The organism is Bacillus sp. FJAT-42376 (assembly GCF_003816055.1).
Taxonomy (GTDB): Bacteria; Bacillota; Bacilli; order Bacillales; family Bacillaceae; genus Metabacillus_B.
On sequence record NZ_CP033906.1, the window covers coordinates 2003765 to 2234450 of the forward strand.

Consider the following 230686-nt stretch of genomic DNA (forward strand, 5'->3'; position numbering starts at 1 on the left):
GTTCTCGGGGGAAGAAGTGCTGAAAAAATCCAGCGTCCTATCCGGAGGGGAAAAAGTCCGCTGCATGCTCTCTAAAATGATGCTGAGCGGTGCGAATGTTCTGATCATGGATGAACCGACGAACCACTTGGATCTTGAATCCATTACCGCTCTAAACAACGGGATGATCAATTTTAAAGGGTCTATGCTATTCGCATCCCATGACCACCAGTTCGTGCAGACCATCGCGAACCGGATTATTGAGCTTACGCCTAACGGTATGATCGATAAACAAATGACGTATGATGAATTCCTGGAAAACACCGAAGTGCAAAAACAGCTGCAGGAAATGTACGCATCTTAATCTGTATGTAAAAGAAGGAAGGGCTCAGTGCCCTTCCTTCTTTTTGTGTTTCTCATATAAATCCCGGCCGGTTTTTCCAAAATAGGACACCAGCACCGAAAGCACGGTGTAAACGGAAATCCAAATGGTAAATGTGTCATTGAAAACCGTTATTGTTAACACGAGAAGTCCCGCCAGGCAAATGACCGGCATCAGCCAAATCTTTCTGAAAAACCATGAACCGGCGAGGGACAGAATCATGACCGCAAACGGGAGGATGAATAAAACGAGCCCATATTCCATATGTACCGCTCCTTTCCAGCTCTTATGATTATAAGAGATAAGAGCCGGTGCTGAAAAGTTTTTTTCTCCAGAACATGGGGAACATACAAATTAGAAGGAGTGAGAACATTGGCAGAAAAAATGAAAGCAGTTGGACTTCATCAGTATTTACCAATCAGCCATCAAGAAAGTCTTGTTGATGAAGAGGTGAAAAAACCGTCACCAGGGAAAAGAGATCTGCTTGTCGAAATTAAGGCCGTTTCTGTTAATCCCGTCGATACGAAGGTGAGAGCTCCAAAAGAAGGCGGGGAGCAGGAACTGAAAATTTTAGGCTGGGACGCGGCAGGTATTGTGAAAGAAATCGGAACAGACGTGACGATGTTCAAACCTGGAGATGAAGTTTATTATGCCGGTACAATCGCCCGGCAAGGGACAAACAGTGAGTATCACGCGGTAGATGAGAGAATTGCAGCGCACAAACCGGAAAACTTTTCATTCGAAGAAGCTGCAGCCATGCCATTAACCGCCTTGACCGCATGGGAAGGACTATTCGAACGGCTGGGAGTCAGTGAAAATCCCGCCGATAATCAATCAAAGTCCATTTTGATTATCGGAGCGGCAGGCGGAGTAGGGTCGATTGCCCTCCAGCTTGCAAAATGGGCAGGACTGCACGTCATCGGGACTGCTTCAAGGCCTGAAACAGTCAAATGGGCGAAAGAACACGGAGCTGATGATACAATCAGTCATTATGAACCATTCAAACCGCAGCTGGAGAGCAGGGGAATCAAGTCCGTTGATTATATCTTTTGCTTAAATAGTACCGACGAGCATTGGGAACCGATGATGGATGCAATTGCTCCCCAAGGCAAAATCTGTTCCATCGTTGAAACAAGTACACCTGTTAATATCAGCCTTATGCAGGAAAAAAGCGTAACCTTTGTGATGGAGTTTATGTTTACCAAATCGCTGTTTGAAACGGAAGACATGATCAGCCAGCACGATATACTTACGAAAATGGGGCATCTGTTTGAACAAGGTATCTTAAAAACCACTTTGACAGAGACCCTAAAGCCTTTCAGTGCCGCGTCAGTAAGAAAAGCACATGAAAAATTAGAATCCGGAAAGACGATCGGCAAAGTGGTGGTCTCCGGATTTAATCAGGAATAGGGAAGAGTGATCGATTTGATAAATCGCTTCTTTTTAATGGTTGATCAGGCCGATTCATTCTGACCTGTTTATACCAACATAAAGAAGGGGCTGTCCGAGAAGTCTCATACCTAAAACAGGGAGACGCATTCCAAGCGTTTCCCTGTTTTCATTTTCGTCTGCAGAAGTGGAAGGTCGATATCCTGCTTAGAGCAGCAAAACAAACGAGAACCCATAGTCTTCGAACACTCAGCCTTAACTATTCTTAAGAAACTAGCTAGCGTACATTTCAGCAGATTACCGGCATGTTTCATATTAACTCCTTACGATTCAAATAGTTCAGCATAAATTTTTAAAATTCATTATAAATGCTCCAAAATTCATCATAAATCCTAAAAATTCATCATAAGCACCCTAAAATTCATCATAAAACCAGAAAAATTCATCATAAAAGGTGTTCATTATGGCTTTTAATCAATAGTGGATGATCTCACCCACTTTTATTTGGCTGCTTTCCTTATATAATAAACAATCCGGTCACTTTATCGTGTCCTCTTCCCAAAAGGAGCTGTCTATAAAATCACTTTAAACTGATTTTGCGGCAGTCCCTTTCAATCAAAAAAATCGTTCTTTCCAGCAATATGGAGTTACCATAAAACAATTACTAGAGGTGCCGATTTTTTATGAGCAATCAATTGATTACGATTAAAGATTACTCAACTCAAATGACCCGTCTTCTAAGCGTGTTCGTCACACCAAATTCTCTGCGGGCGCTCGAAAATCTGCGTAAAATTTTTAAATTGTGTCATTGGCCCACAATATCCATAGAGTAGCTTGCATCCACCAGCTACTCTAAGAGAAAAAGGAATCAACTAAAAACAGGTGGGGAAAAACGGATTGTTTTTCCCCACCTGTTTGTTTTAGGGACTTATCGGATAGTCCCTACTCTCATAAATTTATTTAACGCAGAATCTCTCCGTTCTATTTCTCTTCAAACCAGCTGTCTGTGAGCTCCCGGTTTTTTTCTACCCATTTCTTTGCTCCCCGCTCAGGATAATAGCCTTCATCCGACTCGGCGGCATCATTCACATATTTAATCAATTCGGACATTTGGTCATCCGTCAGCTCCCAGTTATCCATCCATTTAATGATATCCGGATGTTCTTTGGCAAACCCTTTTCTTGTCATGTACTGAATGTTATCCGGCTTGCCGTATGATCCTTTTGTGTCCTCTAAATACTTTAAATCCAAATCTGAGAAGATCCAGTGGGGGCTCCAAAGAGTAACGGCAATCGGTTTTTTATTCTTATACGCTTTTTTAAGCTCGACAAGCATCGCTGCTTCAGAGGATTCAACAATCGTGTAATCAAGATCATAATCCTTTTTCATTTTATCGGTCAGCTGCATTAAACTCGAACCGGGATCGATGCCGAACACTTTTCCTGCCAGCTGATCTTTGTTTTGATTCAGGTCATCAATCGTATTGATATCTTTCATATAGGATGGAACAGCAATTCCGAGCTTTGTTCCTTTATACCATTGATCATGGAGATCGACGTCCCCTTTGTATTTATCATAAAACGGCTTATCTGTGACCGGCAGCCACACGTTTCCCTGAATGTCGATATCTCCGCGGGCTACACCTGTCCAGTTGGCTGCTTTATCAAGCTCCATCATTTCCACATCATATCCTTTTTCCTCAAGAAGGACTTTCCAGAGGTACGCAGTCGAAATATTATCAATCCAGTTGATCATCCCGATTTTAATTTTCTTTTTATTGTCTCCAAGCGGGCTGCTGCAGGAGGCAAGAACAAGGGTAAATACAATAGCGGTCATGATGGCTGCATTCCATTTTTTCATTATGTATGTCTCCTTTCTTCCTTTGTTGGCTATACTTGATTTCCCTAAATCAAAAGCAGTAAAACTCTTTTTTAGAAAAATAAAATGTGAATATGTTTACATAGTCGTCAAAAGGGTAAAAGTATATTGCTCCTGATCATAAACTCATTTCTATTTTTTCCTGAAAACATGAATCTTAGCAGTCCTTCGCACAAAGAATAGCACTAGAAAGAGGTGGGATTATGGAAAATGTGAAAATTAAAGCCGAGAACGTAAGCAAAATCTTCGGTAAAAACCCTCAAAAAGGAATTGAACTCCTCAAAAAAGGAAAAACAAAATCAGAAATATTAAAAGAGGCAGGATTAACCGTAGGGGTTAAAGAAGCGAGCTTCGAAGTACATAGCGGGGAAATCTTTGTCATTATGGGTTTATCGGGAAGCGGTAAATCGACCCTTGTCCGTATGTTTAACAGGCTCATTGATCCGACGTCAGGTTCGCTCCTCATTGATGGAGTCGATCTTGTAAAGATGAAGAGTGAGGAATTAAGGGAAGTCAGACGGAAAAAAATGAGTATGGTATTCCAAAAATTTGCGTTGTTCCCGCACCGCAATGTCCTGGAAAACGCAGCATACGGACTGGAAGTGCAGGGAGTATCGAAGCAGGACCGTGAAGCAAAAGCCCAGCATTCACTGGAGCTTGTCGGCCTGAAAGGCTATGAGAAAAGCTATCCTGGCGAATTAAGCGGCGGGATGCAGCAGCGTGTAGGTTTGGCGAGGGCGCTTGCCAATGATCCGGATGTTCTTTTAATGGATGAAGCATTCAGTGCGCTTGATCCGCTCATACGAAAAGATATGCAGGATGAATTGATTGAGCTTCAGGAAAAAATGCAGAAGACGATTATTTTTATTACGCATGATTTGGATGAGGCACTAAGGATTGGAGATCGCATCGCCTTAATGAAGGATGGAGAAATCGTTCAGATCGGCACCCCGGAGGATATTATGACGAATCCCGCCAACGAATATGTAGAGCGGTTTGTTGAGGATGTGAACCTGGCGAAAGTTCTGACGGCTGAATCTGTCATGTCCCGTGCAGAAACCATCCAAGTCGACCGGGGACCTCGTGTTGCCCTCAAAATCATGCGGGACGCAGGGATGTCCAGTATCTACGCGGTGGACAAAAGAAAGTCCTATATGGGTCTTGTCACAGCAGATGATGTTTCTCAGGCAGTTAAGCTTGATCAGCCGATCGCCTCCTATCTGCATACGAATGTACCTGTCGTAAGGCTTGAGACAACGATAGAAGAAATGTATGAGAAAATGGCGGATACCCGCTATCCGCTTCCTGTACTGGATGATGATAACCGGATTCGCGGTGTGGTAAAACGTGAACGTGTGATTCAGGCTTTGGCCGGGAGAGAGGTGAACACCATTGAACATTCCTAAACTCCCGATTGGAAAATATGTAGATTTGTTCGTGGAATTTTTAAACGATAAACTGCTTGGCTTCTTTAATTGGATTGGAAATATCATTGAGACTTTTAATGATTTGCTGGTTAATGTCATGCTGCTGATTCCAGCCGTCCTATTGGCTGTTCTTGTTGCGGGTCTCGCTTATTGGGTAAGCAGAAAATGGGGATTGACCATTTTCACCCTTGTCGGTTTGCTGCTCATCATTAACCTGGGCTACTGGGAGCAAACGATCGATTCGGTAGCGCTTGTGCTGACGGCTGTCATTATATCGATTATTATAGGTATACCGCTTGGTGTCTGGTCTTCCCAAAGTGACAGGGCGTCAGGGATCATTTCTCCCATTTTGGACTTTATGCAAACGATGCCGGCATTCGTCTATTTGATTCCATCCATTCTCTTTTTTGGAATCGGTGTCGTTCCGGGAATTATCGCATCGGTCATTTTTGCGATGCCTCCTACCATCCGTTTGACCAATCTTGGCATCAGGCAGGTACCCGAGGATTTAGTAGAAGCGGCTGATGCATTTGGTTCAACAACTTTCCAAAAGCTTTTTAAAGTCCAGCTTCCTCTCGCCATGGGAACGATTATGGCCGGTATTAACCAGAGTATTATGCTGGCGCTTTCTATGGTTGTCATCGCTTCTCTCGTTGGTGCTCCCGGACTCGGGGTTGAAGTTTACAGAGCTGTACAGCGAATTGAAGTAGGACTTGGTTTTGAATCAGGACTTGCCATTGTTATTCTTGCTATTATACTGGACCGGATTACGCAGAACTTAAAACCGGGAAAAAGAAAATAATCGGAAAAACAAAGCCGGCTGTGCATGATGCAAGCCGGCTTTTCTTTATGAAATGGTGATTTGATCCATTTGTTTTCGAATCCATCCGTGGTCCAGATTTTCTCCAATGAAGACGAGCAAAGACTTCATTTTAATGGGTTCCTTCATATAAAGCGGCATCCCGTATGAATATTGAACCGAAAAAGAGCCATCAGAATCGGAAAAGGACAGATACCCTTTAATCCGGTAGATGGATTCCGGCATGTCACGCAAAAACTGCTCAAATCCTTCAAGTTCCACTTTGCCCGGGAACTTATGGACATATGTTTTCATGTGAAGCTGTTCATTTATAGCCGCTTTTTGAATGGGGCCTTTCTGTGAAGAAGTCAGCTTCTTCAGGTCCTCGAGTCTGATTCTGGCATGAGTTGTCATGATCAGTTTTCCATTTGTCTGGATGGCCTGCAGCTGCTGGACAGTCTTCGCCTGAAGGCTTTCACTCATCAAGTCCGTTTTATTTAAAAGAACAAGGTCTGCGTGCTTAATCTGTTCGATCAGCAGGCGGCGGGCCGGAATGCTTAAACGGTCCTGATCCTGCCATCCTGACCCATCCACAAGGGATACAATTCCTTTTACGAAGAGCTTGTCAGCAAAAAGAGGGGAGAGACAGGAGTCCAGGACTTCCACAGGATGGGCTGCCCCGGTTGTTTCAATATAGATGACGTCCAATTCATTTTCTGTTAATAAATCATACAGCTGTGCTTCAAATTGCCCCTGCATTGTGCAGCATACACAGCCATTTAATAGCTCTTTCAATGGAATATCCTCAGATACGGCATCGCTGTCTATGGATTCTTTGCCAAGCTCATTCATGACAACAGCCACTTTTCTGCCGGCTTCTTTTTCTTCGAGAAGGAGATTTTTAAGCAGCGTCGTTTTGCCTGCGCCTAAAAATCCGCCAAGTATGTACACTTCCGCTGGATTCATTTTGTTCTCCATTTCTTTCTGTTTTTCCTCATCTTACTTAATAGAATGGTGTACCGTCAATGGAAAAAAGGCTTTAGAACCAATAGAACAGCCGGTTCAAAATTCTGCATTTTGGCTTATAGTAGTAGTAGAATGAAATAGATGAGAGAGGAATGTGTGTGAAAATTGACTTCCATGTACATGCGAAAATAGGTAAAAAAGTGCCGTTCTCATTAAAAGATTTTGTAAAGATGATGGAAGAAGCGAAATGGAACGGACTCGATGCAATCGCGCTGACTGAGCATTTTAATGCAAAGGATTACGTGCAAATCTATCAAACCCTCGACCGCCATTATTCCTATCAGAGTACGTATTACGACGTGTCAGGCATTAAAGTCTTCCCGGGGATGGAGGTGGATATTGCAGAAGGAGGACATATTCTGCTAATCGGTTCAAGATCGGATATCATCCGGATGACAAAGCGTCTTGAAAGGTATAAACATAAGGATCACTTTATCCCTTTCGACCAGCTGATGTCGTTCCATGGGATGGAAAATATGCTGAAGATCGGGGCACACCCGTTCAGAGAAAAAAATCCGCTCACCGCTCTGACTGAAAACCAGCTATCGCAGCTTGATGCATTTGAATGGAATGCTAAGGATGCTTTAAAGCAGGGAATGGGGCTCAGACCGAAGCTTGAAAAAATGGCATCCTTTCATGAAAAAGCCGTGACTGCAGGAAGCGATACCCATCATTACAGCCAAATAGGAGCTGTTTACAACCATTTTGAAGGATCTTTTCAGACCGTTAAACAACTTAAAGAAAAGATATCCAAACATGAATTTGATATCCGGAAAAGTCCGTTTCTTCCAATAAAAATACAGGCAGCTAAAGTTTTGAAAAAGAAGCATCGGGACGGCAGAAAAGGATAAGAGTCTGAATGAACACCGGCTCTTTTCCTATCTGCTAAATTTAATTGAAAAGAGAGGGTACATAGATGAACGGGATGTCTTACCGCCAATTGGGAAACTCAAATATACGGATTTCACCGCTCGGCCTTGGATGCTGGCAATTCAGCAAAGGGAATGGACTTGTGGGGAGATACTGGTCGGTCATGGAGCAAAAGGATATCAATGAAATTATCCGTGTCAGCTTAAAAGGGGGAATCAACTGGTTTGATACAGCTGAAGCCTATGGAAAGGGCAAATCGGAAGAGGCCCTGGCTGAAGCTCTTATCGAACTTGGTGAAGCAGGAGATGAGGCGCTGATCGCAACAAAATGGTGGCCCCTTTTCCGGACGGCCTCTTCCCTGCCCCGGACGATTGATCAGAGGCTGAAGCATTTGAAAGGAAAACCCATTGATCTGTATCAGATTCATCAGCCATTATCCTTTTCCGGGATTGATCAGCAAATGGAAAAGATGGCCAAGCTTCTGGATGACGGAAAAATCAGAACAGCTGGAGTCAGCAATTTTAACGCGGCGCAAATGTCAAAAGCGGCAGCTGCCATTCAAGAGAGGGGACATTCCATCGTATCCAACCAAGTGAAATACAGTCTGCTGGACCGCCGGATCGAGCGGAATGGGATTATGGATGCGGCAAAAAATCTTGGTATAACCATTATTGCGTATTCCCCCCTTGAACAGGGCATATTGAGCGGGAAATTTCACAAAGACCCTGAAAAACTAAAGCAGCTTAGCGGGCCGAGAAAGCATTTTTCCTCTTTTAAAAAGAAGAGCCTTTTACGTACAAAACCGCTAATTGATTTGCTGGAAACGTACGCATTGGAATATGAAGTGAAGCCAAGCCAGATTGCCCTGAACTGGCTGATCCACTTTCACGGCGATACAGTTGCAGCCATTCCCGGTGCTTCAAAAGTCAGGCATGCAGAGGAAAACATCGGCGCGATGAGTTTTACATTAACCGCTAACCATATGAAAGAAATTGACAGGGTGTCTAAAGAAGTGTCCGGATAAGAGGATGGAGGACTTTCCCGGCAGCTGATGCGCTGAACACAGGGTACGCCGCATTACAGGGCGAAAGCTTTTAAAAAAAGGCTCTGTTAAAGTCTGATGTTGATTTTTAACACCAGTTGATTGACGTGGAAAGCGCGAGACTCAAAGCTTGAGAGCTGCGGGACAGGTGAGACTCCGGAGGCGCAATCAGCAGCCTAGTTAAACAGAGCCAAAAAAACAGAAAAACCCGGGTATGCTGATTTTGCGTTCCCGGGTTTTAAGCGTATTTTCAAAGCTTCATGGTGATTCTGATTAAAATGCCCAGTCTCCGCTGCGGAAGACCGGTTCGCGGGTTCCATCTTCTAAAATACCGTCAATATCCATATCCTGAGAGCCAACCATAAAGTCAACGTGTGTCATACTGCTGTTCACACCGTGCTTGGCAAGTTCATCCCGGTCCATTTTCTTTCCGCCTTCGATATTGAACGCATATCCGCTGCCGATTGCGAGGTGATTGGATGCATTTTCATCAAAAAGGGTGTTGTAAAATAAGACACCGGACTTTGAAATCGGGGAGTCATAAGGAACAAGAGCGACCTCTCCGAGATAGTGGGAACCTTCATCCGTATCAATCAGCGTATTTAGAATCTCTTCACCGGTCTTAGCCTCTGCTTTCACGATTTTCCCGTTTTCAAACGTAATCTGGAATTCGTCAATCAGATTTCCGGCATAGCTCAGCGGTTTTGTGCTGGATACGACTCCGTTTACTCCCGTTTTAACCGGTACGGTGAAAACTTCTTCTGTCGGCATGTTGGCCATGAATTCTGCACCCTGCTCGTTCACGCTTCCGGCACCTACCCACTGGTGCTTCTCATGAAGCTCAATCGTTAAGTCCGTTCCTTTTGCTTTGTAATGAAGAGCTTTATATTTTTTGCTGTTCAGATAATCTACTTTCTTATGCAGCGAAGCATTATGCTCGATCCATGCCTGAACCGGATCTTCTTCGTACACCCGGACCGCCTTGAAAATAGCGTCCCACAGTTTTTCAACCGCTTCTGTTTCACTCGAATCAGGGAATACTTTTAATGCCCAGTCTGCTGATGGGGCAGCAATGACGCACCAGCTCATTTTATCGGACTGGACATACTGGCGGTAGCGGTCCAGTGCTTGTCCTGCTGCTTTATTGGCGGCGGAAATTCTTTTCGAATCCACACCTTTAAGCAAATCCGGATTAGCAGAGACGATACTGATAAAGGCTGCATTTTTTTCGGCGAGTTCAATTCGTTCTTTTGCCCTGTGCATAGGATATTCCTCGAACACTTCATCTGGCGCCAAGTCGTATTTAAGCCTTGAAACGGTATCATCCATCCAGTCCACAATGACGTTTTTAGCGCCTGTTTCATACGCTTTCTTGACAATCAATCTTGTGAACGCTGCTGTATCAATGGCAGCATGTACAACAAGGGTTTGTCCTTTTTGGATATTTACGCCGACTTTAACAACCAAATCAGCATATTTTTCTAAGTTCTTCTGAAAGTCAGACATCACTATGCCCCCTCTTATTTTCTATCCTCACTATTTTAGCAGACTTATGAGAATCTTCAAAAGAAATCAACAGAAAATGTTATCCAATCGGATTACTTTATGCAGGGTGACTGTAAGATGTACAATAGAAAAAGACTAACAGCAGAGGTGAATACGTTGACATTTCTTGAAACTCAATTCATACGGACAGAAAAGGAAAAACAGCTTTTCAAAAAAGCGAAAGACCTTTCCGCCGTTTTTTTTGAACGGGCCGATTTACATGACCGCCATGCGACCTTTCCATTTGATAATTTTGAAGACTTGAAAAAAGAAGGGTTTTTATCGCTGACCATACCGGAAACACATGGAGGAGAAGGGATTTCCTTATACACATTCCTCCTTCTTCAGGAGAAGCTTGCAGAAGGCGATCCGGCAACGGCCCTGTCTCTTGGCTGGCATCTTGGCCTTTTCCTGAGCCTCAGGGAAACCGGTAAATGGAAGCCTGAGTTATTCAATCGGATTACAGCTGAAGTCGTTCAGTCCGGAAAGCTTGTCAACAGTGCAGCGAGTGAAGCGAAAACAGGGAGTCCTGCCAGGGGGGGCAAGCCGGAAACCACGGCTGTAAAGCAAGGGGATCACTGGGTGATTAACGGAAAGAAAATTTTTGCTTCACTCGCTCCCATCCTCGATTACTTCATTGTAACAGCGACGATCGAGGGTACCGGGGATATTGGAGAATTTCTCGTTCCAAGAGAAGCAGACGGTGTAAGGATTGAAGAAACATGGGATACAATGGGCATGCGCGGTACGAGGAGCGATGATTTAATTCTTGATCAGGTAAGGCTTGAATCGTCTGCCTGGATCGGGAACCGCAGCAAGCAGGCTAAACCAATGTCCCAAGGCTGGCTTCTGCATATTCCTGCCTGTTATTTGGGCATTGCCATTGCAGCAAGGAATGAAGCCGTCCGATTTGCGCGCGTTTATCATCCAAACAGCCTCCCGCATCCGATCATGGAGGTTCCGGAAGTAAGACGAAAGGTGGCAGAGATGGATATCAAGCTCCTTTCAGCAAGACAGCTGATGTATGCAATGGCAGAAAAATGGGATGAGAATCCCGGAATCCGCACGGACCTTCAGACCGAACTCGCCGCAGCTAAATACGTAGCGACGAATGCAGCAGTGGAAGTGGTCGATCTCGCTATGAGAATTGAAGGGGGACAAAGCTTGTTCCGGAATAAGCCGCTTGAACGGTTTTACAGGGATGTCCGGGCAGGCCTTCATAACCCGCCATCAGATGATATAACCATTAAAATCATGGCGGACAGGGCGTTTTCGGAAACAGAATAGAGTATCGGGATTTGCTGATTTCATGTAACCTATAGCTAGAAAGAGTTTTCTGGAGGTTTTGATGATGACCTATATGATGGGTGTGGATATTGGAACAACTAGCACAAAAGCGGTGCTGTTTGATGAAAATGGAACGGTTATTTCCAAGTGCAATACGGGATATCCGCTATATACGGAAGCTCCTGGTGAAGCGGAACAGGATCCGGAAGAAATTTTTCAGGCCGCTGTCCGCTCGATCCGGGAGGCGGTTAAAGATGCAGGTGTATCCAAAGAGGAGATACGCTTTGTCAGCTTCAGCTCTGCTATGCACAGTCTGATTGTCATGGACAGCAGCAATAAACCGATAACCCGCAGTATCACGTGGGCGGACCAGCGCAGTGAGGCATGGACGAAAAAGCTGAAAAAAGAATGGAATGGGCACGAAATCTACTTGCGGACGGGAACTCCCATTCACCCGATGTCGCCGCTGTCAAAAATAATCTGGCTCAGGGAAGATAAGCCTGAACTATTCATGCGGGCTTCGAAATTCATTTCCATCAAAGAATACGTCTTTTTCCGTTTATTCGGCAAATACATAATCGATCATTCCATTGCGTCTGCAACAGGTCTTTTTAATTTGGCAAACCGGAATTGGGATACAGAAGCACTGGAGATAGCGGGAATTTCAAGTGATCAGCTGCCTGAGCTTGTCCCGACAACCTTTCAATTGAAGGGGCTCAATCCCGAATTTGCTTCTGAACTGGGCCTGCAAGCGGATACCCCGTTTATCGCCGGAGCGAGTGACGGAGTATTATCCAATCTTGGTGTAAACGCGATTGATCCGGGTGTCGCAGCCCTTACAATTGGGACAAGCGGGGCGATCCGAGCTGTTACCGACCGGCCGGTTACCGATCCTAAAGGACGCATTTTCTGCTATGCGCTGACTGAGGAGCATTGGGTCATTGGCGGGGCTGTCAACAATGGAGGGATGATCTTTCAATGGCTGAAAGACGAACTCTGCCAGTCAGAAGCGGAAGCAGCTGAAAAACTCGGCCAGGATCCGTATACGTACTTAACCGGTATTGCCGCTAAAGTCCGCCCGGGGTCAGAAGGCTTGATCTTCCATCCTTACTTGGCAGGGGAAAGAGCTCCTATATGGAATGCCCATGCGAGAGGGGCTTTTTTCGGGCTCGGGCTTCATCACAAGAAAGACCATATGATCCGTGCTGTTTTGGAAGGAATCAATTATAACCTGTATACGGTTCTCCTTGCATTGAAGGAATTGATAGGCATTCCCAAGAAGGTTCATGCTACAGGAGGGTTCGCCCAATCTGAGTTTTGGCGTCAGCTGCTGACTGATATTCTTAACCAGGAGGTACTGATTCCGGAGAGCTATGAAAGTTCTTGTCTCGGCGCTGTTATTTTAGGAATGTACGCACTTGGGGAAATAGACTCGCTTTCTGAGGCAAAACGCTTTGTCAGTTCCAATATTCGCCTTCTTCCGGATAAGGAATCCGCTCAGGTGTATCAGGAATTGATCCCGATTTATATCCGCCTCGCCCGTATGTACGAAACAGAATTTGAAGAAATCGCCGCCTTTCAAACGAAATACGGCAAAGAAGAACTTCCTGAAAGTGCAAAATAGGAAACGGATTGAAATGCCGGGTTATGTACCGTGCAGATAAAAAGCCAGCCTGCTGAAATTTATGCAGGCTGGCTTTTAGCTTATCTTTAACTTTTTGGTCCCGCTGCAGGTTCTATGACAGGCGGTGAGCCTCTAAAGCCTGCCTGCCAATCAGCAATAGCCTCATGCCTGAACAGAGCTTTGGCTGGTGATTGAGCGGACTTGTTCCCATTCTTCCTTTAAAATTGCCATTTCGTATAAACTCCAGTATTCGTTTTTTATTTTTCGGCAGTCTTTTAAATGGCCTTCAATGGAAAAACCGGCTTTTTTATAGCAGGAAATGGCATTTTTATTGAAATCAAACACACCAAGTGTGACCCGGTGCATGTTCAGTTCCAGAAAGGCAAAGTTCAGTGCCTGCTGAACGAGCGCGAGCCCGTATCCTTTTCCTCTCATATCCGGAGCGGCCATTACTTTGCTGATCCGGCACGATTCATTTTTTAAATCGATATTGGAAAGACATATATGGCCCGCATTCTTTCCGGTAATCTCCTCTATCCCTTTAAATACCCTCTGATTCGGCACGTGGACATACGATTCAATCTGTTCGAAATTGATCGGGTACAAAAATCCCGGACCGCCCCATTGCATTAGAAATTCCTCAGAAGGAATCCAGCTGACCAATTCAGCTGCATCCCCCATAGTAAACGGTTCTAAGCGAATCATATAGAAACCTCCCAGTATCTTTTTCATTGTAATTCGCTTTTTTAAGCCAAAATCCTTTTATCTTTGAAGGAAATCGAATATTCGTATAGAATCAAGTAAGGAATTGAGGTGACCATGATGATTGATATTCAGGCATATTATGATATCGACTTTTTTAAGAAAGCGGCTCTATCCTTTCTTGAAACACAGGAAATAGAAAACAACGTGGCTCTCGGCATCCTGCTGGACAAAAATTCTTCCAGTCTGCAGCCGATACATATGAGCATGATCCGCAAAGATGGAGAACCGATTGCGGTCCTTCTTCAAACCCATCCAAAGCAAGTGCTAGTTTCAGCAAAAGCGGGCTTAGAGGAAGAGGATTTGCTGCTTGCCGGAAAAAGGATCGCCCAGGTATACAGGTCCGTACCTGGACTGCTTGGGGAAAAAACAGTGACGGAAACACTGGCAAAAAGAATTGCCTCCCTTACTGGTAAAAGGGCATATACGGCAATCGAACAGCGATTGCATAAATTGACGGAAATCGAAAAAACCGGGAATCCGGGGACAGGTAAAAAGGTGCTGCTCACATCCGAGCACCGCCCTTTAATCAGCCAATGGGTGTTCGATTTCTGCCAGGAAGTAAATGAACAGGCAACGATGTTTGAGGCCGATGAAAAAGCAGATGAAATGATCCGCAAAAAAAGTCTGTACGGATGGGCCGATGAAGGTGAAATTGTCTCCATGGCCAATTGGTCACGCCCGACGAAAACGAATGTGAACATTAACTACGTTTATACACCGCCAGCACACCGTAAAAAGGGCTATGCCACAGAATGTGTCATGGAGCTGACGGAACAAATGCTTGCAAGCGGATTCGAAACAGTCAGCCTGTTTACAGATCAGGCGAATCCGACCGCCAATAAAATTTATGCCGAGATTGGATACAAACCTGTCCAGGATTTTGCCAAAATTTTATTTGAAGAAAAACCGAAAAAACCAGCCGGATCATGATCCGGCTGGTTTCTTTTTGGGCAGAGCAGGGGGTGCCGGGCGGCAGAGAAGCATTGAGGCAGGAAAAGAACTGCGATGCCAGGCGAAATCTCTTTCAGAAATCCCGTTCTCAGTGTTATATTTCCGATTCCCTGCCTTTCCGCGGCCAGAGCGTGTAGCTGAAACTGTATAGAAAATCAGCAGCGAGTATGAGAGACCAGTAATTTACAGCTGTCTGCAGTTCTGCCGTTCTTGAAGAATCCCCAATAAGTGCAATCATACCAAAAAGAAGAGCGCAGCCTATTGCCCAGGCTAGAAAATGCCGGTACCAGCCGGCCCGTTCTCTCTTGGCATGTGATTTTCCGAGCTTATGCGGTTTTTCAGGTGCAGGGCCTCCTGCATAGCGATGGGCGAAGCGGATGTCAGCCCAGTGGATCATTTTATGGCCGAAAGCGATGGTTGAACCAATATAAATGGCCGCAACGGCATGGACAAATTCAGCATCTTTCCCGGATTGTAAATCAATGATGGTCGCTCCAAGCAGAATCAGATCAATAACCGGTGTACATAAGAGCAGGACCGCTCCTGTTTTTTTCATTCGAAGCAGATAGCGTGCTGCCAATCCGGCGAGGACAAAAACCCAGAATCCTATTTCGCACGCGATAATAAGCCAGCCAATCATTCAGCATTCTCCTTTTTAGCACATCTGTGTTAAAAACAAAATAACACAACTGTATTAAAAAAACAAGATGTGTTAAACTACAAACATGCCTAAATTTGTAGATCACGAAAAACAAAAAGAAAAAATAGCCGAAGCAGTATGGAGAATTGTTGCAAGGGATGGAATGGAGCAAGTGTCTGTCCGGAATGTGGCAGAAGAAGCCGGTTTTTCACCTGGATCGATGCGCCATTATTTTTCCACTCAATCAGAATTGATCCTGTTTACGATGAAATCTATATCTGAAAAAATAAGGAAAAGAGCGGAAGGCGCTGTATTTACAGGTAACCATCTGGAAGATATGGCCATGCTTCTCGAAGAAGCACTTCCGCTTAACGGTGAAAGGAGAACGGAAACGGAGGTATGGTTTGCTTTTATCGTAAAAGCTTTTACTGACAAGGTTCTGGCTCCGCTCAGCTCTGAAATTTACGATGAATTAAAGAAAGGAGTTACATTAATCATAACAGGGCTCATTCAATTAGGAATGGCAAAAGATGACCTGGATGAAGAAATGGAAATCGAGCGACTGTTTGCTTTAATCGACGGCATCGCCATTCATGGAGTGATCAGACCGGAGGATTGCGATCCTGAAAAGATGAGCAGAATCGTCCGCCATCATCTGAAATCTCTTTGTAAATGAAGGTTGACAGATAAAGGAAGGTCTGAATATACTATAGGTACTATTTGCAGAAGGGAATGAATCTGGGCCAATGAAGCTGTAATCTTATTTTCTGACGTTTCTTTAATAAAAAGGAACCAAAAGAGAGTAGGATTCGTGCGCCCATTTTTCATTCTAAAGCCGTCAAAGTATTTTTTGGCAAAGGCTTTTTTGAATATGGCATTCGTTTTCCTCTCCAGGTTCCTGAGAGGTTTTTTTGTATTCAAAAAAGGATTGGGATGTGAAGCGTATGCTTTTGATGAAAATAAGAAATATAAAAAAAAGCTTTGGTGACCGGGATATTCTAACGGGATTGGATTTGGATATAGGGTTAGGTGACAGAATTGGTCTTGCGGGATACAACGGTACCGGAAAGACGACATTCGCGAAGATTCTTGCGGGTATCCTCCCGTTTGATGACGGGTTTATAGATGCTTTCGGGAAAAAAGTAAAAATCGGTTATCTGCAGCAGTCGGTTGATTATACGGATGAGATCCTGAACGTTCAGCATCATTCTAAAGAATGGCTGAAATCTGCAAAAATGCTTGGAATCGGTTCACTGGAAGAGAACCGTGAAAGAAAGCATTTAAGCGGCGGTGAAAAATTAAAGGTTGCATTGACCAACGTGATGCAGGGAAATCCGGATTTGCTTATCCTGGATGAACCGACGAATCATTTGGATTTGCTCGGTATCAAATGGCTGACGTCAGAATTGCAGCGTTTCAGCGGGACGGTCCTGATTATTTCTCATGATCGTTATTTTCTTGATCAAACCGCAACGAGAATTGAAGAGCTCGACGATGGAAAGCTCATTTCCTATGACGGAAACTACTCAGCTTACAGGAAAGAGAAGCAGCGAAGGTTTGAAATTCAGGAGAAGGATTATGAGCAGCAGCAGCGGTATAAAAAACGGATTGTCGGCCAGATGGAAAATTTGAAGAAATGGTCGGAGAAAGCTCACAGGGAATCCACCAAAAGCAAGACGAATGAGAAGCTTCCGATGGGCTATAAAGAAACCCAGAGAGTGAAGGCCAAGAAAATGGATATCCAAATCCGGTCCAAAATGAAGCGGCTGAATGCCGAATTGGAAAAGAATAAAGTCGAAAAGCCGAAAGAAGATACGAGCGTGTATTTTGACTTTACCGCTTCGCAAAAACGGGGGAAACGGATTCTTGAAGCGGCCGGCGCTGCAAAAGCATTTGGGTCAAGAACGCTGTTCCATCCCAGCCACTTTTATATGAAACACGGAGAAAAAGCAGCACTTCTCGGACCGAATGGAAGCGGAAAAACAACCTTTTTAAATATTTTATTAGGAAAAGAGGAGCTTTCAGACGGAGAAATCTGGTTCAGCGATTCTCTTAAGATCGGCTACTTGAGCCAGGAGGTTGAAGACTTAAACGAAAACCAGACTCCATTTGAGGCTTTGGGATTAACAGACCGTGATACAAAAAGCAGGGCGATGGACATCAGTGCGCATCTGGGATTATCGGAAATGATGGACCGCAGGATTAGTGAGCTCAGCCTCGGTCAGAGGACGCGGGTAAAACTGATCGGGCTGCTTTTGCAGGAACTTGATATGCTCATTCTGGATGAGCCGACCAATCATCTGGATCTTCCATCAAGAGAGCAGCTGGAGGAAACGCTCAGCCTGTTCGAAGGCACGCTGCTGATCGTTTCTCACGATTACTATTTTTTGGAGAAGCTGGCGGATTGTCTTTTGGTAATAGAAGAGGATCAAGTAATCCGCAGATATGGAATGACTCTGAAAGAGTGGGAGATAAAAGATTCAGGCGTCGGCCGGCAGGATGAGGATGAGAGACTTCTCATTCTTGAAACGGAGCTTTCAGCCGTCCTTGGAAAGCTCAGTCTTCTGCAGCCGGGGGATTCAGGGTATGCAGAACTGGATGAAAAATTTACACAGCTGATGAAGCAAAAAAGGGAAATAGTCAATTGAAGAAATAAGACATTCGAGGAACGGAATGGTACAATCGATTCAATAAGCATGTCCGAAATAAGCGGGGGCTGAAAATGGAAACTATTGTTGAACAAGTCATGCAGATCCTGCCAAATCAGAAGCCGGTCATAATTGGCATCAGCGGAATCAGTGGATCAGGGTATGAGGAACAGGCGCGGTATTTGCAGGGGGAACTCGTGAAACAGGGGCTGCTTGTTCATTTTGAGCAATTACTAGAGGAAGAAGTGGAGATGGACCCTGAAAATCCAGCCAAAAGCTGGTATGAACAAGCCATGCCCGTACAGAAGGCGAAAGCGGCGATTGAAAAAGCAAAGCAGCACCGGGAATGGGACATCGTTCTTGCAAGCGGTCCATTTCTCCTGAAAAATACGGTTAATGAATTATTCCACACATCCATTTGGGTGGACTGTTCCAGACAAACGGCAAAAGAAAGAGAAAAAGCCGCGCAGCAAAAAAATATCGAGTGGAGAATGGGAGCCCATCACATTCATACAATCATTGATGAACCTAAGCAAAAAGCAGATCTGGTGATGATTAACGATCCCCGTCTGCAAGAAGGCCCACAGACGATTCAGCAGGGATTTATTGGCGGAAAATGGATGCATGAGCCTTCAAGCTGGAACATCAAAAATGAAAGAATGACCGTCAGCGCAGAAGGGGTCACAGACTTCTGGCAAAAAACCCATTACGGCTTCCAGAATGATAATGGCCATTTTTATTACATGGAAACAGACTTGGATTTTGTCATGACTGTAACGGTAGAAGGCAATCCGCAGCATCAGTTTGATCAAGCGGGTTTGATGGTTCGCCTTGATGAAAACAATTGGCTGAAAACATCGCTGGAGCATGAACTGCACCATCTTCCAAAACTTGGAGCGGTTGTGACTAATTTTGGATTCAGCGATTGGTCGACCCAGGAATTAATGGACGCTCCATCGGAATTGCAGTACAAAATTACCCGGACAGGCCAGGATTATCTTGTGGAAGTATGGCTAAAAGACAGGTGGCAGCAGCTTCGGGTAGCAAGGCTTCAGAAACCTCATGAAAAGGTCATGTGCGGCATATACTGCTGCAGCCCTATTAAAAATGGCTTCATAGCAGAATTCAGCGGTTTCAGGATTGAAGAAAACGTATAATTATGTAGGCGGCAGTTCGGGCAGTGATCCGGCTGCTCTTTTTTTATTTCCTAAGGTCTCACGGCGATATTCTTCTCCTGTTGTCGCTCAGCCGGCAAATTTGCGAATGAGACACTCATTCCTCCAAGTATGATACCGGCAAGCGCTAAACTGATGACAATTCTTCTTCCTATATCTCTCATCATTCCAAACCTCCACATGCACATTTGAAAAATCCTTTCCAAATATAAGGCAGGGACAAGCTGTTTGAAAAGGTGTTTTTTTATTTTTTTTAAAACTTTGTTAAACTTGGCAATTGACTGCAGCTAGCAGGCACTCGCTTATCCCTGGGGGACGCCCTGCCGCTTTGCAACTGCGGGGTCTCACCTGTCCCGCCACTCTCAAGCTTTGAGTCTCGCACCTTCCGCTCCAATCAACATCAGACGTTAACAGATCCTTATAAAAAGAGAAAATACGCCTGCCCGGTCTGGATGCATGGCAAAATAGGATAGGAGATTGAAGTTTCATAGCACGAAACTCTCAATTCGCCGTGTCTATGCAACTCATTCTTTCATACGATACAATAGAAAGAGTGTGCCGGATAAAAGGAGGAACATGATGGAGCCGAAATGGTTAACGTGGGCAAAGGAGATTCAGTCATTGTCGCAGGCAGGACTTGCTTATTCAAAGGATCCGTTTGATCTGGAAAGGTTTGAGCGGCTGCGCGAACTGAGTCAGGAAATAGTCTCAGAGTATACGGATGTGCCGATGAACAAGCTTCCGGGACTGTTTGCAAATGAGACGGGCTATCAGACTCCGAAAGTTGACTCGAGAGCCGTTGTGTTTCAGGATAATAAACTATTGCTTGTACGGGAAAGGATGGACGGCCTCTGGTCTCTTCCGGGCGGCTGGGCAGATATAGGGTTAACTCCGTCGGAGAATGCAGCGAAGGAAGCGTTCGAGGAGTCTGGTTTAAAGGTAAAGCCGAAGCGTCTGATTGCGGTAATGGATAAGAAGTGCCATCCTCATCCGCCCGGAGCCTATCATATCTATAAAATGTTTTTCCTGTGCGAGAAGACGGGAGGCAGGCTTGAAACAGGCCTGGAAACGCTTGATGCAGGATTCTTCCCTCTGGATGGACTCCCGCCGCTGTCTCTAGGAAGAATTACAGAAAGTCAGATTCAGATTTTATTTGAGTACTGCTGGGATGGACGAAAAGAAGTTTATTTTGACTGATGCGGGAAGCCGGATTAACTTCCGGGCCCGGACATATTAAGCGGAAATGGACAGAATCAGCCGTGCGATTAATAGAAACAGACTGACAATCGTTACAAGGTTGTGTATAATACGTTTGTACAAATTTTTATATCGATAAGATGTAGGTGCTGATTTTTATCAGCTTAAAAGGGAAGCCGGTTTAATTCCGGCGCGGTCCCGCCACTGTAAATGGGAGTGACCTGCTTGATTCCACTGTGCAGATTTGCATGGGAAGGAAAGCGGGGAGCGATGATCATGAGCCAGGAGACCTGCCTTGCATCTCGTCACCGCATACCTACGAGGATAGGATGGTGTTACCGTTGACCGGAAAGTCTTTTATTGACTTGTGCAGTCTCCATAACATAAACCGTCATCTCCTTTTGCCAGGGAGGTGTTTTTTGTTTTCGCCCCGTTAAATTTGGCTGTTGATCATGGCGTTCTGAGGCGCGGTCCGGACTGGCTCTATGCGCCTGCGGTGCTGCAGGGAAGGAGTCTCCCGCCTTCCGCTCCGATAACCGGGTATCAGCACCCTGCTTTAACACAGCTTTTGTTTTACAGCCGGCAGTAAGATGGCCAAAGATGGCAAAAAATTGAGGATGAAAAATCATGGAGGCTAAAAAATGAATAGGTTGTTTTCCATATTTACAGTGCTGCTTCTGACAGCGGGAATCATTTCAGGCTGCGGTCAGGATTCTGCTGCACCGGAACAAATGAATGAAAAGCAAACGGCTCAAAGTGAAAAAGCGGAGTTTCCAGTAAAAATCAAGGATGCATCCGGAAAAGAAGTAACGATTGAAAAGGAACCCGGGAAAATCGTGTCTCTTATTCCGAGCAACACGGAAATTCTATTTGCAATGGGTCTTGGCGATAAGGTTATCGGTGTAACGGATAACGACAACTATCCGGAAGAGGCTGTAAAAAAAGAAAAAGTCGGCGGAATGGATTTTAATGTTGAAAAGATTATCGGCTTGCAGCCCGACTTAGTCCTGGCGCATGAGTCAGGTGCCCACAACTCAGCGGACGGCCTGAAGCAGCTGGAAGATGCCGGGATTAAAGTCATCCTTATTAAGGATGCTCAGAGCTTTGATAAAGTATATGAATCGATCGACATGATTGGACAGGCTACCGGAGAACGGGAAGAATCAGGAAAAATAGTTGAAGGCATGAAAAAAAAGCTGGCAGAGATTAAAGAGAAAGCTTCCGCTATCCCAGAAGATCAAAGGAAAAGCGTATTTGCAGAGGTGTCTCCTTCACCAGAGATTTATACAGCCGGTAAAGATACATTTTTAAATGATATTCTGACGACGGTTGGGGCGAAGAATGCTGCTGCAGGGCAGTCCGGCTGGCCTAAAATGTCAGAAGAAGCGATTGTGAAGTTGAATCCGGATGTCATTGTGACTACATACGGCTACTATAGTCCGAACCCTGTAGAGCAGGTCATGAGCAGAAAAGGCTGGGAAAGTGTGACCGCAATCAAAGAAAAAGCAGTTTTCGACGTGCACTCGGATAAAGTGACAAGACCGGGCCCGCGTTTAATTGAAGGAGTAGAAGAGCTTGCGAACGCAATCTATCCGGACGTATTTACAAAATAACCGCATCATTCCCTATGCTTTCGCACTACTGTTTTTGGGGATTTCTTTTATAGCCGCTGTTTCGATTGGAACAGCGGCTATTTCTCCTAAGGAGATTGTGTCTGCTTTATTTGGAGGACACGCTGCTTCTGATGCGAATCAGAATATCCTCATGTCAATCCGGTTTCCCCGTGTGATCCTGGCAGGACTCGTAGGGGCATCCTTGTCGCTTGCCGGTGCAGCCTTTCAGGGACTGCTTCGGAATCCTCTTGCAGATCCTTATACCCTCGGGGTTTCATCCGGAGCATCCCTTGGAGCCGTGTGTGTGATTTATTTTGGAATCCATGTTTTTGGAAACTTTACACTTCCTGTGATCAGCATTGCTTCAGGCTTTGCGACCATGCTTGGCGTACTCGGTTTTGCTTATATTGCTCAAAGGCGAACATCCATGGAAACGATGATTTTGGCAGGGGTCATTTTTAATTCTTTTCTCGGTTCCTTTATCTCTTTAATCATTGCACTAAGCGGAGAGGAACTTCGCCAGGTGATGAACTGGCTTCTCGGGAGCGTATCAATGAGAGGCTGGCCCTATGTTCAGATGATCCTTCCGTTTACCATTCTGGGTGCCATCGTTCTTCTCATGCATACAAGGGAGCTGAATGCTTTTTCTTTCGGAGAGGACCGGGCGCGGCATATCGGGGTCAATGTGAAGCGGAAGCAGCTCATGATTGTGATTTCAGCTTCTATGCTTACAGGTTCCGCGGTAGCCGTTTCCGGCACCATCGGATTTGCAGGTCTTGTCATTCCCCACATGACAAGGTTTTTATTCGGCAGTGATCACCGCCATCTTCTTCCCTTATCGATGATCATCGGAGGGGGGTTCTTAATTTTGGCGGATTTACTTGCCAGGACACTGATAACACCGGTTGAGCTCCCAATCGGAATTATTACGGCGATTGCCGGTGCGCCGGTATTTGCTTTTATTTTAGCAGCGAAGAAAAGACGGTCTTAGGAAAGGAGGTCCCAGAAATGATTGAAGTTCAGCTTGTATCCGGGGGATATGAGAAAAAAAATGTATTGAACGGAGTCAGTTTTTCTGTCAGCAAGGGAGAGTTCTTTGGTATTCTCGGCCCTAACGGGAGCGGCAAAACGACGCTGATGAAAATACTGTCCGGTATTCATCCGGCTTCAAAGGGAGAAGTCCGGATTAAAGATCGTCCGGTCGGCTCCTATCAAACAAAGGAGCTGGCGAAGGTGATGGCGGTTCTTCCCCAGCTTACCCATACAGCCTTTGATATGACGGTGAAGGAGGCGGTAAGTATTGGCCGCTATCCTCATCAGGCCCGGATTTTGCCAAGATGGACGACTGAAGATGAACAGCTCGTGCATCTTGCCATGGAAGATACAGGAGTGGCGGAATTCGCACACAGGTCCATTCAGGATTTGAGCGGGGGAGAACAGCAGAGAGTCTTTCTCGCTCAGGCTCTTGCCCAGGATCCGGATATCCTGCTGCTGGATGAGCCGACCAACCATTTGGATCTTGCGTTTCAGCAGAGCCTCCTTTCGAGGCTGAAGGGGTGGACAAAGAACCGGAACTTGACGATCGTTTCCATTTTTCATGATTTAAATATGGCAAGTCTGTATTGTGACCGTGTGCTCCTTTTGGACAAAGGAAACGTATCAGGGATCGGAACGCCTTATGATGCTCTGCAGGAGCCCTCTTTAAAAGAAGTGTACAAAGCGGGGATTAAACGCCATTATCACCCTTCCCACGAAAGTCCACAGGTTATTCTGGATTCCCCGGCCGAACAGGGGAGAGAGCTGGAGATTACTGAATCCATGCTTGCAATCCGGCCTGAATACATAACATTAAAAGCCCCATTCCCACTAAAGACCATTTCTTCGGCAGTTGTTCATGCAGGAATAGGCTGGTATACAACCTTTTTGAACCGGCATGTCGGCGTGAATGATCCATGCGGTGATCCGCAGCTAGACTTAATCCGGTTTATCCAGTCAAAAGGATTTGATCCGAATGAAACGGTCGGTATGATGACGGCCGTCATGCTTGAGGATGCAAGCGTGAAAATGACAGAGGGGGATGGATTTTCGATTTTAACCGTCGTTACTGCGGGAACCGGAAACGCGGCGGATGCTTCCTGCGGATCAGCGGGACTGAGTGTTTCACCCGGAACCATTAACACTTGGGTGTTTGTGAACGGAATTTGTTCAGATGAAGCGTTCTTACAGGCCGTCATCACCGCTACAGAGGCAAAAACACGGGCGCTGGCTGATTGTCTCATCCAGGATCCTGTAACGAAGACCATTGCAACCGGAACGACAACGGACAGTGTTCTCATTGCCGCTACACAACAAGGCAGAAAGCTTGCTTATGCAGGGACGGCCACTGACCTGGGAAGAGCTATTGGAAAAAGCGTTTATGAATGCACCTCGGAGTCCATCAAGCTATACCTGAAGAGGAAAAGCCGTGCTTAATCATCTTGCGGCTTTAACGATAGCCGTCCTGCTGGACCGTATACTCGGAGATCCCCCATCGATGCCCCATCCTGTCAGGTGGTTCGGCCGGGCGATTTCTTTTCTCGAAAAAAGGATGAATAAGGGGAGCTGCAAAAAAATGAAAGGCGTCCTTATGGTTCTCGTTCTTCTTGTGGCTGTTCTTATAGTGGTCATACCCCTTCAGCATATATGTTACGGGTTTCATCCCGCAGCGGGGATCCTGTTTGAAGCTGCTGTTATCTTCACTAGCATTGCTCAGCGGAGTTTAAAAGAGGCGGCGCTGGATGTGGAGGCTCCTCTTAGAACGGGAGACATTAAAAAGGCGAGAATCAAGCTTTCCTATATAGTAGGGAGAGAGACGGATGACCTTCAGGAAAGCGAAATCGTGAGAGGGACGGTTGAAACGGTTGCGGAAAACACGAGTGACGGAGTAACGGCCCCCCTTTTTTGGGCCGCCATTGGCGGTGCTCCGGCTGCTCTTTTATACAGACTGGTCAACACGCTTGATTCAATGGCTGGATACAAAAGTGAACGGTTTTTTAAATTCGGCTGGGCTTCCGCAAGGCTGGATGATGTCTTGAACTGGATTCCGGCAAGGATAACGGCTGCGCTGATGCTGGTTTCCTGTAAAGGGATTGGACATTGGAGCAACGTATCCGCTGATGCCAAAAAGCATCCAAGTCCGAACAGCGGATGGGGAGAAGCGGCGGCCGCTTATTTGCTCGGGATTGAGCTTGGCGGGATGAATACGTATGAAGGCATTCAATCTGAAAGGGCACGGATGGGAAGGCCTGATCATCCGCTTACACGGATTCATATCCTGCAAACCGTTCAAATCATGAACCGGACGGTTATTGCTTTTATTGTTTTGTTATGGATAGGAGGATTGTTTCTTGAATTTACCGCATCATGGATCTAACCCGAAGCATGTATATAACAGCCTTCAGCTGAAGGCTCCACAAAACATTCTTGATTTCAGCGTCAATACAAATCCATATGGACCTCCGAAGTTCATTCATGAAAACTGGGAAGGATATAGTGCCTGTATTCAAGATTATCCGGATCCTGATGCGGCAGAGCTTTTAAAGGCTCTCTCAGTGAAAGAAAAGGTGCCGGAATCCTTTATTCTGGCAGGAAACGGTGCAGCGGAGCTTATTTTTCTTCTTGGACAAATGCTCAAGGGACAGGATGTATTAATCATTGAACCGTCTTTTTCCGAATACCGCCAGGCACTTGAAGTGCAAGGAGCTTCGATTGATTCTCTCGTGCTGCTCGAAGAAAACAACTGGGACCTGGATTCAAGAATTTTCACGATGATGGAAGGGAAAAAAGCTGTATTTCTCTGCAGCCCCAATAATCCGACGGGGAAAGTATATAGCCGTTCTATTCTTTTGGATGTTATTGAGCAGGCGGAAAAGGCCGGAACCCTCGTTATTTGTGATGAAGCGTTTTACGATTTTGCCGAAAATGAACCGTCCGTAGTTTCTGAGCTTCACCGTTATCCCAATCTGATCATTTTAAGGTCAGTCACGAAAATGTATGCACTCGCAGGCCTGAGACTTGGCTATATCCTTGCGGAGCCTTCGATCATCGGGGATTTGAAAAAGAGGCAGCCCCATTGGAGTGTCAACGCGCTCGCACAGGTGATTGGAAGGGTGTGTGCAGCAGACGCAGAGCACGCACAAAAAACAAGACTGCTGATTGAACTGGAACGCAAAAGAGTCATGAGGGAACTGTCTTTGATTGGAATCCGGGTATACCCAAGCAGCACCAATTTTTATTTAATCGCTGCTCCTAAAGAGGAAGGGCTTTTCCGTTTTCTTTTGGAAAAGGGGATAACCGTGAGGCATACTGAAAATTTTGCCGGTCTGAATGGAAACTACCTGCGGATTGCGGTGAAGCTTCCGGAAGAAAACGATCAGCTTATCCAAGCGCTTAAGGAGTGGAAATATTGCTGATTTTCGTATCCGGGGGCGTCAGAAGCGGGAAGACCTCTTTTGCGGAACGTCTCGCAAAGGAGGCAGCAGGGAAAAAAGGAAAACTGAACTACATTGCAGCAGGACGAGCGGCCGATCAGGAAATGGTAGAAAGGATTGCGAAGCATCAGCAGGAACGTTTTTCATCCGCTTTACCCTGGCATACATATGAACAGCCCCGGGATCTGCATCTCCTTTCAAGCCAGTTTACAAAAAACGATATCGTCGTCGTCGACTGTCTGACGACGTGGCTCAACAATGAAATGTTCTCAGCCAATCCGCCTGAAGAGGTATCCAAACACTTGCTCATGGGCATTCAGTCTCTTGAGAGAGCATGCAGTGTGCTGATCCTTGTGTCCAATGAGCTGTTTTATGACGCACAGCCATACAGCAAAACGGTTCTGGCTTATCAGGCTGCGCTGGGGGAAATTCATCAGGATGCCGTAAGAAAGGCGCAATCCGCCTTTCTTGTTGAGAACGGAATTCCGGTTTTAATGAAGGGGGCAAGGCAGTGAAAGGACTCATGCTTCAAGGGACTTCTTCAGATGTGGGGAAAAGCCTGCTCGTGACCGCTTTATGCAGAATATTTGCGGATAAAGGTCTGAATGCCGCTCCTTTCAAATCCCAAAATATGTCCAATAATTCCTATGTAACACTTGATGGACTTGAGATCGGAAGGGCACAGGGCATTCAGGCTGAAGCAGCAGGCCAGGAAGCGAATGTGTATATGAATCCGATTCTTTTGAAGCCTTCAAGTGACATGGCTTCTGAAGTGGTGCTTTTCGGAAAACGGGATCAAGTCTTGTCCGGCATGGACTATAGAAGCAGCTATTACGAGAGAGGGCTTCAGGCAATTGAACAATCCATCTATGAACTCGGCAAAAGGTATTCCTATATCATTGCGGAGGGAGCAGGATCTCCGGCGGAAGTGAATTTAAATGACCGGGAGCTGGTCAATATGAAGGTTGCCGAGCTCGCCGATTTGCCGGTTATTCTTGTTGCCGATATCGAACGGGGAGGCGTATTTGCAAGCATTTTTGGTACGCTTGCCCTTTTGTCCCCGAAGGACCGAAAAAGGGTAAAGGGATTGATAATCAATAAGTTTAGAGGGGATATCGAGCTGTTTAGGGAGGGAAGAGAGTGGCTGGAGGCAGAAACAGGCGTACCTGTTCTCGGAATCGTTCCATTTCTTCACGGTCATATGATTGAAGGAGAGGACTCGCTTTCCATCACCTCTCTGTTTCCGGTGAAAAGAAAATTTGCTATTGACCTCGCAGTCATTAAATTGCCTTACCTTTCAAATTACACCGATTTTGAACCTTTTCTTTTTGAGGAGGATGTCAGAATCAGGTTTATAGACAGGCCGGAAGATCTGGGAGAACCTGATGCAATCATTCTACCGGGAACGAAAAGTACAATCTCAGATTTGGAGACCATTAATAAAAGCGGGCTGGCCCAGGCTATCCTCGAACATGCCCGGGCAGGAAAAGAAGTGCTTGGAATCTGCGGCGGGTATCAGATGCTTGGAGAGAGGCTCATTGACCGTTTTGGCATGGATACGGGAGTGGAAGGATATGAAACAGCTGGCCTTGGACTGCTGCCTGTTTATACTGAATTCCTGAAGGAAAAAGAAACGATTCGCAGATCAGGCCGAACCGCAAAAACATGCCCTCTCGGACAATGGACGGTAAAAGGCTATGAAATTCATATGGGGAAAACGTACGGCAGCGGATTCGAGCCGTTCCTTGAATTTCCCGGCGGCAGCGGGGATGAAGGAGCTACAGCGGGATTTGTGACAGGAACCTACATGCACCACCTGTTTTACAATGATGGCTTTCGTACGGCCTGGCTGAATCACCTTCGGGAGAAAAAAGGGGCCGGAGCGCTCCGCTCAATCAATCTTGAAGCATTGAAGGATGAGCGCTACAGCCTCCTGGCAGAACAAATCGAGCCGCATCTCGATATGGAGAGAATCATGGAAATGGCTGAAGGGGGCGCTTAAACGTGAAGACTCGAGTCGAAGGATTTCTGATTGCTGTTCAATTCTTTACAGCGATCCCTGTAAAGAAGTCTTTTGATATGGATCCTAAAAGGGTTTCGTATGCCGTAAGGAGTCTCCCGCTAACAGGGATAATCCTCGGTCTTATGATGATGGCTGCTTTATGGGGGATGAAGACCTTTTCCCCTTTCTCTGACCTTGCGTCCGCCTTTTTTGTTTGGATTTTGGCTATCATTCTGACGGGAGGTCTTCATCTGGACGGCTGGATGGATGCAAGTGATGCTTATTTTTCGTACAGAGATAAAGAAAAGCGCCTTGAAATCATGAAGGATCCAAGGACCGGCGCGTTTGGCGTTCTGTCTGTCCTTGTTTTGCTCTCTGCCAGGTTTCTATTTATCTACGAAATCACCGTCCGGCTGGAATGGATGGACTACTTTCTTGCGGCGGTCATTCCGCTGCTGTCAAGGATCGGAATGGGAATCCTGCTTGCCTGTGTTCCCCCGGCAAAAAAAGAGGGCCTGGCTTCTTTTTTTCATAGAGGCTTGGATAAGCGGAAGGTACTACTCGTTTTTTCTGGCTGGATTGTGGGTGCTGCCGTTCTTTTTTATGCAGCAGAACCGATGCTCGGCACTTTTTTTTTAAGTCTGGTGCTGCTGCTTTTCTGTTTTACAGCAGTGGCTGGATTCTTTATAGTGAAACAGTTTAACGGAGTTACCGGCGATTTGCTTGGGGCATCTGCGGAAGGAGGGGAAACGGTTTTATGGATGGGACTGTGGCTATTGCATTATTTCGCCATGGCATGACGGAAAAAAACAGCCGGCATGTGTACAGCGGCTGGACGGATGATCCGCTGTCGGATGAAGGAAAAGCCTTGCTTTCTCCAGTTAAAGGCTTTGATCCTGTCCTTTTATTTACGAGCGGTATGCTCCGCACGGATCAGACAGCAGATCTTTTATTTCCGGATGTTCCAAAAACCGCTGTTCCGGCTTTGAAAGAAATCCATTTTGGGAGATGGGAAGGACTTTCTTACAGGGATTTAAAAGAGGATAGGGATTATGCTCTCTGGCTTTCCGACATGGATCAGCATGCCCCTCCGGATGGTGAGAGCTTAACGGCTTTTAAAGAAAGGGTCATGGATGGCTGGGGAATGATCCGGGACCGGATACTAAGGAGCCATGCACCCTCTGCCGCTGTTATTTGCCATGGCGGAACCATCCGCCAGCTCATGACGGAATGGTCTGGTGATGCCAGAGGTTTTTGGGAGTGGAAGGCAGAGCCGGGAGCCGGGTTCATCATGATCTTTACACTTGAAGCACTTAGGAGGGGAGAGCCATGCATTTCGTTTCAGGAGGTGCCTTTAACGGCAAAGCCAAATGGGTAAGAAAACAGAGCTGGTGGAGTGAAGAAGCACTTTGGATCAGTGCATACAGGAATGATGAACTGCACCAGCCTTTCCGGACCCTGACAGTCATAGAGGGACTCGAGGAGTTCATCAGAAGAGATCTTATGGAAGCGGGGCAGCAAACCGCGGATACGTGGAGGTGTTTAATCCGGTATTGGCAGGAATGGGAAGAAGCGGCGGAGGAAAATAACCTAGTGCTCATAGGCACAGATATCTCAAAAGGAATTGTTCCGGCAGAAGCTGAAAACAGGCTTTGGCGGGATGTAACCGGCTGGGTTTATCAGGATATTGTCCAGCATGCCAAACGGGCCGATTTCATATGGTATGGCATTCAGACTCCGCTGAAGGGAGCAGGAAAATGAGGGATATCCAAACGTTTGAGCTCAATGAGAAAGAGTGGCTCGTTGCTGCAGCCGATAACGCAGGGGCGATCGGGGAAAGGGAGCTTGATCAGGTGAAGGCACCAATTGAAGTGACGGCTTCGCTGACCTTAAGAGTAGCACTGATGGAGTGCATGTCCGTTAAAGCCGTTCCCTTTTCAGTCCTGATTCATAATTTTATGGGAGATGAAGCATGGGGAAGGATAGAGAAAGCCTGCCTTCATCTATTGAAGGAAGCCCGGGCAGAGGGGGCGGCAATAGCCGGGAGCACGGAGAGCAACATGGAGATGGTGCAGTCTGCGCTCGGCATCACTGTGCTCGGAAAAGTGCGGAAAAAGGACTATCAGGCCGGCTGCACACCTCCCGATGCGGCGATCGCGGTGATTGGAGAGCCTTTAGTCGGGTCTGAAGTACTCGAAAAGAAAGACCGGATGATCCCTCTGTCCCTTTTTATGAAGCTTGTCAGCCACCCCGGAGTATATGAGATGATTCCCGCCGGTTCAAAGGGGATTGCCCATGAGGCCCTTATCCTGAATCCGCAGGCGAGACTCATAAACGGCGGCCTTGATCTCTATAAATCTTGCGGACCTGCAAGCTGTGCCGTCATTTCCTATAAAAAAAAGGATGAACAAGAATTGAAAAATCTTGCAAAGGACCTGTTTTATTCTGTTTCAGCGGCAGAATAATCAGGCTTTTTTCAAATTCTTCAGCATTTTTAAAAGCTTCTGGTTTTCTTCCGATACTTTGTAGCCCAAGTCTGCGGTTGTAAATTTTTTCGGTTTTTTTAAATTGTTTTTTTTATTTTTATGTTCCATGGCCAGGCTCTCTCCCTTGCAGCACATCATGCTATATTTATATGTTATGAATCTTGAAAAATATCCGGTATTTTGCCTATTTGGCCGGAACAGAATCCGGCGGAACAGCTATTTGAATGGAAGCGCTGCCGGTAACTTAAATATTTTGAAAAATAAAGATTGTTTTTCGAAAAAAAATCAGATAGTATGTAAGTGGAGTTAACCGGTTAACTAGGAGGAATCATGAAAAAGAAAGTAACGATAAAGGATGTTGCCAGGCATGCAGGAGTATCAAGTGCGGCCGTTTCCTATGTCCTGAACGGGAAAAACAAAGTCTCGGAAGAAACAAAAGAAAAGATTAAGAGATCCATAGAAGAACTGAATTACCTCCCTGATTTAACAGCGATCAGCCTCTCTAAGAAGCAGTCAAAGCTGATCGGACTGCTCAAAATTCTGAGCCGGGACTCCTTATTGCCTGTATTTCAGACGAATCTGTATTACAATGAATTTATTAGCGGAGTCGAAAGCGTGGCGAGGGGTTATGGCTATGATATTCTTCTGGCAGGAATCAGTGCGGCCGATGAATGCAGCCAATGGGTCCAGAGAAGGAATCTGGACGGCCTGATTGTTATGAATGCTTCCGGAGCGATTGTGGAGGAGCTGGCCCGCAATATCTCGATCCCCATTGTTCTTGTCGATGCCTATGATGTACCGGAAGGCAGCTACCACAGGATGAATATTGATGATGAAGAAGGAGGCTACCTGGCAGCTGAACACTTGCTCTCTCTTGGTCACACCTCCATTGCGATGGCTGTTGCAGCAGCGGAAAACAGTCCGGTTGATGAGCAGAGGATAGCCGGCTACAAAAGAGCTCTCAAAAAGTACAGCATCCCGTTCAAGCCCTCGCTTATTTTTGAAAGCGGTGACAGTACGCTCGAGTCTTCATTAGAGACGGGAAGACAAATCATGAACAGCGAGGAACCCGTCACAGCTGTTTTTGCCACATCGGATATTCTTTGTCTCGGCATTATGAGGCAATATGCTTCAGCAGGGAAAAAGATCCCCGATGATCTTTCGATAGTCGGGTTTGACGATTTAAATGTCAGTCAATATTTGTCTCCAAGTCTGACAACCGTCAGACAGGACATTTTAGCGAAGGGAATTCAGTCATCAGAGATGATTTTCTCCGCTCTTTTTCAAAATAGCCCCGGGACTTTCAAGAAGGTGCTGCCGGTTGAACTGGCGGTCAGGGAATCAACAGTCGCCTATACGTAAACGATTAACCATACTGGTTGATTAATAGATAGAAATTACATAAGGATGGTGCAGGAAATGAATGTAACAGTGTGGAATGAAAATCGTCATGAACAGCAAAATCCGGAGGTGCGCTCCATTTATCCCGAGGGGATTCACGGCACGATTGCAGGATTCCTTGAGGAAATGGGCCATCGTGTCCAAACGGCAACACTTGACGAGCCGGAGCATGGTCTGACGGACGAAGTCCTTCAGAACACAGACGTGATGATTTGGTGGGGGCATCTTGCCCATGAAGAAGTAGACGATGCCATTGTAGAAAAAGTGAAAAACAGAGTGCTTGACGGTATGGGGCTGATTGTTCTTCATTCCGGACATTTTTCAAAAATCTTTAAATCTCTTATGGGGACCGGCTGTGACTTGAAATGGAGAGAAGCAGACGAGAAGGAGAGGCTGTGGGTCATTGAACCAAGCCACCCTATTGTGGAAGGAATTGGAGAATACATTGAGCTTGAAAAAGAAGAAATGTATGGAGAGCATTTTGACATTCCGGCACCGGATGAGCTCATATTTATGAGCTGGTTTGAAGGCGGAGAAGTATTCAGAAGCGGATGCACATACAAGCGGGGCAGCGGAAAAGTGTTTTATTTCCGTCCGGGTCATGAAACGTACCCGACTTACCACAACAAAGACATTCAAAAAGTAATTGGAAATGCCGTTCAATGGGCGGAACCGGCAAAACGCGAAAAACCTGTATACGGAAATGCCCAGCCGCTTGAAAAAATTTCAGCAAAATAAATGAAGAGACTTTGAGGAGGAACTAGACATGAACAAAATCAGAATTGGCGTTATCGGCTGCGGAAGCATTGCAAGACACCGTCACCTTCCAGAATATGCAGCATTAGAGACCGTGGAAATTACAGCAGTATGTGACATTTTGGAAGAACGTGCAGAAGAAATCGCTTCTCTTTACGGAGCGGCTGCCTATACGGATTATCAGGATTTGATCTCGAGCGGGAAAGTCGATGCGGTGAGTGTCTGTACACCGAATTACCTTCACGCTCCTGTATCCATTGCTGCCCTGAAAGCGGGATTGAACGTCCTGTGCGAAAAGCCGATGGCCACTTCTAAAGAGGATGCGGAAGCGATGATTGCGGCTGAAAAGGAATCAGGGAAAAAATTGATGATTGCCCACAATCAGCGATTTACCGCTGCCCATCAGAAAGCACGCAAGCTGATTGAGTCCGGTGAAATGGGGAAAATCTACAGCTTCCGCACCGCATTCGGTCATCCCGGACCGGAAGCATGGAGCGTCGATGGAAAAGACAGCTGGTTCTTCCGCAAAGAAGAGGCGTTCATCGGAGCGATGGGAGACCTTGGTGTCCACAAAACCGATTTGATGCGCTATTTGCTTGGAGAGGAATTTACAGAAGTGGGAGCTTTTGTTCAAACAAGTGCGAAAACATTCGGGAACGTTGATGATAATGCGGTTTGCATTCTGAAAACAGGTTCAGGAATTGTCGGTACTCTTGCAGCGAGCTGGTCTTACACAGGGAAAGAAGACAATTCAACGATTCTTTATTGCGAGAACGGAATCATCCGCCTTGAAGATGATCCGGTTCACAGCATGGTGATTCAATATTCAAACGGCGATAAAGCTAAATTCGAGCTCGGCAAAATTCAGTCCAACGAAGAAGGCGGGCAAGTCTCGTCAAAAGTCATCGATCACTTCATTGCCTGCATTCTGGAGGATAAGCAGCCGCTTGTCACTGGAGAAGAAGGAAAGAAATCCCTTCAGGTCATTCTCGCTGCCCTTGAAGCGAATGAAACGAAAAAGATCGTTTCCATCAGTCAGGGTGTTATTGCATGAAAAAGCTGAAAATCGGCATAATCGGGGCAGGAGGAATCGCAACAGGACGACACATCCCTTCCTTTCAGCATTTTTCCGATCAGGCAGAAATCACCGCAGTCAGTGATATCAATGTCCATCGCGCCGAGGAAGTAGCAAAGGAATTCGGAATCCCGAATTTCTTTGCAGACTATCGGGAAATGCTGCCGGATGTGGACGCTGTCGCAGTATGCACTCCGAATAAATTCCATTCGGAAATTTCCATTCATGCCCTCGAAGCAGGCGTACATGTTCTTTGTGAAAAGCCAATGGCCCTTTCAGCAGCCGAGTGCAAAAAGATGATCGAAACAGCTAATGCCAATCAGAGAAAACTTGCGATAGCGTATCACTACCGGTATATGAAAGAATCACAGGCAGCGAAAAAAGTAATGATTACAGAAGAAATCGGGACCCCGCTTGTTGTCCGGATCAAAGCGCTTCGCCGCCGGAAAGTTCCGGGATGGGGAGTGTTTACGAACAAAGAATTGCAGGGGGGCGGAAGTCTGATTGACTATGGCTGCCATCTGCTTGATCTCGCCCTGTGGCTGATCGGCAATCCGAAAATTGTGGATGTAACAGGAAGTACGTATAATGCGCTAAGCAAAATTCCGAACCAGGTCAATTTATGGGGACACTATGACCATCAAACGTTCAACGTCGATGACCACGTGACGGCCTATATCCGGTTTGAAAACGGAACATCCCTGCTATTTGAAACATCATGGGCAACGAACATACGGGATGATGAAGAGCATCTCAGTATTTCAGGTGTAAACGGAGGAATCAGCGTATTCCCGATGGAACTGTACACGACGAAATATAACATGCTTTTTAACAGCCAGCCGGCTTGGATTCCGGGGGAGGATGATCCGGGAATCCTTCAGGCGAAAAATTTCATTGCTGCGTGCTTTAACGAAGAGGAGCTCATCGTAAAACCTGAAGAAGCCATGCAGGTTTCGGAAGTGATTGATGCGATTTACGAAAGCGGAAAATTCACGATAAAAGAATAAATCATAAGGGAGATGGCGAAATGAAATTAGGAGTCTTCACGGTTTTATTTTCCGATATGGAGTTTGAACAGATGCTCGATACAGTACAGGCAGCGGGCCTTCACGCGGTTGAAATCGGTACGGGCGGCTATCCCGGGAATGCCCATTGCAATTTGGACGAGCTTTTGGAAAGCGAAGAAGCAAGAAAACAATACAAAGAAAAAGTGGAGAGCCGGGGACTCACAATCAGCGCATTCAGCTGCCACGGAAACCCGATCTCGCCGGACAAAGCGTTTGCTGCTGATTCGGATGAAACACTTCGGAAAACAATCAAGCTCGCGTCTCTGCTGAATGTTCCCGTGGTGAACTGCTTCTCCGGAACAGCAGGGGAATCCGATGACGCAAAGTATCCAAACTGGCCTGTTACACCATGGCCGAACGAATACGGTGATGTGCTGACATGGCAGTGGGAGAATAAACTCGTTCCTTATTGGAAGGAAGTAGGGGAGCTTGCGAAAGAACATGGAGTAAAAATCGGTCTTGAGCTTCATGGCGGATTCCTTGTTCACACTCCCTACACATTGCTTAAGCTCCGGGAAAAAACATGTGATGCCATTGGGGCGAATCTGGATCCAAGCCATCTCTGGTGGCAGGGAATTGATCCGGTAGCCGCGATTAAAATTCTGGCCAAAGAAAATGCCATCCATCATTTCCATGCAAAAGACACCTACATTGACCCTGAAAACGTGAATATGTACGGCTTGACTGATATGCAGCCATACGGTGAAGTGCGCTCAAGGGCATGGTCTTTCCGGTCTGTCGGCTGCGGCCACAGCAACGATGAGTGGGGCCGCATGATCAGTACGCTGATCACGTATGGCTATGATTACGTTGTAAGCATTGAGCACGAAGATCCAATCATGAGCATCCAAGAAGGCTTTAAACGTGCGGTAACGAATCTCCAATCCGTTTTAATTGAAGAAAAACCTGCGGATATGTGGTGGGTGTAATTGGAAAAAGGGCCGTCCTGTCATTCAGGACTGTCCTTTTTTTATGGCTTTATTCTTTCCGGAGAAACCGAATGGTGGTAAAAGGCCGGTTCCCCCATCCACGATCCAAACCGTCCGGACCGGACAAAGAAAAGTTAAAGAGCCGGGGGCGGAACGGGATTGTCTGCTCGATTCTGCCCATCCGGAACGGTGCCTTCTCTCCATTCTGCCCGCCACTCAAATAAATGAACGAGATTGATGACATGAAGGGTATCAATTTCCATGATCGGATTTTCTCTCGCAGATAAGACAAGCAAATAGGAGTATCTTCCATAAATCGGGATGACTGCGACCGAATCCTCTTCAAAACTGTGAACCCGTGCCTGTTTCAGCTGCTCGGATACATCCTGCTTGTCATGAATAGACAGATTGAAAATCGTTTCCAGCCGGTTCAATATTTGAAGAATGCTTTGGCTGAAATGATAGTCGTCCTCTCCACTCAGTGCATACACTTTTACATTAAAATCAAATTGATCTGTGTACACTTCAACATAACCGGTTACGAAGCGGGAGTACTCCTCAAAGCTTTGAAAGAAAGATTCTTTTGGCATCAAATCCTCTTCCTCCTGTATAATGAGCGAAAACGCAGTTGATTTTTTCCGCATATATTCAAGAGTCCGTTCGTTTTGCTGAATGGTTTGCTCAATCCACTCGCTATGCTTGAATTCAGCGGATCCTATTCTTTGGATATTCGGAGTCTGGAAGATGGCAAGGTCAATAAAAATGGCGGCACTTGCCAGCTGAAGAAGGAGCGGCCAGTCCTGTATGGACAAAATCCGGTAAAAGAGGCAAACCGCAGCAAATAGCAAAAACATGGCATACAGCCATTTTCTCAGTGCAGGCAGCAGTGAAGCATAAAGAGACCGGTTTGTCATATACAGAATGATGGCGGCGGCAGAATACATGACCATAATGAAAAAGAGCCATTGAACGTACAAAGTTATCCCTCCTCCTTATTATCTTTATTGGAGGATGGACAGAAAGATGATAGAGAAAGGGCGAATGGAATCCATGCATTTTATTGAACGGCATGAAAAAATCATTCAAAGTCTTGAGAGAGAGAAAATGGTGAAAGTGACAGAACTGAGCCAGGAGCTTGAAGTAACCGAAAAAACAATTCGGCAGGATCTGATTTTACTGGAAAACAAGGGGCTGCTTAAACGGATTTACGGAGGTGCGATATTAAAAGAAACAGCGGGAATGCTTCCTGTGGAGAAGAGACAGGCAAGCTTTTTACATGAAAAGCAGCTTGCCGCAAAAGCCGCCGCTGCCCTCGTTGAAGACGAGGACATTCTTTTTCTTGACGGAGGGAGTACGATTCTTGAACTGGCGAAGCTCCTGCTTGCCTTTAACCTAACCGTTGTAACAAATGATATTAAAGTGGCCCATGTCCTCCTCGGCGGCGAAAGAATCCAGCTGATTATGCCTGGAGGAGGAAGGATTCCATCATCCGCCGGGTTATATGGACCCATAGCAAAAGAGGCTCTGCAAAAAATCAGAGTGAAAAAGCTCTTCCTCGGGACGACAGGCGCTGATATACATACCGGTCTGACAGTGTTCAGCCTTTTTCAGGCAGAATACAAAAAAGATCTGATCGCCCTTGCTGATCATGTCATTCTTGTAACGGACCATACGAAATTTGGACAAACAGCTCTAATCCAATATGCTGATTTTCATGACATTGATGAGGTGGCCACTAACTCGGGTCTGTCAGAGCAATGGAAAAACACATTTGAGGGATTTGGGATTTCGGTTCATACTGCGGGATAATGGCCCGGAAACCTGTATTCAATCCCGCAGCAGCGGGTCTGCTTGTTTCCCTTCTGCTTTTTTTTGCCCGACAAAGCTGGCGGGACGGTCTGGCCTTGGCTCCTCCTATGATTCTTTTCCTATTGGCAGGCGGTTTTTAAATAGCAAACATGGTAAATAAGTGTCCTCTCGTCTTTTCATTTTTTGGCATGTATTTTCTATCATTTGCTCTATACGCCATTTTTGGGGATCAAAACATCCAGGAAGTTTTCTTGGCGCCGTTTATCCATTCTGTGCTGTTTCCTAGGGTTTTTATGCTGGCCGATCATCCTGCATCTCCTGCAAAATATAGAGAGCAGGCGGTATTTGGAATCCTGGCCGGAGCCAACAGCTCTGTTATTTATGTTATGGATGGCGGATTAACCTATCTGCTGATCGGTTTGCTTGCGGCAGGAGATTTGCACATGCCGTCTACAAACCAGGGGGCAAACGATAAAAAACCTCTGAAACGGGAGGCTGGGAAGGCAACTCTTGGATAATGGCCAAAAATAAAGTCTGCAGGAAGTGAAGACCACTGCAGACTTTTTTGTCATTTTCATTTGCTGAATTCCTCTCAAAAACTTCCAAAAGACTCTACCCCTCTTTTTGCCAGTGTGCTAAACTGGTAAAAACGAACATAAAGATACAAATATGAACCTGAATGGGAAGTGGAGGAGATGGTTTTGTCTCAGTTTTCACTGCAAGGGAAAACCGCGCTTGTGACCGGTGCAAGCAGGGGGCTCGGAAGGGGTATGGCGCTTGGACTCGCAGAAGCAGGGGCAGATATTATCGGGGCTGGCATCAGCGGCATGGCTGATGTGAAAGAAGAGATTGAGAGTTTAGGAAGAGCTTTCTATGGTTTGAAAGCGGATCTGACAGATGAAAACGAACGGATGAATCTTATTCCGCAGGCACTCGAAAAAGCTGGAAAAATTGATATTCTTGTCAATAATTCAGGGATGATCAGGCGTGCAACGGCGGCGGAATATACGATGGAAGATTGGAGATCTGTACTCAACTTGAATACCGATGCTGTCTTTCAGCTCTGTTCGGAAGCCGGAAAACACATGCTCGAACGCGGATCAGGGAAAATCATCAATATTGCATCCATGCTCTCTTTTCAGGGAGGGATAAGGGTGCCCGCCTATACAGCGAGCAAGCATGCTGTTGCAGGATTAACGAAAGCGCTGTCCAATGAGTGGGCGGGAAAAGGAATTTGTGTCAATGCCATCGCACCGGGGTATATGGAAACGGATAATACGGAGGCTCTCAGACAGGATGAAGAGCGCTGTTCATTTATTCAGTCGAGAATCCCAGCGGGAAGATGGGGGCTGCCGGATGATCTGAAGGGACCGGCGGTGTTTCTTGCATCGGATGCATCCAATTATGTAAGCGGTCACATTTTGGCGGTGGACGGAGGATGGCTGAACTATTAGCCAGAGCGAATAGGACCGGTCAAAGGCGGCGGAGCCGTAAATATTATGAACCAGGGGTGAAATGATGGAGACGAGACATTGCGCAAGTAAAGAAGAAACGAAACGGTATACGACAGATGAGCTGAGACATGCCTTTTTAATTGAAACCCTGTTTGAACCGGATGAGCTTAAGATGACCTATACCCATGAGGACAGGATGCTGATTGGAGGAGCTGTGCCAAAATCAGAGCCTATTACCCTTGAGGAGCCGGATATCAAAACACAGGCTTTTTTCGAAAGAAGGGAAGCAGGAATCATCAATATCGGAGGACCCGGCAGCATCAAGGTGGACGGTGAACTTTTTTATCTGGAGCAGAAGGACTGTCTCTATATAGGACTCGGCAAAAAGGAAGTGCTGCTGTCGAGTGAGGATCAGGAAAATCCAGCCCGTTTTTATATTTTATCTACGTTATCCCATAAAGAATACCCTACCGTAAAAGTTGGAATTGAAGAAGCGACTCCTGTGCATTTAGGCGAGGAAAAGAATTCAAACAAACGGACGATTTACAAGTACATTCATGCAGAAGGCGTTCAAAGCTCCCAGCTTATGATGGGAATGACCCTTTTAGCCCCGAACTGCATGTGGAATACGATGCCGGCCCATATCCACGACCGCCGTTCAGAGGTATATTTGTATTTTGATATGGATGAAGAAACTAGGGTTTTTCATTTCATGGGGGAGCCATCCGAAACAAGGCATCTTGTTGTGAAAAATGAGCAGTCTGTGATTTCTCCAAGCTGGTCCATCCATTCCGGAATCGGCACAAGCAATTATACGTTCATTTGGGCGATGGCCGGTGAAAATTATACGTTTGATGATATGGATCAAGTCTCTATGAAAGATTTGCGGTAAGGAGGGGATATCGTGGATGTAGTAAATGAAGGGATCAAAATTGACCGGTATAAGACTTCACCCCGCAAGCCGGATTTTGCGGACCGTGCACTTGACGATGCGCTTGAAAAAATCAGTGCCAATCTGGAATTGTTTACCGATATATTCCCGGATGACACAACCATAGAAAATCGTTATTATCCCCGGAAGCCAGAGAAAGCAGGGCAGGTGAGAGGAGGGAATTTTGGCTGGACGACGAGCTTTTGGACTGGAATGATCTGGCTTGCTTACGAAGTAACCGGTGAAGAGAAATACAAGAAGGCAGCAGACATTCACGTTAATAGTTTTTATGACCGGATCGTCAAAAAAATCGACTGCGAGCATCATGATCTTGGTTTTCTCTATACCCTGTCGTGCGTGAGCGGGTATAAGCTGACCGGAAATCAAAAAGCGAAGGAAGCAGCGCTGATGGCAGCCGATCATCTTATGACCAGATACTTTGAAAAAGCAGGTATTATTCAGGCCTGGGGGGATTTAAGCGATCCAAATCAAAGAGGGCGGATTATCATTGATTGTCTCATGAACCTGCCCTTGCTTTACTGGGCATCCGAGGAGACGGGCAACCCCCGCTATAAAGAAGCGGCGGAAAAACATGCAAAGAATGCGTATCAATGGATTGTCCGGGAGGATGCGTCCACATACCACACTTATTTCTTTGATACGGAAACCGGAGAGGCGAAGTTTGGAAAAACGCATCAGGGATACCGGGATGATTCCTGCTGGGCGAGAGGCCAGGCCTGGGGCATTTACGGGTTTCCGCTAAGCTATAAATACACGTCAGAAAAGGCATTTATTGCAATGACCGAAAAGCTTGCCCATTACTTCCTGAACCGGACCCCTGCAGATGGAGTGGTCTACTGGGACCTTGCGTTCACGGATGGAAGCGGAGAGGAAAAAGACAGCTCTTCCACAGCGATTGCCGCCTGCGGATTGCATGAACTGGCAAAATATACGGAAGATCCCGGATTAAAGAACTATTACGGACAGGCGGCCGCTTGCATGCTGAGAGATTTATATGAGGGCTATTCCACAAAGGATCTTCCCGAATCGAACGCCCTGCTTCTTCACGGGGTCTATGCCAAGCCAGAGGGATTAGGAGTCGATGAAGCCTGCCTTTGGGGAGATTATTATTATATGGAAGGGCTGGTCAGGCTGAAAAAGGACTGGGATTTATACTGGTAATGAAGCGGCCCGGAGTTTGCTGCAGACCACTACAGAAGGGGTGCTTTTTTTCTGAGCTCCCTTCCTCATCTATCAGGCTGATGACAGCCTCCCTAAACCAACTTCAGCATCAATGATATAAGTCATTTATCTTTCAGAAAAGAGTCCAATTTTGGAAGCGTTTTTAAAAACGGACCGGCTCATTTTCACAGGGATAAAGTCACTTGCTTTCTACCAGCAATAAAGCATGTGAGCGGGCTAACTTTGGGGGAAATGGATGATCATTAAAAGGGGAATACTGATTTTGCTGTCCTGGATGCTGTTATGGCCGCATTTTCCTGAACAAGCAAGAGCGGAAGAGCCGCCAGTTAAAGAGAACGGGGAAGAAGGAAGTCTCGTCATTCAGGATTTTGAGAACATAGCAGAATGGAAGGGGCTTGAGCAAGAAACAGACATGATCCATGATGGAAGCTTTGCCGGAAAGTGGAAGACAGACCCTGCCACAGGGAAGATAATCAAGGCTGTTGAAACCAGTGCCATTCCAAAAGACTGGTCATCCTACGATACGCTGAATTTATGGGTTTACTCAGAAAAAGCAACAAACGACCGAATCTACGCAATCCTCTACTCTGACAATCCTGCCACTTCACAATTAGACTACTATATTGCCTCTATTTCCATCACCTGGGAGGGCTGGCGCAATATTTCGCTGCCCTACTATTCTTTCCGCGCAGGATATACTCCTGCAGGTTTCAGCAAAATTGATCAGATCAGGCTGCATACATCATGGTATGGGGAGGTTCCAAACTCCGATACCCGCTTAATCCTGGACCAAATGACTCTGGACTATACGAAGGAATCTGATATTCTGCCTATAGACGGATTTGAAGATGCAAAAAAATGGACCTCCATCACGGAAAACAGCGTTCATGTGAAGGAGGGGCTTTTCAGCGGCAAATGGGACCAGATGCAAGTAAAAAAAGCGGTACAGTCCACAGCGATTCCAAAAGACTGGTCGCGTTATGACAAGCTTGAGTTTTGGATGTACTCAGAAAAAGCTACAGGCACGACAATCTATCCCATTTTGGATTCTGATGATCCCGCAACAGAAGGATTCGATTATTTTCTGACCGGCCTGAAAATAGACTGGACCGGATGGAAGCAAGTCTCTATTCCATTAAAAGATTTTACGCCTTCGAGACAGCCTCTCGGGCTGACTACAGTAAAAAAACTTACGTTTCATTCTTTCTGGTATTCTGACCAGCCCCCAAATCCGGAGACCGCCGTTTATTTCGATGATATGAAGCTTGTAAGAGAGTCCTTCCAGGTTTCCCCGAAAGTCATCGAAAAAGAGGGAGTCCCCGGTACAGAACAAATTTATTATGTGACGATATTAAATAAAGCAGCTGAACCGGATCATTTTGAGGTCACGATTCCTGAACCCTATTCGGAAGCCGTAACGGTCAGCGAGTGGTCGGGCGACCTTTCGGCGGGAGAGTCGAAGATTCTGAAAGTCAAATGGAAATGGCCCGCTGATCCGCCGGCAGGAGAGGAACAAACGATGACGATATCTGTTTTATCAAGATTAAAGCTTGGAGCTGATTTTCGGGTGAAGCTGAAATGGAAGCCGGTAAAATGGGAAGCGGCCACTCACTTGAGGCCAAAGTCTTTTATTCATTTATCAGAACTTGAACGGGCTAAAAAGAGAATTTCTGATGAACCATGGGCAGCGGACTATGCGAAAAAATTGACGGCAGAGGCTGATCAGCTTCTCGTCCGGAATTTAGATGTGCTGGATCAGGCAGGCGGCCACGGGATGTGGTTTTTATGTGATGACAGCTCAAAGCTTGAATATGACCCGTCGAGTCCCCATAAACACTATTGTCCGTCCGAGAACAAATACTATGAAGGGGATTCTTTTGATGCAGGCTGGCGATATTACCGGCACAATGAAGTGATAAAAGCTGCAAGGACCCTTGCTTTAGCGTACAGGTTAAGCGGTGATGAAAGATATGGGGAAAAAGCTGCCTCCGTCTTAAGGGAATACGCCAACACTTATCCGAACTATTCAAAGCAGGCCAGGGGTGGAAGGCTTTATTGGCAGACACTGGATGAATCCGTAAGCATGGTCGACCTTGCGATTGTCTATGATTTGCTTTATGACGGACCATTACTCACGAACGGCGACAAATCCAATATTGAGCTGAATATGCTCCGTCCGTCTGCTGCCGCAATCAGCGAATATGACATGGGAAGGTCGAATTGGCAGGCTTGGCATATTGCGGCGGTCGGCATGATTGGTTTTGTTCTTGGGGACGCCGAATATATGGATTTTGCGATAAATGGAGAACATGGCTTCTATTATTTAATGAGAGAGAGCGTCCAGTCAGATGGGTTTTGGTGGGAGGGGTCCATTGCCTATCATCTATATGCCTTGAGGGCGCTCCAATACTTGGCTGATGGTGCTGAAAGCTGGGGCTATGATTTATACAGCAGTCCTGAACTGAAGAAAATGTTTGAGCTCCCGCTCGACTATGCCTACCCGGATTACGGGCTTCCGTTCAATAATGACGGAGGCGTTTATGGAAGCTCACTGATCGACCCTGTAACGGTAAAAGGGAGTTTTGATTACGAAGGGGCACTTGCAGCCTATGGCTCGCCCGGTTTTGCCTGGCTGCTTGCGCATAAATACCAAACAACGCCTCGCGAAGGGGAACACGCTCTGTTCAAAGGAGTGGACAGCATCCCCGCTGACGGAAGCTATACATGGAAAAGCCGGAATTTTGAAGGGGCTGGGCAGAGTGTATTACGAAACGGCAGCCTGTATATCTTAATGGATTACGGCCCATATGGCGGATCCCATGGACATCCTGATAAACTTCACATGGATTTATTTGCGGAAGGGGAAGCGTTTGCTCCTGATTTCGGTACCCCAAGTTACGGGCATGTCCTTTATACAGGGTGGTATAAGCAAACAGTAAGCCACAATACGCTCACGGTAGATGGAACGTCGCAAAAGGCGGTCGAAGGAAAATTGGAGGAATTTGCTTTTGGCAAAAATCTTCATGTGATGAAAGCCTCTGCAGGAGATGCCTATCCCGGTGTAAAAGCGGAGAGGACGATTCTGCTGCACGGACGATATGCAATTGATTGGATGGAAGCATCCAGCCCCGGAGAGATCCGGCAATATGATTGGTTATTTCACGGACTTGGAGAGCTATCAGTCAATCTTTCATTATCGGACCGGCATAGCCCCCTGGGATTTCAAAATGGCTATCAATTTTTAAAGAATCCGAAAAGCGCTTTTGTGCAGCAGTCATTTAAAGGGAAATGGACCTTGGATGATAAAGAACTCACGATGATCTCGCTTGATACAGGATTGAGAGAAGCCGCTGTTGCAATGGGGCCGGGACCTTCCACGAAGCCAGATCAGAACGCTCCGGTGCTTATTCAGCGGCAAAACGGAGAATCAGCAGCATTCGTGAATGTTTTCGGAGCAGGGGCACAGGATTTTCAAGCAGAATGGATTGATGGAAAGAGCATTCAGATTACCGACGGGGAAGGGATGACCTGTTTCCTGACCGATCCAGCTCCCGAAAAAGGATGGATTCTTGCAGCAAGTATAAGTGCATATAAAGGAAAAGCCAGCAGCTGTAAGGAGCTGCCTATAAAAGTCATACCCGCAGAAAAAACCCTGAACATTTCTTTGCCTGATAAACTCATCATGAAAAACGCAACACTCATGGTCAAAGGGACCGGATATAAAGAAATAAAAGTAAACGGAAAGATCACTCAGGGAAATGAAATGAACGGATTGACGATTATTGAACAATAGAAATCAACAAGCCGTTTACCTCTTTAAAAGCAGAGAAATCCAATAGAGTGCAAAGCTGCTGCAGCAGAAATTAAAAAGTCCTGCGGCGGCAGGACTTTTTAACTTGGCGGAAGAGCCCGCTTTTTATTCAAATGAGTCAATCGCCTGCTTTACAGTCATAAAGGTTCGAATGCCTGACAGTTGCCCGATGAGCTCCGGGCTTGTCTCTAACAGCAGGAATGGGGTAATCCCGGTCAAAATCATTTCAGTCCCCATCATCTTCAGTACGCTATAAAGATTAAGCAGGCCCAGGACTTCATTTTTCTCTACTTTAACGAGTCCTGAAACATCTACAATGATTGCAAAATCAGCAGAATCGGATGCGTAGGAGGAGACGGTATTCAAGATCTCCTCTGATCGCTTTGCTGTCAGTTCGCCGATTAGCGGAAGCACGGAAAGGCGATCATGAATGGGAACAACCGGTGCAGACAGTTCAATGATTCTGTCCATGTATTCTTTTTGCTTTGTCACATTTTTCTGGATTCCGATGAAATAAGTTTTCTGTTCACTCTCAACATATACGGGTTCGATATGAAGCTCATTCCAGAAGGCAGATCCGTTTTTGCGGTAATTGAAAATTTCCACCAGGACCGATTGGTTTCGATAAATGGCATCTTTTATTTTTAAGACCGTTTCAGGATCCGTTTTTTTACCTTGAAGAAAGCGGCAATTTTTTCCGATTATGTCCTCTATAGAATAACCGGTCATTTCAAGAAAACCGTGATTGGCATAAACAATCGGATTATCATGTAAGGACGGGTCCGTCACTGTTACCCCGACATGTGCAGAATCCAGGGTTTTTTTCAATAATTCATCATTCAAAATCATGTTCACCGGCCATCGTTCCTCCCGAAAAGTATGTATCACATGTATTCCCTCTTTTCCTTCTTGTTCAAACAAGGAAGGGAGCATAGGATATCCTAACCACCCTGTTAAAAGGGGTTTTCCCGCAGAGTGCCGGGAGGGAGCCTTCCTTTGCCGGGAGGCATAGGTTCACCCGCCGCGCTGCTCTAAGCCGGAGTGGAGCACTATACAGATTAGCTCCATCCATTCTATCACTCTGTATAAAAAATGGAACCCCCCTGAATGCTTGAAACAACGCGTTCAGAGGGGTTCCGTTTTGGTATTTTCTTTTTAGGACTTGTACCAGGATTTTTTATTTGGCAGCTTTTTGAAGTTTATGAATGACAGAAAGTGACCGCCCTGTTCCGATTGCAACAGATTCGAGCGGATTGGGTGCAAGGTGGACAGGAACGACAATTTCCTTGCTAAGCCAATCCTGCATACCGTTCAGCAGTGCCCCTCCGCCTGTCAGGATGACTCCGCGGTCCACGATATCACCGCTCAGTTCAGGAGGGCAATCCTCGAGAGTCGCGCGAATGGCTTCAAGGATATGGGAAAGGGATTCTTTCATGGCATGCTGGATTTCATTCGAGCGCAGCTCAATGGTTTTCGGAAGACCGGTCACCAAATCGCGTCCGCGCACATCCATCGTCAATTCTTCATGTTCGACCAATGCATAGCCGATTTCGATTTTAATCTGTTCAGCCGTCCGTTCCCCGACAAGCAGATTATATTTTTTACGGACATATGTAACTATATCCTCATCAAGCTGGTCTCCTCCTATGCGGATAGAATGACAGGAAACAACACCGCCGAATGAAATGATCGCTACTTCGGTTGTTCCTCCGCCGATATCCACCACTACGTTTGCCACTGGCTCTGCCACAGGCAAGTCAGCGCCAATCGCAGCTGCGACAGGCTCTTCAATCAAATGAACGTGTTTGGCGCCACAGTTTTTGACTGCATCATGAATGGCGCGGCGTTCAACAGAAGTGGAGCCGGATGGGGTGCAGACAACGACACTTGGTTTACGGATCGAGAATCCAAGCTGTTTGCTTGCTTTTTTCATAATTTGTTTCAGCATTTCGGTCGTTACATCATAATCGGCGATGACACCATCTTTTAGAGGGCGGATTGCAACGATTTTTCCAGGGGTTTTTCCGATCATGCTTTTGGCTTCCGCACCGACAGCCAGTACGTTTTTCGTTTCTGTATCAATGGCCACCACAGATGGTTCATTTAAAACAATTCCTTTGTTTTTTGTGTAAACCAATATATTGGCGGTTCCAAGATCAATTCCAATTTCAGTGTTAGAAAACATAATTTCACCCATTCTTTATAGAATTCGAGACTTATATATGGCTTCTACTTATTATGTCGATTTATGGGGGTCGGTTTCAATGGAATGTTGTGGAAGCCGGATTCCTCCCCAAAAATCAACTGAATCAGTCAGCCGGTTTTTGCAGCAAGAGCCAAGACTATCAGAAAAGTATGTGAAAAGAATGGGAATATCGGGAATCGCAGCAAATAAATCTTTTTTCCGCTCTTTTTACCTGTTCATTCAGGATGGAATTTGATAGAGTAGGTCTGAAATAGTGAATTTTTTAGAATAAAAGACAGAGAAGTAAAAGAAAAGTTATCCAGATGAAAGATGGAATGCTAATGGTAAAAAAGCAGCTGAAAACAGTTGCAGCGGGAATCCTGATTGTTTATTTGGCCTTTCTGCTGAAACTCGTATTGTTTAAACAAATATCACTTGCCAATTCTCCTGAACATTTTGCAGGATTGAGCCAGGATTTAATCCGGCAAAATTTAGTTTACAGCAATGTCGTTCCCCTTTCGACAGTCAAACGTTACCTTATGGTTGCCCAAAGCAGACCGGGATTGAGCGTACCTAATCTTCTTGGCAACCTTGCCGGGTTTATTCCTTTTGGCTTGCTCATCCCTGTTTTATTTAAAAAAATGAGAAAGTTCTGGTACATGCTTTTATTCTCGCTGCTATTCAGTCTGACCCTAGAGTTTATACAGCTTTCGCTTGCTCTGGGAGTGTTCGATGTCGATGATCTTCTATTAAATACGCTAGGCGGAGGAATTGGATTCATTCTATTCCGGTTCATGATGAAAATGGGGCGGTCCAGATAAGGACGGCCCCGTTTTGTTATGGTTTCAACACAACTTTTACGCACTCATCTTCGTGTTCATTAAATATATTATAAGCATGTGCCGCATCATCAAGTGAAATTTTGTGGGATACAATTTCGGATGGTGTAAGCTGGTTGGACTGAATCATGTCAAACAATCTGGGCATATAATGGATGACAGGTGCCTGTCCGGTTTTAATGGTAATATTTCTTGAAAAAATATCGCCAAGAGGAAATTCGTTATACGAGTCGCCATATACTCCTGTAAGCTGAATCGTTCCAAATTTTCTTACGGCTTCTGATGCGATGCGGATAGGGCCGAGGCTTCCTCCATGGAGATTCAGCTTTTGTCCCACTTTTTCCATCGCTGACATTTTGCCATCCATCCCGACACAATCAATCACAACATCTGCTCCGCCTTTCGTAAATTCATGCAGATAGGATCCGGCATCTTTTGTGCTTGTAAAATCAAAGGTTTCAACGCCGTTCATTTTTTTCGCTTTATTCAGTCTGTAATCAAGATGATCGACAGCGATGACCCGTTCAGCCCCGGCCATTGCTGCAAATTTCTGTGCCATAAGACCGACCGGCCCGCAGCCCAGGACAATTACTGTATCGCCTGCTTTAACTCCCGCGTTTTCTACACTCCAGTAGGCAGTGGGGAGGACATCTGACATAAAGAGAAGATCCTCATCCTCCCGTTCGCAAGATTCCGGAACGACGAATGACGTAAAATCGGCAAACGGTACGCGGAGGTACTCGGCCTGTCCGCCTGGATGACCGCCGAACATTTCAGTGAAACCGAATAAACCTCCCTGATCTCCGTGCGGATTGGAATTATCGCACTGGCTTTCCATATGGTTGCTGCAGTAAAAGCATGTTCCGCAGCCGATGTTGAACGGGATTACTACCCGGTCTCCTTTTTTTACGCTGCTAACACCCGAACCGACTTCCTCCACAATTCCCATAGGTTCATGTCCGATCACGTAATCCTTATTAATAGGCATATTCCCCTGATAGAGATGAAGATCGGATCCGCAAATGGCGGTTGACGTAATTTTAACAATCATATCGCTTTTTTCCTGAATCACGGGATCATTTACTTGTTTAACCTCAATCTTTTCACTGCCTTGGTAGGTCACGGCCCTCATTATCCACACTCCTCATCATTTTTCTGACGGTTGTTCTATTCCCTAATAAATGTCTTCTAATCCTTCAAGTGAAGAAATATGCCAAAAGATGGCCGGCAGGATGCTTTACAACATGAAGCAATAAGATTATGCTCAATTTAAGATGAATTGGGAGAAACAGAAAGGGGATTCGATGGACGCTGTCAAGAAGTTATTCGGTCACGTAAATGACCGGGAAGTATATGCCTATACACTGAAAAATGATCATGGGATGGAAATAACGTGCATCGAGTACGGATGTGCAATCTTAAGCATCAAGGTCCCGGACCGTAGCGGGCAGATCGAAAATGTCGTAATGGGCTGCAGCAGCCTTGAAGATTATTTACATAAGGTTCCCTATTTTGGTGCCGTTGTCGGAAGAGTGGGGGGGAGAATTGCAAAAGGAGACCTGCCGGTTGGCGGCCAGCATTTCCGCATTGCCGCTAATCAGGAAGGGAACCATCTTCATGGCGGCAAAAAGGGTTTTTCCCATCGGATATGGTCATCTGAAGCATTTAAATCAGAGCATGAAGCAAGGATTGAATTTACTTATTTCAGCCCGGATGGGGAAGAAGGATACCCGGGAAACCTGACGGTAAAGGTTACATACGTTCTGACAAATGATAATGAGCTTGTCCTATCATACGAAGGCGAGGCAGATCAGGATACGGTGCTCAACATGACAAACCATACGTATTTTAATCTGAGCGGAGGAATGAAAGATTCCGTACGGGAACATACACTGGTGCTTCCAAGCAGCCGTTTCCTGGAACTCGATCAGGAGTCGCTGCCGACTGGCGAAGCTTTAAAGACGGAAGGAACAGTATTCGATTTCAGGCATGGCAGAATGCTGCAGGAAGGCCTTGATTCAACGCATGAACAGATTGCCATTGCAGGCGGAGGCTATGATCATCCCTTTCTTCTTGATGAAGGAAATGTCATGACTCTTTATGATGAAAAAAGCGGCCGTTTTCTTGAAGCGGAGACAAATCAGCCTGCTGTCATTGTTTATACGGGCAATTCAATGGACAGTGATATTATCCTTCAGGAGGGAATCAGCGCAGGAAAACATATGGCTGTCTGCCTGGAAACCCAGTTTCCCCCGGACGCGGTCCATCACCCCTCCTTTCCTTCTATCGAACTCGCAAAAGGAGAAAAATATCACCATTATACGAAATGGTCGTTTTCCGTAAAATAGAGCTCCCTATAGGGGGCTTTTTTTATTTTAACAAGGCTGATAACTGGCTGGTGAGCGTTCGCTTATACTTGGCTTGCTATGCTTCCCACTTGATTTTTAACAGCTGTTGATTGGAGTGGAAGGTGCGAGACTCCTGCGGGAGCAGCGGGACAGGTGAGACCCCGCAGTCGCAGAGGAGGCTCACCGCCCGCCCCGCTGGTCGCTGACCGCCTGCAACGGAAATCAACCGCCAAGTTTAAAGGAGCATTTAAAAAAACTAAATATAAGAAACAAATTAAAATGGCTGATTGGAAGCATCTCCACGTACAGAGTTGAAACAGGAAGAACATCAGTGGGTTTGGTCTTCTGAATACGGGGTAAAACCCACTAGATGAGCTTAATTTACGGACAACAGAGGGGAATGGATTCTTCCATTCAAATATGAGGAGGAAAATCATGCTGCTTCAAAATGATCAGAAACAATTGCTCCAGCGGTTTAAAGAAGTGCGCTATTTATCAGAACAACTGACTGAACCTCTTGAAGCGGAAGACTTTGTTATCCAGGGGATGCCGGATGCAAGTCCTCCAAAATGGCATTTGGCCCACACAACGTGGTTCTTTGAACGGTTCATTCTTAAGGACCACATGCCGGACTATAAAGAATTGAATCCTCAGTTTGATTACCTGTTTAACTCCTACTATGAAACAATCGGACCCTTTCACCCCCGCAACCAGAGAGGCCTTCTTACAAGGCCGACTGCGAGCGAAGTCTTTTCCTACCGTCATTATGTAAATGAGCATATAGAAAAACTTCTGGGGGATTTGCCAGCGGACAAGACGGAATGGGTGCAGGATCTTCTGGAAATAGGACTTCAGCATGAACAGCAGCACCAGGAATTGCTTTTAACTGATATAAAGTTTAATTTTGCACAAAATCCTTTACTGCCGGTTTATTCAGAAGCAACTGAAAGCTCGGAAGGAAGCAGCACCAATCCTGAGATGATTTATATTGAAGGGGGATTAGCGGAAATCGGGCACAGCGGGCAGGATTTCTGTTTTGACAATGAATCTCCGAGGCACAAAGTCTATCTCGAATCATTCAGGCTTTCTTCCCATCCTGTCACGAACGCGGAATTTTTAGCTTTTATGGAAGATGGCGGCTATGAGAAGCCGGAATACTGGCTGTCTGACGGATGGGCGAGGGTAAAGAAAGAAGAATGGCATTCACCGATGTACTGGTTTAAAGCGGAGGACGGATGGAATACATTCACTCTCGGAGGGCAAAAGAAAGTAAACGGAAATGAGCCGGTCTGCCATGTGAGTTTTTACGAAGCAGATGCGTATGCAAGATGGGCAGGAAAACGTCTCCCTACAGAAGCGGAATGGGAGCATGCTCTCGAACATACTGCCTGCGAAGGGAACTTTGTGGAAAACCGCAATTTTCATCCGAGACCGTCAAAAGCTGGTAAGGACGGCTTTCAGCAGGCTTACGGAGATGTATGGGAATGGACAGCCAGTCCTTATTCTCCGTATCCGGGAAGCAAGCCGCTTGAAGGGGCTCTTGGCGAATACAATGCAAAATTCATGTGCAACCAAATGGTGCTCCGGGGCGGGTCATGTGCAACCTCTTCGTCGCATATCCGTTCTTCGTACCGGAATTTCTTCCAGCCTGAAAAACGCTGGCAGTTCAGTGGATTTCGCCTTGCGGAGGATGCAAAATGAAAACAGCAAGCCAGATTATCCAATTTACGGATTGTGGAATCGGAGAGTCCAGATTTCTTGAAGAAGCATTAGAGGGATTAAAGCAGCAGAAAAAGACCCTTCCTGCTAAATTTCTTTATGATGAAAGAGGATCGGAATTATTTGAAGAAATTACGGGTTTGCAAGAATACTATCCAACCAGAACCGAAATCGCGATTTTGGAACGCATAAAAAAAGAATTGGCCGATCTGGTCGGTCCGGAGGCCGCTCTTATTGAATTTGGAAGCGGGAGCAGCCGTAAAATCAATATTCTTCTGCAAGCATTTGAGAATTTATCGGTTTATGTCCCCATAGACATCTCAAAAGAATTTTTGTATGAGTCCTGTCTAAATCTCAGTAAGAATCATCCGTCCCTTTTCATTCATGCAATTGCAGGAGACTATACGGTTCCGATTACTCTGCCGCCTCTCCGCTGCAGGAAAAAAACGGCCTTCTTCCCAGGATCGACAATTGGAAATTTTAATCCTGAAGAAGCAAGCCGTTTTCTTGATACAGCAGCCGGAATGCTCGATAAAGGGGATGGCTTCCTTGTAGGGGTAGATTTAAAGAAAGATACGAATATTTTGAACGACGCCTATAATGATTCGCGGGGAATTACAGCGGAATTTAATTTAAATCTTTTGAAAAGAATGAACCGCGAACTGGGTGCCGATTTTCATATTGATGCATTCAGGCATCATGCATTTTACAACGAAGAAAAAGGATGCATAGAAATGCATATTGTAAGCAAGGAAGACCAAACGGTCACGATCTCCTCTGAAAGCATTGTGTTTAAAAAAGAAGAAAGCATTCATACGGAAAGTTCATATAAGTATGAAGCAGCTGAGTTTCAATCGCTTGCGTTAAAGAGCGGTTTTGCGGCAAAAAAATACTGGACAGATGAAAATCAGCTTTTTAGTATCCATTACCTGGAATTAATAGAATGAAAAAAGCCCAGCCGGAATCCGGCTGGGCTTTTAGGCGTTTTGGACTTCCTCTGCATGCATTCCGTGCTCATTCAGAGCCTTCATAATCAGTTCAGGAGCCATTTTCATTTCATTATAGGAAATCCAAATGCTCCCTGAATCGACATCGACCAGCGCACGTTCAATGCCCTCCGTCTGAGCTAACCGTGATTCAATCATTTGAATTCTTTCATCATTTAACGGTTCTTTCACCTTAATCGTCGTTTCTCTCATTTTTCAGCTCTCCTCGCAATATTTTGCTTATGCGAATCAATACCCTGAAAGGAGAAAAAATATGTAACAAGAAACCGTTTTATTTTCCTATTGCACATCGTAAGTAGAATGCTTATAATTACTTATAAATCATTAACTTTACTTATAAAGGCGGACATGAATGTACCAAGAAGAGCGTCTCGATTCAATAATGGATTACTTAAAAGCAGAAAAAAGAATATCAGTTGAACAAATCTGTACCCTGTTTCACGTTTCCAGAGATACAGCCAGAAGGGATTTAGTCAAGCTTGAAGAAATGAAAGCCATTATCCGAACAAGGGGAGGAGCGATCCTGCCGACTGTTCATCAGGAAATTAAAGACTACAGCAATCGCCTGACTATCGTTTCCGCTGAAAAAAAGCGGATTGGCGGCAAGGCAGCGTCTCTTATTCAGCCGGGCGACCGCGTAATCCTGGATGCATCCACAACGGTACAGTCGTGTGCAGAGGCAATGGAAGAAAAAGAATTTACCGTCATCACAAACTCCATCCATCAGGCCGGCATCCTCGCAGGAAAGAGAGGTGTCCGAATCCATCTGTTGGGAGGAGAACTCCAGAAAGAACATGGATTTCTCTATGGGGCTGGAGTTCTTGAAAAATTGGCAAATTACCATGCAGATAAGGCATTTATAGGGCTCGTTGGCCTCTCGGAAGCGGGGCTGACCATTGCTCATGAAGAAGACGGAATGGTGAAGAGGAAAATGCTGCTCCAGGCTGAACAGGTCATTGTCCTTGCCGATCATTCGAAACTGGGGAGGACGGATTTCTTTAAATTTGCCGATTTAAATGAAATGGATATCCTTATTACGGATAAAGAGCCGGAAAGCCGCATGCTGGAATTACTTGAAAAAAACCATGTTGAAATATTGATTGCAGATTCGGAGGAAACAACATGATAAGACTTGCAGCCATAGATTTGGATGGAACGCTATTAAATAGTAAAAATGAAATCAGTGAGGAGAAACTGACGGCGATGAGGCAAGCTGCCGGGCGGGGTATAGAAGTGGTGATCGCCACCGGACGCGCTCATTTTGATGTTCAGAAAATTTTTGATTCGACCGGATTTAACCCTTGGATTATAGCTGCCAACGGTGCGACCATCCATACGCCGGATGGAGAGCTTTTTCATTCTGTTCCTATAAAAAGAGAAGAGGCCTTGCCGATCCTTTCTTGACTTGAAGAGAAAGAATTTTATTATGAAGTTTTCAGCCAGCATGCCATTTATACTCCTCAGAGGGGAAGGGAACGACTGCAAATCGAAATGGACCGAATCGTTAGTGCCAACCCAAAGGCGGCAATGGATGCGCTTCAGTCTGCTGCATCCAAGCAATTCAGCCAGACAGGGTTTTCATTCATTGAATCGCATACACGTATTCCTGAAACAGCCAAATTTTACAATATTCTTGCCTTCTCTTTCGATGAAGAAAAGCGTCTTGAAGGTTGGAATCAGTTTAAAGATCACAGAGGATTAACCATCGTTACCTCTGCTGATCATAATTTTGAGCTGGAGCACGAGGATGCTTCTAAAGGAATCGCCCTCACAAAACTTGCCCAGCACCTTTCCCTGTCCCTTGAGGAAACGGCTGCAGTCGGGGACAGTATGAATGATGAATCCATGCTTCAGGCTGCCGGAAAAGGGTTTGCTATGGGAAATGCCCGGCAGGAAATAAAAAACATAAGCGGAACCGTTTGTCCGTCCAATGACGAGAACGGAGTAGCTTTCATGCTAAACAGCCTGTAATACGATCTGCTGCCGGCGTAACCTGATTTTTCGGGGCGTGACGGGGCAGATTTTTTTATTTTAACAGACTGATATCAATCAATTCCAAATGGAGAATCTCCCGGTAAAAGGAGCTGCGGGATTTGTTTCAGGACTCCGTTCTTACCGTTTATTTCCCATATGACGTCATACCTGTTATCCGGCCAGTTCCCGGGTACAGGATTCCCGTTTAGTTCCCTCGCAAGGGATGGCAGTTCGCTGTGGGCCCAGCATACGATGACCGTTTTATTCACATAAAGACTTCTTTTCAGGATCTCTTTTGCCGTTCCCTTTGTTTCAGATGCAGTCCGGACTGTATTGATTGCACCTTCTCCTTTGTTTGCGATTAGCATATGCGTGATTAAAGGGAGGACGGTTTGAATTTTTCTTCTGCTTTTCTCAATGGTGCCGATTCCTGCTGCATAAATTCCTTCAATATCCGGGTACAACATCAGCAATTTCCGGCAAAGCAGTCGGGATCTGAGCCATCCTTCCGGAGATAAGTCTGTAATATGAGACTCGGTGTATTTTTCTGCATGACGGAAAAGAACAATTCTGGATGGGGGCATAAGGGGACCACCTTTCACCGGTTTTATTCAATATATGACTGGTATTGCTATAAACAGTATGATAAAATCAGTCTCTATCTGAAAATTCAGGCGTAAAGTCTCTAGGAGGAGGTAACTGACATATGAATGAAAAAGATCAAAGTGCCTTTCAGTACGAGTCGCAGCAGCTCAAAAAATTTGCTGCCGAGATTGACCGCCAGCTGATCAGTCTTCGATCGGTACCGATATACAGAGGGGAAGATCTGACAGAACAGGCATTAGAGGATTCAAGAGAACGGAACCGAAAAAATTTGGACATCGCAGCAAAAGAACCCTATTTTGGCCGCATGGATTTTAAAGAGGCGGGCCAGGGAGAAGCGGAACCCCTGTACATCGGCAAAGCCGGTGTCTCAGAAGGGGAAAGCGGTAAAGCGATGATTATTGACTGGCGTGCTCCTGTCGCAAGTCTTTTCTATTCATTTTCCGGCGGGGAAGAGGAAGTCTATTACATGGCTCCTGAAGGACTCATTGAAGGGGACATCTACTTGAAGAGGAACCTCGTGATCCGTGAAGGAAATCTTCAGCGTGTCGTTGATACATATGAGCAGGGAAAGGAAAATGCCGGAGCTGCCGATGAGTTTTTGCTGTACAGGCTGGGAGACCGTAAGGATAATCGTCTAAGAGACATCGTTTCAACAATTCAGGCTGAGCAGAATGATATGATCCGTGCATCACGTGATACGGTCCTGATCATTCAAGGTGTGGCCGGAAGCGGAAAAACAACCGTCGCTCTGCACCGGCTTGCCTTTCTTATTTATGAATACAGAGAAAAGATGCTGGCAGAGCAGATGATTATTTTCGCGCCGAATGCCATGTTTTTGGATTATATTTCAAATGTTCTGCCGGAGCTCGGGGTCGGAGATATTCAGCAAACCACCTTTTCAAAATGGGCTCTGCTTCGACTCGGCAGCAAAATCGGAATGAAAAAAGCAGATAAACAGCACTGGTTTACACCGGGGCTGAATCGGGCTGAGAGCGGAAACAATGAGCCTGGAAGAGTAAAGGGATCACTGGCACTTATGGAAGCGATAGAGGAAGCGCTCCGGAATTATTTGCTGAAGGGCGTACCTCAGAAAGACTTTGAGCCGTGGGACGGCTTGTTTCTGAAGAAGGATGTAATAGAAAAATGGTATAGAGAAGACTTCGGAAATTATCCTGCCGTAAAAAAGCGGGAACTGATTTCCGCGAAAATCAAACAATGGCTGAGCAAAGAGCTTGAGAAGATCTGGGAGAAAAGTGTACAAAAAGAATTAAAGACAAAGGCTGGACAAAGACTCCGCGCCTACATGAAAACATGGCCTGAGCTCGACGCCCTCTCTGTCTATAAGAAACTGATATCAGAAATGTCAGAACACACTATTTTGCCAGATGAATTGCTGCAGCAAACGTTACTGAATGCAAAGAAAAAAGAAGTCGCCAGCGAGGATCTGGCTCCGCTTATCCATATCCATTTAACTCTCAATGGACTTGAAAGAGGAGAGCGCTATCACCACATCGTCATTGACGAAGCACAGGATTTCTCTCCGTACCAGATTGCCGTGCTGCAAAAGCTGTCTCTGAAAAATTCGTTTACCATTCTTGGTGACCTTTCGCAAGGCATACACAGCAATATGGGAATACATGCATGGGAAGAAATCATGCCGGTTTTTTCAAAAGGCAGGCTTGCGTACAGGGAATTGGAAAAAAGCTATCGATCCACAATGGAAATAATAGAGTTTGCCAACCGGGTGCTTTCTGCTGCCTATACCCCTTCTGTACTGGCTAAACCGGTATTCAGAAGCGGGGAAGAAGTAGCTGTAGCAAACACAGAAGAGCCGCTTTCTTTCATTATGAATTGGGTCTCGGAGCGAACAGAAGCGAAGGCAAACAGTCTGGCGATTGTTTGCAGGACAGCAAACGCCGCGGAAAAATACTTTGCAGAGCTGCAGAAACTCGGGCTTGATGTACATCTTGTCTATGAAGGGCAGGAAGGCTATCAGGGCGGGGTTTCAATCATTCCAGTCTATTTGACGAAGGGACTTGAGTTTGATGCTGTGCTGATTGTGGATGCAGATGCCGAAAATTATCAGCGAACCGCTTCCGATGCGAAGCTTTTATATGTTGGATGCACAAGGGCTCTCCACTCTTTGACCGTCATTTATTCCAAACAGGGATCCCCGCTGATCACTTCTTAAAAAAACCCGCCAGTGCTGGCGGGTTTTTTTCTTATATCCACTTAGCAAACCATGCGACATACCATGCTGCAGGCAAAAACAATGCCTGTGCAGCAATTGTGCCGATGAGCTTTGAACTGACCATGGTTAAGGAATAGCTTTTTAAGTAAATATACCCGGCCTGTTTCTTCGAGACACGATCTGCAAGGACGGAAGCCTTAGGGTCAATAAATAGAGTGAGCAAGATGGTTGCCACACCGTTAATAATTCCTGATGACATAAGGGCAGCCTGTGAATATTTTTCAGGTACCAGCTCGGAAGCATAAATGGAAGATAAAACTCCGACTGTGAATACCGCTGAAATGAGGATGTTTATAACAAAAATCCTCTTTGGAATGGTTTTTAATGTAATGCCATTTAAATAAGACCATCTCGGAAAATGAAAGCAGCGAATCATTTTTCTGAATCCGTTTCGACTGAAATTCTTTTTTATCAAGGAAACGATGGAACCACGTTCCCTGGATAACTGGATAATCGCTCTTGAAAAGAGAGCAATAAAGGTGGGAAACAAAAAGATGCCAAGAAGAACTCCAACAGTTGTTACGGCAATTAAAATCCTAAACTGTTCTTCGACAATCTGCATGTTGTTCTTAAGATAGGCAGCATCTGTAATCAGCTTTGCTGTCATGGGCTGCTGAATCATAACAGAAAACCGGGAGACGAGGACCATCGTGCTGAATAAGGAAAGGGCGGTCGCAATCAATTTTACCCGTGCACCGGAAATCCTTGCAGAATACGCTAGGGTTTCAACCATCGTTATAATCAGCAGGAAAACAGAAATGACCAGAACTCTCTCTGTAATGAGGTGCATGAAATATCTCCTAACTATGTGGACTACCTGCATTATATATGAAAAAAGAAGATATTGGAAAATGAAAATATATCTCGAATTCGAAATAAATGATTGACTTGTGAATTCTATTGAGTTATCTTTAATTCAAGATATTTTATTTCGAACTATTTAGGAGGAATTATTATGGATTATGCACTGCTCATTTTACGTCTTGTGATCGGAGTTACATTTATGGCTTATGGAAGCCAAAAGCTTTTTGGCTGGTTCGGAGGGTATGGGCTAAAGGGAACAGCTCAATGGATGGAGTCGCTGGGCATGAAGCCGGGAAAACTTGCGGCACTTGGAGCGGGGGCATCAGAACTTCTCGGAGGGCTGCTGCTCGTACTTGGATTATGGATTGGAATTGGAGCAGCACTGATTATTTTAACGATGATTGTAGCCATCGCAACGGTTCACGGAAAAAACGGGTACTGGAATGGAAAGGGCGGATTTGAATACAATCTGCTGATCATTGCGGCTGCATTAGTGCTTGCATTCGCTGGACCTGGATCCATCTCTTTGTAAGTAATCAAGGATAAATGAAATGCCGAGGAGAGTGCTCTTAGAATCAGAGCACTCTTTTTTGCGCAAAAGGGAAGCTTTTTTAAAACAGGGAAAGGCAATGACCGTGGGCGGCCGGCTAAATTGAAGAGCGGAACGGCCAAATTGGGTGCCAAATCGGACAAATAAAACGGAACGGCTAAATAACTGAACCGTTCGGCTAAATAAAAGGCTGGAACGGCTGAATCGAAGAGCTGAATGGCCAAATAAGGTGCGAAATTGGACAAATAAAACGGAACGGCCAAAAAGCTGCTCCGTCCGGCTAAATAAAAGGCGGGAACGGCTGAATCGAAGAGCGGAACGGCCAAATTGGGTGCGAAATCGGACAAATAAAATGGAACGGTCAAAAAGCTGCCCCGGCCGGCTAAATAAAAGGCAGGAACGGCTGAATCGAAGAGCAGAACGGCCAAATAGGGTGCGAAATCGGACAAATAAAATGGAACGGCCAAAAAGCTGCTCCGTCCGGCTAAATAGAAGGCGGGAACGGCTAAATCGAAGAGCGGAACGGCCAAATAGGGTGCGAGCTCGGACAAATAAAATGGAACGGCCAAAAAGCTGCCCCGTTTGGCTAAATAAAAGGCAGGAACGGCTAAATCGAAGAGCCGAACGGCCAAATAAGGTGCGAAGTCGGACAAATAAAATGGAACGGCCAAAAACCGTCCCCGTCCGGCTAAATAAAAGGCGGGAACGGCTAAATCGAAAAGCGAACCTGCCAAATAACAAGCGGCATCAGACAAAGTAGAAACACCTCCGCCCTCCTCGATAAAAAGACAAAATAAACTAACTGAGACCTCCTAAATTCCGGCCAGTTAATGGTAAAATAATCCTGTACACTATTTGAAAGCGGGAGATAAAGATGCTGTTTCATTACCACTATTGGACACCTTATTTAGAAGAGACAGAAACGTTTTACACGGAACTCGGATTCACTGTTCATCAGCGGATCGGCAGGCTGAACGGATCATTTCAGTCCTTCAATCCGCCGCTTTCCTGGAATGACTTCCGCGAAAACCCGCCGCTGTTTCGGATTATAGAATTGAAAAAAGGAAACATCAACGTAACAGTTGGATATGGAAAAAAACCAATATTCGATCATATTGGTTTTATCGTTTCAAAAGAGGAACACGATCTTGTGTGCGGAAAAGCTGGTAAGCTTGGATGGACGGTAGAGGAAGATGAACGGAGAACCTTTATTTCGACTCCATATGGTTTCCGTCTGGAGCTTCAAACCAACAAGGATGTCCTCGGTTCCGGTATGGAAGCGATAGAAGAAATGAGAGTTTCCGTTAAAAAGGAAGGTCTTGAACAAGATTTATTGTATGTATTTGAAAAAAGGGTTCCTGTTCATGCCGAAGTGAAGGAGGAAACAAGATTGCTTCAGGTCAAAATGAATGGACTCAAAAGCTGCACGGATCCGAATAAAGTGTTATTAGTGGATTCTATAAAGGAAACGGTCAAATGAAACAGTTTCTCATCCTGGCAGCGGCTTTCTTTCTCCTGACAGGGTGCGAGGAAACACAATCGAAGGAAGTGAGAAACAAAGCACCAAAAGCTCCTGAGTCGACGGTTGCTTTAACCGAATTAACCAGTCTGAAAAATAAGCTTGTCCGTTATACGAAATCTGAGACTGTAATGAGCGGAAATGTAAATAGTGTCGATTTTTCCATCGAATCACTTTTTAGCAGCAATACAAAAACATACAAATATATCATAAAGATAAGGGATACCGGTCCTATTAAAAATCAGGGGAAAGATGGTCCTTATAAGTTTAAATTAATCAGGATCACTGCCGGGGTGGAGAATAGGAAAAGCGGGAAATATTTTATTTCAGCCTCCTCTCCTCCTTACAGAAATATAGAAGATGTTCATCTGACAGGAACCCATTTGTTATTTTCAAGCAGACAAAAATTTTCTGATGAGCAATTTTTTGTAGAAGCCATTATGGTCAATGATGAACCGATAGGTGAATCCAAAAAAGGATCGAAGATTTATCGGGGAATTTTTGGCCGGGACGAAACCATTTTATACGAATAATGTGTTATAGGCCGGATCATTCCGGTCTTTTTTGTATGCACTTATAATCTTTTCTGCCGAGGAGGGCAGGCATTCCTTTTAGGGGGGCATCTTATATATGCCTCTCTGCGCTTATGGGATGAACAGGCACTTCCAGGTACCTATCGTACATAAAAGTGCGTACTTTCCTAAGAGATTCAAATCACCCATAATGACTATCAGCTGCCCCGTACTGTTTTGAACGAAGCCTATAGGAACTTATAAGTACCTACAGCACTTTGAAGTGCGTACTTCTATTAAGAAATGGTATGGGTCATAATAACTTCAGAAGGTGAAAGGAATGCCGGGCCCGCATTTCTGCAGCCGCAATTATTCATGTGGATTATATGTAAAGGAGGAGTTCGAATGAGCTCAACTGCAATCAATCAAAAGGAGAAAAAAGGCGGATCACTCGCCCTTCTTGCTTTGGCCATTAGTGCTTTTGGAATTGGAACGACCGAATTTGTACCGGTTGGTTTGCTTTCATCACTCGCCGATGATTTAAATATATCGATTACACTTGCCGGACTTTTAATTTCCGGTTACGCCATGGGAGTTGCAATCGGAGCGCCCGTGTTAACCGCGCTTACTAATAAAATGAGCAGAAAAACGCTGCTTATGCTGCTTATGGTTGTCTTTATTTTAGGTAACTCCGTTGCAGCCATGTCTGGAAGTTTTACCTTGCTTTTAATTGCCCGTTTTATTACAGCCTTCTCTCATGGAGTATTCTTCTCAATCGGGTCTACCATCGCGGCGGACTTGGTGCCTGAGAACAAACGGGCAAGCGCCATCGCCTTTATGTTTACAGGATTAACAGTCGCAACGGTGACCGGTGTTCCACTTGGCACGTTCATCGGCCAGGCTTTCGGCTGGAGAGCAACATTCTGGGCGGTAGCTGCATTGGGAATTATCGCCATCATTGCGAGCGCCATTTTGGTACCAGGCAACTTGAAAAAAGCACCTGCATCCAAAATCAGCGACAACTTTAAAATTCTTGGAAACGGTCCGCTTATGCTTTCCTTCGCCATCACTGCATTGGGATACGGGGGAACATTTGTAGCGTTCACTTATTTAGCTCCTATTCTCGAGGACATCACAGGGTTTGCTTCAGGTGCTGTCAGCATCCTTTTGCTTGTTTATGGAGTAGCGGTTGCCATCGGAAACTCTGTAGGGGGGAAAGTGGCAAACAAAAACCCGCTTAAAGCGTTATTCTGGATGTTTGTTGTCCAAGCCATTGTGTTAGTGGCACTGACTTTTACGGCTCCATTTAAAGTAGCAGGATTAATTACCATCTTCTTAATGGGATTGCTTGCCTTTATGAACGTTCCGGGGCTTCAGGTATACGTGGTGCAGCTTGCTGAACGCCATGTTCCATCTGCTGTAAACGTAGCTTCTGCCCTGAATATAGCAGCATTTAATGTAGGGATTGCCATCGGTGCGTTTGTCGGAGGATTGATTGTGGACTCGATCGGCTTGATTCATACCCCTTGGATTGGCGGTGTGATGGTGTTCGGAGCTGTGCTTCTGACCGCCTGGAGTTCAGCAATTGAGAAAAAACACACCCGTTCTGCTTAAGGAGGAATACTCGGATGACACAGTTCAAGGGACACCGTTCTTATAATCGGATGTATAAGGAGGGAGAGCTGACTCTCGGTCTGCATATCCCTCTTGAAAATTACCGATTTGAAGCACCAACGATGGAAAAACAGGTGGAGCTTTCACAAAAGGCGGAAGAGTACGGCTTTACGAGTCTTTGGTTCAGAGATGTTCTGCTGCAGGATCCCCAGTTTGGAGATCCTGCCACAGGGCAGATTTATGACATGATGATTTACTTGACCTACCTGGCAAGTAAAACAAAGGAAATCGCTCTGGGGACCTCAGCTGCCGTTCTTTCGCTCAGGCATCCATTAAGGGTGGCAAAAGAAGCAGCTACTATAGAGATGCTGTTTCCGGAAAGACTCATTCTTGGGGTTTCCTCAGGGGACCGGCGCGCAGATTTCGAGGCGCTTGGTGTCACGCATGCCACCAGAGGAGAACGGTTTTCCGAAGCCTTTCATTATTTGAATAAGGTACTTTATGAAGATTTTCCGGCCATTACCGGATCCATGGGTTCAATCCATGGCGCAAGTCTAGTGCCGAAACCGGATAGGAAAATTCCGACGATGATCACAGGCTACAGTCAGCAGGATATGGAATGGTTTGCGAAATATGGAGACGGGTGGATGTATTATCCGCGCACCCCGCATCTTCAGGCTGAATCCATCAGGCAATGGCGGAAGCTTTCAGAAGCATTCCATCCCGGTGTATTTAAACCGTTCAGCCAGCCGATGCATCTTGACCTTTTTGAAGATCCAAATGAAATGCCTGTTCCAATCAGGCTTGGATTTAGAGCGGGCCGGAACACTTTGATTGAATTGCTGGAAGTGTATAGAGAAATCGGGGTGAATCACCTGTTTTTCGCATTGTTTGACGGAAAACGTCCGGCTGATGAAGTCATTCAGGAGCTTGGAGAAGAGGTTCTGCCTCATTTTCCTGCCAACCATGCCACTACTCGTTAACCTTTTTACCACCTGTTGATTGGAGTGGAAGGCGTGAGTCTCCTGCTTAGAGCAGCGGGACAGGAGAGATCCGCAGGCGCAAAGCGGCGAGGAGTCTCGCCGCCAGCCCAAGGAAAGAAAAGCGCCTGCTGGCTGCAATCAACAGCCAGGTTAACAGCTTTAAGAAAAGAAACGGAGACTAAGCCAAACCCGGGAGCGTTCCCGGGTTTTTTTATGTCCATTCCTGTTTGCGGGGTTTGTAAAATCACGGTCCGGCAGTCATTCTGCAAATGAAAACCGAAAGCGATTTGGCGAGCCCGCTCAGTTTACAACTGGCTGGTTTTTGCTTAGAGTAGTAAAGAGCAATGTACATAAAGGGGGAAAAAAGAATGTTTTTGCCATCTTTCAGTTTAGAGGGAAAAACCGCTGTTGTAACAGGCGCAGGAAAAGGAATTGGCCGGGCCATTGCGATTGGTTTCGCGGAGGCAGGAGCCGATGTAGCCCTTCTTGCCAGAACAAAAACGGATTTGGATGAAGTGAAAAATGTAATCGAAAAGGAATTTGGGAGAAAAGCGTATGCCATCCAGGCCGATGTAACAAAGCGTGAAGATCTCTCTGCTGCGTTCCATCAAGTGCTGGAACACGCTGGAAAACTTGATATTCTCGTAAATAATGCAGGAATGAATATCCGGACTCCAGCCTTGGATGTCACCGATTCTGAATGGGATACGATTGTTAATACAAATTTAAAATCCGCCTTTATGGCCTCTCAAGAAGCAGGAAAATACATGAAGGACTCTGGAGGAAGAATCATTAATATCGCATCTGTTGCAGGACATACCGCCCTTCGGACAGGGGTTGTCTACGGGTCAACGAAAGCAGCGCTTATTCAAATGACTAAAATTCTTGCCTACGAGTGGGGAAAATACAATATTCATGTGAATGCCCTTGGACCATGGTACTTTGAAACACCTCTGACAGAAAAGCTGCTGCAGGACAAGGACTATGTCGATCAGCTTTTATCGGTCACCCCGCTTAAGCGGATCGGACAGCTTCCGGAGCTTGTAGGACCCGCCGTCTTCCTGGCTTCAGAGGCAGCCAATTATGTAACAGGTCAAACCCTATTTATCGATGGCGGGATGACCATTAACGGATTCTAAAGCTAAAGTTTTAAAGTCTTCTCGGCAGGGAATAACGTCCTATAACATACTGTATCAGGAGGGGCTAGGATGCCAGGAATTTCTGCTAGAGATATTCGTATAACCATTGACGAAAATAATTTTGTCCCGCAGCAGCTTCACCCTTACCAGCTGCAGGCATTGAAGCATGATTATCGCGCCCTAATAGAAGAGAATGGACATGACCCAGTCAAACTCGAAGCGGCCCAGAAAGCTTTTAAACGAGTACTTAACAGTATTGGCTACCGCATTGAAGTACATTATGATCCCCCTGCCTAGGAGTATTAAACTCCCGGAGCAGGGGGTTTTTTTTGTGGTGTCTTATCCTTTAGCCTCATGCTTGCTGAACCTGAAAAAATCTTTATGGAAAATACAGGTTTTTGGAATTTTTGGAAAGGGTATGTGAAATATGTTCAGGCAGATGCATCAGTCTTTTGGTACATAAAATTTTTATTATAGGGAGGGTTTTCAATGTTTTGTACGAAATGCGGAATGAAGCTTAGAGCAGAAGACAAATTTTGCGCAAGATGCGGAAATGCAATCAGCCGGGATATTAAACCGTATGAACCAGCCCGGGTGGAACAGGCAGCGGCTGTCGAGGAGCCGCCGCTGAGGGGGCATGATGAGAAAATAGCAAAGGAATCAGGGGATACAGGCTTTGAATTCGCATCTGTTCCAGCGTCTCCCCCTACTCAGGAAAAAGGTCCATTGAATGTAGACCCTCCATCTGCAAAATCCGCAGCTGAACATGAAGCGGGTGGAAGAGAAAAAACAGGAAGCAGAGACCCTGAATCTCCTGAAATGGCCTATGCAGGACTTTTCACTGAACTCGAAAAGCCAAAACAGGATGAGGTCCGCAGGGAGCATCCAGCCGGACAGCCGGTGAGTCAACCAGAGAAGCGTTCAAAAGAGAGCGAAACTCCTTCCATGAAAAGCGAGGCCCTCTCAAACATGGGGAAGAGGACTCCTTCTCTTGATGATCAAAGGAAACAGGCAAGTGTGCATCCTATTTCATTAACCAAGAGTCCTGAACAGCCGGACCATTCCAATGATCATTCAGTTCAGGCAGCATCGCAGCCAGTAATTCGGCCGGTCCATACCGGAGGCGCGGCGGCTCTGCAGGCGGATCATCAGCCGGAAACTCATTCACCTGCCCCTTCAGAGCATCCATCGCAAAATCCAGCTAATTTTAGCCCTGCCCTTGAGGAGCTGCTCTCCGTTTTTGCAGGTGAAAACAGCGAATACTATTTGGCCAGCTGGAGAAAGCCTTACAGTATGAACTGGGCAGCGTTTTTTCTGACCATATTCTGGATGGGGCACCGCAAAATGATTGCCCCGATGATCATAACTGCCGGTACTTACATTCTTGCCGGTTTGCTTATAGCGGCAACCGGAGCGTATTGGCTGACTATACTAGCGGTCCCTCTATTTTTGACGGCGATAGGATTTTTAGGAAACCGGATTTATCTGAGTCATGCAAAGGAAAAAATATCGAAAGTACAATCCTATCAGGGTTCGGCTGAAGAAAAACGGCAAATGCTTGCGATGAAGGGCGGAACCGGTCCGGTTGGGGTATTCATCACCTTTGGCGTGATGATTGGCTATCTGCTTATTTCCGTTCTTCTTTTTTCTTTCCTGTGAGACATTTGAACGCTGCATTAGGGTGAAAAGACCGGTTCTGGCCGGTCTTTTTTTACTGTGAATCCGTTATATACGGTACAATCAGGAGGGTATATAATGGATATGATTGACATTGGTCGAAAATTTATTAATCTTACACTGCACTAAAGGGGAAGAAAATGAAAAAAGTGAAATGGCCGATTTGGGCAGCTTTGTGCCTGTTTGCTGCCGGTTTTATTTATTTGATTTACTTACACGTGAAAATTCAGCAGTATGCGCAAGCAAAACCGGTATCGAATGCAGATTACCTGATTGTTCTAGGGGCGAAAGTAAATGGAGATGTTCCATCATTGGCATTGAAATACAGAATTGATGCAGCAGCTGACTATATGGCAAATCATCCTAAAACGACCGCCATTGTTTCAGGAGGCAGGGGGCCGGGTGAAAACCGCACGGAAGCAGATGCCATGAAAGAGGGATTAATGAAACACGGAATTGCGGCTTCGAGAATCATCTTGGAAGACCGATCCACGAGTACAGTTGAAAACATAGAAAACTCCAAAGCCCTCATTCCTGAGAATGCCCGCACAGGAGTGATTGTGACGAACGATTTTCACCTGTACAGATCGGTTATGATTGCCTCAGAACACGGACTGAATGTGTCTGGATTAGCGGCAAAGACTCCTCCTATTATTGTCTTTAAGTCCTATACAAGGGAATACCTGGCCCTTACTAATTTCTTTATTCAAAGCAAACGTTGAAGAGGAGAGCTTGACTTAGAAAAAAGACAAAAAGACCTCCGGCAGCGTAACGGGTTCGGTTTTAGGGTACAAAAACTACACATCAAAAAGAGTGCCAAATCGTATTGATTTTGTAACTCTTTTTTTCTTGATTTGCACGCGTTTTTTGCCGATAAATCTTCATAATTTGCAATGCAAAATGCAGCCTGAAATATAGAGGACAGAACTTTCTGTTCTTCAAATGGAAGAAAGGTAATAGTGAGAATTAAGAGAATTTAGAATTTTAGCAGATGAAATGGATAAAAAATTGGAGGAAGTAACGGTTATGTCCCTTCGTAAATATATATATTTCGAGTACGCAATCGGATTTATTGTCTGTCTTTTATTTTACATACAGCTGGATTATTCCATCCTACTATTTATTTTACTGCTTTTCGTCCCTGATCTAACCATGTTAGGTTATCTTATTAATACTAAGATAGGATCTATTTTTTATAATCTTGGGCATAGTTTAATTATTCCATTCATTCTAGTTACAATAGCGTATTTAACAGGTGCATCCAGCTTAATGATGATTGTCATTATATGGATTTCTCATATTTATATGGACCGAGCTTTAGGCTACGGACTAAAGTATAACGATTCTTTTAAAAACACACATCTGCAGAAAATTGTTTGATTGCATGACAATCAGGGTTTTCAATCATGAAAAAAATTAAGAGATCCTTCCGCACTCGGGGGGGGGCTTTAATTGAATCCCCATAAAAAAATGGTCAGAGGCCTATCAGCCACTGACCATTTTTAATGCGGATTTTTTCTGCTGCATAGAACGATACCATTTTGTTTATGAAAAGTTTGTACTTCAAAACAGATCCCGTTAAAGGCAGCGGTGATTTTTTTTGTGAAAATCGGTTCGTTCTGACCAACGGACCGGGCTGGTTGGAACTAAAATGAAGCTTCTCTCCACAGCCTCTTTCGGCTTCTATTTGACGTCCACGACAATATGGCCGAGCTGCCTGGAACCGACAGAGGCGGTTAATTTCCAGACCCCTTTTGAGGGCAGCAGAAGATTCGACGGCAGGGACGCATCTGCGCCGTTTAATGGAGAAAAACTGAGTTTTCCAACGCTCCATACTTGGCTTTGCTGCGGAGTTCCCCCATTCATAACCAATACTCTTTCCTCTTTTCCTGATGTTTTATGAACAGCCTTTATTTTTAAGACATCATTTGTCAGCATGCTTTCTTTTCCCCAAAAATGCCACATCCACTTGTTGACCTTCCCTGCTTCAAATTCTGGTCCGAGAAGACCGATCTTGTTTTGTTCGCCGGTCATTGTCTGGCCGGATGATGTTTGAAATTGCGATGAGAGCCTCCAGCTTTTTTCATTAGACTCAGAAACTGGGCTTTCCGGTGTACAGCCTGAAATAAGGAATAAAAATAAAATAACAGCCCCGATTTTTCGCTTTTTCATGTTCCTCCTCCTTTTTATCCACCTTATTAAAATGGACGTTTTTTCCAGAATAATGTTACAGCATACAAAGGTTAAATCACCCCCGATGGCACAAATTCATCTTTTATGTTTCATTATGTAGGAAAATGGTTAAAGATTAATGTTAATATTTTCAATTAAATCACCATCATCAACAGTTGATAAAGGAGGTCATTTGCTTGTTTTGTAGGGAATGCGGAAACCAATTGGAGGGCATGGAAGATTTTTGCCCAATGTGCGGGACAAAAGTCATAAAAGATACGGAAGAGGCAGGACAGCATTTTCAGGGTGAGATGACCGATCACGGCCTTCATCCCCATGAAGTCGATCCTGTTCATCCGGCAGAAAATCCAGACGTGCGGGACAGCATTGAAAGTGAAAGTAACGGGAAGCACGGTCCGGCAAAAAGGGAAGATGAATGGCAGAACGCGAAGGATAAACAAAGTGGAGACCCTCATCCTCAAGAAAGTGTAATAAACCCGGATGAGCAGGGAATTCAAGAGTCTTCCTATATCGGAAAGTCCGGAAATGAGACGGATCTTTCAGCCGAGTCCGGAGGACACAGCGCTTATCCTGAGGAGCCGCCATATGATCCGTATTCGAAAACAGGTTCAGACCGCGGGCCGGAAGCCGGCTTCCATACAGAATCGGCTGCGGGTGCAGAAATACATAGAGAGCCGCTGCAGGATGCGCCTTCTAAAAAAAGTCCATTATCAAAAAAAGAGCTGCTTTTAGCATTTGGCATACCCGCCGCAAGCCTCCTGCTTTTCTCCGGGACTGCTTTTGCTATTCATACAAATGAAAAGAATGCAAACCAAAAAGCAGAATCCCTCCATTATGAAGGCGAAGAGTATGCATTAGACGGAAACTATGATCAGGCATTGAAAAAATTATCAGAAGCCTCAAAACTGAGACCGGAAAATTCAGTGATTCAACGCGTAAAAAGAGAAGTTGAATCCGCCAGAAAAGTAGAAAAGACGCTTGCTTCGGTTGACCAAAAAATTAAAGGCAAGGATTTCGGGGAAGCGAAAGATGCATTAAATAATGTACGCAATGATATTCAGACGAGAAAAAGCCCCATTTTTGATCCGCTTGAATCACGTACATCCGATCAGGAAACAGATTTAGTCATTGAAATGGTGAAAACCGAATCAGCCGAAATGGATTCTGTGGAGGAAATTGGCGAGCAGCTGAAAAAAATCTACACGTTAAAAACCGCAAAAGCTGAGGAAGTAAAAGGACAGCTCATAAAAAAAATCGTCACGATCTCCCAGAAGACTTCAGATGAATATATGAAAAAGAACAACTTTGACGAGGCCATCAGCGCCCTAAGATCAGGTCTCCGCTATACAAATTACGAAAATGTGGAGCTTACGAGCCGTCTGAGCGAACTGGAGGATGCGAAAGCCTCCTATTCAGGCTCTCTTCCTGTATTTTTAGAGAAACACTGGGCTGTCATCAACTCGAAAACGATGCGTTCAAAAAAACCGCCCCTGCAGCTGGGGAAAGTGATTTTTGAAGAAGATCAGTTCAACTATGTTGTTACGGGAAAAGTGAAGAGTCTGACTAAATCAACGTTGAACAATCCAACATTTTATTTAAAGATTTATGATAAAAATGGGAAGTTTTTGTATAACGAGGACGTTCCATCCAAAGAAATGGCTATTAAAAGCGGACAGGAAGCAGAATTTTTCTTTTTCCTTGATAAGGAATATGGAAAAGATATAAAAGTTGTCATTGATCAGGTGGCGTATAGAAAATAGAAGAGCGGGTGAACGAGTTGAAGAAGTGGATTGCAAGCGGGAGTATTACACTAGTCATTTGGGCTGCGGGAATAGCAGGCATTTTCTTTATTCTTAATTCCATACCGAAGGAACTGAAGCTTTCTTCCCAAATAATAGAGGTTGATTCTGCTAAGGCTGCGGAAACTGACAGCGCAGAAGCGGTAAAAAAGATAATCGATGATTCACAGAAACATGTAGTGACAATTCAGCTTGATGATGGTTCACTCGGTTCAGGATTTTTATACAACGATAAAGGGGACGTTGTGACAAATGCCCATGTCGTAGCAGATGCAAAGGATGTTATGGTTTTAACAAAGGACTCGCGGGAGATGAGCGGTGTCGTGATCGGGGTGAACGAAACACGGGATATCGCTCTTGTCCGGGTAAAAGATCTGGAAGGGGATGAGCCTCTTCCTGTAGACCGAAAGCAAAAAGCTTCAATCGGAGATGAAGTTCTTGCCCTCGGCAGCCCGCTTGGTCTTCAAAACACGGTAACAGATGGCATCATCAGCGGAGTGGACCGGGAAGTAGACATTGAACAGACCTATTATAAGGATGCGTATCAAATATCTGCCCCGATTGCTCCCGGAAATAGCGGAGGGCCGCTGCTCAACAAAAAGACGGGAAAAGTCATCGGCATCAATTCAGCAGCAACGGATCAAGGAACCATTGGGTTTAGCATTCCAATCCTTGCTGTACTGGATGAAATTGATTCATGGGCGAGCCAGGCTGAATAAGAAGGAACAGCTTAAAATAAGGTCCTCATTCGAGAAAAGAATAAAACAGAAGGCCTCTGGTAAACCGGGGGTCTTCTTTATGAAAATTGTTCTTTCTATAGACATGGTTTAGGCTGATGGAAGCAAAAAGGAGATTGATTTCTACAGGACAGGTGAGACCGAGCAGGCGCTTAAGCTTTTAGGAGCCCCGCTGAGCCAGTCAACCTGGAGCGGAAATCAGCCAGCATGAACGAAGTGGAAAAAGGACGTGCCGATTTTAATGCTGTACATTTCCTTTTTCCGAAAAGCTGAAGTGCTGAGCCATGATAGAGAAAATGGCATCCCCCTGTAAATTCCCCATCATTTCATCATTCTGTCACATGGGAGAGAGGCTCTTCATTGTAGCGATTCAAGGATAAGGGTATAATGGCAACTATAATATGTGCAGAAGGAGTTTTATCATGGGATCTGGGAATTGGCTGTTTACGTCTTTAGTGGCAGGATTGATTCTTGTTCTAGCTGGAATATTTGTCATGATTGGCGTTGTCATCGTGAAATCAGTCAAAAATGCCAAAATGGAGCCGCATGACAATGCGGAGAATGATAAACACAATAAACGGCCCTAAAGGGGCTGTCTGAAAAGAAAGCAATGAAATGGAAAACCCCCGGTCAGCCCGGGGGTTTTCTTTGTTAAAATAATTCAATATACAGGAGTGGGTTAGGCTGATGGGAGCGGAAGGTGCTTGACTGAGGCAGTGACCAGGTAAGGACCTCAGTTGCGCAAGAAAAGCCGATGAGGAGGAAATCAGCTTAAACAAACGAAATGTAAGAGGGGGAAGAGCGTTAACCTACGTCCTTACTGAACAGCCTCGTTTTCTTTTGTGTTTTAACCATACAAGTCACGGGAAAAAAAGAGAGAAACTGCTATAGCTCGCCCATAAGCTGCAGCATTTCAGGGTAGCAGGGTAACTGTTAATTTTTTGTGTGTGTATTAAAAGGCGGCAATTCGTCATGACAAGTTGCGCAGTCCCATAAAATAATAGAAAATAGATACAGGTTATCAGACTAACTAGCCGCGAGGAGAATAGTGTGGAAATATTATTATATGTTCAGGAAGGTTCATTAAATAAATTTTGGAAGATCAGCGTCACAGGAAGAGTATACATTGTTACGTTCGGTAAAGCAGGCACGACTGGAACGGTCCGATCCAAACAGTTCGAGAGTGCGGCCGTCTGTCTCAAGGAAGCAGAGAAACTCATTCAATCAAAGCTGAAAAAAGGATACCGGCCGGGAACATCAAAGATGCAGATTATGAAAAAAAGTGAAATGACTGAAGAAGCATTCTGGTCCATCTTCGAACAGGCTAAAAGGTACAGCAGCGAGCAGGAGGAGCAGCTCGAGTGGATGGTTGAACATTTAGCCGGACAAACCATTCAGGATATCGTCAAGTTTGATGAACTTTTTTCTTTATATTTTATCCGTTCTTACACATCCAATTTATGGGCTGCAGCGTATGTGATCATGGGAGGATGCTCGGATGACTGTTTCGATTATTTTAGAGCATGGCTGCTCTTTCAAGGGAAGAAGACATATGAAGCTGCTATCCAGAATCCTGAAACGATGATTCCTCCATTAATGGAACTGGAAGCAAAAAATGCCATTCCGCAATTCGAAGACTTAACGTATATTGGTGCCCTTGCCTACGAAGAAAAAACCGGTTTGAACGATTCCAGCTACTACGAATTCTATGATCAAATGGTCATAGAATCTTACGTGGAGGCCGATATCGAGCTGGACTGGGACGAAGAGGATGAAGAAGGCTTCAAAAACCGCTTCCCTAAACTATGGGAACGGTTCGGAGAAAATCCGCTGGAGTGTTAAACAGAGAAGGGACTGTCTGAAAAGTCTCAATTACAAAAAACAGGGAGGCGCAATTTCAGCGTTTCCCTGTTTTCGTTTGCAGCCATGAAAGCGGGAGCAGATCAATGAGTCATTCCATGCAGTCGCTTTCACCTAGCCTGCAGGCTGGAAATGAAATCCAGACAAAGCAGATCAAGCGGGAGTGCGTTTGAACGGCACATCTAAAATTGTTCTTTTGTATAGAGGTTGATATAGTGAATAAAGGAAAAGTTAGAAATTGGAAGATTAAGCTAACAGGAAAAGGGGAGAAATGATCATGCTGTTAAACAAAGAATTACCTCATCCCCAGTTTGCCTTGTTTCTTAGAGCGCTCGATTCTTCTCAGACTGGAATTATTATTACGGATCCGGCTAAAAAAGAAAATCCAATCGTATACATGTCGCGGGGGTTTACCGAGGTAACAGGGTACACCGAGGAAGAAGTACTCGGAAAGAATTGCCGGTTTTTGCAGGGGGAGAGGACCGATCAGAAGGAAGTTGATAAAATAAGAGCTGCCGTCCGGGATAAGAAATCCGTCTCCGTCACATTGCTTAATTATCGAAAAGATGGAACCCCATTTTATAATCAGCTGAATATTGACCCCTTTTATGTTGAAGAAGAAAACCGCTACTATTTCATCGGAGTTCAAAAGGACGTTACGATGGAGAAGCATTATCAGTCTTTAATGGAACAGGCGAAAATGGAAGCAGATAAAAGGTCTACTCCTATCATTTCCATTGAAAATCAAGTATCGGTTCTTCCGCTTATCGGTTCTTTTCCAAGTGAGAGACTGACAATCTTAATGAGAAATATAATGGAACATAAAGAAAAAACAAGAGACCGGTTTTTAATTATTGATATATCAGGCCTTTCTGTACTCGATCAGGCGCTCGCCAATTATATGGTGAACTTAAATGGATGGCTGAAACTGCTTGGGACGGAACTCATGCTGACGGGCATTTATCCGAGAATGTCCGTTGGGGCTCTGGAGGATTATGAGGAACTGAACGCCATTAAAGTGTTTCCTTCAGTGAAGCATGCATTAGATCATTTAAAAAAAGAAGAAGGGAATCATGGAGATTTTTCGAACCGGTGGCCGGTGTAAAGCATGTATTCGCTCGCAAAACAGGCTGTCCGGTTTGTCTGATTAAAAAGCTTCCCGCCATTTTGACTTTCGCTTGTTTTGGCTGATTCAAGGTTCAGTCAGCCTGCATCAAGATGCTTGCTTCAAAAAAACCCCCTGGATGCTCATATACAAGCGTTCAGGGGGTTTTGGCTTCCATTATTTATTCACTTCAGGACTCTGCAGACCGCTTCTTTTCCTATGCAGATTCGGCCGCATCGTTTTAAGCGGACTGTTCTTTGTTCAGATTCGCTTGTGATGCTTTCGGCTGAGTAAAAAAGCTAACCCCCATCATTAAAACAACGTTGAAAAATAATGCGATGATGCCGATATTCAAGTCCTTTACCGCCTGTGGAAAGGAAGGAAACAAATCGGCAGCTGTTGTTCCCGCGATAGTCGTATATGCCACGACTAAAACTCCGGCAGCAATACCGGCAAATGCCCCTTCCTTGGTTACAAACCGTTTAGGGAAAAGACTGAAAAGCAGGGCTGGAAACAGCTGAGTGACAAGGCTATATCCCATCAATAAGAGAGTAACAATGGTATTTCCTCCGTTAAATGTGAAGAAAGCTGCTATTAAGGCAATAACCGGAACCAGGTATTTTGCCAGTTTTGCCACTTGCTGATCAGAAGCAGAAGGAACGGCGGCCTTGTATACATTTTTGGCGAACAGCGTAGCAGCTGCCATAAGCATCATGGAACCGGGAACGAGCGCCGTCAGCAATCCTGCGGCTCCGATTAAGCCGATCATCCACGGATCGAATGCTTGAACGGAAAGCCTGAATAACGAGAGATCGGCATCTGCCCCTTTCAGACCGGGTACTTTTAGAATAGCTGCAAATCCAACAAAAAGGACGAATATCAATACAACAGAGTAGAGAGGCATAAAAATCGCGTTCTTTTTAAAGACTTTGGCATTCTGGGCTGTATAGGACGAGGCAAATGTATGCGGCCACATGTAATAGCCAAATACAGTCAGCACAATGGTCGAAATAAACCAGCTGATACTCATCCCGGAATCTGGAAGGGTCAGAAATCCGGGCTTGGCTGCTTCAATGGAAGCGAACATCGGCTGAAATCCCCCGTAGTAATGGATGGGAAGATATATGCCGAGAAATACGACAATCCCTAAGATAAGAATATCTTTTACGACAGCTGTCCAGGCGGAGCCGTGAATACCGGAGAGCATGACGTAGGCGGTCACTGTTATCAAACCGATCCATACAGATACTGCCGGTGAAATGGCGCCGTATGAAGCTTCTGAAACAATGATGCCAAGTCCTTTCAGCTGAAGCACAAGGTATGGAATTAACGCAACAATCCCGACTAGGGAAACAAAAATCCCCAATGCCGGACTTTTGTACTTGCTGACAAAAAAATCGGACTGAGACATCAGGTTTTTCCTCTTTGCGTAAGTCCAGACCGGGGGGAGGAGCCAATAGGACAGGACATAGGCAAGCGTCCCGTAAACAAGAATGTACAAGGCTGGACCGCCCTTCCCGTAGGCCCATCCGCTTCCTCCCAAAAAGGTAAAGGTTGTATAGATCTCACCTGCCATCAGCAAAAAGACAAACAGGGTTCCAAAGCCTCGTCCTCCAACAGTCCATTGCTCCAAATCCATATCTTTCCCGCGTTTTGCGCGGATTCCTAAAAATAAAGAAAAGAATAGAAACGCACCTAAGATCAGCAGCGATACAATCATTCCATCTCCTCCTTATTAGCGGGATCAAGACGATAAATGACAGCCATAATGACAGAAGTCAATCCGACCCAGAGAATGATCCAGAAAAATAGAAAAGGCATGCCGGCCACGTAAGGCTCTACCCGATTGGCAAAGGACAGGCCTCCAAAAAATCCGATGACCGGAAGGAGGGCAAGCAGATAGATGGCTTTCATTGCTCCACATCCTTTCCGGAAAGCATGCTGACCGCAGCCTCGACGAACATATTAACTCCGATTTCGAGGGAGTCTTCGTCAATTGTAAATTTGGCGTGGTGGTGAGGATAGGTGATTCCCTTTCCTTTATTTCCGGCACCGGTAAAGAAAAAGCAGCCCGGTGCTTTTTGCTGATAGGCAGAAAAATCTTCTCCTACCATACTCGGCTTCATGATTTCCACCGCATCTTTTCCATATAGCCGCTCCGCTGTATTATGCAGCTGTTTTGTTGTCTTTTCCTCATTAATGACCGGCCGGTATCCATTAGTGTACTCGAACTCATATTCAGCCCGATGAGCTTCTGTGATCCCCTTTACAATCCGTTCAATATGTCCGGGAGTTTCTCTTCTGATTGATTCATTAAAACTTCTTACGGTTCCTCCAAATTCAACGGAACCTGGAATGACGTTATCCGCTGAGCCTCCGGAAATTTGTGTGACCGATAAAACAAGCTGTTCGGAGGCGTCGGTTACCCTGGAAACAATTTGCTGAAGACTGGAAATAATCTGGGCTGCAATGGCAATGCTGTCTACCGTCTCGTGGGGAAGACCCGCATGTCCGCCTTTCCCGATTACCCGGACTTTAAATGTATCAGGGGCTGCCATCATCGGTCCGTATACAATCCCGATTTTACCTGTTTCAAGAGGTGACCATAGATGGGTTCCAATGACAAAATCAACCCCATCCATAACACCCGCTTCAATGAGTTCTTCCGCTCCGCCGGGAGGATGTTCTTCTGCATGCTGAAAGATGAACCGAACCTCGCCAGCGAGTTGATCTCTTTTTTCATAGAGTAATTTTGCCGCTCCTAAAAGCATGGCCGTATGTCCGTCATGGCCGCATGCATGCATAACCCCTGGTGTTTTGGAGGCGAATTCGAATTTGTTTTCTTCATCAATAGGGAGTGCATCCATATCCGCTCTGATTGCGAGCACTTTTCCTGGTGCATTCCCTGAAAGCTTCGCCAAAACCGATGTAGGGGTAGGTCTCGATAATTCAAACGTTCCGATCTTTTGGAGCTCTTCAAAAACAAATTGCGATGTTGCCGTTTCCTGAAAAGAAAGCTCAGGATGCATGTGAAGATGCCGTCTCCAATGGATTATTTTTTCGCGGTCTTCTGTCTGTACGTTCATAAACATCCTCCATTCTTTTAGGTATACGTGCCATTATAGTAAAATTCAGTCGATTTAGAAAGTAATAATAATTGAAAATTTTAAAGAGCGGGGAACGGATCAGGAGATGATGGTACAATTGAATATAATGGAAAATGAGGAGGGTAGCCTTTGAAATGGAGAATCGGGCTTCCAAAAGCAGATGAGAAAATTCACGAAAAACTTGCTGCCGGCGGCTGGCAGCCGCTGAAGGAGCCGTTATCAATTGGAGGGGTCCTGCTTTGTTCCGTCCCTTTTCTAATCATTTCAACTCTGCTTTCTTTTTTGATCATTCAGCTGTTTGCCCCCTTATCGCTGGAAGAAATCGGCGTAAAAGAAGGCGGGCTGTCCGTCTCCATTTCCTTCTCCTTCATAGGCGGCCTAGTGCTATTGATGACTGTGCATCAACTCCTGCATCTCTTGATGGTTCCGCACTTCTGGAGATCATCTCTAACGTGGGCGGGGCTGCATGCTTTAGGAGCTTTTGTTTATTCAGAGGAGAAAATCCCGAAAAGGAGATTATATTTTCTGCTCATATCTCCTTATTTCCTCCTGTCTGTCATTCTCCCGGTAATGGCTGGATGCTTTGGAAAGCTAAATACAGACCTGAAACTGCTGATTTTAATCAATGCAGCGGGATCATGTACCGATTTGCTCATGCTGTTTTTGGTGCTGTTCGTCCCTTCAGGCACCATCATTCGCTCATCCGGACACCGAAGCTTTTGGAAATTCGAACAGCATCCGTAGAGGAACATATTTCAAATGGGTTGGCTCACTGCTGGATATGCGTTAAAATAGTAGGAGATTTTTTACTTGTATTCCGGCAAGGAGGAGAACCAGTGGCAGCGTCAGCTAATATAAATCTAGATAATTTCAAGGATACCGTCCTTCAGCAGGCTTTCAGCGTCCAGAATAAAGGCAGCAGGCAGGAACTGAATGACTGGAGGAAGAAGTTAATTGAAATCTATGCGAATTCTCTAACCCTTTCTGCGGAAAAATCGGCAGAAGAAGTGAAGGTATGGGGAAAAGATTTTGCTAACAAGCTGGTCGAATTAGGTCTTCCCCTCGATGCAGCGATTGCTGAAATGAGAGCAGCGAAACAGAATATCGGAGAAATTCTGAAAGAAGAGGCCAACAATCAGAATCTATCTGTAAATCAATTTTTTTCGATTTATTCCATTTTCGATAAAGTTGTGGACGAAGCAGGAGAGCTTGTCTCAATTTGCTATATGAAAGCCCATGATGAAAAAATCTCTTCCGCACAGCATGCTGTGGATGAGCTTTCCATCCCTGTCGTAAAAATCGAAGAAGGCATTGGCATTCTCCCGGTAATTGGGGATATTGATACAAGAAGGGCTCAGCTTCTTATGGTTACAGCTCTTGAGAAAAGCGCAGAATTTAAACTGGAATATTTAATTCTCGATCTTTCCGGAGTCCCGGTTATTGATACGATGGTGGCCCAGCAAATCTTTCAAGTACTTGAGGCCCTTAGAATATCTGGTGTCAACAGCAAAATCAGCGGCATCCGGCCGGAGCTTGCCATCACAATGACTCAGCTCGGAGTAAATTTTGAGGTAAAATCATTTTCCAGTCTTCACCAGGCCATTGCCAGCATAAAAGAATAACTCAGGTAAAGAGAAAGACTCCCGGTTCCGGGAGTCTTTTTTTAGTTCTTTCCCCTTATTACGGGCGGGCGGACTCTGACCTTAAGGCTATTAAGGGATGAATATTCCTGTCATTTCAGCCCTTATTGCCTTTTGAAAATCAGTGATATAGTTCTATAGAAATTTAGGCGCATAAAACCGATATTTAAAATACATCAATTAAATGATTTCGGGGGAAATAAGATGCTTGCGCAGCATACAGAAACTTTGGCTTATAATTACAATGATATGCTTACGATATGGGTGAAAGTGACGAAGAAGAATAAATCGTTCGCAGCTGTAGCACAGCATCCGATCAGAAGGAATCAATATGCACGGGCCTCTCATTCAAACAAAGAAAAAGCGATTGATGAGGCGGTCAGAAAAATCGTCACAAAAAACTTTGTATAACCATGGACCGTTAAGAGAAAGACTACAGGCTCTCCTTTTTCGCTGCAGCCTTCAATATCCGATCAGCCACTTCTTTTTTAAATCAGATAAAAATCGAAGTGTTTCCCGATTCCTCTGGCAGAGATGTTTCGTTTTAGGCGAATCAGGGATGTGGGGCGCTTTAATCGATGAGGAAACTGTTCGTTTTTCCATAGGTTCACCGCTTTTTCATTTACTATATGCACGCTGCATAAAAAAAGACGCAGGGACATAGTCCGAGCATCTTTATTATGAAGAAAACCGTGTTTTTTTATACTCAGAGAGCAGTTTGCTGTTGGCTTCAAGCAGGCGTTTCGTCTGAGGTGACATGGTAACGGAAGGGGTTTTGACGCTTGATTTTTTAACGCGTTTTATGCTGTTGTCCCCGAAGTCGTGCTCAATGGTTTTAGAACTCATTTTGAACCACCGCCTTTTAGGTTCTTTTAATAAATTATATCATACATATGAATTAAGGAAAGAAAAAGGAGACAATCCGCTTCGTTGATTTCATCAGCAGAAGCCTTGATTTTCAGAACGAAGGTCACACTCTGTATTTCAATCGGAATTAAAGCGGATTTTTCTTCAGGACGATAGACGATTTCATTGCGTTCAAGGGCTGAGCGAATACTGCCTTTTCTCTCGATGACTCCGAGAAGCTGTTCCTTTTCTTCGTCTGTATCAAAAGAGTGGAAAGAGGATGACAGATCATTTTTTTTTGCAAAGGAATCAATTAGCTCATTCAGCCCCAGCATATATTCAGTAAGTCCGCCCTGATACAAGTTAATGGATACGTTCTGCAAAAGACTGGCAAATGTTTTTAACCGGTGATTGTTCTCCTGTACAAGTCTTGCATTTTCTTCTAATACTTCGGTGTGCCTCTCCAATTCATTTACCCCAAGCTTCTTAATGTACATTCCGAGAAAAAGGAAGGCATCGACAAGAATGAAAACAGTAAAAACAATGAGATAGTTTTTCCATTCGGTAAAAAGGGAATCCGGATGAATTGTCCAAAAAATAACGGCCCCCAGGAGATAAAGAAGGTACCAGGTTTTTCTGATTGATTCAGAGGCTTTTTTGACCTTTTCTTCCCAAATCCAATGGGAAACCCCATAAAAGACAAGCATAAAAATCACTAGCCAGACAAGGCATTGGTAGAACAGGATCATGGATTATACCATAAAAAGGAACGGTTTATTCTATATGTATTCACGTTCATCCCCCCGCTTTCTCCTTATTCCTTTCGACAAAAGGCGAACAATTCCTATTTAAACAGAAAAGATTTTGTTTCCATCCCGCTACTCCGTTTCCGGTAAAGCGGAATTTTCCGTATTTACGGAAAAATATCCATGGTTTTTCCGCAAATGCGGAAAAGAAAAGGGATGAGTTCCTGCTGTGTTTTTCCCAGCAGGTCTTTAGATGCTGATATAGTCCTCTTTGTGAATATTTTCTGAAGGATTCGTCTCTTTCTTTATGTTGGCACGCTTCTTGCTATATATTAAGCAACTGGTTGTAAGCGTTTTCTTTATAACCGGAAATATAGAATGCACGAGGGGGATTTAAGTGGAAATCATTATTATTTTATTGTCCTTGAGCTTGCTGATGTTCGTCGCTTACAGAGGGTTTTCGGTCATTCTGTTTGCTCCAATCTGTGCGCTTTTTGCTGTGCTGCTCACAGACCCAAGCTTTGTTCTTCCGTTTTTCTCAAATATCTTTATGGAGAAAATGGTCGGATTTATTAAGCTTTACTTCCCTGTTTTCCTGCTGGGTGCCATTTTCGGTAAAGTGGTGGAAATGTCAGGGCTTGCTGAATCCATTGCAAAGACCATTGTAAAGCTTGTAGGTGCAAAGAGAGCCATTCTGGCGATCGTGCTCATGGGGGCCATCTTGACATACAGCGGCGTAAGTTTATTCGTTGTTGTATTTGCGGTCTATCCGTTTGCTAAAAATTTGTTTATTGAAGCAGATATACCGAAGCGTCTAATTCCTGGAACCATTGCGCTGGGAGCCTTTACCTTTACGATGGACGCCCTGCCGGGAACCCCGCAGATTCAAAACGTGATTCCCACTACTTTCTTTAAAACAGATATTTATGCCGCTCCTGTTCTTGGGATTATTGGCGCTGTTTTTGTTTTGGCACTTGGAATGTTCTATTTGGAGTCCCGGCGGAAAAAAGCGGAAAGAGCAGGCGAAGGCTATGCAGGATTTAAATCGGAGATTGCTGCATCATCGGAAGGAAACGATCTCCAGCTGGAGAAGGAAGCGGTCACGCTGTCAGCGAATCCGGATCCTTCGGCAGCAAGACAGGTTCTTGCCTTCGTTCCGCTTATTCTTGTCGGTGTGATGAATAAATTTTTTACTGTCTCTTTTCCGCAATGGTATCCGAATGGTTTTGATTTCTCGGCCATCGGGCTTGAAGCGTTTGGGAAAATCGAATTATCCGCCGTTGTTGCGATCTGGTCGGTGGAACTTGCTTTGCTGATCGGGATTATAGCGACGTTTGCTTTTAACTGGAAAGCTGTAACGTCCAATATTCAGGAAGGGCTGAATGCCGGGATAGGCGGAGCCTTGCTCGCAGCGATGAATACAGGGGCAGAGTACGGATTCGGAGGAGTCATTTCAGCCCTTCCGGGGTTTAAGACAGTCAGCTCGGGGATTTCCCAGACGTTCACCGACCCTCTCGTAAATGGAGCTGTTACAACAACGACTCTCGCCGGGATTACAGGATCCGCATCAGGAGGGATGGGGATTGCTTTAAGTGCGATGTCCGAAACCTATTTACAGGCCATCGAAAAGTACAATATTCCGCCGGAAGTCATGCACAGAGTCATTTCAATGGCTTCAGGGGGGATGGATACACTTCCTCACAACGGAGCGGTTATCACCCTTCTTGCCGTTACGGGGCTGACTCACCGCCAGTCTTACCGTGATATTTTCGCCATTACCATCATTAAAACACTCGCTGTTTTTGTCATTATCGGTCTGTACAGCTTAACGGGCCTCGTTTAATTCTTGGCACCCGGGAAAGGAGAAAATCATGGGAAAAGGAAAAATCCTGGATTCGTTTGAAGATGCGGTTAAACCAATTAAGGACGGAGATACATTGATTGTCGGGGGATTCGGATTGTGCGGAATTCCTGAAAAAAGCATATTGGCTCTTCAGGAACAAGGAACAAGAGACTTGACGGTTGTCAGCAACAACTGCGGAGTGGATGACTGGGGTCTTGGCTTGCTGCTTGCCAGCAATCAGATAAAGAAGATGATGTCCTCCTATGTAGGGGAGAACAAGATATTTGAACGTCAATATTTAAGCGGAGAGCTTGAAGTAGAGCTGATTCCCCAAGGTACGCTTGCAGAACGAATGAGGGCAGGCGGAGCCGGGATTCCCGGCTTTTACACAGCAACCGGAGTGGGAACGAAAGTAGCCGAAGGAAAAGAACATAAGGAATTTGACGGGAAAACGTATATCCTCGAGCGGGGTATCACAGGGGATTTTGCCCTTGTAAAAGCATGGAAGGCAGATACTCTCGGAAACCTTGTGTTCAGAAAAACATCGCGGAATTTCAATCCCGTTGCGGCGATGGCCGGAAAAATAACCATTGCCGAGGTGGAAGAAATTGTAGAAGCGGGCGAGCTTGATCCGGATGAAATCCATACGCCGGGAATATACGTCCAGCATATACTCCAGGGCAGGAATTATGAGAAACGCATTGAGCGCCGAACCGTACTTCAGGCAAGGTAAAGGAGGCAGAATGAAATAATGGAAAATCGCCAGAAAATGGTCAAAAGAGCTGTGAAAGAAATTAAAGACGGCATGAACGTAAACCTTGGAATTGGGATGCCGACCCTTGTAGCCAACGAAATACCGGCTGATTACAATGTTTTGCTCCAGTCGGAAAACGGACTGCTCGGAATAGGGCCATATCCGGTTGAAGGAGCAGAGGACCCTGATTTGATCAATGCCGGAAAGGAAACGGTGACGAGTGTACCAGGGGCGAGCTATTTTGACAGTGCTGAATCCTTCGCAATGATCCGCGGCGGACACATTGATTTGGCGATCCTTGGAGGAATGGAAGTCTCAGAAGAAGGGGACCTCGCCAATTGGATGATTCCCGGTAAGATGGTGAAGGGAATGGGCGGTGCCATGGACCTCGTAAATGGCGCAAAAAGGATTGTCGTGATTATGGAGCATGTTAATAAGCATGGTGAATCCAAAGTGAAATCTTCCTGTACCCTGCCTTTGACAGGAAAGCAGGTCGTTCACCGTCTGATTACGGAGCTTGCCGTCTTTGATTTTCATGAAGGTCATATGGAACTGGTGGAGCTTCAGGAAGGTGCAACAATCGAGGAGGTAAAAGAACGAACAGAAGCGTCATTCACAATCAGCCAGAAATGCCTGGCTGCCCGTTAAGGAAAGGAGCCGGACATGGAAAAGATACTGAATCAAAAGGTGGCCCTGATTACAGGCGCAGCGAGCGGAATCGGATTTGAAATCGCAAAGGAATTTGCATTACAGGGTGCATCTGTCATCGTATCAGACTTAAAAGCGGACGCAGCGGAGGACGCTGCCCGTCAAATCGCAGAGGCGGGAGGAGAGGCAATTGCCGCAGCCTGTGATGTAACAAATGAGGATCAGGTTGTTTCAGCCATTGAAACCGTCATGGAACGATATGGGAGACTGGATATTCTTGTGAATAATGCCGGCCTTCAGCATGTATCCCCCATTGAGGAGTTTCCGACCGGCCGTTTTGAATTTTTGATTAAAGTGATGCTTACTGCGCCATTTGTTGCGACTAAGCACGCATTCCCCATCATGAAGAAACAGCAGTTCGGACGGATTATCAATATGGCTTCCATTAACGGACTGATCGGATTTGCCGGAAAGGCAGCCTATAACAGCGCAAAGCATGGCGTGATCGGCCTGACAAAGGTTTCTGCGCTTGAAGGGGCAGAGCATGGCATCACCGTCAATGCCGTTTGTCCGGGCTATGTGGATACACCGCTTGTCCGCAATCAGCTTTCAGATCTGGCCAAAACGAGAAAGGTTGAATTGGAAAAAGTTCTTGAAGAGGTCATTTATCCTCTCGTCCCGCAAAAGCGTCTCCTTGATGTTCAGGAAATTGCCGACTATGCCGTCTTCCTTGCGAGTGATAAAGCAAGGGGTGTAACGGGGCAGGCAGTTGTTTTGGATGGCGGGTATACGGTGCAATAATAAAAAAGCTGACACGGCGAAGTGAAAATCGTGTCAGCTTTTTTATGTAGGCTATGTTAAAGCATAATGTTGATTTTTAACACCTGTTGATTGCAGCGGAAGGCGTGAGACTCCGAGCTGAGAGCAGCGGGACAGGTGAGACCCCACAGACGGAAAGCGGCGAGGAGGCTCACCGCCAGCCCCGCGGAAAGCGAACGCCTGCTAGCTGCAATCAACAGCCAAGTTTAACAGAGACTTTATATAAAAAAATAAAACAGAAAAAGCCGGCACTGCATGGGAAAGGTGCCTGCTAATCCCTTTTATCTTTGAATCTTCTCATGAAACCGATGGCTCCGGTCGAAAAGCAAGACATCAACATGAACAGAGGTTGCTTCTGGAAGCGTGAATGTCTTGCTGGCTGAGGAGATAGTTCCGTTCGATTCTGCTGCTTTAAAGGAAATAACATAGTTTCCGGCCTGGAGAGGGATCTCTTTCTGAACATCCTCCACAGTGGAGAGCATGGATGAAACCTTGGAATCTTCTTCTCTTGCAATCGTAATCTGTAAGCCGGATATCTCTTCAGCAATGATCCGTGCCGAAACGGAGCGGCGGGAGGCTTCCGCATAAATCCTTGGCGGAAGCTGATTTTTACGGGTGATGTCCGGGTCCAGATAATCTCTCGGAATGGATTGCGCGATATACCATCTTTCCAATAAGTAAAGCTTTTCATCGGGAAAACGGGTTTCAGAAAAATGAATCCAGTTTCGGACGGAATCATCCGGAATACCTGCTGCATAGAAGGGCAATACCCGGCTGATTAGATTAAAACTGCTATTCCGGTCTATTGCATAATTCGGAGCATCATCCGGTGTGTTCCATGGATGCTCTTTTGTGTATTCGTTAAATAGCCATTCTCCGATTTTTACATCTGCTTCCATCCATTTCCTGTTCCCCCAAACCTGGGCAAGCTGGTAGAGCATATCGCCAGAATATCCTCCGTAATTAGTATCTTCTACAAGAGTAAGGTTCTGTGTCAGCGGGAGTGAACCGTTTTTCTTCTGAAGGGCAAGCACAGCTTCCGTTTCGTTAAAAACAATGTCTTTTGCAAGGGAGCTTTGATAAAAGGCTGATTTTGGCTCCCAGTATAACTCGGAAAATAGGGAAGCCACTTGAAGATTCTGATTTGGATTCAGTTCATAAGGGCCAATTTCGCCCTTATCGGAAATGCCGTATGGAAAAACGGTATATCCCAGGTTTCTCTTTCTAGGCACTTTTTCAATCCAGAGAGCTGCCTGCTTATCGACCATAGCCAATATTTCCGGCAGTTTCGTATATTGATAAGCCTCCAGCAATCCCCGGCTGTCCCTTGCAAATTGGTCGCGGTACCACCAGCCTGAAGCCTGATAATCCATTGATCGGAGTTTTCCATTTTTTATATAATTCTTTTTATACAAAGGCATCATGTCTTTAAGCATCTTTTTATAGGCCCGGTCTTTTGTTACGTGATAAAGAAACCCGATATGCTTCGGCAAATAGCCTAAATACTTCGTTTTTTCTTTCATCGTCCAAGCATCATTTGACAGGGCATCGCTTTTTCCTTTTTCACTTAAGCGGGGCCATCGGTCTTTGAGGGAAGTCAGCTGGGGGAACAGAAAATAAGGATTGTTCACATCGTATGCACGGTCCAGATCGAGGAATTGCTGTTCAAGCCTGATTCGTTTAGCGGAAAGCATGCTTCCGGACTCCGCTGGATGCTCGTCCATATTCCGTCTTTCGAGACGATGCAGTTTATTTAGATCAGACCTGACTTGTTCAAGGCTCGCCTGATTCAGTCTGTTCTCAATAAGCAGAGCCAGCCGGTACTGCGAAATCCGGTACATCGTATCTTCTTTGGCTACTTTAGCTGGTTTAACATATTTTCTATTTAACGTCCCCCGGAGTTTCTGATCAGGGACTTTCCCGATCGCAGCTTCGGTTTCTTCAAGCTTCTTGATCAGTCCATCATAATGGCGGTTTATTTCCTCAAGATTCTCTTTTGCGATAAGAGAATGATATTTATCTGTATTAGTTTTTAGCTGTTGCCCTGTCACGACGGCGCTGTGAAATTGTGTAACAGCAGAAGCGAGGGGAGTCCTGCTCATACCATAAACAAAACCGCCAACAAGGAGAAAGCTGAGCGCAAGTCGCACGAATTTTTTCACCGTAAGATTCCTCACATTCACTTCATTACTCTGGCAGCATCCATACAGGCTACTGAAACAGTATATCATCCCTTTCATTTCACAGGAGAAAAAATTCTTCCATATGAGGAAGAGTGTTGATTAATCTAGCGAACTGCCATTATGATAGGGTAAGAATGAAAGCGCTGACAAAGGAGGGGAGCTATGTGAAAGGATTAGTGGAGCTGATACCATCCGAGTGGCTGGAGGAAGTGATCAATCTTGCTGCCGAATGCACCGTTGTGGTCGATCATGAAGGAATGATTCTTTATTTAAACCATGCTTATTGTGAATTTCTGAATGTAACGGCAGACGAGGCGATCGGAAAGCCTGTTCAGGAGGTTATTGAAAACTCAAGAATGCAAATCGTAGCCAAAACCGGAAAGCCAGAAGTGGCATCCATTCATCCCATCAATGGAAGTGAAATGATCGCCAACCGCTATCCGCTCTTTGTCGATGGAGAGCTTGTGGGAGCGGTTGGGACAGTTATGTTCCGTAATCCGCAAGAGTGGATGGATTATTCAAGAAAACTGCAGCCGCTTATGGAAGAATTGAATTACTATAAAAACCGTTTTGAAAAAGAATTAAACAGCAAGTATCATTTTGGAGATTTAATCGGGGAAAGCACGAAGTTCAAAGAGGCGAAGCTTTTAGCGGAGCGTGTGTCAGACAGTCATTCAGCTGTTCTGCTGCTGGGGGAATCGGGTACAGGAAAAGAGCTGTTTGCCCATGCCATTCATCAGACAAGCGGGAGAAGATACGCCCCATTTATGAGGATTAACTGTGCATCCATTCCTGAACAATTATTTGAGTCTGAAATATTCGGTTATGAAGAAGGCTCATTTACAGGAGCCAAAAAAGGCGGAAAAAAGGGGAAATTTGAGCTCGCGAGCGGCGGAACCATCTTTCTGGATGAAATCGGAGACCTTCCCCTGCAAATGCAAAGCAAGCTTTTACGAGTCCTTCAGGAACGCGAAATTGAAAGAATCGGAGGGAGGGCGCCGATCCGGATTGATGTCCGTGTCATTGCTGCCACCCACCGGAACCTGGAGGAGATGGTGGAAGCGGGAGAGTTTCGCCACGATCTGTATTACCGGCTGAATGTAATAAAAATTGATATTCCCCCTTTAAGGGAGCGGATCGAAGACATTAGTCCGCTCAGTGCCGCACTCCTTAAAAAGCTCGAGGGAAAATTCCACCGGTACGGCCTGAATTTATCAGATGAGGCCGCCCTGTGCCTTGCCCGGCATCATTGGCCTGGAAACATCCGTGAACTTGAGAATGTGCTGGAACGTGCCGTCAATGTATTAGACGGACATGTGATTTTTCCGGAGCATTTGCCTTTGTATTTAAGAGAGGAAGAACAAGTCATTCGTACAGAACGGCCTCTTCCCGACAAATATATTGTCTCCCCTCAGAGAACGGTTTCCTTAAAGGAAGCGGTATGTCTGGCAGAAAAAACAGCAATTAAACATGCCCTGCAAGAATCCGGCGGCAGTAAAACAGAAGCAGCCAGGCTATTAGGGATAGGGAAAACGAGTTTATATGATAAATGCAGACAATATTTTATTCGTTGATTGTAAATTTAACATTGAGAAAAACAGTTCTTTAGGACTGATTCTTAAGAATTATTGGAAAAGGATTGGTTTTTTGCGGAAATTTTACTAAATAAAAAAGATTCAAATGTATCATGCATGTTGAATAATTATTTTTAACATCATGAAAATTCATTGAACTAAAATCAAATGAGTCAGAGGATTACAAAAGACCTACTTATGTTCCGTCATTAGACAAACGCCGTCATTTAATTTACATTCCTTCTAGGAAAATTTACAAGAATCACATAGAAATCCCAGTAACATTGATATATATTTTTTACGAGGATTTTCCCAGAGGAGGATAAAAATGATCGAAAAAAAAGGTAAATCGTTTATCCAGGTAATGATCGTATGTGCACTTATTTTCAGTATGCTGACGCCATGGTTTCCGAATACGACCAAAGCAGCGGATAATCTTACCGTTGCAGAGGCTATTGCCAACAACAATGGCCAGACTGCCACAGTAGAAGGATACATAGTAGCCCATACGTCAGGGGTCAAATCAGTTAAATACGATCCCCCATTTGGCAATGATTACAATGTAGCCATTGCAGACAGCAGTACCGAAAAAGATGTGAATAAAATGGTCTCCGTTCAGCTTCCATCCGGATTCCGTGCTAATTTTGGACTTCAGTCCAATCCGGGAAATATCGGCAAGAAAATCATCGTAACCGGTGAACTTTTAGCCTATAACGGAATGCCTGGCGTGAAAAATGCCGGCAAGATAGAATTTTCAGGCGGGACGACACTTCCTCCAGCTGAAGAGAAATCCATAGCAAGTGCCCGTATCCTTCCTAAAGGAACAACGGCTGCTATAACTGGAACAGTCACTGCCATTTTTACGGCAGGCGGGAAGAACAATGTTTTTGTCCAAGATGAAACAGCAGGCATCATTGTGAGAGGAACAGGATTGGAATCAAAAGTAAAAGCAGGAGATCAAATTAAAGCATCAGGCCCAATAAATGACTATTTTGGGATGCCTCAGCTAGAACCTGCCAGTTCAGACACAGTTGTGGTGGTAAAGGAAGGCGCTGGTATTCCTGCTCCACAGGCTGTTTCTTCTCAGGATATAAATGAACAAACAGAAGGGGAACTTGTTACTGTAACCCACGCAGAGGTTGGAATGAAGGACATGAATGGCAACTTTTCTGCATCAGACTCAAAAGGAAAGTTTGTCATTAAACCTGCAGACAGCTTTCTGCTCGCAGAAGGGAAAAAATATGATTCCATAACAGGGGTTGTGGACTACAATTTTAATGAATACAAACTCATACCCAGAACCGCAGCTGATGTGATTGAAGATTCCTCAGCGGTTCTCCCGGTGAGCGCAAACCCAGCTCCAGGCTTGGTGAAAGCAGGGACTGAAGTAACCCTGACATCCGGAACTGAAGGAGCAGTGATTCATTACACGCTGGATGGAACCGAGCCTTCCGAACAAAGTCAGGAATATACAGGTCCAATTAAAATAGAAAAAGATACAGTTATCAAAGCAGCTGCTATGAAAAGCGGATTTAAAAGCAGTGAGATGAGTGAGTTTGAATATAAAATTCAAAAAGCTTCCGTCCGCATTCATGATATTCAGGGTGAAACTCATCATTCACCATTCAATAATCAGAACGTATCGGATGTAGAAGGAATAGTGACTTATGTAGCAGATAGCAATAATTTTTACATGCAGGATATGAATCCGGATAAAAATGATCATACATCCGAAGGGGTTCTGGTTTACAAACGTGCTCATGGCTTACAGTCAGGAGATTCCGTCAAAGTAAGCGGACAGGTTAAAGAATGGGTGCTTGAGGGATACAGCGAGAAGCTGCAAACCGATTTGCCTGTAACAGAAATCAATGCTGCAGGAATCACAAAAGTTGCATCAGGGATGCCTTTGCCTGAGCCGGTTGTCATTGGAAAGGACCGGAAAGCCCCAACTCAAATTATTGATAACGATCAATTTGGAACATTTGATCCTGAAGAAGATGGAATTGATTTTTATGAAAGCCTTGAAGGAATGAGAGTGGCTGTCGAAAATCCGAAAATCATAGCTCCGCAAAATTACGGAGAATTAAACGTTGTACCCGGAACGGTTGAGACCAACACAGTAAGCGGTGGTCTTCGGGCAACGAAGGATGATTTTAATCCTGAACGCCTCATTATTGATATCAATGACAATTCGTTTCTGGCTAAAACAGGAGATTATTTTAAAGGTACGGTAAATGGCGTTTTAAGCTACGGCTTTAGTAATTATAAAATACTAAGCCAAAGAACAGAGCTGCCTGAATTTGTACAAGGAAAAACAGAACGCGAAATCACTGCAATCAAAAGCAAAAAGGATGAACTGACGGTTGCTTCGTACAACGTAGAGAATTTCTCTCCTGCAGATCGTGACGAAAAAGTGACAAAGTTGGCTCAAGCAATCGTGAACAATTTAAAAAGTCCCGATATTGTAGGCTTAACAGAAATGCAGGATAATGACGGTCCGGCTGATTCAGGAACTACAGCCGCTGACTTAAGCTTTAAAAGATTGATTGATAAAATCAAAGCTCTTGGAGGCCCGGAATATTCTTATACAGATATTGCCCCCGAAGATAAAAAAGACGGAGGCCAGCCCGGCGGTAACATTCGTGTAGGCTTCCTTTATAACGAAAAACGGGTAAAACTTGCACCGGGAACAAAAGGGACGGCCACTCAGGCTGTCGGCTATGAAAAAGGAAAGCTTACTTTAAATCCAGGACGAATTGACCCGGGCAACAAAGCGTTTGAATCCAGCAGGAAGCCGCTTGCTGCACAGTTCAAATTCAGAGGCGAAAACGTAATCGTGATTGCGAATCATTTTAATTCAAAGGGCGGAGATGAGCCGCTATTCGGAAAAAATCAGCCTCCGCAACTAAAAAGTGAAATCCAGCGCCATCAAATTGCCGGAATCATCAACAGTTTCGTCAAAGATGTTAAAAAGAAGGACCCGCAAGCGAACATGATTGTACTAGGGGATTTCAACGATTTCGAGTTCTCTAAAACCTTCGATATTTTAAAAGGGTCTGAACTTGCAAATATGGTTGATAAAATTAAACCTGAAGAAAGATACTCTTACACATATCAAGGAAATTCACAGGTTCTTGACCATATTCTAGTGTCCAGACACCTTGCCGAGACAACGAAAGCGGACATCGTCCACATTAACTCTTCATTTATGGAAGAACAGGGCCGCGCAAGCGATCATGACCCGCTCTTAATTCAAGTCGACTTTAGTTCAAGACAAAGAATCTGCAGCATCCTGGATCAAATTCCATATACAAATAAAGAGCAGTTTGATAAGCTTTGCACACGTTAATAGGTAATGAAAGACCTGCTGATTAAAAGCAGGTCTTTTTTTTGTGCAGACAGGTTTTGGTGTTTTATTCAGATGGGCTCCGTGGCAACCAAGGGAAATTAAGCACTGATTTTTAGTAGAGGGGCTATCAAGATGTGCTAGATTGATAAGGAATGTTTGAATTCACCTGAATATTTGGAGAAAATGATTTAAAAGAGGTGATCAATATGCCGGAAGGACCGGAAATCAGGAGAGCGGCCGATCAAATCGAAGCGGCGGTTATGAATGCACCCATTCTGGAAGTATTCTTCGGACTGGAGCCTCTGCAGGAGTATGAATCCCTTTTTCAGGGCGCTCAACTGAAAAAGATAGAGACGAAGGGAAAAGCCATGCTGATCCGGTTTGATAATGGCTATACCGTCTATTCTCATAATCAGCTTTACGGGAAATGGTTTATCCGCTCTTCCTATACGTACCCGAAAACGAACAGGCAGCTTAGAATGGCGATTCATACGGAGAAGAAATCCGCCCTTTTATACAGTGCGTCCGATATCCTGGTTATGACGGATAAAGAAGCAGACAAACATCCATTTATTTTAAAGGCAGGTCCGGATTTATTAAATGACGAAGTAACAGCAGATGAGCTAGTTAAACGGTTTGTTTCAACGTCCTTCTGCAAAAGAAAATGGGTATCATTGCTTCTTGATCAGTCTTTTATTGCAGGCATCGGTAATTATTTAAGGAGTGAGATTCTTTTTGAGGCCCGTATACATCCCGATCTGCGCCCGGCAGACTGTTCTCTGGAACAGCTGAAGCAAGCGGCAGAATCCGCCTTAAGACTGACATGGAGGTCATATGAAACGGGGGGGATTACGGCAGATCCTGAACTTGCCGCCAGGTTAAAAAAAGAGGGGGTCAAACGCTCTTCATACAGGCACTGGGTTTTCAACAGAGAAGGGGAGCATTGCCGGATCTGCGGGGCCCATATAAAAAAGACAATGGCTGCTTCTAGGCGAATTTACTATTGTCCTGACTGTCAGCGCAAAACGCATCCATGAATTAAGCTGAAAAATATTGTTTGGAAAATAAAGGGTGATGTATAATGGGAGCTAAAAAGGAGATCGGGATGCTTATTTATGAGACGAAGGATTTTAAACGGATCGCAAAAATGAACAAGCACGTACAGAAGGTTCATGCCGATTTATTACCGGAAAAGTTTAAAGACTATAAGTCCAGGCCGGTTCAGGATTTTTTTGAGAAAATCGCAGAGAAGGAGAATCATTCTTTCTATATCCTTGAAGTGGATGGTGAACCGGCAGGGTACATGTGGATGGAAGAAAAGGCATATCCCGATACTCCATTTAAAAAAGGCTACCGCTCTTTATACATTCATCAAATCAGTATGAACGAAAAGGTGAGAGGTAAAGGGTATGGGACCAGGCTGATGGAAAAAGCAGAGCTTCTTGCGAAGGAATGCGGAATCACATGCATCGAGCTTGATTATTGGGCAGATAATGAAGCTGCAGGTTCATTTTATAAAAAACTGGGTTATAAGAAAACGAGAGAATTCGTTAGTTATGAATGGTAAGAAGCAGAGGAGGCAACCTTCTGTTTCTTTTTTTTGATGTCATGTTTTCTGTGAGCGGTAAAGGAATTGGAAGATTAATATTGCCTATGCTTTGGAAAATAGTTGCAGAAACTCTCTATTTCAATTAGTATCTAATTAGATATATATCTAATTTATTGGAATGGGGCAGGTTTATGAGAATCGTGCATATTCTCCGGGAAGAAAAAAATTATGCGAGGCTTTTTTATGCGGGACTCGTAAACGGGATTGGAGACCGCTTCAGCCAAGTTGCATTGCTGTCGCTTCTTTTATATCTAACGGGCTCTGGAATGGCTGTTGGAATTGCGATGGCTCTGAGGCTTGTGCCGTTTTTATTTTTCGGGCCGCTTGGAGGGTTTTTGGCAGACCGCTATTCAAGAAGAACGATTTTAATGACAGCTGATTTCTTCAGAATCGTTTTTGCTGTTTCATTTGTCTTTATTGACAGTGCGTCTATGATTTGGCTTGCGTACGTGAGCTCTTTTTTTCTGGCAGCGGGAGAGGCTATTTATGCCCCGGCCAGAAGGTCTTCTATCCCTTTTTTGGTCAAGTCTGAGAATCTGCAAGCCGTAAATGGGTTAGAGCAAGTCATGCTTGGAGCTGTCCTGATTGCCGGTTCGGTTTCCGGAGGCATCGTTACCTTCTTTTTTGGGCCTGATGTCACATTTTGGCTGAATGGATTTTCCTTTCTGGCCGCTGCCTGTCTTCTTTATCAGCTTCCCGCAAAGTATGGAGCTGAAAAGGAAGAAGGAGGACAGAACAGATCTTTTATCGGGTCAATAAAAACAGTAAAACAAGTGGTGTCCGCCTCTGCTATCCTGTTTATCATTTTCCTGTTTGAGCTGACAGTTCCCGTCTTCAATGGGATTGATAATGTGTTGATCAGTGTATACGCTGTGCAGGAGTTTCGATTGGGGGATATGGGAGTAGGTCTCTTCTATGGATCTCTCGGGACGGGGCTTGTGCTTAGTTTTCTAGTGAGTCCGAGAATAAAAAGCCGCTTTCTTCAAATTGGAATTTTTACTCTCTTTCTGGAAGGGATTTTTCTCATTCTGTTAAGCACAGCTTCAATACCGGCCGCCGCGTCCTTGCTCTTCGTCCTGATGGCATTTGTATCGGGAATTGGGAACGCCTGCTTTGATTCGCTCATCATGAAAGAAAGCCCTAAACATCACCAGGGGATGATTTTCGGATTTCTATCCACCATGTCAAATACATTGATGGGTCTGTCGATGCTGGGTGCCGGGATTTTACTGGAATGGATCCCGAACCGGGTTATGGGTATGCTTGGAGGGGCGGGGTTTGTGATGATTGGATGTATGTTAATGGTTTTTTATCTATTGCGCAAAAATAAAGGGGATATGCGTAAAAACACGGTTTTATCTATGGATAAAAAAGGGTAATAAAAACTATCGGCATGAATGAACAGGCAGATAAATTTGCGATATGGAAAGCGTCGCAGCGGAGGAGGGGCACATATGATTGAAGAAACCAGTTGGAATTCATGGCCAATGAAAAAAGAAGCTGCTATTCTTCTTTATAAAACAGATAAAGTGGAAGAATTTCTTGCTAAGTTTCCTGATACCCGCTCCATTTATCAAAAAATAGAGCTCGAAGACGAAAATTTTTCGCTTCATTTTAAAAAAGCCGCCATGGATTTGGAGGATGCTGAAAGAGAATTGAAAACAATCGGTCTTCAGCTGAAGCAGGAAATGGATAAAACCATTCAATTGATGAGGAATTTCTAATGAAAATAAGAAAAGAGCTTCTCCGGCTGCAGCATGAAGTGGAAAAAGCAGAAAAGTCAGCAACGGAAGCCACCCGCATTCTAAATGCGATGTTCGACTCTGATTACCCTGACAGTCATTTGACCTCGACCGATTCCATTGAGCATCTAAAAGAACAAATGGATACTCAAATGATTCAATACCGGAGAAAATTAAATCATATAAAAAAACTGCTCTCAGAAGCAAGCGGATCTCATTGATTGACAGAAGCTTGCTTGATATGAGGCAGTTTTTTGTCGTTCAGGAACAAATAGAATTAAAGACCTATTAAAGACATGTCTGTAAATTGTAAAATCATGATAAGCGGAAAATTCAGTCTATTTATTGGATCTGCGATTAGCGTGAAAGAACAGTGGAAAAATAGCCATTATCGTGCTGACTGTCCTTGAGTTGAATAATCTTTATCAAATCTTTTTTCATTAAGGAGAACCATTATGAAAACCATTCAGCAGGTCGAGGAAAAAATGACAGCTCCATCTGACGCTCTTATACAGGATATGAAAAAGGTAGACGGCGATGTTCTCATTCTGGGAGCGGGAGGGAAAATGGGACCGACTTTGGCAAAGCTTGCAAAAAATGCCCTGATGGCCGGTGGATCAAAGCAAAGGGTTATAGCCGTTTCCCGTTTCTCGGAATCTTCCACAAGAGAAGATCTTGAAAAAAACGGAGTCGAAACGATTTCAGCAGATTTATTAAGGGAGGAGCAGCTAAAAGGACTTCCACAAACAGCGAATGTTGTGTACATGGCCGGCAATAAATTCGGCACGAAGGGGAATGAGCATTTTACATGGGCCATGAATACATATTTGCCGGGAAGAGTAGCAGAGCATTTTCGCGAATCGCGAATTGTTTCATTTTCAACAGGTAATGTATATCCTTTAACAGAAATAAAGAAAGGAGGACCAACGGAAGAGCATGAGCCGGGTCCCGTTGGCGAGTATGCCCAATCCAGCCTGGGAAGAGAACGGATTTTTACTTATTTTTCCCATCACTACCGGATACCGATGGTTCATTTCCGTTTAAATTATGCGATTGATATGAGGTACGGCGTGCTGCTGGAGGTAGCAAAAGCTGTGCATGCAGAACGTCCGATTGATGTGACGATGGGGCATGTCAATGTGATCTGGCAGGGGGATGCGAATGAAATGGCGCTCCGCTCTCTTCTTCACTGCCAATCTCCGCCGGTTATTCTAAATATCACCGGGCCTGAAACAGTAAGCATCCGCTGGCTGGCCGGTCAGTTCGGAAAACGATTCAATAAAAAGCCCGAATTTACTGGCGAAGAACAGCCGGCTGCTTTAATCAGCAACGCCGCAAAATCCCATCAGCTGTTTGGCTATCCGAATGTACCGCTCCTGGACATGATTGACTGGACAGCGGATTGGGTCCTGGGTGATGGGAAGACCATAAATAAACCGACTCATTTTCAGGAACGGCAGGGGGCTTATTAAATGGATGCATCTAAATGGAAGCTATTGAGAGAAGGAACGGTCATTCCGGCTCATCCTCTTGCATTAACGGACAGCCGAAAGCTGGATGAAAAAAGGCAAAGGGCGCTTACACGCTATTACATGGAAAGCGGGGCCGGAGGGATGGCTGTCGGCGTGCACACGACCCAATTTGAAATAAGGAAACCCGAAATCGGTTTGTTTGAGCCTGTACTGAGAATGGCAGCAGAAGAGACAGCGGATATTGGGCGCCCCTTTTTAAAAATCGCCGGGGTATGCGGCCCGTTAAGCCAGGCATTGGAAGAAGCCATCATGGCCAGGAATTTAGGATATGATCTTGTACTTGTAAGCAACGGCGGCCTCACGGATTATTCAGAGGATGAGCTGCTGGAGAGGACGAGGCAAATCAGCGAAATTCTTCCAGTATTCGGGTTTTATCTACAGCCTTCAGTCGGAGGAAGAGTGTTATCTTATCATTTTTGGAGGAAAATGGCGGATCTGCCCGGTGTAGCGGCGATAAAAATGGCCCCGTTCAACCGATATCAAACACTTGATGTTGCAAGAGCTGTCTGCCATTCAGAAAGACGGGATGAGATTGCGCTTTACACTGGAAATGACGATAATATCGTAGCCGACCTGCTCACTTCATTCCGATTTACCATTGACGGCAGGTCAGTCGAAAAAGAGATTGCAGGGGGCTTGCTCGGACATTGGGCTGTTTGGACACAAAAAGCGGTTGGCCTGCTTGAAAAAATCAAAACGGCAAAGCAAACGGGAGAAGGGATCCTCGAGCTGCTTGCGGAGGGAACCCAAATTACGGATGCCAATGCGGCCTTTTTTGATTCGGCCAATCAATTCAGAGGGTGTATTGCAGGGATCAATGAAGTTTTGAAAAGACAAGGGCTAATGGAGGGGAATTGGTGTCTCGATCCGGAAGAACGGCTTAGCACGGGCCAAGCGGAAGAAATCAGCCGTGTTTATAGCGAATACACGCATTTGCATGATGATGACTTTATCCGTTCACATTTGAATGAATGGACCGGGTCCCGCTAGGAGGGAAAGATCATGAATCGAGGCATAGTCATAGGAATTATCGGTCCTCATGAAATCGGTGAGAGCATTCGCTCGGCTGTAAAGGATTTTCCATCACTCACGCCGGTTTTCAGACTCTCAGACCGCCTGGCGGATGCAGCAGTCTTTGCAGCAGAACTGATGGAAGAGGCGGATATCCTCCTTTTTTCCGGTAAGACTCCTTATATTGAAGCTTTGAAGACATGTGCATTTACTATACCTGCCCACTATATTCCGCTGAAGGGATCGGGTTTATATCGTGCCATTCATTTATTGAAAAATAAAACCCATTTATTGTCGGGGCTTTCGATTGATACGCTTTCTCCGGAACAGGTAGCCGGAGCATTAGAGGATCTCGATGAACAAACCGATTGGGTGAAAGCGGTCGAGTATCCTTCATCCGGCCTGCATCTCAAGCAAGCAGCGGAATGGAAGGCAACAGCTGTTTTGACAGGAAAAAAGGAAGTAGCGGAAGAACTTGAAGCAAAAGGGATTCCGGCTGTTTGGGTGATCCCGACAAAGGGAGACATCGTGGTCGCGCTGGAGAGGGCTTTGCTTGCAACCGAGAAAAGAAAAAGTCTGGAGGCCCAGATTGTAATTGGGATGATGCGCATTACGAATTATGAAGGGTTAATGGAAGCATCATCCGAGCATGACGTTCAAAGGCAAAAACTTCAGCTGCATGCGAAAATCCTCCGTTATGTCGAAAGCCTTGAGGGACATCTGACAGATTTAGGCGGTGAGCATTATGTGTTCGTTACAACAAGAGGAGCCTTTGAGCGAGTGACCGAAGGCTTTAAAACCATCCCGATTTTAGAGGAAACAAAGAAAAACGGGCAAATGACTCTTCATATTGGGATTGGATTTGGATACTCAGCAAGTGAAGCCGGCGCTCATTCAAGAATTGCGCTTCGTCAGGCAGCAGAATATGGGCCAAATCAATGTTTCATTGTCAGAGAAGATAAAAGTGCGGTTGGACCGCTCGAATGGTCCAGTCCACTCGTCTATAGGCTGTCATTGGCAGATGATGTTTTATTAAACATGGCAAAAAAAGCCGGGATGACAGCCGTCCATCTGGAGAGGACGCTTGCGAAACTTCTTCGCACAGGAAAAAAACAGTTTACAGCTCAGGAAATGGCCTCGATCCTTGGAGTTACTTCGAGAACCGCCAACCGGATGATAATTCAGTGGACAGAAGCGGGCATTGCTCTTGCTGCTGGAGAAGAGAAGCTGAAGACAAGGGGGCGTCCGCGCCAGTTATATCGAATTTCTTTAGAATAGGCGATGTTAAAGCGTGCTGCTGATTTTTAACACCTGTTAGTGGAGCGGAAACCGGAGTGCAGCGCAAATCAACAGCAAAAGCTATAGAATAAACCGGACTGCCGGCAATGACGTCCGGCAGTTTTTATTTTCGCTGCATTATGAGGCGGTGCAGCTGTTTCTTCTATACTTTGGCAAACGGAAAAGGGGATGGGGATTGGAGTGATGAACAAGGTTATATATGCAGTCGGAACTATTGTACATAATGATCAACGCAATTCATTCTCAGCAGATGAAGCTCTCAGCTATGGATAATGGCAGAAGAGGAAACGTGAGAAAAAGGACGAATCAGGAAGATGGACGAAGAACGGGTATGCCCGGATTAAAGTGATTGAATCAGAGAAAAAGGTGTGGAATGATCGCCTGTCATTGAACAGAAACCCTCTGTCCCAAAGCGTATAAGTGAGGGCGGACGGTCTATAAGGTAAATTCAATCAGCCGAATAGGTTCCGTGAGAATCTGCATCGTATGAAAATCTTAAGCTTAAAGGTTTAAATGCTGTAATTTATGGAATGACTATTACAAAAGCCGTGCAGTATTACAAAACGTTGCAAAGAGATAACAATTGGGCGGATATGGTTTCTTTTTTATTGCCAGTCCGATACAATGCCAACTGTAGCGATTTTAAATTGAATACAGCAGGAGGAGAAAAGATGAAAAAAATAATGTATCCTCTCATCATAGGATTAATGAGCGTGGTTTTGGCCGCATGCGGAGCCCAGGATCAGGCACAGAAGGAAGAGCCAAAGAAATCAGAAGAACAGTCTAAATCGGATCAGCCAAGTCAAAAAGAGCAGCAAAAACAAATGGAAGAAATGCAAAAGAAAATGGAAGCGCAAAGAGTGGATGATAAAAAGACGGTTGCTACGGTAAACGGGCAGAAGATAACAGGAAGCGACTATAATAGTGTACTCTCCTCTACTCAAATGCAAATGCAGCAAATGGGCCAGGACCCCACTGCCAAAGAAGCGCTGAAACAAGTAAAAGATCAAACGGTCAATACGCTTGTCGGTCAAAATCTTTTGATGCAGGAAGCAGATAAAAAAGGCTTTAAAGCGTCTGATGACGAAGTGAAGAAACAAATCGATGAGATTAAGAAGCAATACAACAATGATGAGAAAAAATTCCAGGAAGCTTTGAAAATGCAGAAAATGAATGAACAACAGCTTAATGAGCAAGTAGCAGAAAGCATAAAAATGAACAAATACGTGGAGAAAGAAATTCCTGCACCGGCAATAACGGATAAAGAGATTGAGGACTATTATAATCAATTCGCCCAGCAAGGCGGCCAAAAACCGCCGAAGCTTGAAGAAGTAAAACCTCAAATTAAGCAGCAGCTTACTCAGCAAAAACAAAACGAAACACTCGGCAAAAAGGTGGAAGAGCTCAAAAAAACAGCAAAAGTGGAAGTAATGATTTAATACAAAAGGGCTGACTCATTCGGGTCGGCCCTTTTTCTTCAAATGAAAATCATCTCAGAACCGTTCGTCTGTCATCATATGAGCCTGGGATAGACAAACTGGTTCTCCTCCTCATTGCCGTACCATATAAAGCCTTTCGTCAAAGAGGCAGCGACAAGGGTCGCTCCGGCGTATTCTAAATAGCTGCCAAAAGCCTGAAGCGCGTTTCCTTTCTCCTTTTTCTTTTGAAGCAAATATGCCGCCCCAATGGCTTCAAGTGCAGCTCCGAGTGAAAGGAGATACTCCCCGATTACAATGGCTTCTGCAAATGGAAGTCTTTCATCCACAAAGTTTGCTTCAATGGCTGCACCGGCTGATTGAATGGAATCGCCTAAAATATCAAGCTTCAATCCAGCGGTTTCCTCTCCTCTTAATAAAAGAATTCCAGCAACCGTGTTTGTAGAATTTCCGGCTGCCTGAAGCCATGAACCAAGTACGGAGAACGGACGGGTCCCCAATGTGGATAAAGCAATGGCCTGCAGTGCATTACCTGTTGCTTCAACACCGTTTCCGATGACCACTAATTTTTCGCCCAATTCGTATTCGGATTCCTTCCCGGCTACAAGAGTCTCCCCCGCAGCAGCGATGGCCGTTCCGATTGATTGAATCCATGCTCCGGTGATTTCCAGCAGTATCTCATAGCCAGCCACATCCTACGCCTCCCAGGGAAAAATATGTATGCTTCATTGTATTCAGACTGATCGCCGTTTGGCTATGCACATGTTTCTATTTAAGGAAAAGTTTATTTTAATTGATTATGCATGCTGTGGATCCTTTTGCTTCTTGCCATTGGATAGGGAAGCGGGAGAGACCCGCATGTGCAAAGCGTCGTGAAGACTTACCTTTTACCCTGGGATGACCGGCTGGCTTCAATCAGCAGTCACGTTGCTGAAAAGCGGTTTGCCTGAACAAACCTAAAAGCCCCCCTGCATGAGGGGGGCGGCTCAGGGCTATGGCTGAACTTGCATCGGAGCCGGAGAAGCGAATACGTTCTTTTTTTTCATTTTCAATACGTGCGTTCGTGCCATCAGATCCTGGAGCCCCTCTTTCCGGCTGCTGAATGCGACAAACAGAAAAAGAAAGGGGAAGGAGGCACAAAGATAAAGGCCTATGTATCTTAACACTGCAGATTTAACCGTAATTCTTCCTCCCGAAGCGCTGACAACTTTTAATCCAAGCCAGTATTTTCCCAATGTCCCCTGATAAACAGAAGCCGGCATCGTAATTTGATAATAGAGGGACGCGGCGATGCATAGAAGAAAAATAATGCTCCGGACAATTGTATTCACCATTGTATCCGGAATGAGGAAAGTAGCCGTTAATGCAACAAGAACAAGACTTAGCAGCAAAACCGAATCAATCAGCTGAGCTAATGCCCTGATCCAAAACCCAGCGTATCGCTCATGAATCAAGTGAATCCCTTCCTTTCATTCAATTAATATAGTAAAATATAGTAAATTATGGTTTTATTTACCCTGAGTAAGTACAGGATAAACGTCCTGATTAAACATTATGATGAGAAGGAGGAATGGATATGCTGATTGCGATCATCATCATCTTTTCAGGAATCATGATTTCTGCCCATTTTTTTTTCACTCTTCAAGCTATGGATCAGGGCGGGAGGATAGCGATGGGACTTTCAAATCCCTCCAAGTGCATTTTGTGTACGAAATGCGGTGCAAAAAACAAACGGCAGGCTCAAGCTCAACTATGCAGAAAGTGTTATACCGCTTTTTAAATTCCATATTCGAAGCCGGATGTAAACCGCTGACCTCTATACCATATTTTGTTAAATATTTGTGAAATATGACATAATAATGCCAATTTGGATGAACCTTTCATAGGGATGTTTTGTCTTTTTTTCATCACTTTGTACGTCGGTGGGTATAAACGCTCATGGTAAATCGGGTTTAAAATCATATAAAAACGATTGTAGTCCTAAGTAATCGACTTTTTTCGACAAAAAGCTTATGACTTATGTCGAACATAATAATCCAAATTTCCGTTGTGCAGACTTGAAAATTTCTCCTATACTTGAAGAAAGATGAAGTTGGAAGGTGAATGGGACTTGAATGAGATGGATCGCTTTAATCAGCTGATGCGAAGCGTTATGAATACGGAAGGCGATTGCTACGCTGTACAGCAGCTCAGAGGAGAGCTGGTTCAGCTTATGGATCAATTTACTGGAATTATTCACCAGACGACCAACCATGTTTCAGAGGCTGCCCAGGATTGGAAAGGGAAAAGCGCCGAAGGATTTAATCGAGTCATGGAAGAAGCGACCGATGCTTTTACTTCGATTTACGATCACATGAATCAAATGATTACCGGACTTCAGCATGAGGAAGTCCGCTTAACTGAGCTTGCCGCTCAATTAGAGGAGAAAGCGAGAGAAACACTTCAATGAGCCATACAAACCCTCAAATGGAAATAGTCATCCGCGTAAATGAACTGCTTGATTTAAGCAGCCGATTAAAAGAAAGAGAACAGGATCTGCTGGATATCGAACAGGGTTTTACTCATTCCTATTTTAAAGCCTCTTCCCATTATCCACAGATTGAGCAGACAGAAATCTCGTACCATGCAGAATCCATTAGAATTCAATTGGCGAAACTGACTGAAACGATGGCGCACCTTGCAGAAATTACCCGCATGACCCCTGCCAAGCTTAACTCAGCAGATCAGCAGTCTGCTGAGCAAATCACCCACTCCTGAAGACTTAAACCATATAATGTTCCATTCGAAATCAATCCTTGCATCGGTCATTTTCTTCTATAAAACTGTTCTTTGAGCTGGATAAATTCTCGTTTTCCAGCTCTTTTTTAAATTTCAAAAACTCTTTCCAAGCCAGAAATCCCGCAAAGCCAATAAGAGCCGCCGCTTGAAAACCGTTTTTTTTGTTCATATCAGCCGCCTCCTCTATGATTAGAATATCGCGATATGTTTAATCGTATATAAAAGAGTGGAAAAAGAAAAGCAATCAACTTATTTCAGGAGGGGTTCATGTGAAAAAATGGGCTGTATACATAAATGGAGAATGGATTCAAACGGACGAAACGATGAATATTGAAAATCCGGCAACGAAAGAGGTATTTGCAACCGTACCGAAAGGAGGAGCAAAGGAGGCAGAAGCTGCAGTTGATGCTGCACATGAAGCATTATCGGGGTGGTCGTCACTTACAGCGTATGAAAGAGCGGACTATTTGGAAAAGTGGCATGCTCTTATCAAAAAGAATGAAACAGAAATCGGCAAATTGATGACCATGGAACAAGGCAAGCCTGTTAAAGAAGCAACAGGTGAAGTAGGCTATGCAAATAGTTTCATAAAGTGGTATGCAGAAGAAGGAAAGAGAATATATGGGGAAACCATTCCTGCTTCCGCTTCGAATAAACGCCTTTTTGTCATAAAGCAGCCTGTTGGGGTGATCGCCGCCATTACTCCATGGAATTTCCCTGCAGCGATGATTACAAGAAAAGTAGGACCTGCTTTGGCAGCGGGATGCACGGCGGTCGTAAAACCGGCTTCATCCACCCCGCTAACAGCATTAAGGCTTGCTGAGCTTGCAGAGGAAGCGGGCATTCCAAAAGGAGTCCTCAACGTGATTACCGGTTCTTCCCGTGAAATCTCTGAGACATGGATGGCGGACGAAAGAGTGAAAAAGCTCTCCTTTACCGGTTCCACTGAAGTAGGAAAAACCTTAATGAAGGGTTCGGCCGACACAATGAAAAAGATTTCGCTCGAACTTGGCGGACATGCCCCTTTTATCGTAATGGATGACGCTGATCTCGATGGGGCTGCCAAAGCGATGGCTGCCTCGAAGTTCAGAAACTCGGGCCAGACTTGTATTTGTACAAACCGTGCATACGTGCATGAGGCAGTGTACGATGAATTTATGGAAAAATTTAAAGAAGAGGTTTTTGCGCTAAAGGTTGGCAACGGTATGGACGAGGGTGTTTCCATCGGTCCCCTGATTGATGACGACGGCCTGCAAAAAGTAAAAGACCATATAGAGGACGCAGAAAGGAAAGGCGGAGTCATTTTTAAAAGCCCTCAAAAAGCTCCCGATTCAGAAGGGTACTATATCGAGCCGGTTATTATAGGTGAAGCTGCAGATGACATGCTTTGCATGAATGAAGAAACATTCGGTCCTGTCGCCCCTGTAACAAAGGTTAAGGATATGAAGGAAGCGATACAAAGGGCGAATCAGTCCCCTTTCGGACTGGCAGCCTATGTGTATACAGAAAACATCTCAAAGGGAATACAATTGGTTGAAGCCCTTCATTACGGGATTGTTGGATTAAATGACGGACTTCCATCCACGGCTCAAGCTCCCTTCGGCGGAATGAAAGAAAGCGGTCTTGGACGTGAAGGGGGAAGACAGGGAATAGAGGAATATTTAGAGGTTAAGTATGTATCTTTGGGTCTAAAAATGTGAATTTCCCGTTGAATGTATAAGCATTGTAAATTTTAACTGTTTATATTGATGAGGTCAGGGGTATTAAATAGAAAATCATATTCATATTGAGGAGGAGTTCAGGAAATGACGCAAATTACGATTCAGGATAATAAAAGGCAAAAGAGCAAAAACAGCAAGCTAGTTAGAGGGATGCTTTTAGGAGCCATTATCGGCGGAGCTGTTACAATGCTGGATTCCAACACGAGAAAAAAAGTAACAAAGGGAGCCGCCGGCATTAAAGATTCTACAGTCGGAATGGTTCAGAATGTGAAAGATAATCCGGGAGAAGTCAAAGACCAATTCGTGTCTCAATTCAACAGCGCCAAAAGCACGCTTGAGTCCGCAATCCGGGATGCGCAAACTATTTATGAAAGCCTGAATAACGGGGTATTTAAAAAGATCACCGAAGTCGCAGTTACTTCACAGGAAGCCATTCAAAATGTGAAGAATGCAGCAGGGGATGTAAAGGAAGTAGGATCAAAGGTAGCAGATGCAGGAGCAGAACTGACTGAACCTGTCAGCAGCCTAGCAGACAAACAACCCTCATCTACGGCAACTGAAAACTTTGAGTCTTCCATTCCGAGCCAATCTGAAAGACCGCAAGACTCCGCTAAACTGTAATGAAGCCTTACATAAAACGGACAGCCTGAGCTGTCCGTTTTTATATGTCTTCACAAAAATCCGTTTAGCATATCCACGCTGACTCCCCCGAGATCACAGTCCTTATCGATTATGCTGTTTCCATTTCCGTTTCAATAGAAAGCGGGAGAGTTATCAACACCTTCGTTCCTTTACCCTGTGTGCTTGATATAGTGAAATTCCCCGTGTGATCATCCAGTATTTTTCTGCAGATGAGCAGCCCGAGCCCGGTTCCTTTTTCTTTTATCGAGTAGAAAGGCTCTCCGAGGAAAGGCAGCCGATCAGGATCAATCCCGATTCCTGTATCTTCAATCGAAATCTTCAGGTGGCGTGCTTCTTCGGTGATTTCAATGGAAATCTTTCCTTTATTCGGCATGGCGTCCATTGAATTTGTCAGGAAATTCAAGAAAAGCTGCTGAAGGGAATCTTTCCTTCCATCCACATAAGAAGGCCCCTCTTTCTCAGCAAGAAGTTCCACTGATATCTCCCGGTCATGTAAATCGGGGAGAAGGACCCGGATAACAGGATCCAGCAAATCCTCTTTTACATCGAGTCTCGTGCAATCAGCACTTTCCGGTTTAGCAAGGGTTAAAAATTCATTCGTTACGAGCCGGATCCGGTCTAACTCCTGTTTCATGATCCGCAAATATTCCGTATTCAGCTCATCGGACATCTCCATTAACTGCAGAAATCCTATAATAGAAGTCAGCGGATTTCTGATTTCATGAGCTACAGCGGTGGCCATTCTCCCTGCAAGAGCGAGTTTTTCCTGACTTTTAATGGTTTTATCCATTTCCGCTTTTTCGGTAATGTCCTGAAAAGTAGCGATAATGTATTCTACCTCTTTCGTTTGATCAGCATAAAGAATTCTCGTATCAATGAGGATCCATCTATTTTCGCGTTTAACTGGGTTATAGACACCCATTACGAAATGGGAGACTTCTTTTTTGGTCCGCAGCGTGATCATGGATGGGTGTTCGATCCCTGACAAAGCTTTTCCATGTTCATCCTTTGAATGCCATTCCATGCTGTGTGAGCTCATATTCAAAAGCTCAGAACTGGAGTAACCAAGAATTTCAGTTGCGCACTCATTGGCAAAGACAATCGCCCCTTCTGAATTTTGAACCGTAATCCCGCATGCAATCGCTTCATAGTATTTGTTCTTTGCGTTTTCCAGCAAGATTCGATCTGTCTGGTCATAAAAGGTAATAACCTGGCCCCGGCCGTTTGCCATTAGATTCGATGAAAGCTCAAAGTATTTAATTTTTCCGTCTTTTTCTATTTTGATTTCAATCGCTTCATTCGCTTCAAGCAAAAGATCAACAGAAGCAGGGTCTGTCAGCTTGAGAAGAAATGGCCGGACTGATTTGCCCATGATTTCAGCAAGTTCCATGTCTGTTAAAACGGATAAAGCGCGGTTCACAAAGATGACGCCTTTCTGCTCATCAATTCCGAGAATCCCTTCTACAGAGGAAGAAAGGATGTCCTTCATTTGATTAAACATATTTTTAAATTTGAACTCCGCTTTTTTGCGGGGGGTTACATCGCGCATAACGACGATGACAGAGGATTGATTTTGACTGCGGTCTGATATTCCTTTTGCTTCAACGGTGATGGTCCTGCCATCTTTTCTATTTATATTAAATTCAATCGGCCCCGCGATATCGAGATCCTGATTAAGAAGAGATTGAAGGCTGTGATAGGCGATGGTCTGTTCTTGCGGATGGATAAGGTTTAAGATGGATCCATTGGCTTGAAGACAGCTTAACCCAAGCATCTTTTCGGCTTCAGGATTCATGTAGGAAAGGGTATGATCCTGATAAATGATAATCCCATCCGGATTATGTTCCACGAGCCGTTTAAACGTTGTATGGCTTTCCGCCAGCCTTTTTTCATACTGCTTATTTTCAGTTAGGTCGATTCCTGTACATACAATATACTGGGTCTCCCCATCCTGACTGAAAATTTCTTGATTGGACCAGCGGATAAGCATTTTTTCACCGGATTTTGTTATCCAGTAATTTTCATAAAAGGCGGGAAAAGGCCGGATGGAACGGGAAAAAAATTCTTTTGCTTCGGCTCGCAGACCCTCTTCCAGCATCAGGTTCCAGATATATTCCCCGCTTGCTTCTTCAAATGTATAACCGGTGTGAAAGGTGCAGTGCCGGTTCCAGTCTGCAATTCTTCCCTCTGAATCAAGTAAAACTACGAATGCCTGGATGGTATCCATAATCGTATGGGAAAATTCCTTCTCAGAAAGCAGTCGGTCAAATGCTTCCTTTCTTCTATCGATTTTTTTCATGGAAGTGTAAATGAACGTTTTTTCATCCAATTCAAGAAGGCAGCAATTGGTCTCTACTGGTATTTTCAGCTTTGACTTTGTCACGATTTCCATTTCCAGTGTAATTTCCCGATCGGAGGCGAACCGACCCTGAATGGTACGGAAAATCTCCGGGTCAATATGCCCGAAGAACAGTGAAACTGGGTCAAGCTGCTTCATTTCTTCCCTTGTGTAGCCAAGAAGCTCAGATGTCCGGCTATTGCAGTCAAATACATGAGCAGCGAGGGGTGCCAGCGATGTCACTTCCGTAATAACGATAGCTTCATTTGTTTGCATGAAAAAGTAGTGGAATAATTTCATTAACGGTTCGTCCATTTTTAAATCTTTCATTTTCCCGCCCCCTTTTATCTGGATTATTTTTATTTTATTTGATTTGTGAAAAAAATACTAATTTGATTTCTATATAGTGTGCATAAATATTTTCATAGCCCTATATAGATTTACTTAGACTATGGGAAAGGCGTGTAGCCATGAAACGTGAAGCAGAAAAGGAACTGCTTTATTTGACGGAAAAACTGAAAAAGGAGCAGCTGCCGAACGGTTCCTGGTCCTATATGTTTGAGACCGGAATAAAAACGGACTGTTTTATGATTGTCCTTCTTAAAGCTCTCCAGCTGGATAAACCTGATCTTATCAAGAGGCTGGCAGCACGGATTGCCTCCAGGCAGGATCGCGGCGGATCTTGGAGGCTGTTTCACGATCAGGAGGAAGGAGATTTATCCACAACGATTGAAGCGTATTATGCTCTTCTTCTAGCCGGGATCTATAAAGAGGCATCTCCGCAAATGCAGGCGGCAAAACGATACATGATTGAAAAAGGAGGCATAAAGAGAGCAGGGCTTTTCACAAGAATCATGCTCACTCTTACCTCCCAGGACGAGTGGCCTTCTTTTTTTTCTGTTCCAATTGAAGCCATTCTCCTTCCGAAACATTTTCCTGTTAATATGTATGATTTGTCGATCTATGGGCGGGCCAATCTGATTCCCATCTTGACCGCTTCCGCAAAGCGGTTTAGAGTGGTTATCCCGAATGCACCGGATTTAACCGGTCTATATGGAGCAAGGTCTGAACCGCCCGATTATGAACGGTCAGAAGAATGGCGGGGGCTTTACGGATTCTTGATGTCAGGGGTTCAAAGCATGACGGGAGGGACCCCCCGTCTTAGAGAGGCGGCTCTAAAAAAAGCCGAGAATTATATACTCCACAGACTGGAATCGGACGGAACGCTTTACAGTTATTTCAGCTGTACGTTTTTAATGATATTTGCTCTGATGGCCATTGGCTACGACCGGAATCACCCTGTCATCCAAAAGGCTGTCAGCGGTTTGATTTCGATGGCCGCTCCTGCCTCAGAAGGTCTCCATATGCAATATACAACCGCTCATGTCTGGAATACCTCCTTGCTTTCTTACGCATTGCAGGAGGCTGGAATAAAGGATGGAATGGTCGGCAAAGCCAATCAATATATCATTTCGAGGCAGCATCATTTGTACGGAGACTGGGTCATTCACAATCCAGATGCGAATCCCGGGGGATGGGGTTTTTCTGATATTAATACGCTGAATCCGGATATTGATGATACATCTGCTTCCCTTCGAGCCATCCATGCGGAAGCTCAAATACATCCGGAGCGGCGTGAAGCATGGAATCGGGGGCTTCAATGGCTCTTGTCCATGCAAAACGGAGATGGGGGATGGGCATCGTTTGAACGAAATGCCAGCCCGCCATATGTTCATTTTGTTCCGATTGAAAAAGCGGAATTTATCATATCGGACGCATCCTCTGCTGATTTGACAGGAAGGACGATCGAATTTTTATGCGGTTTTGCGAAACTGAATCCTGAAAATTCAGCTATTCAAAAAGGGATACGCTGGCTGCTGAAACATCAGGAATCGAATGGATCGTGGAATTCAAGATGGGGGATTTGCTATATATATGGAACCTGGTCCGCTATGACAGGACTCTCTGCAGCCGGGTATTCGGAAGATTCGGAGGTCATCAGGCGTTCGAAAAAGTGGCTGGAGCAAATTCAAAATCCGGACGGAGGGTGGGGAGAATCGTGTAAAAGTGATCTCTATAATCAATACGTGCCGCTTGGAACAAGCACCCTTACTCAAACCGCCTGGGCTGTGGATGCGCTCCTTAGCTGCAGCAGAAAAGTGACACCAGCCATCCATAAAGGCATCCGGTATTTAATTGAACATATGAGGAAATCGGACTGGACATCGGATTATCCAAAAGGACAGGGATTTGCCGGCCAGTTTTATATCCACTATCACAGCTACGATCTCGTTTATCCAATGCTCGCCCTTTCTGCCTATCTAAAAAAAGCAAATGACCAGCCCCATGCATAGGCTATAGCAGAATCTTTTCCGGAAGGAGCTGCTGTCAAGCATGAGAGAGGACAAAAATAAACCAAGTGCAAGTCCAATGAGAATGATTAATGACTTTTTTGAAAACCGCCCCGGGAAAACCCTGCTGGACACAATGGATGATTTGTTTACCCGGCAGTCCGGCAAAATGTACTTTGGAGTCCATCTTTCAGAAACGATGACCCATTACATTGTAAAAGCTGAAATTCCCGGAGTCTCCAAAGACGAAATAGACCTGGAACTGGAAGGCCAGCAGCTGGTCATCCGGCTTTATCCGCATAAAAGCAATAAAGATGGAGCTAAATGGGATGGTGCAAAACGTATGATTGATTTGCCGGGCAACGCTCTTCTGCAGGATATGAAAGCTCAATACCAAAATGGAATACTCACGGTCCGCTTTCCAAAGAAACAAGGAAGGAAAATCACAATCGATTGAAAAGGCTGACTATACCGGGACATAACAAGATGGATGGTCCAAAAAAACGAATCCCAGTTCCATTCTTCGGCGCGTTAAATAGAATCCCTTTCTCGCAGCCATTGTTGTTTTTTCATCAGGTAAGTTTCATTACGATGCAGACACTCGCTTTCCTCTGCTTCCCAAAGGAGTCGAGTGCCTTCCGCTTCATTCACATGTAAAAGGTACAAATCCATAAAGGAAATACAAACATAACCCGAACGATAAGGCGATCGATTCATGAACCTCTCGCCTAATTGTTCGGGTTTATCATGGGCTTTGATATTTCTGTCCCAGCATCTTTGTAAAAAATGGTTCAGACTCAATAATTCAGTCGATATCATACAGCAATGTGCGGGACTGCAGAGGAACTTCTCGTTTTCCTTACTCCTCTTGTACGCTGAATCCCTGTATCTCTGCTGCATATAAAAAAGGCTGTCTGGATATGAATTCGTAAACCGGATAGTCTAAGTCAATGAAACCTTTGTAGCCCGGGCGGAAATTAATTTCAATCAGCCAGATTTTCTGGTCCCTGTCCAGAGCTAGATCAATTCCAAGTTCAGCGAAGTGTTCACCGGTTTCATCGAGCCGGGCAGCAAGGTTTTTGCTAATTTGCTGGATTTGATTTATTATATTTTCCGGTTTTTCAATGTTGATCAGTTTCAGCATTTCCTGTATATGAAACGCGGAACCGCCCTGAGACAGGTTCGTGACGTCCTGATTTAATCCAGCCAGCCTGCATTCAATTCCGGAGCATACCCAGCCGCTTTTTTTCTGCATGATGACACGGATATCAAAAGGGCGTCCGTTAACTAGAGAAAGATCAATATAGGACTGAGACAGGTATCTCTTTTTGAAGATTTTTTCGTGCTGGAGCTCATTGATAAGATCTTCATGGTGGGTGAAATGGATGACTGTCCAATCTTCATTCTCTTGTTTTGTTAATGAGTAATGAAAGTCAGAAAGCTTCTCTGCAAAAAGTATCCCCCTGCCCTGTGAGTTGCTGACCGGTTTTAATACAATTTTTTTATACTCATGAAGCATGTCCAGTACGATTTTTTCAGAGACTGCTTTTTTGGTAGCCGGAAGCTGCATATTTTGTATGGAACGTTTCAGGAAGAATTTATGAGTTTTCCATTTATCCCATCGGTTTGTATTGAAAAGGATTCCGCCCATTTTTTTATAGGAATTCCTGAAATGCCGGAAATTTTTTTGTCTGAGGTGACGCCGGTAGATTACGGATGGCAGAGGGAAAAACGCCGGTTCCCAGGAATTTTCAGCCGCATTCCAAAGAAGCCCTTCTACTGCCCGTATATCCCAGTTGATGGCTGAAATGGTGAAGGCGGCCAATGTACCGCCAATGAGCGGATAGGCTCCGGCTCTGACAGAATAGTGTTCCGCCATATAGGCAGGTGTATATTCACCGGGCTTGTTTCCAAGAAGGAGTCCGATGGATGGGCCAAAAACAAATTGACCGTTATGGCAAAGAATTTGATAGGGAACGTTTTCCTTTAACAAAAGCTCTTGCATGACGAGTTCATGAATCATGACGTGATGATGATCGAGGGTATCATCGACAGCCACTTGACCGCTCAGTGAACGCAAACCGTGGCAGATGGTCAGAGGCCCCCCTGTTTGCAATGAGAAGGTATTCGGGATTTTTACGAGAGGCTGTGATAATTCATGATCCTGCATGACTAAAATCTCATAGAACGTTGTCATTCTCATCTTCCTCTTTATTCTTTCTCGGATTACTCCTCATTTGACTGGGATTTTTCCAGGATGGCAATAAGCTGGTCATCTACCGATTGTTCAAGTGCGGTTGCTGCTGCAAAAGCTTGGCTTACAAGCTGCACCAGTTCCGCTGATTCCTCCTTGCCGGCTTTTTCTAAAACATGTCCAAAGCCGTTATATAGACTGGATAAACCGATATTTTTGTATGCTATAGACAGCAAAAGAAAGTCACTGATTTCTTCCCGGTCAAAATCCAGGGATGGTGTAAGGTCCGGTATTACAGGAAAGCTCATTCGTTCACCGCCTTTTCAATAAAGTCTTTACTAATGTATGAAGCTGTATCAATAGTTCCTGTATATTTGTCTTATAAAATACTAAAATTAGAAGAATCTATTAAAAATGAATCAATAGCTGTATATATAGAACGGCATATCGTATCATTTATCTTTGGAGTGATATAATAAAAATTAGAGAAGCACTTAAAGAAAAGGGGAATATTCGATGACAACTCCTGCAAAAACATGCAAAGAATCTTTTGTGGTGAAAACATCCATGGTGCTGCCGCCAGATACAAATAATCATGGGACGCTGTTCGGCGGAAGACTGATGGCCTATATTGATGATATTGCAGCCATCGCAGCGACTAGACACTCAAGAACGCTTGTCGTCACAGCATCAACGGACTCTGTTGATTTCCTGCACCCGATCATGGTTGGTCATTCTGTCTGTCTTGAAGCGTTTGTCACCTATACTGGCAGAACGTCGATGGAAATTTTCGTTAAGGTCGTGGCGGAGGATATGCTTTCCGGAGACCGGAATGTATGCGCTCTGAGCTTCCTGACATTTGTAGCTGTCGATGCCAATAATAAACCGACTCCTGTACCGCAAGTGATTCCGCAGACGGAAATGGAAAAGCAGCTGAATGAAACAGCAAAAGCCAGAGCGCAAGCAAGAAGAAACCGAAAAATGGAATTTGAAAAAATGGCAGAAATGTTTGGAACCGATATGCCTTGGTAAAGAAAACGCATTCCGGTTCCATAAACTGGACAGAATTTTTCATCTGTCTGACTTCTTTTTAGGACTCAATTGTGATTTAATGAGGGTATAAAGCATTACGGTTCGGGGAGGATCGGTTATGAAGATTAATTTTACGAAACAGCAGTATCATACTCTTGTGAAAATGCTTTACCTCTCAACATGGGTCGGAGCAAGAGAAGAACACGAAGATCAGGCGGATGAGTTCTTCAAGCTTGAAAACTATGTTCTTTCGTTTGCAGAATCCTTTGGTGTCGACCATCTTGTAGATTATGATTCTCTTGAGGATGAATACTATGCTTCCCGTCAGCTTGATGAAGAGCTTGAGGACATTATCGCTGATTATGAGGAAGAAGTCTTTTGGGACAAGCTCTGCGCACTTCTTGCAAGACGGGATCTGATGAAAGAAGAAACAGTGATCAATACATACAGTCCTGAACAGCGTTTCGAACGGCTTATGGAAATTGAAGAAAAATACCATCAATACTTCGAAGAGTTTGGTTTGGAGAAGGTCAAAGTAGAATAGCTTAAAGGACCCTCAAACTCCACTAGTATATTTGATATTTAGATCAAAAACGGAATATAAACCCCCTGTATGTTTGGATTTTGCAAGCATACAGGGGGTTTCTTTGTGAACACTGGAATCGTGGCGAATTACTGGCCGGCCCCTTTTCAGGCATAAGGAGTGACTCGCATTCTGTCATAAAGCTCTGTATTATGTTTTGCCCTTGTAACCCGTCTGACCGGTATTAAAAGAGGAGGGAATAGGGTATGAAGGAGAAAAGGGAAGATTATAAGTAACTCATGTTCGAGATCGAGCAGGGGAGCGGATGGCTTTAGCATATGGTGATCAGAACAAAAGGGAGGGTTTCAAGCATGTATGTTTATCGAAAAGAGGAGATTCGGGAAATAGACCGGGAAGCTGAAGAAAAAGGGTTATCCGTTTTTACCTTGATGGAAAACGCCGGTTCAGGATTGTACAGGGCGATATCGAAACGAATAACGAAACAGCAAACGGTCTGTATTGTCTGCGGAAAAGGAAACAACGGAGGGGATGGCATCGTTCTTGGGAGGTATTTGCTGCAGAACGGGTATCATGCCAAGCTGTATTTTCCCTTTGGATTGCCGGAAATTGACAAGCCGGCCGGAAGGCATTTGACTTATTTGAAATCGTGCGGCTTTTCTCCTGTCACTGAGGAGTTAACCGCTGATGTCTGGATTGACGGCCTTCTTGGGATCGGTTTCCGACAGCCGCTCAGAAAGGAAGCATCTGAGGCAATAAGTTTTCTGAACAGACAGCAGGGAACGAAAATAGCGATTGACCTCCCTTCCGGTGTCGAAGCAGATTCAGGAAACACAGATGAAGCATTCCAGGCGGATTTTACATATTGTTTACATGGATTCAAACCATCAGCATTTAGTCATCCATCCAAATCTTACTACGGTGAAGCGGAAGTGGTCGACGTCGGTCTGCCCCGCAGCGGCAAGATTAAAATCTGGACCGAAAATGACGCAGTTCGAGCGCTTCCCTCCTTTCAGACGTCTGCTCATAAAGGGACATTCGGAACAGGCTATCTTATAGCAGGCAGTGATGAAATGCCGGGGAGCGTCCTGCTTGCCGGGATGGGAGCGCTGCGCAGCGGGATTGGAAAGCTGACCATTGGTACTACCCGGTTTGCTGCAGGGATTGCAGCCGGCGTCATCCCGGAAAGTACGTATGAGCTAGAAGGGCTTCAGAAGACCGCGAATGGGTATGTGCCCGAAAAAATAAAGGCTGCCGCCATCGGCCCTGGCCTGGAAGATGGAGAAGTGCTGAACGACGCCATTCACGTATTGCTTAAACAGGATATTCCGGTTGTTCTGGATGCGGGGGCATTAAAAGAAAGATCCTATCCAAAGAGGGACATCCCTCCGATCCTGACTCCTCACCCAGGTGAATTCAGCCGTATATCAGGTTTGTCCGTTCAGGAAATTCAAAGCAGCCGGATTGATTCCGCCCTGACATACGCGCGCAAGCACAGGGTCATTCTTGTGTTAAAAGGGGAGCAGACCGTTATAGCGTTCCCGGATGGAGAAGCCATTGTCAATCAGTCAGGGAATGCCGCTCTTGCAAAAGGAGGAAGCGGAGACACTCTCACCGGAATGCTAACCGCATTTCTTTGTACGCATCGGACCGTTAAGGAGGCCATCGCAAATGCTGTTTACATCCATGGGAAAACAGCCGATAGGTGGATAGAGAAATATGGGGAGAGAACCATGACAGCCAGTGACATTTCCGCACTGCTCCCGGAAGTTATAAAACATTTAGAAAGAAAAAAGGAAGGCTGAAGATGGAGAGGTTATGTATTATCCCCTGCGGAAAGCGGAAAATATGGGATCAGGAGCCTGATATGGGGGCTGTGGAAGCGAGGTTTGCCTACACGGGCATATTTCACCGGCTCTGTCAGGATTATGCAAGGACTTTCTTCGGGCAATGGGTGATTTTGTCCGCGAAGCATGGTTTTTTAAGGCCCGAAGATCCGGTTCCCGAAAACTATGACCTCGGGTTCCACATGAAGCATCCTGACATCATCACGATTTATGATCTGAAGCAGCAGCTGGAAGGGAAACAGCTGAACGATGTGAAGGAGGTTATTATGCTTGGAGGGAAAAAATTTGCTCCTATTCTTGCAGACGTTTTTGGGAAACCGGCTGTTTTTCCTTTAAGAGGTTCGCAGGGAATTGGGGAAATGCAGCGAAAACTGAAAGAAGCCGTAATGACTGGCAAGGAAATAAATCCTGATAACGGAGCGGGAATTTAAGAGAGAACGCCATTTCTGATGGCCGGACCGATGGGATTTCTCTGCCGGGGGGAGATTTCCAATGGGATTTTCACAAGACGGAAAGAGAGAATTGTCGAAAAAAAAGAATAGTTTGGCATTATTTTCAGGGAAATAAAACGGATGAATGGCGGCTTAGTGATTGGAACCTTCAGGACATAATCAGAAACTGCGGCTTTCATGGAAGGATCGTTTATTCTTTCTTAAAGGAGAAGAATGAAGTTAAATTGGAATTAAATCTGCTTCAGTGTTAAAATTTGCATAGAATGCTGAACAGAAAGCTGGAGGTTTGTACATATGAAGAAAGAGTTTGCCGTAATAGGTCTTGGAAGGTTCGGAGGCAGTATTTGCCGGGCGCTGAGCGAAGAAGGCATGGAAGTAATGGCCATTGATCATGATGAAGACCGGGTAAATGAATTCGCCAATATCGCCTCTCATGCAGTAGTGGGGGATTCAACAGATGAAGCGGTTCTGAAAAGCCTTGGAATCCGAAATTTTGACCATGTCATTGTAGCTATCGGCGAAAATATCCAGGCAAGTATTCTTACAACCCTGATACTTAAGGACCTTGGGGTTAAAAACATTACAGTAAAAGCCCAGAATGATTACCATGAAAAAGTGCTGACAAAGATCGGAGCAGACAAAATTGTCCATCCGGAAAGGGATATGGGCAAAAGAATCGCCCATAACATCATATCCAATAATGTATTGGATTACCTGGAGCTGTCAGATGAACACAGTATTGTCGAAATCGTCGCGGGTAAAAAACTTGCGGGGAATACGCTGATCAATTTGGACATACGGGCTAATTACGGAATTAACATTGTAGCAATCAAACGCAACAAGGAGATTATTGTATCCCCTCAGGCGGAAGAAGAAATTGAGCTGAACGATGTACTCATTGTGATTGGGGCCGATTCGGATATTGACCGGTTTGAAAGGAAAGTGCTCAACGTTTAAACGCTCTCACTGCAGAGCGTTTTTCTTATGGAAAGTTACCGGGAGATGGTGCCGGAAGAAACGGTCTATGCAGACTTTCGCGAAGCCGCTCATTTTCATGCCCGCAAAAATTAGCATTGACTCATGTATGTGAATCCATTAACATATAAAAAACCAATTAAAATATTTGCTCGTATAATCTTGGAGATAAGGTCCATAAGTTTCTACCAAACTGCCGTAAATAGTTTGACTACGAGAAGAATAGAGAATCCTGCTGCTCTTCTCCGGTCATTTCATCTGTGAGAGGAGTTTTTTTATGCAAATAGATAAAATGAAACAAAGAATGGATGCTGCATCAGGAAAAGAAATGGCGGATCTTCTCATTAAGAATGCAACGGTAGCGGATGTGTTCAATCATGAGTTTATTAAAACGGATGTAGCTGTGAAAGACGGAGAATTCATCAGCATGGGCACCCGTCAGGCCAAGGAAGTGATAGATGCAGAGGGGATGTACCTGATTCCTTCTTTTATTGATTCCCATGTTCATATTGAATCCTCCATGGTCGGCCCTTCTGAATTTGCGAAGGTATTGCTGCCCCATGGGGTGACTACGGTCATTGCGGACCCGCATGAAATCGCGAATGTATCGGGAGCAGACGGGATTCAGTTTATGCTGGACCAGTCTGAAAATCTGCCGCTTGATGTACGGATCATGCTCCCATCCTCTGTGCCGGCTGCCGTTTTTGAAGAGAGCGGAGCTGTACTTCGGAAAGAGGACCTTGAGCCTTTTATCCATCATCCGAGGGTGCTTGGCTTAGCGGAAGTGATGGATTATCCCGCTCTATTAAACGGAGATCCGGATATGCTCCATAAAATCAATATGGCCGCAAGCCATTCCATGCCGATCGACGGACATCTTGCCGGCCTAAAAGAAGATATGATCGATTTGTACAGAGCGGCAGGTGTCAGGACAGATCACGAGGTAAACACAGCGAAAGAAGCAGCAGATCGGATTCAAAGAGGGATGTATGTCCAAATCAGACAGGGCTCTGTTGCTCAAAATCTACCCGCGGTCATTTCCGCTGTCAATCAAAGGAATTCCAGAAGGTTTATTTTTTGCACAGATGATAAGCATCTTGATGAATTGAAGAGAGAAGGAAGCATCGATCATCTCGTCAGACTTTCAATCGCCAAGGGCATTGATCCGATGACGGCTATTCAAATGGCCTCGCTTAATGCTGCCGAATGCTATGGTCTTCATAAGAAAGGGGCCATTGCACCTGGATTTGAAGCTGATTTTATCATGACAGACAACCTGCAGACGATTCCTGTTAGAAGAGTGTTCCGGAAGGGCAATGAGGCAGCAGCTGACGGTCAGGTTTTCACTTGGGATTGGAAAGTCCCGTCAAAAGTGAAAAGAAATCTGCTGGATACGGTCCATATGGCTAAATTCAGCGAAGAGCAGCTGGCCTTGCCGATTGAAAGCGGAAAAAAGGTGCCTATCATTGAAATCATCCCAAATCAGCTGATTACGAAAAAAAGATTGGAAAAGACATCCGTAAAAGGGGGATATTTCTCACCCGATATCCAGCAAGATCATTTAAAGCTCGTGGCTGCTGAGCGCCATCGGTCAACGGGAAAAATCGGCGTAGGGATTGTTAAGGGCTTCAAACTGAAACATGGCGCCATAGCTGCATCCATTTCCCATGACTCCCATAACATCATGGCTGTGGGGACAAATGATAAGGCCATTCATGCGGCGATCGAAAGGCTTTGTGAACTGAAAGGAGGCATGGCAGCAGCCGATCAGAATGGCGCGATTTTAGCCGAGCTTGCTCTTCCGATTGCCGGACTGATGTCAGACAAGCCGTATGAAGAAGTCATGAGAAGGATGGAAGCGATCCATCATTCGCTGGCGGCATTAGGGTTTGAGGAAGGGTTCAATCCGTTTGTCATGCTTTCCTTTCTTGCACTGCCTGTCATACCTGACATCAAACTTACCGTTAATGGATTATTTGATGTCAATACCTTTACTCTTGTATCGTATTGAATGGATCGTATTGAAAAAAACGAACTGACCGGTCAGTTCGTTTTTTTGTATAATCCATACCATTTTTCCAGTTCATTCTTAAAGTTCAGATAAGATTTGCTATCAAGCTGATTAATAAAAAGATAGAGGCTTTCGACGATTACTTGGTTAATGATGCTTTTATTCAGCTCCTCTTTAAGGGAACCGAGAGCAGTGTTGTGTTTTTCATCCCCGGGATTCAAAGCGGCCATCCACTCTGATAAAACATCCACCATTTTTTGCTTTGGCTTATTTTCAGCAATTTTCAGCTCTGAAATAAGCAGCTGGGCTTCCTCGGCTTTAATTAGCGGTTCGTCTCCGGTTTCTGTAAAACTTTTTATGATATAATCCATTCTTTTCATTAAGTAAGGCCCCATCTCGGGGATGGAGAAAGTCTGGCTTCCTTTAATCATTAAAGCCAGGTATTCCTTAATCATGCCCTCGAGCAGAACGACGAGATCAAATTGGAAGGAATGGATTTCTTCGCCGTAAACCTCTTCGAGTCTCTCAGAGTACCAGGCGAATAAACGGAGTCTGACCGTTTTTAAATAATGAAACAGTTCACTGTTTTCTTTCATAATCTGTTCACGGATTTGCATTTGCAGAAATTCTTTATGGGACGAATATTCATAAAAGATGCTGGATATTTGTTTTTCAAAGCTTGTTCGGTAATCCGTTCCGGTTTCTTTAAGCTCATGCATTTTTTCAAAGAGTGTTTCGAAATGATGCTGAAAAATCGAGAAGAGAAGATCTTCTTTCGATCCAAAATAATTATAGATGGAACCTTTTGCTACACCGGCATCATCTGCAATTTCCTGAATGGACGTCTGATGGTATCCTTTTTCGGAAAAGCATTTGATCGCGCTGCGTATGATCACTTTTTCACGTTCCTTCAATGGCATTTACACCTTTCTTTATCTGCTTCATGCTGACTAAGGGAGATGGAGGCGAAGCTTTTCGGCTGGAAGAATGTACAATCTCTGCCTTAACTCCATAGGACTGCAATTTTTTAACTAGATTTAATAACTGTTCCATTGTCTGCTCCATTAGGATCTCCTTTTTTAGTTTATATGATTTTAAGTGGTTTGTAATTGACGAAAACTAATCCGTCATTTAAAATATGACTGGACGGTCAGTTTTCTTGATTATAGACCTTTTGTCCAAAATTATCAACATCCGGGAGAGAGAATCATGAATGAAGAGATGGCGCTTTGGAGAGATTTTTTACTGCCTTACAAATTTGCCTTGGACGATTGCAAACTGAAAATAAATATGATTAAAGAAGAGGCTTTGCTTTCGGGAACTCACCATCCAATCGAACACGTGAAGGCAAGAATAAAGTCGCCTGACAGTATCTTTAAAAAGCTTAAAAGGAAGGGACTGGAGCCTGATCTGAAAAATGCGGAAGAGCATTTACAGGATATAGCGGGAATCCGGATTGTCTGTTCATTTGTTAAAGATATTTATCTCCTTGCCGATCAATTAGAAGAAAGGCAGGATATTGTGATTCTGGAAAAAAAGGATTATATCATTCATCCTAAGTCGAACGGGTATCAAAGCATGCATTTTATTGCTGAAATACCAGTCACTCTAAAAGGCGGACTAAAAAAAGTAAAGGTGGAAATCCAGCTTAGAACACTTGCCATGGATTTCTGGGCAAGTTTGGAGCACAAAATTTTTTATAAGTTCGAAAGGGATATTCCTGATTATTTGAAACAGGATTTATATGAGGCCGCACTCGCCGTCCAATCACTGGATCAGAAAATGGAGAATGTCCGAGAAGAAGTCAGCACAATCGAGGATTCACGCGATCAAATATTGATGCCGCTATAGGGGGAAAATAAATGGAACAAACGATTAATAGAAAATGGGTCTTAACAGGCCTGATTATCGGGATGTTTTTCAGTGCTCTGGAACAAACCATTGTCGGAACAGCGATGCCGACGATTATCGGAGAACTAAATGGATTCTCGATCTTCGCCTGGGTTACAACGGCTTATCTGATAACATCCACAACGGTCATTCCGATTACCGGGAAATTGTCTGATTTATACGGCCGCCGTAAACTGTATTTAATCGGAACGATTATTTTTATTATCGCTTCCGGTTTATGTGCGACAGCACAGTCAATGGAGCAGCTGATTCTTTACAGAGGGCTGCAGGGAATTGGCGGAGGAATGATTATGCCGCTATCCCAGACCATCATCGGTGATATTTTCACCGCTGAACAAAGAGCGAAATGGCAGGGAGTTTTTGGAGCTATATTTGGATTAAGTTCAGTTATTGGTCCTTTTATTGGCGGACTGCTTGTAGACACCATCAGCTGGCACTGGATTTTCCTGATTAATGTCCCGTTTGGGTTATTATCTGCGATTTTAATTTTTGTCGGAATGAAACATGAAATCATCCGGGCAAAAGGAAGAGTTAAAATAGACGTGTTTGGGATTGCCGTGCTTATCCCTGCACTGGTCTGTCTTCTGCTTGAGCTTTCACTAGGAGGAGATAAGTTTGAATGGACATCATGGCAAAGTATGGCCCTGATAGCCGGGGCTGTTATTTTCACTGCTTTATTTATTGTGGCTGAAAAAAGGGCAGAGGAGCCGATTCTTGAATTGTCCCTATTTAAAAACCGGGTTTTCTTTACAACCAATATGATCGGATTTTTACTCGGACTTGGAATGTTTGGAGCCATCATGTTTGTTCCCATGTTTATGCAGGGAATCATGGGAGTTTCCCCGACTGTTGCAGGTTCAACAATGACCCCGATGATGATTGCCCTGATTGCTGCTAGTGTCATTGGCGGCAGACTCCTCCTTAAATGGACGTTCAGAACCGTCCTGACGGCAGGGATGGCGATTACAACAGGCGGATTCTATTTAATGAGTACGATGGGAACGGATACTCCCCAATGGCTTGCTTATACCTTTATGGTCGTTCTCGGACTGGGAATGGGGCTCGTCATGCCGACGATTATGATTGCCGTACAGAACGAATTTCCAAAGCATCAGCTTGGTACCGTTACATCCGCTTCAACATTTTTCCGTTCAATTGGCGGAACAATCGGGGTTACGGTCTTGAATGCGGTGATGAACCATTCTCTGCAGCAATCGATTGCAGAACAGAAATTTTCGGCTGGGCCAGGTGCTGCACCGGATGCAAATACACTCTTTGGCATCTTAATTCATCCGGAACTGCTGAAAATTCCTGAAGCGCAAAAAACGGCATTAATCGGATCAATTAAAGATCTTTGGGTATCTTCTTTTTCTGTTACTTTTTTAACAGGACTCATTTTTGTCCTTGCGGGAATTCTGTTTGCTCTATCTGTAGGGAAGGGAAGAGTAAAAAGAGATAAAGAAAAAATAACAGAAGAAATACCTTCTGCAGCAAATTAAAGAAAAGCGGACGCTCCATGGAGCGTCCGCTTTTTTGATTAAACCTCCATAATGATCGGCAGGATCATTGGACGGCGTTTTGTTTTTTCATAAAGGAATGGAGCTAACGTATCTGTGATTTCATTCTTAATTTCGGACCACTGACTTGTTCTCCGATCCATGATTTTGTTCAAATGCTTTGTAATCAGGTCCTGGGCGTCGTTGATCAAATCTCCGGATTCTCTCATATAAACGAATCCTCTGGAAATAAGATCCGGTCCGGCAGCGATTTTAAAGTCCTTCATGTTGATGCTTACCACGACAATGACAAGCCCTTCTTCCGAAAGAATCCGGCGGTCGCGCAAGACAATATTGCCGATATCCCCGATGCCGCTTCCGTCAATATAAACAGAACCTGAAGGGATTTTGCCCGTTACACCCGGATCGGTTCCGCCAAGAGCCAGCACTTCACCATTATCCATGATAAAGCAGTTTTCAGCAGGTACGCCGCAGTCCATAGCATGCTTCATGTGCATTTTCTGCATGCGGTGCTCTCCGTGAATCGGCATGAAATATTTAGGTTTCATCAGGCGGAGCATAAGTTTCTGTTCTTCCTGTCCGCCGTGGCCAGACGTATGAATATCATTCAAAGGTCCGTGAATGACTTCTGCACCGGCACGGAATAGTTTATTGATGGTGCGGCTGACACTTACGGTGTTCCCCGGAATCGGAGAGGAAGAAAAGACAACGGTGTCCCCTTGGATGATTTGAATTTGCCTGTGTGTTCCGTTCGCGATTCTTGAAAGGGCAGCCATCGGTTCACCCTGGCTTCCTGTACATAAAATGACGACACGATTGGCAGGAAGACGGTTAATGGCATTTGCCTCAATAAACGTGTCTTTCGGGCATTGAATATACCCGAGTTCCTGTCCGATTGTTATAGCTGCTTCCATACTTCGCCCGAATACAGCGACTTTCCGGTTATTGATCACAGCAGCTTCTACCACCTGCTGAAGACGGTGAATATTCGAAGCAAAGGTAGCGAAAATAAGACGGCCGTCTATTTTTCTAAAGATCTCATTAATGCTGTCTCCGACTTTTCGCTCCGACATAGTGAAATGAGGCACTTCACTGTTTGTACTGTCAGACAGAAGACAAAGGACTCCGTCCCGTCCGATTTCAGCCATTTTGGTTAAGTTCGCAGGTTCTCCAACCGGAGTAAAATCGAATTTGAAATCTCCTGTATGGACAATGCTTCCTGGAGGTGTTTTCACAACCACACCGTAGGAATCAGGTATGCTGTGGGTTGTCCGGAAGAATGTTACAGATGTCTTTCTGAATTTAATAATATCTTCTTCCTGGATTTCATGAAGCTTTGCGGATCTGAGCAGACCGTGCTCTTCTAGTTTGTTTTTGATAAGGCCCAGGGCAAGCTTTCCGCCATAAATCGGAATATTCACCTGTCTTAGAAGATAAGGGATTCCCCCGATATGGTCTTCATGTCCGTGCGTAATAAATAAACCTTTGATTTTGTCTTCGTTCTTTACTAGGTATGTGTAGTCAGGAATAACGTAATCAATTCCGAGAAGTTCTTCCTCGGGAAACTTGATTCCTGCATCAATTAAAATGATTTCATCCTGAAATTGAACACCGTATGTGTTCTTTCCGATTTCACCCAAACCACCCAGGGCGAAAACGGCTACTTGGTCGTTTTTTACGAATTTCATTGATCATAGCTCCAATACTTTATAATTTTCACTCTGCTCTTCATATTGAAGATAAGAATTTTTAACTGCCTGTACAAATTCAATATTATAATTCCGATCTTTAAGCTTTAATCGGACATCGCGCTCAGAGTCTGCTTGTACATAGAGGGTTTGTGTTTTTTCCCGAACAGGCACCTCTAGTGCAGACGCTTGAAAATATACTTTGTAAATCATTTGCCAAATCTCTCCTTAGATACCGTTTGTTAGATTGCCTTCTAACATTATATTCGAAACGCGCCCGTAAGAAAAGGGGGCCGGCCCCATTATGAGCCTGACCCCTAAGCAATTGACTTTTTTCTTAACAAATGTTTCCACTGGCCTTTGAGTTTATTCCTCAGTCTTCTCAGCATTTTTACTTCCTCCTTCAGGGGGAACTTGTCCCGCATCGGCTATTCCGCTGCAATTTTTCTCTATTACTTATAGTATATGAGATCTCAGCTCATTTTTTCGTGGGTATTTGTGGAAATCGTCCTGGATTATTGCCTTTCTGTTAATTTTATTTTGAGCACGAAAAAAACTTTGATATAGTATATTTGACTTGATTCGTTATTGCATCGGGAAAAGGAGAGTCTAATGATGAGAGAAAAAGTGATTTTTTTTGATATTGACGGGACACTGCTTGACCACGATAAGAAAGTGCCGGCTTCTACAAGACAGACGATTGATGACCTTCGCCGTGCCGGTCACCATGTGGCAATCGCCACCGGGCGGGCGCCATTTATGTTTAAAGATTTGCGGGAGGATCTTGGAATCGATTCCTTCGTATCATTTAATGGCCAATACGTCGTTTTTGAAGGCGAAGTGATTTATAAAAATCCAATCAAGACAGAAACGCTGGAAAAGGTATTAACTTATTCCGCTGAAACGAAACACCCCCTTGTATTTATGAATCATGAAACCATGATGGCAACGGAAGCCGATCATCCCTATATAAAAGAAAGCATGGGTTCGCTTAAGTTTAATCATCCGGATGTAAATCCTGAATTTTTTAATCAATCCGAGATTTATCAAACCCTGTTATTTTGCAGAGATGGGGAAGAGGAGTCCTATAAGAAATACAGCGATTTAAATTTCATCCGCTGGCATGAGCTGGCAACAGACATTTTGCCGATGGGCGGTTCAAAGGCGGAAGGCATTAAAAAACTTGTAGAGCGTCTGAAATTTGAACGGGAAGATATTTATGCCTTCGGAGACGAATTAAATGATCTTGAAATGATAAAGTACGCAGGAACAGGGGTCGCCATGGGCAACGCCAATCCAAAATTGAAGGAAATCGCGGATTATATTACAAAGCCTGTTGATGAAGACGGTATTCAGTATGCGGTCCATGAGCTGGGCCTTCTGACAGGAAAAGCAGAAAAAATATAAAGCCGGGATAAAAAAGGGAGCCATTGAAGGCTCCCTTTTTCTATATTTATTACCTTTCGACAGCCACTGCCCCTTCAGGAATACTGAAAGGCTCGCTCTCACTCATCCGGTCATAAAACATGACACCGTTTAAATGGTCAATCTCATGCTGGAACACAATGGCTGCCATGCCTTTTAAACGAAGGTCCAATTCTGTCCCATCCAATGCAGTAGCTTTTACTCTGATTTTAGCATAACGCGGAACATAGCCCGGAACCGGTCTGTCGACGGATAAACATCCTTCACCGGCTGTTAAAAAGCTTTGCTGAACAGAATGGCTGACAATTTTGGGATTGAACAAGCCGTAGCTGTAGCTAACGCCTTCATCTTCAAAATGGACAGCAATCATACGCTTGCTCACATTGATTTGGGGAGCAGCCAGACCGACTCCCGGACGGAGATCGTTCTCTTCAGCAATCTGCGGGTTTTGACTGTTTTTTAGGTAATCGAGCATATCTTCAAGAGTCTTTTGGTCTTCCTGGGAAGGCGGGAGCTGTACTTCCTGCGCTGTTTTCCGAAGGGTTGGATGACCTTCTCTTATGATGTCTTTACTTGTAAGCATAGTAAGCACTTCCTCTCATCGTTTCAACACGTATCTTTCTTATTATATAGAAACCCCTTTTTGAAAGAAAGATGATTCCTTGTATTTTATGCCTGCGCTAAACAGAAAAGCCCTTCCGGCATAAGATGCACATAAGTGTTTCTTTCATTTTTAATGCGCTTCAGGGTATTTGTCCAGTATATAACCCTCAATAGGCGGGGATGAGTTTGTACATGGGTCCGGTATCCAGCGCTGCTGGAAGGATAACGCGCTCTTGGCAGAACATCCTTGAAGCATCCCTCGGTGGGGAACTCCGGCTGCTCTCATGGATGGGCGACTCGTATGAAAAAAAGACAAAATAATATGTAGGCTAAACACCTGGTTTTGGTGTCTGGCTCCGGCCCGCGCTCTTAGCAGAACTTCCTTAAACGCCTCTCGGTCGGGAGCTCCAGCTGCTCTCAGGGCTGGGCGAGCTCGTATGAAAAAAAGACAAAATAATATGTAGGCTAAACACCTGGTTTTGGTGTCTGGCTCCGGCGTCTAACCCTTCGGCCGCTTCGCTCCCTCGGGCCCGCAGGAGGCGGGTCAGTTCTGCGTTGCGGCAGGACGCCGCGCCTTTAGCAGAACTTCCTTAAACGCCTCTCGGTCGGGAGCTCCACCGGCTTTCAAGCATGGGCAAGCGCCCTGGTTTTATCATATGTAGGCTAAACACCGGGTTTTGGTGTCTAGCTGCGGCGTCTAGCCCTTCGGCTGCTTCGCTCTCTCGGGCCCGCAGGAGGCGGGTCAGTTCTGCGTTGCGGCAGGACGCCGCGCTCTTAGCAGAACTTCCTTAAGCGCCTCTCGGTCGGGAGCTCCACCGGCTTTCAAGCCTGGGCAAGCGCCCTGGTTTTGTTATATGTAGGCTAAACACCGGGTTTTGGTGTCTAGCTCCGGCGTCTAGCCCTTCGGCTGCTTCGCTCTCTCGGGCCCGCAGGAGGCGGGTCAGTTCTGCGTTGCGGCAGGACGCCGCGCTTTTAGCAGAACTTCCTTAAACGCCCCTCGGTCGAGCGCTCCAGCTGCTCTCAGGGCTGGGCGAGCTCGTTTGAAAAAAAGACATAATAATATGTAGGCTAAACACCGGGTTTTGGTGTCTAGCTCCGGGCGCTAGGCTTTCGGCCGCTTCGCTCCCTCGGGCCCGCAGGAGGCGGGTCAGTTCTGCGTTGCGGCAGGACGCCGCGCCTTTAGCAGAACTTCCTTAAACGCCTCTCGGTCGGGAGCTCCACCGGCTTTCAAGCCTGGGCAAGCGCCTTGGTTTTGTTATATGTAGGCTAAACACCTGGTTTTGGTGTCTAGCTCCGGGCGCTAGGCTTTCGGCCGCTTCGCGCCCTCGGTCGAGGCAAAGTGCGCCTCTCGGTCGGGAGCTCCACCGGCTTTCAAGCCTGGGCAAGCGCCCTCCGCTTTTCTTATTAGCAGCAGCCGTTTCCTAGGTATGCTGCGCCTACGATGATTAGAAGGATGAACAATACAACGATTAGTGCAAATGTGCGGCCGTACCCGTAGCCGTAGCCTCCGCAGCCATATGCAGGATAAGCAGGATAACAATACATAGTGGTGACCTCCTTTGAAATAGCGCTCTTGCTTGAGCGTCTGATATAACATATGCCGGAGGGGCGAAAGTGTATAGTCATTCGCCCAATTTCCTTTTTCTTTTGGATAAAGTCCCAATGGATGATGGAAATGGGCGGTCTTAATACCTATTTTTGGAGGCTTTCGCCAATAACTTTATGCGGATGTATTGTTTTCCTGGCCCATAGATTTTATAGTTAATATTTGAAGAGTAAGGGGGATTTAGTGTGCGGAAAAAGAATAAGTGGCTATTATTAGGCGTAAGCGCGGCTCTATCTGGTTCCATTCTGGCAGGATGTATGGGACCGTCGCCGTCAGAACAGGCCTATGATGCACTTGAAAATGTAGTATCGAAGGAACGGCCTTTTAAAGAGGAGCAAAAACCTCTCCTTGAGCTGGAGCAAAAGGAAAATGCGATTTATAATGAAATCATCGCTCTTGGAATGAAGGATTTTGACAAAATTAAGTCTCTTTCGAGTGACGCGCTAAAATTAGTGGGAGACCGGAAGGAACGCATAGAAAAAGAGCAAAAAAGCATCGAGGATTCTGAAAGAGCATTTAAAGAAGCAGAGGATGCCCTTTCAAAAATAGAGGACAATAAAGCGGAAAAAGAAGCCGCTGAACTTAAAAAGCTGATGAATGAGCGCTATAAGGTGTACAGCGATCTGGCATCTTCCTATAAATCAGCAATTGCCCTGGATGAAGAGCTTTATCAGATGTTTCAAAACAAAGAGCTGAAGCTGGAAGAGCTAGAGGCCCAGATCACCAAAATCAATGCATCTTATAAGGAAGTAATGAAATTAAATCAATCCTTTAATGAGTATACCGGAAAATACAACGACGCAAAAAAGACGTTTTATAAAGCGGCAGACCTAAAAGTCGATCAATCATAATGGAAGACTTGGGCCGTGGCGGCAGGATCTATTCCAGCCGCCGCGGTATTTTTTTTGAAGGTTTATGATTTTAAATGAAAACGCTACTATTGTAGTACAGTTTAACTATTTGTACTAATACAGTTTTTCTTTATTCCATTTTCAGTAAAAAATCCACTCTGAAAAAATACTGCAATAAACCTTATGTAAACAGATTGACTTCAGTTTTTATGAGGTGTAAACTAGGTTTGTGATAATTGTATTGTATTATTTTTTCTCTAGAAAAAATTAATACAGTTTCCGTAACTTGAATCTTTACATATAAGGAAGTTTTAAGTTGCTGTAATGTGGTAAATGGTAGTGGGATGAGTAAGAAAAAAATGTGTCTGTAAGTTAATTTAGGGTATCCTAAATCTGTATATGACTGGAATCATTCTGCTATCAAATCTGTCTAAACGAAAGGAAGAGGTGACTTAGATGGCTGCTAAAACTAAATCTGCACTTGTAGACGGCAAAAAGCAATTTGATGCGATTGCCAAGCAGTTCGAAACGTTACAAATTTTAAATGAAAAGGGCGAAGTCGTAAATGAAGCGGCAATGCCGGATCTTTCCGATGATCAATTGAAAGAGCTTATGCGCCGCATGGTGTATACGCGTATTCTTGACCAGCGCTCAATCTCCCTTAACCGTCAGGGACGCCTAGGCTTCTATGCGCCGACTGCGGGACAGGAAGCTTCACAAATTGCTTCTCATTTCGCTTTGGAAAAAGACGACTTTATTCTTCCGGGTTACCGTGATGTGCCTCAGATTATCTGGCACGGTCTTCCTTTATACCAAGCATTCCTATTCTCACGCGGACATTTCCACGGTAACCAAATGCCTGAAGATGTTTATGCATTGTCTCCTCAAATCATTATCGGAGCTCAATACATTCAAACTGCAGGTGTGGCGCTTGGAATGAAAAAACGCGGTAAAGAAGCAGTAGCAATCACTTACACAGGTGACGGCGGAGCTTCTCAAGGGGATTTCTACGAAGGGATCAACTTCGCAGGCGCATTTAAAGCACCGGCTATCTTCGTTGTGCAAAACAACCGTTACGCTATTTCAACTCCTGTTGAGAAGCAATCTGCTGCACGCACGATTGCTCAAAAAGCAGTGGCTGCAGGAATTGTCGGTATTCAAGTAGACGGTATGGATCCTCTTGCGGTTTATGCGGCTACAGCTGAAGCACGCAAACGCGCAATTGACGGAGAAGGCCCTACATTGATCGAAACTCTTACGTTCCGTTACGGTCCTCATACAATGGCTGGGGATGACCCGACTCGCTACCGTACGAAAGATATCGAAAACGAGTGGGAAGAAAAAGATCCTCTAGTTCGTTTCCGCAAGTTCCTTGAAGGCAAAAACCTTTGGAGCGAAGAGGAAGAAAACAAAGTAATCGAACAGGCTAAAGAAGAAATTAAGCAGGCAATCAAAAAAGCCGACGATTATCCAAAACAAAAAGTAACTGACCTTATGGGCATTATGTACGAAGAAATGCCTAATAATCTCAAGGAGCAGTTTGAAATTTATAAAGCGAAGGAGTCGAAGTAAGCCATGGCGCAAATGACAATGATTCAGGCAATCACTGATGCGTTACGCACAGAACTAAAAAATGACGAAAACGTTCTAGTATTTGGTGAAGACGTTGGCGTTAACGGCGGGGTTTTCCGCGCGACTGAAGGATTGCAGAAGGAATTTGGCGAAGACCGTGTATTCGATACTCCGCTTGCAGAATCAGGAATCGGCGGTTTAGCAATCGGACTTGGTCTGCAAGGCTACCGTCCAGTTCCGGAAATCCAATTCTTTGGATTCGTATACGAAGTAATGGATTCCATTTCCGGTCAAATGGCACGCATGCGCTACCGTTCAGGCGGCAGATGGACATCTCCGGTAACAATCCGCTCTCCATTCGGAGGAGGAGTACATACTCCGGAAATGCATGCTGACAGCTTGGAAGGCCTTGTGGCTCAGCAGCCTGGTATTAAAGTGGTCATCCCATCCACTCCTTATGATGCAAAAGGTCTATTGATTTCTGCGATCCGCGACAACGATCCGGTTATCTTCCTTGAGCACATGAAGCTATACCGCTCTTTCCGTCAGGAAGTTCCTGAAGAAGAGTACACAATTGAACTGGGCAAAGCTGAAGTAAAGCGTGAGGGATCTGATCTTTCCATCATTACTTACGGTGCAATGGTTCATGAATCCCTAAAAGCAGCAGAAGAACTCGAAAAAGAAGGCGTTTCTGCAGAAGTTATCGATCTTCGTACTGTTCAGCCATTGGACATTGATACAATCATTGCTTCTGTTGAAAAAACAGGCCGTGCCATTGTGGTTCAGGAAGCACAGAAACAAGCGGGTGTAGGTGCTACTGTTGTTGCTGAGATCAATGACCGTGCAATCCTAAGCCTTGAAGCTCCTGTTCTGCGTGTTGCAGCTGCTGATACAGTATTCCCATTCTCTCAAGCAGAAGGCGTATGGCTGCCAAACCATAAAGATGTAATTGAAACAGCCAAAAAAGTTTTGGAATTTTAATCAAACAGGACGAAACAGCATACGAAAAGAAATCAGTCGAACTGGTTTCTTTTCGTTCATAGCAAATCACATAAAACTGGGAGGTTGAAAAACCGTGTCATTCGAATTTAAAATGCCGGATATCGGTGAAGGAATCCATGAGGGCGAAATCGTAAAATGGTTTGTTAAACCAGGTGACGAAATTGAAGAGGACGACGTACTTGCTGAAGTTCAAAATGATAAAGCTGTCGTTGAAATCCCTTCTCCTGTAAAAGGAAAAGTTCTTGAACTGAAAGTTGAAGAAGGAACAGTTGCAACAGTTGGACAAACGTTGATCACTTTTGACGCACCAGGATACGAAGACCTTAAATTTAAGGGCGACGATCATGGAAGCGATGAGAAAAAAGAAGAAAAAACAGAAGCTCAAGTTCAATCAACTGGAGAACAAGGGCAGAACGTTCAAAAAGAAGAAGCTCCTAAACAAGAACCAGCTGCTGAAACCGGTGCAGGCAGCCAGGAGCAGGCTGAAGTGGATCCGAATAAGCGCATCGTGGCTATGCCTTCTGTACGCAAGTATGCGCGCGAGCAGGGGATCGATATCCGCCAAGTGAACGGTTCAGGCAAAAACGGCCGTGTATCAAAAGAAGATATTGATGCCCATCAAAATGGAGGAGCTGCACAGACAGCTAATGCTCCTGCTGCAGAAGAAAGCAAACAGGAAACGAAGCAAGAAGCTAAACCGGCAGCACAAGCGATTCCTGAAGGCGATCTTCCTGAAACACGCGAAAAAATGTCCGGCATGAGAAGAGCGATTGCCAAGGCTATGGTGAACTCCAAGCATACGGCTCCTCACGTTACACTTATGGATGAAATTGATGTAACGGAGCTTGTTGCACACCGTAAAAAATTCAAAGGTGTTGCGGCAGACCAGGGTATTAAGTTAACATATTTACCGTACGTTGTGAAAGCTCTTACTTCTGCGCTGAAAAAGTTCCCAGTGCTTAATACATCACTTGATGACAGCACAGACGAAATTGTTCAAAAGCACTACTACAACATCGGTATCGCTGCAGACACTGAAAAAGGTCTTCTTGTACCGGTTGTGAAAAATGCTGACCGCAAATCTGTATTTGAAATCTCTGATGAGATCAATCAGCTTGCAGTTAAAGCGCGCGATGGTAAACTTTCCGGTGCCGAAATGAAAGGTGCATCATGCACAATCTCTAATATCGGTTCTGCCGGCGGACAATGGTTTACTCCAGTAATCAACCATCCTGAGGTAGCGATCCTTGGAATTGGCCGTATTGCTGAAAAAGCTGTTGTACGCGACGGAGAAATTGTTGTTGCTCCAGTTCTTGCTCTATCCTTGAGCTTCGACCACCGTATGATTGATGGTGCTACTGCACAAAATGCGATGAACCACATCAAGCGTTTGCTTAACGACCCACAACTTATTTTAATGGAGGCGTAATCAATGGTAGTAGGAGATTTCCCTATTGAGACTGACACTCTTGTCATTGGTGCGGGACCTGGCGGCTATGTAGCCGCCATCCGCGCTGCACAGTTAGGACAAAAAGTAACAATCGTTGAAAAAGGAACGCTGGGCGGAGTTTGCCTAAACGTTGGATGCATTCCATCCAAAGCATTAATTTCAGCTGGCCACCGCTATGAGAATGCTAAGCATTCTGAAGATATGGGGATCACAGCTGAGAATGTAAAGGTTGACTTTACAAAGGTTCAGGAGTGGAAGGGCAGTGTTGTCAACAAGCTTACAAGCGGTGTTGAAGGCCTTCTTAAAGGAAACAAAGTAGAAATCGTCCGCGGAGAAGCTTATTTCGTAGACAATGAGTCCATTAAAGTAATGGATGAAAATTCTTCCCAGACTTATAAATTTAAAAATGCAATCATTGCGACGGGATCCCGTCCGATCGAACTTCCAGCTTTCAAATACTCTGACCGTGTTATCCACTCAACAGGAGCTCTTGCACTTAAAGATGTTCCGAAGAAATTGGTTGTCATCGGCGGAGGCTACATCGGTACAGAGCTTGGAACTGCTTATGCTAACTTCGGTACTGAAGTAACTATCATTGAAGCTTTGGATGATATTCTAATGGGCTTTGAGAAACAAATGAGCTCACTTGTTAAACGTAACCTGAAGAAAAAAGGAAACGTTGATATCCATACAAAAGCAATGGCTAAATCTGTTGAAGAAACAGAAAATGGCGTGAAAGTAACATTTGAAGTAAAAGGCGAAGAACAAACGGTTGAAGCGGATTACGTACTGGTAACAGTAGGACGCCGTCCAAACACAGATGAGCTTGGTCTTGAGCAAGTAGGTGTTGAAATGAGCGACCGCGGTGTGATCAAAATTGATAAGCAATGCCGCACTAGCGTTTCCAACATCTTCGCGATTGGTGATATCGTTGAAGGACCGCCGCTTGCACATAAAGCATCTTATGAAGGTAAAATCGCTGCAGAAGCAATTGCCGGCGAACCTTCTGAGATCGACTATCTTGGAATTCCAGCCGTTGTCTTCTCTGAGCCTGAACTGGCTACTGTTGGTTATACAGAAGCTCAGGCTAAAGAAGAAGGACTTGCTGTAACAGCAGCTAAATTCCCGTTTGCAGCAAATGGACGTGCTCTTTCTCTTAACGAGACAGACGGCTTCATGAAGCTTATTACAACGAAAGAAGACGGAATCGTGATTGGAGCCCAGATTGCTGGTGCAAATGCTTCTGACATGATTTCTGAGCTTGGCCTTGCAATTGAATCAGGTATGACTGCCGAGGATATTGCTATGACGATCCACGCTCACCCGACTTTGGGAGAAATTACGATGGAAGCGGCTGAAGTAGCTCTTGGAAGCCCGATCCACATCATTAAATAATCAAAAAACCTCCGCGCAAGCGGAGGTTTTTAATTTTGCAGCACTTTTGTCAGGGGTTTTAATATTTCTTCCTTTGATTGGACATTTCCTTCAATATGGACCACTACTTTTTGATTATTTATGACCAGCAGAGATGGATAAGTGCTGATTCCGAAAGGGTTTTTTTTATCATCCTGATACACTCTCATCTTTTCATAATCTTCAGGGTATTGGTCTTTTATAGCCAGAAGGGCATCATAATATTGTTCTTCATCTTCCATTTTTTTTTGATCAGAAAAAAAGAGGATCACTTTATCTTTCGTGTGAATGGCCGAGCCTGCAGACTGGAACATCAATCCCGGGGGCGTGCAGGAAGATAGAAATAAAGCAGGACCTATGACGGCGGCTAAAAGCATTCGATCGAACCGCCTAATTCTCTCCGGTAACACGGCTTATCCCTCCTTAGACCCAGCTGAGCCTCAAATTATTTTTATTTTATCATAATCCTTTAAACATCCTGTAAATGTCATCAAAATGTTATCCAAATGAAAAATTGATTCTTAAAGAAAAGGCTGTGTTAACTCCTGACGTTGATTTTTTTACACCTGGAGCGGCTGGGGCGAGACTTCTGCATAGAAGGTGAGTCCCGCAGGCACAAAGCGGTGAGGAAGCTCACTGCCCGCCCAGGTAGCAGCTGCGGAAATCAACAGCCAAATTTAGCAGAGCTAAAGTGATTTAACTATGTTTTGCTCAGCGAAGTCTTAGCCTGCCGCACAATCAGAAAGTCAAAAACCATGAGAGGGCTCATTAATCCTGCCTCAAATTCGAACAGAACCAAATAAAAAAACACTTCCGTTTATTAGACGGAAGTGTTTTTTGTTAAGTTTCATTTTTTTCCAATTCTTCTAATTTTTCTTTGCTTACCGGCTTATAAATCATTACTTTTTCTTTTCTTAAGGATTTCATTAAAGAGAAGACCATAAGAATCATAATGATGGCAAAAGGCAGGGCAGCAATAATGGAGGCTGTTTGCAAGGCCTCTAGTCCGCCTGTAAACAGCAGAATCGCAGCGATCGCCGATTGAATGAGACCCCATATTAATTTGACCGAATTCTTAGGGTTCAAATCGCCATCTGTTGTCTGCATGGCCAGAACGAATGTAGCTGAGTCTGCTGATGTGATAAAGAATGTAGCAATCAGGAAAATGGCAAGCAGGGAAAGCACGGTTCCAAACGGGAAATTGCTCAGCATTTCAAACAATGCAATTTCTGTACCGCCTTTCGTCATCGCCTCAACAAGCGGAATATGCTTGATGTGCTGAAGATAAAGGGCAGATCCTCCAAATACGGAAAACCATAATGCGCCGAATACAGTCGGAACGGCTAAAACCCCTATCACAAATTCCCGAATCGTTCTACCTTTTGAAATCCGTGCAATAAATGTCCCTACAAAAGGCGCCCAGGAAATCCACCATGCCCAGTAAAAGAGCGTCCAGTCCTGAATCCATGTATTTCCTTCAGAGAATGGAAGCATTTTAAAGCTTTGGGATGGAAGGTTCTGGATGTAACTGCCAAGCGTAGTCACAAAGAAATCCATAATAAAGTTAGTTGGTCCGATGAATAAAAGGGCCAACATGAGCAGGATGGCTAATGCGACATTTAAATTGCTGAGTATTTTGATCCCTTTATCAAGTCCTGATTGAGCTGATAAGGTAAATAATACGGTCACAATGGCAATAATAATCAGCTGTGTGGCCAGATTGTTCTGAATAACAGGGAATACATGAGATACCCCGCCTGAAATTTGTGTAGCACCCAGGCCTAAAGAAGTTGCTACGCCAAAAATGGTGGCAAACACGGCAAGGAAGTTAATGAGAGTGCCCCATCCGCCCTCAGACCGTTTCCCGATAAGAGGTTCAAGGGTTTTGCTTATTACCCCATTTTGTCCTTTTCTAAATGTAAAATAGGCAAGTGCCAATGCTATGACAGAGTAAATCCCCCAAGGGTGCAAGCCCCAATGGAAGAATGAGTAGCGAAGTGCTCCTCTGGCTGCTTCATCTGTACCGCCTTCCCCCATAGGAGGTGTCATGTAGTGATTGAGCGGCTCGGCTGCTCCCCAAAACACCAGGCCAATCCCCATGCCGGCACTGAATAGCATAGCAAACCAGGATATGTACGAATATTCGGGTTCATCGTCATCTTTACCCAGTTTGATATTTCCATACTTCGTAAAAATGAGTCCTAACGCGAAGATCAGGAAGAATGAGGCGGTAAGCAAGTAAAACCACCCGAATTTTTCAATGATAAAAGCGTGCACCGCTGCTGTAACTTTAGAAAGAGTAAAACCGCCAAGGACGTTTGCTGGCAAAACTCCCCATAAGATAAACAGAGCGGAGACGATTACTGAAACGGTAAATACAGGTGTTATACGTTTCATACGCATCTGCTCCTTCTTTCGTAGTTTGTGAAAAAAAACACAACGTGGCATATTGTAACATGTCTTTGCTTTAGTTTGAAGCATGATGGATTATTCTATACGAAATCCTCATGCAGAAAACGACAAAAAAAATCCACTTATGCTATTTAGCCTATTTTACGCAAAAATAAACCCGAAAAAGCTATCCGGGTTTATTTCTTCTTTATTTCGGCTTATTTTCTTGCAGAGTTTGTTTAGTACGGCTTTTGTTAAACGACCCGCTAAAAATCAGCTGAATCTCATAATCTTGCCGTTAAATAAGTGAAGCTCTGCTTTCATTTTTTTCGCTAGAAATTTGCATAGTTCGTTCGCCTTAGCTTTGTCTCCTAGAACAGAAGCCGCAGACAGATAAACTTGGATGACCGAACGATCGGCAACTCCAATGATGATCTGATTAAACCCTGGGTGGGAGCTTTTTAAATAAAGAAGGTTCTCTTTCACTTCCACTTCATATGGAAAGGCCGTTTCCCTGTAATGCCATCCAAGCTGCTCGCCCGTTTTTCCTGTAATGATTTTATAGTAATCAATCAATTCGGAAACAGCCTCAATGGATACATTTTCTTGCGGATTTAACACAATACTGGCATGTTCTCCCATTCATGTCCCCTCCATTTCGCCCTCATACCTTCCATTATATAGGATTCTTGATTGGATAAGACAAGGTTCTTCAGGAAACTTTCCGTGAGGACCGGTAAGTTTTTTGAAAAAGGGCACTCAAAATTAAATATATGTGACATACTTTTTGTGCTTGACGAATATAATGTGACATAATAATATAGTGTTAATAAATGATTAAAACCGCTTACAATTTATGAAATGAAAAGGGGATGAGAAGATGGGAACAATCGTTTGCCAGGAATGCAACAGCACGATCAGCCACTTCGAAGATGAAAAAGTATCTACATTGTACGGAAGATGCTTAAATTGTGAGTGTGAAAAAACAGAAATCGAACGGTGAATTTGACAGGGGTTTATATAAAAAGGGTAAAAAGCATGCGCGTTTTAACGCGCATGCTTTTATTTATGAACTAGCGAATCGCTTTATGCTCTTTAATCACACGAAGCGAATTCAGATTGGGATCTTCGGGGCCTTGAACAGGGAGCCCGACCTCCATATTTTTTTGGATGTAGGCAAGATTATCCTCTGTAATGATTTCGCCGGGAATAAAAATCGGTATTCCGGGAGGGTAAACCATGATGAATTCAGCAATAATTCTTCCCGCCGACTCATTAAAATCAACAATTTCTGTCTCTGCATAGAAAGCATCTCTCGGGGTTAGAGCCAATACAGGAATATCCGGAAGAAGAACGGCCGTTTCTTCAACTTGACCGGGATCGCGGTGCTTGAAGCGATTAGAAAGCTCGGTAAGGGCTTCAATGAGCAAATCGGTTTCTGCGGCCGTATCACCGGGAGTTATGATGCAAAGGATGTTGTACAAGTCAGATAGTTCAACCTCGATCCGGTACTTTTCCCGAAGCCATTTTTCTACATCATAGCCGGTTAAACCAAGATCCTTCACAGAAATAATTAACTTTGTCGGGTCATAATCGTACGTTGATTTGGTGCCAAGTATTTCGGATCCTACACAATAGATATCTTCAATTTCATTCAGTCTGTGTCTTGTTGTCTGAGCAAGCTGGATCGTTTTGTCAATCAATTCGCGCCCTTCTGTAGCAAGGCGTTTGCGCGCTACATCAAGTGAGGCGAGCAAAAGGTAGGAAGTTGATGTTGTAGTCATCATACTTAAAATCGATTGCACACGCTGAGCGGAAACAAGTCCCTCTCGTACATTCAAAACGGAACTTTGAGTCATCGACCCTCCAAGCTTATGGACACTCGTTGCTGCCATATCGGCCCCCGCCTGCATGGCAGACATCGGAAGGTCTTCATGAAAATGAATGTGAACGCCATGCGCCTCATCAACTAAAACCGGTACATGGTAAGAGTGGGCTATTTCAACGATTTTCTTCAGATCAGCAGAAATCCCAAAATATGTGGGGTTAATGACGAGAACTCCTTTTGCGTCAGGATGCTGGTCCAGTGCGGTTTGCACGGAATCTGTCGTTATACCGTGGGAAATTCCCAGCTCTTTATCCACCTCAGGATGGATAAAAACAGGCACTGCACCTGAGAAAACGATCGCTGTCATAACCGATTTATGAACATTCCTCGGTACGATGATTTTATCACCGGGCTTGCAGACAGCCATCACCATTGTCATAATGGCCCCGCTTGTACCCTGAACGGAAAAGAACGTATAATCTGCTCCAAATGCCTCCGCTGCGAGTTCCTGCGCATCCTTGATGATGCCTTTTGGAGAGTGGAGATCATCGAGAGGTCCAATATTAATCAAATCCATTTTCAGCGCATTTTCACCGATAAACTCTCTAAAATCGGGGTCAATCCCTGCGCCTTTTTTATGGCCTGGTATATGAAATTGAATGGGGTTCCGGTCAATATGTTTTTTCAATCCGGTATAAAGCGGTGTTAGGTTTTGGTTCAATGTATAATGCCACCTTCTTTGTCAAATTGCATCTTAATTTAAAACAAATGAATTATATCATCTGCAGGGGGTTTTATAAAGAAAATAATGTGAGAACTTGTCAAAGGAGATCGAATCTTCGTTATCGAATGCATTAGAAGGGGGGATGAAGATGAATTGGAAAACGAACGTAACAGAAATGCTTGGAATTGATTATCCCATCATTCAGGGAGGGCTTGCTTATTTAGCCTACTCAGATCTGGCTTCTGCCGTTTCAAATGCGGGAGGGCTGGGACAAATCACGGCCATGTCTCTTGAAACACCCAATGATCTGAGAAGGGAAATCAGAAAGACGAAAGAAAAAACAAGCCGGCCATTCGGGGTGAATTTTGCAATCGGACAGCATGGAAGACCGTTTTCGCATATGCTGGAAGCTGCGGTCGAGGAAGGCGTACAAGTGATTTCAATGACTGGAGGAAATCCCGCTCCTTTTTTTGAGCAGTTAAAAGGTGTGCCTGTGAAAAAACTAGTACTGGTCGCAGCTGTTAGACAAGCAGTAAAAGCAGAAGAATTAGGTGCGGATGCTATTATGGCAGTCGGTCAGGAAGGCGGGGGGCATCTGGGGAAAAATGATACCGGCACCCTAGTCCTTATCCCTCAAATCGCAGAGGCTGTATCCATTCCTGTTATTGCATCCGGAGGTCTGGCAGATGGAAAAGGGCTGATGGCCGCCCTTGCTCTTGGTGCGGATGGAATTGAAATGGGCACGCGCTTTATCGCAGTCAAAGAATGTGTACATGCCCATGAAGCCTATAAAAACGATTTAGTCGAGATGGATGAAACCAAAACCGTGCTCATTAAAAAAAGCCTTGGGGCGCCTGCCAGAGCCATATCCAATGAATGGACGAAACGGATTTTGGAGCTGGAAGAACAAAACGCAGGCTTTGAGGGGCTAAGAACGTATATAGATGGAGGAGCAAATAAAAAATACATATATGAAGGGAAAAGATCAGAAGGTTTTGGCTGGGCAGGCCAGTCCGCTGGTCTAATTCAGGATATTCCCTCTGTACAGGAGTTATTTGATAGAATATTACGAGAGGGAGAAAAGATCCGGAGACAATGGGGTCATGATTGATGAATTGGGGTGAACAAATTGGATTATCAATATCCACTGGCAGCTGACTGGTCAACTGAAGAAATCATTGATGCTGTCCAATTTTTTGAGAATGTTGAAAAAGCGTATGAGCAGGGAATCAGCCGGGAAGAATTCATGCGCAGCTACAGAAGGTTTAAGGAAATTGTACCGGGTAAAGCTGATGAAAAAAACTTATGTGATGAATTTGAAGAAGTCAGCGGCTACTCCTCCTACAGAGCTGTAAAGAAGGCTAGAGAAAGTGAAGATGGAGAAAAAATTAAAATGAATTAGTAAAAATCCCGGGAGACATTCCCGGGATTTTTCTATTAAGAAGATGTTTTCGCTAATTCATACAGAGGGAGCAGGGTTTTTAGGGAGTGTTCAATTTTCTCATGCCATTCATCGCTGCTCATGGCTTCTGCTTCTTCGCGCGTGAAATGAACTCCGCAGAGCATTTCAGCTTTCTTTACCTTTTGAAGCCTTTCCGCCATTTCTTCCAGCCCTTTTCTGCCCAACTCTTTTTGAGAAACAGCGCCTGGTTTTGTATGATCGGCAGACCAGACAAACTCGTCAGGAATCTCCGTTAAGATTTGATCCAGATTTTTTTGTACCGTTTTACCGAACGCTTGCTTCAGAGGAGCCTCATAAATCATGGCAAACCAGATGAATACATGAGTATGCCATAGGCCGATCTGGAAGTGAGGGAGCATTTTATACCCTCTTTTGCTTGGAGCGAATGCCACCCAAGTATCATCCGGCGGATTGACAGAACGGCGTGCATGCTTCGCCACATGCGGGAAGATTTCTTCCCCTGTCCAATCGGAAAGGACGGAACGATAATGCTCTCCCAGCGCTTCAAGTTTAGGGCGGACCTGTCCGGTCAGCTTTTCCATCCTCTCGTTCAATCCATCTATTGTAAACACTGCAAAGTCTTCTGCATCAAATCCTGTAAATTTCATCGCTGTCTAAACCCTCCTGATTCTAAGTAAAAATATTGTAGCACAACCGGATGCACGCTCCAATAAAGTTGCACGTTTCAACGTGACTGCAACGTGGTAAAGTATTCGTAATAAGCCATTATATAGGTAGATACACAATTTTTTTCACTGTGTTCCCTGTCATTATAAATGAACATAAGATATACAAAATCTCATCGGTCCCAGGATAAAACAGTCAGGAAATGAGTATGAAAGGGGAGTTTTTCGATGAAACAGGTCATTAAAGCCGCACAGCCAAGAGAAATAAAAAATCGCATCAGTGTGATTCAGCTGGAATTGGATTACGAACTGGCCACACTGTTTGAAGCGATGCAGGATAACAACGAAGATCAAAAATCCGAAATCAAACAAAGACTTGAAAAACTCAGAAAAGAATGGCTTAAGCTACAGGCATAGATTCTTGGATGTTAAACGAACCTTAAGTGGGTTCGTTTTTATCTGTGTCGGGCTCAGCCCTCCCTTCCCGCTTGTTTTCCTGATTTTGTTGCAGTATCCTGAATACAATAAGCATACATAGATGGACAGGCTTTCCACCATTTGCGCATTTGAAATGAATCGTATCCAAAGTTTTATCAGAAAAGAGGCTAACTATGACAAATTGGAAAGAAATTGACCTTAAAGCAAAAACCTGGGTAAAGGAAGCGGGAGAGCGAATCCGCCGGTCATTTAAATCTTCTCTTTCTATACAGACGAAATCCAATCCGAATGATCTTGTAACGAATATGGATAAAGAAACCGAGCAATTTTTCATCAGCAAAATTAACCAAACGTACCCTGATCACCGAATACTCGGAGAAGAGGGCTATGGACATAAAATTGAAGATTCACAAGGGGTTATATGGATTATAGATCCAATTGACGGCACGATGAATTTTGTTCACCAGCAGCGCAATTTTGCCATTAGCATCGGTATTTATGAAGATGGAATCGGCATGATCGGTCTCATTTACGATGTGGTTCATGACGAGCTTTATCATGCTATTAAAGGGGAAGGGGCATTTATGGATGAAATACCGCTTCCAAAGCTTGAAAAAAGGGAAGTAAAAGAAGCGATTATCGGCCTGAATGCCACATGGGTAACGGAGAACCGGAGAATTGATCCTTCAGTGCTTGCACCGTTAGTCAGAAACGCCCGAGGGACTCGGTCTTATGGATCGGCAGCCCTTGAATTTGCCTACGTTGTCTCTGGAAGACTGGACTGCTATATTACGATGAGACTGGCACCATGGGATTTTGCAGCGGGACTCGTTCTTCTCGAGGAAGTAGGAGGCAAAGCTACAACAGTCGAAGGTGAGCCAATCAGCATGATCGAGCAGAACAGCATTCTGGCGGCCAGAGAAGGACTGCATGAAGAAGTACTGAATTCTTACTTGAAAAAGGGCTGAGCATGCTGATAAGCAGAAATTTTAAAGAAAACGATTTTTCTCTTCTGTTTGAATGGGTTAAACAAAGTCCGGCCTGGATGGAAGAAGAAACAAATCCAGAAGGTCTAAGAGAATATATGAAAAAGTATGAAATGTACCAGGGGAATTGGCGTGTTTGGGAGCAAAGCGATAAACCCGCGGCTTATACCTATACGGCAGACTGGGCTCCATCGAATGAGAAGCCGTGGCTCGGAACCATTCTGGTAAATCCGTCCATAAGAAGGACCGGAATCGGAAAAAAGGTAATCGGGCTGATACGAAATGAGATGAAGGAAAAAAATCACAAGGTTCTTTTTGCGGGCGTTCCTGCTGGAAGGCTGGACTGGATCCACTTTCTGAGCGCTTCAGGTTTTGAACAATTTAAAATGGAAGAAAGTATGGGGAAATCTTATACCATTCTCATTCTGCCTATATAAAAAACGCCGCGGCTCCAATGACCGCGGCATTTTTATTTTAAAGCAGACCTTTTTCACGCATTCTCTTTTTCGTAGCAAATCCGAAGCCCATTACGGCACATAAGCCGATAATGGAAGCGAGAATCCCAAGTACGCTTCTTAATCCTACGGATACACCAATCATCATCATCATGACCGCAGCCAGTATTGCAAGCACTAAAAATATCCATTTTCCCGGCTTCATTTCCTGCATCCCCTATCATATAAAAAAGATTTCAGCTTAAGTTTACTCAAAAACTTTCTTTTTTACCAGCAGTGTGTGTTATAATATCGAGGGTATTTTGAAATTATAGGAGATGAAATTGTGAAACTTCGAAATGATCTTCGCAATATTGCGATTATTGCCCACGTTGACCATGGTAAAACGACGCTGGTAGACAAACTGCTTCATCAAGCTGGAACATTCCGTGCAAACGAGCAGGTTGCTGAACGTGCCATGGACTCCAATGATTTGGAACGTGAACGCGGAATAACGATCTTGGCTAAAAACACGGCCATTCAATATAAAGACACCCGGATCAACATCTTGGATACTCCAGGACATGCTGATTTCGGCGGTGAAGTAGAGCGGATCATGAAAATGGTTGACGGCGTTCTGCTTGTTGTCGATGCTTATGAAGGCTGCATGCCTCAAACACGCTTCGTACTGAAAAAAGCGCTTGAACAGAAACTGACTCCTATCGTTGTTGTTAACAAAATCGATAAAGATTCAGCCCGTCCGCAGGAAGTTGTCGACGAGGTTATCGATCTTTTCATCGAGCTTGACGCAACAGAAGAACAGCTGGAATTCCCGGTTGTATTCGCTTCTGCGGTAAACGGAACAGCCAGTATGAATCCGGATCCTGCCGAGCAGGAAGAAAACATGGAGTGCATCTTTGAATCGATTATGGAAACCATTCCTTCACCTGTTGATAACAGTGAAGATCCGCTGCAGTTCCAAGTAGCGCTTCTTGACTACAATGACTATGTAGGACGTATCGGAATTGGACGTGTGTTCAGAGGTACAATGCAAGTAGGGCAGCAAGTTTCCCTCATGAAGCTTGACGGAACAGCTAAAAACTTCCGGGTTACGAAAATCTTTGGTTTCCAGGGATTAAAACGTGTGGAAATCCAAGAAGCAAAAGCCGGGGACCTTGTTGCTGTATCCGGTATGGAAGACATCAACGTAGGGGAAACGGTTTGTCCGATTGAGCACCAGGAAGCCCTTCCAATTCTTCGCATTGATGAGCCAACTCTTCAAATGACGTTCCTTGTAAACAACAGCCCGTTTGCAGGACGCGAAGGCAAATTCGTCACATCCCGCAAAATTGAAGAGCGTTTAATGCAGCAGCTTCAAACGGATGTGAGTCTGCGTGTTGAAAACACAGATTCTCCGGATGCATGGACCGTTTCAGGACGCGGAGAGCTTCACCTTTCCATCCTGATTGAAAACATGCGCCGTGAAAACTATGAGCTTCAAGTGTCAAAACCTGAAGTTATCGTCCGTGAAATCGACGGCGTCCGCTGTGAGCCTGTAGAACGCGTTCAAATCGACGTTCCTGAAGACTACACAGGTGCGGTCATGGAATCCATCGGTGCCCGTAAAGGCGAGATGCTCGACATGATCAACAATGGAAACGGCCAAGTAAGAATGATCTTCATGGTTCCTTCACGAGGATTGATCGGCTATTCAACAGAATTCCTTTCCCTTACCCGCGGATATGGAATCATCAACCATACATTCGACAGTTACCAGCCGATGGCTACCGGCCAGGTTGGAGGACGCCGTCAAGGTGTACTCGTCTCTATGGAAAACGGTAAATCATCTGGGTACGGAATCATGGGAATCGAAGACCGCGGCGTAATCTTTGTTGAGCCAGGCACAGACGTTTACGAAGGAATGATTGTCGGCGAACACAACCGCGACACTGATCTAGTCGTAAACATCTGCAAAATGAAGCAGCAAACAAACGTCCGTTCCGCAACAAAAGATCAAACAACGACGATGAAAAAACCTCGCATCATGACACTTGAGGAATCTCTTGAGTACCTGAACGATGACGAGTACTGCGAAGTAACACCTGAATCCATTCGTTTGAGAAAGAAAATTCTTGAGAAAAACGAACGGGAAAGAGTAGCGAAGAAAAAGAAACTCGCTGGTCTGTAAACCGAATAAATGCTTGTCCGAAATTGGTTTCTTTGCTACTCTGAAAGAAACCAATTTTTTTTAATGTAAGGGGGTTTTCCTATGACAGATGCAGAAGTCTATGACAGAATGTGGCCTGTAGCCAAACTGATTTATACAACCATGGATCCAATTTCAGGCGGCCAGGCTATGTTTACGGTCATCCTGCTGCTATCCATTCTCGTCTTTAAGCTTGGCTTTGCCAAAAAGCTTCCGCCTCTTAAAGCCGCTGTCATCTACGCATTTCTATTTCTTGGATGTGCCGTCCTGACATTCCTTGCTGCATTCCTGCCTATAGCAGAAGGACTCGTCATCGCAGCACTGATTTTAATCATCTATAAAATCCGCCTCAACCGCCACAAGAAAATGGAGCAATCCACATGAGATCCCTTCAGGATACACTCTACAACTGGCTCTCTATCAAAGTAGTCGCCCTCGACCGGACTGACGACCCATCAGCCTTTGAAACAGCGGAATTGTTCGAGAAACTCCTTCGAGAGGATCATGGAGTCGAGCAGCTCACCTTCCATCCCGACGAAGACATGTACTGGATCTCATGTGTCCAGAATGGAGAAGAATACCGAACCCGCTTCCCTAAAGAACTGATTGATGTCATGAAAGATCAGATGCGCAAGGAGCCCGGCCGGTTTCGGAATTATATCTAATCATGCACCCCTTACTTTGTTAGTAAGGGGTTTTTTGTATAAAGCTTGAAGGGGGAAGTGAGGGGCAGAGTATGAGCGGCAGAGCGGGAGGACGGCCAAAAAAAAGGGGAGAACGGACAAATTAATGTGTCGAACGGTTAAATAAATTGGACGAATGGCTAGAAAGAGAGGATTGGCTAAATCCGGGCGGGGGCCGGCGAAATAAAGATAGAGTCCATATAATTGTGTAAATAGAAAAAGGGTCATATCACCCTCATGTTACAATGTTTTCGACCAAGAAAAAATGTAATGGAGGATGAATATGACCCAAATTAATCTTACCCTAAATGTGGAGGACTTAAAAGACCACCTCTTGAATTCTAATCTGGACGCTGTCGTGAAATCATCACTTGTTTTGATTCTGAATCAAGTGATGGAAAGCGAACGGGATGAGCACCTGAACGCGGATGCTTATGAAAGAACGAGTGGCAGGACTGACTACCGGAACGGCTATTATGAACGAGACTTTCTTGTTTCTATCGGAAAGATTAACCTGAAGGTTCCCCGTACCCGAAACGGTGAGTTTTCCACCTCTGTGTTCGAGAAATATAAGCGGGCTGACCAAGCCCTCGTCCTGTCTATGATGGAAATGGTCGTCAACGGCGTTTCAACTCGCAAAGTGACGAAGATTATGGAACAGCTTTGCGGGGAAAGTGTGTCCAAGTCCCTTGTCTCCTCCATCACCAAAAAACTTGATCCCATTGTGAACGAGTGGGCTAGCCGCCCTCTGAATGTCATGTACTACAAGTATGTGTTTGTGGATGCTTTGTATATTAAGGTCCGCGAACATCAGCGTGTGGTTTCAAAAGCAGTTTATGTGGCCGTTGGGGTCAACTCTCAGCTTAAACGGGAAGTCATTGGGCTGGCTGTCAATCATTCCGAATCCAAAGAAGGCTGGACCCAATTCTTTAGCCACCTTAAATCTAGGGGATTTCAGTCTCCCAAACTGATGATTTCGGACGCCCATAAGGGCTTGAAGGCAGCCATTCAGGAATCCTTTGTCGGAACAAGCTGGCAGAGATGCACGTTTCACTTTAAAAAGAACCTGTTTGACCGCATGCCGAAGAAACAGGCAGAAGAATTAAAACACGCCCTCCTCCGTATTTTTGATGCCGCGAAACCAGAAGACGCAAGAGCTTTAAAAGAGGAGTTTATGCACACCTATGATGGAGAGCGCGGATATGAAACGGTGCTGACACTGTTGGACGATGGTTTTGAGGATGCCATCCAATTTATGAATGAACCTCTGGGCTTCCAAAAAAAGCTGCGGACCACCAATAACCTGGAACGCCTGAATGCTGAAATCAGAAGAAGAGAGCGCGTCATTCGAATCTTCCCCAACACCCAGTCTGCTTTTCGTCTGATCGGAGCTGTCTTGATGGACTATGAAAAATCCCTCGACCCTGGAGATCGAAAGTACATGTACGACGTGAAAGAGAACTAAGTTCTCTTCCTCTATAAAAAAATGCCCTATCTATTTTATAAGGTTGAAAACATGGTATGAATATTTACACAAGATAATGGACTTGACCGAAATAAAAGGGGAGAACGGACAAATTAATGCGTCGACCGGCTAAATAAATTGGATGAATGGCCAGAAAGAGAGGATTGGCTAAATCCGGGCGGGGGCCGGCGAAATAAAAGGGGAGAACGGACAAATTAATGCGTCGACCGGCTAAATAAATTGGATGAATGGCCAGAAAGAGAGGATTGGCTAAATCCGGGCGGGGGCCGGCGAAATAAAAGGGGAGAACGGACAAATTAATGCGTTGACTGGCTAAATAAATTTGTGGAATGGCCAGAAAGAGAGGGACGCTTAAATACGGACGGAGGACGGCCAAATAAAAGGGGAGAACGGACAAATTGCTGCACCGACTGGCTAAATAAATTGTATGAATGGCCAGAAATAGAAGATCGGCTAAATACGGACGGAGGACGGCCAAATAATAGGAGAGGACGGACAAATTGCTGCACCGACTGGCTAAATAAATTGTATGAATGGCCAGAAATAGAAGATCGGCTAAATACGGACGGAGGATGGCCGAATAAAAGGGGAGAACGGACAAATTGCTGCACCGACTGGCTAAATAAATTGTATGAATGGCCAGAAATAGAAGATCGGCTAAATACGGACGGAGGATGGCCGAATAAAAGGGGAGAACGGCCAAATTAATGCGTCGACCGGCTAAATAGATTGGACGAATGGCCAGAAAAAGAGGACCAGCTAAATACGGACGGAGGACGGCCAAATTAATGCGTCGACCGGCTAAATAGATTGGACGAATGGCCAGAAAAAGAGGACTGGCTAAATACGGGAGAAGGACGGCCGAATAAAAGGGGAGAACGGACAAATTAATGCTGTGACCGGCTAAAAAAATTAGTGGAATGGCCAGAAAGAGAGGACCAGCTAAATACGGACGGAGGACGGCCGAATAAAAGGGGAGGACAGACAAATTGCTGCACCGACTGGCTAAATAAATTGGATGAATGGCAAGAAATAGAAGATCGGCTAAATACGGACGGAGGACGGCCAAATTAATGCGTCGACCGGCTAAATAGATTGGACGAATGGCCAGAAAAAGAGGACTGTCTAAATACGGGAGAAGGACGGCCGAATAAAAGGGGAGAACGGACAAATTAATGCTGTGACCGGCTAAAAAAATTAGTGGAATGGCCAGAAAGATAGGATCGGCTAAATATGGACGGAGGACGGAAAAAAAGAGAACGGACAAATTGCTTAGGCTAACGTCCATTTGTTAGCGAAGGGAAGGCAAAGAGCTTAATCCAACTAAAGAGCAGCATAGCAAAAGAGAGATAGATTCAGGGGGCTGCTAGTTTTCAACCTTGGAAAAGACGAGTGTTTAAGTAAAAAGCGGACAGCCCAAATAAAAAAATTTTAGAAAACTTCATATTTTCAGGAATATAAAGTAGATATTTTAATGCGGTGAAATACAATTTTTAATTTTTAGCCGGAAATAATGGTTTTTAGTGTTTCGTCTAAACCCTAGTATGTGAAGTATACTTTAATCATTAGTTAAAGGAGGGATGGCTTGATAGTTAAAGAAAGAGGAACTCCAATTCGAATCTTAAAATTACAGGCACTATTAAGGAGACTGAGGAAGAATCATCCTAAACGCAAACAGATTCAGGAAGATTTATCGAAGTGCATAGCAGGATATAGGGGTGAACATTCAATCGATTATTACTTGCAGCAGCTTTCTGGAGAAAAATATAGTATTTTGCATAATATTCATATTCCTTTTAATCAAAACTCATTCCAAATTGATACGCTGATTATTACAAATCAATGCATCTTTATATTGGAAGTGAAAAATTTTTCGGGAACTCTGATTTTTGACCAGACTTTTAAACAGCTGCTACGGATATGGCAAGGAAATGAAGAATGCTTTCCGGATCCTATTTTACAGGTGGACAGGCAGAAAAATTCGCTGCTTCAATTTTTAAGAAGTAAAGGTATTTTAAAGTGGTCCGTATTCCCTATGGTAGTCATCAGCAACCCGGCTACTGCTATTAAAACCAATAAAGAGTATCCGGAAGCAGAAAAACAGGTTGTCCATGCTGGAGGGATTTTATCTAAGCTAAAAGAACTTGAATTACCTTTATCCAGGGATGAGAAAAGTTCAAGTAAGAAGCAGGTAATTGATTTGCTGTTAAATAGTCATGTTGAGAAGGATTTTGACGTAATGGGGTATTACAAGGTAAGTGATCTGGATATTATGTGCGGTGTAGAGTGTTCAAAATGCAATACACTGACTATGGAAAGGAAACGGAAAGCCTGGGTCTGTACTAGGTGTCGAAATCGTGCGAAGGAAGCCCACGGGTTGGCTTTAATGGATTATTATCTTCTAAAATCTAATAGAATTACCAATCGGCAATTCAGAGAATTCACAGGATTGATTTCTGTTTCTGCAGCAAGTAAACTGCTTATTAATTCAAGCTTAAGAAAAGAGGGAGTTACTAAAGGTAGAAGCTATTTAATTGATTCTAGCCATTTTAAGAACGAAATGAAAATTAAAAGTTAGCTGTCAACTTTCTTCCCCCCTCCCAATCCATGCCATAACCCCCACAAACACCAAATGCCCCGCAGCCCACCAGCCAAAAGCAGCCAGATCATAAACGGGAGGCACTTCTTTTTCCGCCAATAGAGATAATGGGAAGTATAGAAGGAGAGCCGGCAATGTTAAAAAGAATGCGAGTGCGAGCTGTTTAGAAAAGCCGGAAACCCGCTGCTTATCGGCGATCAATACATACCCGATTCCAATGAAGACCGCTACAGCCAGGTGGATGGCAAACTCCAGCCATTCAGGAAGCGGTTTTGGATAAATAAAATCAATATTGAGCAGCAGGGTATAGACTTTAAAGCCTGCTGCCCATTGAACCCATTTGAGAAAAAGACCGAGAGCGAGGCCGCCGGCAAGACCGGAGAGTACTCCCCGGATGATCAAGACCAGTAGTCTCCAGCAGGTTTGTCCCGGTAGAGCTTGAAGTTTCCTGTACTGAGGCGTTCTTTCGTTTTTACTTCGATCCGGTCATAGCACTCAGGACAGGTGTATGTGTGGATTGGCCGGTTTCGGAGCCTTTTAGCAAGCAGGGTTTCATCATTTATTGTGTGGACTTGGTCACATATAACACATTTTACTCTCATGGATAACACCTCTAAACTGTTTGTATAGACTGATTATACCACAGGCTGAAAAAGTTTCTGAGAGGGGACTGTTTTTGTTGGAACATTTGTGAAAAATCGGTATGATAGATGTATACTGCGGCATTGGAGGGATGAAGATGGCAAATAAGGTTGAAATTCAGCTGATTGACCCGCTTTTTGACGCTTTGCAAAGGGAAAGATTTGTGACCATTGCAACCATTGATCATGAAACAGGTGCGCCGAATGTGAATGCAATTTCATGGGTGCTTGCTCCAGACCGCAACCGCCTTTATTTTGCACTGGATACTCGTTCAAGGATTTTGGAAAATATACATAAGCATCCAGCTGCTGTCATTAATCTTCTTGCGAACGAATCTGCCTATTCCATTATAGGAAACGCTCATGTCAAATACGATCGGATGGAAGATGTCCCGCTTAAGCTTTCTTTAGTGGAGCTCGAGATCTCCGAAATTCGTGATGTCATGTTTTACGGGTCCCGGATTTCTGCAGAACCGCAGTACGCGAAAACTTACGATGAAAAAGCAGCAGCCCGTCTGGATCAGCAGGTCATGGACGCATTGAAAAAAGCTTAGCCGGTTTTTTCCGGCTAAGCTTTTATGCGCTGTCTGCCTAGTTCTTCTTCAGTTCATGATTGGATTCGTCGTTCTGATGCTTATCCAATTCATTCTGGTCTTTTTTTGGAAGCTGATCATTGTCTTGCTCGGTTGGTTCTTTTTCCTGGTTATCAATCGTATCATTAGGTACATCCGGCATTACGCGTCCGACAATGGCGGCGAGTTCATCGAGAAGGCCTCCGATAGGCCGGCCCTGGCGGATTTCCTTTGCTAACTGACGGATTCTCTGGTTCGTATCGGCATCCGCAACAACGATGGCATTGGCGCCGTATGGATCGTTTTTAAGGCTCTCGGTTACGGAGTACTTGACGGATTCTACTTTGCTTCTGTCAAGCTCTGATTCCACGTCAATCCCGACAATGGCGTATTTGCCGAGTACAACAGCCGTTGCATCGTTGACATCCGGCACCCGGTTGGCGATATCAACAAGATGTTTGGAAATTTGCTGTCCTGTTTTACGGTCAACCGGCCGTTCAATACTGTTTTTAACGGTAATAGGCTTGGATTTATAATCAGTAGATGTCTCACCTTGGGAATTTTCATTGGCGGAACAGGCTGTGAGCATGAACAGGCCGGACAGGATGAAAAATAATAACGGTCGCAGCATAAGAGCACTCCTTTTCAATGGCTTTTAACTTTATTGTCTAAATAACCTTCTATCTTTATTCACAAAATCATATATTTTAGCATCGAATTATGAACAGGCTGTGGTGAGAGTGAAGGCGGCGTCTGCCGCCATATGCGGACTAGGAGGCGGAATATTGAATAAGGTTTATGTATTGGACACGAATGTACTGCTGCAAGATCCGAATTCAATTTTTTCTTTTGATGACAATGAAGTGGTCATCCCGGCTGTTGTGCTGGAAGAAGTGGACTCCAAAAAACGCTATATGGATGAAGTTGGCCGAAATGCAAGGCAGGTTTCCAAATTGATTGACGGCCTGCGCGAAAAAGGGAAGCTTCATGAGAAAATACAGCTCCACAATGGGGGAGTCTTGAGAATAGAATTAAATCACCGGTCTTTCCATGAATTGCAGGATATTTTTGTTGAGAAAACAAATGATAACCGGATTCTTGCCGTGGCCAATAATCTGTCAAATGAAGAAAAACTTAAAGAAAACGGCCGTCCGGTTATTATTGTAAGCAAAGATACGCTGGTCCGTGTAAAAGCAGATGCACTTGGGCTCATTGCTGAGGACTTTCTAAGTGACCGGGTGGTGGAAGTGGACCACATTTATACAGGTTTCCTCGATTTGTACATAGACAGAGGAAATTTGGACAGGTTTTATGAAAAAAATGAATTGCTCCTGATAGAAATAACGAATCATCCGTTTTATCCGAATCAGTTCGTCATCATGAAGGATGCACTCGGCGGATCTGCGTCAGCGGTGGGAATGGTGGATAAAACAGGGAAAAAGGTCAAAAGACTGTTTACGGATCATGATCATATTTGGGGCATAAGGCCGAGGAATGTTCAGCAGACGATGGCGCTTGAATTGCTTCTTAGGAACGATTTGCCGCTTGTTACGCTGGTAGGGAAGGCGGGCACAGGGAAAACCCTCCTGGCGCTTGCTGCGGGCCTTATGCAGACGGAGGATATGGGGACGTTTAAAAAGCTTCTGGTTGCAAGGCCGATTGTTCCGGTCGGCAAAGATATCGGTTTTCTTCCGGGAGAAAAGGAAGAGAAGCTTCGTCCCTGGATGCAGCCGATTTATGATAATCTTGAATTTTTATTTAACACGAAAAAACCGGGTGAGCTTGATGCCATTCTGGCCGGCATGGGGTCAATTGAAGTGGAAGCTTTGACATATATCAGGGGGCGCAGCATCCCGGATCAATACATCATCATTGATGAAGCGCAGAATCTGACGAAGCACGAGGTTAAAACCATCCTTACAAGGGTTGGGGAAAGAAGCAAAATTGTCCTCATGGGGGATCCGGAGCAAATTGATCATCCGTATCTGGATGAGTACAATAATGGACTGACGTATGTAGTGGAAACATTTAAAGACCAGCAGATTGCCGGGCATGTCAAGCTCGTTAAAGGAGAACGGTCAGGCCTCGCTCAGCTTGCGGCTGATTTGCTGTAATGAAGGGGAAGGTGCCCGGTCAGGCACCTTCCTTTTTTACAAGATCACGATTTCTTTAACCTTTTTGATCGGGAAACTGCGATTGGACCCGTCTCCGAAATATAAGTGCATCGGTCCATCTTCTTTTAGCGGTTTTCCGTCGATGCTGAATGCGGCAATCATCTCCATGGCCTGTTCAAGGGAGATAACGGAAATTTCATCTTCTGAAACGATATGGACAGATGCTGCATCCTGACCGATCTCAGCATTTTCTAAAAAGGGAGCAAACCGGATTCCGAATGTTCCTGCAGCAAGTTCCTGCTTCTTGAATACTTTTTTCTCCGTCTGCGGGGCTGGTGCTTCATTGCCTTCTTTGATTTCCCTGTCCCAGTGTCTGGAAATGGATTTAGTATAGTCCTCATCATCGTTTGTTTTTTCTGTTCTGCTGTTAAAGAAACTTTCAAGATCTGCTTTGCGGTCGTCAAAGATCCATACACTTGGATCAATGGTGATCGGATATTTTACTTTCCCGGTTATCTGAATGATATCATTCATTTTCCATCACTCCTCCAGTAGCCATTATAAGGCCTTAGGGACGGCTTGTCATGAACGGCATGCAGATAGAATGCACCGGGTGCCGTTTATTGGCGAAGCAAAGCAGGTTTTGTCCCCCACATATACCTTGCATTTTTCTTTTTTTCCCTTTAATATTAATAGGTAGATTAGAGGTAATCGCTCGGGAACGGAGGGATTCATTTGGCTTCTGAGATTGCGATTGATCATCGTGAGAAGGCGCTTGCGCTTTTGAAAGCTGACGCTGATAAAATCATGAAATTAATCAAGGTTCAGATGGATAATTTAACAATGCCCCAATGCCCTCTCTATGAAGAGGTTTTAGATACACAAATGTTTGGTTTATCCAGAGAAATTGATTTCGCCGTACGCCTTGGTCTTGTGTATGAGCATGAAGGAAAAGTACTGCTGGATTCCCTTGAACGCGAGTTATCTGTGCTGCATGAGGCATTTACGAAAAAATAAAAACCTAGAACTCAAACTCATTGCATGACAATAGTTTGAGTTTTTTTAGCATTTAGAGGGATTCTTTTGGCCTGGATGCAAGCCATGCTTTTCCTAATGGAATTCCTCCATTCGTTCGTTGTGCGAAGCGGCTTACCCTGATACGATGAAAGAGAAGGCAGATTGAATCTGCAGTGTGCAAATAATTCGAAAAGACAAAATTTTTAGAAGAATTAATTGAAAAAGTAGGGAAGAGAGTTTATGATAAAAAAAATCCTAAAATCATATGATTATACTCTGATTTTCTCCATCTTTCTGCTTTGTGTGTTTGGACTGGTCATGGTATACAGTTCCAGTATGATCACCGCAGTGGCAAGATTCGGGACTGAGAGTGACTTCTTTTTTAAGAAGCAGCTGATTACAATTTGTGTCGGAACGGTTGCATTTCTTGCAGCGGCAGTGATTCCTTACCGAATCTTTCTGACGAAAAAACTAATGCCGGCCATCATGCTTGTTTCAGTCGGCCTTCTCGGTATTCTGTTTCTATACGGGCATACGGCAGGAAATGCGAAAAGCTGGATCAAGATTGCCGGTTTTACGATGCAGCCTGCAGAATTTGTTAAGCTGAGTGTGATTCTTTATTTGGCAGCAATCTATGAAAAAAAGCAGGCTTACATTAATAACTTTAAAAAAGCTGTGATGCCGCCTCTCTTTTTCACAGGATTTATTTGCTTACTGATTGTCATCCAGCCGGATATTGGAACAGCGATGATCATCGCCCTGATTGCAGCAGTGATGGTGTGTGTTTCAGGCATGAATTGGAGAAGCATTACAGGCCTGGCTCTGCTGGCTGTTTTATTTCTTCTGCTTCTCAGTCCGATAATTTTTATGAATTCGGACAAGTTTATTACACCTGAGCGAATATCAAGATTTGAAGGGTTTACAGATCCTTTTGGAACAGAAGAAGATGACGGCTATCAGCTGGCGAATTCTCTTTATGCCATTGGTTCGGGAGGGATTACAGGGCTCGGACTCGGCAACAGTGTCCAAAAATACGGCTATCTTCCTGAATCCCATACGGACTTTATCATGGCGATTATTGCAGAGGAGCTTGGTCTGTTTGGAGTCCTTTTCGTATTGGGCCTGCTTGGGGTCGTCATTTTCAAAGGATTTTTGATTGCAAGGAAATGCGAAGACGCTTTTGGTACGCTGCTGGCTGTTGGAATATCCAGTATGATTGCCATCCAGGCAGGGATTAACTTGGGAGGACTGACCGGGTTGATTCCCATCACAGGGGTAACCCTTCCGTTTATCAGCTACGGAGGATCATCGATGCTTGTATTGATGATTTCTGCAGGTCTTCTAGTCAATGTGTCTATGTTTGCGAATTATCGAATGAAGTACCGTACCGGGACAGATAAAGCAGGGGTAAAAAAGACCGTTCCCCCATTTAAAAATCCGATGTCCAGCAAAATGTGATATTCTATTTTTAAATATGACACACTAATATAGTTGCCTTAGGAGGAGATCCATCTCATGCAAACAATCCAAAAAGTGCTTGTGGCTAACCGCGGGGAAATTGCGATTCGTGTATTCAGAGCCTGTACAGAACTGAATATAAGAACCGTTGCCATTTATTCAAAAGAAGATGCCGGAGCTTATCACCGCTATAAAGCGGATGAAGCTTACCTTGTAGGCGAGGGGAAGAAACCGATTGATGCCTATTTGGATATAGACGGCATTATTGAAATCGCAAAGGCTAATAATGTGGATGCCATCCATCCAGGCTATGGGTTCTTGTCCGAAAATATTCATTTCGCAAGACGGTGCGAGCAGGAAGGCATCATATTCGTAGGACCTGAATCAAAGCACTTAGATATGTTTGGAGATAAGGTTAAGGCAAGAAAACAGGCTGAATCAGCTGGTATTCCGGTGATTCCGGGGAGCGATGGCCCTGTTGAAAACTATGAGGATGCAGTCAGCTTCGGAGAAAAATACGGGTATCCGTTTATCATTAAAGCGTCACTTGGCGGCGGCGGACGGGGCATGAGAATTGTCCGGACGAAGGCTAGTGTAAAAGAATCGTTTGAACGGGCCAAATCAGAGGCAAAGGCAGCATTCGGCAATGATGAAGTATATGTAGAAAAACTGATCGAGAATCCGAAGCATATTGAAGTGCAGATTATGGGAGATGCGAGCGGGAATATTGTTCACTTATTTGAACGGGACTGCTCCATTCAAAGAAGGCATCAAAAAGTCGTGGAAGTGGCTCCAAGCGTTTCTCTAGGGGAAGACTTCAGACTGGCCATTTGCGATGCCGCCGTGAGATTGATGAAAAAAGTAGAGTATGTGAATGCGGGAACGGTCGAATTTCTTGTATCCGGAGATGAATTTTATTTCATTGAAGTAAATCCGAGGGTGCAGGTTGAACATACCATTACAGAGATGATTACCGGCGTGGATATCGTTCAGACCCAGCTTATGGTGGCAGATGGTCTGAAACTTGACAGTCCGCAAATCGGAATCTCGTCTCAGGATGCAGTACATACGAACGGATATGCCATTCAGTCCCGTGTAACGACAGAAGATCCGTTGAATAATTTTATGCCGGATACAGGAAAAATCATGGTGTACCGCTCCGGCGGCGGATTCGGTGTACGCCTGGATGCAGGGAATGGATTCCAGGGAGCTGTGATCACCCCTTATTACGATTCGCTGTTGGTTAAGGTCTCGACATGGGCTTTGACATTTGAACAGGCGGCTGCCAAGATGGTTCGGAATCTTAAGGAGTTCAGAATCCGCGGCATTAAAACCAATATTCCGTTTCTAGAAAATGTGGTGAAGCATGATTCATTCTTAAGCGGTGAATACAATACAACGTTTATTGACAGCTCTCCTGAACTGTTTATTTTTCCTAAACGGAAGGACCGCGGAACGAAAATGCTGAGCTACATCGGCAACGTAACCGTGAACGGCTTTCCTGGAATCGGCAAGAAAAAGAAGCCTGATTTCGATCTGCCTCCGGTACCAAGCATTAAACACATCGGGGACTTTCCTTCGGGAACGAAAAACATCCTTGAAGAGCGTGGCGCGGAAGGTCTGGTCAAGTGGATTAAAGAACAGCCGCAGGTCCTTCTCACGGATACGACATTCCGGGATGCCCACCAGTCCTTGCTGGCAACAAGGCTTCGTACGACGGATATCATGAAAATTGCTGAGCCAACTGCAAAGCTCGCTCCGGAGCTGTTTTCCCTTGAAATGTGGGGAGGGGCCACTTTTGATGTGGCATACCGGTTCTTGAAAGAGGATCCTTGGGATCGTCTGCTGACGGTCAGAAAACAGGTTCCAAATGTTCTTCTCCAAATGCTCCTGAGAGCTTCTAACGCAGTAGGCTATAAAAATTATCCGGATAATGTCATTAAAGAGTTCGTTGAAAAGTCATCCAACGCAGGAATAGACGTTTTCAGAATTTTTGACAGCCTGAACTGGGTAAAGGGAATGACGCTTGCTATTGATGCTGTCCGTGACAGCGGAAAACTTGCAGAAGCCGCCATTTGTTACACAGGAGATATTCTTGATCCGTCACGAAGAAAGTATGATCTGACCTATTATAAGGAGCTTGCGAAGGAATTAGAAAATGCGGGAGCTCATATTCTGGCAATTAAAGACATGGCGGGCCTGTTAAAGCCCCAGGCTGCTTATGATCTGATTTCTGCCTTGAAAGAAACGATTGAAATCCCGATTCATCTTCATACGCATGATACGAGCGGAAACGGAACGTTTATGTATGCCAAGGCTGCGGAAGCAGGGGTCGACATTGTCGACGTGGCTGTCAGTTCAATGGCGGGACTCACATCCCAGCCAAGTGCCAGTACATTCTACTATGCACTCTCCGGTATGGATAGGCAGCCTAAATTAAATGTAGATGTGCTCGAACAGCTCTCTCATTATTGGGAAGGTGTCCGGAAGTATTATCAGGATTTTGAGAGCGGGATGATTGCACCGCATACCGAAGTGTATCAGCATGAAATGCCGGGCGGTCAATACAGCAATCTGCAGCAGCAGGCTAAAGCTGTAGGTCTTGGGGACCGCTGGGATGAAGTGAAGGAAATGTACCAGCGTGTGAACACGTTATTCGGGGATCTTGTAAAAGTAACCCCATCCTCCAAAGTAGTAGGGGACATGGCCCTGTTTATGGTACAGAATCATCTATCGGAAGATGATGTTTATGAGCGTGGAGAGTCCCTTGATTTTCCGGATTCTGTTGTCGAGATGTTCGAAGGATACCTGGGGCAGCCTCACGGCGGTTTCCCGAAGGAGCTACAGCGGATTATCCTGAAGGGCAAAGAACCGATTGAAGTAAGACCCGGTGAGCTCCTGAAGCCGGTCGACTTTGATAAAATCAAAGAAGACCTGTTCCAGACGCTGAACAGACCTGTAACAAGCTTTGAGGCGATTGCCCATGCTCTATATCCGAAAGTATTTTTGGATTATGCTAAGACGTTTGAGCAATTTGGGGATGTGTCCGTGCTCGATACCCCAACTTTCCTCTATGGAATGAGACTCGGGGAAGAGGTTGAAGTGGTCATCGAACAAGGGAAAACACTGATTGTGAAGCTGGTTTCAATCGGAGAGCCTCAAGCGGATGGAACAAGGGTTGTGTATTTTGAATTGAACGGGCAGCCCCGTGAAGTCATTATTAAGGACGAAAGCATCAAATCAGCCGTTGCTGCAAAATTGAAAGCCGATGGCGGCAATCCGGAGCATATCGGAGCTTCCATGCCTGGAACGGTCATTAAAGTTCTCGTCTCCAAGGGCGAGAAAATTAACAAAGGCGATCATTTAATGATCACAGAAGCGATGAAAATGGAAACGACTGTACAGGCTCCATATTCAGGAGTCGTAAAAGAAATTCATGTAAGCAATGGAGAGCCGATTCAAACCGGGGATCTGTTAATTGAACTATCCAATTAAAGGGAAAAGCAGCCGTCAGCGGCTGCTTTTTTTCATACCTGTCAGCACATTTAATCTGTACCATGCTTGTTTTTCCAGTTAAAATCTTCTCCAGAAGGGAATGGTCCTATTAGAGGAGGGTGAAAAATGGGAAGTGCAGTCGTATGGTTTCGCAGAGATTTTCGTTTTCAGGATCATCAGGCTCTTTCAGAAGCGCTATCGTATTGTAAACAACATGACTCAAACCTGTTATTCGTATTCCATTTGAACCGCCATTTTCTGAATGAAGCGGACACGGGAATGCGGCATCAGTATTTTATGGAAACAGTTCTGGACTTCAAGGCAAGGTGCCGAAAGCTTGGGACCGATTTGCTGTTTATAGAAGGGGAACCGGTAAAAGCTTTTCAGCAATTACTGGACAAGCATGATGATATTAATGCGGTCTTCTTTAATGCAGATGAAGCAGCATATGGAAAAGAAAGAGATGAAAAGGTTCGGAAGTGGCTGGAAGATAAAGATATTCAGGTGAATACATATCAGGACGCTTACATACATGGACCGGATGAAGTGCTGAAAAAAGACGGTTCGGTTTATAAAGTGTTTTCGCCCTATTATAAATCGTGGAAACAAAAGCGAAAAGACGGAATAAGAAAGCTGTCTTTTAAAGAACTGGAAAAGTATGCACGAAAAGCAGGTGCAGTTTCAGAAGAGGCAGAAAGTGAAATGAAGAAGCTTGCTAAAGGCTCAGAGAACATGGATTGGGAGATAGGAGAAAAGGCTGCCCGTTCACAGCTGAAAAAATTTATTGAAGAAGAGCTGGACTCTTATCCGTCCGGCCGTAATATCCCTTCTAAAAAGGGAACGAGTCTGATGTCACGCTATTTAAAAACCGGCACCATTTCTCCAAGAACTGTCTATGCAGCGATTGCCCAGGCTGATGCGAAAGAAGAGAGCAAAGAAGCCTACATTCGAGAGCTCGCTTTTCGGGACTTTTATCAAATGTTGTACGCCCATTATCCTGAAACGAAAGAACAGGAGTTTATTAAGGATTACCGTGAGCTCGAATGGAATCGGGATGAGCGTCTGCTGAAGGCGTGGATCGACGGGAAGACCGGATATCCGATTGTAGATGCAGGGATGAGGCAGCTGAAGAAAGAAGGCTGGATGCATAACCGTCTCCGCATGATTACTGCATCTTTTTTAACAAAAGATTTGTTATTGGATTGGAGAATGGGCGAAAAGTATTTCGCTTCAGCCCTTGTTGATTATGACCCTGGATCCAATGTGGGCGGATGGCAGTGGGCTGCATCAGTCGGAACGGACGCTGTACCTTATTTCAGGATATTTAATCCTGTCACCCAGTCAAAGCGGTTTGATCCGGATGGAGAGTATATCAAGAAGTATGTAGAGGAGCTTTCGGAAGTAAAATCACCCAGGATTCATGAGCCATGGAAAATGACAGAAGAAGAACAGAATGAAGCATCCTGTGTTATCGGAAAAAATTATCCCGAACCAATAGTGGATCATCAGGAACAGAGAAAGAAAGCAATAGCATTGTTCAAAAATGAACAATAAAAGGGAAGCCTCAGGCTTCCCTTTTATTGTTTTCTTTTTAAATTAGCATTGCTCCGCGAAACGAGAAGCAGGAAGTAGCTTAATACACCAAACAGGCAGGAAATAAAAATCGCATGCGCCAGAGAGATAGCCAAATTCAATTCGGTGATTACGATAAGAGCTCCTGATAGCGCCTGCAGTGATACAAGTATGAGGCAAATAATCCAGCCCCAGTATACTACTTTCTGGTGCTTATAATGCTTAACAGCCTGCCAGGCCGCATAAGCGATCCAAATAAAGATCAGTCCGGCAGCGAACCTGTGGCCCATTTGCACCCATTCCTGAAAACGCATCGGCATCCACCCTGATCCATCATTGCACAATGGCCAGTTTGAGCAGGAGAGACTGGCTCCTCTATGGCGAACGTAGGCTCCTGTGTATACAACAATGTAACTGTATATGAGGACTCCGACCATATGGAATTTCATCTTTTTATCGAGAACAAGTGCATTTGCATCAAATTTCCTGTCTACTTCGAATATAAGAAGTGCAAGCATTAGAACCGATGCAAAAGATATGAGGGAGACTCCGAAATGAATGGCTTTCATGGCGCTTGACTGCCCCCATACCACCGCTCCCGCTCCAAGAAGTGCCTGAAGAATAAGGAATACAAAGGACAGGACAGATAAAAATTTTGTCTCTCTAATATGCCCGATCAGCCTCCAGGAAGCAATGGACAGAGCGAGTACAAGGATTCCGGCAGCAGCACTGGCTCCCCTGTGGCTTAATTCTATAATCAGTGCAGGGTTTATATCGCTTGGAAGGAGGACAAATTTCCCGTGGCATAAAGGCCATGACCGCCCGCAGCCCATCCCCGAACCGGTTTTAGTAACCAATGCTCCGCCTAAAAGGACGATGAGCATGACAAGCGTCGTAACGACGGCAAGCCATTTTAATGCAATACGCTTCAAACGATTCACCTTCTTATCCATGAGTCAAAACATGATTCATCTATATTAGTATTTTGCCATAACACGCTTCTGATTGTAAGAAATAAGCGTGCAAAACACAACACACTTGGAGCATTGTTCACAAAACGCTTGAAATCAGGATGCATTTTTACTAATACTAGAAAAAAGGTTGATTAATGGAAAATAGTTTGCTAGAAATAATAAAGAAGGTTTTTTTCTAAAGCTCTGCTAAATTTGGCTGTTGATTTCCGTTACATGCACTCTTCTTTCCTTGGGCGGGCGGTGAGCCTCCCCGCCGCTTTGGGCCTGCGGGGTCTCGCCTGTCCCGCTTCTCTAAGCAGGAGTCTTGCGCCTTTCACTTCAATCATGGTGTTGATTCTATCTCGCAAGATAAGCAAACGTCCGTCGGATGAAAACAGCAGCCAGGTTCAGCAGAGCTTTTCAAAATGGCGCCTTTATCATCCTGCCACCTTTTATGTTAAAATATAATCGCCTGAGATTTTTCATCTTTCACACAAATTATCACGGTATCGACACATAATGTTCACAAATTCGTCAAAAATATTTGTCGAATTCTTGTTTAAATCATTTAGAGCATTTTGTTCGGAGTGTACTTCCTGTATCATTATGTATAGATTCAGGCTTGTATATAGTGTGGAGAATACAGGTTTGAGATGCCGTTCAGTTCAGGCATCATTAGCAAAGGAGGATGTATTATGCCGAATTCGAGGACAGCTGCCGAAACAGCAATGAGCGAACAAGGTCCTCATGAGATCACTAAGGCTTCCGCCTGGAAGGACTTCCTGGCTCTCATAAAAATAGGAATTGTTAATTCCAATATGATCACAGCCTTTGCCGGGCTATGGCTCGCCTTTTATTTTAGCGGAGAAAGCTTTTTGTCCTCACTGGATACAGTTGTTTTCGCTCTTTTAGGCTCTGCATTGGTCATGGCAGGATCATGTGCTGTAAACAATTATTATGACAGGGATATCGATCCGATTATGGAGAGGACGAAAAACCGTCCTACTGTAACGGGGAAATATGAGCCGAATCAAGCGCTTTGGATAGGGATTTTCCTGATTGCTCTTGGAATGGCAGCCCTTCTTATGACCACAATGATGGCGGCCGTTATCGGTGCGATCGGAGTTGTATCCTATGTATTCCTTTATACAATGTGGTCCAAGAGACGCTACACGATCAACACTGTAATCGGCAGCTTGCCGGGAGCCGTTCCGCCGCTTATCGGATGGACTGCAGTCGACCCGCATCTAACGGTTCAGGCAATGGTTCTGTTTATGATCATGTTTATCTGGCAGCCTCCGCATTTTCTGGCTCTCGCCATGAAAAGAGTGGACGAATACCGTGCCGCCAAAATTCCAATGCTTCCTGCTGTACGCGGGTTTGCAATGACAAAGAGGCAAATGATGGTTTGGGTAGCTTGTCTGCTTCCACTGCCATTCTACCTTTATGATCTTGGAATTGGATTTCTGATTCTGGCCACTGTTTTAAATGTGGGCTGGATTGCACTTGCCCTGTCAGGCTACAAAATGAAGGATGACCTCGTGTGGGCCAAATGGATGTTCATTTATTCCTTAAACTACTTAACGATCCTCTTCGTATCTATGATCCTCTTCACGATCGTTTAATAATGAGTAAAGCGTGGCGGTGTGCATCCGCCGCGCATTATTCATCCTAATCCCTGTAAAAAATTCTTTTATTTAAAAGGATTTTCCATAAATATATTTTTCGCAATATTCTAAAGGTTACAACGTCACACAACCAAATTAATGGAAGAGGGGTTTGATTTGGCTATGAAAAAATGGCGGACAACTTGGCGCCTGATGACAATGTTCATCTTAGCGGCGTTTGTCATGACCGGATGCGGAGAACCGTTTCTTTCTACCCTGCAGCCAGCGGGGGAAGTAGCGGAGAACCAATTCTGGATTATGAGTTTAAGCACGATTATCATGGTGGTGGTCGTAGCTGTCGTCACGGTCATATTCGTTTATGTCATCATACGTTTCAGACAGCGAAGCGGGGATGAAAAGCGAATACCGGAGCAAGTGGAGGGGAATCAGCGGCTGGAAATAATCTGGACGGTCATTCCGATTTTGCTTTTGCTTGTGCTGGCTGTACCGGTTGTAGCAGCTACCTTTGATTTAGCGAATGTAAAGCCGATGGAAGAAAAAAACCGCAAACCGGAAGATGCGCTTGTCATTAATGTCCGGGCTAATCTTTACTGGTGGGAATTTGAGTACCCTGACTACAAAATCGTGACAAGTCAGGATTTAGTCGTACCAACAGATGAAAAGGTTTACTTTAGTGTTAAAGCTTCTGATGTGAAACACTCCTTCTGGATCCCTGCAGCCGGCGGTAAAATTGATACGAACACGGAAAACGTCAATAAATTCTGGCTGTCGTTTGATTCGGATAAAGTCAATAAAGCCGGTGAATATCTTTACGGCAAGTGTGCCGAGCTTTGCGGGCCATCACACGCTTTAATGGACTTCAAAGTGAAAGCGGTACCGAGAGATGAATTCAACCAATGGACTGAAAAAATGAAAACAGCGAAACCTCAGGCAATGACGGCCATGGAAAAACAAGGGGAACAGCTTTTTAAAGAAAAAAGCTGTATTGGATGCCATGCTGTGTCACCTTCTGATGAAAGACCTGCGGAAGGACGGATTGCCCCCAATCTTGGAAACTTCGGAGAACGCACAAAGGTTGCCGGCATTTTGCCTCATACAGATGAAAACATTAAAAAGTGGCTGGACAATCCCGAAAAGTATAAGCCGGGGAACAAGATGACAGGTCAATATCCTAAATTATCCGGAGAAGAAATTGAAGCGCTTACAGCTTACATGAAGGGATTAAAGGTTGAATAAGAACTGCTTGCAATAAAGGGGAGGGTTTGACTTGAGTACAATCGCTAGGAAAAAGGGATTCGGTGCGACGGTTTGGGATTATATGACAACCGTCGATCACAAAAAAATTGCTCTATTATATTTGGCAGCCGGAGGATTTTTCTTCCTCATCGGGGGACTGGAAGCTATGCTGATCCGCATTCAGCTTGCCATTCCGGGAAATGATTTTCTTCAGGCCGGTTTATACAATGAAGTTATTACTATGCATGGAACAACGATGATTTTCCTTGCATCCATGCCCTTGCTCTTTGCATTTATGAACGCTGTTGTTCCGCTTCAAATCGGAGCGCGCGATGTCGCATTTCCATTTTTAAATGCCCTTGGGTTCTGGCTCTTCTTGTTTGGAGGTATCTTCCTGAATCTGAGCTGGTTTTTAGGGGGCGCACCTGATGCGGGATGGACATCCTACGCATCACTTTCCCTGTATTCTCCCGGACACGGGATTGATTTTTATGTACTCGGTCTGCAAATATCAGGGATTGGTACATTAACGGCAGGAATTAACTTCCTTGTGACGATCATTAACATGAGAGCGCCGGGAATGACGTTCATGAGAATGCCTCTTTTTACATGGACGACTTTTGTTGCATCAGCACTTATATTATTTGCTTTCCCGGCTTTAACGGTCGGTTTGGCCCTTATGATGTTTGACCGCCTTTTTGACACAAGCTTTTTTGTAGCAGACAAGGGAGGAAATACGGTTATCTGGGAGCATTTATTCTGGATCTTCGGGCACCCGGAAGTGTACATATTAATTCTTCCTGCGTTTGGGATGTTTTCGGACATTATTCCGGTTTTTTCAAGAAAAAGATTGTTTGGTTATTCATCCATGGTGTTTGCGACCGTTCTGATTGGATTCCTTGGCTTCATGGTTTGGGCGCATCATATGTTTACGACGGGTCTGGGGCCGATTGCGAACGCCATTTTCGCTGTCGCTACAATGGCTATCGCGGTTCCGACGGGAATCAAGATCTTTAACTGGCTATTCACAATGTGGGGCGGTGTCATCCGCTATACAACAGCGATGCTGTGGTCCGTCGCTTTTATCCCCTCGTTTGTAATGGGCGGGGTTACCGGGGTGATGCTCGCAAGTGCGGCAGCGGATTATCAGTATCATGACAGCTATTTTGTCGTTGCCCATTTCCATTACGTTATTGTTGGGGGAGTTGTTTTTGCTCTCTTTGCGGGTCTTCATTACTGGTGGCCGCTCATGTTTAATAAAATCCTTAATGAAAAATTAGGAAAAATTACGTTTGTGCTGTTCCTGACTGGTTTCCATCTTACTTTCTTCATTCAGCATTTCCTTGGCCTTTGGGGGATGCCGAGAAGGGTGTTTACGTACCTTCCTAATCAAGGCTGGGAAACTGCCAACCTTGTCAGTTCAGCCGGAGCCATATTGATGGCAGCTGCAACAATCATTATGCTGATTAATATTGTATGGACATCTGTAAAAGGGAAAGCGGCAGGGAAGGATCCTTGGCTGGACGGAAGAACCCTTGAGTGGGCAGTTGAGGCACCGACTCCTGAATACAATTTTAAGCAAACGCCACTTGTTCGGGGACTTGATGCTCTTTGGGTGGAAAAGATGGCAGGTAAAAAAGGAATGACACCTGCGGAGCCGGTATCTGATATTCATATGCCGAATTCATCCATCATCCCGCTCATTATGGCATTCGGATTTTTCGTTGCCGCATTTGGCCTTATGTACCGGGCAGATGAGCCATGGGCGATTCTGTTAATTTTCATTGGTTTCTCGATCACGCTTGTTTCCATGTTCTTAAGGTCTGTTCTCGATGATCATGGATTCCATATTCACAAAGAGGAACTTGAAGATGATCAAAAAGGGGTGAAGGCGTAATGCATGCTGAAGAAAAACTGACAGCTGAAACATTCCCGGAATCTCCAGAAAAAGCCACCCTTGAAGGGAAAAATAAATTCGTTGGCTTTTGGCTGTTCCTGGGAGGAGAAACCGTCCTGTTCGCCTCTTTATTTGCAACGTTTCTTGCACTGAGGGAATCACCAAAAGGCGGTCCGCCTGAGGATCTGTTCGAGCTTCCTATAGTGTTTATAGCTACTATGCTTTTATTAACCAGCAGCTTGACAAGTGTTTATGCGATGTATCATATGAAGAACTTTAACTTTAAGCAAATGCAAGTATGGCTTGCTGTTACGGTTCTTCTCGGAGCGGGATTTCTGGGGTTGGAAATCTATGAATTTAACCATTATGTTCATGAGAAAGACTTTACGATTACGACCAATGCATTTGGCTCCGCCTTCTATACATTGGTTGGGACACATGGTGCCCACGTAACGTTTGGACTTCTATGGATTACTACGTTGATCCTTAGAAACAGCAAGCGGGGGTTGAGTCTTTATACGGCTCCAAAATATTACGTGGCCAGTCTATACTGGCACTTTATCGACGTTGTGTGGGTATTCATTTTCACAGTCGTATACTTAATGGGGATGGTGGGATAAATGGCTCAACATCAAAATTCCGGTAACCCAAAGGTGGACCTTGCCTACCGAAAAAGGAAAAACGCAGAGGACATGAAATATCAGCTCGTTTCTTTTGGGATGATGCTGCTTTTAACGGTACTTGCATTCGTAGCAGTTGGCTACAAGGGGATTGAACACTGGTTCACCGTTCCGTTTATCATTCTGCTAGCAGTCGTGCAGGTTGCTTTTCAGCTTTACTATTTTATGCACATGAATCACAAAGGCCACGAAGCGCCGGCCCTGTTCCTCTACTCAGGAGTCTTCGTCGCCCTCCTAACCGTCCTAACCTTCATGACCATCATCTGGTGGTAACAAGAAAAGCGGAGGGCGCTCGCTCAGCCGTGAAAGACGGTGGAGCTTCTGACCGAAGGGCGCTTTTTGCCCTGACCGAAGAAGCGAAGCGTCCGAACGGCTAGCGCCCGGAGCTGGACAAAAAGAAAAGCGGAGGGCGCTTCAAGTAAGGAAGTTCTGCTAAAGGCGCGGCTTCCTGCGGCAACGCAGAACTGACCTGCATCGTGCAGGCCTCCGTGAAAGACGGTGGAGCTTCTGACCGAAGGGCGCTTTCAAGTAAGGAAGTTCTGCTAAGTGCGCGACGTCCTGTCGCAGCGCAGAACTGACCTGCATCGTGCAGGCCCGAAGAAGCGAAGCGTCCGAACGGCTAGCGCCCGGAGCTGGACAAAAAGAAAAGCGGAGGGCGCTTCAAGTAAGGAAGTTCTGCTAAAGGCGCGGCTTCCTGCCGCAACGCAGAACTGACCTGCATCGTGCAGGCCTCCGTGAAAGACGGTGGAGCTTCTGACCGAAGGGCGCTTTCAAGTAAGGAAGTTCTGCTAAGTGCGCGACGTGTCGCAGCGCAGAACTGACCTGCATGGTGCAGGCCCGAAGAAGCGAAGCGTCCTACCGGATGGCAGCATCAGCTTGCCATCAAATTTTAGCAAGAACCATCCAAGTAAGGAAGTTCTGCCTGAAGCGCCGGGTCCTGAGGGATTCAGCGCGGACTCCCGAAAGGAGGAGACATCATTGGAAAATTTGACTTTATTCGGATTTGAAGCACTTTGGAGTCCTTATTATCTGACCGTTCTCGCCCTGTTATCGGCTGGCTATTTCCTGGCAGTGCGGAACAGAGAGAAGTGGTTCAGAAAATCCCGGCCGGTAAATGGGAAGCAGCAAGCCGCTTTTTACGGGGGAATGGCCCTGCTGTATATTTTAAAGGGCAGTCCCATTGACTTGCTTGGACACATTTTGTTTAGTGTACACATGTTCCAGATGGCCATGGTTTATTTGGTTGTTTCGCCGCTGCTTATAATAGGAATACCCATTTGGATGTGGGATACGGTTCTAAAACGAAGCCCTCTTCATCAGATCTTTTCGTTTCTCACCAAGCCTGTTCTTGCCCTGATTGTGTTTAACGGGATTTTTTCCCTGTATCATACTCCGCTTGTATTTGACTTGGTGAAGACGAATCCTGCCTATCATGCGGCTGCTTCAAGTGTGATTTTTTTCACATCGATTTGTATGTGGTGGCCTGTATTCAGGAGGAGGGGCAATTCAGAGGAAATGTCCGGTCTGATGAAAATGGGATACATCTTTGCGAACGGCGTTCTTCTGACTCCGGCTTGTGCCTTGATTATTTTTGCAAAAGATCCGCTGTATGCTGCTTATTCCGATCCTGCTTCCTGGATGAATGCGATGGCTCTTTGTGTTCCCGGCTCAACGCTGACGGGTCTCAACCTTACTGGCCCTGAGGTGTTTACTTCGATGCCGCTGACGGAGGATCAGCAGCTCGGGGGCATCATTATGAAGATTATTCAAGAGGCTGTATATGGGACCATTTTGGGGTTCGTGTTCTTTCAATGGGTCAGAAAAGAGCGGGAAAAGGATCAGCAAGAGCTGCAGGTTATTTTATCCAATAAATGACAGAGCACATGAGTGCGGCATTATCCAATTAAAAGGAGTTTATCAATCATGTATTTGCCTCTACTACCAACGATCAGTACGGCATTTATTGTGATTAGTGCCATTTTTGTTGCCATTGGATGGTATTTGATTGCAAAGCGCCGTATAGAAGCTCATCGCAAAGCAATGACCTGGGCAGGTGTATTTGCACTCGTTTTCTTTATTGTGTATGTGTCGAGAACGATTTTTGATGGGAATACTGCTTTTGGAGGACCGTCCGGAGTGAAAGTCTTTTATCTTACTTTCTTAATCTTTCACATCCTCCTTGCCGCATCAGGCGGTGTTTTTGGAATTATTTCGATTTGGTCCGGCTATAAACAGAGAATGGTGCGCCACAGGAGATTGGGTCCGATAACAAGTATCATTTGGTTCTCAACTGCTGTCACAGGGGTGACTGTTTATATGCTTTTGTACATCGTATACGGCGGCGGGGAAACGACATCCGTCATAAAGGCGATTACGGGGTTTTAACATAATGAGAGGGGGTTGCAGAATATAATTCTGTAACCCTTTTTTTAATCCTTGATTTCATGAAGGAGGAAACTTCATTGGAAATTTTAACAGAGGAACTGCTGCTTGTCCCGTGTTCTCTGGATCTCGCCAAATCGCTCATTCTCCATAAAAAGGAGCTCGCCAAAAGATCGCCTATCTTGATCCCGGAGGACTGGCCCTCCGAGATGAGCAGAGGAATTATGCCTTTTTACATAGAAAGACTTGAGCGGGACTGTTCTGAGTATGGCTGGGGATTATGGCTGATTATCCATCATAAGGACAAAAAGATGATTGGAGACTTTTATATTTACTCAAAACCGGATGAAACGGGGATGGTGAATTTTGATTTCCGCATCGATCCTGATTACGGGATGGAAAATGGGTATGAAGCCGTCAGTCATTTTTTTGATTGGCTGTTTGAGCAGAAAGAAGTGAAGAGGGTTTCCACTGAATGCCATATTGAACACGATAAAACCATTGGGATTCTGAGCCGGCTAGGGCTGATCTGCAGGGGGAAAGAGCATTCCTTTTTAAGCTGGAGTCTGGCAAAATAAAAAAGACAAAAGCGGGGCTTCTGTCTCTTACAGGGTAATGGCTTCCAATTCTTTTTTTAACCGGTTCAACGTATTTTCGCACGATTTAACGATGGCTTCCGGAAAAGTTTCCCCATCGCCGTATTCCACACCATGGGGGTAATAATGCTTGCCCAGGAGAGGATTCATTAATTGAACAACCGCATGTCTTCCTCCAGCATCGCCCTCTGTGATAAAGCCCTGAATCCGCAAGTAATAAATTTCCCCAAGCTTCTCCATTTTCTTGTCATACGTTACCCGTTCATAATCCCATTGTCCCGCGCGAATCAAACCGTGCTGATCCATTAAATCGTCAAGGCGGTTTAGCTCTGCGGAAAGCTGATCCAGACCGGTTCCTTCAAATTTCATTGAACATTTCTCCCTTCCCCTTATGTAAACGCTTAGCATCCCATATCTTTATAATAGTATGAAACATTCATTCTTTCAATGTGAACGTGGATGCTGCTGGAAAATTAGGTATGATATTCAATATAAAGGGACATACTGTGTAATTACAAAGTAAGATTTGTCTTATTTTATTGTAATTCAATAACTTTTCTGATTAAATGACTTGTAACAGTCCGTTTATTTTTGGAAGCTCTGTTAAACTTGGCTGTTGATTGCTGCTGTCAGTTGTCCGCTTATCCTTGGGTGTGCGGTGGGCCTCTTTTGGGGGTTTACTAAGCAGGAGTCTTCCGCCTTCCGCTATAATAAACAGATGTAAAAATCATTAACATAGCATTTTCAATGAAAAGTGAGGGGAATTGAACTGAAAAGATTGTTTAAGTCTATATTGGTCATCGCTGTTATTATATGCACTTATGCCGTTTTTATAAAGTTTGCAGAAGATCCTCCTGACCGCAAGGAGGAAAAACAGGATTTAAAACTTTCTAATGAAGAGTCGGAGGAGCAGGCGGTCAAACTCCCTGAAGAAGGGCTGCTTTCTTTAATGGGCCAGTCGTCTGATCAAGTGGTCACAAAGCTTGGGGAACCGTCAAGAATTGATCCTTCCCAATATGATTATGATTGGTGGATTTATGATAAGGGGAATAAGCAGTATATTCAAGTCGGGGTTTTGTCAGGGAAAGTAGTTTCGGTTTACGGTATTGGAGATGGCGTAAACATGAAACCGTATAGGCTTGGGGAACCTCTGAGTGAGGTCTATCAAATTTCCCCTGTATCACCGTCCCTGTCTATGGACTATGAGGGGAATTCTTACCGCTTTGAGCTTTCAGAGGAAGATATGAACACGCGTCCGGCAGTGGACATGGGAGAGATGGTGATCCAGCTCTACATTGACCGTTTTGAAGGAACATTATCCAGTATCAGGGCAACGGACAAGGCGACATTTATCAAGCAGCGGCCATATGAAGTCGTTTACCGGGGCAAACTGATTAATGCCGGCTCTCTTGCCGCATCTGAAGAAGAAGCGGTACAGCGTGCACAGGAACGTCAAATTTTTGATATTACCAATATCATTAGAAACAGGCATGAACTGGAGCCTTTGGACTGGGATAATGATACGTCTAAAACAGCCTTTTCGCACAGCAAAGATATGGCAGACAATCAATACTTTGCTCATGACTCTCCGACAAGCGGAACTCTTGCAGACAGGCTGAAAAGAGATCAGATTCCCTATCAGACTGCAGGGGAAAATATTGCCGCACACTACAGCGACAGTATTTCTTCTGTTGAAGGATGGCTCAACAGCGAAGGCCATAGAAAAGCTTTGCTGAATAAAGAGTTTACCCATCTTGGTGTAGGCGTATATAAAGATTATTATACACAGGATTTTACAGGGAAAAAAAACTGATAGCCGGGAGCGGCTATCAGTTTTTTCTTTCAATTATAAAAAAAGTGGCTGTGCTGTAAGCCATAAGTTTTCCGTCGTCCCGAAAGATCCTGGACTCCATCAGCATCGTTTTTGAACCTTTATGGATCAGTTTAGCTTTGCATGATAAAGAGGAACCTGTCCCTGGTGCGGTGTAATTGATTTTCAGCTCAGATGTTACGGCTGCCAGATGGCCGGGAAGAATTTTATGTGCAAGTGTCCCCATTGCAGAATCAGCTAAAGTCGCTGTAATTCCTCCATGTACAATGTTTAATGAATTTTGAATAAGGGCAGTGTTTGGGATGGTCAGAGTAAATTCGTCTTCGCCATCTGTCCCTTCTGCCTGTAATAAAGCTCCAATATAAGTCCCGCTGCTCTTTTGATGTTTCCGCTTCATCGCTTCAACAAGAAGGTGAAATTCGTTTGTTTCTGCATCTGTCAATTGGTTAATGAGCCCCATCGTTTCCTGTTTAAGCTGATCTTTATCCATTGCTGCATCCCTTTCAGCGTTTTCTCCTATTTTAACAAGAAACATGCAGGGGGAACAGAAAATTAGGCGAACCAATCAGGGTGAGGCTGCTTACACTATACTAGGCGCATGCAAAGGGGTGAGGCAAATGACTTCGAAGAAGCAGCATCCAAAGGTCGAGGAGTTTAAAGAGTTTGTCAGGAAGCATCCAAAAATCATCGAGGAAGCAAGAAAAGGGACAAAAACATGGCAGGAATTTTATGAAAATTGGTATTTGCTTGGCGAACAGGATGCCTATTGGAATGACTTCAGAGATGCGAATACCGAAGCTGGCGGAAAAGAAGAGGAAAAAGGGTTTGTCACCCAGCTTTTTTCGGCCGTTAAAAAAATGGATGCGAATGAAATGAATCTTTCTTTAAGCAAAATGAGCAACGCTGTATCTACTGTCCAAAATTTACTGGAAACATTCGGGGTTTCGAAAGGGTCCGGCAGCGGTTCTCCAGGCGGGGCAAACCGGCCTTTCTCCTTTAGAAAGGATTAATTGATGAGAAAAGAAATCCAGGACTATATTCAGTCAAAACCTGAAATTACTTCATTTATAAGGGAACAGCCCCAGTGGTACCGGAAACTGTCGCGCAATCCCCAGGCCCAGGAAGAAATGAATCTTGCCATGATGAACTATTATCAGAAAACCATTCCGCATAAAGTAGCTCAATTTTCAAATTCTTTGCAAATGGCTTCCATGATGCTTGGCATGTTCAGTTCGATGAAGCAGCAGGATTAAGAGGGCAGCCCGGCAGGGGAGTGAGGCTCTGGCCTGTAGGTCCGATTTGTCAATTGGGTGCTCGTTCCATCAGCTTGGGTTCCGCGGAGCGGGCCCTAAGCCTCCTCTGCTCCCGCTTGAGTCAAGTGCTTTCCAATATCTTAAAATACGTGTTCATATCAAACCCCCTGATGCTCATAAACAAAGCGGTCAGGGGGTTTCCGCCTTTCTTCAGGACTTTCCAGACAACTCCGTTTTTATGAAGGATCCTTTCCTGCCAGCCCTTTATACATGTTTTGAACGGAATAGGCAAACCTTATAAAAAAAGGGGGTTCTGCATATGTCCAGAACAATTCTGATGCTCCTTGTCGCTCTGATGCTTGCAGGCTGCACGAATGATAAGCCAAGGCCAGAAGGCTTCGGAGGAAGCATAGAGGCGAAGGCGCAGGAGCTGAAAAGAAGCAGTTATTCGGTGCGCCACTTTGTTAAAGGGAACCGGGTGTATGTTGATGTATTTGTGCAGGGTGGAAATTTCGGGATGCCGGACAAAGAGCTTGCCAAGGGTGAGCTGTATTTGACGGTGTCCATTGATGGGGGAAGAGAGGTGCGCTACATGACACCGGCTTTTTCTATATCCGGATTGAAAAAGGGATATCATGAAATCAATCTTTCTGTACAATCCTATAAGCAGCCTGGAGTCATTCATAGGCCATACCAATGGACGGTGAAAGTGGACTGATAAGGGAGCGATCAGTTCTCTTCCTCCCTGTTTCGTGGTAAAATGGTCTGTGGAGGTGCTGTCATTGGTTTATGCAACAATGGAAAGTGTGCAAATACTTGATCAGGCGGATTTGATCAGTGATATGATTTTGCATTCTGATTTGGCGGAGACGTACCGCCTTCGTCTGGAAGAACTGCGGAAAGATCATACGGCACAAGAAATTATCAGCCAATTTGTGAAAGTGAAAGATAAATATGAGGATGTTCAGCGTTTTGGAAAATATCATCCTGACTATAAAACGATTACCCGTGAAATGAGGGAAATCAAAAGAGAGCTTGATTTAAATGAAAAAGTGGCTGCGTTCAGACGTGCGGAAACAGATTTACAGTCCCTGCTTGATCAAATAAGCATCGAGCTGGGCAGTGCGGTATCCGAACACGTGAAGGTTCCGACCGGAAATCCTTTCTTCGACAGTCTTTCCGCTTGCGGCGGAGGCTGCGGTTCCGGCGGAGGCTGCGGCTGCAAAGTATCCTGAAAAAGAGGCGGGCTGTTCCGCCTCTTTTTTGATTTTTTTTGAAAAGCAGGCTGTTTAGGCATCAGCCAAATTTATCGGCGTTTAGGCTGAAGTAAAATACAGTCTGTACAGCGATTGCCGCAGCAAAACATTTTTTCCTGGGGTACATAGAAACGGTGCCTGAAAACGAAGAGATCGTCTTCTGCCCTTACAAAAACGGTTTTGCTCGTTACTCTTTTAAAGAGCATTGCTTTTTTTGCGGTTTTTTCAATTCGGGTTTGCAAGGCGGAACATGTGATAAGGGAGCTTTTAAAGACATAAAGAAACGGGGTGCCCGCGATGACCACTTTCCGAACTTTTGCCAAGGCGGGATCAGCGTGCAGCAAATTCAGAAAATGTTCCCAGATCCGGTCAAGTTCAGCTGGCATTCTTATTCTCTCCTTCAGATGCATATTGTGAAAGAGTGCGAACTCTGATAAACTTTTCTTGGACATGTGAAAAAGGGTGAATAAATAATGGATGGAAAAAGACAAGGTCTAATTGTATGGATGCACTCATTGAAGCAGGTAAAAATGCTTCGGCGGTTTGGAAACGTTCACTATATTTCCAGAAGGCTAAAATATGTCGTTTTGTATTGTGATATGGAACAGAACGAGGCGCTTAAAGAGAAAATTGCATCTTACTCTTTTGTAAAGCATGTTGAACCCTCTTATAAGCCATTTCTCAAGCTCGAGTTTGAGAAAAAACAGGATAAAGCAAAAGAATATGATTACAAAATGGGTTTATAATCCAAACGCAATCCGGTACGGTCCGGATTGCGTTTTTTAATTTAGAGGCGGAATGATGTGATTTAAGCGAAGAATTCCGGTTAAATACTGATAAAATAGAGCCGGTTCATGAAAAGCGGAAGACGATTTGACTTCAAGCTGATAAAGCGGTTTTCCTGATTTTTCCGCTGCTTCAAGAAACAATTTGTACCGTCCGCTTTCTTTTTCCGCAGGATCGGGTATACCCTCCCGGCAAAAATAAATCGCCTGGAACTTTCCGGGGTCGGTGGGTGACATAATGATTCCGACAGACGTTACCTTTTTCCCTTTATAGAGGGTGTTCAGTGCAAGAAACGAAGAAATTCGGTCATTTTGATACCGAATCAGTTCCAATAATTCGTATAAATCCGAATAGCCTTCCCCAAGCTCAATAAAACGCTGTATCATTGTATATGCTCCTTTTGCTGATGGTTTCATACCAAATGTAGCACGAATTTGAAAACAGCGCTATTCAAGGAAAAAAATGTATAGATTGCAGAAGAGGGGGACATACTTCTATAGACAGCATCTCGTTCATGATGTTGTTGCCAACCGCGGAGAAGACTTACGTTTCCCCATAAGTTCTTCCTCCGGTTTCTCCTCTCCCTTTTCCTTCTAGCCTTTTGGTTTAGAAGGACCCTGCGGTCATGCTGCAGGGTTTTTTTTGTTTACCCAGGTGTTTTCAGATTTTCGCATTTTCCGAAAAAAGAAGTTCTGTGTTTCCTTAAGAGAGGACTCTTATGCGGAAAGCGATGATTATATCCGGACAGAGGAGGCACCTTGAGAAGGATTCCTGCTTGGCGCCAGATGGGGCTGGAACCTTTCGTTCTATTTTTTTAGCTCTGTTCCTTTTCTGTTGATTGCCGACAGGTGCTTTCCTTTATTTCCGCGGGCGGTGAGCTTCCTCGCTGCTCTGAGCAGGAGCCTCGCGCCTTCCACTCCAGGCAAAGTGTTAAAATCGACGTCAGGCTTGTACAGAGCCATTTTTTAAGAAAGGACGGGCCATTAAAAAGGCTTGTCTTTTCTCCCCCTTTATTTTATGGTACGATGTTTTTGCGAAAAACGAGGAAAATTGTAAAGCTGTGGTGAAGAGAAAATGAGAGTTGTATCAGGTTCCTTAAAAGGGAGACCATTAAAAGCAGTTCCGGGAATGTCGACAAGACCGACAACGGATAAGGTAAAAGAAGCTATTTTTAATATGATTGGGCCTTATTTCGAAGGCGGACTGGCACTTGATCTTTTCGGGGGGAGCGGAGGTCTTGGAATTGAAGCGCTGAGCCGAGGAACGGACCGGTGCATATTTGTCGACCGGGATGCAAAAGCGATCCAGACGATTCATAGTAATCTTGAGGCTTGCCGTCTTCAGGATCATTCAGAAGTGTACCGGAATGACGCCGAACGGGCACTTAAAGCGATTATAAAAAGAGAGCTGCAGTTTCAGCTTATATTTTTGGATCCGCCGTATAAGCAACAAAAATTGAAAGCGCTTATAAATCAAATTAGTGAGGAGCAGCTTCTTTCAGATGGCGGCTATGTAGTGGCAGAGCACGGAACGGAAGTGGAACTGCCTGCTTTGATTGGAAGCTTTGAATTAGTGAAATACGAGACATATGGGATGGCAGCAGTCAGTATTTACCGACAGGGCGCCGGGAGAATGGGGGAATTATAATGGCGAGCATTGCAGTTTGTTCAGGAAGCTTTGATCCTGTTACGCTTGGGCATTTGGATATTATTAAACGCGGAGCGAAAATTTTTGATACCGTCTATGTATGCGTATTGAACAATTCGTCCAAAAATCCTCTGTTCAATGTGGAGGAGCGATGCGCTCTTCTAAATGAAGTGACAAAAGATATTCCCAATGTCACGGTTGAATCATCCAAGGGGCTGCTGATTGATTATGCGAGAAGCAAGAATGCCAATGCCATTTTAAGAGGGCTGAGGGCAGTGTCTGATTTTGAGTATGAAATGCAGATCACTTCGATGAACCGGGTGCTTGATGATAAGATTGAAACGTTTTTTATGATGACAAACAATCAGTATTCTTTTTTAAGTTCAAGCATTGTGAAAGAAGTTGCGAAATACAATGGAGACATTTCCGATCTTGTTCCTCCATCTGTTGAAAAAGCGCTGAAAGAAAAATTTAATTAAGAGAAGAAGCGGCAGCACCGGATCAGTTTTTAGCCAGCTCGTCATAACCTTGGCCTGACTGAATCACTGTAGCCGATTCTTGCCCGGCAGCACTTATCTCATCATAATCTGTAAGTCAAAAAAACCAGGACCGCGCTTTGCCGGAATTCCTGGTTTTTTCATTTATCCAACTCAGCCGTTTTTCATACGGTTCTGAGGGTTTTTCGCCAATAAAGCCAAATATAAAGAACGAGGAAAATTAGAGTAATGGCCGGTCCGGCCGCAAAGAGAGGATTCATGGCTTCCAATCCGGGAGGGGAATCCGGCGGAACGGACGTCTCTGATACACCGCCTCTGCCGATATAAAGAGGATTCCATAGAAGCCATGTAAGAAAGGCTGCCAAAAACCCCTGCATAATCCTTGCGATAAAAAAAGGGAGGAAACGAATATCGGTTTCTGCAAGGATGCTGGCTACCTGAGCCTGAACAGATAGCCCGCTGAAGCCGAGAATAAATCCTGCCAGCATGATTTTAAACAATAATCCGGCTGATGCTTTACTCATCTCCATATTTCCCTGGGTAATTTCAAAAAGTCCCGCAAGGAAGGGTTTTGTAAGAGTTGGGGGAACAGAGAATAATAAAAATAAATGATTCAGAGCCGCAGCCGCAGCGCTTGAGAACCCGGTAATATCGAGCATCCTGTTCAGCACCGAAAACAGGATGATGAATCCGCCGATAATTAAGAGTGTCTGAACGGATCCGAGAACCGCATCGCCAAGCATTTTTCCAATGGGTTTCTTATTTTTCAGCCGTGTCTCGTGCAGGGCGAGGAAAGCCTCCGATACAGATGGGAAAAAGCGGTTTTTCCTCCTGGCCTGATTCTGTAGAGCTTCGGTCCGGCGCCCATGAAAGCGCATGATGATGCCGACGCAAAGATTGGATAAATAGTGTGCGGAAGCAAGAAGAAGTCCAAGAGCCGGATTTTTAAATATCCCTACGGAAACAGCTGCAAACATAAACAGCGGACTCGAACAATTTGTAAAAGATACAAGGCGCTCCGCCTCTATTTGAGTGAGCTGCTTTTCTTTTCTTAAAAGGGCAGTGAGTTTCGCCCCTGCCGGAAAGCCGGAAGCAATCCCCATCGCCCACACAAATCCCCCGGCGCCGGGCACTTTAAAGAGAGGTCTCATCACCGGCTCGAGAAGCACTCCTGCGAAGCGGACGATGCCAAAGCCAATCAAAAGCTCGGAAACGATGAAAAAGGGAAGCAGGGAAGGGAATACAATGGTCCACCATACTTCAAGCCCGCTCCTTGAAGCTTCCAGTGATGCTTTTGGATGAAGGATAATCGATGCGGTTAGAGCAATTAATAAACCGGCTATCAGCAATGTATGCCATTTTTCACGGCTCATCAGCCCGCCCCCTTTCTATGTTCTATACAACAGGATCTTGATAATGATAAAATAGCTGGAAGGCATGTACCTTCGCGATACCTTAATATACGAGAATAGGCGTCCATTTTAGACCATAAGATTCACTAACTGCCTTTATTTGATGTCATGGGGGGCTGTGAAGGGTGGAACCTAAAATTGGCTTAGCGCTTGGTTCAGGCGGCGCAAGGGGATTTGCGCATTTAGGCGTGCTGAAAGTTCTGAAAGACGAAGGAATTCCCGTTGATATGATTGCCGGAAGCAGCATGGGGGCGCTCGTGGGAAGCATGTACGCAGCCGGACTTGAAATTAAGAGTCTATATCAGATTGCCGCTGCATTTAAACGCAGCTATTATCTGGATTTTACCATTCCCAAAATGGGATTTATTGCAGGGGAAAAGGTAAAGGGATTGATACGCGCTTTTACAAAAGGCTATAATATTGAGGATTTAAATATCCCGCTTTCCATTGTAGCGACGGACCTTTGCAAAGGGGAAAAAGTGGTTTTTACAAAAGGGCCGGTTGCTGAAGCCGTACGTGCGAGCATCGCGATTCCCGGAATATTCGTTCCGGAGATGATTGACGGCCGTTTGCTCGTTGACGGAGGGGTAGTAGACAGGGTTCCTGTCTCCGTCGCAAGAGATATGGGGGCAGATCTTGTCATTTCGGTGGATGTGTCTGTCGTCAAAAGACAGGCTGCCATCACTTCGATCTTTGATGTTATCCTCCAAAGCCTGGACATTATGCAGGATGAGCTCGTCCACCACCGTGCAGTTGCTTCAGATTTAATGCTCCGGCCCCAGGTAGCCAAATTCAGTTCCAGATCATTTACAAACATACAGGAAATCATTCTAAGCGGAGAAGAGGAAGCGAAGCAGAACCTGCAGGCCATCCGTTCTTTGATTGACGATTGGAAGGAGTCTCATAATGAGAAATAAAAAAAGAGGGGCAGTCTGGGCGTTTGTCATCGGCATTATTATTGCCATGGCAATTTCCTACATAAAATTACCGTATTTCATTACGAAACCCGGCAATGCATCGGCACTTGAACCGATTATTCAGGTTGATGGGGGATATGATTCTAAGGGAAGCTTTTCTCTGACAACCGTCAGTATCGGCAGGGCAAGCCTGATAAGTTATCTGGCCGCGAATTTTGACAAATATGCGGAAATTTTGCCTATGAATCAAGTGAAAGCCCCGGAAGAGTCAGATGAAGAATATTTAAACCGGCAGCTTAAGCTTATGGAGGGATCACAGGAGTCTGCCTTAATTCTTGCTTACCATAAAGCAGGAAAAGAAGTAAAAAGCACGTTTAACGGGGTCTACGTGAATTCGCTTGTAAAAGGGATGCCCGCATCGAAAAGCCTAAAAGCAGGAGACCGGGTTTTTGAAGTAGATGGAAAAACACTAAAAAGCGCTGAAGAATTTGTCGGCTATGTAGGCAAGAAAAAAGAAGGAGAGCAAGTCTCCATCACCTTTGAACGGGAGAATAAAAAGAGAACGGTACAATTAGCCATCGCAAAATTTCCAAAAAGCCTGGCAAAGGGAAGCGATACGAAGGCAGGAATCGGAATTACACTCATGACAGACCGTGAAGTATCTGTAAAACCTGATATCAAGCTGAATACAGAGGATATCGGAGGACCTTCAGCAGGATTAATGATGAGCCTGGAGATTTACGACCAGCTGACTAAAGAAGATTTCACAAAAGGCTATCAAATTGCCGGTACGGGAACGATTGCGGAAACGGGTGAAGTCGGCCCGATAGGCGGGATTTCCCAAAAAATTGTTGCGGCAGACAAAGCAGGGAAGCAAATCTTTTTTGCCCCGAGTGAAAACGGAAAAAAAGGTTCCAATTATGAAGAGGCTGTGAAAACGGCAAAAGATATAAAAACGAAAATGAAGATTGTGCCTGTCGATACATTTGATGATGCTGTTAAATACCTTGAAAAGCTGAAGCAAAACTAAGAACAGCCGCCTTAAAAGGCGGCTGTTCTTTAGTCAGCGGAGAAAGCGGATCGGCGGTGTGGCATACTCTGACTTCATTTGCATGGCTCTTGTTTCTCTGGGAAATCCCATCGCATATACGTTTGCCGCCCTTTTTTCAAGTTCCATGGCGGAGTGGGCGGCTGCATTCACGTTTGTAATCAGCGGGATTGAAACCGTCTTTTTCATTTTCCCCAAGTAGCGCTGGCCGGTGTCATTCATGCCGAGGATCCGTAAATAAGGGCTGCGCTCCCCGTTAACGGCTTCCTGCATTTGCTGTTTCGTTGTTCCGGTAAGTACGTGAACACACATTCTTTGCAGCCTTGTCCACGTGTACCTTTTCGTTTTGAGGCGCACCATAAAATCCTGAAAGGAAGCAGCTTCTTTAATCGCTGATTTCATCCGGTTTTCCAGTCCTTCTTCCACCTCATATATACCGGAAAGTTCTTTTGCACCCATTGATAGCAGCTGATATTGCAAAAAGGAGAAATACCGCTCCCAGCTCATAAATGGTTTTCCTTCTGAAAACCATTCCGAAAGAATCCGGTACGATGAAGAAGGGAGATATGGCTTGATGCTGGACAGCTCTCCGCCGCTGAAAAGAGCCTTTCGAAGGCTGGTGGCACTTGCAATCTCTCCGGCAGGAAGGCTTTCATCGTGGTACCCTGCCGCAGTACGTTTTATTGTAAGGGGAATAATGGAACGGTTCTGTTCGAAAATAGAGCTGACATACTGGAAGCCAAGAATGTTATTCGGCTTTGCCAAATCGGCTAAAGGAGCTTCATCCCTGTGGATTTTTTCAAATGAAAGAGAAAGAGCTTTCGGGTAGCTCATTCCTGTTTTTATGTACTCTTTTATTGCTGTTTTATACATTTCCTCATTCCGGTTCAAATGATGGTATGTGTTCAAAAACGGTTCAATTTCTCCGTCTTCGCTTCCGAAGCAGATATGGGTCGTTCCAAGAGCGCTGAGGATGGAAACAGCTCCGCTTGCGAACGTACTCGCTTTTTGGGAGGAAAAGATATAAGGAAGCTCGACGACAAGGTCAGCTCCCGCCTCAAGTGCCATCCGTGCACGCTCCCATTTAGGCAGCAGTGCCGGTTCTCCTCTTTGCAGAAAGGTGCCGCTCATAACAGCGATTGTGATATCTGCATTTGCCGCCTTTTTAGATTCTTGCATATGAAAATGGTGTCCGTTGTGAAATGGATTATATTCAACAATCAGCCCTAAAATATTCAATCCGGTTGACTCCTTTATTTTGATTTCCGGGTTCATCATGGTAGAGTAAATAGACAGCGCTGCAGAACTTGGACACACATTCTCCAAGTTGTGATATAATGCATAATACTATGTCTAACATGTATGGAAAGACGGCTGGAATGACTATATTATAGTGTAAAGAAAAAATATTGACAAATGGAATAGTGAAAGCTATAATTACCTTTGTTGCCTTGAGGTGATACCTAATGAAATGGTTAATCAACCAGTTATATCAATATCAGAGCAAAGGATTGGAATTGGACGAAGAAGTGAATCTCACTGAGCTTATAAACGAGCATCAGGATATAAGGGATATTTCTCCTGTCCATGTAACCGGCAGAGCTGCCATCCAATCGGATAAAGCAACGTTTCAGCTGACTGTAACAGGGGTCTTGACTCTTCCGTGTGCCAGAACGCTTGTAGATGTTCGATTCCCTTTTCATATTGAGACGACTGAAGTATACCTATTGAAACCGACAGACTATGACGAGGAATTTGAAGGGGAAATTCATACACTTGACAGTGATGAAGTGGATTTAATTCCTGCAATTAAAGAACTGATCCTTCTTGAAATTCCAATGCAGGTCTTCAGCGACAACGTTAACGAAGAAGGAGCCGCTCCTCAGAAAGGCAAAGACTGGGAAGTCGTGTCTGAAGAGGAAAATAAAAATAAAGTGGACCCAAGAATGGCTGAACTGGCCAAATTCTTCGATAACAATAATGAAAGCTAAAGGCTGATTTTTTAGCTTTAAACCAGATGATCGGATTTATGCCGTCTTCATCCAGTACATGTAAGTTTAACACTCTTTAAGGAGGTGGGAAGAATGGCTGTACCTTTTAGAAGAACTTCTAAAACAAGAAAAAGATTGCGTCGTACACACTTCAAATTGCAAGTGCCTGGTATGGTAGAATGCCCTAACTGCGGTGATATGAAATTGTCTCACCGTGTCTGCAAAGCTTGCGGAACATACAAAGGTAAAGAAGTAGTGGAAAAATAAGACCTTGAAAAAACCCGCCCGGAGCCTTACGCTCCTGAGCGGGTTTTTTTGTTTTTCAGACCTTGTCTCCCGATAGACAAAAATCGTGTCCTTCTTAAGAATGGCTGTAACACACACCGCAGGGAGCGTTAATCTCCATCTTTCTGTGTGAACAAATGAACCCGCTTACACTCCCGGTGCTATAATGGACTCAGATTGAAAGCAAGGGGGAGTTTGAATGGAAAGAAAAGTCATCGTTTCAGATGCTGGAGATGGCATGGCAGAGATCAGGCTGAATCGCCCGGATAAACGGAATGCCATTGATTTTGACGTGATGAACGAATTGGAAAGGTTCCTGATGGAATATGAAGCAAACCCTGAGATTCGGGGCGTCATTTTAACAGGCGAAGGTGATGCAGCGTTTTGCTCAGGCGGGGATCTTTCTGCCTTTCATGCATTGAAGACAGAGGAAGAAGCCTATAGCATGCTTAGCAGAATGGGCAAAATTCTTTACCGGCTTGCCACTTTTCCGGCGCCGGTAATCGCTCTCTTGAATGGGACAGCTGTTGGAGGAGGATGTGAGCTTGCGATGGCGGCAGATATCCGCTATGCCAGAGAAGGAATCCGGATGGGGTTTATTCAGGGCACCTTGGCCATTACAACAGGATGGGGCGGAGGATCCCTGCTCATGGAAAGAGTTCATACTCCCGCTTCATTGAAGATCCTTTGCTCCTCCAGACTGTATGAGACTGAGGTGCTATGCCGTAAAGGGATGATCGATGACATGCTGCCGGTGTCCGGATACCGAGAGGAAGGGATAAGGTCTATCAAAGCCATGCTCGCAGATCATCCGGGGGTCACCCGGTCCTATAAGGCCATTTCTGTGCAAAAGCTGATACAAGGGAACCTTTGGGGCAGAATGGAACTGGAAATCAGGAGATGTGCGCGCCTTTGGGCAAAAGAAGATCACCATCAGGCGGTGGACTTATTTTTAAAACGAAAGATGAGTCAGTAACGTTTTTACTGGCAGGATGTGTGGCCGGTTTACCGCTTCTGGCCGCTTTATGGGGGGAAGCAGGAATATACAGCAGGTTTTAGGCGATGAAAGAAGTCATCTGGCAAAGATCACCATCGGATTTTTTCCTTCACAAACTGAAGTTCTATAGATCGCTCTTCCGGGTCAGGGGACGTACAAAAAACAGGCTAAAGTATTCCTTGGGGTGCATCCTATTTTGTATCCGTACATAGTCTATCGAATCTATTAGCAGCATATGTATATAAAAATGCTACTGGAGGGGAAAAGGGATGACGGCGACAAGACAGGATGCCTGGACACAGGATGAGGATCTTCTGCTTGCAGAAGTGGTGCTTCGGCATATAAGAGAAGGCGGTACACAGCTTGCTGCTTTTGAGGAAGTCGGCAGACATTTAACGAGAACCGCTGCTGCATGCGGATTCAGATGGAATTCATATGTGAGAAAGCAGTATAAATCCGGGATTGATCTTGCCAAAAAGCACCGGAAAGAGTCCAGGGCAAAAATTGAAGTCATCAAAGAGGAAACAGAAGGCACCCGGCTTCCTGCAGAGGATAAGAAGGGTTTGACCATAAAAGAAATTGTCAAATTTCTGGAGGCGTATGACGACTCTGAAGATGTGAAATCTCTTAAGAAAAACAATGACGAACTTATCGTAAAAGTGGAAAACCTTACACATCAAGTAATGGTGCTAGAAAAGGAGAAACAGATTCTGCAGAATCAGCTCCAGCTTGTAGAAGAGGATTATCAGTCCCTGATTGAAATAATGGACAGGGCGAGAAAAATGGCCATTTCTCAGGAAGATGAACGAAACCGCAAAGTAAAATTCCAAATGGACCGCAACGGAAATCTTGAAAGAGTGGAAAAATAGCTGACTGAAAAAGACCGTTCCCTTAAGGAGCGGTCTTGCGTTTTTTAAGCTGATTCGGATGAATGGCGGGTGGTATCCGGGGACCAGAGTAAAGGATTTTCGCCCTTATCCCGTTCCATATCATATTTCACCGCTTCAAACCCCATCTTGTTCCAGAAGTCGGCGGACTTGACTCTCGGATTTGTTTTAATGGGCAGGTTAAAGGACTTCGCAAACTCTACAAGGGCCTGGCCGTATCCTTCCCTCTGGTAATCAGGGAGAACCTCAAGCTTCCAAAGCTCCAGATAATCCTGCTGCGGTGAAAAGTATTGGTCGAACTTTTTATCCACTTTGTAAAGGCTCATCCTTGCCACGAGCTTTTCACCGAAGTAGATTCCGTAAAACGGCGAATCGCTGTCATTTTCAATAATGTTTCCTTCCAGTTCTTCAAGCATTGATAGTTCCTGAAGACCATACTCTTTAAATCTTTTGAATTCTTCAAGCGTTTTGTAATTAATTAGAAGGCGTTCCACCTTGTGCATGATTATTCCCCCTTGATGCAGCTGAAAAGTAGCAAATATTTTAAATTTATTGACTACTGATAGTATACCACGGCTTGCAGGGGTTCCACAAAGTTTAGGAAACGCTTTCAAAAAAATAAAGGATTTTTCATTCTATTGTAGAAACATATATTTGTTGAGAAGCTTTTTTTGACACAGGGGGTGGAAGTCATGAAAAAAGTATTGATTGCAAACAGGGGTGAGATTGCATCCAGGATTATGGAGACGTGCAGGCAGATGGATATTGAAACAATCGCCATTTATTCGGATGCAGACAAGGATTTACCGTATGTAAAAGAAGCTGATTATTCCTTCCGGATTGGAGAACCGCCGGTGGCGAAATCTTATTTACTAGCAGATTCCATCCTGGAACTCGCTGTGAGAGAAGGGGCTGACGCCGTTCATCCGGGTTATGGATTCCTCTCCGAAAATAGTGAATTTGTCCGCAAAACGGAAGAACAGGGATTAATTTTTATCGGACCTTCTTCATCAGTCATCGAGAAAATGGGTGATAAAGTGGTGGCGAGGCAAACGATGATTGATGCGGGAATTCCTGTCGTCCCGGGAAGTGACAGCGGATTAGAGACGTTTGATCAGGCTGCGGGAAAAGCGGCTGAGATCGGCTATCCTGTTATGCTGAAAGCGAGCGGAGGCGGAGGCGGGATCGGCATGCAGCTTTGCATGAATGAGGCGGAATTAGAAAAAGTTTTTGCTTCCACCAAAACAAGAGCTAAAGCGTATTTCGGCAATGATGAAGTCTTTCTCGAGAAATACATTTCCGAATCGAGGCACATTGAGGTGCAGATTTTCGGTGATGGACATGGAAATATCGTTCATCTATATGAAAGGGAATGCTCTGTTCAGCGCAGGAACCAAAAGGTGATTGAAGAAGCTCCGTCACCGAGCATTTCAGAAGAAACGCGGAAGAAAATCTGCGAGGCTGCAGTCCTTGCCGCCCGCCACGTCGGATACCGCAATGCCGGAACAGTCGAATTCATTATGGATGAGAAAGAAGAATTTTATTTTCTTGAAATGAATACGAGGCTTCAAGTCGAGCACCGTGTTACAGAAATGATCACGGGACTCGATCTGGTAAAGTGGCAGATCCTTGCTGCGAGAGGAGAGGCACTGCCTCTTAAACAGGGGGAAATCAGAAAAATCGGCCATGCTCTGGAATTCAGAATTTATGCAGAAGACCCGGAGAAATTTATTCCTTCTCCCGGGAGCCTGAATGTGTTTACATATCCTGAACCGCCGGGTTTTGTTCTTGACAGGACTTACGAGGAAGGAAACCAGATCACTCCATTTTACGATCCTCTTATCGCAAAAGCAGTTGTATACGGGGAGAATCGTGAACTGGCATTAAGCAAATCCGCTGAGGTGTTTAAAGAAATGCAGATTGGCGGAGTAAAATCCAATCTGCCGTTATTTGAAAAAGTGCTGAAAGACGGGGAATTTAAGACGGGGCATTATACAACCTCTTATTTAAAGCAGTCAAAAATAGTGGGATAAAGGATGATCATACATGAAAGAAATCACAGCAAGTATGGCAGGAACAGTATTAAACGTTTTGGTGGACCCGGGTTCATCTGTAGCATCCGGTCAGGACTTACTCATGCTTGAATCAATGAAAATGGAGATCCCGATTGAATCCTCTCATTCAGGGACAGTAAAAGAAATCAAAGTGCAGCTTGGAGACTTTGTAAATGAAGGCGATGTTCTCGTCATTTTAGAGGATTAAGGGGGGCTGGACTTTGAAAATGATGGAACTGGATGATCAGCTGAAGGAAAAGATCGCTCAGGCAGAAGCGGGAGGACATGAAAAATATCATGAAAAATCCCGTCAGCAGGGGAAGCTGTTTGTAAGGGACCGGCTTAACCTGCTTTTTGATAACGGACAGTATTCAGAGGACGGCAAATTTGCCAATCATCTTGCCGGGGATCTTCCGGCGGATGGTGTTGTTACCGCGATCGGCGAAATCCATGGCCAAACGGTTTGTGTGATGGCGAACGATTCAACGGTAAAAGCGGGTTCTTGGGGAGCAAGAACGGTAGAAAAGATTATCCGGATCCAGGAAACAGCGGAGAAACTGATGGTGCCTCTTTTATATTTAGTGGATTCTGCGGGAGCGAGAATAACAGATCAGCTTGATATGTTTCCGAATCGCCGCGGGGCGGGCCGGATCTTTCATAATCAAGTCCGGCTGTCCGGTATGATTCCTCAAGTCTGTTTGCTGTTCGGGCCATCTGCTGCAGGCGGAGCGTATATTCCTGCTTTTTGCGATATAGTCGTCATGGTAGAAGGCAATGCATCCATGTATTTAGGTTCTCCCCGCATGGCGGAAAAGGTAATCGGAGAGAAAGTGACCCTTGAAGAAATGGGCGGTGCAAGAATGCATTGCAGCATTAGCGGATGCGGAGATGTGCTTGTATCAACAGAACAAGAAGCTATATCTGAAGCAAGACGGTATTTATCCTACTTCCCGGCTAATTTTAAAAACCGGCCGGCAGAAGCGGATGCGGTCTCTCCTTCGGCTGAAAAGATGCTTTCTTCCATTATTCCTGAAAACCAGAATGCTCCGTTTAATATGTATGATGCAATTGATACGCTCATAGACGGAGGCAGTTTTTTTGAGATTAAAAAGCTGTTTGCGCAAGAACTGATTACCGGACTTGCGAGAATCGACGGACGGGCAGTCGGAATTGTAGCGAATCAGCCGCGTGTAAAGGGCGGAGTTCTTTTTGGGGATTCGGCAGATAAGGCGGCAAAATTTGTCGCTCTCTGTGATGCCTTTCATATCCCGCTGCTATTCCTGGCAGATGTTCCGGGCTTTATGATCGGCACGAAAGTGGAAAGAGCCGGAATCATCCGTCACGGAGCCAAAATGATTGCGGCAATGAGTTCAGCGACAGTGCCGAGAATCTCGGTTGTTGTCCGCAAAGCGTACGGAGCAGGGCTATACGCCATGTCAGGGCCGGCATTTGAGCCGGATTGCTGCATTGCCCTTCCTTCTGCCCAAATTGCTGTAATGGGTCCAGAAGCGGCAGTGAATGCCGTCTATTCAAATAAAATTAATGAAATTGAAGATCCGAAAGAACGAATGAAATATGTGATGGAGAAACAGCAGGAATATAAAGAAACCATTGACATTTACCGACTGGCATCGGAAATGATTATTGATCATATCGTAGGGGCGGATCAGCTTCGCAATGAGCTGATTATCCGCTTTAAACAGTATGAAACGAAAGTGGAACTTCTGCCATATAAAAAACACCCGGTATACCCTGTTTAAGACGTGAAGATGACCCGCTTTTCCAGCGTACAGAAGGCTGTCTGACAGCATCTGTAAAGAGGAAAGGGGGCATCTTTTTTTTTTGTTTCCTGCCCCAAACTTATGTTTCACTTGTAAAAATTTTGGTATGATAAGGGAAATGAAGAGGGGGCTTGCTCCAGTGAAAGCAGGGATTATAGGAGGAGGCGCAATCGGGCTGCTGTTTGCAGCCTATTTGAGCCGGAATCATCAGATTACGCTGTATACAAACAAAGAAGAACAGGCTTCTATTATAAAGAGAGAAGGCGTTTCTGTTATAAAAGACGGTGTCAGCACGACGAGCTTTCCAGATGCCACATCCAGCAGAAACTACGCAGAAGAACTCTTAATCGTAACGGTCAAACAATTTCAGTTAAGGGAGATTCTAACCAGATTAATAGATGAAAAGCCTAAGACCATTCTTTTTTTGCAAAATGGCATGGGTCACATAAAAAGTCTCCGGCAGCTGAGGGGACATCTTCTCTATACAGGGTCGGTCAGCCATGGTGCAGAAAAAAGAGGCGCTCGCACCGTGCTGCATAACGGGACAGGAACGACCGTGTTTTCTCCATTTCCGGAAGGAGAGGAGAGCATGTCCATCCACTCCTTGGCAGCGAACGATTTTCCATTTCATTTTCATCATAGCTGGTATGAGGTTCTGGCTGATAAGCTGCTTGTCAATGCCTGTATAAATCCTCTCACCGCTCTTTTAGGAGTTGCAAATGGAACGCTGCTTGAGAATCCACATTATTTCTCACTTCTCGAAAAAGTATTTAATGAAGTATTCCCGCTCTTAAATCTGAACGATCCGTTTCTGAAGTGGGAGCATGTGCAAAACGTCTGCCAAGCAACTGCATCGAATACCTCTTCTATGCTGAAGGATATTCAGCTGAATAGAAAAACGGAAATCGAAGCCATTGCCGGATATATCCTGGAACGTGCAGCCGAAAAAAATAAGCAGGCACCGGTCGTATCTTTTCTGTATGAAGCGGTAAAAGGGATGGAAAGCAGTTAAATAGGGGGAATTCTGTTGGCGGGAATTTTAACGTTATTGCTTGGTGCAGCTGCGATTGGGCCGGCTGTCTGTTTTGTTTTGCTTATTTTGGCCCTGAAGTCAATAACAGGCAAGCCGAAAAAAGCGGTTCTTGCAGCTGCTGATCTTTGTGTGATGGTTTTTTTCTTCTCTGTGTATATTAAAACCATAACGATATGGGAACTAAATGGAGCAGTCTTCTTGTTTTGGAGTGGAATGGCGTGGATCCTGATTTTTGTTCTCTTCTACTCACTTGCTGGATGGAAGAAGCCTGGAAATGCGTTTAAGAAAATGTGGCGGTTGTCTTTTTTGGTTTATTTTTCTGTCTCATTCCTGCTGTTTTTGTATGGAGCAGGGATATTTATCTTCAATGAGCTCCATTAGAAACGTATTTTTTAACAAAGCGTTCAAGAAGTGCTATACTTTTTGACGGAATGCATTTTTAACCGAGAAAGGAAGTACATCATGGAGATTTTCGAGTTCTCCCTGCAATCGGCGAATCCGTTTGTCAATGCACTGATTGAGAAATCATTAGATACGATTACATATTTTGATTATGACATCCACCAGGAAGACGTCTATGAAAAACGGCGGACTGACCTTTTGAAGCGCTCATTTAACCGTGCGGAGCTGTCTTCTTATTTAAAAAGCTATAACGAAAAATTCCAGGCTCCCGCCACGATGAACAACATCGAAAGACTTCTCGACAAATCGAGTACCGTTGTTGTAGGCGGACAGCAGGCTGGCTTACTGACCGGCCCTCTTTATACGATTCATAAAGTCATCTCCATCCTCGCCCTTGCTAAACAGCAGGAAGAGAAACTGGGCAGCCCGGTTATTCCTGTTTTTTGGATTGCGGGGGAAGATCATGACTTTGATGAAATTAATCATGTGTACATTCAGAAGAATGGCCGGATCAAAAAGAAAGCCATCAGTCAGCGGATTATGGATAAAAGATCGGTTGCGTTTGCTGAACTGGACCATACAGCCTGTAAAAAATGGGTGAATGAAGTCATTCAGTCATTTGGCGAAACCCAGTTTACGAAAGGCCTTTTGGAAAAGCTGACCATGTATATGGAGAAATCGGCGACATATACAGAGTTTTTTGAATGGCTGGTGATGGACTTATTCGGATCGGAAGGGCTCGTGCTCATCCAGTCAGCTGACAGCGCCCTAAGGGAATTTGAAATTGACTATTTCTCTTCTCTGATTGAAAAAAACGACCGGATTTCACGCGGTGTCAGGGAACAGCAGCAGCTGATGACCGAAAATGGCTTCTCTCCGATAATCGAGACAGCTTTTGATAGTGCCAATCTTTTCTATGAGCTGGATCATGAACGCCTGCTCATGCAGCGATTGGAATCAGGACACTATGCTGACAAAGAAAAGAGAGTCTGTTTCAGCAAACAGGAATTTCTAAACGAGCTAGCCACTCATCCTGTCAGATTCAGCAACAATGTCGTAACGCGTCCGATGATGCAAGAGATGGTTCTTCCTACTTTAGCTTTTATTGCCGGACCTGGAGAACTTGCCTACTGGGCTGAATTGAAAAAAGCTTTTGAAGCCATTGAACTGAAAATGCCGCCGGTTGTGCCAAGGCTGAATATAACGCTCCTTGAACGTTCAATCGAAACGGATTTACGAGATATTGAAGTCGGCTTGCATACAGCTCTTGAAGCCGATCTGCAGCAATTGAAAGAAGAATGGATGGCAGGCCACCGGGAGATTGATATCGATGCGCTCACCGGTCAGGCAGTTATGGAAATGAAGATGATTCATGAAGAGCTCGTCAGAAAAATCATCCCGGATTACCCTGTGATGGAACAATATGCAAAGAAGAACATTCATTTTATTGCTGGGCAAATGGACCTGCTTAGAAAAGAGACAAAGAAAAATATAGAACGCAAACATGATCACATCTTATCGAAATTTGACAGGGTGGAACAATCCATTAAGCCGGAAGGCAGCCCGCAGGAAAGAATCTGGAACATATATTACTATTTAAACAAGTATGGCAGTCAATTCCCTCAAAATCTTGCGGGTTTGTCATATTCCTTTAATAATCAACATAAAGTTGTCAAAATATAACGTAATTTTTTTAAAAATCCTGTGCTGTACAGGGTTTTTTTTTGTTTTCAAAACGTGTAGAATGAGAAGTGGAGATAAGTGGGGGAAAGTGGTGAGTTAGGGAGAGAGAGTGGGGACACATTATGTTCATGGGTGAATATCAGCATACAATTGATGCAAAAGGCCGCATGATCGTCCCAGCAAAATTCCGTGACGGGCTCGGTGAGTCCTTTGTCCTAACGAGAGGGCTTGACCAGTGCTTATTCGGCTATCCAATGGCTGAGTGGGAAATCATGGAGGAAAAACTCAAAGCTCTTCCGCTGACCAAAAAAGACGCTCGGGCGTTTACACGATTCTTCTTTTCAGGTGCAGTTGAATGCGAACTGGATAAACAGGGGCGGATTAATATTGCATCCCCTCTGCTGAATTACGCGAAGCTTGAAAAAGATTGCGTTGTCATCGGGGTATCAAATCGAATTGAACTATGGAGCAAGCCGATTTGGGAAGACTATGTAGATCAGCAGGAAGACTCTTTTGCAGAAATTGCTGAAAACATGATTGACTTTGATATATAATAAATCATTGTGCATAGTCTGCGAGATCCTTAAATCAGGCTGCAATATAACAATTCGAATTTGATAAAAAGGTGGGTTCATCCATGTTTGAACATAAAACGGTGTTACTGAAAGAAACGGTAGATGGTCTGAACATAAAAAGCAGCGGTACATATGTAGATTGCACTCTTGGCGGTGCCGGACACAGTGAATATCTCTTGTCTCAGTTATCATCTGAAGGCAGATTATTCGCTTTTGACCAGGATGACACAGCCATAGAACATGCAAAACACAAACTATCGGCGTATGAAGGACAGGCCATCCTCATTAAAAGCAATTTCAGGCACATCAAAGAAAAGCTTGCAGAGCATGGTGTCACATCTGTAGACGGAATTCTGTTTGATCTGGGGGTTTCATCCCCGCAGCTCGATACTCCTGAAAGAGGGTTCAGCTATCATCATGATGCACCTCTTGATATGAGAATGGATCAGCAATCCGAATTATCGGCCTATGATGTTGTCAACTTTTGGAGCTATGAAGATCTTGTCCGGATTTTCTTCCGGTACGGGGAGGAAAAGTTCTCAAAGCAAATCGCAAGGAAAATTGAAGCAAAACGCGAAAAGAGTCCGATTAAAACCACAGCCGAGCTTGTGGAATTGATTAAAGAAGGAATTCCGGCACCTGCACGAAGAACCGGAGGCCATCCTGCTAAACGGATTTTCCAGGCGATCCGCATTGCTGTAAATGATGAACTGAAAGTGTTTGAGGAGGCTATTGAACAGTCTATTGATCTGCTGAATCCAAAAGGGAGAATCAGCGTTATTACGTTTCATTCCCTTGAGGACCGGATTTGCAAGACAACGTTCAAGCAGGCAGCTGAACTTCCGCAGCTTCCGCCGGGACTTCCTGTCATCCCGAAAGAATTTGAACCGAAGATCAAACTAGTCACGAGAAAGCCGATTTTGCCTGCAGAAGAAGAACTGAGTGACAACAACCGGTCACGTTCAGCCAAGCTTCGCATTGCAGAAAAGATGTAAAATCAGGCACCCTAAATAGAGAAAATAGTAAGCCTTTGATAAAGAAAAAAAACTGAAAACCTTGAAAAGGTAGAAGAGGAGGTCCAGCCATGAGTAATTTAGCTGTAAAAGTAAACCAGCGCGCGCATGAACAAACAGAACGCAAGCAGCAGACCCAGCCACAGGCAGTGCCTGTTAAAAGAAGGCTGCCCATTACATTAGGAGAAAAAGTTCTGCTTGTCCTTTTTGTCCTTGGACTGGCTGCATCGAGCATCCAGCTAATCGCTAACAGCGTGGCCTCCTATCAAGCCAGCATGGAAATTCAGAAGCTGGAAGAACAGGTTGAGGCTCAAGGGAAAACCAATGCCGATCTTCAGGTTCAAGTGAAAGAACTGAGCAACTATGAAAGAATCTGGGCAAGAGCGAAAGAACTGGGTCTGACATTAAACAAAAATAATGTAAAGGTCGTTCAGGACTGACCGATGCTGAAAAAAAATAAAAACATGAATAGAGGAGCTGCCGTAATAGCAACAATTTTTGCGGCGCTCTTCTTTATCATTACAGGGCGGTTTTTATATATCCAGCTGACCGGACAAGTAGACGGACAGGTACTCGCTGCGCGCGCGGCGCAAAAATATGAAGAGAAGCAAACGCTTGAGGCTTCGAGAGGATCGATTCTTGACCGGAATGGCGAGGCCATTGCTGAAGATACATCAGCTTATACGCTTGTTGCCATTCTTGATAAGTCTCTGACGACAAATGCCAAGCATCCGCAGCATGTCATTGATAAAGAAAAAACGGCGGAAAAACTCGCGCCGATATTAAAGATTGGGGTCTCGGATGCAAGAGAGATTCTTGAAAAAGATGCGAAGCAAGTTGAGTTTGGTGCCGATGGAAGGAATCTAAGCCAGACGGAAAAAATGAAGATCGAGAAGCTTAAGCTTCCCGGAATTGCGTTTATCAAAAATCAAAAACGGTTTTACCCGAATGGGCTATTTGCTTCCCATATCATCGGATATGCGCAGAAAGACGAAGAGACCGGACGGACTTCCGGTATGATGGGCCTTGAAAAAAGTCTGGACAGCTATCTTCAGGAAAAAGACGGATCGGTCAAATTTAAAAGTGATCACTATGGATGGAAGCTGCCGGGAAGCCGGGATAAAATCACTCCGCCGGATAATGGGAGTGACGTCTACCTGACTCTGGATCAAAAAATTCAAACCTTCCTGGAAGATGCGATGAATCAGGCGGTTAAGGATTACAATCCAAAAAAGGTGATGGCCGTTGTGGCAGATCCGAAAACGGGTAAAATATTAGCCATGAGCCAGCGTCCGAGCTTTAACCCGAATAAAAGGGATATATCAAACTTTACGAATGATATCATCGGCTATCCGATTGAACCCGGCTCCACGATGAAGATTTATACGGTTGCAGCGGCAATCGAGCAGGGAGTTTACAGCGGGAGTGCTTCCTATAAATCGGGAAGCTATAAAATCGGAAACAAAGTCATCAAAGACCATAACAAAACCGGATGGGGATCGATCACATTTGATGAAGGATTTGAACGCTCCTCAAATGTGGCTATGATCAATCTGGCAATGAAGCTTGGACCGGATGCATACAGCACCTATATGGAGAAGTTTGGTTTTGGAGAAAAAACCGGGATTGATCTGCCGGGTGAAAAGGCAGGGAAAATCAACAGCGACAGTAAGATCTCTCTTGCCACGGCATCCTTCGGACAGGGGTCTACCGCTACAGTTATTGAACAAATTCAGGCTGCTACAGCTGTTGCGAACGGCGGCAGACTGATGAAGCCTTATCTGATTGATCAGATTGTAGATAAAGATTCCGGCAAAGTCATCCGGAAAAATGAGCCGAAACAGATAGGAAAGCCTATATCTGAAGCCACTGCCGCTCAAGTCCGGGACTTGATGGGAAAAGTGGTAAGTTCGAAAAATGGAACGGGAAAACCTTTTGCAATCGAAGGCTATGAGGTTGCCGGAAAAACAGGAACTGCCCAGATTCCGGGCGAAAATGGCCGCTATATGAGCGGGAAAGAGAATTTTATTTTTTCTTTCATGGGCATGGCACCGAAAGATGATCCGGAGCTTCTAGTCTATGTAGCTGTCCAGCAGCCGGAGCTTGAACCGACAGAAGTGGGCTCTATGCCGACCTCTTCTATTTTTAAAACGGTCATGCAAAACAGTCTGCAATATCTTCAGATTCAGCCGGAGGAGAAAAAAGAAGCGGATAAACAAAAACGTCAGGCAGCGGATCCGGAGATGGAGTCTTTTGTAGGTAAAACCGCAAAAGATTCATCCAGACTTCTGGAGTCAGGCTCATACAAACCGGTCATTCTTGGATCGGGCCCGTCCGTACAGGCCCAGTCACCTTCTGAGCGCTCTGTTATTTCTAAAGGAGAAAAGATTTTTCTTTATACAGGCGGAAAGGCAAAAATGCCGGATCTTACAGGATGGTCGAAACGGGATATTATGAAGCTTGCTGACCTCCTAAATCTGAGGGTTTCATTTTCAGGAGAAGGATTCTCTGCAAAACAAAGTATTCCGAAAGGAACGATGGTGAGCAAGGAGACTCTTTTGACTGTTGAACTCAAGCCTTAAAAGGATAGAATAAAGGGACTGTCTGAAAAACAGGGAGATGCATTCTTAGCATCTCCCTGTTTTTATTTGACTGAGAGCAGCGGGAGGCTTCAGCGGAAGATCGGAAAGCAGGCAAACATTTCTAAGCATACAGCAAACGGAACATCCCAGGCTGCTTCCTGGACAGCCTGTCAAGCTCCGTTCTATCAAAGGACGTACAAGCATATAGTGGGAAAAGCACAGACAAGGAGTGATGGATGTTGCGCGTATCCCAGGTAACCGTCAGAAAAAGATTAGCCGCTGTTTTGCTGATTGGTGTGCTTGTATTTGCTGTTATAGATGTCAGGCTTGGGTATGTCCAGTTTATTCTCGGTGAAAAGCTTACAGCAGGTGCCAAAGATCTATGGAGCAGGAATCTGCCGTTTGAACCGGAGCGGGGAGAGATATTGGACAGGAATGGGGTAAAGCTTGCCACTAATATAAGCGCACCGACCGTTTATGCTGTTCCGAGACAAGTCCAAAATCCGGCTGAAGCTGCTGAAATGCTTGCACCTGTATTAAACATGCCGGTAAAAAAAGCGTATGGATTTTTGACTAAAAATGCAATGATTGTGACCCTTAAGCCAGAGGGCAGGAAAATATCCCATGAAAAAGCAGGAGAGGTAAGGGCCCTGGGTATTAAGGGTATTTACATCGGGGAAGACAGCAAACGCTATTATCCGAATGGGAGTTTCTTGTCGCATGTCCTCGGTTTTGCAGGCATTGACAACCAGGGCCTCCTTGGACTGGAAGCGTATTATGATCGGGAACTTAAGGGTGAAAAGGGATATGTAAAATTTTACTCGGACGCCAAAGGGAAAAGGATGCCAAATGAAGCGGATGACTATAAGCCTCCGACAGACGGACAGACGCTCAGGCTGACGATTGATTCCAAGGTGCAGACGATTATGGAAAGAGAACTCGATCTTGCACAGGCGAAATATAATCCCGATGGAATGATTGCGATTGCGATGAATCCTAAAAATGGAGAAATTCTGGGGATGTCATCAAGACCGGATTTTGATCCTGCACGCTATCAGGATGTAAAGCCGATTGTCTATAATCGGAATTTGCCGGTATGGAGCACGTATGAGCCTGGATCTACCTTTAAGATTATTACTCTCGCCGCGGCTTTGGAAGAACAAAAGGTGAATCTTGAGCATGACCATTTCCATGATCCGGGGTCCATTGAAGTCGCGGGAGCGAGGTTGAAGTGCTGGAAAAGGGGCGGTCATGGATCGCAGAGTTTTCTCGAAGTCGTGCAGAATTCATGCAACCCAGGATTTGTTGAATTAGGGCAGAGACTTGGGAAGGAGAAGCTCTTCCAATACATCAAAGATTTTGGTTTTGGCCAGAAAACGGGGATTGATCTGCAGGGAGAAGGAAGAGGGATTTTATTTAACCTGAATCGTGTCGGACCCGTTGAGCAGGCTACAACAGCGTTTGGCCAGGGTGTTTCGGTGACGCCGATTCAGCAGGTAGCAGCGGTTTCGGCGGCTGTAAATGGCGGAATTCTCTACACCCCCTATATAGCGAAGGAATGGGTTGATCCAGTAACCGGGACGGTGACAAGCCGGAACACCCCTAAAGAAAAAAGAAGAGTCATATCTGAAGAGACTTCGAAAAAGATCCGATTTGCTCTTGAAAGTGTAGTGGCGAGCGGTACAGGCCGAAATGCATTTGTGGAAGGATACAGAGTCGGCGGGAAAACGGGGACCGCTCAAAAGGTAAGCAACGGAGTTTATATGAAAAACAACTTTATTGTATCATTCATCGGTTTTGCACCTGCAGATGATCCGCAGCTTGTCGTCTACGTGGCGGTTGACAATCCGAAAGGAACGGTTCAGTTCGGGGGCACGGTTGCAGCTCCTATAGTTGGGAGCATCATGAGGGACAGCCTTCCTGAAATCGGTGTGAAGCCCCGTAAAAATCAAATGGAAAAAGTATATAAGTGGGGAGACACAAAGTCGGTGGAAGTGCCGAATCTTTTAGGGATGGAAATAGATGAATTAAGAGAGCAGCTTTTAAATGTTAAATTTGATATTTCCGGAAACGGAGAAGTGGTTGTGCAGCAATCGCCTGCGGCAGGCACGAAAGTAAAAGAAGGTTCTTCCATCCGGGTATTTATGGGAAAACCATAAAAGTATTTGAATCATGCAGGCAAAGCAGTCCGGCTGAACGATTTGCCGGACTGTTTTATTGTTTGCTTAAGGCAGGCGGCACCCATAGTGTTGATTTTTAACACCTGCTGATTGGAGCGGGAAGCGGAAGACTGCCAGCTCCAGCCGGGTTTAACCATGCATTTACGGAAGAAAGACCTTACAGGTTCCGAATTAATGATGGCTCTTTGCCCGAAAGTGAGATAAAATATGAACTGTATGCAAAAATGGCATGCTGTTATTTCAAAGAGTGTGAATTGAGAGGTTTGATAAGGATGAAGTTGACTGATTTACTTTCCCGTCTGCATTATGGAAATATAAATGTGAGCGAGGATCCTGAAATAGAATCCATCGAAATGGACTCTAGAAAAGCAGGAAAAGGAAGTCTGTTTATTTGTATTAAAGGCTATACAGTAGACGGCCATCATTTCGCGGAGCAGGCGGTAGATCAAGGAGCAGCGGCAGTTATTGCAGAAAGAGAGCTTGACCTTCCGGTTCCCGTCATCATAGTTCCCGATACAAGCAGAGCAATGGCTGTTTTTGCTGATGCATTTTACGGACAGCCGACGCAAAAACTTCATTTGATTGGAGTAACAGGGACAAACGGTAAAACGACGACGTCGCATTTAATTGATATGGTTTTACAGTCTGCCGGCAAAAAGACCGGGATGATTGGGACGATGTACATAAAAATCGGGGATGAAACCCTTGAAGTCCGAAACACGACCCCTGAAAGTCTAACCCTTCAAAAAACTTTTAAGAAAATGGGGGACTCAGGTGTTACACATGCTGTAATGGAGGTATCCTCCCACGCGCTCCACATGGGCCGTGTCCATGGCTGTGATTACGATGTAGCAGTCTTTACGAACTTAACCCAGGACCATCTGGATTATCATGGGACCATGGATGCCTATAAACAGGCGAAGGGTCTGCTGTTTTCGCAGTTAGGGAATACTTTTAACCACCATCGGCCTAAATATGCCGTCTTGAATCAGGATGATCCGGCAGCACAAGATTATAAAAGCATGACCGCTGCCCATATTCTTACATACGGTATTGATCAGCAAGCTGACATAATGGCATCCAATATTGTCATGACGGCGAGCGGGACTGAATTTCTTCTTCAAACACCGTTTGGCTCAAGAAAAATGAAACTGAAATTAATTGGAAAGTTCAGTGTCTATAATGTTCTTGCAGCGATAGCCGCAAGTCTTGCTACCGGTATTGAGCTTGAAACAGCAGCGGAAGCGCTGGAAAAAGCAGCCGGTGTCAGAGGGCGGTTTGAATTGGTGGATGCCGGTCAGCCGTTTGCTGTTATTGTGGATTATGCCCATACACCGGACAGTCTTGAAAATGTGCTGACAACCACCCAGAGCTTCTCTTCCGGACGGACTTTCGTTGTGGTAGGATGCGGAGGAGACCGCGATAAAACAAAACGGCCGATTATGGCTCAAATCGCCGTTAAATATGCAGAAGAACCTATTTTTACTTCTGATAATCCAAGAAGCGAGGACGCGATGGATATCCTTGCAGATATGGAGGAAGGAGTACAGGGAGCCTACTACCATTCGATTGCAAACAGGGAACAGGCGATTTATTTCGCGATCGCGAATGCACGTCCTGGAGATGTGGTGCTGATTGCAGGCAAAGGACATGAAACGTATCAGCAAATCGGGGACCACGTTTATGATTTTGATGACAGGGAAGTAGCCTTGAAGGCCATCAGCAGCCTCAAAATCGGAAAAAGCGCTGCACTCGCGGACAAGGAAGATTAAGGAAGAGAGTTGTAAAAGAAAATGGACTTGTTAACACGTTGTAAACATATTGAATCTAAAAAAGCATATGATGGTCACAAAGAGACAAGGATGGGGCTAGAAGGAGGAAGACGCAGTGCTTGAGCAAGTCATTTTATTTACCATTATGATGGGGTTTTTAATTAGCGTCCTGCTATCTCCTATCTTTATTCCTTTTTTAAGAAGATTGAAATTTGGACAAAGCATTCGGGATGAAGGACCTAAATCCCATATGAAAAAGACAGGTACACCGACCATGGGCGGAATTATGATCATCCTCTCGATTATCGTAACAACCCTCGTGATGACCGGGAAATTTTCTCAGCCGAGTGTGGAAATGTGGCTGCTTATCTTCGTAACATTCGGATATGGCGTACTCGGATTTTTAGATGACTTTATAAAAGTTGTAATGAAACGGAATCTGGGCTTAACATCAAAGCAAAAGCTGATTGGTCAAATCATGATTGCCGTTGTTTTTTACCTTGTATTCAGACAATATCATTTTTCAACTGAAATTCGTGTGCCCGGTACAGAATTCGCGTTTGATTTAGGCTGGGCGTATGTACTGCTCATCGTCTTCATGCTGGTCGGAGGATCAAATGCTGTAAACCTGACTGACGGGCTGGACGGTCTGCTGTCGGGGACTGCAGCGATTGCATTTGGGGCATTCGCTATTCTTGCCTGGAATCAGTCACAATACGATGTAGCCATATTTTCGGTGGCAGTAGCCGGCGCGGTGCTCGGGTTCCTTGTCTTTAATGCACATCCTGCGAAGGTGTTTATGGGGGATACGGGTTCGCTTGCCCTCGGAGGAGCCATTGTAACAGTGGCTATTTTAACAAAGCTTGAGATTCTTCTCGTTCTGATCGGCGGAATCTTTGTCCTTGAAACTCTTTCCGTCATTATTCAGGTAATCTCATTTAAAACGACTGGAAAACGGGTATTTAAAATGAGTCCGCTGCATCACCATTATGAACTGTCCGGCTGGTCTGAATGGCGTGTTGTAGTCACGTTTTGGACAGTCGGTTTGATATTTGCCATGATCGGAATTTATATTGAGGTGTGGATGTAAAGTGAAGACGATTGATTTATACAAGGGTAAATCTGTTTTGGTTTTAGGACTGGCGAAAAGCGGTCTTGCCGCAGCGAAATTGCTGCAGAAACTGGGTGCATCTGTTACGGTCAACGATATGAAACCGCTCGATGAAAATGAAGCAGCCCGGGAATTACAAACAATGGGTATTCATGTCATCTGCGGAAGCCATCCGGATAAGCTTCTTGAAGACCGCAAAATTGAAATGGTGGTTAAAAATCCAGGTATCCCATACTCAAATCCGGTGCTTGTTCAGGCAGCCGGCATGGGAATTCCAGTCTTGACAGAAGTGGAGCTTGCCTATCAGATTTCCGAAGCGGATATAATCGGAATTACAGGTTCAAACGGCAAAACGACGACGACCACCCTTGTATTCGAAATGCTTAAAAAAGACGGCAAACAGCCTCTTATAGCCGGAAACATTGGGACGGTTGCGTGCGAGGTGGCCGAGAAAGCAAAGCCAGACCAGGTGATTGTCATGGAGCTTTCTTCCTTCCAGCTCCAGGGAACGGAAACGTTCAAGCCATCAGCTGCTGTTGTACTGAATTTATTTGATGCCCACCTTGACTATCACGGTACGAAAGATGCGTATGCAGCGGCTAAAGGGAAAATCTATGAAAACCTGACGGACAGTGAGATTGCTGTTATGAATGCTGATGATCAGGAAGCATCCAGACTCGGAGATGCCTCAAAAGGAAAACGGGTTTATTTTTCCGTTCACCGCGACCTTGGGCAGGGCGCATTCATTAAGGATGAAGCTATTTGGTATAACGATGAACAAATTATTTCTGTAAAAGATATCGTGCTTCCGGGTAAGCATAACCTGGAAAATATTCTGGCAGCCATATGTCTTGTGAAAACGAGAGGGTGTTCAAACGAGGCAATCCGCCAAGTGCTGACCTCATTTTCGGGTGTTATTCACAGACTTCAGTTTGTCCGGAACGTCAAAGGACGTAAATTTTACAATGATTCCAAAGCGACGAATATTCTCGCAACCTCGAAAGCTCTTGAAGCATTTGAACAGCCTGTCATTCTTCTTGCCGGCGGACTGGACCGCGGGAATGGCTTTGACGAGCTGAAAAAATCCATGAAGTATGTCAAAGCATTGATTACATTCGGGGAAACAGCACCGAAGCTTGAAAAGACGGCGGAAGAACTCGGAATAGAAGTGATCAAACGTGTCGATAATGTGGAACAGGCAGCCGGCGCGGCTTACGATCAATCAGAATCCGGTGATATTATTCTTCTGTCCCCGGCATGTGCAAGCTGGGATCAGTATAAGACATTTGAACAAAGAGGAGACATGTTTGCAAGCGCCGTGCATAAGCTAGATTAAGGGCTCGTACCAGTTAGGGCCTGACCTTTAGAGGAAATAGAGGTGTACGGCTTTGACGGCGAAAAAGACGACTCCGGATTTTATCTTGATTATTGTGACACTTTTGCTTCTTACAGTAGGATTGATCATGGTCTACAGTGCCAGTGCCATTTGGGCGGATTACAAATTCGATGATTCATTTTTCTTTGCGAAAAGGCAGCTGCTTTTTGCGGGAATCGGAATTATCGGAATGTTTTTCATCATGAACGTGGATTACTGGACGTGGAGGACTTGGGCAAAAATTCTTCTGCTGGTCTGCTTTGTTTTGCTGATTGCGGTCCTGATTCCAGGAATCGGAATGGAGCGGAATGGCTCAAGAAGCTGGATTGGCGTAGGGGCCTTTTCCATTCAGCCCTCTGAATTTATGAAATTTGCCATGATTGTATTTTTAGCAAAATATTTATCTGAACATCAAAAAAAAATTACGTCCTTCAGGAAAGGACTCATACCTTCTCTTGGACTTGTTTTTATTGCGTTTGGCATGATTATGCTTCAGCCGGACCTTGGCACTGGAACCGTTATGGTGGGGACTTGTATCATTATGATTTTCACAGCCGGTGCGCGCATCTGGCACTTCGGTTTTCTTGGTCTCCTTGGTGTAGGCGGTTTTGCAGCGCTCGTTCTTTCCGCTCCATACCGCATGAAACGGATTACATCCTTTCTGGATCCGTGGCAGGATCCGCTGGGAAGCGGGTTTCAGATCATTCAGTCGCTTTATGCGATCGGTCCCGGCGGATTGTTCGGAATGGGCCTGGGGCAGAGCAGACAGAAATTCTTTTACCTGCCTGAGCCGCAGACTGACTTTATTTTTGCGATTCTTTCCGAGGAATTGGGCTTTATTGGAGGAACGCTCGTGCTGCTGCTGTTCTGTCTGCTTCTATGGAGAGGCATTCGAATTGCCCTTGGAGCGCCAGACCTTTACGGTGCGTTTCTCGCCGTTGGAATTATCGCCATGGTCGCTATACAGGTTATGATTAATATCGGAGTTGTTACGGGGCTGATGCCTGTAACAGGAATCACTCTCCCATTCCTGAGCTATGGAGGTTCTTCTCTCACACTCATGCTTATGGGGATCGGAGTTTTGCTGAATATCAGCAGGTATGCAAAATATTAAGCAGATAAAGCACCATTTGATGAGGCTGACCCTGCTCAGGCGGAAATGATGGACATTTTCCTTGGGCTACAGGGCCAGCCCATCCCATTTTCCCTATTATTCAGGAAATTAGGAGGAGTTTTTATGAAAGTAGCTGTAAGCGGCGGAGGTACGGGAGGCCATATCTATCCTGCACTTGCCCTTATTAAAGAAATGCAGAAAAAGCATCCCGATGCGGAATTTTTATATATAGGAACAGAAAACGGACTGGAAAAAGGAATAGTAGAAAGAGAGAACATCCCATTTAAGTCGATTGAAATCTCAGGGTTTAAGCGGAAAATCTCACTCGACAATGTCAGAACGGTTATGAGATTTCTAAAAGGGGTTCAGACCAGCAAGCGGTATTTAAAAGATTTCAAGCCGGATGCAGTGATTGGCACAGGAGGCTATGTTTGCGGTCCTGTGGTTTATGCTGCGGCAAAGATGAACATCCCGACAGTCATTCATGAACAAAACAGTCTTCCGGGAATTACGAATAAATTTCTAGCCAGGTATTCCGACAAAGTAGCCATCTGTTTTGAAGAAGCCAGAAGCTATTTTCCTGCAGACAAAGCTGTCATGACGGGCAACCCCCGAGCATCTGAAGTAGCCGGTGTTAATGGAGAAAAAGGCAAGTTGTCAGCGGGATTGAAGCCTGGAAAAAAATCCGTCCTTGTATTTGGGGGAAGCAGGGGAGCAAGGCCGATTAATAAAGCAATCCTTGAAGTGCTTCCGGAAATCGGAAAAAGAGACTATCAGCTTCTATATGTGACAGGAGAAGTTCATTACAAACAGGTGGCAGAAGAAGCTAAGTCGCTTGGCGCACCTGAAAATGTCATCATAAAACCTTTTATTCATAACATGCCGGAGGTGCTGGCGGGGGTCGATCTGATTGTCGGACGGGCGGGCGCTACCTCCATTGCCGAGATTACAGCTCTTGGACTTCCGAGTATTCTCATCCCAAGTCCTTACGTAACGGCGAATCACCAGGAAGTGAACGCAAGGTCTTTAAGTGATAAAGGGGCAGCTGTATTAATGCTGGAAAAGGATTTAAACGGCGAGAGTCTTCTTCGTGAAATGGATGAAGTAATGGAAAACGAAGCCAGGCTTTTGTGTATGAGAAAAGCCTCATCCGAAATCGGGATGCCGGATGCAGCATCAAGGCTTGCAGAAGTATTGGAAGAAGTTTCCCGCAAAAAATAAAGATTGCTTACAGGAGGTTATTATGGAAAACGTCATCAAGGAATTGGAACTGGCGGGGATTGGTAAAGTCTTCGTCAATGAACCGCTATCCAAGCATACAACCATGAAAATCGGCGGCCCGGCGGATTGCCTGGTCGTGCCTAAAGATATTAACAGCCTTGAAACAATCATCAAGATTGTCAAAAAAAACGGGGTGAAATGGAGAGCCATTGGCAGAGGATCGAATCTTCTCGTATCCGATGAAGGAATTGAAGGAGTCGTCATCAAGCTTGGCGAAGGGCTCGATCACATGGAAATCGACGGAGACGTTTTGACAGTCGGCGGCGGCTATTCTGTTATTAAACTGGCAACCATCATCAGCAAAAAGGGGCTTTCCGGACTGGAGTTTGCCAGCGGTATTCCTGGTTCCATAGGCGGCGCTGTTTATATGAATGCAGGTGCCCACGGCTCCGATATGAGCAAAATACTAATGAAGGCACATGTCCTTTTCGAAGATGGAACATTTGAATGGCTGACAAATGAAGACATGCACTTTTCCTACAGGACTTCTCTGCTTCAAAAAGAGCGGCCGGGAATTTGTCTTGAAGCGGTTCTAAAGCTTGAAGCAGGCGAGAAAGAGGAAATTGTAAAAGTCATGCAGAAAAACAAAGATTACCGGAGAGATACACAGCCTTGGAATTTCCCGTGCGCAGGAAGCATCTTCCGCAATCCGCTCCCAGAATACGCGGGATCTTTAGTAGAAAAAGCCGGATTAAAGGGCCATAAAATCGGCGGCGCACAAGTTTCGGAAATGCACGGTAACTTTATCGTCAATGCAGGCGGTGCCACTGCATCGGATGTGTTAAATCTGATAGCTTTTGTCAAAGAAACAATCCTTGAAAAAAACGGGATTGAACTTGAAACAGAGGTCGAAATTATCGGGCGAAATTCCTGAAGAAAGTGGCTTATATATTCCGGCTATTGTGCTATAATGACTAATATAGGAAAAATGTAAAACGGCATCCAGCATGCCGTTTGTTTATATTTCCCATTCTGTTTTGAATGAATTTTTCATGAAGGGTGACTGGGAATTTGAATAATCGAATGGAACAGGAAAAAATTGTTTCGATCGAAGACCGTATACCTAAACTGAAACAGCACCGCAAACAAAAAACGAATAAACGCCTTATTGCTTTTTTATGTCTATTCTTTGTATTGATCTTCCTCGTCATCTATTTTCAATCTCCTTTAAGCAAGATTTCTGTCGTTGAAGTGAAGGGGAACAGCCATTCAAGCAAAGAAACGATCCTAATGCAAAGCGGAATTTCTGCCGGGACAGGCTTTTGGAATCTGGATGGCGGACAGGCGGAAAGAGAAGTTAAAAAGCTGAAAGAAATAAAATCAGCACAAGTTTTAAAGACGTTCCCCAATAAAGTGACTGTCCAGGTCGAAGAGTATAAGCGCGTGGCTTATGCGGAAAAGAACGGTTCGTATATGCCGATACTTGAAAACGGGATCGTGCTGCCGGCAGATAAAGCGTCGCTGCCTTCTGATGCACCGATTTTAATCAACTGGAACGATGCGGATCAAATACAGGAAATGGCGTCAGCTCTGCTTGAAATTCCAAAGCCGATCGCTTCTTCCATTTCTGAAATCTATCATGCTCCGGAAAAGAATGATTCCTGGCACATCACTCTATATATGAATGAGGGCTTTGTCATCAGCGGTTCGGTAAGAAACATTGCCGAGAAAATTAAAGATTATCCCTCCATTGTGTCTCAGCTCAAGCCCGGTTCAAAAGGGATCATTCATATGGAGGTCGGAACCTATTTTGAATCCTATGACAAGCCGGCCGGCACCAAGGATAATCCAGAACAGGGAGTAAAAACAAATGAAACCCAGGGGTAAGTATGTTCTGCTTTCTATAGTCATGCTTGTTCTCGGTTATCTGATTGCCTTCTCCTATCAGCTGACAAATGAAACGAAGCAGGGCAGCATCTCGGCAGAACAGTGGAATAAAGAGTATGAATCGAGGCAGCTTCTCATTAATCAGGAAGAGAAAAACCTGAAACTGCAAGAAGAGCTGTCAGACAAACAAAAAAAAGTACAAAATTACGAAGAAATGCTGAAAAAAGATAAGCAGGCGGCAAGCGGTCTCGTCGATGAAATTGAAAAGCTCCGAATGTACGTTGGCGAAACTGGGGTCAAAGGGAAAGGTGTTCAAATCACCCTGGAAGATTCCTCCTACATACCAGCCAATGAAAATGCCAACAATTACATTGTCCATGAAAGCCACATTTTTAAAGTGATTAATGAATTATTGATTTCAGGCGCTTCTGCAGTGGCGATCAATGGACAGAGAGTCTCTTCCGATTCTTATATTTTCTGCAATGGCCCCGTTATTACGGTAGACGGGAATCAGTTTCCTGCCCCGTTTGTGATTTCCGCCATTGGAGACCCGGAAGTAATGATTGGAGCATTTACCATTTCAGGCGGTGTATCCGAAGAGCTTGTTTATGATAACATCGTAGTGAAGTCTGAAAAGAAGAATGAGATTACCATGAATCCGATGCTTCAGGGTGACCGAAAATCCTGATAACTCATCTAGGTAAGGAGCAAGGAATGTGTCAGGAAGGAAAAAGATAGCAGGCTATACTTTAATCATGGGCCTTTTCGGCTTCATGCTATCCGTTCAATTTTTATCCATAAAGGAGCCTGTAACGAGAGATACAAGAGACATTTGGGAAATTAGATCTGAACTGAAGCAAGAACAAAAGCAGCAGTCCGAGCTGTTAAAAGAAATCACAAAATATGATCAGCTAGTAAACACGTATGAATCTAATGAAGAAACCGCCAGAGAAGATGCACTGGAAAAAACACGTGACGAACTAAAAGTTCAAGCCGGTTTGACCGAAGTAAAAGGAGACGGACTGGTCCTTCATCTTGAACCGCTGTTTACAAAAGAGATAATTGGGGAAAGTACTATATCTGTCTCGCCTGATTTGCTCAGAAAACTGATCAATGAACTGAACACTTACGATGCAGAGCATATATCCGTGAATGGGCACAGGGTTGTCAGCACAACCGTTATCCGAGATATTAACGGAGTAACGAAGATGGACGGTTATCCACTTGACTCCCTCCCTATCGAGATTAAAGTGATTGCAGAGAATGCAAATAAACTTTCTGACAGGGTGAAAGCATCCGGTACCCACGATTTGTTTGCAGTCGATAACATTAAGCTGACAGATGAAGAACCGAGAAAAAACATCGTGATTCCCGGCAGCGATAAGAAAATCCGCATCGGGGAACTGAAGCCCTATGAAGGCAGCAAAGGGGGAGAAAACTGATGTGGCTTCCGGTGCTTGGACTGATTTTGGGAATTGCGCTTGGCTTTTCTACAGAATTTAAAATTCCAGCTGAGTATTCAAATTACTTGTCCATTGCCATTCTCGCGGCACTTGACACGCTGCTCGGAGGAATAAGGGCTCAGCTTCAAAACATTTATGATGAGCTCGTTTTCGTTTCTGGATTCTTTTTTAATATTCTTCTTGCCGCAGCTTTGGCTTTTCTGGGGGTGCACCTTGGTGTAGACTTATACCTGGTGGCAATTTTTGCCTTCGGAGTAAGGTTATTCCAGAATATTGCGGTGATCAGAAGGATTTTAATAGCAAAGTGGAGCGAATCAAGGCAAAAGGCAAAAAAAGTTGATTAAACAAGAGGGAAAAATGCATCTTTTGACGAATAATTTCTTATGGCATGTTTTCTCGCTATAAAATGAAGTATCATAAGGATGCAAACATCTAAACGGCAAGAGGATAAAAGATCGTGTTCAGATGGCTTTTGCCGGAAAAATTCTGATCTTCCCCGTATAGGAAATACGGATTGTCATGTAAAACACCAAATAATAGAATAGAAATGCAGAGAGATAAGGAGGTGCCATAGAATGAACAACAGTGAAATCTTCGTGAGTCTCGACATCGGTACATCCAGTGTGAAAGTGATCATCGGCGAAATGGCAGATGACACTTTGAACGTCATCGGTGTGGGGAATGTAAAATCAGAAGGATTAAAAAAAGGTTCGATCGTCGATATAGACGAAACCGTTCATTCTATTAAGAAAGCCGTGGAACAAGCGGAACGCATGGTGGGAATTCCCTTGAAAAGAGTTGTAGTGGGGGTTGCCGGCAACCATGTTCATCTTCAGGATTGTCATGGAGTAGTGGCTGTTTCCAGCGAAAACAGAGAAATAGCGAACGAAGATGTCCGCCGTGTCATTGAAGCGGCCCAGGTGATGTCTATTCCTCCTGAGAGAGAAATTATTGACGTTATTCCCCGTCAGTTCATTGTTGACGGACTGGATGAAATAAATGATCCCCGCGGTATGCTTGGGGTTCGGCTTGAGATGGAAGGGACTATCATTACCGGATCTAAAACGATCTTACATAATCTGCTTCGCTGTGTTGAGAGAGCGGGGCTCGAAATTACAGACATCTGCCTTCAGCCATTGGCTGCCGGTTCTGTCGCCTTGTCCCGCGATGAAAAAAATCTCGGGGTTGCCATGATTGACATTGGCGGAGGATCAACGACCATCGCTCTTTTTGAGCAGGGCCATCTGCGTACGTCATCTGTTCTCCCGATTGGCGGAGAGCATTTAACAAAGGATCTGTCGATCGGATTGCGTACTGCTACGGAAGAAGCAGAGAGAATCAAAGTGAAATACGGACATGCATTTTATGATCATGCTTCTCCTGATGAGGTTTTTGAAGTATCCATCATCGGAACAGATCAAAAACAGCAATTTAATCAGCTTGAAATCTCTGATATTATTGAAGCTAGACTTGAAGAATTATTTGAAATGGTCCAGCATGAACTGATGAGACTTGGTGTAAGAGACCTTCCGGGAGGTTTTGTGCTGACAGGCGGTACCGTCAGCATGCCGGGAGTGCTCGAACTGGCACAGGACATGCTGCAAAGCAGCGTGAGAATCGCAAGCCCCGATTATATTGGAGTAAGAGAACCGAAGTATATGACGGGAGTAGGGCTCATCCAGTTTGCGTATAAAAATGCTAAGATACAGGGAAGAAGAATTGGATCGAATGTGTCTCAGGAAGTATACGCCGAACAGGCTGCAGCTGCCGTAAGGGAAGAACCGCAGCAGAGAAGCAGCAGCAAACCGAAGCAAACGGAAGATAAGAAACAAAGCAAAGTGAAAAAGTTTTTTGGCTACTTCTTTGAATAAAACGATCAACCAGAAGTGATTGATGGATTAGGAGGATTATGCATGTTGGAGTTTGAAACGAATATTGACGGTCTAGCAACCATAAAAGTTATAGGGGTAGGCGGAGGCGGAAACAACGCTGTAAACCGCATGATCGAGCATGGAGTACAAGGGGTAGAGTTCATCGCCGTAAATACGGATGCACAAGCTCTTAACCTATCTAAAGCAGAAGTGAAAATGCAAATAGGTTCTAAGCTTACAAGAGGACTTGGAGCAGGTGCCAATCCTGAAGTAGGCAAAAAGGCTGCCGAAGAAAGCAAAGAGCAGATTGAAGAAGCACTTCGAGGGGCAGACATGGTCTTTGTAACAGCAGGTATGGGAGGCGGAACCGGAACCGGCGCGGCTCCAGTGATCGCGCAGATTGCGAAAGACTTAGGTGCTCTTACCGTTGGGGTTGTAACCCGCCCATTTACATTTGAAGGAAGAAAGCGGGCTATGCAGGCTTCCGGCGGAATTTCTTCTATGAAAGAATCAGTCGATACCCTGATTGTCATCCCTAACGACCGTTTGCTTGAAATTGTAGACAAAAACACACCGATGCTTGAAGCATTCCGTGAAGCCGATAACGTCCTTCGCCAAGGTGTACAGGGGATTTCCGACCTGATTGCGGTTCCCGGTCTGATTAACCTTGATTTTGCCGATGTAAAAACCATCATGTCCAATAGAGGATCTGCTCTTATGGGTATTGGAGTGGCGACAGGGGAGAGCAGAGCGGCAGAAGCTGCGAAAAAAGCGATTTCCAGTCCGCTTCTCGAGACATCCATTGATGGCGCTCAAGGTGTTTTAATGAACATCACAGGCGGAACCAACCTGAGCCTGTATGAAGTTCAGGAAGCAGCTGACATTGTGGCATCCGCTTCCGATCAGGAAGTAAACATGATTTTCGGTTCGGTCATTAATGAAAATCTGAAAGATGAAATTGTTGTAACCGTCATTGCTACAGGCTTCAGCGAGCAGGAAATCAGCCAAAGCAAACAGCCTCGTTTTGGAGGAAGCGTCCAGCCTTCACCAAACCAAAAACCGGCTGTACCTCAGAAGCGTGAGCGTGAAATGAAGCGTGAAGAACCTTCTCCATACAGCGAAAGTCCGCGTCAGCAGCAACAGCAGCCTGATGATGCATTGGATATCCCGACTTTCCTGCGCAACCGCAACAGAAGAAGATAACATTCGAAAGAGCCCGGCATATTGCCCGGGCTCTTTTTTTGTCTGATCCATTGAGCACTTTGGATGATTGGATGAGAGCTAAAGCTGATCGCTGCAAATAGGAAATCATTCCGGCTTTCATCCGACAAAACCCCTGAAAAAAACTCCCTTTTCCCTTTCACAAATTGACACACTTTCACGGACGATCTCTTTATACTTAAGGCTATATCCTGCTTGATAGACAATCTGCAGCCTGTCAGGAAAGAGGGGTTGAAATTGTCCGTTTATTTAGATGTCATCTGGCTCCTTAATTTTCTATTCGATGTATTCTTGCTGCTGCTTACGGCGTCTCTCCTGAAAAGACCGAAAATCTGGTACCGGCTTCTATTGGGCGGTTTTATCGGTTCAGCCATCATCCTTTTCCTTTTTACACCATGGGGTCCCTTTTTCAGCCATCCGGCAGGAAAAGTCCTAATTTCTGTCTTGATGATCTGGTCAGCTTTTGGTTTCGTGCGTTTTAAGTACTTTATCCAAAACTGGCTGATGTTTTACTTTGTCACATTTGCCTTGGGCGGAGGAATCATCGGGGCCCATTATTTCATGCAAAAGGATAGTTACTTATCCCAGGGTGTTCTTATCACCCAGACAACGGGATTCGGAGATCCGATTACATGGATTTTCGTCATAATCGGCTTTCCTGTACTCTGGCTGTTTTCATCCCGGCGGGGGCAGGATGTACAGGTCAAAAAACTTCAGTACCATGAAATTGTCCACGTAACCGCGGTATTTGGTGAAACCATTCTTCCAATGACAGGTCTTATTGACAGCGGCAATCAGCTGTTCGATCCCATCACGAGAACGCCCGTCATGATTGCGGATACAGGAAAATTAATCAATCTGCTGCCAAAACCGCTAACGGATAAAGTGATGTCTGGAGATGTTTTGAAGGACTCACCTGAACTGGATGATCATTGGCAGCTAAGAATGCGAATCATTCCCTACAGGGGGGTGGGACAGCAAAATCAATTCCTCATCGGCTTAAAGCCTGATTCACTGACGATTCGAACTGAAAAAGAAACACTGAACGTGAAAAAAGCCATCATTGGCTTAAGCTCTTCCCAGCTGTCAGCTGATGGAGACTTTACATGCATTGTCCATCCTCAAATGCTTCAGGAAGGTTCTTCAGCCCATGTATCTTAAACGGCAGGAAGTATTATTAGTTTACTCGCGTTTTGGACTTTTAGAAGGGGGAGAAAGATGAAAAACCTAAGGCTGCGTCTAACTTACTGGTGGTACAAACTTTTAACGAAGCTTGGCTTAAAAACGGATGAAATCTACTACATCGGGGGAAGCGAAGCACTGCCTCCTCCGCTAAATAAAGACGAAGAAGAGATCCTTCTGAAAAAGCTTCCCGGGGGAGACCAAGCCGCGCGGGCCATTCTTATTGAACGGAACTTGCGGCTCGTCGTGTATATCGCCCGGAAATTTGAAAATACGGGGATTAATATTGAAGATTTAATCAGCATCGGCACAATCGGTCTGATAAAAGCCGTCAATACGTTCAACCCCGAAAAAAAGATCAAACTCGCTACATATGCCTCCAGATGCATTGAAAATGAAATCCTCATGTACTTGAGAAGAAACAACAAGATCCGTTCTGAAGTCTCGTTTGATGAGCCGCTGAACATTGACTGGGATGGGAATGAATTGCTTCTCTCAGATGTACTCGGCACCGATGATGATATTATCACAAAGGATCTTGAAGCAAATGTGGACCGCAAGCTCCTGCTAAAAGCGCTTCAGCAGCTGAATGACAGAGAAAAGCAGATTATGGAGCTTCGGTTCGGCCTTCAGGGGGGAGAAGAAAAAACCCAGAAAGATGTAGCCGATATGCTTGGAATTTCCCAATCCTATATTTCCAGACTTGAAAAACGCATCATAAAAAGACTTCGGAAAGAATTTAATAAAATGGTATAAAGGCTCTGCTTGAAAGGTGATTTCCGAAGAAGCGGCTTCTTTTAAAGAAACCTCAGACCCGTATCCAGTTTGCTGCCATCAGCGATAAAGAATCAGCTCTGTTAAACGCGGCTGCTGATTGCAGTTAGCAGGCGCTTTTCTTTCCTTGGAAAGGTGGTGAGCCTCCTCGCCGTTTCCGCCTGCGGGGGCTCACCTACCCCGTGCTCTCAGCTCGGAGTCCCGCGCCTTCCATTCCAATCAGCATCAGGCTTTAGCAGAGCTAAAGAATAAGTAAAATCTTTTAAAAAAGGGTGAAAAAACCCTTTTTTTATTGGAGAAAAACGAATTCCGCCGTTTTTGGCAGGGATTTTTTTGTGCATATTTTTCCAACTGGAGGAAATACTGTTTTTTGTACAGCAGCTCCTGACTGGAGGGAAAGATGTGACACGGAATAAAGTAGAAATTTGCGGAGTAGACACGTCAAAGCTTCCCGTTCTGAAAAATGAAGAAATGAGAATTCTCTTCAGAGAGATGCAAGGCGGGGACAATTCAGCAAGAGAAAAACTCGTAAATGGAAATCTCAGGCTCGTCCTGAGTGTCATCCAGCGTTTTAACAACAGAGGAGAATTTGTCGATGACTTGTTTCAGGTCGGCTGTATCGGACTTATGAAATCCATTGATAATTTCGATCTGGGGCAAAATGTTAAGTTCTCAACTTATGCTGTACCGATGATTATCGGGGAAATCAGAAGATATCTGCGGGATAATAACCCGATCAGGGTTTCCCGGTCTTTAAGAGACATTGCTTATAAAGCCCTGCAGGTAAGGGAAAAGCTGATGACTCAAACTTCAAGAGAGCCATCTGCTGAAGAGATAGCCAAAGTGCTTGAAGTCCCGCATGAAGAAATCGTCTTTGCTCTCGATGCCATACAGGATCCCGTTTCCTTATTCGAACCGATTTATAATGATGGCGGTGACCCGATTTATGTGATGGATCAGCTGAGCGATGAGCGGAACCGGGATACGAACTGGATTGAGGAGCTTGCCTTGAAAGAAGGAATGAGGCGGCTGAACGACAGAGAGAAACTGATTTTGCGTAAACGGTTTTTCCAGGGCAAAACACAGATGGAAGTAGCCGACGAAATCGGCATTTCACAGGCGCAGGTCTCAAGGCTTGAAAAGGCTGCGATTAAACAAATGAATAAAAATATCCAGCAATAAAACATGTACAAGCTGTTATGAGATCCTTCCGGAAGCGGAAGGATTTTTTTGCGGCGGAATTACTGCAGTACATGACCATTCTTTCGGCCAGGAGACTGTTTACTGCTGCAAGGATAATTCGAGATTAATGAGAATACAAGTTCATTTTTTTCATACATTGACTAATAAAAGAATCATTCAGAGGAGGGCTTGTACCTTGATGAATATATCCGAGTTTCAAACGAAAGACATCGTGAATGTATCGGATGGCAAAAAGCTCGGCAGCATTGGAGATTTTGATATAAATGTTACCACAGGCAAGATTCAGGCGATTATCATTACGGGTCCAGGCAAAATGCTTGGATTTTTCGGACGGGAAGAGGAATTTGTTATTCCATGGCGAAACATAGTAAAGATTGGAGAAGACGTGATCCTGGTAAGGATGTCTTCAAAAAATGGTCCTGCTGAATAAAAGCTCCAATCCGGGGGGATAAATGATTATTTTTGCCCTTTATTTATGAACGGATAGGGAAAGATGTGGTAAAATAAAAGCATTCATCCTGGGATTATGTCGAAAAGGAGATTCATATGAGTACGGAGCCATTTACAAAAGAACGGCAAACATTTTTACGTTTAATCACCACGAATCCTTCTTCCATTACAGCAGGCTTTACCGTGAAGGAGGGAGGAGTCAGCGAGGCGCCTTTTTCCTCTTTGAATATGGGTCTTCATGTGAATGACGATCCCTCCCATGTTGTTTCAAACCGTGATATCTGTGCAAACGCAGCGGGAATTCCGCTGTCGAACTGGGTTTTTGCCGATCAGGTTCACGGCTGCCATATTGCAGAAGCCGGGCTTGAGCACCGGGGAAACGGAGCATTTGACTATGCAACTGCGCTGCCTGAAACAGATGGCATCTATACTAAGCAGCCCAACCTTGTTCTGGCTCTTGCCTACGCGGATTGTGTGCCTGTCTTTTTTTATGAAGAAGAGACCGGGCTTGTCGGAATTGCGCATGCAGGCTGGAAGGGGAGCGTTCTTGATATAGGGGGAGCGATGATTCGCCGCTTTGAAGAAGAAGGGGCAGACATCCGCCATATTCAGGCTGTTATCGGACCTTCGATCGGAGCGTGCTGCTACAAAGTAGACGAGCGGGTAATTGCAGAAGTCGATAAGCTGTTCGAAGGGCACGAAGAGCTTCCTTATATCGAGGCAGAGCCCGGACAGTATTCTCTGGATCTTAAGAAGCTGAACAAAGCCCTGTTATTGAAAGCAGGATTGCATAGAGAAAATATATCGGTATCCAATCGGTGTACAAGCTGTGAAGAAGACTTGTTTTTCTCACACCGCAGAGATCTCGGAAAAACAGGGAGAATGGTTGGATTTATTGGACGCAAGGAGGAGGGCTCCTGATTGGAAGTTAAAGAAAACCTGTCTGTCATCAAAGAGAACATTCATGCAGCCTGCAGACGGTCGGGCCGTGATCCAAAGGAAGTGCAGCTTGTAGCGGTTACGAAATATGTGACGGCTGAACGGGCGGAAGAGGCAATTGCGGCCGGAATTTTTCACCTCGGGGAAAACCGGGATGAAGGGCTCTCCGAAAAGTTTGAAACAATCGGCACAAATGCAGTCTGGCATTTCATCGGCTCTCTGCAGACAAGAAAAGTAAAAAACATCATTGACAAGGTTTCATACATACATTCTTTGGACAGGTTATCTCTGGCAAAGGAAATTGACAAGCGGGCCAGCGCCCCTGTTGACTGCTTTGTACAAGTGAACACGTCCGGAGAAGAATCGAAGCATGGCTTGAAACCGGAAGAGGTTATTCCATTTATTAAGAAATGCAGCGAATATCCTGCTGTGCGCATTGCAGGATTGATGACGATGGCACCGAATACAGATGACACCTCTATCATACGCCGTACTTTTCAGCGTCTTCGGGCAATAAAGGAAGAGGCGCAGCAATTGGGGCTGAATCATGCCCCGTGCACAGAACTGTCTATGGGCATGTCAAATGACTATCAGATTGCCATTGAAGAAGGAGCCACTTTTATCAGAATCGGCTCTTCCCTAGTAGGATAAAACTGGAGGTGTCAAAATGAGCATTAAAAACCGTTTCAAAAACTTTTTTGCTCTTGACGAAGAGGAATATGAATATATTGATAATCAAAGATATGAAGAGGAGGAGTACGCTGCTCCCGAGCAGGAACTTCCCCGCAAAGAAGGAAAACAAAATGTGGTTAGTTTGCAAAGTGTTCAGAAATCCTCTAAAGTAGTGCTATGCGAGCCCCGCGCCTATTCTGAAGCGCAGGATATAGCCGACCAGCTGAAAAACCGCCGGGCCATTGTTGTCAATCTGCAGCGCATCCAGCATGATCAGGCAAAGCGGATTGTAGACTTTCTTAGCGGAACCGTGTATGCAATTGGCGGTGATATCCAAAAAATCGGAATGAATATCTTCCTGTGTACGCCCGATAATGTAGATGTATCAGGAACCATTTCCGAGTTGGCAGTTGAAGAAGAACCTCAAAGGTGGTAATGGACAATGTATTTAGTGTTTTCAGTGATCTCGGCTTTATTGAGGGTGTATGTGTATGCCATCATCATTTACATCCTGATGTCCTGGTTCCCGAATGCGAAGGATAGCAAATTCGGACAGATATTGGCATCCATCTGCGAACCCTTTTTAGAACCTTTCCGCAGAATTATCCCGGCTATCGCCATGATCGATCTCTCCCCAATTGCAGCGATTCTTGTTTTGAACCTTGCACAGGGCGGGGTTTGGTCATTATATCGGATGATTGCCTAAACAAAGGGGACGATGAGGTCCCTTTTTCTATTTAGCTATGTTAAACTTGGCTGTTGATTAAAGCCGGCAGGCGTTCGCTTATCTTTGGGCAGGCGCTTGGGCCTCCCCGCCGCTTTGCGTCTGCGGGATCAATCCCTGTCCCGCTGGCTCTGGGCAAGGCTCCGGTCGTCAAGAATCAGCACCACGCTCTACCAGAGCCTTTTATTTCAAGAAGCGGTGATACGAATGACAGATTTATTTCAGCATTTCAGAGAAGATGAACGTGATTTTATTGAAAAGGTTTTGGGCTGGAAAGAGTATGTCCTTTCCTCATACAGCCCGAAACTCACCGATTTCCTCGATCCGAGAGAACAGGAAATTGTCCGATCGCTAATCGGGGATCAAAAAGAGGTTAAGGCTGCCTTTGAAGGAGGAACACCCCAGGCGGAAAGAAAGCGGGCACTTCTTTATCCTGAGTATATGGAACCTGTGAGAGAAGACTTCTCTCTTACTCTTTTCACCATACGCTACCCTTCGAAGTTTATTAAGCTCGAGCATCGCCAAATTTTGGGGGCGCTGATGTCTATAGGATTGAAGCGTTCCAAATACGGTGATATTTTAATGGATCAGGAAACGGTTCAGCTTATCGCAGCAGAAGAGATGGATGATTTTCTAAGACTCCAGCTGACCGAGATTGGCCGGACAAAGGTTGAATTAAGAAAATCGGATTTTTCCGAGGTCATTGCGAGGCATGATGAGTGGACAGAATCTTCAACAACCGTCAGCTCTCTGCGGCTGGACGCCGTTCTGGCTGCCATTTACGGCCTTTCCCGCCAGAAAGTTCAGCCGCTTATACAAGCGGGACAGGTTAAACTGAATTGGCGGACAGCCGAGCAGGGTTCGATTGAATGCCAGGAAGGGGACCGGATATCGGTCAGGGGATTCGGGAGAAGCAGAGTGACTGAAATTTTAGGCAGAACAAAAAAAGATAAAATCAGGCTCCTCTATGGCAGGCAAAAATAATCCTGAATTTTGGAGGAATTGCCCCATAATTGCCGAATAATGAATTATAATGGTAAGCAAGAAGCATACCGATACATATGGAGGTGGCCTTTAGTGCCTTTAACACCGCTTGATATTCATAATAAGGAATTTAATAAAGGATTCCGCGGTTATGATGAAGACGAAGTAAATGAATTTCTTGATCAGGTAATTAAAGATTATGAAATGGTCCTCCGCGATAAAAAGGAATTTGAAACACGCGTGGGGGAGATGGAAGAAAAGCTGGGCCACTATACGGTCATCGAGGAGACTTTAAATAAATCCATTCTCATCGCCCAGGAAACGGCAGAAGAAGTAAAGCGCAATGCACAGAAGGAAGCAAAACTGATTATTAAAGAAGCGGAAAAGAATGCAGACCGCATCATCAATGAATCTCTTTCGAAATCACGCAAGGTGGCGATGGAGATTGAAGAACTGAAAAAACAGTCCAAAGTTTTCCGCACCCGTTTTCAAATGCTGATTGAAGCACAGCTTGATCTTTTGAAAAATGACGATTGGGATCATCTTCTTGAATATGAAGTGGAAAGCGTTTATGCAGATGAAGAAGAAGAGGCAAAATACCGTTCTTGACTTTTTCAGGGCAATTCGCATATAATTTGAGCACAATCGAAATATGATTCGACGATGACAGGGACAGTAATCTGATTACCTCTTTATTTAGCGAACCGGGGATGGTGCAAGCCCGGCTGAAGACATCAGATGAAGATCACCCTTGAGTTTCTTCCTGAAACAGGAGTAAGGAAGGCGTCTCATTCACGATACGAATGCTCAAGCGGATGCAGCAATTTGCATCTATAAGGGTGGTACCGCGTGAAGCAAGCCTTCTCGTCCCTTTCCAGGGATGAGAAGGCTTTTTTGTATTTTTTATCAATAGGAGGAAAAGAAATGGATTACAAAGATACGCTGCTCATGCCGAAAACGGAGTTCCCGATGCGCGGAAACTTACCGAAGCGTGAACCGGAAATGCAGGAAAAATGGGAACAGATGAACATTTACAAAATGGTTCAGGACCATACAAAGGACCGCCCGCTGTTCATTTTGCATGACGGACCTCCTTATGCGAACGGTGATATCCACATGGGCCATGCCCTTAATAAAATTCTGAAAGACTTTATCGTACGCTACAAGTCCATGAGCGGCTATCATGCCCCGTATGTTCCTGGATGGGATACTCACGGACTTCCAATCGAAACAGCCCTGACGAAAAATAAAAAAGTGAACCGCAAAGAAATGTCCGTTGCCGAATTCCGAAAGCTGTGCGAACAGTACGCATGGGATCAGATCAATGGTCAGCGGGAACAGTTCAAACGTCTCGGAGTGAGAGGCGACTGGGAAAATCCTTATGTCACCCTTCAGCCTGAATATGAAGCACAGCAAATCCTTGTATTTGGCGAAATGGCGAAAAAGGGATACATCTATAAAGGAAAAAAACCGGTCTACTGGTCCCCATCCAGCGAATCCGCGCTTGCTGAAGCGGAAATTGAATATCAGGATAAAAAATCTCCATCCATCTATGTTGCGTTCGATGTAGCCGATGGAAAAGGCGTCCTTGAAGAAGATGAAAAAATCATCATCTGGACTACTACACCTTGGACAATTCCTGCGAACCTTGGAATCGCTGTTCATCCTGACCTGGAGTATAGTGTGGTGCGTGCAAACGGTGCAAGATACGTTGTGGCGTCAGATCTATTAAACGCCGTTGCTAAAGAACTTGAGTGGGAAGAGCATGAACTTGTGCGCACAGTTCGAGGTAAAGAGATGGAAAAAATCTCTGCGAAGCACCCGATCTATGGAAGAGAATCTCTTGTTGTTCTTGGTGAACATGTTACGACGGATGCAGGAACAGGCTGTGTCCATACCGCTCCAGGCCATGGGGAGGATGACTTCATCGTAGGACAGAAATACGGTCTGGACGTTCTATGCCCGGTTGATGAAAAAGGGGTCATGACAGCTGAGGCTCCTGGTTTTGAAGGACTGTTTTATGATGAAGCGAACAAACCGATCACGGAAAAACTTCAGGAAAACGGTTCTCTGCTTAAACTTCAGTTCTTTACACACTCTTACCCTCATGACTGGAGAACGAAGAAACCGGTCATCTTCAGAGCCACCGCTCAGTGGTTTGCTTCCATTAAAGACTTCCGTCATGACCTGTTGGAAGCCGTGAAGGAAACGAAATGGGTTCCGGCCTGGGGAGAGACAAGACTGTATAACATGGTCCGCGACCGCGGCGACTGGTGCATTTCAAGACAGCGTGCATGGGGTGTTCCGATCCCGGTATTTTATGCTGAAAACGGTGAACCAATCATCACGGATGAAACAATCAGCCATGTGTCAGACTTATTCCGTGAACATGGGTCCAACATTTGGTTCGAATGGGAAACACAAGACCTTCTTCCTGAAGAATTCACTCATGAAGGCAGTCCGAACGGTACGTTCACGAAGGAAACGGACATTATGGATGTCTGGTTTGATTCCGGATCCTCTCATCAGGCCGTACTTCATGAACGAGATGACTTGCAGCGTCCTGCCGATTTGTATCTTGAAGGGTCTGACCAATACAGAGGCTGGTTCAACTCATCCTTATCTACAGCAGTGGCTGTAACAGGCAAAGCTCCATATAAAGGGGTGCTAAGTCATGGTTTCGCCCTTGACGGACAAGGACGCAAAATGAGTAAATCTGTCGGCAATGTGGTTCTGCCATCCAAAGTGATGAACCAGCTTGGCGGAGATATCCTTCGTCTCTGGGTCGCATCCGTTGACTATCAAGCGGATGTACGCGTATCCGATGCCATCCTTAAACAGGTCGCAGAAGTTTACCGTAAAATCAGAAACACATTCCGATTCCTGCTCGGAAACCTTGCTGACTTCACTCCTGCTGATGCGGTCGATTGGGAGAATCTCCGTGACGTGGACCGATACATGCTTGTAAAATTAAACAAGCTGATTGATAAAGTGAAAAAAGCGTATGATGACTATGAATTTGCCGTGATCTACCATGCTGTTCATAATTTCTGTACGATTGAGCTCAGTGCGTTCTATCTTGATTTTGCCAAAGATGTTCTTTACATCGAAGGGGAAAATCATAGTGACCGCAGAGCGATTCAGACGGTACTCCATCAGACATTGCTTGCCCTGACTAAGTTAACGGCTCCAATTCTTCCGCATACTGCAGATGAAGTATGGGAGCATATTGAATCCGAACAGGCGGAAAGCGTGCAGCTGACAGATATGCCGGAAAGCTCTGTTTTCGAGAATGCAGATGCACTTGAAGAAAAATGGGATGCTTTCATGTCGCTGCGCGATGATGTACTGAAAGCCCTGGAAACAGCAAGAAACGAAAAGGTCATCGGAAAATCCCTGACGGCTAAAATCACCCTCTATCCGGATCAGGCAGCAAAAGCTCTGCTGGAATCTGTTGATGAGGATTTGAAGCAGCTGTTCATCGTATCCGGTTTTGAACTGGGAGGAGACATGAATGAAGCTCCTGAGAACGCTCAGGAATTCAGTAATGTCAAAATTACGGTTGAAGCAGCGGAAGGGGATACATGCGAACGCTGCTGGATCGTCACTCCGGAAGTAGGAAAAGACGAAGAGCATCCTGGACTTTGTGCACGCTGTGCGGATATTGTGAAAAAAGAATATGCATCGAACTAAAAAGATAAGGAAAGACCCGAACTCGCATCGGGTCTTTTTTTATGTATGAACGAGGTGCCGGCTGTTTATTGCTTTTTTTGATGCCAGCCCCAGCCATGCAGCGGAATTTCGGATACAGGCATCCAATGGACTGCGATGCAAGGGAAGTATATCCCTGTATCTCCAACTCCAGACACAAATCCTCCGCCTGTTCCTAATCGAAAATCATCCGTGGAAAAAAATGAACAGGGTGAGGAGGCGGTGAACGGATAAACTAATTTTACAAACCAACAGCAGGAGTTGAGCCGCAGTGAGCATTGATTTTTTTGCGATACGGAAAGAGCTGGAATTAATGCGGGAGGAGCTCCAGGAACGCTTGTTTGACCATTCTTTTTTTGAATCACAGACGTCAGAAACCTGTCATGGCACAATTATGTATCATGTAAAGGAGGAACTTCATGACGTCGAGCATGCTCTTAATAAAATGGATAGCGGAATGTATGGAATCTGTGAGGAAACAGGGGAACTTCTTCCATACTCAAGCTTGAAATATTTACCGACGGCACGAAGCATTCATGATTTTTCATACAAGGATCAATACGAAAAAAAATCGCTCCCGCTCAATTTTCGTGAAATGGATTATCATAGCGAACATGTTGAGGGCGCCCTCTTTTAAACCGTTCATGAAATTTGAACGGTTTTTTTCGCTGCTCCTTACTCTTTTCTTTTTTTTATGATAAAATTCATTGTATCTAATTTGAATGGCTGGGGGAACGTACGTGCGTTTAGTAAGCTACATACTGGCAATTGTGATTATTATTCTGGACCAGCTGACGAAGTGGCTGGTTGTGCAAAATTTGGAAATCGGAGATCAGGTGCCGGTTATTGAGAATTTTTTATACATCACTTCACACCGGAATGAAGGAGCGGCCTGGGGAATTCTTCAGGGGCAAATGTGGTTCTTCTATATCGTAACGCTAGTTGTCATTGGAGCGATTGTGTATTACATTCAGAAATTTGTAAAGAAGGCCGGTTTGCTTGGGGTTGCGCTGGGACTGATGCTTGGAGGGGCGATCGGAAACTTCATTGATCGTGTTCTGCATCAGCAAGTTGTTGATTTTGTTCAGACTTTTATTTTTTCGTACAACTTTCCCATCTTCAACATCGCTGATTCCGCGCTTTGTGTAGGAGTGATCCTGCTGTTTATTCAAATGCTGTTTGACAGCAAAAATGAGAAAAAAGAGGGGCAAACCTTGTAATGGACATCCATGAATTTACGATACAAAAAGATCAGGCCGGAGACAGGCTCGATAAGACACTGTCATTGGTGAATCAAGACTGGTCACGCACACAAGTTCAATCACTTATGAAGAGCGGACTGGTTCTTGTGAACGGAAATGCGGTCAAAACCAATTATAAAGGGGCAGAAGGGGATTTCGTAACGGTTGAGATTCCCGAGCCGGAAGAATTAAATGTACAGGCTGAGGAAATGGATCTTGATATTTATTATGAAGACAGTGATGTCCTCGTTGTCAATAAGCCAAAGGGAATGGTGGTCCACCCTGCAAATGGCCATTTAACAGGTACCCTTGTAAATGGGCTCATGGCCCACTGCAAAGACCTATCAGGTATTAACGGTGTATTGAGACCGGGAATCGTCCACCGGATTGATAAAGATACATCCGGACTCCTTATGGTCGCAAAAAACGATTTGGCACACGAATCCCTAGTCGGACAGCTTGTGGAGAAAACGGTAACCCGTCGGTACAAAGCGCTTGTTCACGGAAACATTTCTCACGAGCAGGGAACGGTGGATGCACCGATTGGACGAGATAAACAGGATCGCCAGAGCATGACCGTGACGAGGGAAAACAGCCGGGATGCTGTGACCCATTTTAAAGTGCTGGACCGATATAAAGACTTTACATTCATTGAGTGTCAGCTGGAGACTGGGAGAACGCATCAAATCCGCGTTCATATGAAGTATATCGGCTACCCTTTGGCAGGGGATCCGAAATACGGACCGAGAAAAACGCTGTCCATCGATGGCCAGGCACTCCATGCCGGAATACTTGGGTTCATCCATCCCCGTTCAGGCGAGTATATGGAGTTCGAAGCGCCGCTGCCTGAATATTTCGCTAAGCTTCTAACACAGCTTGAAAAATAATCATTGACACATTATGCGTAATTTGTCATACTATCTGTAGTTGAATAGAACCTTTAAGGACAGTCCTGTGAGGCTGGGAAGGGCACGGATCGCGCATTACTATAGGTATGCCTATGCCCTCTTATCCCACAGCAGGATAAGAGGGTTTTTATTTTGCCCTAATGCGAAGGGAGGCAGAGAATGGTGTCAAAAAAAGCAGTGGTCCTGGATGAACAGGCAATCCGCCGGGCACTTACGCGAATTGCCCATGAAATCATTGAACGCAACAAAGGCATTGACGATTGTCTGCTGATCGGTATTAAAACGAGGGGCATTTATATTGCCAACCGTCTTGCTGAGAAAATCCGCCAGATTGAAGGGAAGGACATTCCAATCGGCGAGCTCGACATTACCCTTTACCGCGATGATTTAACCAAAAAAACGAGCAGCCAGGAGCCGCTTGTCAAAGGTTCGGATATTCCGCAGTCCATCTTGGATAAAAAAGTGATCCTTGTAGATGACGTCCTTTACACAGGAAGAACCGTGCGTGCAGCCATGGATGCCCTTGTGGATATCGGCAGGCCGGCTGCCATCCAGCTGGCTGTGCTTGTAGACAGGGGTCACCGTGAACTTCCAATCCGGGCAGATTTTGTCGGAAAAAACATCCCCACTTCCAGCTCAGAGAAGATTGTTGTGGAGATGGAGGAAGTGGATCAGTCTGATCAAGTGTCCATTTATGAAAAAAATAGCTAGTTCTTTTTAAAGCAGTCCTGTGAGACCGCAAAGAGAATGGGAAAAACAGAGTGCTTCCTGCAAGGGAGGCCTGTCTTTCTGCATACCTCTTTGCACTCGGGCAAAGAGGTTTTTTAATTAGGAGGAATCATCATGAACGAAAAAATAGTATTGGATATTCACGATAAACCGAATGCCGCAACCTGGCTCACACTCAGCTTTCAGCACTTATTTGCCATGTTCGGGGCAACGATTCTTGTCCCGTTCCTGGTTAAGATGGATCCTGCCGTCGCTTTGATTTCAAGCGGGGTGGGAACGCTGATTTTCCTTCTTATCACCAAATTTCAAGTTCCGGCGTATCTTGGTTCATCCTTTGCTTTCATCGCACCGCTTATCGCTGCCCAAACAGGCGGAGGTCCGGGAGCGGCGATGGTTGGCAGTATGCTTGCCGGAGCCGTCTATGCTATTGTCGCATTGATTATAAAAGGGACGGGTCACCGCTGGATTTTAAGGCTGCTGCCTCCGGTTGTGGTGGGTCCGGTCATCATTGTCATCGGATTGGGTCTCGCCGGGACAGCCGTCAGTATGGCCACAAACGATCCTTCCGGAAAGTACAGTCTGCTTCATTTCTCGGCAGCCTTACTTACTCTCGCGGTTACGATTGTCTGCTCAATTTACTTTAAAGGATTCTTCAATCTGATTCCGGTGCTGATCGGAATTTTCACCGGGTATGTATACTCTTTGGCAATCGGAATCGTAGACTTCAGCAAGGTAGCCGATGCCGCCGTGTTTCAAATGCCGAATTTCACGATTCCGTTCGTCGATTACCAGCCGCACTTCACATGGCAGATTTTCCTGCTGATGGCGCCGGTTGCATTAGTAACACTCTCTGAGCACATCGGACATCAAATGGTGCTGAGCAATGTCGTCGGGAAGGACTTGGTCCAGAAGCCGGGACTTCACCGCTCCATTATGGGAGACGGGGTGGCTACGTTTGCTGCGGCTCTCCTGGGGGGACCGCCAAACACGACTTACGGTGAAAACATCGGGGTTTTGGCCATCACCAGGGTTTACAGTGTATTCGTTCTCGGAGGTGCAGCTGTCCTTGCCATCACCTTCGGATTTATCGGGAAAATATCGGCTCTGATCAGCTCGATTCCAACACCGGTAATGGGAGGCGTATCCATCCTTCTTTTTGGGATTATCGCTTCATCCGGACTCCGTATGCTGATTGACAGCAAGATTGATCTTGGAGATAAGCGCAACCTCATCATTTCCTCCGTCATTCTCGTCATCGGAATCGGGGGAGCCGTAATCAAAATTGGCCAGAACTTTGAGCTTCACGGTATGGCGCTTGCTGCAATTATCGGCATTATCCTGAATATGGTGCTTCCGGGCAGAGAACCTGCCGCAGACAATCAATTCCAGACTGAAACGGAAAAAAGATCAGCCGTTTCTTAATAAAAGAACCGCCTTTTAATGGAAGTCCAGAGAGACTTGAAAGGGTGTAAAGGATGGGCAAGAGAGCCCCTTCTGTTTTCACGCACCCTGAACCGGACTGGTCAGGGTGTTTTTTATTAGCCATAGGGAGGAATGAAGGATGAAGCATCTTCTTACGATGTCAGAGCTTGAAATAGAAGAAATCTTCCGGCTGATTTGCCGAGCGGAAAAGATGAAGGCGGGAGAAGTGCCGCTGCTTAACGAAAAGCCGCTTTTTGCAGCCAACTTGTTTTTTGAACCGAGCACACGGACACGCTTCAGTTTTGAAGTGGCAGAAAAAAAGCTTGGCCTCCATGTCCTCAACTTTCAAGCGGAAAGCTCCAGTGTGCAAAAGGGGGAAACGCTTTATGATACCGTCCGTACGTTAGAGGCGATCGGTGCCCATGCCGTCATCATCCGTCATCCTGAAGACCGGTACTTTGAAGAATTGAAGGATAAAGTGAACATTCCCATTTTGAATGCGGGGGATGGATGCGGACATCATCCTACCCAATCCCTGCTGGATCTCATGACCATTTATGAAGAGTTTGGCACATTCAAAGGCTTAACCGTCAGCATACATGGTGATATCAAACACAGCAGGGTGGCCCGCTCCAATGCTGAAACCCTTTCAAGGCTTGGGGCTGAGGTTCTGTTCTCCGGTCCCGATGAGTGGCAGGATCCCCTGAACCCCTATGGAGAGTATGTTCGTACAGATGAAGCAATAAGGAAGTCAGATGTCGTCATGCTGCTTCGGATCCAGCATGAAAGGCATACCGGAAACGAGCAGAAAACAAGCTCCTATCTGGAGCAGTTCGGCTTAACGCCTGAGCGGGAAGCAGCGATGAAGCAAGGTGCCATCATTATGCATCCTGCCCCTATTAACAGGGGAGTGGAGATCGAAAGCAGCCTGGTGGAGTGCAGCCGCTCCAGGATTTTCAAACAGATGGAAAACGGTGTGTATATCAGAATGGCCGTTCTTGCCAGAGCGCTTGAATCGAAAATGCTGAATAAAGGAGAGGATCATCATGTCTTACATACTTAAACAGGCAAACGTGCTGAATAGCGAGGGACGATTTCATATACAGGATGTGCTGGTGGAAGAGGGAAGGATTGCCGAAATCGCCGATTCCATTCAAAGGGACAGCGCTGAAATAATTGATGCATCCGGCAAGGTTGTATCAGCCGGCTTTGTTGACGTCCACGTCCACTTAAGAGAGCCCGGCGGAGAGCACAAAGAGACGATTAAAACAGGAACTCTTGCAGCAGCGAAAGGCGGCTTCACAACCATTGCGGCTATGCCGAATACAAGACCTGTTCCCGATCATAAAGAGCAGATGAACTGGCTGATGGAGAAAATCCGCACAGACGCTGCTGTAAGAGTGCTCCCTTATGCATCCATTACGGAACGGCAGGCCGGAAAAAAACGAACCAACTTTGCAGAGTTAAAAGAAGCAGGTGCTTTTGCCCTTACTGATGATGGGGTAGGTGTTCAGGAAGCCGGAATGATGCTTCTGGCAATGAAGGAAGCCGCAGCAGCCGGTTTGAGTATTGTCGCACACTGCGAAGATAACTCACTGATTAATAAAGGATCTGTTCACGAAGGAGCTTTTTCTGAGAAACATTTTCTGAACGGCATTCCATCCGTTTGTGAATCTGTACATATTGCAAGAGATATTTTGCTCGCTGAAGCTGCAGGGTGTCATTATCATGTGTGCCATATCAGCACGAAGGAATCCGTTCGGGCTGTGCGGGATGCAAAACGCGCCGGAATTAACGTGACAGCAGAAGTGACTCCCCATCATTTAATCCTCTGCGATGAGGACATTCCGGGTCTGGATCCAAACTTTAAGATGAATCCGCCTCTCAGGGGAAAAGAAGACCGAGAAGCTTTAATCGAAGGGCTTCTGGATGGAACAATTGACTTCATTGCGACAGACCATGCTCCGCATACAGCCGAAGAAAAAGCAGAAGGAATGAAGCTTGCGCCTTTTGGCATTACAGGGCTGGAAACGGCTTTCCCGCTTCTTTACACACATCTCGTGAAAACAGGAAAGGCAACCCTTGAACAGCTTCTGAACTGGCTGACAGTCAAGCCTGCAGAAATATTCGGATTGCCATATGGGACTCTTAAAGAGGGAGCGCCCGCAGATCTTGTCGTTCTTAATCTGTCAGAAGAAAAGAAAATCGATCCGCAAGAATTTGTATCTAAAGGGAAAAACACACCATTCGCAGGCTGGAGCTGTACAGGATGGCCGATCCTTACGATGGCAGAAGGAAAGATTGTATTTGATGAAAGGGGAGTTCGTGCATGAAACGAATGCTTGTGCTTGAGGACGGAACTGTATTTAACGGAACAGGGTTTGGAAGTGACCGGGAATCAATCGGAGAAATTGTTTTTAACACGGGAATGACCGGCTACCAGGAGATCCTCTCAGATCCTTCCTACTGCGGGCAAATCGTCACGCTGACCTACCCTCTGATCGGGAATTACGGGATCAACCGGGATGATTTTGAAACGATTACACCGTTTACCGGAGGACTCATTGTCAAAGAACATGCCGTACACCCTTCCAACTGGAGAAGTGAATATTCGCTGGATGAGTATTTGAAAATGAAAAACATTCCGGGACTTGCCGGCATTGATACGAGAAAACTGACTAGAATCATTCGGAGCCACGGGACGCTGAAAGGGGCGATCTGTTCAGGAGAGGCTGATCCAAATGCCATTTTAGAAAAATTAAGAGCCGTTCGTCTCCCAGTCAATCAGGTGGAGAGGGTATCCGCCAAAACGCCTTATGCAAGTCCTGGAAGAGGAAGAAGAGTCGTGCTTGTTGATTTCGGAATGAAGCACGGAATTCTCAGAGAGCTCAATAAAAGGCATTGTGATGTGGTGGTTGTCCCATTTAACACTACAGCCGATGAAATTCTTCAATTAAACCCGGATGGCATCATGCTTTCGAACGGTCCCGGAGATCCAAAGGATGTTCCGGAAGGCATTGAGATGATCAAAGGCGTGCTGGGCAAAGTGCCTCTCTTCGGAATATGCCTCGGCCACCAGCTTTTTGCTCTTGCCTGCGGAGCGGATACAGAAAAAATGAAATTCGGGCATCGTGGATCCAATCATCCAGTGAAGGATTTGCAGACAGGCAAAGTAGCCATCACCTCACAAAATCACGGCTATACAGTAAAAGAAGGAACGCTTGCGCAAACCCATTTAACGGTTACCCATATCGCGTTAAACGACCGGACCATTGAAGGCTTAAAACATGATCATGAGGCGGCCTTTACCGTTCAGTATCACCCGGAAGCATCCCCGGGACCTGAGGATGCAAATGGCTTGTTTGACCAATTCATGGACATCATTGAAA

General features: G+C 44.9%; 230 protein-coding genes, 1 pseudogene, 2 riboswitches and 1 other annotated feature (2 of these 234 cut by a window edge). Of the genes and pseudogenes, 178 read left to right on the forward strand and 53 right to left on the reverse strand.

Going from position 1 to position 230686, the window contains the following annotated elements; genetic code table 11:
* A protein-coding gene (locus CEF21_RS10105) for an ABC-F family ATP-binding cassette domain-containing protein (protein ID WP_123915974.1) crosses the window boundary here: on the forward strand, positions 1–343 show its 3' portion. 1280 nt of this gene lie to the left of the window's left edge; only the last 343 of its 1623 coding nucleotides appear in the window; its start codon lies off the left edge, out of view; the stop codon is at positions 341–343.
* Between the two features lie 24 nt (positions 344–367).
* Here the strand turns inward: CEF21_RS10105 and CEF21_RS10110 are convergent, their stop codons facing one another.
* A complete protein-coding gene (locus tag CEF21_RS10110) occupies positions 368–625 on the reverse strand; it encodes a DUF2651 family protein (RefSeq protein WP_123915976.1) in 258 nt (85 codons plus the stop codon).
* 120 nt (positions 626–745) lie between these two features.
* Here CEF21_RS10110 and CEF21_RS10115 point away from each other — a divergent pair, with 120 nt between their 5' ends.
* Positions 746–1771 carry a zinc-binding alcohol dehydrogenase family protein gene (locus tag CEF21_RS10115; RefSeq protein ID WP_123920133.1) on the forward strand — a complete coding sequence of 342 codons (1026 nt, stop codon included), beginning with the start codon at positions 746–748 and terminating at the stop codon, positions 1769–1771.
* Between the two features lie 960 nt (positions 1772–2731).
* On the opposite strand, the gene CEF21_RS10120 is transcribed toward CEF21_RS10115, so the two are convergent.
* A complete protein-coding gene (locus tag CEF21_RS10120) occupies positions 2732–3610 on the reverse strand; it encodes a glycine betaine ABC transporter substrate-binding protein (RefSeq protein ID WP_123915979.1) in 879 nt (292 codons plus the stop codon).
* A gap of 221 nt (positions 3611–3831) precedes the next feature.
* Here CEF21_RS10120 and CEF21_RS10125 point away from each other — a divergent pair, with 221 nt between their 5' ends.
* Positions 3832–5034, forward strand: coding sequence for a quaternary amine ABC transporter ATP-binding protein (locus CEF21_RS10125; protein ID WP_123915981.1), 1203 nt, complete (start codon positions 3832–3834; stop codon positions 5032–5034).
* On the forward strand, positions 5021–5857 hold the full coding sequence (locus tag CEF21_RS10130) for an ABC transporter permease (RefSeq protein ID WP_123915983.1): 837 nt from the start codon (positions 5021–5023) through the stop codon (positions 5855–5857). Before CEF21_RS10125 ends, CEF21_RS10130 begins: the two co-directional genes overlap by 14 nt.
* Before the next feature lie 45 nt (positions 5858–5902).
* On the opposite strand, the gene CEF21_RS10135 is transcribed toward CEF21_RS10130, so the two are convergent.
* Positions 5903–6820, reverse strand: a complete 918-nt coding sequence (locus CEF21_RS10135; protein ID WP_123915985.1) for a CobW family GTP-binding protein — start codon at positions 6818–6820, stop codon at positions 5903–5905.
* A 158-nt stretch (positions 6821–6978) separates the two neighbouring features.
* Between CEF21_RS10135 and CEF21_RS10140 the strand changes: the two genes are divergently transcribed.
* Together CEF21_RS10140 and CEF21_RS10145 are read left to right on the forward strand one after the other, a co-directional pair.
* Positions 6979–7731, forward strand: coding sequence for a PHP domain-containing protein (locus CEF21_RS10140; RefSeq protein WP_164462148.1), 753 nt, complete (start codon positions 6979–6981; stop codon positions 7729–7731).
* A gap of 65 nt (positions 7732–7796) precedes the next feature.
* Positions 7797–8774 (forward strand): aldo/keto reductase, encoded by a 978-nt coding sequence (locus CEF21_RS10145; protein WP_123915989.1) that lies wholly within the window; start codon positions 7797–7799, stop codon positions 8772–8774.
* 291 nt (positions 8775–9065) lie between these two features.
* On the opposite strand, the gene CEF21_RS10150 is transcribed toward CEF21_RS10145, so the two are convergent.
* Entirely contained in the window at positions 9066–10298 is a 1233-nt protein-coding gene (locus tag CEF21_RS10150) for an aminopeptidase (RefSeq protein ID WP_123915991.1), read from the reverse strand.
* A 117-nt stretch (positions 10299–10415) separates the two neighbouring features.
* Between CEF21_RS10150 and CEF21_RS10155 the strand changes: the two genes are divergently transcribed.
* Both CEF21_RS10155 and gntK read left to right on the forward strand, forming a co-directional pair.
* On the forward strand, positions 10416–11624 hold the full coding sequence (locus CEF21_RS10155) for an acyl-CoA dehydrogenase family protein (RefSeq protein WP_123915993.1): 1209 nt from the start codon (positions 10416–10418) through the stop codon (positions 11622–11624).
* 73 nt (positions 11625–11697) lie between these two features.
* On the forward strand, positions 11698–13248 hold the full coding sequence (gntK, locus tag CEF21_RS10160) for a gluconokinase (RefSeq protein WP_123920135.1): 1551 nt from the start codon (positions 11698–11700) through the stop codon (positions 13246–13248).
* 162 nt (positions 13249–13410) lie between these two features.
* Here gntK and CEF21_RS10165 read toward each other — a convergent pair whose 3' ends face one another.
* Positions 13411–13953, reverse strand: a complete 543-nt coding sequence (locus CEF21_RS10165) for a GNAT family N-acetyltransferase (protein WP_123915995.1) — start codon at positions 13951–13953, stop codon at positions 13411–13413.
* A 114-nt stretch (positions 13954–14067) separates the two neighbouring features.
* Between CEF21_RS10165 and CEF21_RS10170 the strand changes: the two genes are divergently transcribed.
* Positions 14068–14943, forward strand: a complete 876-nt coding sequence (locus CEF21_RS10170) for a GNAT family N-acetyltransferase (protein WP_123915997.1) — start codon at positions 14068–14070, stop codon at positions 14941–14943.
* A gap of 115 nt (positions 14944–15058) precedes the next feature.
* On the opposite strand, the gene CEF21_RS10175 is transcribed toward CEF21_RS10170, so the two are convergent.
* Complete coding sequence (locus CEF21_RS10175; RefSeq protein WP_123915999.1) at positions 15059–15604, reverse strand: hypothetical protein; 546 nt, start codon at positions 15602–15604, stop codon at positions 15059–15061.
* Positions 15605–15689: 85 nt separating this feature from the next.
* On the opposite strand from CEF21_RS10175, the gene CEF21_RS10180 reads away from it, so the two are divergent.
* From CEF21_RS10180 to CEF21_RS10190, 3 genes are all read left to right on the forward strand, one after another.
* Positions 15690–16280, forward strand: coding sequence for a TetR/AcrR family transcriptional regulator (locus tag CEF21_RS10180; RefSeq protein WP_123916001.1), 591 nt, complete (start codon positions 15690–15692; stop codon positions 16278–16280).
* Between the two features lie 235 nt (positions 16281–16515).
* Positions 16516–18252: a ribosomal protection-like ABC-F family protein gene (gene abc-f / locus CEF21_RS10185; RefSeq protein ID WP_346773374.1), complete on the forward strand. Its 1737-nt coding sequence runs from the start codon at positions 16516–16518 to the stop codon at positions 18250–18252.
* Between the two features lie 74 nt (positions 18253–18326).
* A complete protein-coding gene (locus tag CEF21_RS10190) occupies positions 18327–19409 on the forward strand; it encodes a DUF1349 domain-containing protein (RefSeq protein WP_123916003.1) in 1083 nt (360 codons plus the stop codon).
* Positions 19410–19459: 50 nt separating this feature from the next.
* Here the strand turns inward: CEF21_RS10190 and CEF21_RS21580 are convergent, their stop codons facing one another.
* Positions 19460–19594, reverse strand: a complete 135-nt coding sequence (locus CEF21_RS21580; protein WP_241156811.1) for a protein YkpC — start codon at positions 19592–19594, stop codon at positions 19460–19462.
* 412 nt (positions 19595–20006) lie between these two features.
* Here CEF21_RS21580 and CEF21_RS10195 point away from each other — a divergent pair, with 412 nt between their 5' ends.
* From CEF21_RS10195 to CEF21_RS10250, 12 genes are all read left to right on the forward strand, one after another.
* A complete protein-coding gene (locus CEF21_RS10195) occupies positions 20007–20624 on the forward strand; it encodes an NUDIX hydrolase (protein ID WP_123920139.1) in 618 nt (205 codons plus the stop codon).
* A gap of 127 nt (positions 20625–20751) precedes the next feature.
* A riboswitch (cobalamin riboswitch) is annotated at positions 20752–20937 on the forward strand.
* 328 nt (positions 20938–21265) lie between these two features.
* A complete protein-coding gene (locus CEF21_RS10200; protein ID WP_123916005.1) occupies positions 21266–22237 on the forward strand; it encodes an ABC transporter substrate-binding protein in 972 nt (323 codons plus the stop codon).
* Positions 22200–23228 (forward strand): FecCD family ABC transporter permease, encoded by a 1029-nt coding sequence (locus tag CEF21_RS10205; RefSeq protein ID WP_123916007.1) that lies wholly within the window; start codon positions 22200–22202, stop codon positions 23226–23228. Before CEF21_RS10200 ends, CEF21_RS10205 begins: the two co-directional genes overlap by 38 nt.
* Before the next feature lie 17 nt (positions 23229–23245).
* A complete protein-coding gene (locus CEF21_RS10210) occupies positions 23246–24709 on the forward strand; it encodes an adenosylcobinamide amidohydrolase (protein ID WP_123916009.1) in 1464 nt (487 codons plus the stop codon).
* Positions 24702–25649: an adenosylcobinamide-phosphate synthase CbiB gene (gene cbiB / locus CEF21_RS10215; protein WP_123916011.1), complete on the forward strand. Its 948-nt coding sequence runs from the start codon at positions 24702–24704 to the stop codon at positions 25647–25649. The genes CEF21_RS10210 and cbiB overlap by 8 nt, the downstream gene beginning before the upstream one ends.
* Positions 25624–26688: a threonine-phosphate decarboxylase CobD gene (gene cobD, locus CEF21_RS10220; RefSeq protein WP_123916013.1), complete on the forward strand. Its 1065-nt coding sequence runs from the start codon at positions 25624–25626 to the stop codon at positions 26686–26688. The genes cbiB and cobD overlap by 26 nt, the downstream gene beginning before the upstream one ends.
* The gene (locus tag CEF21_RS10225) at positions 26682–27221 is read left to right on the forward strand and encodes a bifunctional adenosylcobinamide kinase/adenosylcobinamide-phosphate guanylyltransferase (RefSeq protein WP_164462149.1); all 540 of its coding nucleotides are present in this window, start codon (positions 26682–26684) and stop codon (positions 27219–27221) included. The genes cobD and CEF21_RS10225 overlap by 7 nt, the downstream gene beginning before the upstream one ends.
* Positions 27218–28708, forward strand: coding sequence for a cobyric acid synthase (locus tag CEF21_RS10230; protein ID WP_123916017.1), 1491 nt, complete (start codon positions 27218–27220; stop codon positions 28706–28708). The genes CEF21_RS10225 and CEF21_RS10230 overlap by 4 nt, the downstream gene beginning before the upstream one ends.
* Before the next feature lie 2 nt (positions 28709–28710).
* Positions 28711–29508, forward strand: a complete 798-nt coding sequence (cobS, locus tag CEF21_RS10235; protein ID WP_123916019.1) for an adenosylcobinamide-GDP ribazoletransferase — start codon at positions 28711–28713, stop codon at positions 29506–29508.
* Positions 29466–30086, forward strand: a complete 621-nt coding sequence (locus tag CEF21_RS10240) for a histidine phosphatase family protein (protein WP_123916021.1) — start codon at positions 29466–29468, stop codon at positions 30084–30086. Before cobS ends, CEF21_RS10240 begins: the two co-directional genes overlap by 43 nt.
* Positions 30038–30469, forward strand: a complete 432-nt coding sequence (locus tag CEF21_RS10245; RefSeq protein WP_123916023.1) for a bifunctional adenosylcobinamide kinase/adenosylcobinamide-phosphate guanylyltransferase — start codon at positions 30038–30040, stop codon at positions 30467–30469. Before CEF21_RS10240 ends, CEF21_RS10245 begins: the two co-directional genes overlap by 49 nt.
* Positions 30466–31173, forward strand: a complete 708-nt coding sequence (locus CEF21_RS10250) for an ATPase (RefSeq protein ID WP_123916025.1) — start codon at positions 30466–30468, stop codon at positions 31171–31173. Before CEF21_RS10245 ends, CEF21_RS10250 begins: the two co-directional genes overlap by 4 nt.
* Here the strand turns inward: CEF21_RS10250 and CEF21_RS21720 are convergent, their stop codons facing one another.
* Positions 31174–31302: a hypothetical protein gene (locus tag CEF21_RS21720; RefSeq protein ID WP_277423934.1), complete on the reverse strand. Its 129-nt coding sequence runs from the start codon at positions 31300–31302 to the stop codon at positions 31174–31176.
* A 222-nt stretch (positions 31303–31524) separates the two neighbouring features.
* On the opposite strand from CEF21_RS21720, the gene CEF21_RS10255 reads away from it, so the two are divergent.
* The 5 genes from CEF21_RS10255 to CEF21_RS10275 are packed head-to-tail and all read left to right on the forward strand — an operon-like array spanning position 31525 to position 36422.
* Positions 31525–32556, forward strand: a complete 1032-nt coding sequence (locus tag CEF21_RS10255; RefSeq protein WP_123916027.1) for a LacI family DNA-binding transcriptional regulator — start codon at positions 31525–31527, stop codon at positions 32554–32556.
* A 57-nt stretch (positions 32557–32613) separates the two neighbouring features.
* Positions 32614–33333 carry a ThuA domain-containing protein gene (locus CEF21_RS10260; RefSeq protein WP_123916029.1) on the forward strand — a complete coding sequence of 240 codons (720 nt, stop codon included), beginning with the start codon at positions 32614–32616 and terminating at the stop codon, positions 33331–33333.
* A gap of 28 nt (positions 33334–33361) precedes the next feature.
* A complete protein-coding gene (locus CEF21_RS10265) occupies positions 33362–34405 on the forward strand; it encodes a Gfo/Idh/MocA family protein (RefSeq protein ID WP_123916031.1) in 1044 nt (347 codons plus the stop codon).
* Positions 34402–35433, forward strand: a complete 1032-nt coding sequence (locus CEF21_RS10270; RefSeq protein WP_206427808.1) for a Gfo/Idh/MocA family protein — start codon at positions 34402–34404, stop codon at positions 35431–35433. The genes CEF21_RS10265 and CEF21_RS10270 overlap by 4 nt, the downstream gene beginning before the upstream one ends.
* A 20-nt stretch (positions 35434–35453) precedes the next feature.
* Positions 35454–36422 (forward strand): sugar phosphate isomerase/epimerase family protein, encoded by a 969-nt coding sequence (locus CEF21_RS10275; protein ID WP_123916033.1) that lies wholly within the window; start codon positions 35454–35456, stop codon positions 36420–36422.
* A 134-nt stretch (positions 36423–36556) separates the two neighbouring features.
* Here the strand turns inward: CEF21_RS10275 and CEF21_RS10280 are convergent, their stop codons facing one another.
* Positions 36557–37399, reverse strand: a complete 843-nt coding sequence (locus tag CEF21_RS10280; RefSeq protein WP_123916035.1) for a type II toxin-antitoxin system SpoIISA family toxin — start codon at positions 37397–37399, stop codon at positions 36557–36559.
* Positions 37400–37445: 46 nt separating this feature from the next.
* On the opposite strand from CEF21_RS10280, the gene CEF21_RS10285 reads away from it, so the two are divergent.
* The 6 genes from CEF21_RS10285 to CEF21_RS10310 all read left to right on the forward strand — a co-directional run bounded on the left by CEF21_RS10285 (position 37446) and on the right by CEF21_RS10310 (position 45612).
* On the forward strand, positions 37446–38231 hold the full coding sequence (locus CEF21_RS10285; RefSeq protein WP_164462150.1) for a DeoR/GlpR family DNA-binding transcription regulator: 786 nt from the start codon (positions 37446–37448) through the stop codon (positions 38229–38231).
* Between the two features lie 251 nt (positions 38232–38482).
* On the forward strand, positions 38483–38749 hold the full coding sequence (locus CEF21_RS10290) for a hypothetical protein (protein WP_123916039.1): 267 nt from the start codon (positions 38483–38485) through the stop codon (positions 38747–38749).
* A gap of 183 nt (positions 38750–38932) precedes the next feature.
* Positions 38933–39685 (forward strand): 2-dehydro-3-deoxy-D-gluconate 5-dehydrogenase KduD, encoded by a 753-nt coding sequence (gene kduD / locus CEF21_RS10295; RefSeq protein ID WP_123916041.1) that lies wholly within the window; start codon positions 38933–38935, stop codon positions 39683–39685.
* 64 nt (positions 39686–39749) lie between these two features.
* Entirely contained in the window at positions 39750–40577 is an 828-nt protein-coding gene (gene kduI, locus CEF21_RS10300; RefSeq protein WP_123920143.1) for a 5-dehydro-4-deoxy-D-glucuronate isomerase, read from the forward strand.
* Between the two features lie 12 nt (positions 40578–40589).
* A complete protein-coding gene (locus tag CEF21_RS10305; protein ID WP_241156812.1) occupies positions 40590–41798 on the forward strand; it encodes a glycoside hydrolase family 88 protein in 1209 nt (402 codons plus the stop codon).
* Positions 41799–42054: 256 nt separating this feature from the next.
* On the forward strand, positions 42055–45612 hold the full coding sequence (locus CEF21_RS10310; RefSeq protein ID WP_123916045.1) for a heparinase II/III domain-containing protein: 3558 nt from the start codon (positions 42055–42057) through the stop codon (positions 45610–45612).
* Positions 45613–45735: 123 nt separating this feature from the next.
* Here CEF21_RS10310 and ytvA (CEF21_RS10315) read toward each other — a convergent pair whose 3' ends face one another.
* Together ytvA (CEF21_RS10315) and mreBH are read right to left on the reverse strand one after the other, a co-directional pair.
* Positions 45736–46479: a YtvA family blue-light photoreceptor gene (ytvA, locus tag CEF21_RS10315; protein ID WP_241156852.1), complete on the reverse strand. Its 744-nt coding sequence runs from the start codon at positions 46477–46479 to the stop codon at positions 45736–45738.
* Positions 46480–46807: 328 nt separating this feature from the next.
* Positions 46808–47815: a rod-share determining protein MreBH gene (mreBH, locus tag CEF21_RS10320; RefSeq protein WP_123916049.1), complete on the reverse strand. Its 1008-nt coding sequence runs from the start codon at positions 47813–47815 to the stop codon at positions 46808–46810.
* Between the two features lie 79 nt (positions 47816–47894).
* On the opposite strand from mreBH, the gene CEF21_RS21265 reads away from it, so the two are divergent.
* Together CEF21_RS21265 and CEF21_RS10325 are read left to right on the forward strand one after the other, a co-directional pair.
* Complete coding sequence (locus tag CEF21_RS21265) at positions 47895–48071, forward strand: hypothetical protein (RefSeq protein ID WP_164462152.1); 177 nt, start codon at positions 47895–47897, stop codon at positions 48069–48071.
* Positions 48072–48156: 85 nt separating this feature from the next.
* Positions 48157–48636 (forward strand): VanZ family protein, encoded by a 480-nt coding sequence (locus CEF21_RS10325; RefSeq protein ID WP_164462153.1) that lies wholly within the window; start codon positions 48157–48159, stop codon positions 48634–48636.
* 16 nt (positions 48637–48652) lie between these two features.
* Here CEF21_RS10325 and CEF21_RS10330 read toward each other — a convergent pair whose 3' ends face one another.
* Positions 48653–49786, reverse strand: coding sequence for a zinc-dependent alcohol dehydrogenase (locus CEF21_RS10330; protein ID WP_123916053.1), 1134 nt, complete (start codon positions 49784–49786; stop codon positions 48653–48655).
* A gap of 172 nt (positions 49787–49958) precedes the next feature.
* Here CEF21_RS10330 and CEF21_RS10335 point away from each other — a divergent pair, with 172 nt between their 5' ends.
* The 3 genes from CEF21_RS10335 to egtD all read left to right on the forward strand — a co-directional run bounded on the left by CEF21_RS10335 (position 49959) and on the right by egtD (position 53668).
* Positions 49959–51002: an aldose epimerase family protein gene (locus CEF21_RS10335; protein ID WP_123916055.1), complete on the forward strand. Its 1044-nt coding sequence runs from the start codon at positions 49959–49961 to the stop codon at positions 51000–51002.
* Between the two features lie 435 nt (positions 51003–51437).
* Positions 51438–52703 carry an ergothioneine biosynthesis protein EgtB gene (egtB, locus tag CEF21_RS10340; RefSeq protein ID WP_241156813.1) on the forward strand — a complete coding sequence of 422 codons (1266 nt, stop codon included), beginning with the start codon at positions 51438–51440 and terminating at the stop codon, positions 52701–52703.
* On the forward strand, positions 52700–53668 hold the full coding sequence (gene egtD / locus CEF21_RS10345; RefSeq protein ID WP_123916059.1) for an L-histidine N(alpha)-methyltransferase: 969 nt from the start codon (positions 52700–52702) through the stop codon (positions 53666–53668). The genes egtB and egtD overlap by 4 nt, the downstream gene beginning before the upstream one ends.
* A 30-nt stretch (positions 53669–53698) precedes the next feature.
* Here egtD and CEF21_RS10350 read toward each other — a convergent pair whose 3' ends face one another.
* Complete coding sequence (locus tag CEF21_RS10350) at positions 53699–53920, reverse strand: hypothetical protein (RefSeq protein WP_123916061.1); 222 nt, start codon at positions 53918–53920, stop codon at positions 53699–53701.
* A gap of 160 nt (positions 53921–54080) precedes the next feature.
* Between CEF21_RS10350 and CEF21_RS10355 the strand changes: the two genes are divergently transcribed.
* Complete coding sequence (locus CEF21_RS10355; protein WP_123916063.1) at positions 54081–54854, forward strand: DeoR/GlpR family DNA-binding transcription regulator; 774 nt, start codon at positions 54081–54083, stop codon at positions 54852–54854.
* A pseudogene (locus CEF21_RS10360) lies at positions 54854–55699 on the forward strand (Cof-type HAD-IIB family hydrolase). Before CEF21_RS10355 ends, CEF21_RS10360 begins: the two are co-directional and overlap by 1 nt.
* A 74-nt stretch (positions 55700–55773) precedes the next feature.
* On the opposite strand, the gene CEF21_RS10365 reads toward CEF21_RS10360, so the two are convergent.
* Positions 55774–56286, reverse strand: coding sequence for a histidine phosphatase family protein (locus CEF21_RS10365; protein WP_123916065.1), 513 nt, complete (start codon positions 56284–56286; stop codon positions 55774–55776).
* A gap of 122 nt (positions 56287–56408) precedes the next feature.
* On the opposite strand from CEF21_RS10365, the gene CEF21_RS10370 reads away from it, so the two are divergent.
* Positions 56409–58499 (forward strand): HelD family protein, encoded by a 2091-nt coding sequence (locus CEF21_RS10370; protein WP_123916067.1) that lies wholly within the window; start codon positions 56409–56411, stop codon positions 58497–58499.
* 31 nt (positions 58500–58530) lie between these two features.
* Here CEF21_RS10370 and CEF21_RS10375 read toward each other — a convergent pair whose 3' ends face one another.
* Positions 58531–59349 carry a lipid II flippase Amj family protein gene (locus tag CEF21_RS10375; RefSeq protein ID WP_123916069.1) on the reverse strand — a complete coding sequence of 273 codons (819 nt, stop codon included), beginning with the start codon at positions 59347–59349 and terminating at the stop codon, positions 58531–58533.
* Positions 59350–59511: 162 nt separating this feature from the next.
* Between CEF21_RS10375 and CEF21_RS10380 the strand changes: the two genes are divergently transcribed.
* Positions 59512–59895, forward strand: coding sequence for a DoxX family protein (locus tag CEF21_RS10380; RefSeq protein ID WP_123916071.1), 384 nt, complete (start codon positions 59512–59514; stop codon positions 59893–59895).
* Here CEF21_RS10380 and CEF21_RS10385 read toward each other — a convergent pair.
* Positions 59784–60668 carry a hypothetical protein gene (locus CEF21_RS10385; protein WP_123916073.1) on the reverse strand — a complete coding sequence of 295 codons (885 nt, stop codon included), beginning with the start codon at positions 60666–60668 and terminating at the stop codon, positions 59784–59786. The two genes, CEF21_RS10380 and CEF21_RS10385, sit on opposite strands and share 112 nt — an antisense overlap.
* 119 nt (positions 60669–60787) lie before the next feature.
* Between CEF21_RS10385 and CEF21_RS10390 the strand changes: the two genes are divergently transcribed.
* The 9 genes from CEF21_RS10390 (at position 60788) to CEF21_RS10430 (ending at position 68737) form a co-directional block, all read left to right on the forward strand.
* On the forward strand, positions 60788–61393 hold the full coding sequence (locus CEF21_RS10390) for a VOC family protein (protein WP_123916075.1): 606 nt from the start codon (positions 60788–60790) through the stop codon (positions 61391–61393).
* Positions 61390–61965: a hypothetical protein gene (locus tag CEF21_RS10395; RefSeq protein WP_123916077.1), complete on the forward strand. Its 576-nt coding sequence runs from the start codon at positions 61390–61392 to the stop codon at positions 61963–61965. Before CEF21_RS10390 ends, CEF21_RS10395 begins: the two co-directional genes overlap by 4 nt.
* A gap of 384 nt (positions 61966–62349) precedes the next feature.
* On the forward strand, positions 62350–63558 hold the full coding sequence (locus tag CEF21_RS10400; protein WP_123916079.1) for an MFS transporter: 1209 nt from the start codon (positions 62350–62352) through the stop codon (positions 63556–63558).
* A gap of 14 nt (positions 63559–63572) precedes the next feature.
* On the forward strand, positions 63573–64541 hold the full coding sequence (locus CEF21_RS10405) for an LLM class oxidoreductase (RefSeq protein WP_123916081.1): 969 nt from the start codon (positions 63573–63575) through the stop codon (positions 64539–64541).
* A gap of 368 nt (positions 64542–64909) precedes the next feature.
* A complete protein-coding gene (locus CEF21_RS10410) occupies positions 64910–65680 on the forward strand; it encodes an SDR family NAD(P)-dependent oxidoreductase (protein ID WP_123916083.1) in 771 nt (256 codons plus the stop codon).
* Positions 65681–65749: 69 nt separating this feature from the next.
* Positions 65750–65977, forward strand: coding sequence for a hypothetical protein (locus tag CEF21_RS10415; RefSeq protein ID WP_123916085.1), 228 nt, complete (start codon positions 65750–65752; stop codon positions 65975–65977).
* Between the two features lie 192 nt (positions 65978–66169).
* Positions 66170–67339: a zinc-ribbon domain-containing protein gene (locus CEF21_RS10420; RefSeq protein WP_123920145.1), complete on the forward strand. Its 1170-nt coding sequence runs from the start codon at positions 66170–66172 to the stop codon at positions 67337–67339.
* 158 nt (positions 67340–67497) lie between these two features.
* Positions 67498–68079, forward strand: coding sequence for a YdcF family protein (locus tag CEF21_RS10425; RefSeq protein WP_123916087.1), 582 nt, complete (start codon positions 67498–67500; stop codon positions 68077–68079).
* A 304-nt stretch (positions 68080–68383) separates the two neighbouring features.
* Positions 68384–68737 (forward strand): DUF4260 domain-containing protein, encoded by a 354-nt coding sequence (locus CEF21_RS10430; protein WP_123920147.1) that lies wholly within the window; start codon positions 68384–68386, stop codon positions 68735–68737.
* 303 nt (positions 68738–69040) lie between these two features.
* Here CEF21_RS10430 and CEF21_RS10435 read toward each other — a convergent pair whose 3' ends face one another.
* Entirely contained in the window at positions 69041–69529 is a 489-nt protein-coding gene (locus CEF21_RS10435) for a DUF4871 domain-containing protein (RefSeq protein WP_123916089.1), read from the reverse strand.
* 197 nt (positions 69530–69726) lie between these two features.
* Here CEF21_RS10435 and CEF21_RS10440 point away from each other — a divergent pair, with 197 nt between their 5' ends.
* The 5 genes from CEF21_RS10440 (at position 69727) to ytvA (CEF21_RS10455) (ending at position 75051) form a co-directional block, all read left to right on the forward strand.
* Positions 69727–71310, forward strand: coding sequence for a hypothetical protein (locus tag CEF21_RS10440; RefSeq protein ID WP_123916091.1), 1584 nt, complete (start codon positions 69727–69729; stop codon positions 71308–71310).
* A 17-nt stretch (positions 71311–71327) separates the two neighbouring features.
* Positions 71328–72068 carry a S1C family serine protease gene (locus CEF21_RS10445; protein WP_241156814.1) on the forward strand — a complete coding sequence of 247 codons (741 nt, stop codon included), beginning with the start codon at positions 71328–71330 and terminating at the stop codon, positions 72066–72068.
* 440 nt (positions 72069–72508) lie between these two features.
* On the forward strand, positions 72509–72673 hold the full coding sequence (locus CEF21_RS21270; RefSeq protein WP_164462154.1) for a hypothetical protein: 165 nt from the start codon (positions 72509–72511) through the stop codon (positions 72671–72673).
* Positions 72674–73136: 463 nt separating this feature from the next.
* Positions 73137–73928: a DUF4240 domain-containing protein gene (locus CEF21_RS10450; protein ID WP_123916093.1), complete on the forward strand. Its 792-nt coding sequence runs from the start codon at positions 73137–73139 to the stop codon at positions 73926–73928.
* A 295-nt stretch (positions 73929–74223) separates the two neighbouring features.
* On the forward strand, positions 74224–75051 hold the full coding sequence (ytvA, locus tag CEF21_RS10455; protein WP_164462155.1) for a YtvA family blue-light photoreceptor: 828 nt from the start codon (positions 74224–74226) through the stop codon (positions 75049–75051).
* 241 nt (positions 75052–75292) lie between these two features.
* Here the strand turns inward: ytvA (CEF21_RS10455) and CEF21_RS10460 are convergent, their stop codons facing one another.
* Genes CEF21_RS10460 through CEF21_RS10470 form a run of 3 tightly spaced genes read right to left on the reverse strand, consistent with a single transcriptional unit; the run spans position 75293 to position 78137 of the window.
* Positions 75293–76771: a sodium:solute symporter family protein gene (locus CEF21_RS10460; protein ID WP_123916097.1), complete on the reverse strand. Its 1479-nt coding sequence runs from the start codon at positions 76769–76771 to the stop codon at positions 75293–75295.
* Positions 76768–76965: a DUF3311 domain-containing protein gene (locus tag CEF21_RS10465; protein ID WP_123916099.1), complete on the reverse strand. Its 198-nt coding sequence runs from the start codon at positions 76963–76965 to the stop codon at positions 76768–76770. Before CEF21_RS10465 ends, CEF21_RS10460 begins: the two co-directional genes overlap by 4 nt.
* Entirely contained in the window at positions 76962–78137 is a 1176-nt protein-coding gene (locus CEF21_RS10470) for a M20 family metallopeptidase (protein WP_241156815.1), read from the reverse strand. Before CEF21_RS10470 ends, CEF21_RS10465 begins: the two co-directional genes overlap by 4 nt.
* Positions 78138–78287: 150 nt before the next feature.
* Here CEF21_RS10470 and CEF21_RS10475 point away from each other — a divergent pair, with 150 nt between their 5' ends.
* From CEF21_RS10475 to CEF21_RS10485, 3 genes are all read left to right on the forward strand, one after another.
* Positions 78288–78902, forward strand: a complete 615-nt coding sequence (locus CEF21_RS10475) for a DUF3267 domain-containing protein (protein WP_123916103.1) — start codon at positions 78288–78290, stop codon at positions 78900–78902.
* 92 nt (positions 78903–78994) lie between these two features.
* Positions 78995–79780: an STAS domain-containing protein gene (locus CEF21_RS10480; RefSeq protein ID WP_164462156.1), complete on the forward strand. Its 786-nt coding sequence runs from the start codon at positions 78995–78997 to the stop codon at positions 79778–79780.
* 222 nt (positions 79781–80002) lie between these two features.
* Positions 80003–80209 carry a hypothetical protein gene (locus CEF21_RS10485; protein WP_123916107.1) on the forward strand — a complete coding sequence of 69 codons (207 nt, stop codon included), beginning with the start codon at positions 80003–80005 and terminating at the stop codon, positions 80207–80209.
* A gap of 267 nt (positions 80210–80476) precedes the next feature.
* Here the strand turns inward: CEF21_RS10485 and CEF21_RS21275 are convergent, their stop codons facing one another.
* Both CEF21_RS21275 and CEF21_RS10490 read right to left on the reverse strand, forming a co-directional pair.
* The gene (locus CEF21_RS21275) at positions 80477–80644 is read right to left on the reverse strand and encodes a hypothetical protein (RefSeq protein ID WP_164462157.1); all 168 of its coding nucleotides are present in this window, start codon (positions 80642–80644) and stop codon (positions 80477–80479) included.
* Between the two features lie 26 nt (positions 80645–80670).
* Entirely contained in the window at positions 80671–81393 is a 723-nt protein-coding gene (locus CEF21_RS10490; protein WP_123916109.1) for a type II toxin-antitoxin system SpoIISA family toxin, read from the reverse strand.
* A gap of 394 nt (positions 81394–81787) precedes the next feature.
* Here CEF21_RS10490 and CEF21_RS10495 point away from each other — a divergent pair, with 394 nt between their 5' ends.
* Genes CEF21_RS10495 through CEF21_RS10510 form a run of 4 tightly spaced genes read left to right on the forward strand, consistent with a single transcriptional unit; the run spans position 81788 to position 85436 of the window.
* Positions 81788–83233, forward strand: a complete 1446-nt coding sequence (locus tag CEF21_RS10495; RefSeq protein WP_123916111.1) for a GntP family permease — start codon at positions 81788–81790, stop codon at positions 83231–83233.
* A gap of 28 nt (positions 83234–83261) precedes the next feature.
* A complete protein-coding gene (locus CEF21_RS10500) occupies positions 83262–83966 on the forward strand; it encodes a CoA transferase subunit A (protein WP_123916113.1) in 705 nt (234 codons plus the stop codon).
* An 18-nt stretch (positions 83967–83984) separates the two neighbouring features.
* The gene (locus tag CEF21_RS10505) at positions 83985–84635 is read left to right on the forward strand and encodes a 3-oxoacid CoA-transferase subunit B (protein ID WP_481747650.1); all 651 of its coding nucleotides are present in this window, start codon (positions 83985–83987) and stop codon (positions 84633–84635) included.
* A 27-nt stretch (positions 84636–84662) separates the two neighbouring features.
* Positions 84663–85436: a 3-hydroxybutyrate dehydrogenase gene (locus CEF21_RS10510; protein ID WP_123920151.1), complete on the forward strand. Its 774-nt coding sequence runs from the start codon at positions 84663–84665 to the stop codon at positions 85434–85436.
* A gap of 299 nt (positions 85437–85735) precedes the next feature.
* On the opposite strand, the gene CEF21_RS10515 is transcribed toward CEF21_RS10510, so the two are convergent.
* Positions 85736–87616, reverse strand: a complete 1881-nt coding sequence (locus CEF21_RS10515) for a hypothetical protein (RefSeq protein ID WP_123916117.1) — start codon at positions 87614–87616, stop codon at positions 85736–85738.
* Between the two features lie 185 nt (positions 87617–87801).
* Here CEF21_RS10515 and CEF21_RS10520 point away from each other — a divergent pair, with 185 nt between their 5' ends.
* The 11 genes from CEF21_RS10520 to CEF21_RS10570 all read left to right on the forward strand — a co-directional run bounded on the left by CEF21_RS10520 (position 87802) and on the right by CEF21_RS10570 (position 101192).
* On the forward strand, positions 87802–89211 hold the full coding sequence (locus tag CEF21_RS10520) for a sigma-54 interaction domain-containing protein (protein ID WP_123916119.1): 1410 nt from the start codon (positions 87802–87804) through the stop codon (positions 89209–89211).
* 328 nt (positions 89212–89539) lie between these two features.
* Positions 89540–92560 (forward strand): DUF6359 domain-containing protein, encoded by a 3021-nt coding sequence (locus CEF21_RS10525; protein ID WP_241156816.1) that lies wholly within the window; start codon positions 89540–89542, stop codon positions 92558–92560.
* 206 nt (positions 92561–92766) lie between these two features.
* A complete protein-coding gene (nei, locus tag CEF21_RS10530) occupies positions 92767–93597 on the forward strand; it encodes an endonuclease VIII (RefSeq protein WP_123916121.1) in 831 nt (276 codons plus the stop codon).
* Between the two features lie 44 nt (positions 93598–93641).
* Positions 93642–94127 (forward strand): GNAT family N-acetyltransferase, encoded by a 486-nt coding sequence (locus CEF21_RS10535; protein ID WP_123916123.1) that lies wholly within the window; start codon positions 93642–93644, stop codon positions 94125–94127.
* A 173-nt stretch (positions 94128–94300) separates the two neighbouring features.
* Positions 94301–95548 (forward strand): MFS transporter, encoded by a 1248-nt coding sequence (locus CEF21_RS10540; protein ID WP_123916125.1) that lies wholly within the window; start codon positions 94301–94303, stop codon positions 95546–95548.
* A gap of 75 nt (positions 95549–95623) precedes the next feature.
* On the forward strand, positions 95624–95893 hold the full coding sequence (locus CEF21_RS10545; RefSeq protein WP_123916127.1) for a hypothetical protein: 270 nt from the start codon (positions 95624–95626) through the stop codon (positions 95891–95893).
* Positions 95893–96132 (forward strand): hypothetical protein, encoded by a 240-nt coding sequence (locus CEF21_RS10550; protein ID WP_123916129.1) that lies wholly within the window; start codon positions 95893–95895, stop codon positions 96130–96132. Before CEF21_RS10545 ends, CEF21_RS10550 begins: the two co-directional genes overlap by 1 nt.
* A gap of 234 nt (positions 96133–96366) precedes the next feature.
* Positions 96367–97383 (forward strand): NAD-dependent epimerase/dehydratase family protein, encoded by a 1017-nt coding sequence (locus CEF21_RS10555; protein WP_123916131.1) that lies wholly within the window; start codon positions 96367–96369, stop codon positions 97381–97383.
* Complete coding sequence (locus CEF21_RS10560) at positions 97384–98433, forward strand: dihydrodipicolinate synthase family protein (protein WP_123916133.1); 1050 nt, start codon at positions 97384–97386, stop codon at positions 98431–98433.
* 12 nt (positions 98434–98445) lie between these two features.
* Positions 98446–99732, forward strand: a complete 1287-nt coding sequence (locus CEF21_RS10565; protein ID WP_123916135.1) for a helix-turn-helix domain-containing protein — start codon at positions 98446–98448, stop codon at positions 99730–99732.
* Between the two features lie 692 nt (positions 99733–100424).
* Entirely contained in the window at positions 100425–101192 is a 768-nt protein-coding gene (locus CEF21_RS10570) for a SurA N-terminal domain-containing protein (RefSeq protein ID WP_123916137.1), read from the forward strand.
* 74 nt (positions 101193–101266) lie between these two features.
* On the opposite strand, the gene CEF21_RS10575 is transcribed toward CEF21_RS10570, so the two are convergent.
* Both CEF21_RS10575 and CEF21_RS10580 read right to left on the reverse strand, forming a co-directional pair.
* Complete coding sequence (locus CEF21_RS10575) at positions 101267–101881, reverse strand: DUF6944 family repetitive protein (RefSeq protein WP_123916139.1); 615 nt, start codon at positions 101879–101881, stop codon at positions 101267–101269.
* A 300-nt stretch (positions 101882–102181) separates the two neighbouring features.
* Positions 102182–102643, reverse strand: coding sequence for an RDD family protein (locus CEF21_RS10580; protein WP_164462158.1), 462 nt, complete (start codon positions 102641–102643; stop codon positions 102182–102184).
* Positions 102644–103299: 656 nt separating this feature from the next.
* On the opposite strand from CEF21_RS10580, the gene CEF21_RS10585 reads away from it, so the two are divergent.
* The gene (locus CEF21_RS10585) at positions 103300–103638 is read left to right on the forward strand and encodes a WXG100 family type VII secretion target (protein WP_123916143.1); all 339 of its coding nucleotides are present in this window, start codon (positions 103300–103302) and stop codon (positions 103636–103638) included.
* Entirely contained in the window at positions 103635–103946 is a 312-nt protein-coding gene (locus CEF21_RS10590; RefSeq protein ID WP_123916145.1) for a hypothetical protein, read from the forward strand. Before CEF21_RS10585 ends, CEF21_RS10590 begins: the two co-directional genes overlap by 4 nt.
* Before the next feature lie 31 nt (positions 103947–103977).
* Here the strand turns inward: CEF21_RS10590 and CEF21_RS21280 are convergent, their stop codons facing one another.
* A complete protein-coding gene (locus CEF21_RS21280) occupies positions 103978–104136 on the reverse strand; it encodes a hypothetical protein (RefSeq protein WP_164462159.1) in 159 nt (52 codons plus the stop codon).
* Positions 104137–104236: 100 nt separating this feature from the next.
* Here CEF21_RS21280 and CEF21_RS10595 point away from each other — a divergent pair, with 100 nt between their 5' ends.
* On the forward strand, positions 104237–105667 hold the full coding sequence (locus CEF21_RS10595; RefSeq protein ID WP_123916147.1) for an NAD-dependent succinate-semialdehyde dehydrogenase: 1431 nt from the start codon (positions 104237–104239) through the stop codon (positions 105665–105667).
* Between the two features lie 105 nt (positions 105668–105772).
* Positions 105773–106309 (forward strand): YtxH domain-containing protein, encoded by a 537-nt coding sequence (locus CEF21_RS10600; protein WP_123916149.1) that lies wholly within the window; start codon positions 105773–105775, stop codon positions 106307–106309.
* A gap of 109 nt (positions 106310–106418) precedes the next feature.
* Here CEF21_RS10600 and CEF21_RS10605 read toward each other — a convergent pair whose 3' ends face one another.
* A complete protein-coding gene (locus CEF21_RS10605) occupies positions 106419–108998 on the reverse strand; it encodes a PAS domain-containing sensor histidine kinase (protein WP_123916151.1) in 2580 nt (859 codons plus the stop codon).
* 140 nt (positions 108999–109138) lie between these two features.
* Here CEF21_RS10605 and CEF21_RS10610 point away from each other — a divergent pair, with 140 nt between their 5' ends.
* Both CEF21_RS10610 and CEF21_RS10615 read left to right on the forward strand, forming a co-directional pair.
* Positions 109139–111022, forward strand: a complete 1884-nt coding sequence (locus CEF21_RS10610) for a terpene cyclase/mutase family protein (protein ID WP_123916153.1) — start codon at positions 109139–109141, stop codon at positions 111020–111022.
* Positions 111023–111062: 40 nt separating this feature from the next.
* Positions 111063–111476 (forward strand): Hsp20/alpha crystallin family protein, encoded by a 414-nt coding sequence (locus CEF21_RS10615; RefSeq protein WP_123916155.1) that lies wholly within the window; start codon positions 111063–111065, stop codon positions 111474–111476.
* A gap of 402 nt (positions 111477–111878) precedes the next feature.
* On the opposite strand, the gene CEF21_RS10620 is transcribed toward CEF21_RS10615, so the two are convergent.
* Together CEF21_RS10620 and CEF21_RS10625 are read right to left on the reverse strand one after the other, a co-directional pair.
* Positions 111879–113216, reverse strand: a complete 1338-nt coding sequence (locus CEF21_RS10620; protein WP_164462160.1) for a YheC/YheD family endospore coat-associated protein — start codon at positions 113214–113216, stop codon at positions 111879–111881.
* 29 nt (positions 113217–113245) lie between these two features.
* Complete coding sequence (locus CEF21_RS10625; protein ID WP_123916159.1) at positions 113246–113521, reverse strand: hypothetical protein; 276 nt, start codon at positions 113519–113521, stop codon at positions 113246–113248.
* 208 nt (positions 113522–113729) lie between these two features.
* On the opposite strand from CEF21_RS10625, the gene CEF21_RS10630 reads away from it, so the two are divergent.
* From CEF21_RS10630 to ade, 6 genes are all read left to right on the forward strand, one after another.
* On the forward strand, positions 113730–114245 hold the full coding sequence (locus CEF21_RS10630; RefSeq protein ID WP_123916161.1) for an acyl-CoA thioesterase: 516 nt from the start codon (positions 113730–113732) through the stop codon (positions 114243–114245).
* A 118-nt stretch (positions 114246–114363) separates the two neighbouring features.
* Positions 114364–114789, forward strand: a complete 426-nt coding sequence (locus CEF21_RS10635; protein WP_123916164.1) for a hypothetical protein — start codon at positions 114364–114366, stop codon at positions 114787–114789.
* 350 nt (positions 114790–115139) lie between these two features.
* Positions 115140–116591, forward strand: a complete 1452-nt coding sequence (locus CEF21_RS10640; RefSeq protein ID WP_123916166.1) for an NAD(P)H-hydrate dehydratase — start codon at positions 115140–115142, stop codon at positions 116589–116591.
* Positions 116592–116593: 2 nt separating this feature from the next.
* Entirely contained in the window at positions 116594–117064 is a 471-nt protein-coding gene (locus CEF21_RS10645; protein WP_123916168.1) for a DUF6884 domain-containing protein, read from the forward strand.
* A gap of 315 nt (positions 117065–117379) precedes the next feature.
* Complete coding sequence (locus tag CEF21_RS10650; protein ID WP_123916170.1) at positions 117380–118042, forward strand: potassium channel family protein; 663 nt, start codon at positions 117380–117382, stop codon at positions 118040–118042.
* Positions 118043–118192: 150 nt separating this feature from the next.
* A riboswitch (purine riboswitch) is annotated at positions 118193–118294 on the forward strand.
* Between the two features lie 43 nt (positions 118295–118337).
* Positions 118338–120071: an adenine deaminase gene (gene ade / locus CEF21_RS10655; protein WP_206427810.1), complete on the forward strand. Its 1734-nt coding sequence runs from the start codon at positions 118338–118340 to the stop codon at positions 120069–120071.
* A gap of 32 nt (positions 120072–120103) precedes the next feature.
* Here the strand turns inward: ade and CEF21_RS10660 are convergent, their stop codons facing one another.
* Positions 120104–120985 (reverse strand): TetR/AcrR family transcriptional regulator, encoded by an 882-nt coding sequence (locus CEF21_RS10660; RefSeq protein WP_164462161.1) that lies wholly within the window; start codon positions 120983–120985, stop codon positions 120104–120106.
* Positions 120972–121136: a hypothetical protein gene (locus CEF21_RS21285; RefSeq protein ID WP_164462162.1), complete on the reverse strand. Its 165-nt coding sequence runs from the start codon at positions 121134–121136 to the stop codon at positions 120972–120974. Before CEF21_RS21285 ends, CEF21_RS10660 begins: the two co-directional genes overlap by 14 nt.
* Positions 121137–121280: 144 nt before the next feature.
* On the opposite strand from CEF21_RS21285, the gene CEF21_RS10665 reads away from it, so the two are divergent.
* On the forward strand, positions 121281–121922 hold the full coding sequence (locus CEF21_RS10665) for a GTP pyrophosphokinase (RefSeq protein ID WP_123916174.1): 642 nt from the start codon (positions 121281–121283) through the stop codon (positions 121920–121922).
* An 11-nt stretch (positions 121923–121933) separates the two neighbouring features.
* Positions 121934–123481 carry an MDR family MFS transporter gene (locus tag CEF21_RS10670; protein WP_123916176.1) on the forward strand — a complete coding sequence of 516 codons (1548 nt, stop codon included), beginning with the start codon at positions 121934–121936 and terminating at the stop codon, positions 123479–123481.
* Between the two features lie 38 nt (positions 123482–123519).
* On the opposite strand, the gene rnjA is transcribed toward CEF21_RS10670, so the two are convergent.
* Positions 123520–125187: a ribonuclease J1 gene (gene rnjA, locus CEF21_RS10675; protein WP_123916178.1), complete on the reverse strand. Its 1668-nt coding sequence runs from the start codon at positions 125185–125187 to the stop codon at positions 123520–123522.
* A 3-nt stretch (positions 125188–125190) separates the two neighbouring features.
* Positions 125191–125400, reverse strand: coding sequence for a DNA-dependent RNA polymerase subunit epsilon (locus CEF21_RS10680; protein WP_123916180.1), 210 nt, complete (start codon positions 125398–125400; stop codon positions 125191–125193).
* A gap of 402 nt (positions 125401–125802) precedes the next feature.
* On the opposite strand from CEF21_RS10680, the gene CEF21_RS10685 reads away from it, so the two are divergent.
* Positions 125803–126594 (forward strand): Cof-type HAD-IIB family hydrolase, encoded by a 792-nt coding sequence (locus CEF21_RS10685; protein ID WP_123920157.1) that lies wholly within the window; start codon positions 125803–125805, stop codon positions 126592–126594.
* A 49-nt stretch (positions 126595–126643) separates the two neighbouring features.
* Here CEF21_RS10685 and def read toward each other — a convergent pair whose 3' ends face one another.
* Positions 126644–127195, reverse strand: a complete 552-nt coding sequence (def, locus tag CEF21_RS10690; protein WP_123916182.1) for a peptide deformylase — start codon at positions 127193–127195, stop codon at positions 126644–126646.
* Positions 127196–128619: 1424 nt separating this feature from the next.
* Entirely contained in the window at positions 128620–128760 is a 141-nt protein-coding gene (locus CEF21_RS10695; protein WP_123916184.1) for a YjcZ family sporulation protein, read from the reverse strand.
* A 246-nt stretch (positions 128761–129006) separates the two neighbouring features.
* Here CEF21_RS10695 and CEF21_RS10700 point away from each other — a divergent pair, with 246 nt between their 5' ends.
* The 5 genes from CEF21_RS10700 (at position 129007) to lpdA (ending at position 135091) form a co-directional block, all read left to right on the forward strand.
* On the forward strand, positions 129007–129672 hold the full coding sequence (locus CEF21_RS10700) for a YkyA family protein (protein ID WP_241156660.1): 666 nt from the start codon (positions 129007–129009) through the stop codon (positions 129670–129672).
* A 456-nt stretch (positions 129673–130128) separates the two neighbouring features.
* Positions 130129–131244, forward strand: coding sequence for a pyruvate dehydrogenase (acetyl-transferring) E1 component subunit alpha (gene pdhA / locus CEF21_RS10705; protein WP_123916186.1), 1116 nt, complete (start codon positions 130129–130131; stop codon positions 131242–131244).
* 3 nt (positions 131245–131247) lie between these two features.
* Positions 131248–132225, forward strand: coding sequence for an alpha-ketoacid dehydrogenase subunit beta (locus CEF21_RS10710; protein ID WP_123916188.1), 978 nt, complete (start codon positions 131248–131250; stop codon positions 132223–132225).
* Between the two features lie 94 nt (positions 132226–132319).
* Positions 132320–133675 (forward strand): dihydrolipoamide acetyltransferase family protein, encoded by a 1356-nt coding sequence (locus CEF21_RS10715; RefSeq protein ID WP_123916190.1) that lies wholly within the window; start codon positions 132320–132322, stop codon positions 133673–133675.
* A 3-nt stretch (positions 133676–133678) separates the two neighbouring features.
* Positions 133679–135091: a dihydrolipoyl dehydrogenase gene (lpdA, locus tag CEF21_RS10720; RefSeq protein ID WP_123916192.1), complete on the forward strand. Its 1413-nt coding sequence runs from the start codon at positions 133679–133681 to the stop codon at positions 135089–135091.
* A 29-nt stretch (positions 135092–135120) separates the two neighbouring features.
* Here the strand turns inward: lpdA and CEF21_RS10725 are convergent, their stop codons facing one another.
* From CEF21_RS10725 to CEF21_RS10735, 3 genes are all read right to left on the reverse strand, one after another.
* Entirely contained in the window at positions 135121–135519 is a 399-nt protein-coding gene (locus CEF21_RS10725) for a hypothetical protein (RefSeq protein WP_123916194.1), read from the reverse strand.
* Positions 135520–135949: 430 nt separating this feature from the next.
* Complete coding sequence (locus CEF21_RS10730) at positions 135950–137506, reverse strand: glycine betaine uptake BCCT transporter (protein WP_123916196.1); 1557 nt, start codon at positions 137504–137506, stop codon at positions 135950–135952.
* 267 nt (positions 137507–137773) lie between these two features.
* Positions 137774–138142: a DUF1885 family protein gene (locus CEF21_RS10735; protein WP_123916198.1), complete on the reverse strand. Its 369-nt coding sequence runs from the start codon at positions 138140–138142 to the stop codon at positions 137774–137776.
* Positions 138143–138380: 238 nt separating this feature from the next.
* Here CEF21_RS10735 and CEF21_RS10740 point away from each other — a divergent pair, with 238 nt between their 5' ends.
* A complete protein-coding gene (locus CEF21_RS10740) occupies positions 138381–138503 on the forward strand; it encodes a GapA-binding peptide SR1P (RefSeq protein WP_123916200.1) in 123 nt (40 codons plus the stop codon).
* 70 nt (positions 138504–138573) lie between these two features.
* On the opposite strand, the gene CEF21_RS10745 is transcribed toward CEF21_RS10740, so the two are convergent.
* Positions 138574–140049, reverse strand: coding sequence for an aminotransferase class I/II-fold pyridoxal phosphate-dependent enzyme (locus CEF21_RS10745; protein WP_123916202.1), 1476 nt, complete (start codon positions 140047–140049; stop codon positions 138574–138576).
* A 151-nt stretch (positions 140050–140200) separates the two neighbouring features.
* Between CEF21_RS10745 and CEF21_RS10750 the strand changes: the two genes are divergently transcribed.
* Both CEF21_RS10750 and CEF21_RS10755 read left to right on the forward strand, forming a co-directional pair.
* Positions 140201–141163 (forward strand): NAD(P)H-dependent flavin oxidoreductase, encoded by a 963-nt coding sequence (locus CEF21_RS10750; RefSeq protein WP_123916204.1) that lies wholly within the window; start codon positions 140201–140203, stop codon positions 141161–141163.
* Between the two features lie 18 nt (positions 141164–141181).
* Positions 141182–141454: a UPF0223 family protein gene (locus tag CEF21_RS10755; protein ID WP_123916206.1), complete on the forward strand. Its 273-nt coding sequence runs from the start codon at positions 141182–141184 to the stop codon at positions 141452–141454.
* Between the two features lie 35 nt (positions 141455–141489).
* Here the strand turns inward: CEF21_RS10755 and CEF21_RS10760 are convergent, their stop codons facing one another.
* On the reverse strand, positions 141490–142122 hold the full coding sequence (locus CEF21_RS10760) for a YktB family protein (RefSeq protein ID WP_123916208.1): 633 nt from the start codon (positions 142120–142122) through the stop codon (positions 141490–141492).
* A gap of 246 nt (positions 142123–142368) precedes the next feature.
* On the opposite strand from CEF21_RS10760, the gene CEF21_RS10765 reads away from it, so the two are divergent.
* From CEF21_RS10765 to CEF21_RS10775, 3 genes are all read left to right on the forward strand, one after another.
* Positions 142369–142557: a hypothetical protein gene (locus tag CEF21_RS10765; protein WP_123916210.1), complete on the forward strand. Its 189-nt coding sequence runs from the start codon at positions 142369–142371 to the stop codon at positions 142555–142557.
* Positions 142558–142751: 194 nt separating this feature from the next.
* Positions 142752–143546 carry an inositol monophosphatase family protein gene (locus CEF21_RS10770; RefSeq protein WP_123916212.1) on the forward strand — a complete coding sequence of 265 codons (795 nt, stop codon included), beginning with the start codon at positions 142752–142754 and terminating at the stop codon, positions 143544–143546.
* Positions 143547–143548: 2 nt separating this feature from the next.
* Positions 143549–144001: a GNAT family N-acetyltransferase gene (locus CEF21_RS10775; protein WP_123916214.1), complete on the forward strand. Its 453-nt coding sequence runs from the start codon at positions 143549–143551 to the stop codon at positions 143999–144001.
* A gap of 37 nt (positions 144002–144038) precedes the next feature.
* Here CEF21_RS10775 and CEF21_RS10780 read toward each other — a convergent pair whose 3' ends face one another.
* Entirely contained in the window at positions 144039–144224 is a 186-nt protein-coding gene (locus CEF21_RS10780; RefSeq protein ID WP_123916216.1) for a YlaF family protein, read from the reverse strand.
* 120 nt (positions 144225–144344) lie between these two features.
* Here CEF21_RS10780 and typA point away from each other — a divergent pair, with 120 nt between their 5' ends.
* The 4 genes from typA to CEF21_RS10800 all read left to right on the forward strand — a co-directional run bounded on the left by typA (position 144345) and on the right by CEF21_RS10800 (position 148352).
* Positions 144345–146186, forward strand: a complete 1842-nt coding sequence (gene typA, locus CEF21_RS10785; RefSeq protein ID WP_123916218.1) for a translational GTPase TypA — start codon at positions 144345–144347, stop codon at positions 146184–146186.
* Positions 146187–146327: 141 nt separating this feature from the next.
* The gene (locus CEF21_RS10790; protein ID WP_481747672.1) at positions 146328–146588 is read left to right on the forward strand and encodes a YlaH-like family protein; all 261 of its coding nucleotides are present in this window, start codon (positions 146328–146330) and stop codon (positions 146586–146588) included.
* Positions 146585–146869, forward strand: a complete 285-nt coding sequence (locus tag CEF21_RS10795; RefSeq protein ID WP_123916222.1) for a hypothetical protein — start codon at positions 146585–146587, stop codon at positions 146867–146869. The genes CEF21_RS10790 and CEF21_RS10795 overlap by 4 nt, the downstream gene beginning before the upstream one ends.
* A 301-nt stretch (positions 146870–147170) precedes the next feature.
* On the forward strand, positions 147171–148352 hold the full coding sequence (locus CEF21_RS10800; RefSeq protein ID WP_123913491.1) for an IS256 family transposase: 1182 nt from the start codon (positions 147171–147173) through the stop codon (positions 148350–148352).
* Between the two features lie 64 nt (positions 148353–148416).
* Here CEF21_RS10800 and CEF21_RS10805 read toward each other — a convergent pair whose 3' ends face one another.
* Complete coding sequence (locus tag CEF21_RS10805; protein ID WP_123916224.1) at positions 148417–149640, reverse strand: hypothetical protein; 1224 nt, start codon at positions 149638–149640, stop codon at positions 148417–148419.
* A gap of 318 nt (positions 149641–149958) precedes the next feature.
* On the opposite strand from CEF21_RS10805, the gene CEF21_RS10810 reads away from it, so the two are divergent.
* Positions 149959–150951 carry a nuclease-related domain-containing protein gene (locus tag CEF21_RS10810; protein WP_123916226.1) on the forward strand — a complete coding sequence of 331 codons (993 nt, stop codon included), beginning with the start codon at positions 149959–149961 and terminating at the stop codon, positions 150949–150951.
* A 3-nt stretch (positions 150952–150954) separates the two neighbouring features.
* Here CEF21_RS10810 and CEF21_RS10815 read toward each other — a convergent pair whose 3' ends face one another.
* Positions 150955–151374 carry a hypothetical protein gene (locus CEF21_RS10815; protein WP_123916228.1) on the reverse strand — a complete coding sequence of 140 codons (420 nt, stop codon included), beginning with the start codon at positions 151372–151374 and terminating at the stop codon, positions 150955–150957.
* A complete protein-coding gene (locus tag CEF21_RS10820; protein ID WP_123916230.1) occupies positions 151371–151574 on the reverse strand; it encodes a YlaI family protein in 204 nt (67 codons plus the stop codon). Before CEF21_RS10820 ends, CEF21_RS10815 begins: the two co-directional genes overlap by 4 nt.
* A gap of 137 nt (positions 151575–151711) precedes the next feature.
* Between CEF21_RS10820 and CEF21_RS10825 the strand changes: the two genes are divergently transcribed.
* Complete coding sequence (locus tag CEF21_RS10825; RefSeq protein WP_123916232.1) at positions 151712–152167, forward strand: pyridoxamine 5'-phosphate oxidase family protein; 456 nt, start codon at positions 151712–151714, stop codon at positions 152165–152167.
* 37 nt (positions 152168–152204) lie between these two features.
* On the opposite strand, the gene CEF21_RS10830 is transcribed toward CEF21_RS10825, so the two are convergent.
* Complete coding sequence (locus tag CEF21_RS10830; protein WP_123916234.1) at positions 152205–152816, reverse strand: YhcN/YlaJ family sporulation lipoprotein; 612 nt, start codon at positions 152814–152816, stop codon at positions 152205–152207.
* A 154-nt stretch (positions 152817–152970) separates the two neighbouring features.
* Here CEF21_RS10830 and CEF21_RS10835 point away from each other — a divergent pair, with 154 nt between their 5' ends.
* Complete coding sequence (locus CEF21_RS10835; RefSeq protein WP_123916236.1) at positions 152971–154299, forward strand: PhoH family protein; 1329 nt, start codon at positions 152971–152973, stop codon at positions 154297–154299.
* A gap of 36 nt (positions 154300–154335) precedes the next feature.
* On the opposite strand, the gene CEF21_RS10840 is transcribed toward CEF21_RS10835, so the two are convergent.
* A complete protein-coding gene (locus tag CEF21_RS10840; protein ID WP_123916238.1) occupies positions 154336–154833 on the reverse strand; it encodes a molybdopterin-binding protein in 498 nt (165 codons plus the stop codon).
* A gap of 201 nt (positions 154834–155034) precedes the next feature.
* Between CEF21_RS10840 and CEF21_RS10845 the strand changes: the two genes are divergently transcribed.
* The 4 genes from CEF21_RS10845 (at position 155035) to CEF21_RS10860 (ending at position 161823) form a co-directional block, all read left to right on the forward strand.
* The gene (locus CEF21_RS10845) at positions 155035–155316 is read left to right on the forward strand and encodes an Fpa/YlaN family protein (RefSeq protein WP_123916240.1); all 282 of its coding nucleotides are present in this window, start codon (positions 155035–155037) and stop codon (positions 155314–155316) included.
* Between the two features lie 240 nt (positions 155317–155556).
* On the forward strand, positions 155557–156774 hold the full coding sequence (gene ftsW / locus CEF21_RS10850) for a putative lipid II flippase FtsW (protein ID WP_123916241.1): 1218 nt from the start codon (positions 155557–155559) through the stop codon (positions 156772–156774).
* Positions 156775–156831: 57 nt separating this feature from the next.
* Positions 156832–160269 carry a pyruvate carboxylase gene (gene pyc, locus CEF21_RS10855; RefSeq protein WP_123916243.1) on the forward strand — a complete coding sequence of 1146 codons (3438 nt, stop codon included), beginning with the start codon at positions 156832–156834 and terminating at the stop codon, positions 160267–160269.
* A gap of 126 nt (positions 160270–160395) precedes the next feature.
* Positions 160396–161823, forward strand: a complete 1428-nt coding sequence (locus CEF21_RS10860; RefSeq protein WP_123916245.1) for a cryptochrome/photolyase family protein — start codon at positions 160396–160398, stop codon at positions 161821–161823.
* A 23-nt stretch (positions 161824–161846) separates the two neighbouring features.
* On the opposite strand, the gene CEF21_RS10865 is transcribed toward CEF21_RS10860, so the two are convergent.
* Positions 161847–162794, reverse strand: coding sequence for a COX15/CtaA family protein (locus CEF21_RS10865; protein WP_123916247.1), 948 nt, complete (start codon positions 162792–162794; stop codon positions 161847–161849).
* A gap of 695 nt (positions 162795–163489) precedes the next feature.
* Here CEF21_RS10865 and cyoE point away from each other — a divergent pair.
* From cyoE to CEF21_RS10905, 8 genes are all read left to right on the forward strand, one after another.
* The gene (gene cyoE, locus CEF21_RS10870; protein WP_123916249.1) at positions 163490–164419 is read left to right on the forward strand and encodes a heme o synthase; all 930 of its coding nucleotides are present in this window, start codon (positions 163490–163492) and stop codon (positions 164417–164419) included.
* 165 nt (positions 164420–164584) lie between these two features.
* The gene (gene coxB, locus CEF21_RS10875) at positions 164585–165658 is read left to right on the forward strand and encodes a cytochrome c oxidase subunit II (RefSeq protein ID WP_123920161.1); all 1074 of its coding nucleotides are present in this window, start codon (positions 164585–164587) and stop codon (positions 165656–165658) included.
* A gap of 82 nt (positions 165659–165740) precedes the next feature.
* Positions 165741–167555 (forward strand): cytochrome c oxidase subunit I, encoded by a 1815-nt coding sequence (gene ctaD, locus CEF21_RS10880; protein ID WP_123920163.1) that lies wholly within the window; start codon positions 165741–165743, stop codon positions 167553–167555.
* Positions 167555–168175, forward strand: coding sequence for a cytochrome c oxidase subunit III (gene ctaE, locus CEF21_RS10885; protein WP_123916251.1), 621 nt, complete (start codon positions 167555–167557; stop codon positions 168173–168175). Before ctaD ends, ctaE begins: the two co-directional genes overlap by 1 nt.
* On the forward strand, positions 168176–168508 hold the full coding sequence (gene ctaF, locus CEF21_RS10890; RefSeq protein ID WP_123916253.1) for a cytochrome c oxidase subunit IVB: 333 nt from the start codon (positions 168176–168178) through the stop codon (positions 168506–168508).
* 705 nt (positions 168509–169213) lie between these two features.
* The gene (ctaG, locus tag CEF21_RS10895) at positions 169214–170110 is read left to right on the forward strand and encodes a cytochrome c oxidase assembly factor CtaG (RefSeq protein WP_123916255.1); all 897 of its coding nucleotides are present in this window, start codon (positions 169214–169216) and stop codon (positions 170108–170110) included.
* Between the two features lie 48 nt (positions 170111–170158).
* Positions 170159–170620 carry a DUF420 domain-containing protein gene (locus CEF21_RS10900; RefSeq protein WP_123916257.1) on the forward strand — a complete coding sequence of 154 codons (462 nt, stop codon included), beginning with the start codon at positions 170159–170161 and terminating at the stop codon, positions 170618–170620.
* Between the two features lie 77 nt (positions 170621–170697).
* Positions 170698–171195, forward strand: coding sequence for a GNAT family N-acetyltransferase (locus CEF21_RS10905; RefSeq protein WP_164462163.1), 498 nt, complete (start codon positions 170698–170700; stop codon positions 171193–171195).
* 27 nt (positions 171196–171222) lie between these two features.
* On the opposite strand, the gene CEF21_RS10910 is transcribed toward CEF21_RS10905, so the two are convergent.
* On the reverse strand, positions 171223–171582 hold the full coding sequence (locus CEF21_RS10910; protein WP_123916261.1) for a YugN family protein: 360 nt from the start codon (positions 171580–171582) through the stop codon (positions 171223–171225).
* A 400-nt stretch (positions 171583–171982) separates the two neighbouring features.
* Here CEF21_RS10910 and CEF21_RS10915 point away from each other — a divergent pair, with 400 nt between their 5' ends.
* Positions 171983–173026, forward strand: a complete 1044-nt coding sequence (locus CEF21_RS10915) for a CAP domain-containing protein (RefSeq protein ID WP_123920165.1) — start codon at positions 171983–171985, stop codon at positions 173024–173026.
* A gap of 16 nt (positions 173027–173042) precedes the next feature.
* Here CEF21_RS10915 and CEF21_RS10920 read toward each other — a convergent pair whose 3' ends face one another.
* Positions 173043–173534: a PaaI family thioesterase gene (locus CEF21_RS10920; RefSeq protein WP_164462164.1), complete on the reverse strand. Its 492-nt coding sequence runs from the start codon at positions 173532–173534 to the stop codon at positions 173043–173045.
* A gap of 127 nt (positions 173535–173661) precedes the next feature.
* Here CEF21_RS10920 and ylbD point away from each other — a divergent pair, with 127 nt between their 5' ends.
* The 6 genes from ylbD to CEF21_RS10950 all read left to right on the forward strand — a co-directional run bounded on the left by ylbD (position 173662) and on the right by CEF21_RS10950 (position 176299).
* A complete protein-coding gene (gene ylbD / locus CEF21_RS10925) occupies positions 173662–174054 on the forward strand; it encodes a YlbD family protein (RefSeq protein ID WP_164462165.1) in 393 nt (130 codons plus the stop codon).
* A gap of 3 nt (positions 174055–174057) precedes the next feature.
* Entirely contained in the window at positions 174058–174297 is a 240-nt protein-coding gene (locus tag CEF21_RS10930) for a YlbE-like family protein (RefSeq protein ID WP_123916267.1), read from the forward strand.
* Between the two features lie 319 nt (positions 174298–174616).
* Complete coding sequence (locus CEF21_RS10935; protein ID WP_123916269.1) at positions 174617–175015, forward strand: hypothetical protein; 399 nt, start codon at positions 174617–174619, stop codon at positions 175013–175015.
* Positions 175016–175094: 79 nt separating this feature from the next.
* Complete coding sequence (locus CEF21_RS10940) at positions 175095–175532, forward strand: YlbF/YmcA family competence regulator (RefSeq protein WP_123920167.1); 438 nt, start codon at positions 175095–175097, stop codon at positions 175530–175532.
* 155 nt (positions 175533–175687) lie between these two features.
* Complete coding sequence (locus tag CEF21_RS10945) at positions 175688–175987, forward strand: hypothetical protein (RefSeq protein WP_123916271.1); 300 nt, start codon at positions 175688–175690, stop codon at positions 175985–175987.
* Between the two features lie 39 nt (positions 175988–176026).
* The gene (locus CEF21_RS10950; RefSeq protein ID WP_035412999.1) at positions 176027–176299 is read left to right on the forward strand and encodes a YlbG family protein; all 273 of its coding nucleotides are present in this window, start codon (positions 176027–176029) and stop codon (positions 176297–176299) included.
* A gap of 36 nt (positions 176300–176335) precedes the next feature.
* Here the strand turns inward: CEF21_RS10950 and CEF21_RS10955 are convergent, their stop codons facing one another.
* Positions 176336–176725, reverse strand: coding sequence for a DUF7147 family protein (locus CEF21_RS10955; RefSeq protein WP_123916273.1), 390 nt, complete (start codon positions 176723–176725; stop codon positions 176336–176338).
* Positions 176726–177413: 688 nt separating this feature from the next.
* Here CEF21_RS10955 and rsmD point away from each other — a divergent pair.
* Positions 177414–177986, forward strand: coding sequence for a 16S rRNA (guanine(966)-N(2))-methyltransferase RsmD (rsmD, locus tag CEF21_RS10960; protein WP_123916275.1), 573 nt, complete (start codon positions 177414–177416; stop codon positions 177984–177986).
* The gene (gene coaD, locus CEF21_RS10965) at positions 177986–178465 is read left to right on the forward strand and encodes a pantetheine-phosphate adenylyltransferase (RefSeq protein WP_123916277.1); all 480 of its coding nucleotides are present in this window, start codon (positions 177986–177988) and stop codon (positions 178463–178465) included. The genes rsmD and coaD overlap by 1 nt, the downstream gene beginning before the upstream one ends.
* Before the next feature lie 182 nt (positions 178466–178647).
* On the opposite strand, the gene ylbJ is transcribed toward coaD, so the two are convergent.
* Positions 178648–179856, reverse strand: a complete 1209-nt coding sequence (ylbJ, locus tag CEF21_RS10970) for a sporulation integral membrane protein YlbJ (RefSeq protein ID WP_123916279.1) — start codon at positions 179854–179856, stop codon at positions 178648–178650.
* A gap of 164 nt (positions 179857–180020) precedes the next feature.
* On the opposite strand from ylbJ, the gene CEF21_RS10975 reads away from it, so the two are divergent.
* Together CEF21_RS10975 and CEF21_RS10980 are read left to right on the forward strand one after the other, a co-directional pair.
* Positions 180021–180812, forward strand: coding sequence for a patatin-like phospholipase family protein (locus CEF21_RS10975; RefSeq protein WP_123916281.1), 792 nt, complete (start codon positions 180021–180023; stop codon positions 180810–180812).
* Positions 180802–181842, forward strand: coding sequence for a SepM family pheromone-processing serine protease (locus CEF21_RS10980; RefSeq protein WP_123916283.1), 1041 nt, complete (start codon positions 180802–180804; stop codon positions 181840–181842). The genes CEF21_RS10975 and CEF21_RS10980 overlap by 11 nt, the downstream gene beginning before the upstream one ends.
* A 33-nt stretch (positions 181843–181875) precedes the next feature.
* Here the strand turns inward: CEF21_RS10980 and CEF21_RS10985 are convergent, their stop codons facing one another.
* Positions 181876–183099, reverse strand: a complete 1224-nt coding sequence (locus CEF21_RS10985) for a nucleotidyltransferase (RefSeq protein WP_123916285.1) — start codon at positions 183097–183099, stop codon at positions 181876–181878.
* Between the two features lie 227 nt (positions 183100–183326).
* Here CEF21_RS10985 and CEF21_RS10990 point away from each other — a divergent pair, with 227 nt between their 5' ends.
* From CEF21_RS10990 to CEF21_RS11005, 4 genes are all read left to right on the forward strand, one after another.
* Positions 183327–183851 (forward strand): YceD family protein, encoded by a 525-nt coding sequence (locus CEF21_RS10990; protein WP_123916287.1) that lies wholly within the window; start codon positions 183327–183329, stop codon positions 183849–183851.
* 93 nt (positions 183852–183944) lie between these two features.
* Positions 183945–184118 (forward strand): 50S ribosomal protein L32, encoded by a 174-nt coding sequence (gene rpmF / locus CEF21_RS10995; RefSeq protein ID WP_123916290.1) that lies wholly within the window; start codon positions 183945–183947, stop codon positions 184116–184118.
* A gap of 217 nt (positions 184119–184335) precedes the next feature.
* A complete protein-coding gene (locus CEF21_RS11000) occupies positions 184336–185112 on the forward strand; it encodes an enoyl-CoA hydratase/isomerase family protein (protein WP_123916292.1) in 777 nt (258 codons plus the stop codon).
* 290 nt (positions 185113–185402) lie between these two features.
* On the forward strand, positions 185403–186002 hold the full coding sequence (locus CEF21_RS11005; protein ID WP_123916294.1) for an RsfA family transcriptional regulator: 600 nt from the start codon (positions 185403–185405) through the stop codon (positions 186000–186002).
* Positions 186003–186046: 44 nt separating this feature from the next.
* Here the strand turns inward: CEF21_RS11005 and CEF21_RS11010 are convergent, their stop codons facing one another.
* Positions 186047–186523, reverse strand: coding sequence for an N-acetyltransferase (locus CEF21_RS11010; RefSeq protein WP_123916296.1), 477 nt, complete (start codon positions 186521–186523; stop codon positions 186047–186049).
* Between the two features lie 189 nt (positions 186524–186712).
* Between CEF21_RS11010 and CEF21_RS11015 the strand changes: the two genes are divergently transcribed.
* The 42 genes from CEF21_RS11015 to CEF21_RS11220 all read left to right on the forward strand — a co-directional run.
* The gene (locus CEF21_RS11015) at positions 186713–188053 is read left to right on the forward strand and encodes an acetyl-CoA carboxylase biotin carboxylase subunit (RefSeq protein WP_123916298.1); all 1341 of its coding nucleotides are present in this window, start codon (positions 186713–186715) and stop codon (positions 188051–188053) included.
* Positions 188054–188066: 13 nt separating this feature from the next.
* A complete protein-coding gene (locus tag CEF21_RS11020) occupies positions 188067–188282 on the forward strand; it encodes an acetyl-CoA carboxylase biotin carboxyl carrier protein subunit (RefSeq protein ID WP_123916300.1) in 216 nt (71 codons plus the stop codon).
* 19 nt (positions 188283–188301) lie between these two features.
* Entirely contained in the window at positions 188302–189834 is a 1533-nt protein-coding gene (locus CEF21_RS11025) for an acyl-CoA carboxylase subunit beta (RefSeq protein ID WP_123920169.1), read from the forward strand.
* Positions 189835–189994: 160 nt separating this feature from the next.
* Positions 189995–190867, forward strand: coding sequence for a 2-dehydropantoate 2-reductase (locus tag CEF21_RS11030; protein ID WP_164462166.1), 873 nt, complete (start codon positions 189995–189997; stop codon positions 190865–190867).
* A 15-nt stretch (positions 190868–190882) separates the two neighbouring features.
* Positions 190883–191269: a DUF3397 family protein gene (locus tag CEF21_RS11035; protein WP_164462167.1), complete on the forward strand. Its 387-nt coding sequence runs from the start codon at positions 190883–190885 to the stop codon at positions 191267–191269.
* Between the two features lie 81 nt (positions 191270–191350).
* Entirely contained in the window at positions 191351–192973 is a 1623-nt protein-coding gene (bshC, locus tag CEF21_RS11040) for a bacillithiol biosynthesis cysteine-adding enzyme BshC (protein ID WP_123916306.1), read from the forward strand.
* Positions 192974–193095: 122 nt separating this feature from the next.
* Entirely contained in the window at positions 193096–193527 is a 432-nt protein-coding gene (mraZ, locus tag CEF21_RS11045; RefSeq protein WP_123916308.1) for a division/cell wall cluster transcriptional repressor MraZ, read from the forward strand.
* Between the two features lie 83 nt (positions 193528–193610).
* Positions 193611–194543 carry a 16S rRNA (cytosine(1402)-N(4))-methyltransferase RsmH gene (rsmH, locus tag CEF21_RS11050; protein WP_123916310.1) on the forward strand — a complete coding sequence of 311 codons (933 nt, stop codon included), beginning with the start codon at positions 193611–193613 and terminating at the stop codon, positions 194541–194543.
* An 89-nt stretch (positions 194544–194632) separates the two neighbouring features.
* Positions 194633–195001 carry a cell division protein FtsL gene (gene ftsL, locus CEF21_RS11055; protein ID WP_123916312.1) on the forward strand — a complete coding sequence of 123 codons (369 nt, stop codon included), beginning with the start codon at positions 194633–194635 and terminating at the stop codon, positions 194999–195001.
* A 3-nt stretch (positions 195002–195004) separates the two neighbouring features.
* Complete coding sequence (locus CEF21_RS11060) at positions 195005–197143, forward strand: penicillin-binding transpeptidase domain-containing protein (protein ID WP_123916314.1); 2139 nt, start codon at positions 195005–195007, stop codon at positions 197141–197143.
* Positions 197144–197382: 239 nt separating this feature from the next.
* On the forward strand, positions 197383–199302 hold the full coding sequence (locus CEF21_RS11065) for a stage V sporulation protein D (protein ID WP_123920171.1): 1920 nt from the start codon (positions 197383–197385) through the stop codon (positions 199300–199302).
* Positions 199303–199595: 293 nt separating this feature from the next.
* Positions 199596–201095, forward strand: coding sequence for a UDP-N-acetylmuramoyl-L-alanyl-D-glutamate--2,6-diaminopimelate ligase (locus CEF21_RS11070; protein WP_123916316.1), 1500 nt, complete (start codon positions 199596–199598; stop codon positions 201093–201095).
* A 115-nt stretch (positions 201096–201210) separates the two neighbouring features.
* Positions 201211–202185: a phospho-N-acetylmuramoyl-pentapeptide-transferase gene (mraY, locus tag CEF21_RS11075; protein WP_123916318.1), complete on the forward strand. Its 975-nt coding sequence runs from the start codon at positions 201211–201213 to the stop codon at positions 202183–202185.
* A 1-nt stretch (position 202186) separates the two neighbouring features.
* On the forward strand, positions 202187–203542 hold the full coding sequence (gene murD, locus CEF21_RS11080) for a UDP-N-acetylmuramoyl-L-alanine--D-glutamate ligase (protein WP_123916320.1): 1356 nt from the start codon (positions 202187–202189) through the stop codon (positions 203540–203542).
* A 52-nt stretch (positions 203543–203594) separates the two neighbouring features.
* The gene (spoVE, locus tag CEF21_RS11085; protein WP_123916322.1) at positions 203595–204695 is read left to right on the forward strand and encodes a stage V sporulation protein E; all 1101 of its coding nucleotides are present in this window, start codon (positions 203595–203597) and stop codon (positions 204693–204695) included.
* A 123-nt stretch (positions 204696–204818) separates the two neighbouring features.
* Positions 204819–205916, forward strand: a complete 1098-nt coding sequence (murG, locus tag CEF21_RS11090; RefSeq protein ID WP_123916324.1) for an undecaprenyldiphospho-muramoylpentapeptide beta-N-acetylglucosaminyltransferase — start codon at positions 204819–204821, stop codon at positions 205914–205916.
* Between the two features lie 22 nt (positions 205917–205938).
* The gene (murB, locus tag CEF21_RS11095; protein ID WP_123916326.1) at positions 205939–206850 is read left to right on the forward strand and encodes a UDP-N-acetylmuramate dehydrogenase; all 912 of its coding nucleotides are present in this window, start codon (positions 205939–205941) and stop codon (positions 206848–206850) included.
* 137 nt (positions 206851–206987) lie between these two features.
* On the forward strand, positions 206988–207803 hold the full coding sequence (locus CEF21_RS11100) for a cell division protein FtsQ/DivIB (RefSeq protein WP_241156662.1): 816 nt from the start codon (positions 206988–206990) through the stop codon (positions 207801–207803).
* Positions 207787–208491, forward strand: coding sequence for a DUF881 domain-containing protein (locus tag CEF21_RS11105; RefSeq protein ID WP_123916328.1), 705 nt, complete (start codon positions 207787–207789; stop codon positions 208489–208491). The genes CEF21_RS11100 and CEF21_RS11105 overlap by 17 nt, the downstream gene beginning before the upstream one ends.
* A 28-nt stretch (positions 208492–208519) precedes the next feature.
* On the forward strand, positions 208520–209245 hold the full coding sequence (locus tag CEF21_RS11110) for a DUF881 domain-containing protein (RefSeq protein ID WP_241156663.1): 726 nt from the start codon (positions 208520–208522) through the stop codon (positions 209243–209245).
* The gene (locus CEF21_RS11115; RefSeq protein ID WP_123916330.1) at positions 209245–209610 is read left to right on the forward strand and encodes a small basic family protein; all 366 of its coding nucleotides are present in this window, start codon (positions 209245–209247) and stop codon (positions 209608–209610) included. Before CEF21_RS11110 ends, CEF21_RS11115 begins: the two co-directional genes overlap by 1 nt.
* 231 nt (positions 209611–209841) lie before the next feature.
* Positions 209842–211137, forward strand: a complete 1296-nt coding sequence (gene ftsA / locus CEF21_RS11120) for a cell division protein FtsA (RefSeq protein WP_123916332.1) — start codon at positions 209842–209844, stop codon at positions 211135–211137.
* Positions 211138–211179: 42 nt separating this feature from the next.
* A complete protein-coding gene (gene ftsZ, locus CEF21_RS11125; protein ID WP_123916334.1) occupies positions 211180–212340 on the forward strand; it encodes a cell division protein FtsZ in 1161 nt (386 codons plus the stop codon).
* Positions 212341–212595: 255 nt separating this feature from the next.
* Positions 212596–213519: a sigma-E processing peptidase SpoIIGA gene (gene spoIIGA, locus CEF21_RS11130; RefSeq protein WP_123916336.1), complete on the forward strand. Its 924-nt coding sequence runs from the start codon at positions 212596–212598 to the stop codon at positions 213517–213519.
* A gap of 57 nt (positions 213520–213576) precedes the next feature.
* Positions 213577–214296, forward strand: coding sequence for an RNA polymerase sporulation sigma factor SigE (gene sigE, locus CEF21_RS11135; RefSeq protein ID WP_123916339.1), 720 nt, complete (start codon positions 213577–213579; stop codon positions 214294–214296).
* Between the two features lie 420 nt (positions 214297–214716).
* Positions 214717–215496: an RNA polymerase sporulation sigma factor SigG gene (gene sigG / locus CEF21_RS11140; RefSeq protein WP_123916341.1), complete on the forward strand. Its 780-nt coding sequence runs from the start codon at positions 214717–214719 to the stop codon at positions 215494–215496.
* 196 nt (positions 215497–215692) lie between these two features.
* Positions 215693–215947: a YlmC/YmxH family sporulation protein gene (locus CEF21_RS11145; RefSeq protein WP_123916343.1), complete on the forward strand. Its 255-nt coding sequence runs from the start codon at positions 215693–215695 to the stop codon at positions 215945–215947.
* A 116-nt stretch (positions 215948–216063) separates the two neighbouring features.
* On the forward strand, positions 216064–216888 hold the full coding sequence (gene pgeF / locus CEF21_RS11150; RefSeq protein ID WP_123916345.1) for a peptidoglycan editing factor PgeF: 825 nt from the start codon (positions 216064–216066) through the stop codon (positions 216886–216888).
* On the forward strand, positions 216889–217557 hold the full coding sequence (locus tag CEF21_RS11155) for a YggS family pyridoxal phosphate-dependent enzyme (protein WP_123916347.1): 669 nt from the start codon (positions 216889–216891) through the stop codon (positions 217555–217557).
* Between the two features lie 16 nt (positions 217558–217573).
* Positions 217574–218014 carry a cell division protein SepF gene (locus CEF21_RS11160; protein WP_123916349.1) on the forward strand — a complete coding sequence of 147 codons (441 nt, stop codon included), beginning with the start codon at positions 217574–217576 and terminating at the stop codon, positions 218012–218014.
* A 6-nt stretch (positions 218015–218020) separates the two neighbouring features.
* The gene (locus CEF21_RS11165) at positions 218021–218284 is read left to right on the forward strand and encodes a YggT family protein (RefSeq protein WP_123916351.1); all 264 of its coding nucleotides are present in this window, start codon (positions 218021–218023) and stop codon (positions 218282–218284) included.
* Between the two features lie 225 nt (positions 218285–218509).
* Positions 218510–219286, forward strand: coding sequence for a YlmH family RNA-binding protein (locus tag CEF21_RS11170; RefSeq protein WP_123916353.1), 777 nt, complete (start codon positions 218510–218512; stop codon positions 219284–219286).
* A 93-nt stretch (positions 219287–219379) separates the two neighbouring features.
* Entirely contained in the window at positions 219380–219895 is a 516-nt protein-coding gene (locus tag CEF21_RS11175) for a DivIVA domain-containing protein (RefSeq protein ID WP_123916355.1), read from the forward strand.
* A gap of 45 nt (positions 219896–219940) precedes the next feature.
* Positions 219941–220161: a binding site (T-box leader), on the forward strand.
* A gap of 49 nt (positions 220162–220210) precedes the next feature.
* Positions 220211–222979: an isoleucine--tRNA ligase gene (gene ileS / locus CEF21_RS11180; protein ID WP_123916357.1), complete on the forward strand. Its 2769-nt coding sequence runs from the start codon at positions 220211–220213 to the stop codon at positions 222977–222979.
* 289 nt (positions 222980–223268) lie between these two features.
* Positions 223269–223634: a TraR/DksA C4-type zinc finger protein gene (locus CEF21_RS11185; RefSeq protein ID WP_481747583.1), complete on the forward strand. Its 366-nt coding sequence runs from the start codon at positions 223269–223271 to the stop codon at positions 223632–223634.
* A 103-nt stretch (positions 223635–223737) separates the two neighbouring features.
* Positions 223738–224217 (forward strand): signal peptidase II, encoded by a 480-nt coding sequence (gene lspA, locus CEF21_RS11190; protein WP_241156664.1) that lies wholly within the window; start codon positions 223738–223740, stop codon positions 224215–224217.
* Positions 224217–225125, forward strand: coding sequence for an RluA family pseudouridine synthase (locus CEF21_RS11195; RefSeq protein ID WP_123916361.1), 909 nt, complete (start codon positions 224217–224219; stop codon positions 225123–225125). The genes lspA and CEF21_RS11195 overlap by 1 nt, the downstream gene beginning before the upstream one ends.
* 183 nt (positions 225126–225308) lie before the next feature.
* Positions 225309–225857, forward strand: coding sequence for a bifunctional pyr operon transcriptional regulator/uracil phosphoribosyltransferase PyrR (gene pyrR, locus CEF21_RS11200; RefSeq protein WP_164462279.1), 549 nt, complete (start codon positions 225309–225311; stop codon positions 225855–225857).
* Between the two features lie 132 nt (positions 225858–225989).
* Positions 225990–227297: a solute carrier family 23 protein gene (locus CEF21_RS11205; protein ID WP_123916365.1), complete on the forward strand. Its 1308-nt coding sequence runs from the start codon at positions 225990–225992 to the stop codon at positions 227295–227297.
* A gap of 139 nt (positions 227298–227436) precedes the next feature.
* Positions 227437–228360, forward strand: a complete 924-nt coding sequence (locus CEF21_RS11210) for an aspartate carbamoyltransferase catalytic subunit (RefSeq protein WP_123916367.1) — start codon at positions 227437–227439, stop codon at positions 228358–228360.
* Positions 228344–229630 (forward strand): dihydroorotase, encoded by a 1287-nt coding sequence (locus CEF21_RS11215; protein ID WP_123916369.1) that lies wholly within the window; start codon positions 228344–228346, stop codon positions 229628–229630. Before CEF21_RS11210 ends, CEF21_RS11215 begins: the two co-directional genes overlap by 17 nt.
* Positions 229627–230686, forward strand: partial view of a carbamoyl phosphate synthase small subunit gene (locus CEF21_RS11220; protein ID WP_123916371.1) — the 5' portion only. It continues 41 nt past the right edge of the window; 1060 of the gene's 1101 nt are visible here — the first part of the coding sequence; it begins with the start codon at positions 229627–229629; its stop codon lies off the right edge, out of view. The genes CEF21_RS11215 and CEF21_RS11220 overlap by 4 nt, the downstream gene beginning before the upstream one ends.

What these genes read in the sequence shown, in the direction of transcription:
- CEF21_RS10110 (WP_123915976.1), bottom strand. Translation starts at nt 625, where the DNA reads ATGGAATATGGGCTCGTTTTATTCATCCTCCCGTTTGCGGTCATGATT.
- CEF21_RS10115 (WP_123920133.1), top strand. Translation starts at nt 746, where the DNA reads ATGAAAGCAGTTGGACTTCATCAGTATTTACCAATCAGCCATCAAGAA.
- CEF21_RS10120 (WP_123915979.1), bottom strand. Translation starts at nt 3,610, where the DNA reads ATGAAAAAATGGAATGCAGCCATCATGACCGCTATTGTATTTACCCTT.
- CEF21_RS10125 (WP_123915981.1), top strand. Translation starts at nt 3,832, where the DNA reads ATGGAAAATGTGAAAATTAAAGCCGAGAACGTAAGCAAAATCTTCGGT.
- CEF21_RS10135 (WP_123915985.1), bottom strand. Translation starts at nt 6,820, where the DNA reads ATGAATCCAGCGGAAGTGTACATACTTGGCGGATTTTTAGGCGCAGGC.
- CEF21_RS10145 (WP_123915989.1), top strand. Translation starts at nt 7,797, where the DNA reads ATGAACGGGATGTCTTACCGCCAATTGGGAAACTCAAATATACGGATT.
- CEF21_RS10150 (WP_123915991.1), bottom strand. Translation starts at nt 10,298, where the DNA reads ATGTCTGACTTTCAGAAGAACTTAGAAAAATATGCTGATTTGGTTGTT.
- CEF21_RS10155 (WP_123915993.1), top strand. Translation starts at nt 10,416, where the DNA reads ATGTACAATAGAAAAAGACTAACAGCAGAGGTGAATACGTTGACATTT.
- gntK (WP_123920135.1), top strand. Translation starts at nt 11,698, where the DNA reads ATGATGGGTGTGGATATTGGAACAACTAGCACAAAAGCGGTGCTGTTT.
- CEF21_RS10165 (WP_123915995.1), bottom strand. Translation starts at nt 13,953, where the DNA reads ATGATTCGCTTAGAACCGTTTACTATGGGGGATGCAGCTGAATTGGTC.
- CEF21_RS10170 (WP_123915997.1), top strand. Translation starts at nt 14,068, where the DNA reads ATGATGATTGATATTCAGGCATATTATGATATCGACTTTTTTAAGAAA.
- CEF21_RS10175 (WP_123915999.1), bottom strand. Translation starts at nt 15,604, where the DNA reads ATGATTGGCTGGCTTATTATCGCGTGCGAAATAGGATTCTGGGTTTTT.
- CEF21_RS10180 (WP_123916001.1), top strand. Translation starts at nt 15,690, where the DNA reads ATGCCTAAATTTGTAGATCACGAAAAACAAAAAGAAAAAATAGCCGAA.
- CEF21_RS10190 (WP_123916003.1), top strand. Translation starts at nt 18,327, where the DNA reads ATGGAAACTATTGTTGAACAAGTCATGCAGATCCTGCCAAATCAGAAG.
- CEF21_RS21580 (WP_241156811.1), bottom strand. Translation starts at nt 19,594, where the DNA reads ATGATGAGAGATATAGGAAGAAGAATTGTCATCAGTTTAGCGCTTGCC.
- CEF21_RS10195 (WP_123920139.1), top strand. Translation starts at nt 20,007, where the DNA reads ATGGAGCCGAAATGGTTAACGTGGGCAAAGGAGATTCAGTCATTGTCG.
- CEF21_RS10200 (WP_123916005.1), top strand. Translation starts at nt 21,266, where the DNA reads ATGAATAGGTTGTTTTCCATATTTACAGTGCTGCTTCTGACAGCGGGA.
- CEF21_RS10210 (WP_123916009.1), top strand. Translation starts at nt 23,246, where the DNA reads ATGATTGAAGTTCAGCTTGTATCCGGGGGATATGAGAAAAAAAATGTA.
- CEF21_RS10240 (WP_123916021.1), top strand. Translation starts at nt 29,466, where the DNA reads ATGGATGGGACTGTGGCTATTGCATTATTTCGCCATGGCATGACGGAA.
- CEF21_RS10245 (WP_123916023.1), top strand. Translation starts at nt 30,038, where the DNA reads ATGCATTTCGTTTCAGGAGGTGCCTTTAACGGCAAAGCCAAATGGGTA.
- CEF21_RS10250 (WP_123916025.1), top strand. Translation starts at nt 30,466, where the DNA reads ATGAGGGATATCCAAACGTTTGAGCTCAATGAGAAAGAGTGGCTCGTT.
- CEF21_RS21720 (WP_277423934.1), bottom strand. Translation starts at nt 31,302, where the DNA reads ATGGAACATAAAAATAAAAAAAACAATTTAAAAAAACCGAAAAAATTT.
- CEF21_RS10255 (WP_123916027.1), top strand. Translation starts at nt 31,525, where the DNA reads ATGAAAAAGAAAGTAACGATAAAGGATGTTGCCAGGCATGCAGGAGTA.
- CEF21_RS10260 (WP_123916029.1), top strand. Translation starts at nt 32,614, where the DNA reads ATGAATGTAACAGTGTGGAATGAAAATCGTCATGAACAGCAAAATCCG.
- CEF21_RS10265 (WP_123916031.1), top strand. Translation starts at nt 33,362, where the DNA reads ATGAACAAAATCAGAATTGGCGTTATCGGCTGCGGAAGCATTGCAAGA.
- CEF21_RS10270 (WP_206427808.1), top strand. Translation starts at nt 34,402, where the DNA reads ATGAAAAAGCTGAAAATCGGCATAATCGGGGCAGGAGGAATCGCAACA.
- CEF21_RS10275 (WP_123916033.1), top strand. Translation starts at nt 35,454, where the DNA reads ATGAAATTAGGAGTCTTCACGGTTTTATTTTCCGATATGGAGTTTGAA.
- CEF21_RS10285 (WP_164462150.1), top strand. Translation starts at nt 37,446, where the DNA reads ATGATAGAGAAAGGGCGAATGGAATCCATGCATTTTATTGAACGGCAT.
- kduI (WP_123920143.1), top strand. Translation starts at nt 39,750, where the DNA reads ATGGAGACGAGACATTGCGCAAGTAAAGAAGAAACGAAACGGTATACG.
- CEF21_RS10310 (WP_123916045.1), top strand. Translation starts at nt 42,055, where the DNA reads ATGATCATTAAAAGGGGAATACTGATTTTGCTGTCCTGGATGCTGTTA.
- ytvA (WP_241156852.1), bottom strand. Translation starts at nt 46,479, where the DNA reads ATGATTTTGAATGATGAATTATTGAAAAAAACCCTGGATTCTGCACAT.
- mreBH (WP_123916049.1), bottom strand. Translation starts at nt 47,815, where the DNA reads ATGTTTTCTAACACTGAAATTGGAATTGATCTTGGAACCGCCAATATA.
- CEF21_RS21265 (WP_164462152.1), top strand. Translation starts at nt 47,895, where the DNA reads ATGGAATGTTGTGGAAGCCGGATTCCTCCCCAAAAATCAACTGAATCA.
- CEF21_RS10325 (WP_164462153.1), top strand. Translation starts at nt 48,157, where the DNA reads ATGGTAAAAAAGCAGCTGAAAACAGTTGCAGCGGGAATCCTGATTGTT.
- CEF21_RS10330 (WP_123916053.1), bottom strand. Translation starts at nt 49,786, where the DNA reads ATGAGGGCCGTGACCTACCAAGGCAGTGAAAAGATTGAGGTTAAACAA.
- CEF21_RS10335 (WP_123916055.1), top strand. Translation starts at nt 49,959, where the DNA reads ATGGACGCTGTCAAGAAGTTATTCGGTCACGTAAATGACCGGGAAGTA.
- egtB (WP_241156813.1), top strand. Translation starts at nt 51,438, where the DNA reads ATGCTGCTTCAAAATGATCAGAAACAATTGCTCCAGCGGTTTAAAGAA.
- egtD (WP_123916059.1), top strand. Translation starts at nt 52,700, where the DNA reads ATGAAAACAGCAAGCCAGATTATCCAATTTACGGATTGTGGAATCGGA.
- CEF21_RS10350 (WP_123916061.1), bottom strand. Translation starts at nt 53,920, where the DNA reads ATGAGAGAAACGACGATTAAGGTGAAAGAACCGTTAAATGATGAAAGA.
- CEF21_RS10355 (WP_123916063.1), top strand. Translation starts at nt 54,081, where the DNA reads ATGTACCAAGAAGAGCGTCTCGATTCAATAATGGATTACTTAAAAGCA.
- CEF21_RS10365 (WP_123916065.1), bottom strand. Translation starts at nt 56,286, where the DNA reads ATGCCCCCATCCAGAATTGTTCTTTTCCGTCATGCAGAAAAATACACC.
- CEF21_RS10370 (WP_123916067.1), top strand. Translation starts at nt 56,409, where the DNA reads ATGAATGAAAAAGATCAAAGTGCCTTTCAGTACGAGTCGCAGCAGCTC.
- CEF21_RS10375 (WP_123916069.1), bottom strand. Translation starts at nt 59,349, where the DNA reads ATGCACCTCATTACAGAGAGAGTTCTGGTCATTTCTGTTTTCCTGCTG.
- CEF21_RS10390 (WP_123916075.1), top strand. Translation starts at nt 60,788, where the DNA reads ATGCTGTTTCATTACCACTATTGGACACCTTATTTAGAAGAGACAGAA.
- CEF21_RS10395 (WP_123916077.1), top strand. Translation starts at nt 61,390, where the DNA reads ATGAAACAGTTTCTCATCCTGGCAGCGGCTTTCTTTCTCCTGACAGGG.
- CEF21_RS10400 (WP_123916079.1), top strand. Translation starts at nt 62,350, where the DNA reads ATGAGCTCAACTGCAATCAATCAAAAGGAGAAAAAAGGCGGATCACTC.
- CEF21_RS10405 (WP_123916081.1), top strand. Translation starts at nt 63,573, where the DNA reads ATGACACAGTTCAAGGGACACCGTTCTTATAATCGGATGTATAAGGAG.
- CEF21_RS10410 (WP_123916083.1), top strand. Translation starts at nt 64,910, where the DNA reads ATGTTTTTGCCATCTTTCAGTTTAGAGGGAAAAACCGCTGTTGTAACA.
- CEF21_RS10415 (WP_123916085.1), top strand. Translation starts at nt 65,750, where the DNA reads ATGCCAGGAATTTCTGCTAGAGATATTCGTATAACCATTGACGAAAAT.
- CEF21_RS10420 (WP_123920145.1), top strand. Translation starts at nt 66,170, where the DNA reads ATGTTTTGTACGAAATGCGGAATGAAGCTTAGAGCAGAAGACAAATTT.
- CEF21_RS10425 (WP_123916087.1), top strand. Translation starts at nt 67,498, where the DNA reads ATGAAAAAAGTGAAATGGCCGATTTGGGCAGCTTTGTGCCTGTTTGCT.
- CEF21_RS10430 (WP_123920147.1), top strand. Translation starts at nt 68,384, where the DNA reads ATGTCCCTTCGTAAATATATATATTTCGAGTACGCAATCGGATTTATT.
- CEF21_RS10435 (WP_123916089.1), bottom strand. Translation starts at nt 69,529, where the DNA reads ATGAAAAAGCGAAAAATCGGGGCTGTTATTTTATTTTTATTCCTTATT.
- CEF21_RS21270 (WP_164462154.1), top strand. Translation starts at nt 72,509, where the DNA reads ATGGGATCTGGGAATTGGCTGTTTACGTCTTTAGTGGCAGGATTGATT.
- ytvA (WP_164462155.1), top strand. Translation starts at nt 74,224, where the DNA reads ATGCTGTTAAACAAAGAATTACCTCATCCCCAGTTTGCCTTGTTTCTT.
- CEF21_RS10460 (WP_123916097.1), bottom strand. Translation starts at nt 76,771, where the DNA reads ATGATTGTATCGCTGCTGATCTTAGGTGCGTTTCTATTCTTTTCTTTA.
- CEF21_RS10465 (WP_123916099.1), bottom strand. Translation starts at nt 76,965, where the DNA reads ATGAAAGCCATCTATCTGCTTGCCCTCCTTCCGGTCATCGGATTTTTT.
- CEF21_RS10470 (WP_241156815.1), bottom strand. Translation starts at nt 78,137, where the DNA reads ATGAACGTACAGACAGAAGACCGCGAAAAAATAATCCATTGGAGACGG.
- CEF21_RS10485 (WP_123916107.1), top strand. Translation starts at nt 80,003, where the DNA reads ATGCTTGCGCAGCATACAGAAACTTTGGCTTATAATTACAATGATATG.
- CEF21_RS21275 (WP_164462157.1), bottom strand. Translation starts at nt 80,644, where the DNA reads ATGAGTTCTAAAACCATTGAGCACGACTTCGGGGACAACAGCATAAAA.
- CEF21_RS10490 (WP_123916109.1), bottom strand. Translation starts at nt 81,393, where the DNA reads ATGATCCTGTTCTACCAATGCCTTGTCTGGCTAGTGATTTTTATGCTT.
- CEF21_RS10500 (WP_123916113.1), top strand. Translation starts at nt 83,262, where the DNA reads ATGGGAAAAGGAAAAATCCTGGATTCGTTTGAAGATGCGGTTAAACCA.
- CEF21_RS10505 (WP_481747650.1), top strand. Translation starts at nt 83,985, where the DNA reads ATGGAAAATCGCCAGAAAATGGTCAAAAGAGCTGTGAAAGAAATTAAA.
- CEF21_RS10525 (WP_241156816.1), top strand. Translation starts at nt 89,540, where the DNA reads ATGATCGAAAAAAAAGGTAAATCGTTTATCCAGGTAATGATCGTATGT.
- nei (WP_123916121.1), top strand. Translation starts at nt 92,767, where the DNA reads ATGCCGGAAGGACCGGAAATCAGGAGAGCGGCCGATCAAATCGAAGCG.
- CEF21_RS10535 (WP_123916123.1), top strand. Translation starts at nt 93,642, where the DNA reads ATGGGAGCTAAAAAGGAGATCGGGATGCTTATTTATGAGACGAAGGAT.
- CEF21_RS10540 (WP_123916125.1), top strand. Translation starts at nt 94,301, where the DNA reads ATGAGAATCGTGCATATTCTCCGGGAAGAAAAAAATTATGCGAGGCTT.
- CEF21_RS10545 (WP_123916127.1), top strand. Translation starts at nt 95,624, where the DNA reads ATGATTGAAGAAACCAGTTGGAATTCATGGCCAATGAAAAAAGAAGCT.
- CEF21_RS10550 (WP_123916129.1), top strand. Translation starts at nt 95,893, where the DNA reads ATGAAAATAAGAAAAGAGCTTCTCCGGCTGCAGCATGAAGTGGAAAAA.
- CEF21_RS10555 (WP_123916131.1), top strand. Translation starts at nt 96,367, where the DNA reads ATGAAAACCATTCAGCAGGTCGAGGAAAAAATGACAGCTCCATCTGAC.
- CEF21_RS10560 (WP_123916133.1), top strand. Translation starts at nt 97,384, where the DNA reads ATGGATGCATCTAAATGGAAGCTATTGAGAGAAGGAACGGTCATTCCG.
- CEF21_RS10565 (WP_123916135.1), top strand. Translation starts at nt 98,446, where the DNA reads ATGAATCGAGGCATAGTCATAGGAATTATCGGTCCTCATGAAATCGGT.
- CEF21_RS10570 (WP_123916137.1), top strand. Translation starts at nt 100,425, where the DNA reads ATGAAAAAAATAATGTATCCTCTCATCATAGGATTAATGAGCGTGGTT.
- CEF21_RS10590 (WP_123916145.1), top strand. Translation starts at nt 103,635, where the DNA reads ATGAGCCATACAAACCCTCAAATGGAAATAGTCATCCGCGTAAATGAA.
- CEF21_RS21280 (WP_164462159.1), bottom strand. Translation starts at nt 104,136, where the DNA reads ATGAACAAAAAAAACGGTTTTCAAGCGGCGGCTCTTATTGGCTTTGCG.
- CEF21_RS10600 (WP_123916149.1), top strand. Translation starts at nt 105,773, where the DNA reads ATGACGCAAATTACGATTCAGGATAATAAAAGGCAAAAGAGCAAAAAC.
- CEF21_RS10605 (WP_123916151.1), bottom strand. Translation starts at nt 108,998, where the DNA reads ATGAAAGATTTAAAAATGGACGAACCGTTAATGAAATTATTCCACTAC.
- CEF21_RS10610 (WP_123916153.1), top strand. Translation starts at nt 109,139, where the DNA reads ATGAAACGTGAAGCAGAAAAGGAACTGCTTTATTTGACGGAAAAACTG.
- CEF21_RS10615 (WP_123916155.1), top strand. Translation starts at nt 111,063, where the DNA reads ATGAGAGAGGACAAAAATAAACCAAGTGCAAGTCCAATGAGAATGATT.
- CEF21_RS10620 (WP_164462160.1), bottom strand. Translation starts at nt 113,216, where the DNA reads ATGACAACGTTCTATGAGATTTTAGTCATGCAGGATCATGAATTATCA.
- CEF21_RS10625 (WP_123916159.1), bottom strand. Translation starts at nt 113,521, where the DNA reads ATGAGCTTTCCTGTAATACCGGACCTTACACCATCCCTGGATTTTGAC.
- CEF21_RS10630 (WP_123916161.1), top strand. Translation starts at nt 113,730, where the DNA reads ATGACAACTCCTGCAAAAACATGCAAAGAATCTTTTGTGGTGAAAACA.
- CEF21_RS10635 (WP_123916164.1), top strand. Translation starts at nt 114,364, where the DNA reads ATGAAGATTAATTTTACGAAACAGCAGTATCATACTCTTGTGAAAATG.
- CEF21_RS10640 (WP_123916166.1), top strand. Translation starts at nt 115,140, where the DNA reads ATGTATGTTTATCGAAAAGAGGAGATTCGGGAAATAGACCGGGAAGCT.
- CEF21_RS10645 (WP_123916168.1), top strand. Translation starts at nt 116,594, where the DNA reads ATGGAGAGGTTATGTATTATCCCCTGCGGAAAGCGGAAAATATGGGAT.
- CEF21_RS10650 (WP_123916170.1), top strand. Translation starts at nt 117,380, where the DNA reads ATGAAGAAAGAGTTTGCCGTAATAGGTCTTGGAAGGTTCGGAGGCAGT.
- ade (WP_206427810.1), top strand. Translation starts at nt 118,338, where the DNA reads ATGCAAATAGATAAAATGAAACAAAGAATGGATGCTGCATCAGGAAAA.
- CEF21_RS21285 (WP_164462162.1), bottom strand. Translation starts at nt 121,136, where the DNA reads ATGGAGCAGACAATGGAACAGTTATTAAATCTAGTTAAAAAATTGCAG.
- CEF21_RS10665 (WP_123916174.1), top strand. Translation starts at nt 121,281, where the DNA reads ATGAATGAAGAGATGGCGCTTTGGAGAGATTTTTTACTGCCTTACAAA.
- CEF21_RS10670 (WP_123916176.1), top strand. Translation starts at nt 121,934, where the DNA reads ATGGAACAAACGATTAATAGAAAATGGGTCTTAACAGGCCTGATTATC.
- rnjA (WP_123916178.1), bottom strand. Translation starts at nt 125,187, where the DNA reads ATGAAATTCGTAAAAAACGACCAAGTAGCCGTTTTCGCCCTGGGTGGT.
- CEF21_RS10680 (WP_123916180.1), bottom strand. Translation starts at nt 125,400, where the DNA reads ATGATTTACAAAGTATATTTTCAAGCGTCTGCACTAGAGGTGCCTGTT.
- CEF21_RS10685 (WP_123920157.1), top strand. Translation starts at nt 125,803, where the DNA reads ATGAGAGAAAAAGTGATTTTTTTTGATATTGACGGGACACTGCTTGAC.
- def (WP_123916182.1), bottom strand. Translation starts at nt 127,195, where the DNA reads ATGCTTACAAGTAAAGACATCATAAGAGAAGGTCATCCAACCCTTCGG.
- CEF21_RS10695 (WP_123916184.1), bottom strand. Translation starts at nt 128,760, where the DNA reads ATGTATTGTTATCCTGCTTATCCTGCATATGGCTGCGGAGGCTACGGC.
- pdhA (WP_123916186.1), top strand. Translation starts at nt 130,129, where the DNA reads ATGGCTGCTAAAACTAAATCTGCACTTGTAGACGGCAAAAAGCAATTT.
- CEF21_RS10710 (WP_123916188.1), top strand. Translation starts at nt 131,248, where the DNA reads ATGGCGCAAATGACAATGATTCAGGCAATCACTGATGCGTTACGCACA.
- lpdA (WP_123916192.1), top strand. Translation starts at nt 133,679, where the DNA reads ATGGTAGTAGGAGATTTCCCTATTGAGACTGACACTCTTGTCATTGGT.
- CEF21_RS10730 (WP_123916196.1), bottom strand. Translation starts at nt 137,506, where the DNA reads ATGAAACGTATAACACCTGTATTTACCGTTTCAGTAATCGTCTCCGCT.
- CEF21_RS10735 (WP_123916198.1), bottom strand. Translation starts at nt 138,142, where the DNA reads ATGGGAGAACATGCCAGTATTGTGTTAAATCCGCAAGAAAATGTATCC.
- CEF21_RS10740 (WP_123916200.1), top strand. Translation starts at nt 138,381, where the DNA reads ATGGGAACAATCGTTTGCCAGGAATGCAACAGCACGATCAGCCACTTC.
- CEF21_RS10750 (WP_123916204.1), top strand. Translation starts at nt 140,201, where the DNA reads ATGAATTGGAAAACGAACGTAACAGAAATGCTTGGAATTGATTATCCC.
- CEF21_RS10760 (WP_123916208.1), bottom strand. Translation starts at nt 142,122, where the DNA reads ATGAAATTTACAGGATTTGATGCAGAAGACTTTGCAGTGTTTACAATA.
- CEF21_RS10765 (WP_123916210.1), top strand. Translation starts at nt 142,369, where the DNA reads ATGAAACAGGTCATTAAAGCCGCACAGCCAAGAGAAATAAAAAATCGC.
- CEF21_RS10770 (WP_123916212.1), top strand. Translation starts at nt 142,752, where the DNA reads ATGACAAATTGGAAAGAAATTGACCTTAAAGCAAAAACCTGGGTAAAG.
- CEF21_RS10775 (WP_123916214.1), top strand. Translation starts at nt 143,549, where the DNA reads ATGCTGATAAGCAGAAATTTTAAAGAAAACGATTTTTCTCTTCTGTTT.
- CEF21_RS10780 (WP_123916216.1), bottom strand. Translation starts at nt 144,224, where the DNA reads ATGAAGCCGGGAAAATGGATATTTTTAGTGCTTGCAATACTGGCTGCG.
- CEF21_RS10790 (WP_481747672.1), top strand. Translation starts at nt 146,328, where the DNA reads ATGGATCCAATTTCAGGCGGCCAGGCTATGTTTACGGTCATCCTGCTG.
- CEF21_RS10795 (WP_123916222.1), top strand. Translation starts at nt 146,585, where the DNA reads ATGAGATCCCTTCAGGATACACTCTACAACTGGCTCTCTATCAAAGTA.
- CEF21_RS10800 (WP_123913491.1), top strand. Translation starts at nt 147,171, where the DNA reads ATGACCCAAATTAATCTTACCCTAAATGTGGAGGACTTAAAAGACCAC.
- CEF21_RS10820 (WP_123916230.1), bottom strand. Translation starts at nt 151,574, where the DNA reads ATGAGAGTAAAATGTGTTATATGTGACCAAGTCCACACAATAAATGAT.
- CEF21_RS10825 (WP_123916232.1), top strand. Translation starts at nt 151,712, where the DNA reads ATGGCAAATAAGGTTGAAATTCAGCTGATTGACCCGCTTTTTGACGCT.
- CEF21_RS10830 (WP_123916234.1), bottom strand. Translation starts at nt 152,816, where the DNA reads ATGCTGCGACCGTTATTATTTTTCATCCTGTCCGGCCTGTTCATGCTC.
- CEF21_RS10840 (WP_123916238.1), bottom strand. Translation starts at nt 154,833, where the DNA reads ATGAATGATATCATTCAGATAACCGGGAAAGTAAAATATCCGATCACC.
- ftsW (WP_123916241.1), top strand. Translation starts at nt 155,557, where the DNA reads ATGATAAAAAAAATCCTAAAATCATATGATTATACTCTGATTTTCTCC.
- pyc (WP_123916243.1), top strand. Translation starts at nt 156,832, where the DNA reads ATGCAAACAATCCAAAAAGTGCTTGTGGCTAACCGCGGGGAAATTGCG.
- CEF21_RS10860 (WP_123916245.1), top strand. Translation starts at nt 160,396, where the DNA reads ATGGGAAGTGCAGTCGTATGGTTTCGCAGAGATTTTCGTTTTCAGGAT.
- CEF21_RS10865 (WP_123916247.1), bottom strand. Translation starts at nt 162,794, where the DNA reads ATGGATAAGAAGGTGAATCGTTTGAAGCGTATTGCATTAAAATGGCTT.
- cyoE (WP_123916249.1), top strand. Translation starts at nt 163,490, where the DNA reads ATGCCGAATTCGAGGACAGCTGCCGAAACAGCAATGAGCGAACAAGGT.
- coxB (WP_123920161.1), top strand. Translation starts at nt 164,585, where the DNA reads ATGAAAAAATGGCGGACAACTTGGCGCCTGATGACAATGTTCATCTTA.
- ctaD (WP_123920163.1), top strand. Translation starts at nt 165,741, where the DNA reads ATGACAACCGTCGATCACAAAAAAATTGCTCTATTATATTTGGCAGCC.
- ctaE (WP_123916251.1), top strand. Translation starts at nt 167,555, where the DNA reads ATGCATGCTGAAGAAAAACTGACAGCTGAAACATTCCCGGAATCTCCA.
- ctaF (WP_123916253.1), top strand. Translation starts at nt 168,176, where the DNA reads ATGGCTCAACATCAAAATTCCGGTAACCCAAAGGTGGACCTTGCCTAC.
- CEF21_RS10900 (WP_123916257.1), top strand. Translation starts at nt 170,159, where the DNA reads ATGTATTTGCCTCTACTACCAACGATCAGTACGGCATTTATTGTGATT.
- CEF21_RS10910 (WP_123916261.1), bottom strand. Translation starts at nt 171,582, where the DNA reads ATGAAATTTGAAGGAACCGGTCTGGATCAGCTTTCCGCAGAGCTAAAC.
- CEF21_RS10920 (WP_164462164.1), bottom strand. Translation starts at nt 173,534, where the DNA reads ATGGATAAAGATCAGCTTAAACAGGAAACGATGGGGCTCATTAACCAA.
- ylbD (WP_164462165.1), top strand. Translation starts at nt 173,662, where the DNA reads ATGACTTCGAAGAAGCAGCATCCAAAGGTCGAGGAGTTTAAAGAGTTT.
- CEF21_RS10930 (WP_123916267.1), top strand. Translation starts at nt 174,058, where the DNA reads ATGAGAAAAGAAATCCAGGACTATATTCAGTCAAAACCTGAAATTACT.
- CEF21_RS10935 (WP_123916269.1), top strand. Translation starts at nt 174,617, where the DNA reads ATGTCCAGAACAATTCTGATGCTCCTTGTCGCTCTGATGCTTGCAGGC.
- CEF21_RS10940 (WP_123920167.1), top strand. Translation starts at nt 175,095, where the DNA reads ATGGAAAGTGTGCAAATACTTGATCAGGCGGATTTGATCAGTGATATG.
- CEF21_RS10950 (WP_035412999.1), top strand. Translation starts at nt 176,027, where the DNA reads ATGGATGGAAAAAGACAAGGTCTAATTGTATGGATGCACTCATTGAAG.
- CEF21_RS10955 (WP_123916273.1), bottom strand. Translation starts at nt 176,725, where the DNA reads ATGATACAGCGTTTTATTGAGCTTGGGGAAGGCTATTCGGATTTATAC.
- rsmD (WP_123916275.1), top strand. Translation starts at nt 177,414, where the DNA reads ATGAGAGTTGTATCAGGTTCCTTAAAAGGGAGACCATTAAAAGCAGTT.
- coaD (WP_123916277.1), top strand. Translation starts at nt 177,986, where the DNA reads ATGGCGAGCATTGCAGTTTGTTCAGGAAGCTTTGATCCTGTTACGCTT.
- ylbJ (WP_123916279.1), bottom strand. Translation starts at nt 179,856, where the DNA reads ATGAGCCGTGAAAAATGGCATACATTGCTGATAGCCGGTTTATTAATT.
- CEF21_RS10980 (WP_123916283.1), top strand. Translation starts at nt 180,802, where the DNA reads ATGAGAAATAAAAAAAGAGGGGCAGTCTGGGCGTTTGTCATCGGCATT.
- CEF21_RS10990 (WP_123916287.1), top strand. Translation starts at nt 183,327, where the DNA reads ATGAAATGGTTAATCAACCAGTTATATCAATATCAGAGCAAAGGATTG.
- rpmF (WP_123916290.1), top strand. Translation starts at nt 183,945, where the DNA reads ATGGCTGTACCTTTTAGAAGAACTTCTAAAACAAGAAAAAGATTGCGT.
- CEF21_RS11000 (WP_123916292.1), top strand. Translation starts at nt 184,336, where the DNA reads ATGGAAAGAAAAGTCATCGTTTCAGATGCTGGAGATGGCATGGCAGAG.
- CEF21_RS11005 (WP_123916294.1), top strand. Translation starts at nt 185,403, where the DNA reads ATGACGGCGACAAGACAGGATGCCTGGACACAGGATGAGGATCTTCTG.
- CEF21_RS11010 (WP_123916296.1), bottom strand. Translation starts at nt 186,523, where the DNA reads ATGCACAAGGTGGAACGCCTTCTAATTAATTACAAAACGCTTGAAGAA.
- CEF21_RS11015 (WP_123916298.1), top strand. Translation starts at nt 186,713, where the DNA reads ATGAAAAAAGTATTGATTGCAAACAGGGGTGAGATTGCATCCAGGATT.
- CEF21_RS11020 (WP_123916300.1), top strand. Translation starts at nt 188,067, where the DNA reads ATGAAAGAAATCACAGCAAGTATGGCAGGAACAGTATTAAACGTTTTG.
- CEF21_RS11025 (WP_123920169.1), top strand. Translation starts at nt 188,302, where the DNA reads ATGATGGAACTGGATGATCAGCTGAAGGAAAAGATCGCTCAGGCAGAA.
- bshC (WP_123916306.1), top strand. Translation starts at nt 191,351, where the DNA reads ATGGAGATTTTCGAGTTCTCCCTGCAATCGGCGAATCCGTTTGTCAAT.
- mraZ (WP_123916308.1), top strand. Translation starts at nt 193,096, where the DNA reads ATGTTCATGGGTGAATATCAGCATACAATTGATGCAAAAGGCCGCATG.
- rsmH (WP_123916310.1), top strand. Translation starts at nt 193,611, where the DNA reads ATGTTTGAACATAAAACGGTGTTACTGAAAGAAACGGTAGATGGTCTG.
- ftsL (WP_123916312.1), top strand. Translation starts at nt 194,633, where the DNA reads ATGAGTAATTTAGCTGTAAAAGTAAACCAGCGCGCGCATGAACAAACA.
- CEF21_RS11060 (WP_123916314.1), top strand. Translation starts at nt 195,005, where the DNA reads ATGCTGAAAAAAAATAAAAACATGAATAGAGGAGCTGCCGTAATAGCA.
- CEF21_RS11070 (WP_123916316.1), top strand. Translation starts at nt 199,596, where the DNA reads ATGAAGTTGACTGATTTACTTTCCCGTCTGCATTATGGAAATATAAAT.
- murG (WP_123916324.1), top strand. Translation starts at nt 204,819, where the DNA reads ATGAAAGTAGCTGTAAGCGGCGGAGGTACGGGAGGCCATATCTATCCT.
- murB (WP_123916326.1), top strand. Translation starts at nt 205,939, where the DNA reads ATGGAAAACGTCATCAAGGAATTGGAACTGGCGGGGATTGGTAAAGTC.
- CEF21_RS11105 (WP_123916328.1), top strand. Translation starts at nt 207,787, where the DNA reads ATGAAACCCAGGGGTAAGTATGTTCTGCTTTCTATAGTCATGCTTGTT.
- CEF21_RS11115 (WP_123916330.1), top strand. Translation starts at nt 209,245, where the DNA reads ATGTGGCTTCCGGTGCTTGGACTGATTTTGGGAATTGCGCTTGGCTTT.
- ftsA (WP_123916332.1), top strand. Translation starts at nt 209,842, where the DNA reads ATGAACAACAGTGAAATCTTCGTGAGTCTCGACATCGGTACATCCAGT.
- ftsZ (WP_123916334.1), top strand. Translation starts at nt 211,180, where the DNA reads ATGTTGGAGTTTGAAACGAATATTGACGGTCTAGCAACCATAAAAGTT.
- sigE (WP_123916339.1), top strand. Translation starts at nt 213,577, where the DNA reads ATGAAAAACCTAAGGCTGCGTCTAACTTACTGGTGGTACAAACTTTTA.
- pgeF (WP_123916345.1), top strand. Translation starts at nt 216,064, where the DNA reads ATGAGTACGGAGCCATTTACAAAAGAACGGCAAACATTTTTACGTTTA.
- CEF21_RS11160 (WP_123916349.1), top strand. Translation starts at nt 217,574, where the DNA reads ATGAGCATTAAAAACCGTTTCAAAAACTTTTTTGCTCTTGACGAAGAG.
- CEF21_RS11165 (WP_123916351.1), top strand. Translation starts at nt 218,021, where the DNA reads ATGTATTTAGTGTTTTCAGTGATCTCGGCTTTATTGAGGGTGTATGTG.
- CEF21_RS11170 (WP_123916353.1), top strand. Translation starts at nt 218,510, where the DNA reads ATGACAGATTTATTTCAGCATTTCAGAGAAGATGAACGTGATTTTATT.
- ileS (WP_123916357.1), top strand. Translation starts at nt 220,211, where the DNA reads ATGGATTACAAAGATACGCTGCTCATGCCGAAAACGGAGTTCCCGATG.
- CEF21_RS11195 (WP_123916361.1), top strand. Translation starts at nt 224,217, where the DNA reads ATGGACATCCATGAATTTACGATACAAAAAGATCAGGCCGGAGACAGG.
- CEF21_RS11205 (WP_123916365.1), top strand. Translation starts at nt 225,990, where the DNA reads ATGAACGAAAAAATAGTATTGGATATTCACGATAAACCGAATGCCGCA.
- CEF21_RS11210 (WP_123916367.1), top strand. Translation starts at nt 227,437, where the DNA reads ATGAAGCATCTTCTTACGATGTCAGAGCTTGAAATAGAAGAAATCTTC.
- CEF21_RS11215 (WP_123916369.1), top strand. Translation starts at nt 228,344, where the DNA reads ATGTCTTACATACTTAAACAGGCAAACGTGCTGAATAGCGAGGGACGA.